This is a genomic window from Selenomonas sp. KH1T6, from assembly GCF_900108415.1.
GTDB lineage: Bacteria > Bacillota > Negativicutes > Selenomonadales > Selenomonadaceae > Selenomonas_B > Selenomonas_B ruminantium_A.
The window spans coordinates 1-230,686 of sequence record NZ_FNWN01000001.1 but is presented as its reverse complement, the minus strand read 5'-3'; the positions used below and the strand labels follow the sequence as shown (position 1 = coordinate 230,686).

Annotated in this window: 212 protein-coding genes, 1 tRNA gene, 1 pseudogene and 1 riboswitch (1 of these 215 cut by a window edge); of the genes and pseudogenes, 104 read left to right on the top strand and 110 right to left on the bottom strand. The window is 52.9% G+C overall.

Going from position 1 to position 230,686, the window contains the following annotated elements; all coding sequences use genetic code 11:
• The 43 genes from purF to BLW59_RS00840 form a co-directional block, all read left to right on the top strand.
• On the top strand, window positions 1–1,134 hold the 3' portion of the coding sequence (gene purF / locus BLW59_RS01050; RefSeq protein WP_029544160.1) for an amidophosphoribosyltransferase. Its footprint begins 306 nt before the window's first position; only the last 1,134 of its 1,440 coding nucleotides appear in the window; the start codon falls outside the window, past its left edge; it ends in the stop codon at window positions 1,132–1,134.
• A 59-nt stretch (window positions 1,135–1,193) separates the two neighbouring features.
• Window positions 1,194–2,246, top strand: a complete 1,053-nt coding sequence (gene purM, locus BLW59_RS01045; protein WP_074695413.1) for a phosphoribosylformylglycinamidine cyclo-ligase — start codon at window positions 1,194–1,196, stop codon at window positions 2,244–2,246.
• A complete protein-coding gene (gene purN, locus BLW59_RS01040; RefSeq protein ID WP_074695411.1) occupies window positions 2,239–2,865 on the top strand; it encodes a phosphoribosylglycinamide formyltransferase in 627 nt (208 codons plus the stop codon). The genes purM and purN overlap by 8 nt, the downstream gene beginning before the upstream one ends.
• Window positions 2,866–3,471, top strand: coding sequence for a hypothetical protein (locus tag BLW59_RS01035; RefSeq protein ID WP_029544155.1), 606 nt, complete (start codon window positions 2,866–2,868; stop codon window positions 3,469–3,471). It abuts the gene before it with no gap.
• Window positions 3,468–4,748 carry a phosphoribosylamine--glycine ligase gene (purD, locus tag BLW59_RS01030; protein WP_074695409.1) on the top strand — a complete coding sequence of 427 codons (1,281 nt, stop codon included), beginning with the start codon at window positions 3,468–3,470 and terminating at the stop codon, window positions 4,746–4,748. The genes BLW59_RS01035 and purD overlap by 4 nt, the downstream gene beginning before the upstream one ends.
• 113 nt (window positions 4,749–4,861) lie before the next feature.
• Window positions 4,862–6,229 carry an OFA family MFS transporter gene (locus BLW59_RS01025; RefSeq protein ID WP_318258195.1) on the top strand — a complete coding sequence of 456 codons (1,368 nt, stop codon included), beginning with the start codon at window positions 4,862–4,864 and terminating at the stop codon, window positions 6,227–6,229.
• A 119-nt stretch (window positions 6,230–6,348) separates the two neighbouring features.
• Window positions 6,349–6,729 (top strand): PH domain-containing protein, encoded by a 381-nt coding sequence (locus tag BLW59_RS01020; RefSeq protein WP_029544149.1) that lies wholly within the window; start codon window positions 6,349–6,351, stop codon window positions 6,727–6,729.
• 3 nt (window positions 6,730–6,732) lie between these two features.
• Complete coding sequence (gene larC, locus BLW59_RS01015; protein ID WP_074695405.1) at window positions 6,733–7,485, top strand: nickel pincer cofactor biosynthesis protein LarC; 753 nt, start codon at window positions 6,733–6,735, stop codon at window positions 7,483–7,485.
• A gap of 136 nt (window positions 7,486–7,621) precedes the next feature.
• Complete coding sequence (locus BLW59_RS01010) at window positions 7,622–7,873, top strand: IreB family regulatory phosphoprotein (RefSeq protein ID WP_029544145.1); 252 nt, start codon at window positions 7,622–7,624, stop codon at window positions 7,871–7,873.
• Complete coding sequence (gene ruvX, locus BLW59_RS01005; RefSeq protein ID WP_074695403.1) at window positions 7,870–8,295, top strand: Holliday junction resolvase RuvX; 426 nt, start codon at window positions 7,870–7,872, stop codon at window positions 8,293–8,295. Before BLW59_RS01010 ends, ruvX begins: the two co-directional genes overlap by 4 nt.
• A gap of 61 nt (window positions 8,296–8,356) precedes the next feature.
• The gene (locus BLW59_RS01000; protein ID WP_074695401.1) at window positions 8,357–8,680 is read left to right on the top strand and encodes a DUF1292 domain-containing protein; all 324 of its coding nucleotides are present in this window, start codon (window positions 8,357–8,359) and stop codon (window positions 8,678–8,680) included.
• A gap of 80 nt (window positions 8,681–8,760) precedes the next feature.
• The gene (mltG, locus tag BLW59_RS00995; protein ID WP_074695399.1) at window positions 8,761–9,879 is read left to right on the top strand and encodes an endolytic transglycosylase MltG; all 1,119 of its coding nucleotides are present in this window, start codon (window positions 8,761–8,763) and stop codon (window positions 9,877–9,879) included.
• An 18-nt stretch (window positions 9,880–9,897) separates the two neighbouring features.
• Window positions 9,898–10,512: an O-methyltransferase gene (locus tag BLW59_RS00990; RefSeq protein ID WP_074695397.1), complete on the top strand. Its 615-nt coding sequence runs from the start codon at window positions 9,898–9,900 to the stop codon at window positions 10,510–10,512.
• Entirely contained in the window at window positions 10,512–11,738 is a 1,227-nt protein-coding gene (locus BLW59_RS00985; RefSeq protein ID WP_175463329.1) for a peptidase U32 family protein, read from the top strand. Before BLW59_RS00990 ends, BLW59_RS00985 begins: the two co-directional genes overlap by 1 nt.
• 32 nt (window positions 11,739–11,770) lie before the next feature.
• Window positions 11,771–12,055: an acylphosphatase gene (locus BLW59_RS00980; protein ID WP_074695395.1), complete on the top strand. Its 285-nt coding sequence runs from the start codon at window positions 11,771–11,773 to the stop codon at window positions 12,053–12,055.
• 12 nt (window positions 12,056–12,067) lie between these two features.
• Window positions 12,068–12,505 (top strand): type II 3-dehydroquinate dehydratase, encoded by a 438-nt coding sequence (aroQ, locus tag BLW59_RS00975; RefSeq protein WP_074695393.1) that lies wholly within the window; start codon window positions 12,068–12,070, stop codon window positions 12,503–12,505.
• Window positions 12,506–12,964: 459 nt separating this feature from the next.
• A complete protein-coding gene (locus tag BLW59_RS17600; RefSeq protein ID WP_318258209.1) occupies window positions 12,965–13,387 on the top strand; it encodes a 4'-phosphopantetheinyl transferase superfamily protein in 423 nt (140 codons plus the stop codon).
• 91 nt (window positions 13,388–13,478) lie between these two features.
• Window positions 13,479–14,849, top strand: a complete 1,371-nt coding sequence (locus BLW59_RS00965; RefSeq protein WP_318258208.1) for an FAD-dependent oxidoreductase — start codon at window positions 13,479–13,481, stop codon at window positions 14,847–14,849.
• Between the two features lie 155 nt (window positions 14,850–15,004).
• Window positions 15,005–16,762 (top strand): MATE family efflux transporter, encoded by a 1,758-nt coding sequence (locus BLW59_RS00960; protein WP_074695389.1) that lies wholly within the window; start codon window positions 15,005–15,007, stop codon window positions 16,760–16,762.
• A gap of 9 nt (window positions 16,763–16,771) precedes the next feature.
• A complete protein-coding gene (locus BLW59_RS00955) occupies window positions 16,772–28,819 on the top strand; it encodes a non-ribosomal peptide synthetase (protein ID WP_074695387.1) in 12,048 nt (4,015 codons plus the stop codon).
• Window positions 28,820–28,879: 60 nt separating this feature from the next.
• A complete protein-coding gene (locus BLW59_RS00950; RefSeq protein WP_074695385.1) occupies window positions 28,880–30,142 on the top strand; it encodes a hypothetical protein in 1,263 nt (420 codons plus the stop codon).
• Between the two features lie 20 nt (window positions 30,143–30,162).
• On the top strand, window positions 30,163–31,767 hold the full coding sequence (locus tag BLW59_RS00945; RefSeq protein WP_074695383.1) for a C69 family dipeptidase: 1,605 nt from the start codon (window positions 30,163–30,165) through the stop codon (window positions 31,765–31,767).
• 169 nt (window positions 31,768–31,936) lie between these two features.
• Entirely contained in the window at window positions 31,937–33,016 is a 1,080-nt protein-coding gene (locus tag BLW59_RS00940; protein WP_074695381.1) for a M24 family metallopeptidase, read from the top strand.
• 69 nt (window positions 33,017–33,085) lie between these two features.
• On the top strand, window positions 33,086–33,643 hold the full coding sequence (gene efp, locus BLW59_RS00935; protein WP_029544121.1) for an elongation factor P: 558 nt from the start codon (window positions 33,086–33,088) through the stop codon (window positions 33,641–33,643).
• A gap of 193 nt (window positions 33,644–33,836) precedes the next feature.
• Window positions 33,837–34,238 carry an Asp23/Gls24 family envelope stress response protein gene (locus tag BLW59_RS00930; RefSeq protein ID WP_029544120.1) on the top strand — a complete coding sequence of 134 codons (402 nt, stop codon included), beginning with the start codon at window positions 33,837–33,839 and terminating at the stop codon, window positions 34,236–34,238.
• 39 nt (window positions 34,239–34,277) lie between these two features.
• Entirely contained in the window at window positions 34,278–34,847 is a 570-nt protein-coding gene (amaP, locus tag BLW59_RS00925) for an alkaline shock response membrane anchor protein AmaP (protein ID WP_074695379.1), read from the top strand.
• Between the two features lie 14 nt (window positions 34,848–34,861).
• Window positions 34,862–35,155 carry a DUF2273 domain-containing protein gene (locus BLW59_RS00920; RefSeq protein WP_074695377.1) on the top strand — a complete coding sequence of 98 codons (294 nt, stop codon included), beginning with the start codon at window positions 34,862–34,864 and terminating at the stop codon, window positions 35,153–35,155.
• Between the two features lie 11 nt (window positions 35,156–35,166).
• Complete coding sequence (gene nusB, locus BLW59_RS00915) at window positions 35,167–35,607, top strand: transcription antitermination factor NusB (RefSeq protein WP_029544115.1); 441 nt, start codon at window positions 35,167–35,169, stop codon at window positions 35,605–35,607.
• An 80-nt stretch (window positions 35,608–35,687) separates the two neighbouring features.
• Window positions 35,688–36,890: an exodeoxyribonuclease VII large subunit gene (gene xseA, locus BLW59_RS00910; RefSeq protein ID WP_074695375.1), complete on the top strand. Its 1,203-nt coding sequence runs from the start codon at window positions 35,688–35,690 to the stop codon at window positions 36,888–36,890.
• Between the two features lie 5 nt (window positions 36,891–36,895).
• The gene (gene xseB / locus BLW59_RS00905; protein ID WP_029544111.1) at window positions 36,896–37,135 is read left to right on the top strand and encodes an exodeoxyribonuclease VII small subunit; all 240 of its coding nucleotides are present in this window, start codon (window positions 36,896–36,898) and stop codon (window positions 37,133–37,135) included.
• A gap of 1 nt (window position 37,136) precedes the next feature.
• Entirely contained in the window at window positions 37,137–38,012 is an 876-nt protein-coding gene (locus tag BLW59_RS00900) for a polyprenyl synthetase family protein (protein ID WP_029544110.1), read from the top strand.
• Between the two features lie 14 nt (window positions 38,013–38,026).
• Window positions 38,027–39,910, top strand: coding sequence for a 1-deoxy-D-xylulose-5-phosphate synthase (gene dxs / locus BLW59_RS00895; protein WP_074695373.1), 1,884 nt, complete (start codon window positions 38,027–38,029; stop codon window positions 39,908–39,910).
• Between the two features lie 14 nt (window positions 39,911–39,924).
• Window positions 39,925–40,734 carry a TlyA family RNA methyltransferase gene (locus BLW59_RS00890; protein ID WP_074695546.1) on the top strand — a complete coding sequence of 270 codons (810 nt, stop codon included), beginning with the start codon at window positions 39,925–39,927 and terminating at the stop codon, window positions 40,732–40,734.
• Window positions 40,735–40,765: 31 nt separating this feature from the next.
• Window positions 40,766–41,617 carry an NAD(+)/NADH kinase gene (locus BLW59_RS00885; protein WP_029544105.1) on the top strand — a complete coding sequence of 284 codons (852 nt, stop codon included), beginning with the start codon at window positions 40,766–40,768 and terminating at the stop codon, window positions 41,615–41,617.
• 21 nt (window positions 41,618–41,638) lie between these two features.
• Window positions 41,639–42,088: an arginine repressor gene (gene argR, locus BLW59_RS00880; protein WP_029544104.1), complete on the top strand. Its 450-nt coding sequence runs from the start codon at window positions 41,639–41,641 to the stop codon at window positions 42,086–42,088.
• A 47-nt stretch (window positions 42,089–42,135) separates the two neighbouring features.
• On the top strand, window positions 42,136–43,848 hold the full coding sequence (gene recN / locus BLW59_RS00875) for a DNA repair protein RecN (RefSeq protein WP_074695544.1): 1,713 nt from the start codon (window positions 42,136–42,138) through the stop codon (window positions 43,846–43,848).
• A gap of 19 nt (window positions 43,849–43,867) precedes the next feature.
• Entirely contained in the window at window positions 43,868–44,410 is a 543-nt protein-coding gene (locus BLW59_RS00870; protein WP_029544100.1) for an NUDIX domain-containing protein, read from the top strand.
• A 16-nt stretch (window positions 44,411–44,426) separates the two neighbouring features.
• On the top strand, window positions 44,427–45,053 hold the full coding sequence (locus BLW59_RS00865) for a site-2 protease family protein (protein ID WP_074695371.1): 627 nt from the start codon (window positions 44,427–44,429) through the stop codon (window positions 45,051–45,053).
• 2 nt (window positions 45,054–45,055) lie between these two features.
• Complete coding sequence (locus BLW59_RS00860; protein ID WP_074695369.1) at window positions 45,056–45,799, top strand: segregation and condensation protein A; 744 nt, start codon at window positions 45,056–45,058, stop codon at window positions 45,797–45,799.
• The gene (gene scpB / locus BLW59_RS00855; protein WP_029544095.1) at window positions 45,792–46,427 is read left to right on the top strand and encodes an SMC-Scp complex subunit ScpB; all 636 of its coding nucleotides are present in this window, start codon (window positions 45,792–45,794) and stop codon (window positions 46,425–46,427) included. Before BLW59_RS00860 ends, scpB begins: the two co-directional genes overlap by 8 nt.
• Before the next feature lie 57 nt (window positions 46,428–46,484).
• On the top strand, window positions 46,485–47,726 hold the full coding sequence (locus BLW59_RS00850) for an adenosylhomocysteinase (protein ID WP_074695367.1): 1,242 nt from the start codon (window positions 46,485–46,487) through the stop codon (window positions 47,724–47,726).
• Between the two features lie 14 nt (window positions 47,727–47,740).
• Window positions 47,741–49,018: an amidohydrolase gene (locus BLW59_RS00845; protein WP_074695365.1), complete on the top strand. Its 1,278-nt coding sequence runs from the start codon at window positions 47,741–47,743 to the stop codon at window positions 49,016–49,018.
• Between the two features lie 98 nt (window positions 49,019–49,116).
• Window positions 49,117–51,621 (top strand): FtsK/SpoIIIE family DNA translocase, encoded by a 2,505-nt coding sequence (locus tag BLW59_RS00840; protein WP_074695363.1) that lies wholly within the window; start codon window positions 49,117–49,119, stop codon window positions 51,619–51,621.
• Between the two features lie 71 nt (window positions 51,622–51,692).
• Here BLW59_RS00840 and BLW59_RS00835 read toward each other — a convergent pair whose 3' ends face one another.
• From BLW59_RS00835 to mnmA, 3 genes are all read right to left on the bottom strand, one after another.
• Window positions 51,693–53,063 (bottom strand): acetyl-CoA carboxylase biotin carboxylase subunit, encoded by a 1,371-nt coding sequence (locus BLW59_RS00835; protein WP_029544088.1) that lies wholly within the window; start codon window positions 53,061–53,063, stop codon window positions 51,693–51,695.
• 268 nt (window positions 53,064–53,331) lie between these two features.
• Entirely contained in the window at window positions 53,332–53,886 is a 555-nt protein-coding gene (locus BLW59_RS00830) for a hypothetical protein (RefSeq protein ID WP_139283490.1), read from the bottom strand.
• Window positions 53,887–53,970: 84 nt separating this feature from the next.
• Window positions 53,971–55,071 (bottom strand): tRNA 2-thiouridine(34) synthase MnmA, encoded by a 1,101-nt coding sequence (mnmA, locus tag BLW59_RS00825; protein WP_074695359.1) that lies wholly within the window; start codon window positions 55,069–55,071, stop codon window positions 53,971–53,973.
• A gap of 210 nt (window positions 55,072–55,281) precedes the next feature.
• On the opposite strand from mnmA, the gene BLW59_RS00820 reads away from it, so the two are divergent.
• The 8 genes from BLW59_RS00820 to hisA all read left to right on the top strand — a co-directional run bounded on the left by BLW59_RS00820 (window position 55,282) and on the right by hisA (window position 61,451).
• Entirely contained in the window at window positions 55,282–55,581 is a 300-nt protein-coding gene (locus BLW59_RS00820) for a YerC/YecD family TrpR-related protein (protein WP_029544082.1), read from the top strand.
• A 149-nt stretch (window positions 55,582–55,730) separates the two neighbouring features.
• Window positions 55,731–56,909: an ATP phosphoribosyltransferase regulatory subunit gene (gene hisZ / locus BLW59_RS00815; RefSeq protein WP_074695358.1), complete on the top strand. Its 1,179-nt coding sequence runs from the start codon at window positions 55,731–55,733 to the stop codon at window positions 56,907–56,909.
• Between the two features lie 8 nt (window positions 56,910–56,917).
• Window positions 56,918–57,469: an HD domain-containing protein gene (locus BLW59_RS00810; RefSeq protein WP_318258189.1), complete on the top strand. Its 552-nt coding sequence runs from the start codon at window positions 56,918–56,920 to the stop codon at window positions 57,467–57,469.
• Between the two features lie 24 nt (window positions 57,470–57,493).
• On the top strand, window positions 57,494–58,162 hold the full coding sequence (gene hisG, locus BLW59_RS00805; RefSeq protein ID WP_029544077.1) for an ATP phosphoribosyltransferase: 669 nt from the start codon (window positions 57,494–57,496) through the stop codon (window positions 58,160–58,162).
• Entirely contained in the window at window positions 58,159–59,505 is a 1,347-nt protein-coding gene (gene hisD / locus BLW59_RS00800; protein ID WP_029544075.1) for a histidinol dehydrogenase, read from the top strand. The genes hisG and hisD overlap by 4 nt, the downstream gene beginning before the upstream one ends.
• 8 nt (window positions 59,506–59,513) lie before the next feature.
• The gene (gene hisB, locus BLW59_RS00795) at window positions 59,514–60,104 is read left to right on the top strand and encodes an imidazoleglycerol-phosphate dehydratase HisB (RefSeq protein WP_029544074.1); all 591 of its coding nucleotides are present in this window, start codon (window positions 59,514–59,516) and stop codon (window positions 60,102–60,104) included.
• Window positions 60,104–60,712 (top strand): imidazole glycerol phosphate synthase subunit HisH, encoded by a 609-nt coding sequence (gene hisH / locus BLW59_RS00790; protein WP_074695356.1) that lies wholly within the window; start codon window positions 60,104–60,106, stop codon window positions 60,710–60,712. Before hisB ends, hisH begins: the two co-directional genes overlap by 1 nt.
• A 13-nt stretch (window positions 60,713–60,725) precedes the next feature.
• A complete protein-coding gene (hisA, locus tag BLW59_RS00785; protein ID WP_074695354.1) occupies window positions 60,726–61,451 on the top strand; it encodes a 1-(5-phosphoribosyl)-5-[(5-phosphoribosylamino)methylideneamino]imidazole-4-carboxamide isomerase in 726 nt (241 codons plus the stop codon).
• Window positions 61,452–61,491: 40 nt separating this feature from the next.
• Here the strand turns inward: hisA and BLW59_RS00780 are convergent, their stop codons facing one another.
• Window positions 61,492–61,809, bottom strand: coding sequence for a helix-turn-helix domain-containing protein (locus tag BLW59_RS00780; protein ID WP_074695352.1), 318 nt, complete (start codon window positions 61,807–61,809; stop codon window positions 61,492–61,494).
• A 400-nt stretch (window positions 61,810–62,209) separates the two neighbouring features.
• Here BLW59_RS00780 and glpA point away from each other — a divergent pair, with 400 nt between their 5' ends.
• From glpA to BLW59_RS00750, 6 genes are all read left to right on the top strand, one after another.
• A complete protein-coding gene (gene glpA / locus BLW59_RS00775) occupies window positions 62,210–63,823 on the top strand; it encodes an anaerobic glycerol-3-phosphate dehydrogenase subunit GlpA (RefSeq protein WP_074695350.1) in 1,614 nt (537 codons plus the stop codon).
• Window positions 63,820–65,067, top strand: a complete 1,248-nt coding sequence (glpB, locus tag BLW59_RS00770) for an anaerobic glycerol-3-phosphate dehydrogenase subunit GlpB (protein ID WP_029544067.1) — start codon at window positions 63,820–63,822, stop codon at window positions 65,065–65,067. Before glpA ends, glpB begins: the two co-directional genes overlap by 4 nt.
• A gap of 21 nt (window positions 65,068–65,088) precedes the next feature.
• Complete coding sequence (locus tag BLW59_RS00765; RefSeq protein ID WP_029544066.1) at window positions 65,089–66,315, top strand: anaerobic glycerol-3-phosphate dehydrogenase subunit C; 1,227 nt, start codon at window positions 65,089–65,091, stop codon at window positions 66,313–66,315.
• A 66-nt stretch (window positions 66,316–66,381) separates the two neighbouring features.
• Window positions 66,382–66,690 carry a PTS lactose transporter subunit IIB gene (locus BLW59_RS00760; RefSeq protein WP_029544064.1) on the top strand — a complete coding sequence of 103 codons (309 nt, stop codon included), beginning with the start codon at window positions 66,382–66,384 and terminating at the stop codon, window positions 66,688–66,690.
• Between the two features lie 111 nt (window positions 66,691–66,801).
• A complete protein-coding gene (gene glpK / locus BLW59_RS00755; RefSeq protein WP_029544063.1) occupies window positions 66,802–68,304 on the top strand; it encodes a glycerol kinase GlpK in 1,503 nt (500 codons plus the stop codon).
• 112 nt (window positions 68,305–68,416) lie between these two features.
• Window positions 68,417–69,184, top strand: a complete 768-nt coding sequence (locus tag BLW59_RS00750; RefSeq protein WP_074695348.1) for an MIP/aquaporin family protein — start codon at window positions 68,417–68,419, stop codon at window positions 69,182–69,184.
• A gap of 153 nt (window positions 69,185–69,337) precedes the next feature.
• Here BLW59_RS00750 and BLW59_RS00745 read toward each other — a convergent pair whose 3' ends face one another.
• On the bottom strand, window positions 69,338–71,101 hold the full coding sequence (locus BLW59_RS00745) for a diguanylate cyclase (RefSeq protein WP_074695346.1): 1,764 nt from the start codon (window positions 71,099–71,101) through the stop codon (window positions 69,338–69,340).
• Between the two features lie 449 nt (window positions 71,102–71,550).
• Here BLW59_RS00745 and BLW59_RS00740 point away from each other — a divergent pair, with 449 nt between their 5' ends.
• The 13 genes from BLW59_RS00740 to BLW59_RS00685 all read left to right on the top strand — a co-directional run bounded on the left by BLW59_RS00740 (window position 71,551) and on the right by BLW59_RS00685 (window position 82,875).
• Window positions 71,551–71,769: a hypothetical protein gene (locus BLW59_RS00740; protein ID WP_029544058.1), complete on the top strand. Its 219-nt coding sequence runs from the start codon at window positions 71,551–71,553 to the stop codon at window positions 71,767–71,769.
• Window positions 71,770–72,017: 248 nt separating this feature from the next.
• A complete protein-coding gene (locus BLW59_RS17915; RefSeq protein WP_217634591.1) occupies window positions 72,018–72,170 on the top strand; it encodes a hypothetical protein in 153 nt (50 codons plus the stop codon).
• A gap of 284 nt (window positions 72,171–72,454) precedes the next feature.
• Window positions 72,455–73,210, top strand: coding sequence for a LamB/YcsF family protein (locus tag BLW59_RS00735; RefSeq protein WP_081348314.1), 756 nt, complete (start codon window positions 72,455–72,457; stop codon window positions 73,208–73,210).
• Window positions 73,211–73,234: 24 nt separating this feature from the next.
• Window positions 73,235–74,488, top strand: a complete 1,254-nt coding sequence (locus tag BLW59_RS00730; RefSeq protein WP_318258188.1) for an NRAMP family divalent metal transporter — start codon at window positions 73,235–73,237, stop codon at window positions 74,486–74,488.
• A gap of 61 nt (window positions 74,489–74,549) precedes the next feature.
• Window positions 74,550–75,269, top strand: a complete 720-nt coding sequence (gene pxpB / locus BLW59_RS00725) for a 5-oxoprolinase subunit PxpB (RefSeq protein ID WP_074695342.1) — start codon at window positions 74,550–74,552, stop codon at window positions 75,267–75,269.
• Window positions 75,266–76,264, top strand: coding sequence for a biotin-dependent carboxyltransferase family protein (locus tag BLW59_RS00720; RefSeq protein WP_074695340.1), 999 nt, complete (start codon window positions 75,266–75,268; stop codon window positions 76,262–76,264). The genes pxpB and BLW59_RS00720 overlap by 4 nt, the downstream gene beginning before the upstream one ends.
• An 11-nt stretch (window positions 76,265–76,275) precedes the next feature.
• Window positions 76,276–76,689, top strand: coding sequence for an acetyl-CoA carboxylase biotin carboxyl carrier protein (locus BLW59_RS00715; protein ID WP_074695338.1), 414 nt, complete (start codon window positions 76,276–76,278; stop codon window positions 76,687–76,689).
• Between the two features lie 6 nt (window positions 76,690–76,695).
• Window positions 76,696–78,051 carry an acetyl-CoA carboxylase biotin carboxylase subunit gene (gene accC / locus BLW59_RS00710; protein WP_074695336.1) on the top strand — a complete coding sequence of 452 codons (1,356 nt, stop codon included), beginning with the start codon at window positions 76,696–76,698 and terminating at the stop codon, window positions 78,049–78,051.
• Between the two features lie 47 nt (window positions 78,052–78,098).
• A complete protein-coding gene (locus BLW59_RS00705; RefSeq protein WP_074695334.1) occupies window positions 78,099–78,884 on the top strand; it encodes a putative hydro-lyase in 786 nt (261 codons plus the stop codon).
• A gap of 120 nt (window positions 78,885–79,004) precedes the next feature.
• Complete coding sequence (locus tag BLW59_RS00700) at window positions 79,005–80,405, top strand: sodium:solute symporter family protein (protein ID WP_074695333.1); 1,401 nt, start codon at window positions 79,005–79,007, stop codon at window positions 80,403–80,405.
• Window positions 80,406–80,620: 215 nt separating this feature from the next.
• The gene (locus BLW59_RS00695; RefSeq protein ID WP_074695331.1) at window positions 80,621–81,103 is read left to right on the top strand and encodes a hypothetical protein; all 483 of its coding nucleotides are present in this window, start codon (window positions 80,621–80,623) and stop codon (window positions 81,101–81,103) included.
• A gap of 61 nt (window positions 81,104–81,164) precedes the next feature.
• Entirely contained in the window at window positions 81,165–81,746 is a 582-nt protein-coding gene (locus tag BLW59_RS00690; protein ID WP_074695329.1) for a peptidoglycan recognition family protein, read from the top strand.
• Between the two features lie 145 nt (window positions 81,747–81,891).
• Window positions 81,892–82,875: a YeiH family protein gene (locus BLW59_RS00685; RefSeq protein ID WP_074695327.1), complete on the top strand. Its 984-nt coding sequence runs from the start codon at window positions 81,892–81,894 to the stop codon at window positions 82,873–82,875.
• A 54-nt stretch (window positions 82,876–82,929) separates the two neighbouring features.
• Here the strand turns inward: BLW59_RS00685 and BLW59_RS00680 are convergent, their stop codons facing one another.
• Entirely contained in the window at window positions 82,930–83,529 is a 600-nt protein-coding gene (locus tag BLW59_RS00680) for a class I SAM-dependent methyltransferase (RefSeq protein WP_074695325.1), read from the bottom strand.
• Window positions 83,530–83,751: 222 nt separating this feature from the next.
• On the opposite strand from BLW59_RS00680, the gene BLW59_RS00675 reads away from it, so the two are divergent.
• The 5 genes from BLW59_RS00675 to hisIE all read left to right on the top strand — a co-directional run bounded on the left by BLW59_RS00675 (window position 83,752) and on the right by hisIE (window position 88,476).
• The gene (locus tag BLW59_RS00675; RefSeq protein ID WP_029544038.1) at window positions 83,752–84,066 is read left to right on the top strand and encodes a hypothetical protein; all 315 of its coding nucleotides are present in this window, start codon (window positions 83,752–83,754) and stop codon (window positions 84,064–84,066) included.
• A 118-nt stretch (window positions 84,067–84,184) separates the two neighbouring features.
• Window positions 84,185–85,129, top strand: a complete 945-nt coding sequence (locus BLW59_RS00670; RefSeq protein WP_081348312.1) for an alpha/beta hydrolase — start codon at window positions 84,185–84,187, stop codon at window positions 85,127–85,129.
• Window positions 85,130–85,462: 333 nt separating this feature from the next.
• The gene (gene glpK, locus BLW59_RS00665; protein WP_074695323.1) at window positions 85,463–86,956 is read left to right on the top strand and encodes a glycerol kinase GlpK; all 1,494 of its coding nucleotides are present in this window, start codon (window positions 85,463–85,465) and stop codon (window positions 86,954–86,956) included.
• 36 nt (window positions 86,957–86,992) lie between these two features.
• On the top strand, window positions 86,993–87,763 hold the full coding sequence (gene hisF / locus BLW59_RS00660) for an imidazole glycerol phosphate synthase subunit HisF (protein ID WP_074695321.1): 771 nt from the start codon (window positions 86,993–86,995) through the stop codon (window positions 87,761–87,763).
• Entirely contained in the window at window positions 87,760–88,476 is a 717-nt protein-coding gene (hisIE, locus tag BLW59_RS00655) for a bifunctional phosphoribosyl-AMP cyclohydrolase/phosphoribosyl-ATP diphosphatase HisIE (protein WP_029544031.1), read from the top strand. The genes hisF and hisIE overlap by 4 nt, the downstream gene beginning before the upstream one ends.
• Window positions 88,477–88,560: 84 nt before the next feature.
• Here hisIE and BLW59_RS00650 read toward each other — a convergent pair whose 3' ends face one another.
• From BLW59_RS00650 to BLW59_RS00635, 4 genes are all read right to left on the bottom strand, one after another.
• On the bottom strand, window positions 88,561–89,613 hold the full coding sequence (locus BLW59_RS00650) for a tyrosine-type recombinase/integrase (protein ID WP_080705978.1): 1,053 nt from the start codon (window positions 89,611–89,613) through the stop codon (window positions 88,561–88,563).
• A 168-nt stretch (window positions 89,614–89,781) separates the two neighbouring features.
• The gene (locus tag BLW59_RS00645; protein ID WP_074695319.1) at window positions 89,782–91,026 is read right to left on the bottom strand and encodes an aminotransferase class I/II-fold pyridoxal phosphate-dependent enzyme; all 1,245 of its coding nucleotides are present in this window, start codon (window positions 91,024–91,026) and stop codon (window positions 89,782–89,784) included.
• 21 nt (window positions 91,027–91,047) lie between these two features.
• Window positions 91,048–92,049 (bottom strand): nucleoid-associated protein, encoded by a 1,002-nt coding sequence (locus BLW59_RS00640; RefSeq protein WP_074695317.1) that lies wholly within the window; start codon window positions 92,047–92,049, stop codon window positions 91,048–91,050.
• Between the two features lie 5 nt (window positions 92,050–92,054).
• Entirely contained in the window at window positions 92,055–92,756 is a 702-nt protein-coding gene (locus BLW59_RS00635; RefSeq protein WP_029544023.1) for a hypothetical protein, read from the bottom strand.
• 225 nt (window positions 92,757–92,981) lie between these two features.
• On the opposite strand from BLW59_RS00635, the gene BLW59_RS00630 reads away from it, so the two are divergent.
• Window positions 92,982–95,000, top strand: a complete 2,019-nt coding sequence (locus BLW59_RS00630; protein WP_029544021.1) for an alpha amylase C-terminal domain-containing protein — start codon at window positions 92,982–92,984, stop codon at window positions 94,998–95,000.
• An 81-nt stretch (window positions 95,001–95,081) separates the two neighbouring features.
• Here the strand turns inward: BLW59_RS00630 and recO are convergent, their stop codons facing one another.
• From recO to BLW59_RS00590, 8 genes are all read right to left on the bottom strand, one after another.
• The gene (gene recO, locus BLW59_RS00625; RefSeq protein ID WP_029544019.1) at window positions 95,082–95,810 is read right to left on the bottom strand and encodes a DNA repair protein RecO; all 729 of its coding nucleotides are present in this window, start codon (window positions 95,808–95,810) and stop codon (window positions 95,082–95,084) included.
• Window positions 95,791–96,411: a DUF502 domain-containing protein gene (locus tag BLW59_RS00620; protein WP_051650312.1), complete on the bottom strand. Its 621-nt coding sequence runs from the start codon at window positions 96,409–96,411 to the stop codon at window positions 95,791–95,793. The genes recO and BLW59_RS00620 overlap by 20 nt, the downstream gene beginning before the upstream one ends.
• Window positions 96,404–97,321 carry a GTPase Era gene (gene era / locus BLW59_RS00615; RefSeq protein WP_074695315.1) on the bottom strand — a complete coding sequence of 306 codons (918 nt, stop codon included), beginning with the start codon at window positions 97,319–97,321 and terminating at the stop codon, window positions 96,404–96,406. The genes BLW59_RS00620 and era overlap by 8 nt, the downstream gene beginning before the upstream one ends.
• A 35-nt stretch (window positions 97,322–97,356) precedes the next feature.
• Window positions 97,357–97,821 (bottom strand): rRNA maturation RNase YbeY, encoded by a 465-nt coding sequence (gene ybeY / locus BLW59_RS00610; protein WP_029544014.1) that lies wholly within the window; start codon window positions 97,819–97,821, stop codon window positions 97,357–97,359.
• Entirely contained in the window at window positions 97,822–98,823 is a 1,002-nt protein-coding gene (locus tag BLW59_RS00605; RefSeq protein ID WP_074695313.1) for a PhoH family protein, read from the bottom strand.
• A 161-nt stretch (window positions 98,824–98,984) separates the two neighbouring features.
• Window positions 98,985–99,602 (bottom strand): transcriptional repressor LexA, encoded by a 618-nt coding sequence (gene lexA / locus BLW59_RS00600; RefSeq protein WP_413778172.1) that lies wholly within the window; start codon window positions 99,600–99,602, stop codon window positions 98,985–98,987.
• Between the two features lie 227 nt (window positions 99,603–99,829).
• Window positions 99,830–101,902, bottom strand: coding sequence for an elongation factor G (gene fusA / locus BLW59_RS00595; RefSeq protein WP_074695309.1), 2,073 nt, complete (start codon window positions 101,900–101,902; stop codon window positions 99,830–99,832).
• Window positions 101,903–102,100: 198 nt separating this feature from the next.
• Window positions 102,101–103,045: a hypothetical protein gene (locus tag BLW59_RS00590; protein ID WP_074695307.1), complete on the bottom strand. Its 945-nt coding sequence runs from the start codon at window positions 103,043–103,045 to the stop codon at window positions 102,101–102,103.
• A 200-nt stretch (window positions 103,046–103,245) separates the two neighbouring features.
• Here BLW59_RS00590 and BLW59_RS00585 point away from each other — a divergent pair, with 200 nt between their 5' ends.
• The 7 genes from BLW59_RS00585 to BLW59_RS00555 all read left to right on the top strand — a co-directional run bounded on the left by BLW59_RS00585 (window position 103,246) and on the right by BLW59_RS00555 (window position 111,977).
• Window positions 103,246–104,766 carry a hypothetical protein gene (locus BLW59_RS00585; protein WP_074695305.1) on the top strand — a complete coding sequence of 507 codons (1,521 nt, stop codon included), beginning with the start codon at window positions 103,246–103,248 and terminating at the stop codon, window positions 104,764–104,766.
• Entirely contained in the window at window positions 104,763–106,940 is a 2,178-nt protein-coding gene (locus BLW59_RS00580) for an RNA degradosome polyphosphate kinase (protein ID WP_029544003.1), read from the top strand. Before BLW59_RS00585 ends, BLW59_RS00580 begins: the two co-directional genes overlap by 4 nt.
• Window positions 106,941–107,052: 112 nt before the next feature.
• Entirely contained in the window at window positions 107,053–107,994 is a 942-nt protein-coding gene (gene nikB / locus BLW59_RS00575) for a nickel ABC transporter permease (protein WP_074695303.1), read from the top strand.
• On the top strand, window positions 107,991–108,845 hold the full coding sequence (locus BLW59_RS00570; protein ID WP_074695301.1) for an ABC transporter permease: 855 nt from the start codon (window positions 107,991–107,993) through the stop codon (window positions 108,843–108,845). The genes nikB and BLW59_RS00570 overlap by 4 nt, the downstream gene beginning before the upstream one ends.
• Before the next feature lie 3 nt (window positions 108,846–108,848).
• Complete coding sequence (locus BLW59_RS00565; protein WP_175463318.1) at window positions 108,849–109,628, top strand: ABC transporter ATP-binding protein; 780 nt, start codon at window positions 108,849–108,851, stop codon at window positions 109,626–109,628.
• Window positions 109,629–109,632: 4 nt separating this feature from the next.
• Window positions 109,633–110,388, top strand: a complete 756-nt coding sequence (locus tag BLW59_RS00560) for an ABC transporter ATP-binding protein (protein ID WP_074695299.1) — start codon at window positions 109,633–109,635, stop codon at window positions 110,386–110,388.
• A gap of 32 nt (window positions 110,389–110,420) precedes the next feature.
• Window positions 110,421–111,977, top strand: coding sequence for an ABC transporter substrate-binding protein (locus BLW59_RS00555; protein ID WP_074695297.1), 1,557 nt, complete (start codon window positions 110,421–110,423; stop codon window positions 111,975–111,977).
• A gap of 160 nt (window positions 111,978–112,137) precedes the next feature.
• Here the strand turns inward: BLW59_RS00555 and BLW59_RS00550 are convergent, their stop codons facing one another.
• From BLW59_RS00550 to BLW59_RS00520, 7 genes are all read right to left on the bottom strand, one after another.
• Window positions 112,138–112,320, bottom strand: a complete 183-nt coding sequence (locus BLW59_RS00550; RefSeq protein WP_029543993.1) for a hypothetical protein — start codon at window positions 112,318–112,320, stop codon at window positions 112,138–112,140.
• A 159-nt stretch (window positions 112,321–112,479) separates the two neighbouring features.
• Entirely contained in the window at window positions 112,480–115,104 is a 2,625-nt protein-coding gene (locus BLW59_RS00545) for a 3'-5' exonuclease (protein ID WP_074695295.1), read from the bottom strand.
• A 24-nt stretch (window positions 115,105–115,128) separates the two neighbouring features.
• A complete protein-coding gene (gene nagB, locus BLW59_RS00540) occupies window positions 115,129–115,896 on the bottom strand; it encodes a glucosamine-6-phosphate deaminase (RefSeq protein WP_074695293.1) in 768 nt (255 codons plus the stop codon).
• A 69-nt stretch (window positions 115,897–115,965) separates the two neighbouring features.
• The gene (locus BLW59_RS00535) at window positions 115,966–116,787 is read right to left on the bottom strand and encodes a transporter substrate-binding domain-containing protein (RefSeq protein WP_051650311.1); all 822 of its coding nucleotides are present in this window, start codon (window positions 116,785–116,787) and stop codon (window positions 115,966–115,968) included.
• 524 nt (window positions 116,788–117,311) lie between these two features.
• On the bottom strand, window positions 117,312–118,754 hold the full coding sequence (locus tag BLW59_RS00530) for a hypothetical protein (RefSeq protein WP_074695291.1): 1,443 nt from the start codon (window positions 118,752–118,754) through the stop codon (window positions 117,312–117,314).
• A gap of 34 nt (window positions 118,755–118,788) precedes the next feature.
• A complete protein-coding gene (locus tag BLW59_RS00525) occupies window positions 118,789–119,949 on the bottom strand; it encodes a glycerate kinase (protein ID WP_074695289.1) in 1,161 nt (386 codons plus the stop codon).
• 33 nt (window positions 119,950–119,982) lie between these two features.
• Entirely contained in the window at window positions 119,983–120,726 is a 744-nt protein-coding gene (locus tag BLW59_RS00520; protein WP_051650310.1) for a class I SAM-dependent methyltransferase, read from the bottom strand.
• Between the two features lie 126 nt (window positions 120,727–120,852).
• Here BLW59_RS00520 and BLW59_RS00515 point away from each other — a divergent pair, with 126 nt between their 5' ends.
• Window positions 120,853–121,401: a hypothetical protein gene (locus tag BLW59_RS00515; RefSeq protein WP_074695287.1), complete on the top strand. Its 549-nt coding sequence runs from the start codon at window positions 120,853–120,855 to the stop codon at window positions 121,399–121,401.
• 220 nt (window positions 121,402–121,621) lie between these two features.
• On the opposite strand, the gene pyrE is transcribed toward BLW59_RS00515, so the two are convergent.
• The 22 genes from pyrE to BLW59_RS00405 form a co-directional block, all read right to left on the bottom strand.
• Window positions 121,622–122,197 (bottom strand): orotate phosphoribosyltransferase, encoded by a 576-nt coding sequence (gene pyrE, locus BLW59_RS00510; protein WP_074695285.1) that lies wholly within the window; start codon window positions 122,195–122,197, stop codon window positions 121,622–121,624.
• The gene (pyrF, locus tag BLW59_RS00505; RefSeq protein WP_074695283.1) at window positions 122,197–122,919 is read right to left on the bottom strand and encodes an orotidine-5'-phosphate decarboxylase; all 723 of its coding nucleotides are present in this window, start codon (window positions 122,917–122,919) and stop codon (window positions 122,197–122,199) included. The genes pyrE and pyrF overlap by 1 nt, the downstream gene beginning before the upstream one ends.
• A 19-nt stretch (window positions 122,920–122,938) precedes the next feature.
• Window positions 122,939–123,859: a dihydroorotate dehydrogenase gene (locus BLW59_RS00500; RefSeq protein WP_074695281.1), complete on the bottom strand. Its 921-nt coding sequence runs from the start codon at window positions 123,857–123,859 to the stop codon at window positions 122,939–122,941.
• Window positions 123,856–124,680, bottom strand: a complete 825-nt coding sequence (locus BLW59_RS00495) for a dihydroorotate dehydrogenase electron transfer subunit (RefSeq protein ID WP_318258182.1) — start codon at window positions 124,678–124,680, stop codon at window positions 123,856–123,858. Before BLW59_RS00495 ends, BLW59_RS00500 begins: the two co-directional genes overlap by 4 nt.
• Window positions 124,667–127,894, bottom strand: coding sequence for a carbamoyl-phosphate synthase large subunit (carB, locus tag BLW59_RS00490; protein ID WP_029543973.1), 3,228 nt, complete (start codon window positions 127,892–127,894; stop codon window positions 124,667–124,669). Before carB ends, BLW59_RS00495 begins: the two co-directional genes overlap by 14 nt.
• A 3-nt stretch (window positions 127,895–127,897) precedes the next feature.
• Window positions 127,898–128,974, bottom strand: a complete 1,077-nt coding sequence (gene carA, locus BLW59_RS00485; protein WP_074695279.1) for a glutamine-hydrolyzing carbamoyl-phosphate synthase small subunit — start codon at window positions 128,972–128,974, stop codon at window positions 127,898–127,900.
• A 14-nt stretch (window positions 128,975–128,988) separates the two neighbouring features.
• Window positions 128,989–130,278, bottom strand: a complete 1,290-nt coding sequence (locus BLW59_RS00480; protein WP_074695277.1) for a dihydroorotase — start codon at window positions 130,276–130,278, stop codon at window positions 128,989–128,991.
• The gene (locus BLW59_RS00475; RefSeq protein WP_029543969.1) at window positions 130,275–131,222 is read right to left on the bottom strand and encodes an aspartate carbamoyltransferase catalytic subunit; all 948 of its coding nucleotides are present in this window, start codon (window positions 131,220–131,222) and stop codon (window positions 130,275–130,277) included. Before BLW59_RS00475 ends, BLW59_RS00480 begins: the two co-directional genes overlap by 4 nt.
• A 369-nt stretch (window positions 131,223–131,591) precedes the next feature.
• Window positions 131,592–133,397 (bottom strand): aspartate--tRNA ligase, encoded by a 1,806-nt coding sequence (gene aspS, locus BLW59_RS00470; RefSeq protein ID WP_074695532.1) that lies wholly within the window; start codon window positions 133,395–133,397, stop codon window positions 131,592–131,594.
• Window positions 133,398–133,416: 19 nt separating this feature from the next.
• Window positions 133,417–134,676 carry a histidine--tRNA ligase gene (gene hisS, locus BLW59_RS00465; protein ID WP_074695275.1) on the bottom strand — a complete coding sequence of 420 codons (1,260 nt, stop codon included), beginning with the start codon at window positions 134,674–134,676 and terminating at the stop codon, window positions 133,417–133,419.
• 26 nt (window positions 134,677–134,702) lie between these two features.
• Window positions 134,703–136,220 (bottom strand): coproporphyrinogen dehydrogenase HemZ, encoded by a 1,518-nt coding sequence (gene hemZ / locus BLW59_RS00460; RefSeq protein ID WP_074695273.1) that lies wholly within the window; start codon window positions 136,218–136,220, stop codon window positions 134,703–134,705.
• Window positions 136,210–136,668, bottom strand: coding sequence for a Fur family transcriptional regulator (locus BLW59_RS00455; RefSeq protein ID WP_074695271.1), 459 nt, complete (start codon window positions 136,666–136,668; stop codon window positions 136,210–136,212). Before BLW59_RS00455 ends, hemZ begins: the two co-directional genes overlap by 11 nt.
• A gap of 122 nt (window positions 136,669–136,790) precedes the next feature.
• Complete coding sequence (rlmB, locus tag BLW59_RS00450) at window positions 136,791–137,558, bottom strand: 23S rRNA (guanosine(2251)-2'-O)-methyltransferase RlmB (RefSeq protein WP_074695530.1); 768 nt, start codon at window positions 137,556–137,558, stop codon at window positions 136,791–136,793.
• A 134-nt stretch (window positions 137,559–137,692) separates the two neighbouring features.
• Window positions 137,693–138,382: an FAD-dependent thymidylate synthase gene (thyX, locus tag BLW59_RS00445; protein WP_074695269.1), complete on the bottom strand. Its 690-nt coding sequence runs from the start codon at window positions 138,380–138,382 to the stop codon at window positions 137,693–137,695.
• 39 nt (window positions 138,383–138,421) lie between these two features.
• Window positions 138,422–138,922: a Mini-ribonuclease 3 gene (locus tag BLW59_RS00440; protein ID WP_074695267.1), complete on the bottom strand. Its 501-nt coding sequence runs from the start codon at window positions 138,920–138,922 to the stop codon at window positions 138,422–138,424.
• A complete protein-coding gene (cysS, locus tag BLW59_RS00435) occupies window positions 138,919–140,346 on the bottom strand; it encodes a cysteine--tRNA ligase (RefSeq protein WP_074695265.1) in 1,428 nt (475 codons plus the stop codon). Before cysS ends, BLW59_RS00440 begins: the two co-directional genes overlap by 4 nt.
• A gap of 234 nt (window positions 140,347–140,580) precedes the next feature.
• Complete coding sequence (locus tag BLW59_RS00430) at window positions 140,581–141,444, bottom strand: ROK family protein (protein ID WP_081348310.1); 864 nt, start codon at window positions 141,442–141,444, stop codon at window positions 140,581–140,583.
• Between the two features lie 244 nt (window positions 141,445–141,688).
• A complete protein-coding gene (locus BLW59_RS00425; RefSeq protein ID WP_029543950.1) occupies window positions 141,689–141,955 on the bottom strand; it encodes a cell division protein ZapA in 267 nt (88 codons plus the stop codon).
• Between the two features lie 14 nt (window positions 141,956–141,969).
• Window positions 141,970–144,408, bottom strand: a complete 2,439-nt coding sequence (gene pheT / locus BLW59_RS00420; RefSeq protein ID WP_074695263.1) for a phenylalanine--tRNA ligase subunit beta — start codon at window positions 144,406–144,408, stop codon at window positions 141,970–141,972.
• Window positions 144,409–144,425: 17 nt separating this feature from the next.
• Entirely contained in the window at window positions 144,426–145,466 is a 1,041-nt protein-coding gene (pheS, locus tag BLW59_RS00415) for a phenylalanine--tRNA ligase subunit alpha (RefSeq protein WP_029543948.1), read from the bottom strand.
• Between the two features lie 364 nt (window positions 145,467–145,830).
• The gene (locus BLW59_RS00410; protein ID WP_074695261.1) at window positions 145,831–146,691 is read right to left on the bottom strand and encodes a shikimate dehydrogenase; all 861 of its coding nucleotides are present in this window, start codon (window positions 146,689–146,691) and stop codon (window positions 145,831–145,833) included.
• Window positions 146,692–146,701: 10 nt separating this feature from the next.
• Window positions 146,702–148,162 (bottom strand): nicotinate phosphoribosyltransferase, encoded by a 1,461-nt coding sequence (locus tag BLW59_RS00405; protein WP_029543945.1) that lies wholly within the window; start codon window positions 148,160–148,162, stop codon window positions 146,702–146,704.
• Between the two features lie 191 nt (window positions 148,163–148,353).
• Between BLW59_RS00405 and hypF the strand changes: the two genes are divergently transcribed.
• A complete protein-coding gene (gene hypF / locus BLW59_RS00400) occupies window positions 148,354–150,699 on the top strand; it encodes a carbamoyltransferase HypF (protein ID WP_074695259.1) in 2,346 nt (781 codons plus the stop codon).
• 97 nt (window positions 150,700–150,796) lie between these two features.
• On the opposite strand, the gene ftsY is transcribed toward hypF, so the two are convergent.
• The 21 genes and pseudogenes from ftsY to dapF form a co-directional block, all read right to left on the bottom strand.
• Window positions 150,797–151,717: a signal recognition particle-docking protein FtsY gene (ftsY, locus tag BLW59_RS00395; RefSeq protein ID WP_029543941.1), complete on the bottom strand. Its 921-nt coding sequence runs from the start codon at window positions 151,715–151,717 to the stop codon at window positions 150,797–150,799.
• A 1-nt stretch (window position 151,718) separates the two neighbouring features.
• Window positions 151,719–154,730 carry an AAA family ATPase gene (locus tag BLW59_RS00390; protein WP_074695257.1) on the bottom strand — a complete coding sequence of 1,004 codons (3,012 nt, stop codon included), beginning with the start codon at window positions 154,728–154,730 and terminating at the stop codon, window positions 151,719–151,721.
• Complete coding sequence (locus tag BLW59_RS00385) at window positions 154,731–155,660, bottom strand: LysR family transcriptional regulator (RefSeq protein WP_029543937.1); 930 nt, start codon at window positions 155,658–155,660, stop codon at window positions 154,731–154,733.
• Between the two features lie 165 nt (window positions 155,661–155,825).
• Window positions 155,826–156,779, bottom strand: coding sequence for a magnesium transporter CorA family protein (locus BLW59_RS00380; RefSeq protein WP_029543935.1), 954 nt, complete (start codon window positions 156,777–156,779; stop codon window positions 155,826–155,828).
• Window positions 156,780–157,089: 310 nt separating this feature from the next.
• On the bottom strand, window positions 157,090–158,298 hold the full coding sequence (gene tyrS / locus BLW59_RS00375; protein WP_029543933.1) for a tyrosine--tRNA ligase: 1,209 nt from the start codon (window positions 158,296–158,298) through the stop codon (window positions 157,090–157,092).
• Between the two features lie 70 nt (window positions 158,299–158,368).
• Window positions 158,369–160,483, bottom strand: a complete 2,115-nt coding sequence (locus BLW59_RS00370) for a transglycosylase domain-containing protein (protein ID WP_074695254.1) — start codon at window positions 160,481–160,483, stop codon at window positions 158,369–158,371.
• Between the two features lie 66 nt (window positions 160,484–160,549).
• Window positions 160,550–162,931 carry an endonuclease MutS2 gene (locus tag BLW59_RS00365; protein ID WP_074695252.1) on the bottom strand — a complete coding sequence of 794 codons (2,382 nt, stop codon included), beginning with the start codon at window positions 162,929–162,931 and terminating at the stop codon, window positions 160,550–160,552.
• A 104-nt stretch (window positions 162,932–163,035) separates the two neighbouring features.
• On the bottom strand, window positions 163,036–163,902 hold the full coding sequence (locus BLW59_RS00360; protein ID WP_074695250.1) for a DUF7005 family protein: 867 nt from the start codon (window positions 163,900–163,902) through the stop codon (window positions 163,036–163,038).
• Window positions 163,903–164,404: 502 nt separating this feature from the next.
• Window positions 164,405–165,124, bottom strand: a pseudogene (locus tag BLW59_RS18065) (amino acid ABC transporter ATP-binding protein); the annotation flags it as partial.
• Window positions 165,125–165,130: 6 nt separating this feature from the next.
• A complete protein-coding gene (locus tag BLW59_RS00350; RefSeq protein WP_074695248.1) occupies window positions 165,131–165,796 on the bottom strand; it encodes an amino acid ABC transporter permease in 666 nt (221 codons plus the stop codon).
• A 116-nt stretch (window positions 165,797–165,912) separates the two neighbouring features.
• Window positions 165,913–166,788: a transporter substrate-binding domain-containing protein gene (locus tag BLW59_RS00345; protein ID WP_029543923.1), complete on the bottom strand. Its 876-nt coding sequence runs from the start codon at window positions 166,786–166,788 to the stop codon at window positions 165,913–165,915.
• A 142-nt stretch (window positions 166,789–166,930) separates the two neighbouring features.
• Window positions 166,931–169,423 (bottom strand): U32 family peptidase, encoded by a 2,493-nt coding sequence (locus tag BLW59_RS00340; RefSeq protein ID WP_029543922.1) that lies wholly within the window; start codon window positions 169,421–169,423, stop codon window positions 166,931–166,933.
• 168 nt (window positions 169,424–169,591) lie between these two features.
• The gene (locus BLW59_RS00335; RefSeq protein WP_029543920.1) at window positions 169,592–169,951 is read right to left on the bottom strand and encodes a VOC family protein; all 360 of its coding nucleotides are present in this window, start codon (window positions 169,949–169,951) and stop codon (window positions 169,592–169,594) included.
• A gap of 31 nt (window positions 169,952–169,982) precedes the next feature.
• Entirely contained in the window at window positions 169,983–171,068 is a 1,086-nt protein-coding gene (locus tag BLW59_RS00330) for an HlyD family secretion protein (protein WP_051650307.1), read from the bottom strand.
• Between the two features lie 39 nt (window positions 171,069–171,107).
• Window positions 171,108–173,732 carry an alanine--tRNA ligase gene (gene alaS / locus BLW59_RS00325; protein WP_175463327.1) on the bottom strand — a complete coding sequence of 875 codons (2,625 nt, stop codon included), beginning with the start codon at window positions 173,730–173,732 and terminating at the stop codon, window positions 171,108–171,110.
• 230 nt (window positions 173,733–173,962) lie between these two features.
• Complete coding sequence (gene metK, locus BLW59_RS00320) at window positions 173,963–175,153, bottom strand: methionine adenosyltransferase (protein WP_029543915.1); 1,191 nt, start codon at window positions 175,151–175,153, stop codon at window positions 173,963–173,965.
• A gap of 100 nt (window positions 175,154–175,253) precedes the next feature.
• A riboswitch (SAM riboswitch) is annotated at window positions 175,254–175,358 on the bottom strand.
• 74 nt (window positions 175,359–175,432) lie between these two features.
• Window positions 175,433–176,671, bottom strand: a complete 1,239-nt coding sequence (gene coaBC / locus BLW59_RS00315; RefSeq protein WP_074695524.1) for a bifunctional phosphopantothenoylcysteine decarboxylase/phosphopantothenate--cysteine ligase CoaBC — start codon at window positions 176,669–176,671, stop codon at window positions 175,433–175,435.
• Window positions 176,672–176,675: 4 nt separating this feature from the next.
• Window positions 176,676–176,912 carry a DNA-directed RNA polymerase subunit omega gene (rpoZ, locus tag BLW59_RS00310; RefSeq protein WP_029543912.1) on the bottom strand — a complete coding sequence of 79 codons (237 nt, stop codon included), beginning with the start codon at window positions 176,910–176,912 and terminating at the stop codon, window positions 176,676–176,678.
• 25 nt (window positions 176,913–176,937) lie between these two features.
• Window positions 176,938–177,531, bottom strand: coding sequence for a guanylate kinase (gene gmk / locus BLW59_RS00305; RefSeq protein WP_074695246.1), 594 nt, complete (start codon window positions 177,529–177,531; stop codon window positions 176,938–176,940).
• Between the two features lie 29 nt (window positions 177,532–177,560).
• A complete protein-coding gene (gene remA / locus BLW59_RS00300) occupies window positions 177,561–177,824 on the bottom strand; it encodes an extracellular matrix/biofilm regulator RemA (RefSeq protein WP_029543909.1) in 264 nt (87 codons plus the stop codon).
• Between the two features lie 28 nt (window positions 177,825–177,852).
• Complete coding sequence (gene dapF, locus BLW59_RS00295) at window positions 177,853–178,689, bottom strand: diaminopimelate epimerase (RefSeq protein ID WP_029543907.1); 837 nt, start codon at window positions 178,687–178,689, stop codon at window positions 177,853–177,855.
• 177 nt (window positions 178,690–178,866) lie between these two features.
• Here dapF and BLW59_RS00290 point away from each other — a divergent pair, with 177 nt between their 5' ends.
• Both BLW59_RS00290 and BLW59_RS00285 read left to right on the top strand, forming a co-directional pair.
• Complete coding sequence (locus tag BLW59_RS00290) at window positions 178,867–180,633, top strand: Rqc2 family fibronectin-binding protein (protein ID WP_029543906.1); 1,767 nt, start codon at window positions 178,867–178,869, stop codon at window positions 180,631–180,633.
• A gap of 27 nt (window positions 180,634–180,660) precedes the next feature.
• Entirely contained in the window at window positions 180,661–181,440 is a 780-nt protein-coding gene (locus tag BLW59_RS00285) for a tRNA 2-thiocytidine biosynthesis TtcA family protein (protein WP_074695244.1), read from the top strand.
• Window positions 181,441–181,583: 143 nt separating this feature from the next.
• On the opposite strand, the gene BLW59_RS00280 is transcribed toward BLW59_RS00285, so the two are convergent.
• The 5 genes from BLW59_RS00280 to BLW59_RS00260 form a co-directional block, all read right to left on the bottom strand.
• Window positions 181,584–182,381, bottom strand: a complete 798-nt coding sequence (locus BLW59_RS00280) for a DUF116 domain-containing protein (RefSeq protein WP_074695242.1) — start codon at window positions 182,379–182,381, stop codon at window positions 181,584–181,586.
• Between the two features lie 26 nt (window positions 182,382–182,407).
• Entirely contained in the window at window positions 182,408–183,358 is a 951-nt protein-coding gene (gene fmt / locus BLW59_RS00275; protein ID WP_074695240.1) for a methionyl-tRNA formyltransferase, read from the bottom strand.
• 2 nt (window positions 183,359–183,360) lie between these two features.
• Window positions 183,361–183,822 (bottom strand): peptide deformylase, encoded by a 462-nt coding sequence (gene def / locus BLW59_RS00270; RefSeq protein WP_029543896.1) that lies wholly within the window; start codon window positions 183,820–183,822, stop codon window positions 183,361–183,363.
• A 177-nt stretch (window positions 183,823–183,999) separates the two neighbouring features.
• Window positions 184,000–185,250 (bottom strand): peptidase T, encoded by a 1,251-nt coding sequence (gene pepT / locus BLW59_RS00265; RefSeq protein WP_074695238.1) that lies wholly within the window; start codon window positions 185,248–185,250, stop codon window positions 184,000–184,002.
• A gap of 135 nt (window positions 185,251–185,385) precedes the next feature.
• The gene (locus tag BLW59_RS00260) at window positions 185,386–186,333 is read right to left on the bottom strand and encodes a ribose-phosphate diphosphokinase (protein ID WP_029543894.1); all 948 of its coding nucleotides are present in this window, start codon (window positions 186,331–186,333) and stop codon (window positions 185,386–185,388) included.
• Between the two features lie 251 nt (window positions 186,334–186,584).
• Here BLW59_RS00260 and BLW59_RS00255 point away from each other — a divergent pair, with 251 nt between their 5' ends.
• Window positions 186,585–188,705 (top strand): Crp/Fnr family transcriptional regulator, encoded by a 2,121-nt coding sequence (locus BLW59_RS00255; RefSeq protein ID WP_074695236.1) that lies wholly within the window; start codon window positions 186,585–186,587, stop codon window positions 188,703–188,705.
• A gap of 64 nt (window positions 188,706–188,769) precedes the next feature.
• On the opposite strand, the gene ribF is transcribed toward BLW59_RS00255, so the two are convergent.
• From ribF to BLW59_RS00205, 10 genes are all read right to left on the bottom strand, one after another.
• Window positions 188,770–189,708 carry a riboflavin biosynthesis protein RibF gene (gene ribF / locus BLW59_RS00250; RefSeq protein ID WP_029543890.1) on the bottom strand — a complete coding sequence of 313 codons (939 nt, stop codon included), beginning with the start codon at window positions 189,706–189,708 and terminating at the stop codon, window positions 188,770–188,772.
• 21 nt (window positions 189,709–189,729) lie between these two features.
• Window positions 189,730–190,611 carry a tRNA pseudouridine(55) synthase TruB gene (gene truB / locus BLW59_RS00245; RefSeq protein ID WP_074695235.1) on the bottom strand — a complete coding sequence of 294 codons (882 nt, stop codon included), beginning with the start codon at window positions 190,609–190,611 and terminating at the stop codon, window positions 189,730–189,732.
• Window positions 190,611–191,600, bottom strand: coding sequence for a DHH family phosphoesterase (locus tag BLW59_RS00240; protein ID WP_074695233.1), 990 nt, complete (start codon window positions 191,598–191,600; stop codon window positions 190,611–190,613). The genes truB and BLW59_RS00240 overlap by 1 nt, the downstream gene beginning before the upstream one ends.
• Window positions 191,597–191,980: a 30S ribosome-binding factor RbfA gene (gene rbfA, locus BLW59_RS00235; protein ID WP_029543884.1), complete on the bottom strand. Its 384-nt coding sequence runs from the start codon at window positions 191,978–191,980 to the stop codon at window positions 191,597–191,599. The genes BLW59_RS00240 and rbfA overlap by 4 nt, the downstream gene beginning before the upstream one ends.
• Window positions 191,981–192,062: 82 nt before the next feature.
• On the bottom strand, window positions 192,063–194,570 hold the full coding sequence (gene infB / locus BLW59_RS00230) for a translation initiation factor IF-2 (RefSeq protein WP_074695231.1): 2,508 nt from the start codon (window positions 194,568–194,570) through the stop codon (window positions 192,063–192,065).
• A gap of 22 nt (window positions 194,571–194,592) precedes the next feature.
• Entirely contained in the window at window positions 194,593–194,910 is a 318-nt protein-coding gene (locus BLW59_RS00225) for a L7Ae/L30e/S12e/Gadd45 family ribosomal protein (RefSeq protein WP_029543880.1), read from the bottom strand.
• A gap of 1 nt (window position 194,911) precedes the next feature.
• Entirely contained in the window at window positions 194,912–195,205 is a 294-nt protein-coding gene (gene rnpM, locus BLW59_RS00220; protein ID WP_074695229.1) for an RNase P modulator RnpM, read from the bottom strand.
• A 3-nt stretch (window positions 195,206–195,208) separates the two neighbouring features.
• Window positions 195,209–196,351: a transcription termination factor NusA gene (nusA, locus tag BLW59_RS00215; protein ID WP_029543876.1), complete on the bottom strand. Its 1,143-nt coding sequence runs from the start codon at window positions 196,349–196,351 to the stop codon at window positions 195,209–195,211.
• A gap of 45 nt (window positions 196,352–196,396) precedes the next feature.
• A complete protein-coding gene (rimP, locus tag BLW59_RS00210; RefSeq protein WP_029543874.1) occupies window positions 196,397–196,858 on the bottom strand; it encodes a ribosome maturation factor RimP in 462 nt (153 codons plus the stop codon).
• Between the two features lie 221 nt (window positions 196,859–197,079).
• Entirely contained in the window at window positions 197,080–197,460 is a 381-nt protein-coding gene (locus tag BLW59_RS00205) for a universal stress protein (RefSeq protein ID WP_029543872.1), read from the bottom strand.
• Between the two features lie 137 nt (window positions 197,461–197,597).
• Here BLW59_RS00205 and BLW59_RS00200 point away from each other — a divergent pair.
• A tRNA-Pro gene (locus BLW59_RS00200) sits at window positions 197,598–197,674 on the top strand.
• 43 nt (window positions 197,675–197,717) lie between these two features.
• On the opposite strand, the gene cobS is transcribed toward BLW59_RS00200, so the two are convergent.
• The 16 genes from cobS to BLW59_RS00120 all read right to left on the bottom strand — a co-directional run bounded on the left by cobS (window position 197,718) and on the right by BLW59_RS00120 (window position 212,658).
• Window positions 197,718–198,461: an adenosylcobinamide-GDP ribazoletransferase gene (gene cobS, locus BLW59_RS00195; RefSeq protein WP_074695227.1), complete on the bottom strand. Its 744-nt coding sequence runs from the start codon at window positions 198,459–198,461 to the stop codon at window positions 197,718–197,720.
• A gap of 13 nt (window positions 198,462–198,474) precedes the next feature.
• Window positions 198,475–199,431 (bottom strand): adenosylcobinamide-phosphate synthase CbiB, encoded by a 957-nt coding sequence (cbiB, locus tag BLW59_RS00190; RefSeq protein WP_074695225.1) that lies wholly within the window; start codon window positions 199,429–199,431, stop codon window positions 198,475–198,477.
• Window positions 199,425–200,975: a cobyric acid synthase gene (locus BLW59_RS00185; protein ID WP_074695223.1), complete on the bottom strand. Its 1,551-nt coding sequence runs from the start codon at window positions 200,973–200,975 to the stop codon at window positions 199,425–199,427. The genes cbiB and BLW59_RS00185 overlap by 7 nt, the downstream gene beginning before the upstream one ends.
• 188 nt (window positions 200,976–201,163) lie before the next feature.
• Window positions 201,164–202,492 (bottom strand): DUF3298 and DUF4163 domain-containing protein, encoded by a 1,329-nt coding sequence (locus tag BLW59_RS00180; RefSeq protein ID WP_074695221.1) that lies wholly within the window; start codon window positions 202,490–202,492, stop codon window positions 201,164–201,166.
• A 58-nt stretch (window positions 202,493–202,550) separates the two neighbouring features.
• Window positions 202,551–203,198, bottom strand: coding sequence for a bifunctional adenosylcobinamide kinase/adenosylcobinamide-phosphate guanylyltransferase (gene cobU / locus BLW59_RS00175; RefSeq protein ID WP_051650305.1), 648 nt, complete (start codon window positions 203,196–203,198; stop codon window positions 202,551–202,553).
• On the bottom strand, window positions 203,180–204,571 hold the full coding sequence (locus BLW59_RS00170; RefSeq protein WP_074695219.1) for a cobyrinate a,c-diamide synthase: 1,392 nt from the start codon (window positions 204,569–204,571) through the stop codon (window positions 203,180–203,182). Before BLW59_RS00170 ends, cobU begins: the two co-directional genes overlap by 19 nt.
• 12 nt (window positions 204,572–204,583) lie before the next feature.
• Window positions 204,584–205,219: a precorrin-8X methylmutase gene (locus tag BLW59_RS00165; protein ID WP_029543861.1), complete on the bottom strand. Its 636-nt coding sequence runs from the start codon at window positions 205,217–205,219 to the stop codon at window positions 204,584–204,586.
• Window positions 205,220–205,222: 3 nt separating this feature from the next.
• Complete coding sequence (cobK, locus tag BLW59_RS00160; protein WP_074695217.1) at window positions 205,223–206,002, bottom strand: precorrin-6A reductase; 780 nt, start codon at window positions 206,000–206,002, stop codon at window positions 205,223–205,225.
• On the bottom strand, window positions 206,003–206,761 hold the full coding sequence (gene cobJ / locus BLW59_RS00155) for a precorrin-3B C(17)-methyltransferase (protein ID WP_074695215.1): 759 nt from the start codon (window positions 206,759–206,761) through the stop codon (window positions 206,003–206,005).
• Window positions 206,762–207,097: 336 nt separating this feature from the next.
• On the bottom strand, window positions 207,098–207,667 hold the full coding sequence (locus BLW59_RS00150) for a hypothetical protein (RefSeq protein ID WP_139283488.1): 570 nt from the start codon (window positions 207,665–207,667) through the stop codon (window positions 207,098–207,100).
• 11 nt (window positions 207,668–207,678) lie between these two features.
• The gene (gene nadE, locus BLW59_RS00145; RefSeq protein ID WP_074695211.1) at window positions 207,679–208,443 is read right to left on the bottom strand and encodes an NAD(+) synthase; all 765 of its coding nucleotides are present in this window, start codon (window positions 208,441–208,443) and stop codon (window positions 207,679–207,681) included.
• A gap of 18 nt (window positions 208,444–208,461) precedes the next feature.
• Window positions 208,462–209,679 carry a nicotinate phosphoribosyltransferase gene (gene pncB, locus BLW59_RS00140; protein WP_074695209.1) on the bottom strand — a complete coding sequence of 406 codons (1,218 nt, stop codon included), beginning with the start codon at window positions 209,677–209,679 and terminating at the stop codon, window positions 208,462–208,464.
• A 39-nt stretch (window positions 209,680–209,718) separates the two neighbouring features.
• Window positions 209,719–210,276, bottom strand: a complete 558-nt coding sequence (locus tag BLW59_RS00135; RefSeq protein ID WP_074695207.1) for a cysteine hydrolase family protein — start codon at window positions 210,274–210,276, stop codon at window positions 209,719–209,721.
• Window positions 210,266–211,066, bottom strand: coding sequence for an NUDIX domain-containing protein (locus BLW59_RS00130; protein WP_074695205.1), 801 nt, complete (start codon window positions 211,064–211,066; stop codon window positions 210,266–210,268). The genes BLW59_RS00135 and BLW59_RS00130 overlap by 11 nt, the downstream gene beginning before the upstream one ends.
• Window positions 211,067–211,431: 365 nt before the next feature.
• Entirely contained in the window at window positions 211,432–212,157 is a 726-nt protein-coding gene (locus tag BLW59_RS00125) for a SprT family zinc-dependent metalloprotease (protein WP_081348308.1), read from the bottom strand.
• A 12-nt stretch (window positions 212,158–212,169) separates the two neighbouring features.
• A complete protein-coding gene (locus BLW59_RS00120; protein ID WP_029543848.1) occupies window positions 212,170–212,658 on the bottom strand; it encodes a QueT transporter family protein in 489 nt (162 codons plus the stop codon).
• Between the two features lie 133 nt (window positions 212,659–212,791).
• On the opposite strand from BLW59_RS00120, the gene BLW59_RS00115 reads away from it, so the two are divergent.
• A complete protein-coding gene (locus tag BLW59_RS00115) occupies window positions 212,792–213,607 on the top strand; it encodes a YdcF family protein (RefSeq protein ID WP_074695203.1) in 816 nt (271 codons plus the stop codon).
• A gap of 56 nt (window positions 213,608–213,663) precedes the next feature.
• Here the strand turns inward: BLW59_RS00115 and BLW59_RS00110 are convergent, their stop codons facing one another.
• On the bottom strand, window positions 213,664–214,545 hold the full coding sequence (locus tag BLW59_RS00110) for a fructosamine kinase family protein (RefSeq protein WP_074695201.1): 882 nt from the start codon (window positions 214,543–214,545) through the stop codon (window positions 213,664–213,666).
• 45 nt (window positions 214,546–214,590) lie between these two features.
• Between BLW59_RS00110 and BLW59_RS17240 the strand changes: the two genes are divergently transcribed.
• Both BLW59_RS17240 and BLW59_RS18060 read left to right on the top strand, forming a co-directional pair.
• Complete coding sequence (locus tag BLW59_RS17240) at window positions 214,591–214,722, top strand: hypothetical protein (protein WP_318253564.1); 132 nt, start codon at window positions 214,591–214,593, stop codon at window positions 214,720–214,722.
• 52 nt (window positions 214,723–214,774) lie between these two features.
• Window positions 214,775–214,903, top strand: a complete 129-nt coding sequence (locus BLW59_RS18060; protein WP_318253563.1) for a hypothetical protein — start codon at window positions 214,775–214,777, stop codon at window positions 214,901–214,903.
• Between the two features lie 3 nt (window positions 214,904–214,906).
• Here BLW59_RS18060 and BLW59_RS00105 read toward each other — a convergent pair whose 3' ends face one another.
• Both BLW59_RS00105 and BLW59_RS00100 read right to left on the bottom strand, forming a co-directional pair.
• Entirely contained in the window at window positions 214,907–215,293 is a 387-nt protein-coding gene (locus tag BLW59_RS00105; RefSeq protein WP_074695200.1) for a VOC family protein, read from the bottom strand.
• 13 nt (window positions 215,294–215,306) lie between these two features.
• Window positions 215,307–215,414: a peptide deformylase gene (locus tag BLW59_RS00100; protein ID WP_318258205.1), complete on the bottom strand. Its 108-nt coding sequence runs from the start codon at window positions 215,412–215,414 to the stop codon at window positions 215,307–215,309.
• A gap of 78 nt (window positions 215,415–215,492) precedes the next feature.
• Here BLW59_RS00100 and BLW59_RS00095 point away from each other — a divergent pair, with 78 nt between their 5' ends.
• Window positions 215,493–215,915, top strand: a complete 423-nt coding sequence (locus BLW59_RS00095; RefSeq protein WP_074695197.1) for a hypothetical protein — start codon at window positions 215,493–215,495, stop codon at window positions 215,913–215,915.
• A 135-nt stretch (window positions 215,916–216,050) separates the two neighbouring features.
• Window positions 216,051–216,494 (top strand): Hsp20/alpha crystallin family protein, encoded by a 444-nt coding sequence (locus BLW59_RS00090; RefSeq protein WP_074695196.1) that lies wholly within the window; start codon window positions 216,051–216,053, stop codon window positions 216,492–216,494.
• 125 nt (window positions 216,495–216,619) lie between these two features.
• Here BLW59_RS00090 and BLW59_RS00085 read toward each other — a convergent pair whose 3' ends face one another.
• The 4 genes from BLW59_RS00085 to BLW59_RS17595 all read right to left on the bottom strand — a co-directional run bounded on the left by BLW59_RS00085 (window position 216,620) and on the right by BLW59_RS17595 (window position 221,371).
• Window positions 216,620–217,120: a hypothetical protein gene (locus BLW59_RS00085; protein ID WP_029543839.1), complete on the bottom strand. Its 501-nt coding sequence runs from the start codon at window positions 217,118–217,120 to the stop codon at window positions 216,620–216,622.
• A 153-nt stretch (window positions 217,121–217,273) separates the two neighbouring features.
• On the bottom strand, window positions 217,274–219,742 hold the full coding sequence (locus tag BLW59_RS00080; protein WP_074695195.1) for a hypothetical protein: 2,469 nt from the start codon (window positions 219,740–219,742) through the stop codon (window positions 217,274–217,276).
• Between the two features lie 155 nt (window positions 219,743–219,897).
• Window positions 219,898–221,232, bottom strand: coding sequence for a zincin-like metallopeptidase domain-containing protein (locus BLW59_RS00075; protein ID WP_074695194.1), 1,335 nt, complete (start codon window positions 221,230–221,232; stop codon window positions 219,898–219,900).
• On the bottom strand, window positions 221,216–221,371 hold the full coding sequence (locus BLW59_RS17595; RefSeq protein ID WP_175463317.1) for a hypothetical protein: 156 nt from the start codon (window positions 221,369–221,371) through the stop codon (window positions 221,216–221,218). The genes BLW59_RS00075 and BLW59_RS17595 overlap by 17 nt, the downstream gene beginning before the upstream one ends.
• A gap of 332 nt (window positions 221,372–221,703) precedes the next feature.
• Here BLW59_RS17595 and BLW59_RS00070 point away from each other — a divergent pair, with 332 nt between their 5' ends.
• From BLW59_RS00070 to BLW59_RS00045, 6 genes are all read left to right on the top strand, one after another.
• Window positions 221,704–221,976: a hypothetical protein gene (locus BLW59_RS00070; protein ID WP_175463316.1), complete on the top strand. Its 273-nt coding sequence runs from the start codon at window positions 221,704–221,706 to the stop codon at window positions 221,974–221,976.
• A 13-nt stretch (window positions 221,977–221,989) separates the two neighbouring features.
• Window positions 221,990–222,337 carry a single-stranded DNA-binding protein gene (locus BLW59_RS00065; protein ID WP_074695190.1) on the top strand — a complete coding sequence of 116 codons (348 nt, stop codon included), beginning with the start codon at window positions 221,990–221,992 and terminating at the stop codon, window positions 222,335–222,337.
• A 66-nt stretch (window positions 222,338–222,403) separates the two neighbouring features.
• On the top strand, window positions 222,404–222,634 hold the full coding sequence (locus BLW59_RS00060) for a hypothetical protein (protein ID WP_074695188.1): 231 nt from the start codon (window positions 222,404–222,406) through the stop codon (window positions 222,632–222,634).
• Window positions 222,612–223,082, top strand: a complete 471-nt coding sequence (locus BLW59_RS00055) for a hypothetical protein (RefSeq protein ID WP_074695186.1) — start codon at window positions 222,612–222,614, stop codon at window positions 223,080–223,082. The genes BLW59_RS00060 and BLW59_RS00055 overlap by 23 nt, the downstream gene beginning before the upstream one ends.
• 148 nt (window positions 223,083–223,230) lie before the next feature.
• Window positions 223,231–223,836 (top strand): sugar O-acetyltransferase, encoded by a 606-nt coding sequence (locus BLW59_RS00050; protein ID WP_074695184.1) that lies wholly within the window; start codon window positions 223,231–223,233, stop codon window positions 223,834–223,836.
• A gap of 116 nt (window positions 223,837–223,952) precedes the next feature.
• Window positions 223,953–224,336 carry a hypothetical protein gene (locus BLW59_RS00045; RefSeq protein WP_074695182.1) on the top strand — a complete coding sequence of 128 codons (384 nt, stop codon included), beginning with the start codon at window positions 223,953–223,955 and terminating at the stop codon, window positions 224,334–224,336.
• Between the two features lie 93 nt (window positions 224,337–224,429).
• On the opposite strand, the gene BLW59_RS00040 is transcribed toward BLW59_RS00045, so the two are convergent.
• On the bottom strand, window positions 224,430–224,897 hold the full coding sequence (locus BLW59_RS00040; protein WP_074695180.1) for a pyridoxamine 5'-phosphate oxidase family protein: 468 nt from the start codon (window positions 224,895–224,897) through the stop codon (window positions 224,430–224,432).
• A gap of 15 nt (window positions 224,898–224,912) precedes the next feature.
• Window positions 224,913–225,437: a GNAT family N-acetyltransferase gene (locus BLW59_RS00035; protein ID WP_074695178.1), complete on the bottom strand. Its 525-nt coding sequence runs from the start codon at window positions 225,435–225,437 to the stop codon at window positions 224,913–224,915.
• Between the two features lie 182 nt (window positions 225,438–225,619).
• On the opposite strand from BLW59_RS00035, the gene BLW59_RS00030 reads away from it, so the two are divergent.
• Complete coding sequence (locus tag BLW59_RS00030) at window positions 225,620–226,816, top strand: MFS transporter (protein ID WP_074695176.1); 1,197 nt, start codon at window positions 225,620–225,622, stop codon at window positions 226,814–226,816.
• 126 nt (window positions 226,817–226,942) lie between these two features.
• Here the strand turns inward: BLW59_RS00030 and BLW59_RS00025 are convergent, their stop codons facing one another.
• Window positions 226,943–228,154, bottom strand: a complete 1,212-nt coding sequence (locus tag BLW59_RS00025; protein ID WP_081348307.1) for an arylsulfotransferase family protein — start codon at window positions 228,152–228,154, stop codon at window positions 226,943–226,945.
• 95 nt (window positions 228,155–228,249) lie between these two features.
• Window positions 228,250–229,011, bottom strand: a complete 762-nt coding sequence (locus BLW59_RS00020) for an alpha/beta fold hydrolase (RefSeq protein ID WP_318258173.1) — start codon at window positions 229,009–229,011, stop codon at window positions 228,250–228,252.
• Window positions 229,012–229,438: 427 nt separating this feature from the next.
• Here BLW59_RS00020 and BLW59_RS00015 point away from each other — a divergent pair, with 427 nt between their 5' ends.
• The 3 genes from BLW59_RS00015 to BLW59_RS00005 all read left to right on the top strand — a co-directional run.
• Entirely contained in the window at window positions 229,439–229,831 is a 393-nt protein-coding gene (locus BLW59_RS00015; protein WP_074695170.1) for a hypothetical protein, read from the top strand.
• 2 nt (window positions 229,832–229,833) lie between these two features.
• Window positions 229,834–230,061 carry a helix-turn-helix transcriptional regulator gene (locus tag BLW59_RS00010; protein ID WP_074695168.1) on the top strand — a complete coding sequence of 76 codons (228 nt, stop codon included), beginning with the start codon at window positions 229,834–229,836 and terminating at the stop codon, window positions 230,059–230,061.
• A gap of 86 nt (window positions 230,062–230,147) precedes the next feature.
• Window positions 230,148–230,686 (top strand): transposase (locus BLW59_RS00005; protein WP_175463315.1); only part of this gene is annotated, 539 nt, incomplete at its 3' end.

The window sequence follows — 230,686 nt, the reverse complement described above, 5'->3', positions numbered from 1 at the left end:
TTGCTGGTGAATTACGCCAGAGGCAAGATTGCCCTGGCTCATAACGGCAACCTGACCAATGCTGCTGCTATCCGGGCTGATCTGGAGGAGCAGGGCACCATTTTTCAGACTTCCATTGATTCCGAGGTCTTTGTGAATCTCATTGCCCGCTCCCGTCAGGAGACCATTGAGGAAAAGATCATCGAGAGCCTCAAGCAGATCAAGGGGGCTTACTGCCTTACTATCATGACGGAATCTAAGCTCATCGGGGCTCGTGACCCTCAGGGTTTCCGTCCCCTTTGCCTGGGCAAGACCGAGGAAGGCAGTTATATCCTCTCTTCCGAGAGCTGCGGCCTGGACGTGGTGGGGGCGGAGTTTATCCGCGATATCCTGCCCGGAGAGATGGTGGTAATCGATGATGAAGGGGTGAAATCATTCCCCTTTGCCACCGAGGAAAAGAAAGCGTCCTGCGTTTTTGAATACATCTACTTTGCCCGTCCTGATTCTGTCATTGACGGCCAGAGCGTACACGAAGCCCGTTTCATGATGGGCAGGCAGCTGGCCAGGGAGTCCGGTTTCAAGGGAGATGTTGTCATCTCCGTGCCCGATTCCGGCACCACGGCTGCCACGGGCTTTGCCTACGAGTCAGGCATTCCCTTCATGGAAGGGCTCATCAAGAACCGCTATATCGGCCGTACCTTTATCCAGCCTACCCAGAAGAAGCGCGATACGGCAGTGAAGCTGAAGCTCAACGCCATCAGCGCTGCTGTGAAGGGCAAGTCCGTCATCATGGTGGACGACAGCATCGTGCGCGGCACCACCAGCGGCAAAATCGTGAAAATGCTGAAGGATGCGGGAGCAAAAGAAGTGCACATGTGCGTTTCCAGTCCTCCCATTGGTTATCCCTGCTACTATGGCATAGATACTTCCATTCGCAAGGAACTCATCGCTGCCACCAAGAGCGTGGAGGAGATCCGCCAGTTCATCGGCGCCGATTCCCTGCATTTCCTCTCCCTGGAGGGCTTGAAGAAGTGCATGATGGATGTGCATCCTGAGGATATGTGCTATGCCTGCTTCAACAAGGCTTATCCCATTGAAGATGGGGAAAAGCCCGCTGGCAACAGCAAATATGTCTTTGAGCACCCCAAGTGCTGAGGACGACGATTTTTCGTGGATAGCTGAAACTTGAGCATTAGAGGAGTTTTTGATTGCCAATGACTGAGAAACTTACATATAAAGATGCAGGCGTGGACATTGATGCTGGTAACCGCAGCGTACAGCTTATCAAAGACAGCGTGAAGGCCACCTATCGTCCTGAGGTGTTGGGAGATTTGGGCGGCTTTGGCGGGCTTTTTGCCCTGCAGGCGGCAAATTACAAGGAGCCTGTGCTGGTATCCGGCACGGACGGCGTAGGCACCAAGCTGCGCCTGGCTTTCATGCTGGACAAGCATGATACCATCGGCCAGGATGCTGTGGCCATGTGCGTGAACGATATCCTGGTGCAGGGGGCCGAGCCTCTCTTTTTCCTGGACTACCTGGCTGTGGGCAAGCTTGATCCCGATCAGGTGGCAGATGTGGTGAAGGGCGTGGCCAGCGCCTGCCGTGAGTCCGGTTGCGCCCTGATTGGCGGCGAGACGGCTGAAATGAACGGCTTCTACCCTGAAGGCGAGTATGACATTGCCGGCTTTGCCGTAGGTGTGGTGGAGAAATCCAAGCTGATTACTTCCGAGAAGGTCAAGGAAGGGGATATCCTGCTGGGACTGCCCAGCTCCGGCGTTCATTCCAACGGCTACTCCCTGGTGCGCAAGATTGTCTTTGAGCACAAGGGCTTCAAGGGCGATGAGTATATTGAGGAACTGGGCAAGACCATCGGTGAGGAGCTCCTGACTCCCACCCGCCTCTATCCCCAGTCCTGCCTGCCCCTGTTGAAGGAATTCGACCTGCATGGTTTGGTGCATATCACTGGCGGCGGTTTCTACGATAATATTCCCCGTGCTCTGCCGGAGGGACTGGCTGTGGAAGTCAATGCCGAAGCCTGGCAGGTGCCTCCCATTTTCAAGCTGCTGCAGCAGTGGGGCAATGTGGACTGGCCTGAGATGTACCGTACCTTCAACATGGGCATTGGCATGGTGCTCATTGCCAGCATAGATGAGGCTGAGAAGATTGAAGCTTTCCTGGCTGCCCGGGGCGAAACGGTTTATGAGATTGGCCGGGTAGTGAAGGGCAATCACGATGTGACCATCAAAGGCGGGGTGTTCCGTGGCTGAGAAGGAAAAACTGGGAGTCCTCTGCTCAGGCCGGGGCACGGACCTGCAGTCCATCATTGATGCCATCGGCCGCGGAGAGGTAGAGGCAGAGATTGCCGTTGTCCTTGCAGACAAGCCTGAGGCCTTTGCGCTGGAAAGGGCCAGGAAGGCCGGCATCAAGGCGGTATGTGTGAATCGCAAGCAGTATGAGGGGCGGGAGCCTTTTGAGGAAGCTCTCATCAAGGAGCTGGAGGAAGCCGGAGTCACCCTGGTGGTGCTGGCAGGCTTCATGCGCATCCTGACGCCGCTTTTTGTCAGGCATTTTGCAGGGCGCATCATGAACATACACCCTGCACTCCTGCCAAGTTTCCCGGGGGCCCATGCCCACAGGGATGTGCTGGCCTACGGCGTGAAGGTCAGCGGCTGCACGGTGCACTTTGTGGATGAGGGGACGGATTCCGGTCCCATCATCATGCAGGCCGCTGTGCCGGTGCTGCCGGGGGATACGGAAGAAACTCTGGGGGCACGGGTGCTGGAACAGGAACATATCATCTACCCCAAATGCGTACAGCTTTACTGCGAAGGCAGGCTCAAGGTTGAAGGTCGTCATGTGCATATCATAGAAGGAGAAAAGGCTTAAATGAAAATCAAGCGCGCGCTGATCAGCGTTTCCAATAAGAATGGTGTTGTGGAACTGGCCAAAAGGCTTCATGCTGCAGGGGTGGAAATCATCTCCACCGGCGGCACTATGAAGTCTATCAAGGAAGCGGGCATTCCCGTGACCTATGTGAGCGATGTGACGGGCTTCCCCGAGATCATGGATGGCAGGGTCAAGACCCTGAATCCCTTTATCCACGGCGGCATCCTTTCTGTCCGTGACAATCAGGAGCACCTCAATCAGATGCAGGAGCATGGCATCAAGGGCATCGACCTGGTGGTGGTGAACCTCTATCCCTTCAAGGAGACTATTGCCAAGCCCGGTGTGGAGCTGGCTGAAGCTATTGAAAACATCGATATCGGCGGTCCTGCCATGATCCGTGCAGCTGCCAAGAACTTCAAGTTCGTCACCATTGTCACCAACCCTGCCCGCTATGAGGAGGTGGCAGCTCAGGTGGAAGCCGACGGCGAAGTCAGCGACAGCCTGCGCATGGAACTGGCTCAGGAAGCTTTTGCCCATACTGCCGACTATGATACGGCTATCAAGGATTATCTGGCCAAGGTCATCAAACAGGGGGAGAAGGCATGAATATCCTGGTAATCGGCGGCGGCGGCCGTGAGCACACCCTGGCCTGGAAACTTGCCCAGAGCCCCAGGGTGGAGCAGATTTTCGCTATCCCCGGCAATCCTGGCATGGCGAAGGTAGCCCAGTGCGTAGAGGGCATTTCCCTGGACAACAACGAGATGATTGTGGCCTTTGCCCAGCAGGCAGCTATTGACATGGCAGTGGTAGGGCCGGAGGCGCCACTTACCCGTGGCCTGGTGGATGCTTTGGAGGAAGTTGGCATTCCCGCCTTTGGCCCCAGTCAGGCAGCGGCAGAGCTGGAGGGTTCCAAATCCTTTGCCAAGGCCATGATGGAAAAATACCACATTCCCACGGCCAGGTTCAAGGTCTTCACCAAGGCCGAGGAGGCCCGTGACTATGTGAAGGAGCAGGGGGCTCCCATTGTCATCAAGGCAGACGGTTTGGCAGCCGGCAAGGGGGTAGTGGTAGCCCAGACGGTGGAGGAAGCCATTTCCGCCGTCAACAATATCATGGAAGGAAATTCCTTCGGCAATGCAGGCAGCCGCGTGGTCATTGAGGAGTGCATGGTGGGAGAGGAAGCTTCCCTGCTGGCCTTCACAGACGGCGAGACCATCGTCCCCATGATCAGCTCCCAGGACCACAAGCGGGCCTATGACGGGGACAAGGGCCCCAACACAGGCGGCATGGGCACCTATGCTCCCGCACCGGTCATGACTCCTGACATGGTGGAGATTGCTGTTGAGAAGGTGCTGAAGCCCATCATCGCAGGCATGAAGGCCGAGGGTCGTCCCTACAAGGGCTGCCTCTATGCCGGCCTGATGATTACGGCAGAAGGTCCCAAGGTGGTGGAGTTCAATGCACGTTTTGGCGACCCGGAGACCCAGGTGGTGCTGCCGCTCTTGAAGAGCGATCTGGCGGAAATCATGCTGGCCTGCTGCGAGGGAAAACTGGACCAGCAGGAAATCCAGTGGTCCGACGGGGCGGCTGTCTGCGTAGTGCTGGCTTCTGGCGGCTATCCCGGCAGCTATATGAAGGGTGCGCCTATCCATGGCCTGGAGGAAGCTGAAGCGGCAGGCACCATGGTTTTCCATGCCGGTACGGCAGAAAAAGACGGCAAGATTGTCACCAGCGGCGGACGTGTGCTGGGCGTGGTGGCAGAGGCTGAGAATATCAAGGCAGCTGTGGATAAGGCTTATGCAGGAGTGGAGAAGATCCATTTTCAGGGTGTGCAGTACCGCAAGGATATTGCCCACAGGGCCCTGGAAAGAATGCAGGGGTGATTGTCCCTTCCAGGCAGCAAAATTTGATTGCTATTTTTTGCCTTTGATGATATACTGATAACGAAAACAGCATACAGGCTTTCCATGGCTGACGGTTCAGCAGAGTTCACTGCATGCCGTGGGAAGCTTTACAAGCCGACCGTCTGGGCGAGAAGTTCCTGCCCAGGCGGTCTTTTGCGTGTTGGCAGAAATCCCTTGAGTTTTTGGGGCAGAGCTTCTTGAGTTTCGTGAAAGGAAGGTTTCCTATGAGAAATCGCTGGCTCATTGCCCTGTCTGCCATCGGTCTTCACATCTCCATTGGCAGCGTCTATGCCTGGAGTGTGCTCACCAAGCCCATGATGATGGAAATGGGAGCAACCTTGAAGGAAGTCACCTGGGTGTTCTCTATTGCCATCCTCTTCCTTGGCCTTTCTGCAGGATTCCTGGGCAGTTTCGTGGAGAAAATTGGTCCCAGGAAAAGCGGTCTGCTTGCCACTTGCTTCTTTGGTGCTGGCATGCTGGGAACAGCCCTGGCTATTTATCTGCACAGCCTGCCCCTGCTGTATCTTTTTTATGGCTGCATCGGCGGTGTGGGGCTGGGAGTGGGCTATATCACGCCAGTGTCTACGCTGGTGAAGTATTTCCCCGGCCATAGGGGATTTGCCACGGGACTTGCCATCATGGGCTTCGGCTTTGCTGCCCTGTTGGCCGGGCCTTTGATGCAGCACCTTTCCACAGTTTATGGCCTGGTCAATAATTTCATCATCATGGGGCTTTCTTATATGGTCGTGATGGCGGCTTCCTCCCTTTATCTGAAGCCGCCTGTCCTGGAAGTTCCGAAGCATCAGATAAGCCAGAGACAGCATGGACTTACTGCTCCGGAAGCTGTGAAGACCTGGCAGTTTGGGGCACTTTGGTGGATCTTCTTCGTGAATATCACCTGCGGCATTGGTCTTTTGGCAGTGGCTTCACCTATGGCTCAGGAGGTAGTTGGCATGGAGGCTTCTGAGGCAGCTTCCATGGTAGGCATTATCGGCCTCCTCAATGGAGCAGGGCGTATTTTCTGGTCCAGCGTCTCAGATTTCCTGGGCCGCGCTGTTACCTATGCCCTGTTCTTTGCCATAGAGATCCTGGCTTTTGGTCTTTTGGCTCAGACAAATGAGGCACTGATGTTCCAGGCTTTGGTATTTTTGATCATCACTTGCTATGGGGGCGGTTTTTCCTGCATGCCGGCGTATCTTTCTGACCTCTTTGGTACCCGTCAGCTCAGCGCCATACACGGCCGCATCCTCACTGCCTGGGGGATGGCTGGCCTGGCAGGCCCCACGCTTATTGCTGTGTTCAGGGAAAGCACCAGCGGTTATGGTGCAACCTTGTATTTCTTTGCTGGCTGCTTTGTGCTGAACTTGCTCATAGCCCTGCTGCTGAAAGCAAGAGGGCAGTCCGGGGAGGATTTTGTCATTCTTCCTGCCCCGCCTCGTGTTGGCAAGAATAATTGCTGAGAAGGCGGTCCTATCCTGACAGAACCTGCTTCCTGCCGGAGTATTTCGCGGCAGGGAGCAGGTTTTTTGCCTTAGTGAAGCGAATTCATACCATATACACAGAAAGGGAGGCAGATAAGATGGGACTTTTCAGCGGGCTTATGGGCAACGCGGCTAAGACAAGTGTTGAAGAGGTAAAGGAAGACTACGGCAAACTGTTGGGGAAGAATGAGGAAGTCCTCCAGGCATACCAATGGGTCAGGGACCTGATGATCTTTACTGATTTCAGGCTGATTTTGGTAGATATACAGGGAGCCACCGGCAAGAAAGTGGAATACCATTCCATTCCCTATAAGAGCATCCGTCATTTTGCAGTAGAGTCAGCAGGCCACTTCGACCTGGAGGCGGAACTGAAGATCTGGGTAGCCAGCATGGGCACAGAGCCGCTGGTGTATACCTTCAGCAAAGATGCCGATGTTTACAGTGTGCAGGCACTTTTGGCTGAGTGCGTAGGCAGGTGAATCATGAAGGCGATATATTTGGACTGTTTTTCCGGCATCAGCGGCAATATGCTGCTGGGAGCGTTCCTGCAAAGCGGGGTCCCTTTTGAATATCTGAATGATGAGCTGCAGGAATTGGGGCTTCATGATGAATATGAACTAAAGGCGAATACGGTGAGCAAGAACGGCATTGCCGCCGTGTATGTGGAAGTGCTGACGAAAGAACAGCATGGGCGGGACGGATCCCATGAGGATGGGCATCATCACCATTCCTGGGGGGAAATCTGCAAATTGATAAGAGGGTCGGGCTTGACAGAGAAGGTCAGGGACCTCAGTTGCGGGATCTTTGGGACTCTGGCTGCGGCTGAAGGAAAGATCCATGGCATGAATGTCGATGATGTTGTTTTCCATGAAGTGGGGGCTTTGGATTCCATCGTGGATATTGTGGGCAGCGCTATCTGCCTGGAATATCTTGATATTGAAAAAGTCCTGGTATCACGCATCAATACCGGCAGCGGTTTTGTGCGTTGTGCTCACGGCCTGATACCTGTGCCTGCGCCTGCCACGGCAGAATTGCTATTAGGATTGCCAACTTATCACAAGGGGGCTGAGAGAGAACTGACAACTCCTACAGGAGCTGCGTTCCTGAAGAGCCTGGCCTCTTATGAGGAAAGCCTGCCGGTAAATTTCAAGACAGAAAGCATCGCCTATGGTGCCGGGACCTGGGATCTGGAAATCCCAAATGTGCTCAGGATGTATTTGGGAGAACTTCTGTGACAACGTGCTGATGATTTTTGTACCTGTCCTGGCAGGAATTTTCTTTTATAAGATTCTTCAGGCCGCTTTGTCATAAGCGGTCTGTTTGTGGTAAAATACCCATAAGAGTGTTTTTGACAGGAAGGCAGGTATGGATATGGTTAGTCAGGAAACAATGATGTTCAAGTTCGGCAATGATGAAAACAAGGCAGAGACGGTTATCCGCAATGCTTGTGCCGCCATGGAGGAAAAGGGGTACAATCCCATCAATCAGCTGGTAGGCTACCTTCTCTCCGGGGACCCCGCTTATGTTACCAGCCACAATGATGCCCGCAGCAAGATTCGCTCCCTGGAGAGAGATGAGCTGCTGGAAGAGTTGGTGCGCGCTTATCTGGAGAAGAAAGAATGAAGAGATATTTAGGACTTGATATCGGCGACCGTACCATAGGAATTGCAGCCAGTGATCTCTTAGGGCTTACGGCACAGGGCGTGGAGACCATCCGCCGTACGGATATGGAGTCGGATATCAGGCGCCTGGGAGAACTGATGGAGCAGTATGAGACGAAATCCTTGGTTTCAGGCTATCCCAAGAATATGAATGGCACCGAAGGAGAACGGTGTGAATTTGTGAAAGAATTCATGGCAGAGGTACAGAAGACTTACCCCGATACGGAAGTGTTTTTCTGGGATGAACGGCTTTCTACTGTGGCTGCCACCCGCTCCCTGCTGGAGGCAGACGTTTCCCGCAGGAAGAGGCGAAAAGTCATAGACAAGATGGCGGCAGTCTTCATTCTTCAGGGCTTCCTGGACAGCCCTCAGGCCAAGGGTTGACAAGCGGGTTTTCATTAAGGTAAAATTCAATTATTGAAAAATGATAGGAGAGGTGATTGTCATGTCCGATAAGGAAAAAGATATGCAGGATGAGGATGTCATGGTTGTCATGACTGATGAAGAAGGTAACGAGTATTACTACCAGGAAGAAATGATCATTCCCGTAGGCGATCAGCGCTACGCTTTGCTGGTGGGCATCCACGATGATGAGCATGAGCATGGCTGCGGTTGTGGCTGTGGCTGCGAGGATGATGAGGATGTGCTGATTGCCAAGATTGTCGTCAACGAAGAAGGCGAAGAAGAATACATCGAGCCTACTGACGAAGAGTTCGAGGCTGTGCAGAAGGCATATGATGCTTTGGTAGAAGAATCCGAAAAGGAATAAGACAGACCAGTACAGTGGGAGAGCTGCCATCCGTGAGGATGGCGGCTCTTTCATGTAAAGATGAGATGGGAGAGATGGGCATGGAACCTAAGCTGCCTAAGGATGGTATGGAAGGTATCTTTGGCAGGTTCATGGGGTATAAGGAAACATTCTGCAGCTGGCTGAAGGAAAGGCTGGAGGAACTGTCTGACCAGTTGACCTGGAAGCGCTGGGCGGCTCTGGCTGTGGCGCTGCTTGTCATAACCATGGGCACCATGTATCTTGCCTTTGGCACGGATGGCGGCAGGCAGGCGGCAGCTGGACCCCAGGGGGATGTCTATATCACTGTGAAGCCTGGCATGGATGCGGATGCCATAGCCGGACAGCTTTTGGAACATGGCATTATCGACAGCAAATTATCCTTCTGGTGGCAGGTGAAGACCGGCGGCCTGCAGGATAAGTTCAAGGCTGGCACGTATCTCATGCATCCCGGCATGCAGACAGAAGATGCTATTGCCAAGCTTATTTCCGGGGAAACCACCACTATCAAGTTCACCATTCCCGAGGGCTTCGGCATCAAGGAAATCGCCGAGAGGCTTTCCCATGAGGGACTGGCAGATGAGGAAAAATTCCTGAAGCTGGCTAAAGATTATGCTCCTTATGACTATGTAGAACGCAGGGAAAATGCCCGCTATGCGGCAGAGGGGTTCCTCTTTCCTGACACCTACGAAATCCATTCCGATGTGTCGGAAAAGGATATCATGGATATGATGGCCCAGGATTTTGACCAGCGGCTTACGAAAAAGCTGCGGGACAGGGCTGAGGAAATGCATCTTTCCATCTATGATTTGGTTACGTTGGCCTCACTGGTAGAAAAAGAAGCCAGATATGACGAAGACAGGCCAATCATTGCCCAAGTGTTTTTCAAGCGGCTGCGCATTGGCATGCCCCTGCAGTCGGATACTACCCTGCAGTATTTGCTTGATGCCCCCAAGGAAGATGTGAGCATTGCCGATACGAAGATAGATTCGCCGTACAACACATACCAGCATGACGGACTGCCCCCGGGGCCCATTGCCAGTCCCGGCATGGCGGCTATTGAAGCGGTGCTCTATCCTGCCGATACGGACTATCTCTATTTCGTGGCAGACCGCCAGGGACACAACCACTACTCTAATACTTATGCGGATCATCTGGCTATAGTGGATCAGGTGCGATAGGATAAAGGAAGAAAGAATTTGGACGAACTTTTGCGGGAAATGGAGGCCTATGCCCAGAGGGAGCAGGTGCCCATCATCAACGAGAAGGGCAGGGAAGCCTTTATCCGCCTGATTGAAGAAAATAAGCCCCACAGAGTGCTGGAAATAGGCACTGCCATCGGCTACTCGGCCCTGCTGCTGGCATGCCATGGGGCGGAGGATATCCGTATCACCACCCTGGAGCTTTCGGAGGAAAGGGCGGAGGCTGCCAAAAGCTATTGGGGGAAATCGCCCCATCGGGAGCGCATGAAACTGCATATTGGCGATGCGGGAGAAATTCTATCCCGTTTGGTGCCTCCTCCGAAAGGCTTTGATTTCGTCTTCATTGATGCTGCCAAGGGCCAGTATGTGGATTATTTCCGCAAGGTGCAGCCCCTGTTGGCTGAAAAGGCGGTAATCGTGGCAGATAATGTTCTTTTTCGCGGCTATGTGCTTGGAAAGGAAAAACCGCCCAGACGCTATAAGACCATTGTGAAAAGATTGCGGGAGTATCTTGACCTGGTACAGCATACCCCGGGCTTCAGAACGGAAATACTGGAAAACGGTGATGGTTTGGCCGTTACCTATATAGATACAACGGAGGAAAGAATTTGATTTTGAAGAAACCGGAGCTTTTGGCGCCTGCCGGCAATATGGAGAAGATGAAGATGGCCCTGCTCTACGGAGCAGACGCTGTGTATTTGGGGGGCAAGTCCTACGGACTCAGGGCCTTGGGGGGGAATTTCACCAGGGATGAGCTCAAGGAAGCTATGGAATTTGCCCACGGTCTGGGCAAAAAGGTCTACGTGACGGTGAATATCTTCCCTCATAATGCGGATTTAGAGGATTTGCCTGACTATCTGCGCTATCTGGCTGAAATAGGCACGGACGCCCTGCTGGTGGCTGATTTGGGACTTTTCCGCCTTTGCCAGCAGGTTATCCCGGAGATGGAACTTCATATCAGCACCCAAGCCAACAATACCAACTGGGCTACCGTCAACGCCTGGCATGAGCTGGGGGCGAAAAGGGTGGTGCTGGCCAGGGAGATGAGCCTTAAGGAAGTCGGCACCATCAGGGAGAAAACCAAGGCAGATCTGGAGATGTTCGTGCATGGTGCCATGTGCATTTCCTACTCAGGACGCTGCCTGCTCAGCAACTATTTCACGGGCAGGGATGCCAACCGGGGCGCCTGTGCCCAGTCCTGCCGCTGGAAGTATGCGCTGGTGGAGGAAACACGTCCCGGCAAGTACTTTCCCATTGAGGAAGACGACAGGGGCAGCTACATCATGAACTCCAAGGATATGTGCCTGCTGCCTCATTTGAAGGATGTCATTGAAAGCGGCGTGGACAGTCTGAAGATTGAGGGGCGCATGAAAAGCGTTCATTATGCTGCCAGTGTTACTAAGGCTTATCGCCTGGCTATTGACAGCTATTTTGAGGATCCGGAGCATTTTGAGATAAAGCAGGAATGGCTGGATGAACTGGAGAAAGTATCCCATAGGCCTTATACCACAGGCTTTTACTATCATCAGCCGGATGCTGATGACCAGATTTATGGCACTTCTTCCTATATCCAGACCTCTGACTTTGTGGGGCTGGTGCTCTCCTATGACGAAGCTACTGGCTACGCTACGGTGGAACAGCGCAACAACATGAAGCGGGGACAGGAACTGGAAATCTTCCAGCCCAAGGGAGAGGGCTTCCGTCAGGAACTTTCGGATATGCTGGATGAGGAGGGACAGCCCATAGAGGTGGCACCTCATCCCCAGCAAATTGTCAGGATTCGCATGGCAAGGCCTGTAGAGCCTTATACCATACTCAGAAGGGATGTGCAGGGATAATCCTGCAAAAAAAGAAAAGGGAGTGTTTGAAAATGGAAGAAACTGTACGCTATTTTGCCAAAGCTTCTGGCAGGGTCCAGGGGGTAGGTTTCCGCATGTATGTGCGGGAAAATGCCAGCAGGCTGGGAATCCGTGGCTGGGTCATGAACATGAGCGACGGCACAGTGGACATGGAGGTGCAGGGGCCTTCAGACAAAGTTGACAAGCTCTTTGAGATTATTCAGGCAGGGAACTATTTCATCAAGGTGACGGAATTCCACATAGAAAAGCAGAATCCCGTCCTGCCGCCGGAGAATGGTTTTTCGATAAGATACTGAGGAGGTGTGATGATGGCGAATGTCTTGGTGCTTCACGGACCTAATCTGAATCTTTTGGGAACCCGCGAGCCGGAAATCTATGGTTCCGATACACTGGAGGATATCAATGAACTCTTGAGAAAGCGGGCTGAAGAGGCCGGGCTGGGCATAGATTTCCTGCAGTCAAACCATGAGGGAGTATTGGTGGATGCAGTTCAGGGTGCACGTGGCAAGTATGACTATATCATCTTCAACGCCGCTGCCTTCACTCACTACAGCATTGCCCTGCGGGATGCCATCGCTGCCGTGGAAGTGCCGGTGATAGAGGTGCATATATCCAATATCCATAAGCGTGAAGAGTTTAGGCACGCTTCTGTATTGGCTCCAGTAGCCTTGGGACAGATTTGCGGCTTGGGCGTTGCCAGTTATCTGGCAGCTTTGGAGGCCATCATCTTCAGGCTCAAGGCATAACAAAAAACATAATGGCAAAGCAGGACATTTTTGGGAGACTTTCTCGAAAATGTCCTTTTTGCTTGATTTTCACTTTGTGGGCAGAAAAGCATAAGCAGCAGGTAAATTAGAATCTTTATAGAATAGACAGGCATGGTGATTGTGGCAATTTTAATGGGGTGAGGAAAAATAAAACCAAAAATACTTTCATCAGAGGAAATTGTGATGGTGACGCTCCTCCCTGTGGGGAAATTGCGGCCTTGGCTGCATCAGGCAAGGGAAATCATTTCCGCTGAAAGGCATCAAAAGATGTTGTCATACAGGCAGGAAGAAGACCGCTTGCGGAGCTTTGGCGCCGCCCTGCTGCTGAGACAAGTGTCTGAGGGGCGGCCGATATACTATACGGCAGCGGGAAAGCCCTATGCCCCTGGCTGCAGTTTCAGTTTGTCACATGGGGGTGATTATGCAGGTTTGGCCGAAGTGAAGCCTGATATATCAGTGGGGCTGGATATTGAGAAGATGATGGGACCAGTGGAAGAATGGGCCAGTGCGGCTCTGGCTGATGAGGAATATCAATATTTATCTTCTTGTGAAACAAATGCTGAAAAAACGAAAATGTTCTACAGGCTTTGGACCAGGAAAGAAAGCTTGCTGAAGTGCGAAGGCCGTGGTTTCATGGCTGAACCTGGACAGATCTGTACGCTGCCCCTGGATTGTGCAAATGGGATTTCTTACTGTGGGGATGTCTATGGTATCAGCAGCCTGGAGTGGCAGAGGCATATCTTGTCAGTAGCTTTGGCAGGGAAGATTCCACGCATATTGGTGCGGGAGATAACAAATATTGGGGGGTACTTACGTGAAAAACATGGAAATGTCTTTGGGAATTCCTGTTTTCATGCGTAATTTAATGAAAATGACTGAACTGGCAGCTGGGGCATTAGCCTGCGGTGCAACAGGTGCAGTCACAGGAAAGGAGGAGGCCGATTTGCTTGCAGTGTCAGGCAAAACTATCAAGTACGCTGGCAAAGACATTCCCTTGCTTTTTTCGGTGGATGTCTGCGTAGCAGGCGGTGGACCCTCTGGCACAGCGGCAGCCATCAGTGCCGGGAGAAACGGTGCAAGAACCGTATTGATAGAACGTGGCGTTGCCCTGGGTGGTCTGGCAGTGCTGGGGTGCGTATATCCCTTTATGGACACCCATGCAACAGACAGCGATACACCTTATGTGACAGAAGTGAAGGACAGGCTGCGCAGGCACGGCATTGAGCCATTTGATGGGGTGACCAGGCAGACCTGGCACAATCCTGAGACCCTCACCCTTATCTATGATGAAATGTGTGAAGAATCGGGGGTGGAAATTCTCTATCAGACGGTGTTGGTGGATACGATAAGATTCGACCATAGGATCACTGCAGCCGTTGTGCAGACCATCGCGGGTTTGGCTGCTATTCAGGCTAAGACATTCATTGATGCTACCGGAGATGCCTATCTTGCGCGCTCAGCAGGAGTTCCTCATGAGCGGGGATATGAAAAGACAGGCAACAACCAGCCGTTATCTTTCCGCTTTGAAATGGGTGGCATTGACGTGGAGCGGCTATACCGTCATGTGGCGGTGGAGCTTGACGAGGACTGGTGCAAGTCCAAGCCGCCTTACTTTGAGATTGCCGAAGCCATGCACAGGAAGCAGCGCTACAAGCTGGAAGCGCTGATGGCAAAAGGAGTTGAAACTGGGGAAATTACCCAGGAAGAAGCGGAATACATGCAGGCTTACACTATCATTGGCAAGAATGGGGTCATGAGCATGAACTGTCCTGAATTGCCTGTGCGCTTTTCCGCAACAGATCCCGTATCATACAGCAAGGCTGTCTCTTTTGGCCGCAAAATGATGCACCATATTGCCTCCTACCTTATCCGTCATCTGCCAGGCTTTGAACACGCCTTTATCAGCCGTGAGGCTGCCATGCTGGGCGCCAGGGAATCATGGCGTATACGCGGAAAGTATTACTTGGTGGAAGATGATTACCATAGCCAGAGCCGTTTCCATGATGCTGTCTGTCGCACAGCCTGGTTCATTGATGCCCACGGCGAGAAGGTCTCTGAGAAACTGCCCCAGGGGGGCTTCTATGAGATTCCTTACCGTTCTCTGGTGGCAGAGGAAGTGGAGAATCTCATCGTGGCAGGGCGCTGCATCAGCGCCAGCTTCATCTTGCAGGCCTCCATGCGCATCCAGCCCACCTGCATGAGCATCGGTGAAGCGGCAGGCATTGCGGCGGCCTGGGGGATAGCGCATGAACTTGAAGCAAATATGGTGCGTTGGGAAGAGTTGCCCGCGGAAGTTAGAAGTTATGTTAATAGAGAAGCCTGATTTCTGAAGTGGGATCAACACAAGGCCATTTCCTTCGATGTAAGGAAGTGGCCTGTTTTAATGCAAGTAATCATGCAGGAAAACAAGGCTGGGTCTAGAATTTTGAAAAGCAAACAGTTTATTTTGGTAATTTTCCAAAGAGGGGGATCTTGCGTATGAACCCTGTTTTATCTAAATCCAGCGCTCTGGTGACGCAAAAGTTTCGTGAGTTCTTTTGGCCCACAGTGCTGGCCACCATGGCCATGCAGATTGGCACCATCCTGGACAGCATAATTGTTGGAAATATGCTTGGCGCTGATGCCATGGCCGGGGTGGGCGTCTGCATGCCCCTCACTCAGATTTTGGGAGCATTTTCCTTTCTGCTTACCGTTGGTGCTGGCAGCATGATTGCCGTGGCGGCAGGGGCCAGGCAAAAGGAAGAGGCAAATAGGATCTTCAGCGCAGTATTGATCCTGAATGGCCTGGCTGCAGTAGTATTCCTGTTAATACTTGCTCCCTTGCTTCATGAAGTGGCGGCTTTCTTGGCAGGAGAAGAAAAAATAGCTGCCCTGGCCTATGAATATCTGGACGTCATGATTTGGTACATTCCCTTTGCCATGTTTGCCGCTTCTGGCAGCATCCTGGTACGGACTGATGGCATGGCTAAATTAGCCAGTCAGGGGGTATTGCTGTCACAGCTGGTGAATGTTGGACTGGATCTTTTGCTTATCGGTTCTGGGATGGGACTGACCGGGGCGGCTGTGGCTACTGTGGCAGGGACTGCATCAGGTATGGCCTGGATTGGCTGGCGCTATTTTAGGACAGAGACGCGGATGCTGTACTTTGTGGGTATGGCTGGCAGTGTAAGGCAATTTGCTGGACTGGCGCGCAGCCTGGTGCAGACAGGCTTTCCTGTGGCTTCAGGCATGGGGCTGATTTCCTTAAAAGTGTGGTGCATTTACCGCATTTTGGGCATGACCGGTGGTGCGGATGCCATGGCCATCTATACGGTCTGCATGTCCTGCCTGTCATTGCTGTCCCTGGTCATGGGTGGCTGCCAGGGAGCCATGGTGCCTGTCCTGGGCATGCTTTATGGCGAAAGAGATTATCTGGGCGTTCGCATGCTGGTGCGTTATGTCATGCGCTTTTCCATGAGACTGGCAGGGGGACTGGTAATAATCCTTGTACTGTTTCCTCAGGAAGTGCTGGCCTTGTTCAATATTTCTCCTTCCCTTTATGAGAGTGGCTCTGTGGCCATCCGCCTGTTTTCTGTCAGCCTGATAGGTGTGACCCTTACCTTCCTTCTGATGTATTACTATATGACAGTAGGGCAAAAGACGGCAGCAAATTTGCTTTCCTGGGTAGAGGGCATTCTGGTGGTGGTCCCTGCAGCCTGGCTGCTGGTGCAGTGGATGGGGCTGACAGGTGTATGGGCAGCCTTTGTCCTGGCAGAAGTAGCTGGCTTTGCAGTGCTTTTTGTCTACATCAAGCGACTGGAAGCCAGGGACAGCAGAGCTTTTCCTGATTTCTTCCTGATTCCGCAAAGCACAGGGTCGTTGCTCTATGATGTGTCGGTGCAGGCTGCCAAGGAGAATGCCGTAACTTTGTCCAAAAGTGCAGTAAAGGCTCTGCGGCAGAGCGGCATGGCGGAGGACATTGCCATCAAGGCGGGAGTCGCTTTGGAAGAAATGGCTGTAAATTTAGCCAGCCGCGATGCACAAAAGGAAAGCAGCCTTGATATAAGGATAAACAAAAATGAAACAGGCGTTGTGATTGCCCTCAGGGATAATGGAGCGCCATTTAATCCCATGGAATACACAGCCGGGGAAAAAAGCCAGTATTTGACTGACGGCATTATGCTTCTGAAGGCTTTGGCAAAAGACATCAAGTACAGCCGGGTGCTGTCTTTGAACCAGACACTTATTGAAATATAGGAGGATCGTATGGAAAATATCATCCTTTCATGGCGGAAGCAGGTGGAAAAGCAGGGGAGTATGGTGGCTCTGCATGACCCTAGGACAGGCATAGCTCTCACCTATGGTGAGCTTGATGAAAATGCCCGTCGTATCGCCGCCAGGCTGAAAAGTGACGGCGTGGAAAAAGGCGATACTGTGATAATCACTGCCTCCCGCAGCGCAGGGTATATCGAGGCTGTTTTTGGAGTGCTGATGGCAGGCGGCGCTTATGTGCCCTTGTCTGACCATTACCCTGAGTCCCGCGTAAAATATATTGCCGATGATTGCGGCGCAAAAGTTCGGCTTGATGACGAGTATATCCGCCTGGCGGCAGAAGTGGCTCCTTTGTCTGAAGCTGAAAATATCTTGCCAGAAGACAGGGCCTTGATAGCTTATACTTCTGGCTCCACGGGCAAGCCCAAGGGCATTGTCCACACCCACATAGGGATAGCCAGGGCTATTGAGCGGTGGAACAAGCTGGTGGCATATTCACCTGAGGATGTCTACGGCATTGACGGCTCTTTCAATTTTATCGTGCATGTTTATGATATTTTTGCCTGCTTGACCAGCGGGATACCGGCGGTGCTGGTACCCGAAGATCTGCGGGGAGACCCGGCGGAACTGGCGGACTTCATTGACAAGCACAAGATCAGTATAGTTGTCATTGCTCCCAAGGTCTTGAAATATTTCACCAGGCAGGGTGAAAGCCTGCGTCTGGTGATAACGGTGGGAGAACGCCTGACAGGTGTCTGTGGCGAAGGTTTCCAGATTCTTGAGATGTATGGCACCACTGAGACTCTGGGCCTGGCTACTTATTTTTGGGTGGACATGAAGTATGACAATACTCCCATTGGCCAGTCTGCTTCTGATGTGGCGGTTTACCTGTTGGATGAAAAGGGGCAGCTGGGAGATGAAGGGGAAATCTGTGTTGCCGGGGAAGTTGGGCATGGTTACCTGAATCTGGCAGAGCAGACTGCAAAGACATTTGTGCCCAATCCTTTCAAGGAGCAGGATGGTTTCGCTGTGCTGGTGCATACTGGCGACTTGGGACGTCGTCTGCCCGATGGCAAGATAGAATATGTCAACCGCAAGGACTGGATGGTGAAAATCAACGGCCAGCGGGTGGAACCGGGAGAGATTGAAGAGGAACTCCGTGGCATTGAGGGCATCACGGATGCCGCAGTCAGGGATTTCACGGACAGCACGGGGGAAGTCTTTCTGGCAGCCTATTACACCGCCGAAACATCAAAAGGTGAGGATGAGTTGCGCAAAACCCTGGCAAGGGTCCTGCCCTCTTATATGGTTCCGGCTTATTTCCTGCGCCTTGATAAAATGCCCCTGAATGCCAGTGGCAAGCTGGACAGGCAGGCGCTGGCAAAGCCTGAAGTCACCCATCCCGTCCGTCCCATTGACCCTCCGCAGAATGAGGAGCAGGCGAAGGTTCTGGCGGCAGTGGCGGAGATTGTGGAACATAAGAATTTTGGCATCAGTGATGATCTCTTTGCCATTGGCTTGTCTTCCATTGGTGTCATCCGTCTGACAGTGAATTTGGCTGAAATTTTTTCTGTGCCTGTGACCGTGGGAGAGATCAGGAAAAATCCCACCGTCAGCGAATTGGCGCAGCTGCTGGCTGCTAAGGAACCTCAGGCTGATTATGACATTTTGACAGATTATCCCCTGAGCCAGACCCAGAAGGGAATTTTGGTGGAAAGCCTGGCTCATCCGGACACTACCATTTATCATTTGCCCACGCTGTTCCGCCTGTCTCCCAAGGTGGATATCATGCGACTGAAGATGGCAGTGGAAGAAACTATTGGAGCCCACCCCTACCTGAAGGCCAGGCTTTTCGCCACGGAGGAAGGAAATTACCGCGTCCGCAGGGATGATGAAGCGCCTGTGACGGTGGAAATCATGCAGGTGGATGAACTGCCTGCGCAGCTGGCTGTGCCTTTTGATTTTGCCGGAGGTTTTCTTTTCCGTGCCGAAATCTACGTCACGGGTAAAGATAATTACCTTTTCCTGGACTTCCACCATATTATTTTTGACGGTACCAGCTGCAGGATCCTGCTGGATGATATCAACGCGGCCTATGCAGGTGAAAGCCTTGAGAAAGAAAGTTACACGGGCTATGAGTGGGCTCTGGATGAAGAGCAGCTTCGTGGCACCGGGGAATATGACGAGGCCAAGGACTATTGGGAAAAGCTTTTGGCTGATGCACAGCGTGGCATGCTGCCCGAGGGCATTGTCCATAAGGCAGGTGAAGGAAAACATCTGGATGTGATGGCTGACAGCCTTGATTTGGCTGCCATCAAGGAATTTTGCCGTGTGCATGAGCTTACGGAAAGCGCCTTTTTCAATGCTGCCTTTGCCTTTGTGCTTTCCAGATACGAATACAGCGATGAAGCCATCTATACTACCCTTTGGAACAGTCGGAAGGATTCCCGCCTGCAGCGGGCTGTGGTCATGCTGGTGAAGACCTTCCCCGCTCTGGCGAAGATTGACGGAGCAGCTAAGGTAAGCGATTTCATTAGGGGAATGGGCCGGCAGCTGGGGGAGAGCATGGCCCATGACCTCTATTCCTTCGCAGAAATCTGCACATCGCTCGGCATTCGGGCTGATATGTTCTTAACCTATCAGGGGGATTATCTGGATTTCCATACCGTCGGTGGCGAGGAGGCCGAGCTTTGCCCGGTGGCAGTTGACACCATCAAGGCTCCACTGGATGTGGAAGTTACTGTAAAAAAGGGCATGGTCAATATTTCCTGCGAATATGAGCAGCAGCGATACAGTGAGAATTTTGTGCGGGGCTTTATTTCCTGCCTGATTCAGGCAGCCCGTGAATTCCTGTCCAAAGAAAACGTGAAGGATATCAGTCTGCTGGATGAGGCAGCCAAAGCCAGGGTGGAGAGTTTCAATGCTACGGATTATCCTGTGGAACTGAAGCACGTCCATGGGCTCTTTGAGGAACAGGTACGCAGGCACCCAGACAAAGTGGCAGTCATCGCCGGGAACGATAGCCTCACTTATGCCCAGCTGAATGAACGGGCTAATATGATCGCCAATGCTCTGGTGAGCCGCGGCCTGGCCAAAGAAGAAATCGTAGGCATGATTATGCCCCGCACTGTGGATGCCATGGCTGTTGAGTATGGCATTTTGAAAGCAGGCGGCGCCTTTTTGCCCATGCTGCCGGACTATCCCGATGACCGCATCGACTACTGCCTGACTGATGCCAAATGCCGCTTTGTCATCACGCCGGAGTCCTTCATGGAAGAAAGGCAAATGCTCTTTGCGGAGCGTCCGTATCATGGCCTGACCATAGAATCCCTATATGGCGAAAATAACTGCCAGAATCCGAAGCTTGATATCAGTGCCGATTCTCTGGCCTATGCCATCTATACCTCAGGTTCCACAGGCAAGCCCAAGGGAGTAATGATCACCCACGGCAATCTCTGCAATTTCCTGCATGCCAATGAGAAAAATGAGGAATGCCGAAACTATGTTTCTTATGGTCGGGTGGGGCTGTCAGTGGCTTCGCTTTCCTTTGATTTTTCCATTATGGAGCTGCATTTGCCTCTGACCCACGGCCTGACCCTCTGCATAGCCAGCGAAGATGAGATCACCAATCCGCTGCTGTTGGCAGAAACCATTCGGAAGCATCAGGTGGATATCATCGCAGGCACGCCTTCTTTCCTGGGCAGCCTGCTGGCCATTCCCGAGGCGGCTGAAGCTTTGCGAAATGTAAAAATGTATGATACAGGCGCGGAGGCTTTCCCGCCGGCGCTTTATAAGAATCTGCGGGCGGCCAGCCCTGAAGCAGTCATTGTGAATGGCTATGGTCCTACAGAAGCCACCATCAGCTGTATTTCTAAGGTGGTTGAGTCCGGCGAGAATATCACTATCGGCCGCCCTGCTGCCAATGTCAAGGCGTGGATTATCGATCGTGCTGGTCATCTGTTGCCTCCTGGTGCCAGAGGGGAGCTCTGCATTGGCGGTCTGGGAGTAGGCCGTGGCTATATCGGCCTGCCAGAAAAAAATGCCGCCGCCTTCATTAGCCTTCAGGGGCAGAGGGCCTATCGGACAGGGGATCTGGCACGCTTGGCAGATAACGGCGAAATTGAATTCTTCGGCCGCCTGGACAATCAGGTGAAACTGCGGGGACTGCGCATCGAGCTGGACGAGATTGAAAACGTCATTGCTTCCTATCCCGGCATTGACCGCTGCATTGTGCTGGTTTGGGACAAGGAGGCAGGGGACCCCTTCCTCTGCGCCTGGTTCACGGCAAACAAGGAAATTGGCCTTGCAGAACTCAAAGCCTATGTGGCAAAGAGTCTGGCCAAGTACATGATTCCCTCTGTCTTTATGCAACTGGAGTTTGTTCCCATGACCTCCAACGGCAAGGTAGATAAAAAAGCTTTGCCTGCGCCTGTGCGCCAGCAGACAGAAGAAATCATTCCACCGCAAAACGAGCGCCAGCAAAGGATTTTTGACCTGGCCGTTGAGGTCTTGGGGCATAAGGAGTTCGGCATTGCTACGGACCTTTACGAGACAGGGCTGTCTTCTCTGGGAGCCATCCGCCTGAATGTGTTGCTGTCCAAGGCCTTTGAAGTGCCTGTAACTACTCGTGACCTGCGGGACAACTCCACGGTGGCAGCACTGGAGACCTTTCTGTCTGCCCGCGAGCCTCTGGAGAACTATGCTCTTTTACCTGATTACCCCCTCACTAAAAACCAGGAAGGTGTCCTGGTTGAATGTATGGAGAATCCCCATACCACGATGTACAACATTCCAATTCTCTTCAAGCTGTCACCCAGGGTGGAAATCCCACGGCTGAAAACTGCCTTGGAGACGGCTTTGGCTGCCCATCCCTGCCTTAACACCGTCTTTTTTGCTGATGACAGTGGCAATTTCCGTGCCAGAAGGAATGATGGCCTTGCGCCAGTAGTGGAAGTCATCAAAACTGACCATCTGCCTGACACGCTGGTCATGCCCTTTGAGGTGGCAGGGGACAGGCTTTATCGCGCCAAAATCTACGAAACCACAGCTGGAAACTATCTCTTCATGGACTGCCACCATCTGATTTTTGACGGCACTTCTACAGCTGTCCTGCTGGGAGACATGAACGCTGCTTATGCAGGCGCTGAGGTGGAGAAGGAAAGTTATACCGGCTTTGAACTGGCCCTGGACGAGGAAAAGCTTCGCAACAGCAAGGCCTATGAGGAGGCCAAAAACTACTATGACAACCTGCTGACAGAGGTGGACAGGGAGATGCTGCCGCCGGGGGATGTTGAAGGCCAGCAGGAAAGAGCGGCCAGCCTGACTTACGAGACACAGCTGAAGCTTCAGACCATCAGGGAGTTCTGCGCCAGGCAGAAGATTACGGAAAATGCCTTCTTCCACGGGGCCTTTGCCTATGTGCTGACCAAATTCACTGGCAGGGAGGAAGCTTTCTATGCCACCGTCTACAATGGCAGGAACGATTCGCGCCTGAGCAGGGCAGTGGCCATGCTGGTCAAGACCTTCCCCATTTGCCTGCCTGTGCAGGAGGAAAGGGGAATCCTGGATTTCTTGCGGGAAGCCGGAAAGCAGCTGCAGTCCGGCATGGACAATGATATTTTCTCCTTTGCGGATATTGCCCATGCTCATGAGATAAGGGCTGACCTGCTCTTTGTCTATCAAGGGGAAGGCTTTGTGCAGGAAAAAATCTGTGGAGAAGAAGCAGAATTCTGCCAGCTGGCCCTTGATGCGGCCAAGGCCCCTCTGGAGATCCATGTGCATGGCAGAGAGGGCCAGGTGGCCTTTACCTGCGAATATCGCAGCGACAGGTACAGTGAGGAATTTGTAAAGAGCATTCTGGACAGCCTTGCCGAAGCTGCCAGGGAATTCCTGAACAAGGAAACTCTGGGTGAAGTTTCGCTGCTGAGCCGTGAGGCTGAGGCGAAGCTGGACAACTTCAATAAGACGGAAGTTCCCTACGACAATAGTCAGACTGTCATTTCCCTGTTTAGCAAGGCCGCCCGGGAGCATGCAGGGCGCACGGCAATTATCTTCAATGATAAGAAGTATACCTACGCCGAAGTGGATGAGCTCTCGGAGAAGATAGCGGCTTATGTGGCTAATAAAGGCTTGGGGCGTGGCGATGTGGTGTCCATCATGATTCCCCGCTCGGAGTATATGTATATTGCGTCCCTGGGGGTGCTGAAGGCGGGCTGCGCCTATCAGCCGCTAGATATCACCTACCCGGCGGAGCGGTTGAAGTTCATGGTGCAGGATGCTTCTGCCAAGCTTCTGATTGCAACAGAAGAGCTGCGTCCGCTCCTGACTGATTATCAGGAAGAGGTGCTGTTCCTGCAGGATATTCCCGCCTTGCCTATGCCTGCTGCCCCCGTGGCAGCAGAAATCGTGCCGGAGGATATCTTCATCCTGCTCTACACTTCCGGGTCTACCGGTACGCCCAAGGGAGTGAAGCTGACCCATAAGAATCTTGTCTGCAATATCAACTGGTACAGGAAATATTATGGCATCACCCCGGAGGACTGCTGCGGTGAGTATGCCAGCTACGGCTTCGATATGCATATGTATGACACCTATGCCGCCTTTGCAAGTGGTGCAACGGTTGCCATTGTGCCAGAGGACATTCGCTTGGATCTGCAGGCAGTGAATGCCTATTTTGAAATTCATCATGTGACGCATGCTTTCATTACCACTCAGGTAGGTCGCCAGTTTGTGGAAAACATTGACAATCATGGCTTGAAGGATGTCACAGTGGCTGGCGAGAAACTCGTCACGGTAGAGCCGCCGAAGAATTTCAGGCTTGTCAACGGCTATGGTCCCACCGAAACCACTATGCTGCTGACGATTTTCCAGGTCGAAAAGGTCATGTCCAATATTCCCATTGGCAAGCCTTTAGACAATGTGAAGGTCTATGTGGTGGACAACAATAGGCGGCGTGTACCCGTCGGCGCTCTGGGTGAGCTTTGGGCTGCAGGCCCTCAGGTGGGGGCTGGTTATCTAAATCGCCCCGAAAAAACAGCTGAGGTTTTCGTGGCAAACCCTTGGGACAAGGGAGAATATGGCCGTGTTTATCGCACCGGGGATATTGTGCGGTATCTGCCCGATGGGAATATCGAGTTTATCGGCCGCCGGGACGGTCAGGTGAAGGTTCGCGGCTTCCGTATCGAGCTCACCGAGGTGGAGGCGGTTATCCGCGAATATCCAGGAGTGAAGGATGCTACGGTGGCGGCTTTTGACCATCCAGGGGGCGGCAAATTCGTGGCTGCTTATGTGGTGGGAGATGCGGAACTTGATTTTGCGGCTATAGCCGATTTTATTCGGGAGCGCAAGCCCCCCTATATGGTGCCGGAAACCTTCACCCAGCTGGATAAGATTCCCCTGAACCAGAACAGCAAGGTGAACCGTCGTGCCCTGCCGGTGCCGGAACTGTCTGTTGTTTCTGAAGTGGAAGAGGACGCTTCCCGTCCCGTCAATGCACTGGAGAAAGAGCTCCAGCAGCTGGTGGGAGAGATTACGGGACAGGACCATGTGCCTTTGAGCATTCCTTTGGACAGGGCCGGGGTGTCCAGCATTGGCCTCATTCGCCTGGCTGCCATGCTTTACAAGAGGTACGGCTTCAGTATGCCTGCCAAGAAGTTCAAGGGCATCAGCCTGCTGGGGCTGGAAAATGAGATGCTGGCGGCCTGGATGTCCGGCAGCGTAAGCGGTGCGACTTCAAAGGAACCTTTGGGAGAGCTGGAAGCAGGGGAGGAAGAATTTGTTCCCTATCCCTTGAGCGCGGCCCAGATGGGGCTTTACATGGAGTGCATGAAGAATCCCGAAAGCACAGCCTATAATATCCCCTCGGTGCTGGAATTTTCCCTTGACACTGATGAAGATGCTGTGGCTGCAGCTCTTGAGCGTGTGCTGGCAGCCCATCCGTCATTGAACGTTCATTTTGGCATGGTGGATCATAATGTCATGACAGTCAAAAATGAAGACAGGGAAATTGTTGTTCTGAAGCTTGAAAAGACGGAGGAAGAGTGTCAGGAATTCAGGAGCAAATTCCCCAGGCCCTTCCTTTTGAACAAATTGCCTTTGTGCATCTTCGTCTTTGTGAGGACTGAGAAATCCCTTTACCTTTTTGTGGATTTCCACCATTTGATATTTGATGGTTTTTCCTTGAATCTCTTTATGCAGGATTTTACTGCCGAGCTTGAGGGAAAGACTTGTTCCCGTGAGACTGCAAGCTATGCAGATTTCGTGAGGCAGCAGCAGGAACTTCTCGCAGGGGAAGGCGCCGGGGAATTTGATGTTTATTTTGGCAAGCTACTGGCCGATTACGATTCTCCCTCCAGAATCACGCCGGACCTGCCAAAGTCAGACGAGCCGGGCAAGGCCCAGCGGGTGCGTTTTGCAGTGTCGCAGGGATGCGTAGACCAAGTCTTGCAGCGCACGGAGGTTTCGGAAGCAGCCTTTTTCCTGGCGGTGCTCTACTATGTGACCGCCAGACTCACCAGTTCTGACCAGGTGTATATTTCCACGGTTTCCTCTGGGCGCAGCGATGCCAGATTTGCAGAGACCTACGGCATGTTTGTCAATACTTTGCCTCTGGCTTCCAGGCTGGGTGACGGGACTGTGGATGATTATATCCTAGAGACTGCCCGGGGACTTGAGGCGGCTGTGGCTCATGAGGACTATCCCTTTGCCTGGCTGGCGGACAAGTGGGACTATTCCGTAGAGGTGATGTATACCTATCAGCGCGGTGTTATCAGGCAGTTCGCCGGACAGGAGGGCGGCAGCAGGCTGCCAAAAATCCCGGGTCTGGTATTCGTCAGCGCGGGAAACCTCGATACTCCGAAATTCCCCTTGGATATACAGGTTATTGACGGTGAGGATTCGCCTGTTCTTGAGATTGTTTACAATGATGCTCTATATTCTGCTGAGTTGGCAGAGAATATAGGGCGTTACTGCTGCACTGTGCTGCAGCGATTCGCAGAAAACGGTGGGGCACGCCTGCGCAGCATTTCCCTGGTGGATGAACATGAAAGGCGTTTGCTGAGGGATTTCTGTACCGTTCCCGAAGCGAGGAAAGTTCCCAAGGATACGTTCTTCTTCTCCAATATGGAAGAGTTTGCACGGGAGTACCCAGAACGCACGGCTCTGATTGCCACGGATGGCACCTTTACTTACAGGGAATTTGACACCATCACCGACCGGGTGGCCAATGCCCTTATCAAGCGGGGTGCAAAAGTGGGGGGCAGGGTGCTTATCCTGCTGCCCCGCACCTCCAGAGCGCTTTTTGCCTTTTACGGAGCCAGCAAGGCGGGGTTGGGCTATATTCCCTTTGATCCAACTTATCCGGCCGAGCGGGTGAATATGGTCATCGAAGATTCTGATGCCCAGTTTGTCATCACTACTGCCGATATGCTGCCCAGATTCGCTGACAAATGCGCTATTGATGTGGAGGAACTGCTGCTGGAAACTGATGAGACCAAACCCCGTGTGCCTCTTACCCAGGAGCATATTTCCTATTTCATCTACACCTCAGGTTCCACAGGGCGGCCCAAGGGTGTCATGCTTACCCACGGGGGTATGGCCCATTATGTGGCCAATATGCCAAATAAGGAAATGGTGAATGCCCTGCGGGATTATTGCTCGGTCTATGCCTGCATCACCACCCTGTCCTTCGATATGTCTGTCATGGGTTATTCCCTGGCGCTGGCCAATGGGCTGACGGTTTATTTCGCCAATGAGGAAGAGTGCAACAATGCCGATCTCCTGGCGGCGCGGATGATGGAGACTCATGCTGATGTTATCAGTGATGTGCCCTCAAGAATCTATACCTTGATTGGCTCAGAGGCCTTCAAGAATGCACTCAGGACCTATGGCAAGCTGGTGATCTGTGGTGGCGAGAAGTATTCGGAAAAGCTGATGAACGCACTTAAAGAAGTGGTGCCACATCCCATGAATATCTATGGACCTTCGGAAATCACCATTTCCTGCAACGAGCATGATATGGCCAAGGAGGAGCTTATTACCGTGGGCAGGCCTACCCCTGGTGTGACCGAGTATGTAGTGGACACGGATGGCAATGAACTGCCCATTGGTGTAGTAGGTGAAATTTATATCGGTGGCTGGGGCGTGGGAGCAGGGTACAACAACCTGCCAGAACTGACGGCGGAGAAATTTATCAGTTACCGGGGCGAGCGGATCTATAAGTCCGGTGACTATGGCCGCTGGCGAAAAAATGGCTATCTGGAGATAATTGGCCGCAAGGACAACCAGATCAAGCTCAGAGGGCTGCGCATTGAACTTGATGAGGTGGAAACGGTGCTGGCCCAGCAGCCGGGCATGAGGCATACGGCCGTGAAGATTGAGAAGATCAACGGCATCGAGCACCTCTGCGCCTGGTTCACCAATGAGGACAAGGTAGATATCCCTCAGTTGAAGGCAGCGCTGGGCAAGACCCTGACTGCTTATATGGTGCCCACTGCTTACATGCAGATGGAGTCCATGCCCTTTACCCCCAACGGCAAGCTTGACCTTAAACATCTGCCGGTGCCGGAAGTCTTTCGGGCAGGAGGCGATGCGGCCCGGACTCAGACAGAAAGGGATTTCTGCGAGATTTTCTCAGAGCTTTTGAACGTGCCAGAGGTGCTTGCTACTGAGAGCTTCTTCGAGCTGGGAGGGACTTCCCTCCTGGTGACGAAGGTGGTCATCGAGGCCGGCAAACGGGGCTACAATATCGTCTTTGGCGATGTGTTTCAGAAGCCCACTCCCAGGGCGTTGGCAGCCATCTTTGAGGAAAATACGGAAGTGCCCCAGGAGGAGAGGGATAAAGAGGTTGAGGATTACGATTACACGGCAATCAATAATCTTCTGCAGCGGAACACGCTAGAAGCTTTCAAGGGTGGCAAGGCTCTTCCTTTGGGCAATGTGCTCCTGACGGGAGCCACCGGCTACCTGGGTATGCATATCCTGCATGAATTGTTGGAAAACACCGAAGCCAAGGTTTACTGCCTGCTGCGTGCCAAGGGGGGACGACGGGCTGAGAACCGCCTGCATGCGCTCTGCTTCTACTACTTCCAGAATGCCTATCGGGAGTTGGAAGGAAAACGTCTTTTCGTAATAGAGGGGGATGTCACTGATTCCGCTGCCTTTGAGGGGCTGGAGGACTGCCAGATTGACACTGTCATCAACTGCGCGGCCAGCGTCAAGCACTTTGCTCACGATAGCCGCATAGAGGACATCAATGTGGGCGGGGCCAGGAATGTGATTAAGTTTTGCCTTGAGAAGAAGGCAAGGATGATCCAAACCTCCACCATGAGCGTTTTGGAGACGGGGTACAAGGATAATCTGCCCAACCATGGCCAGCCTACGGAGCAGACCTTGTACTTCGGACAGGACCTGACCAACAAGTATGTTCATTCCAAATTTCTGGCAGAGCGGGCGGTGCTGGAAGCAGTGGTGCAGCAGGGGCTTTCTGCCAAAATCATGCGCTATGGCAACCTTGCTTCCAGAGCCAGCGACGGTGAGTTCCAGATCAACTTTGCTTCCAATGCTGCCATGGGCATGCTGAAGGGATATGCGGCTCTGGGCTGTGCAGCCTATGACCAGCTGGACAGGACTGTGGAGTTCTCGCCCATTGATGCCGTAGCCAGGGCAACCGTGGCTCTTTCGCAAACGCCGGATGAATGCCGTATCTTCCACGTCATCACTGACCAGTATATTCCTATGGTACATGTTTTCCGGGAGATGAGAGCCATGGGGCATCCGGTGGAATTTGTAGAGCCTGAAGTCTTTGCTGAAGTCTTTGCCAGGGCACAGAGCAATCCCAGGAAGGCTCCAAGGCTGACCAGCCTTATGGCTTATGCCCATGGCGCAGGTGACAGGGAGCGGGTGCGTCTCTCCATGAGCCGGGAGTACACCCTGCAGGTGCTCTATCGTCTGGGGCTGGCCTGGCCGGTTACTTCTTGGGATTACTTGCGGAAGTTCATGAATGTGCTGAATGGTCTGGGGTTCTTTGATGAAGCATGGGATTGAGGAATCTCTGGCGGGGGCTTTGGGTCCCCGTCGGGGAGCAATGAAAGGAGAGGATGAAGCTTGAAGATTTCGACAGGTGATGTGTTCCAGATCTATAGCAGCTACGGGCTGGGCTTCGACTATGCCAGCCGCCAGTCTGTGCGGATGAAGGACGAAGTGAACGGCGAGATGTTGGAAGCTGCCCTGCGGCAGACGGAGAAGCGCTATCCCTATATGTCTTTGCGCCTTCGCAAAAACGATAGTGAATATTTTTGGGAAGAAAACAAAGCGCCGGTGGCGCTTCTGAACACTGATGGACGTATTCATCTGAACCATAAAGAAACGAATTACCATGTCTGGGTGGTGTGCTATCAGGAGGACTGGATCTTCATTGATTTCTATCACGGTATTGCTGATGGCACGGGGAGGACTCGTGTCATTGCTACCCTGCTCTATTATTACTGCCATCTGCGCTATGGCGTGACAGAGCATCAGGGCATCCGCACGCTGGAGGACCCTATCCTGCCAGAGGAAACTGAAGAGCCTTTGGATGCACTGCCTGCCATAGATGTGACCAAGCTGACGCCGCCAAAGCCGGTAGAAGCTTTCTCACCTGTTCACGATGGGGGCTTGCAGCCGGGCCCGGCAGTGATTTACGATATCCTGCTGCCTGAGAAGTCTTTTGTGGAGTTCTCGTCTGCCCACGACGGCTCTCCTGGCATCATGCTGTCCCTTTTGCTGGACAGGGCCATTGATGCTGTGTTCCCGCGGCGTGACAAGCCTGTCATTACACCTTATGTCATCAACTGCAGGCCAATGTTGAAAGCGCCGGAATCTCATCACAACTGCATCAGCGCTGCTCCCCTCATCTACAGTGAGCGGCTAAAGAAAATGCCCTTGTCAAGCCAGGCTACAGTCTACCGAGGCAGGACTTTCATTGCTTGCGAAGAGGAGGTGGTCAGGCCACAGATGGCAGCCATGGCTTCTTATGCCAAGTATATCCTGGAAAACAATCCTGACATTGAGATGAAAAAGTCTGCTTTCGGTGATATCCTCAAGGGGTCCAGACGCAGCCAGACCTGCATGGTCAGCTACGTGGGGAAATGGAAGTTCCCGGCTTTAGGTGAGTGTATTGAGGAATTCTGGATTCATGCTCCTGAGGCACAAGACTTTTTTGCGGGGGTCACTGCCGTGAATGGCAAGATTGGCCTGTCTGTCCTGCAGAAATTTGCTGATGAGTCTATCATAAATTCTTTTTTTGCCCAGCTTGAGGAACATGATATTTCCTATGAGCTGAAGCGGAAGATGGCACTTGATACGGCATATTTCCCAGAGCCGGAATGAGTTTACGGGAGGTTGAGAAAATGAAATTGAAAAAGAAAGTTTTACTTTCCCTGTTGCTGGGCGCCTTCTGCCTGGCACCTGTGGGTGCTCAGGCTTGCACCACGACTATCGTGACTAAGGGGGCTTCTGCCGATGGGAGTGTCTTTGTCAGCCATTCCAATGATTCCTTTGACAGTGACCCCAATATAGTCTATGTGCCTGCCAAGGACCATGAAGCAGGGGAGATGCGCCCGGTTTATCCGGCTGCCATAGCCTTTGATGAGATGCCGGACTATGCCTGTTATGCCAATCCCCGCCTGGTAGCGCCGGAGAGGGCGGCTGGCTACGACTATCCTGGCAGGGAAAAGACGAAGCCGCTGGGGGAGATACCTGAGATTTCCCATACCTATGCGTATATCGATAGCGACTACGGGGTGATGAATGAGCACGGCCTGATGCTGGGAGAATGCACCAATAACTCTGCTCATCTGGAATATTTGGAGCCAGGAGAAGGCAGGGGAATATTTTATGCCTCAGAGCTGGGGCGGGTAGCTCTCGAGCGTTGCCGCACGGCACGGGAAGCCATCAACCTCATGGGAGAGATGATAGACGAACACGGCCTTTGGGGCACGGGAGAAACCTTGCTGGTGGCAGATAAAGACGAGGGATGGGTGCTGGAAATGCAGCCCACTCCTTCGGGCAAGGGAGGTTTCTGGATTGCCCAGAAGGTGCCCGATGGAGAGTTTTTCGTGGCAGCCAATCAGTTCCGTATCCGTGCTATCAGGCCGGGAGCAAGGGACCAGATTTTTAATCCTGGCTTGCCCGAGAAGCTGAAAGAAGCTGGCTGGGCTGCCTATGACAAAGACGGAAATATGGATTGGGTACTCTCCATGCAGGCCGTGGAGGATTTCCATCCCTATTTTGCCCTGCGGCGTGTCTGGCGGGCACTTTCGCTGGCAGCACCTTCGGCAAACCTTCCTGCCAGGGTGGAGAACTGGGATACGGAAAGCTACCCTTTCTCCATTCGCCCGGACCATCGCCTTACTGTGCAGGAGGTCATGAACCTTCATCGGGATGCCTATGAGGGTACGGAATTTGACCGCCGCAAGGGGGAAAGTGCAGGGCTCTTTGCTTCTCCTTATCGTCATGCCAGCAAGCCCAAGTGGGACCGTTCCATCACTGCCACCAATATCGCTTATGCCTGGATAACCCAGGCTCGTGCTGATTTGCCCTGTCCCCTTTTCTGGCTGGCCATGAATGCCCCGGCTGAAAGCGTGTACCTGCCCCTGGCGGTAGCTCCTCTGCCGGAAGCGTACAGCGGCAATGACCGCAAGAATTATGACCAGGATAAGGCCTGGTGGATTTCCGGGCAGGTGACCACTCTGACCCGTGGCTATTACAGTGCCCTTTCCCCACAAGTGCGGGAGGCAGCTTTTCAGGAAGAACAGCGGGGGATAAAGCTGGTAAATGAAGCTGCCGGCATGTCAGCTGAAGCTTTTGCCAGGACTTTGAATAAAAATGCTGTCCGTGCCTTGTCAGACTGGAAGGTGCTTTACGGAAAGCTCTTGAGCAACAGCGATTGCGGCCATTACCTCAAGTATGACGAGTCCTATCAGCCCAAAGATGATAATGTCACAGAGTACTGAGCGGCTTATGGTGGGCAAGCAGGAAAAAGATTGACAACAGGCGGAGGTGCCAAATGGCGCTTCCGCTTATGTATTGTGTGTCAAAGCCAGCGACAAGACTTGAAAGTCTGTGTTATAATATTTTGTATGTCAATATATTGGATGAACTACATGGAAAGAGGTAATTTTTATGATAAAGAGCCGTCTTGAAGCTGTGCGTGCCTTGCTGACCGAACAGGGAGTGGATGCCGTGGTGGTTACGAAGTACGTGAATCTCCATTACTTCAGCGGCTTTCGTGGCGATGATACTACGCTGGTGATTTCCCGTGACAAGGCGGCCCTTATCACGGATAACCGCTACACCGAGCAGGCCGGCTTGCAGGCACCGCTCTTTGAAATCGTAGAGCAGCAGGACGGCCTGCTGTCCAAGACGGCAGAAGTGGTGAAGTCCTTCGGCTGCAGGAAGGTTGCTTTCGAGGGCAATGCCCTTATTTACGATGATTTCCAGAAACTTACAGAATTGCTGGAAGGAGTAGAGTTCAGGACGGCTATGCATCTGGATAAACTGCGGGAGATCAAGGATGCGGAGGAGATTTCTTATATCCGCAAGGCCTGTGAGATTGCTGACAAGGCTTTTGCCGAGGTGCTTTCTTTTATCCGTCCCGGTGTCACGGAACTGGCTGTGGCGGCCCGGCTGGAGAATGCCATGCGGGAAAACGGCTCCGAGAAGCCTTCCTTCACTACCATTGTGGCCTCCGGCCTGCGGGGCAGCCTGCCCCATGGCACTGCCACGGACAAGGTGATAGAGGCAGGGGAACTTGTCACCATGGATTTCGGCGGCATGTACCAGGGCTACTGCTCTGATATTACCCGTACTATCTGCGTTGGTCCTGCCAGCGAAAAGCAGCGCTTTATCTACAGCAAGGTGCTGGAGGCGCAGAAGATGGCACTGACCCTTATCAAGCCTGGTGCTGCCGGCAAGGCGGTGGACCAGGCCGTACGTGAGGCTCTGGACAAAGACGACCTGGGAAAATACTTCGGCCATGGGCTGGGACACAGCCTGGGGCTGGAAATCCACGAGTCGCCACGCCTTTCCAAGAAGAGCACCTGCAATGACCTGCGCCCCGGCATGCTGGTTACCGATGAGCCAGGGGTATATATTCCGTGTTGGGGCGGCCTGCGCATTGAGGATACGGTGCTGGTGACTGAGACTGGCAGCGAGGCTTTGACCCGTGCCAATAAGGAATTTATAGAAATACCGTTGAATTAACGGGAAAAATATTTTATAATAGGTAACATCACTGTAGCATATCGCTAAAAATTTGGAGGGCGTAAGTTAATGATTAACAGTACTGATTTCCGCACGGGCCTGACCATCGAGATTGATGGCGGTGTCTGGCAGATTGTAGATTTCCAGCATGTGAAGCCGGGCAAGGGCGCAGCCTTCGTTCGCACCAAGATCAAGAACGTTGAGACTGGCGCTGTGGTTGAGCGCACTTTCAACCCCAACGAGAAGATGCCTGCTGCTCATCTGGAGAACCGCAACATGCAGTTCCTCTATGAGGCTGATGGAATGTATACTTTCATGGACATGGAGTCCTATGAGCAGTCCGAGCTCAACAAGGAGCAGCTGGGCGATGCACTGAACTACCTCATGGAGAACATGGAAGTTACCCTCCAGTCCTTCAAGGGCCGCATCATCGGCATCAGCCTGCCGAACTCTGTCAACCTGAAGGTTGTGGAGTGCGAGCCCAGCGTCAAGGGCAATACTGCCACCGGCGCTACCAAGATGGCCAAGGTTGAGACTGGCTACGAGGTTCGTGTGCCCCTGTTCGTCAACGAGGGCGACACCCTCCGCATTGATACCCGTACGGGCAACTACATCGAGCGCGCTTAAAGAAATCAGCTGCCGTATCATCAGGGCATGGTACGGCAGTTTTTATGTAACAACACGTTTTTTCTGGTGCTCCTGCAACTAGTTTCATGCCATAGAAGGAAATTTTATCAGCTGTATAGAATAGATAATGAAGTAAGTATTTTTATGCATTAAACATACGAAGCCACTCTAAAGGCTCAAGGAGGTTTTCAACATGGCAAACGAAAAGGAAATTGTGCGGAAAGATAATTCTCTGGGCTCCATTCGCATTGCTGATGAAGTAGTCAGCATCATTGCCGGCCTGGCTGCCACTGAGGTGGAGGGCATTGCCGGCATGAGCGGCGGCATCGCTGGCGGCATTGCCGAGATGCTGGGCCGCAGGAATTTTGCCAAGGGCGTGAAGGTTGAGGTGGGCGAGAAGGAAGCTGCCGTTGACCTCTACATTATCGTGAAATATGGTGTGCGTATCCCCGATGTAGCTCTGGCTGCCCAGGAGAATGTGAAACAGGCCATTGAGACCATGACGGGCCTTTCCGTGGTGGAAGTGAACATTCACGTCCAGGGAGTAGGTTTCCCGGAAGATGAGAACAAGCCTGAAGAAGTGCGGGTAAGATAACCGCTTAAGGCTTTGACAAACTGAAGAGAGGCCTGATAGATGGGGATAATCAATCGCTTTTTCTTATTTGTTTTCGCGCTTTTTCTGGTCATGCTCTCTTTGGCAGTGCTGGCAATGTGCCTGCAAATTGTGCCTGAACATTACTGGCTCAATGAGCTTCGCTTTGCCCTGGGGCGGACTGAAACCATCGCGGTTTCGGCAGCTGCCTTTTTCCTCAGCCTGCATTTGATGCTGCTTTCCTTCAGCCGCCAGGCTCCCAAGACGGTTTCCCACGGGGAACTGGTAATGGTGGAAAGCTCTATGGGGGAGGTAGGCGTAGCCCTGGATGCCGTGCGCGGTCTGGTGGACAAGCTGGTGCGTGATGTTCGGGGAGTTCGTGATGCCAAGGTGAAAGTCCGTTCTGCCCGGAAGGGGGAAGGAGAGCCTCTGTCTGTTTCCCTGGCTTTGATCATTGGTCAGGAAACCAATGTGGCAGAGGTGTCTGCTGCAGCTTCAGGTCTGGTCAGTGCTCAGCTGGAAAAGATCCTGGGTTACAGCCAGGTGCCAGTGGAAGTGCTGATCACGGACATCACCAATGCTGCTCCTGACAGGAAGCACCGTGTGGTTTAAGGCTGGTGAGGCGGATGAAAGCAAAGATACTTGAGGAGCTCCTGAGCCTGTGGGATAATCATCGTGGCGCCAGCCTGGGGCTTTTGGTGGGAGCAATGGTGGCCGTGGCCATGCTGATTTTTGGCTTTTGGCAGACATTGTTCGTGATTTTCATGGCACTGGCAGGTCTGTGGCTGGGCAATGAATACGACAGCAAGGCAGATGCCTGGCTGGACCTGAAGGAGACTCTGGCCCGCTTCCTGCCCGTGAGATACCAGCGCTTCAGGGGCAAAGATTATACGGATTACAGTTTTAGGAAAGAAAGGTAACGAAAGAAGATATGAGTCGTAGACAAGCAAGGGAAGTTGCTTTGCAAGCGCTTTTCCAGTTAGATTTCAATAGTCCTGATGTGGAAGAGCAGAAAGCAGCTTATGAAACCCTGGCCATTGATACAGCCTTGGGCGAGGCAGAGGGGGAGACCCTGACAAAGAAGGACCGCCAGTATATCGAGATGGTAGTGGCTGGTACCAGAAGCCAGCTGGGGGCCATTGATGAAATGCTCAGTGCCCATGCCAAAGGCTGGAAGCTGGGCCGCATGGCGGCAGTAGACCGCAATCTGGCGCGCCTGGCCGTATTCGAGATGTGCTTCGCAGAGGAAAAGCTGGCTCCCGGCATTGCTATCAATGAGGCAGTTGAGCTGGCCAAGAAGTTCGGCACAGATGAATCGGGACGCTACATCAATGGTATCCTGAATGCCCTGGTGAAAAAGCAGGCGGATTGAGTTTAGACTCCGGGAGGCCAGACCGCAGATTGCAGCCTGGCCTCTCTTTTGCGCTGCAAGTTCTTTTAGGGGGGATAGTGATGGCAGTACACAGCGTCAGTGAGATAAACAGGTATATCAAGAACCTTATCGCTGGGGAGCTGCCCCTGCAGCACATGCTGGTAAGGGGGGAGATTTCCAATTTCAAGCAATATCCTTCCGGTCATTGCTACTTCACCCTGAAGGACAAGCTGTCGGCTTTGAAATGCGTCATGTTCAGGAGCTATGCCCAACATCTGCGCTTCCTGCCTGTCAACGGCCTGCAGGTCATTGCAGGAGGAAGCATGGCCGTCTATGAGCGTGACGGGGTCTATCAGCTTTATGCTGAATCCCTTGTGCCTGAGGGGACTGGAGATCTGGCGCTGGCTTTTGAACAGCTCAAGGAGAAGCTCTCAGCTGAAGGGCTTTTTGCAGAGGCACATAAAAAGCCTCTGCCCAGATTCCCAAGGAAGATTGGTGTGGTGACCTCATTGGCAGGGGCTGTGCTCAGGGATATATACCATGTATCGTCCCGTCGCTGGCCCATGGTGCAGCTGGTGCTTTACCCTGTGCAGGTGCAGGGGGAGGGGGCAGCTGAGCAGATTGTCCGGGCTATAGAGTTCTTCAACCGCAGCTACCCTGTGGACACCCTGATTGTAGGACGTGGCGGCGGCTCCATGGAGGACTTGCAGGCTTTCAATGAGGAAATCGTAGTCAGGGCTGTCTTCGCCTCCCGGATTCCCGTGATTTCTGCGGTGGGCCATGAGACTGATTTCACCCTGATAGATTTTGTCAGCGACCAACGGGCCGCTACCCCCTCACAGGCGGCAGAACTGGCCGTGCCGGACAGGGAGGAATTGCAGAGATATCTGCTGATGCTTTCAGCCAGGCTCACTCGCGGGGCCGAAAGCGAGCTGGCAGACTGCAGGAAGCGGCTTCTGCATCTCATGCAGCGCCCTGCCCTGAGGGAACCGCAGAAACTATTGGCTTCCAGGCGCCAAAGACTGGACATGGCTGTATTGAAACTGCAGCAGGGAACCAGGACGGCTATGACGGAGAAGCAGCATGGCCTGGAAGTGGCTATGGAGAAGCTTGAAATGCTTAGTCCCGTGCAGGTGCTCAGGCGCGGCTACGGCATAGTGGAGCAGGAGGGCAAGGTCCTTTCAAGCGTCAGGGAAGCTGCTGCAGGCAGCCTGATCAAAGTTACTTTGAAGGATGGTTCACTCAGTGCCAGGATTGAATCCCTCACTGGGCAGGAAGGATGATAGTTATGCCGAGAAAAAAAGAATTGCCCTTTGAGGAATCCCTCTCCCGGTTGGAAGAGATTGTAGAGGCTATGGAAAAGGGCGATATGAGCCTCAAGGATCTGATGGCAGCCTATTCCGAAGGAGTTACCCTATCCCAGTCCTGCCTGAAAGCCCTGGATCGGGCCGAGAAGGCCATGGACCTTATGGTGCAGGAAAATCAGGGAGAAATAGCAGAAGAAGAACTGGTCATAGAGGAGAAATAAAATGCTGAAGGAAATCTGGCAGGAACGTCTGCAGTTAGTTGAAGCACAGCTGGAAAAGGAATTGAAGGCCAATCCTTCCCTGGATGCCAAATTAGGGGCTGCCATGGAGTACAGTCTCATGGCAGGCGGCAAGAGGATGCGCCCTATGCTGCTTATGGCAGCTGCTGATGCCGTAGGCGGCAAAGGCACGGATTATCTTACGGCAGGCTGTGCCATGGAAATGATACATACATATTCCCTGATTCACGATGATCTGCCTGCCATGGATAACGATGACTATCGCCGGGGCAAGCTGACCAATCACAAGGTTTATGGAGACGGCATGGCCATTCTGGCAGGGGATGCCCTGCTTACCCTGGCTTTTGAGGTTGTCCTGCGGCAGGAAGCTGAGCCTTCCGTCAAGCTGGCAGTGCTGAAGGAGTTTGCCCTGGCTGCCGGCCAGAGCGGCATGGTGGGAGGCCAGGCCATGGATCTGGAAGCTGAGGGCCAAAAGATAGATATGGACACCCTCAAACGCCTTCACATGGGCAAGACGGGAGCACTCTTCCACGCCGCTATCCGCAGCGGTGCCATGCTGGCTGGGGCCTCGGAGGAGGAGCTTGCCGCCCTCACCACTTATGCAGACAAGTTCGGCCTGGCTTTCCAGATCACGGATGATATACTGGATGTGACCGGGGATGAAGCAGTCATCGGCAAGCCCGTGGGCAGTGATGAGCGCAACGACAAATCAACTTATGTGACCCTGACCTCACTGGATGAGGCCAGAAAGCTGGCTCAAGAAACGGTGGAGGGTGCTGTGGCGGCCCTGGCACCCCTGGGTGAGAAGGCAGGTTTCCTGCGGGAACTTGTAGAATACCTGCTGAAAAGAAATAAATGACAGGAAGTGCTTTTATGTATCCACTGCTTGATAAGCTAGGTCAGCCGGAGGATTTAAAGAAATACTCTCTCTTTGAGCTGGAAAATCTGGCTCAGGAAATCCGCCAGCTCATTACGGAAACCGTAGCTAAAAATGGCGGGCACCTGGCCCCCAGCCTGGGAACGGTGGAACTGACCCTGGCTCTTTACAGCGTCTTCAAATTCCCTCAGGACAAGCTCATTTGGGATGTGGGACACCAGGCCTATACACATAAGATACTCACTGGCAGGAAGGACAGATTTTCCACCCTGCGGCAAAAGGGGGGCATTACAGGCTTTCCCAACAGGTTTGAATCTCCTTATGATGCCTTTGGCGTGGGTCACGCCAGCACTTCGATTTCCGCTGCCCTGGGCATGGCCATCTCACGTGATTTGAGCGGCCGCCGCAATAAGGTGATCGCGGTGATCGGGGATGGCGCCCTCACGGGGGGGGAGGCCTTCGAGGCCCTGAATCACGCAGGACAGTTGGGGCGGGACCTTATCGTCATCTTGAATGACAATGAAATGTCCATTGACAAGAACGTGGGGGCCATGAGCGAGTACCTTTCCCGCATACGTCTGGCCCCCCAGTACAAGCAGGCCAAGCACGATGTGGAGGAGCTTTTGTCAAGCATTCCCCGCATTGGCAGCAAAGTACTGAAAACTGCCAACCAGATCAAGGATGGCATACGCTCCGTGCTGGTGCCAGGAGCCCTCTTTGAGGAAATGGGCTTCAGTTATCTGGGGCCTCTGGATGGACATAACATCAGCCTGCTTCAGGATGTGTTCAACAAGGTGCGGGAGATGAATGGTCCCCTGCTGATTCATGTGCATACCATGAAGGGAAAGGGGTACGCTCCTGCTGAAGACAATCCCGGCAAGTTCCACGGGGTGGGAAAATTTGACCTGGCCACGGGAGAAACGGCGAAAAAATCCGGGGGAGCACCTTCTTATACATCGGTATTCAGCAAAGCTCTGCTGGAACTGGCAGAGAAAAGGCCGGAACTGGTAGCCATCACAGCAGCTATGCCTTCCGGCACAGGTCTCAGCGCCTTCAAGGATGAATATCCCCGCAGGTTCCTGGATGTGGGCATAGCCGAGGAACATGCTGTGACTCTGGCGGCAGGATTGGCCGCTGATGGCAAGCATCCAGTGGTGGCTCTCTATTCCACCTTTGCCCAGCGTGCCTATGACCAGCTGCTGCATGATGTGTGCCTGCAAAATCTGCCTGTGACCCTCTGCCTGGACAGGGCTGGGCTGGTAGGGGAGGATGGTCCTACTCATCACGGAGTCTTTGACCTTGCCTATCTGCGGCAGATGCCCAATATGACTGTCTTTGTTCCCAAGGATGAAAACGAGCTCAGGCAGATGCTGGGCAAGGCCGTTGCCATGGATACGCCCACGGCAGTACGTTACCCTCGCGGGGCAGGTCTGGGCGTGGAAATCCAGCAGGAATTTTCAGATGTGCCCCTGGGCAGGGCTGAGGTTATCTCTGAGGAGGGTGAGATTGCCTTCCTGGCGGTGGGAACCATGAACGAGGTGGCGGCTAAGGCTGCAGACCTGCTGTCAAAACAGGGGGTAAAGGCCGCACTGGTGAATATGCGGTTCGTCAAGCCTCTTGATGAGGAGCTCTTGTTGCAGCTGGGGCAAAGCAAGCAGCTGCTGGTAACCCTGGAAGAAAATGTGCTGGCCGGGGGCTTTGGCTCTGCTGTGGCCGAATTCCTGCTGGACAAGGATCTTGCCGCAGGTCTTATGCGTTTCGGCCTGCCTGACGCTTTTGTGGAGCAGGGCAGCCGCAAGGAACTCCTGGAGCTGGTGGGATTGACGCCAGAAGCTGTGGCTGAAAAGGTTCTGGCAAGAATACAGACTATTTCAAAGTGAGCAAGGAAAAGAAAATGCCAAAGGAAAGATTAGATATACTGCTGGTGGAAAAAGGCCTGGCGGGCAGCCGGGAACGAGCCAAGCGCATGATCATGGCGGGAGAAGTGCTGGTGGATGGCCAGAAGGTGGACAAAGCCGGTACTACCGTGAAGCGCGAAGCTGAAATAAGGCTTTTGGGAAATGACATTCCCTACGTAAGCCGCGGAGGACTCAAGCTGGCCAAGGCCATGGAGACTTTCGGCCTTTCCCTGACGGGGAAGGTGGCTGCTGATATCGGCGCATCCACTGGAGGCTTCACGGACTGCATGCTGCAGAACGGCGCTGTGAAGGTCTACGCCATTGACGTGGGCTACGGACAGCTGGCCTGGAAGCTCAGGACGGATGAGCGGGTGGTGAACATGGAGCGCACCAACATCCGCAATGTGACCCTGGAAATGCTGGAAGGTCCTCTGGACTTTGCCTCCATCGATGTGGCCTTCATCTCCCTGACCAAGGTGCTGCCCGTGGCTTATGAGCTGCTTAAAGACGGCGGGGAGATAGCCGCCCTTATCAAGCCGCAGTTTGAAGCTGGCAAGGATAAGGTGGGCAAGAAAGGCGTGGTACGCGACCCTGCCATACATCTTGAAGTCGTGGAAAGGATTGTGACCTTCAGCCGGGAACTGGGTTTTGCCGTCCGGGGGCTTACTTTCTCCCCCGTCAAGGGGCCCGAGGGAAATATCGAGTATCTGGTCTGGCTGTTCAAGGGAGCAACTGGGGGCCAGGAGATAGAAGAAAACCTGGCAGAGGAAGTCGTAAGGGAGGCTCACGCTGCCCTGGACAAGTAACAGGAACCCTGAAGGGGAGGGATTGGAGCCATTGATGAGAATAGCCGTCTTTCCAAATGTGGATAAGCCCGCTGCCGGTGAGGTACTGAAAAAAATCATTTCCTTTTACAGGGAAAGAGAGGCGGAGCTGATGCTCCCCTTGGACGAATCGAGGTTTTTTGGCCTGGAGGAGTACGGGGTAGCGGAGATAGAAAAGCAGAGGGCAGATATAGCTCTGAGCCTGGGGGGAGACGGCACCTTGCTGGGGGTATGCAGGCGCTATGGCAGCCACCAGGTGCCTGTCTGTGGCATCAATCTTGGCACCCTGGGATTTATGGCAGACATTGAGCTGGGAGAGCTGGAGGTCATGCTTCAGCGCATCCTGGAACGTGATTACCGCATTGAGCATAGACTCCTGCTGGCAGGTTATGTGGAGAGCGAGGGAGAAAGCCGCTTTTTGGGCCATGCCATCAATGACGTGGTGATAACCAAGGGGGGAGTAGCCCGCATGCTGCACCTGGGGCTGGCCATCAACAGGGTGCACCTGATAGACTACAAGGCCGACGGCATCATTGTTTCCTCGCCTACGGGCTCCACAGCTTACTCACTGTCAGCAGGAGGACCTATCATGAGTCCCAGCATACCAGCCCTGCTGCTGACGCCCATCTGTGCGCATACCTTCAATATGCGGCCTCTGGTCATAGGCGAGGATGATGTGGTGCATATCAAGATTGCGGCAGTGCATCAGGATATACTGGTGACCTTTGACGGGCAGGAAAGCTTCCGCCTGCTGCCCGGGGATGAGGTCATGGTACGCAAGTCAAAGGTTCAGGCCAGTATAGTGAAGTTCCAGGACAAGGATTATTACCAGATCCTCAGAACCAAGCTCTGGAAGGAAAGCTGAACCAGCAAGAGGTGATTCGATATGAAGAGCAAGCGTCACGCAATAATCAAAGACATTATCGAAGCGCAGGCAGTGGAAACCCAGGAGGAACTGGCCGAAGCCCTGCGCAACAGGAATATACAGGTTACTCAGGCCACGGTGTCCAGGGACATCAAGGAAATGATGCTCATCAAGGTGCCCACGGAAAGCGGCCGCTATCGCTATGCAGCTCCGCCCCAGGAAAATGTGGTCTTCACCAAGGACCGCATGGCCAGGCTTTTCAGGGATAATGTGACGGGGGTTGACTCCAGCGAAAACCTGATTGTGGTCAAGACCCTGCCCGGCAGTGCCAGCATTGTGGCGGCAGGACTTGACCAGTCCCAGTGGCCTGAGGTCATTGGCACCATTGCCGGTGATGACAACATTTTGGTGGTCATCAAGCCCAAGGATGCCGTGCCTCAGGTGGTGAAACGACTGAGCCAGTATTTCTAAGAGCTGCAGAAAAATAGGCAAGAGACGCAAAAGGAGATATGCAGGGCATGCTGAAGACTTTGACAGTTTGGAACTTCGCTTTGCTGGAACACGTGCAGGTGGAATTTGGCGGCGGCCTTAATATCCTCACCGGTGAGACAGGCGCAGGCAAGTCCATTCTCATAGATGCACTGGGAGGAATCCTGGGCCAGAGGCTTTCAGGGGATATGATACGCACAGGATGTGACTGGCTGCGGATTGAGGCGGTGTTTTCCTTTGAGGAAGTTCCCGCAGAACTGAAGGCCTTTTTGGATAGTCAGGCCATAGATGCCGGTGAGGGGCAGGTCATCGTCACACGCCAGCTGACCCGCGGAGGACGTGGCATGGTGCTGGTAAATGGCTGCCATGTGACCCTGACCGTGCTGAAGCAGCTGGGGACTCTCCTGGTGGATATACACGGACAGAACGAGAATCTGGCCCTCTTGAAGGAAGCCAGCCAGTTCAGCCTGGTGGACGCTTTCCTGCCGGAGGTGCAGGAGTCTCTCAGTGATTACCGCGGGATTTACGATGAATGGCACAGCTGCCAGCAGAAGTGCAGGGAAAAGGAACAGGCTGCACGGGAGAATGCCCAGCGTCTGGATATGCTGCGGTGGCAGGATAAGGAAATCAGCGAAGCCCAGCTGAAAGAGGGGGAGGACGAGGAGCTGGAAGCAGAGATCCGCAAGCTCTCCCATGCCGAGAAAATCGCCACCCATGCCGAGGAGGCTTATGACCTCTTTGAGGGAGGCGGCAAATCGGGACTGGGCATACTTACGGCTATTTCCATGGTGAAAAAGCATCTGGCCGACATCAGCCGCTATGATGACAGCCTGGCCAATGCGCAGGGCATTGTGGAGGAAGTGGAAATCTCCCTGCAGGAAGCCGCTTACGAGCTGAGGGATTACGGCGAGTCCCTGGACTACAGCCCTGCAAGGCTTGACAAGCTGCAGTCCCGCATGGACCATATAGACAAACTTTGCCGAAAGTACGGCGCTACCGTAGCTGAGGTGCTTTCCCACCAGCAAAAGGTTCAGCAGGAACTGGCCGAAATCGAAAACTACGATGACGATATGGCGGCCCTGAAAGAACAGCTGGCAAAACTCCATGAGGAAATGGAGCAGAAGGCGGCTGCACTTACCAAGTTGCGCCAGAAATCTGCCGACGAACTTTCCAGGGCCATAGGGGAGCAGCTGCTTTCCCTGGGCATGCCCAAAGCTATCTTCCGCATTGAGATAGGAGATGCTGGCAAATTCACCTCTTCCGGGGCGGATACAGTTTCTATGTTCTTTTCCGCCAATCCCGGGGAGACGGAAAAGCCCTTGCAGAAGGTGGCTTCCGGTGGCGAGCTGTCCCGCATCGCCCTGGCCATCAAGGCTGTGGCGGCGTCCCGTGACCAGGCTATTGGCAGCATGGTCTTCGATGAGATTGACACGGGCATCGGCGGGCGTACGGCCCAGATGGTGGCAGAGCGCATTGCTCTGGTGGCAAATTTCAAGCAGGTGCTCTGCATCACTCATCTGCCCCAGATTGCCTGCATGGCAGACCAGCACCTCTACATTGCCAAGAGTTCCGTGGGGCAGTCCACAGTTACTCAGGTGCGCCCCCTGTCGGAGCATGAGCGGGTCAGGGAAATTGCCCGCATGGCTTCCGGGGCAGACCTTACCACAGCTTCTCTGGACAATGCCAGGGAAATGGTGAACCACGCCCGGATGAAAAAGCAGCAGCTGGCTCATACAGCTTGAAACAGCAGGAGGAAGAAAAATGGACGAAGCATTGATTGAAACAGGCATATCATCAGAGAACATATTTGACGGTAATCTCCTGCATGTGCGCAGGGATACGGTGAAGCTGCCCAATGGCAAGACAGCTACCCGGGAGTGGATCAAGCACCCCGGTGCTTCCTCAGTGATTCCCATGCTGGAGGATGGCTCTGTTATCCTGGTGAAGCAGTACCGCTATCCCGTGGGCAAGATCACTTTAGAAGTGCCTGCAGGCAAGCTGGACGCTCCGGATGAAGATCCGCTGGTCTGCGCCGAGCGAGAGCTTTCCGAGGAGACGGGCTATACTGCCGATAAGATTGAGAAGCTCACCACCATTGCCACCACGGTGGGGTTCTCCAATGAGTACATCCACCTCTACATCGCCACCGGCCTTCATTCCGGCAAGCAGCACACAGATGATGATGAATTCATCAATGTGGTGAAGGTTCCTCTTCAGGAAGCAGTGGCAATGGTTAATGATGGCAGGATTATTGATGCCAAGTCTGTGGTTTCCATTCTGATGGCAGCTGCCAGACAGGCTTGAAGCTAGGAGGTTTTCTATGTTTGATTTTAGCTGGCAGTCTATTGTCGCTGGCTTGCCAGGACTGATTATCGCCCTGGTGATACATGAGTACGCCCATGCAAGGGTGGCGGTAGCCATGGGGGATTTCACTCCCAAGATGATGGGGCGCCTGACCCTGAACCCCAGGGCACATATCGACCCCATTGGTCTCCTGATGCTCTTCCTGGTGCGCTTTGGCTGGGCCAAGCCCGTCATGATCAATCCCAGGAATTTCAAGGACCCCAAAAAAGGGGATATCCTGGTTTCTCTGGCAGGCCCTGGTGCCAATCTGCTGACTGCCTTTGCGGCCCTGGTGGTGTGGCTTCTGCTCATCAAGCTTGGCTACGGCCAGTCTACAGGGGTGAGCATGGTTTTCCAGCTCATCGTCATCTATAATATCAATTTTGCCATCTTCAATATGATACCGCTGCCGCCTTTGGACGGTTCCCATATCCTTAAGTATCTGCTGCCCTCTGACCTGGCTTATAAGTTCGTCCAGCTGGAGCGATACAGCTTCCTGATTCTCATTGTCCTCATTTGGACCCCCATCCTGCACCTTATCTTTGTACCGGCGCAGCGCATTATCTGGGATATCTTCATAGCTGTGCTCAGCCCCTTCTTCTGAGCATGGAAGAGACAAAGCCCAAGGGCTATACTGTGCATCTGGAGGCCTTCGAGGGGCCCATGGACCTGCTGATGCACCTGATTGAGAAGGACAAGATAGATATCTACGATATCCCCATCGCCCAGCTGACTGAGCAGTATCTGGCCTATCTGCAGCAGATGAAGGAATTTGACATGGAGGTGGCCAGCTCTTTCCTGGTTATGGCGGCTACCTTGTTGCAGATCAAGTCCCGCATGATGCTGCCCAAGGCTCCTGCACCTCAGGATGAGGAAGAGGAGGATCCCAGGCTGGAACTGGTGCGGCGCATCCTGGAGTACAGGAAGTTCAAGCAGGTGAGCACTGTGCTGGGGGATATGGCGGGCACCTATGAAAAGTACGTGTCCCGTGAACCGCTGCCCTTGCCAGTCCACCATCTGCCCCCGGAAAACCTCAAGCTGTCGCAGCTATTGGAAGCTTTCCAGACGGTGCTGGATGTAAAAGAGGAACTGGCAATCCCCAAGGCCCTGGTAGAGCCGGAAAGCTACAACATCCAGGACAAGATGCAGGACCTGCTGGCCCTGCTTTCCCGCAGCGGAGGGCGGCTGCTCTTTGCGGAAGCTTTTCCCACGGGGAGCCGCAGCGAGCTTATCGTCACGTTTTTGGCCCTTTTGGAGCTGATCAAGCTCAAGGCGGTGGTGGTGAAGCAGCAGCGTCTCTTTGCCGATATCTACATTTGCGTGCTGGGAGAGGAGGAAGGAAATGAGTGAAGGAAAGCCCACTACTGCCACACTGGAGGCAGTGCTGTTTGCTGCCGGTGACCCCATGAGCATGGAAGACCTGGCAGGGGTGCTCCAGACAGACCTCCTGACCACCCAGAACCTTATGACCAGGCTTCAGCGTGAACTGGAAGAGGGGGAGAGGGGACTGACCATCAGGCGGGTGGCAGGCGGTCTTCAGCTGGCCACCCGCCCGGACCTTTACCCTGTGGTGGAGCGGCTTTCCCAGGTGGTGGACAGGAAGATTTCCGCCCCCACCATGGAAACCCTTTCCATCATCGCCTTCAAGCAGCCCATCACCAAGCAGGAAATAGAGCATATCCGCGGGGTGCGCATCGAGCGTGCTCTGGCCAAGCTCCTGGAACTGGAGCTGATTTCCGAAGTGGGCCGCAAGCAGGTGCTGGGGCGTCCTATCCTCTACGGCACCACTGATACCTTTCTCAGGACCTTCGGCCTCAATTCCCTGGAGGACCTGCCCAAGCTGCCCAGTGACAGGGAAGCGGCTGTGGGCATGGACGATGAGCAGCTGGAGCTGCTGGGAGAGCTTGAGGGTCTGATGGAAGATGAAGAAGCTGGTGAAACAGAAGAAACTGATGATAATGACAGCTCCCTGCCGTGACACGGCAGGGGCTTTTGTGTTAGAATAGAACATAGCTTTTAGAAGGAGGGCAATAGCATGGAATCAATGATAAGAGATATTAAGCTGGCTCCGTCGGGCCATGACAAAATTGAATGGGTCAAGAACTTCATGCCGGTGATGGCGGCAGTGGATGAGGAGTTCTCCAAGTCCAAGCCCTTTGCCGGCAAGAAGATGGTCATCACCCTGCACCTTGAGGCCAAGACTGCTTATATGGCTGAGATTTTCCATCATGCAGGCGCCGAGGTTGCCCTTACCGGCAGCAATCCCCTTTCTACCCAGGACGATGTGGCAGCAGCGCTGGTGGAGGATGGCGTCCATGTCTTTGCCTGGCATGGCTGCACCGATGAGGAATACAATACATTCATCGACAGGGCGCTGGACATCAAGCCGGATATCGTCATCGATGACGGCGGTGACCTGGTGCACATGCTCCACACCAAGCGCCGCGAGCTCTTGACGGGCATTATCGGCGGCTCCGAGGAAACCACCACAGGCGTGCATCGCCTGCGGGCGCTGGCTGACCAGGGCAAGCTGGAGTTCCCCATGATCGCCGCCAATGACGCCTACTGCAAGTATCTCTTTGATAACCGCTACGGCACGGGCCAGTCCACCTGGGACGGCATCATGCGCACCACCAACCTGGTGATTGCAGGCAAGACCGTAGTCATTGCCGGCTATGGCTGGTGCGGCAAGGGCGGGGCCATGCGCGCCCGGGGCCTGGGCGCCAATGTCATCATCACGGAAGTTGACCCCATCAAGGCCATCGAAGCTGTCTTTGACGGCTTCCGGGTCATGACCATGGATGAGGCCGCCAAGGAAGGTGATATCTTCCTGACCCTCACCGGTGACAAGGACGTGATTCGTGACCGTCACTTCAAGGTCATGAAGGATGGGGCCATGATGGCCAACTCCGGCCACTTTGACGTGGAAATCAACATTCCCGAGCTGGAAGCCATGTCAAAATCCCGCCGCAAGGTGAGGAACAACATCGAGGAGTTCCTGCAGGAAGACGGCAGGAAGCTCTACCTGCTGGCTGAGGGCCGCCTGGTGAACCTGGCTGCAGGTGACGGCCACCCGGCAGAGATTATGGACCTTTCCTTCGGCGTGCAGTTCTTCTCTGCCCTGCATCTTTTGGAGCATGGCAAGGAACTGGAGAAGGGCGTGCACCTCATGCCGGATTCCATCAACCAGCGCATTGCAGAAATCAAGCTGAAGTCCCTGGGAGTGAGCATTGACAAGCTGACCCCGGAGCAGCAGGCATATCTCAGCATGGCGTAAGGGGAGGATTTTCCTTGAAAACTTTGATCAAAAATGTAAATGCCCTTCTGCCTGACGGCACCACTCCTGTCACCAACATCATGATCGAGGGTGACCGCATTGAAGCCGTGGGCGAGGTGCCTGAGGGCTATCAGGCAGATAAAGTCATAGATGGCAAGGACCATCTGGCTGCTCCCGGCCTGGTGAATGCCCACACCCATGCTTCCATGACCCTGCTGCGCTGCTATGCAGATGACATGGTGCTCATGGACTGGCTGAATAATAAGATCTGGCCCACAGAAGCCAAGATGAATGATGATGATATCTACTGGGGAGCCATGCTGGCAGCGGCAGAGATGATCCGCACCGGTACCACTGCTTTTGCAGATATGTACGGTCCCTATATGGACAAGGTAGCCGAGGTCACCATCGACTCGGGCCTTCGCGGCGTGCTTTCACGCGGCCTGATTGGCGTGGCTCCCGACAGCGAGGAAAAGCTGGCAGAAAATATTGCTCTCTACAAGGATTTCCATGGTGCAGGGGACGGCAGGGTAACAGTGATGTTTGCCCCCCATGCCCTCTATACCTGTCCGCCGGATTACCTGAAGAAGGTCAGCAAGGCAGCAGGAGAGTACAAGGCTGAAATCCACATCCACATGTCTGAGACTCAGGGCGAGGTGGAAAATTGTTTGAAAGAATATGGCAAGCGTCCCTTTGCCCATGTGGAAGCCACTGGCATCTTTGAGCATGGCACCCTGGCGGCGCATTGCGTGCATCTGGACGATGAAGATATCGCCATCATCAAGAAGCATGGCATTCGTGTGGCTCACAATCCCGGCAGCAACATGAAGCTGGCCAGCGGCGTGGCACCTGTGCCCCGCCTGCTGAAGGAGGGGGTATGCGTGTCTCTGGGCACGGACGGCGCTTCCTCCAACAACAATCTGGATATGCTGGAGGAGGTGCAGCTCGCTGCCCTCCTGCACAAGGCAGATACCCTTGACCCCCTGGCCGTGACGGCTGCGGAGGCAGTTAAGATGGGCACGGAGTACGGCGCCCAGGCCGTAGGCCTCAAGGATGCAGGCAAACTGGCAGCAGGGGCCCAGGCAGATATTGTCCTCTATGACATGAAGAATACCATGTGGTGCCCGCGCCACAATCTGGTGTCCCTGCTGGCTTATTCTGCCCGTTCCTCTTCTGTGGATACGGTGCTGGTGGCAGGCAGGGTGCTCATGGAGAACCATGAGCTCAAGACCCTGGATGAAGAGCGCATCCTCTTCGAAACCCAGCGCTGCGCTGACAGGCTGACTAAGTGAATGACTGACGAGTGAACTACCTTTATCCGCCCTTGGCAGTTTTGAGGGCGGATTTCTTTTGAAATCATTCTTAAAGAATACAGAAATGAGGTGATGGATTGGCTAAGAAGACAACTGGTACCCGCAAGGGCCGCAAGAGCAATGCAAACGCAGAAAAGAGCGCTGTTGTCTCAGGCAATCCTGGCCGCCCTTATGAACTCTTGGGACTAGCCTGCGTAGCAGCCGGATTTATCTCTTTGGGAGGGCTTTTTGACCTGAATGTGGGTTTTGTGGGCCTGTACTTTGCCAAATTCCTGCATTATTTCTTTGGCGTGGGGGCAATTTTTGTCTGTGTGCTCATTCTCCTCATGGGATATCAGTACATTACCAAGCACTGCGGCCTGCGCTATTCCCTGCGCTTTTTCGGCCTGGGGCTGCTTTATGTTTCAGTCCTGGCTATCTGGCATCATTTCGTCATACCGCCGGGAGAGGAAATCCTTCCTGCCAGCCTGCCGGAGGGGGGCGGCCTCCTGGGAGGCGGGCTGCTGCTTGTCCTGCGGAATTTCTTCGGAGTGGATGGCGCCATTATCCTGCTGGCAGCATGCCTCATAGGTTCTGTGCTTCTATCCACCACCTGGTCACTGGCCACTGGTGTCAACAAGACCAAAGAAAAAGCCGTGAAGGGGGCCAGTGCCGCAGGCACTGCCCTTGCCGCTACCTCCAGCAAGGTGGCGGAAGTAGGCGGCCGGGTAGAAGAGCGGGTGGTAGAAGCTGTGAAAACCACCGTGAAGAATTCTTTCTACAATCAGGAAAGAGATGACCGTTTCTCCGAGGCTTTGGAAACGGATAGCGAACATGTGCCGTCAGGTGAGCCTGAAGAGACTGCGTCTGCAGCAGAAGAATATGTTTACACTCAGGAACCAGAGGCACCAGTGCAGGAACCTGCTCCCGCCTTTACCATCGACTATGGGGGGCGTGGGGGAGAAGAAAATGCCGGCGAACCCTGGGGATTGCCTCAGGAGCCTGTAACAGAGCGTGAAGCAGAAGCAGCTGCTTTGGGAGCTATGACTGCCAGGAGCGCTGTGGCGGAGGCAGAGGCTGCTTCTGCAGAAGCTATCACAGCTATGGCCAGGGCGGAAGCTGGCAGCGAGGCCAAGCCTGACGAAAAGCCCAGGAAGCCCTATGAGATTCCCCAGGTGTCCCAGATACTTTCCAAGCATGTGAAGCAGAAGAACGCGGCCCTGGAGATGGAAATTGCGGAAAATGCCCGCACCCTGCAGCAGACTTTGGAAAACTTCCATGTGAAGGCAAAGATCCTCAATGCCTGCCATGGTCCTGCCGTCACCCGCTATGAGCTGGAGCCTGCCCCGGGGGTGAAGGTCAGCAAGATTACCAATCTGGCTGATGACATTGCCCTGAGCCTGGCGGCTTTCTCCGTGCGCATCGAGCCCATCCCCGGCAAGGCGGCCATCGGCATCGAGGTGCCCAATAAGGAACTGGAAGGCGTGCAGCTCAGGGAAGTGCTGGAGAGCGAGAAGTTCAGCAGCGCCAAGTCACGGCTTACCGTGGGCCTGGGCATGGACATCGGGGGGCAGGCCATCTTTGCTGATTTGGGCAAGATGCCCCATCTGCTGGTGGCAGGTGCCACCGGCTCAGGCAAGTCCGTCTGCATAAATACCCTGATTACCAGCATTCTCTTCAAGGCCAAGCCTGATGAGGTGAAGTTCATACTGATTGACCCCAAGATGGTAGAGCTTTCCGGCTACAACGGCATTCCCCATCTTATGGTGCCGGTTGTCATTGATGCCAAAAAGGCAGCTTCGGTATTGAATTGGGCCGTGCAGGAAATGGAGAAGCGCTACTCCAGCTTTGCTGACCATGGGGTCCGCAATATGGCCGGCTTCAACGAGCATTTCCCGGAGCAGAAGATGCCGGCTATCGTCATCATCATCGATGAGCTGGCAGACCTGATGATGGTAGCCCCACATGATGTGGAGGACGCCATCTGCCGTCTGGCACAGAAGGCCCGCGCCGCCGGCATCCACATGGTGCTGGCCACCCAGCGTCCTTCTGTGGATGTCATCACCGGCATCATCAAGGCCAACATTCCCTCCCGCATTTCCTTTGCAGTTTCCTCCCAGATTGATTCCCGCACCATCCTGGACAGAAGCGGGGCGGAAAAGCTCCTGGGCAAGGGGGACATGCTCTTCTATCCAGTTGGTTCCTCCAAGCCCCGCCGCGTGCAGGGGGCCTTTATCAGCGATGAGGAAGTTGAGCATCTGCTGGACTTCATCCGCAGCCAGGGACAGGAAGCTGAAACCAATGAGGAACTGGTGAACTTCACGGAACGTGCTGCTGAGGCAGAGGAAGCGGAAAACGGCAAGAAAAGCAAGGAGCCTCAACAAGATGAGCTGCTGGAGGAAGCTGTGAACCTGGTGCTCAGCACCGGCCAGGCTTCCACCAGTTCTGTGCAGCGCCGCTTCCGGGTGGGCTATACCCGGGCTGCCCGACTGATAGATGCCATGGAAGAACTGGGCATCGTAGGGCCAAATGTGGGCAGCAAGCCAAGGGAAATCCTCATGAACAGTGAGGAGGCTTTGGCGGCAGTCCAAGGCGCCCAGTAAGAGATAACACAGTAAAAAAGCTGCGAAGCAACGGCGTATAGCCATTGTTTCGCAGCTTTTTGTTTATGATTTCAAGCGAAATACTTGGTTTGATCCTGGTTTTTATTGGCGTTCTCATAAGCTGGCAGACGTTTTTTGATAAACTGGGTGTCTATATTGCCAGTGCGGAAGCAGATGTCTTTCATGATGTGCTTGTGCAGATCCACCGTGGTCTTGACGCCTTCAATGCGGAATTCATTGAGGGCGCGCTGCATGATCTTGATAGCATCGCCACGGGTCCTGCCATGCACCACCAGCTTGGCAATCATGGAATCGTAATAGGGCTCTATGGCCAGGCCTGCCGTTACGCCGCTGTCAAAACGCACCCGTGGGCCGCTGGGCTCATGCAGGAAAGTGATCTGTCCCGGAGAGGGCATGAAGTTGTTGTCCGGGTCCTCAGCATTGATGCGGCATTCGATGGCATGACCAGCAAAAGTGATATCCTCCTGGGTGAATTCCAGCGGCTCGCCTGCAGCAATGCGAATCTGGGTACGCACCAGGTCAATGCCAGTTACAGCTTCAGTGACGCCGTGTTCCACCTGGATGCGGGGATTGATTTCCATGAAGTAGAATTCATTATTGGAAAGATCCAGCAGGAACTCTACCGTGCCAATATTGGAATAATGCACGCTTTTGGCAGCCTTTACCGCCAAAGCGCCTACCCGGTCACGCATATCCTGTGTGAGGGCGATAGAAGGAGATTCTTCCAACAGTTTCTGGTTGCGGCGCTGCAGGGAGCACTCACGCTCGCCAAGATGCAGGACTTCGCCGTAGTTATCAGCCACAATCTGCACTTCGATGTGGCGGGAACGGCCAATATAGTGCTCAAAGTAGTATTTTGTCTGGGTAATATCAACCAGTTCCAGGATGTTCTTCAGGTCTTCCTCAGACTGGGCTACGCACATACCCTTGCCGCCGCCGCCGGAGACTGGCTTCAGAATGACTGGGTAGCCTACTTCACGGGCAGCAGCGAGGGCTTCCTCATTGTCCTCGAGAGGGTCGCTGCCTTTGGCCATGGGAATCCCGGAAGGAGCAATGGAAGCCCTGGCCACATCTTTGTCACCAACCAGGCGGATGGTTTCCGGCATAGGACCGATCCAGGTAATGCCCGCTTCCGTGACCTGCTCGGCAAAATCCGCGTCTTCGGAGAGGAAGCCATAGCCAGGATGGATGGCATCAGCTTGGGTTTCCCGGGCTGCCCGCAGGATGGCGGCTTTATTGAGATAGCTTTCCACAGCATCAGCAGGGCCAACATTGTAGGCCAGATCAGCCAGCTGCACGTGCAGGGCGTTGGCATCAGCTTCAGAGTAAATAGCTACAGTTTCAATATCAAGCTCTTGACAAGCTCGTATAATGCGTACGGCAATCTCGCCACGGTTGGCAATAAGGACACGTTTGAACATAAGGATTGCCTCCTTGTTTACAATTTTTGTTAACGTAAGATGGTAATAGGTGATAATTGTACGTCAGCAGATTATATAACCTGCTACTAAATGCATCACGGGATTGATTCTAGCACACCTGTCAGGCAAATGCAATGATATTGTTTGGTTATGGACACGATTCTTTAAAAGAATACATGTATACACATTTCGATAAAGCTGCTTATGTAAAAAAAATCCCATAAGCCAGATGCTGATCTGACTTATGGGGATAATATATTCAGGATATTTATTTAGCACTATTATTTTTTTCAGCAGAAACTTCTTTCAGCCCGTAAATGGCTCCGGCGAAGGCAGAGGCCATGATGCGGGTCTCAATGTCCGGCTGCTTTCTGATTTCGGCTATATGGGCATGGAAGGTATCTTCCATTTCCATGACGTTCAGATAGATGGAAAGCCCAAGTTTATCACGCAAGTCACTTGATTTCAGGAAATTTGCCACCAGCTGCCCCCGGCGTTTTGGAGTATCAGCAGCGATCAGGGCATCTGCCAGGGATTTGATGATGGGGTCTTTGAACTTGTCAGCGGTCTTCCAGGCGGCCATGCAGGCCTTCTTCATGGGGAGGTTGTCCCGCACCAGGAAGAGGATGATAAGGGAGGCCATGGCCAGGACGCTCTTGTCGGCGGTCACACGCTCCACACATATCTTGTAGATTTCTTCCGGGTCTTCCTCTGTGCGGAGACCTAGTTCAATAGCTTGAGAAATATCTTCTGCTCCGGGTTGGAAAAACATTCCGGCTGCTGTCATGCACCCACGGGCGCGTTCTACTGCATCTCTTTCCACGGTCATCACCTCGAGAGGAGATTTCGCCAAGGGAAGGGGATTTTCCTGCCAGATAGCGCTCCCTAAAAGAGGATTTATGATATTTTAATTGAGGGCTTTTTCGATGGTGCCTCCGCCTACCACATAGCCTTCTCCGTCAGCCGTATAGAGGACGGCGGCCTGTCCCGGTGTGATAGCCCGCTGGGGGTCGCGGAAGGCAAGGCGGATCTTGCCATTTGCTTCGGGATAGACGGTGGCAGGCTGTTCCTTCTGGTTGTAGCGGGTTTTGGCCAGCACTTCCAGCGGCTCCTTCAGCTCAGGAAGGTAGATCCAGTTCATATCTCCTGCGATGAGTTCCCGGTGGAAAAGGGCGGCTTCAGGTCCTACGGTGACGGTGTTCTTTGCCATATCCTTGGCGCAGACGTAGACAGGCTCACCTAAGGCCAGTCCCAGGCCCTTGCGCTGGCCCAGAGTGTAGTGGACGGCCCCACGGTGCTGTCCGATGGTTTGGCCATGCAAATCAAGGAAAGCACCGGGCTGGTACTTCTTGCCCTGATACTTTTCCATGAAGCCCACATAGTCACCGTCAGGCACGAAGCAGATGTCCTGGCTCTCCCGCTTGTGTGCATTTATCAGCCCCAGCTTTTCGGCCAGTTGCCGGGTTTCCTCCTTGCTTTCCATTTCTCCCAGGGGGAATTTCACATGTGAAAGTTCCTCCTGGGTCAGCGTATAGAGCACATAGGTCTGGTCCTTGCTGAGGTCTTTGGCTTTTCGCAGCAGGAAACGGCCGTCTTTTTCCTCCACCCTGGCATAGTGGCCTGTGGCCACATACTCCATGCCTTTTTCTTTGGCAAAGTCCATGAGGCGGCGGAATTTCAAGCAGCGGTTGCAGTCGATGCAGGGGTTGGGAGTGCCGCCTTCCTCGTAGGTGCGGATGAATTTGTCGATGACTTCCCGCTTGAAGTCTGAGGTGAAGTCTTTCACCTCAAAGGGCATGCCCAGCCTCTGGGCTACGCTGGCAGCATCGTCTATATCCGACTGGGTGCAGCAGGTCTTGAAGATGGAAAGCCCGATATCCTCATTGTGGTAAAGCCTCATATTGGCTCCCATGCAGTCAAAGCCGGCCTCTTTCATCAGGTAGGCAGTGACCGAACTGTCCACCCCACCGCTCATGGCAATCAGGGCGGTTTTATTTTTATTTTCCATAAATATGTCCTCGCTTTCTTATGAGAAAAGTATAGCATATTGATGGGTGAGTGGAAAGAAAACATCAAGCTGGTTTACAAAACTTTACAAGATAACATATTTATGGGGTGAAATTTTTACATAAGGCTTTTATTCTGCATACAGCTGTGCTATAATAGAGAAAATTTCACATACTAAAGGAATAAAGACGGAAAGAAAAGGTGAATTTCTATGATCAACAGCAAGCTGAAGGATGACCTGACTGACCAGCTTTGCGATGCTGTGCTGGCTTTGCATAGCCAGGAGGAATGCTACCAGTTCTTTGAGGATATCTGCACCATCAGCGAGCTGAAGGCCATGTCCCAGAGGCTGGAGGTGGCCCGCATGCTCCGGGAAGGGCACACTTATGAAGATATCGTGGAGCGCACGGGGGCCAGTACGGCTACCATCAGCCGAGTGAAGCGCTGCCTGAACTACGGGGCTGACGGCTACAATATCGTGCTGGAGAGACTGAAGCCCCGGCAGGATTGATCATACTGGAGACCGTTAATATTTGACAAGCGAAGCGCAGACAAATATTTACGGATCCGTATATACAGCGTCCGCAAACTAACCCGTTTTGGTAAAATTCACCGAACGCGAGTATAGAAAATTAATGTCATGGGACAGGGGGATTTGATTTGGAGAAGAAGATACTTGAGATACCTTATGGCACCCGGGATTTCTTGCCCACGGAAGCCACGGAGAAGCGGATCATTGAGACGAAGCTGGCCAGGCTCTTCGGCAGCTGGGGTTATGATGAGGTGGTGACCCCCACCATAGAGTATTTGGAGACTCTGACAAAGGGCAGCAGCCGCACTTTGGAGCCGCACCTTTACAAGCTCTTCAGCAAGGACAACCGCATCATGGCTCTGCGTCATGAAATGACTACGCCCATCGCCCGTCTGATGGGCAGCCGCCTGCAGGGGCGGGAGCTGCCTCTGCGGTGCTCTTATATCAGCAGCGTCTTCCGCTATGAGCAGTCCCAGACGGGCAGGCAGTGCGAATTCTATCAGGCTGGCGTGGAGCTCATGGGCAGCGGCAGTGCGGCGGCAGATGCTGAGGTCATTGCCCTGGCGGTGCGCAGCGTGCTCTCGGCAGGGATTACGGATTTCAAGGTCTGCCTGGGGCAGGTGGAATTCGTCAGCGGGGTCATGGAGCAGTACCAGCTGGCAGAAAAAGACTGCGAGGCCTTGAAGGAGGCCATGGAGAAGCATGACCTGGTGCTGCTGGAGACTTTGGTGGATGACCTGCAGCTAAGCGACAGCGCCAAAAAGGCTTTGAAATCCCTGCCCCTGCTGAACGGCGGGCCGGAAATGCTGGAACAGGCCCGGGAAATGGCCCTGAACGCCAGAAGCCGCCGGGCTTTGGATAACCTGACAGAGATTTATCACCTGCTGGAGGCTTATCAGGTGGCTGACTATGTGCAGTTTGACCTGGGGATTATCCGTGACTTCAGCTATTACACGGGCATGGTCTTTGAGGCCTATACCCCGGAGCTGGGCTTCCCCCTCTGCGGTGGCGGCCGCTATGACAATCTGCTGGCAGATTTCGGCAATCCCTGTCCTGCTACGGGCTTTGCCTTAGGTATAGAGCGTGTGCTTTTGGCTCTGGAACGCCGGGGGGACGGCCTGCCGGAAACTCCCAAGGATGTGTATGTGGGGTATGCTCCCGGCAAGCTGGAGCAGGCCGTGAAGAAGGCTTTGGAACTGCGCCAGCAGGGCAAGGTGGCAGAGCTGGCTGCTTCTCCAGGTACGGAGCAGGAGGCAGAGGCCATGCAGCAGGGCCGTGGTTATAAGGAATTGCTGTTTATTTCCTAAGAGATGGCATGATGAAGATGGGGGAGAAGAAAAACCTGGGCCGGGTGGGGCAGTTCCTGCGGGCCATCAGCGCAAAGGTGACGGCAGAGGATATAGCCTTTATGGAAGCCCATCTGCCAGAGAAGGCACGGCCCTTGTTCCTGGCCATGCACCCGGCTGACCAGTGTCATGTGCTGAATGTGGCGCATACGGCGCTGGTAATGGCAGAGAAAGAGCCTAATATTGACAGGGAGTTTCTACTGCGGTGCTGCCTGCTGCATGATGTGGGCAGGGTGAAAGGCACGATGGATATCTGGGGCAAGGTCTTGGGGGTGCTGGCAGAGAAGCTCCTGCCGTCTGCTTTGAGGCGGCAGCTGGAATGCCGTCAGGCAGAGCATTTCTGGCAGAGGCCGGGACTGGCCCTTTATGTCTACCGCTGCCATGCAGAAATTGGGGCAGAGAAGCTGAAAGCATTGGGCTTTCAGAGGGAGGCAGAGCTTGTAAGACTCCATCATGCCCCTGAGGCTCAGGAAGACCCTGAGGAATTGAAGATACTGAGACGGGCAGATGCCCTGAATTGATAATTGATATATGGGAGGAATTTGATGCTGGCAAAGAGCAAGGATTATTTGACCATTGCCCTGCCCAAGGGAAAACTCTTTTCCCTGTCGGCAGAGCTGCTGGAGAAGATTGGCTACACGGCGGAAGGCCTTTCAGATAAATCCAGGAAGCTGGTCATCACAAATGAGGAAAAAAAGATTCGCTTCATCATCACCAAGACGGCTGATGTGCCCACTTATGTGGAATACGGGGCAGCGGATTTGGGGGTCATTGGCAAGGATGTGCTGGTGGAGTCCGGCAAGGATGTCTATGAGCTCCTTGACCTGGGCTTTGGCAAATGCCATGTGATGATGGCGGTGCCCCGCAAGGAAAAGCGGGAGCGGCTGACGGATTACGCCCAGACCCGCGTGGCTACCAAGTTCCCCCATATTGCCGAGATGTTCTTCACCCGCCACGGCATGCAGATGGAGTATATCAAGCTCAACGGCTCCATCGAGCTGGGGCCCATAGTGGGGCTTTCCGAGAGCATCGTGGATATCGTGGAGACGGGGACCACCCTGAAGGAAAATGATTTGGAGGAAATCGCCTATATCATGGACGCTACAGCCCGCCTAATTGCCAACAGGGTGAGCTTCAAGCTGAAATTCCAGCGCATCCACACCTTGGTGGAGGAACTGAAGAAAGTCATGGCAGCAGGGGAGGCAGGCAAATGAAGATAGTCAGGGCAAAAGAACTGGGAGCGGCCGCCATCGAGGCCATGCTGAAGAAGAAGGCCTTCGATGAGGTGGAGCTGAGCCCCAAGATCCGGGAGGGCAATAAGCAGCTCTTTGGAGAGGACCTTTCCGCTGCCGAGCTGGTGCGCCGCATTGTTGGCGATGTGCGCCGCGAGGGGGATGAGGCGGTTATCCGCTATACCAAGCTTATCGACAGGGTGGAACTTACGCCGGAAGATTTCCTGGTGACGGAGGCAGAGTTTGCAGCAGCAGAAAAGGCTGCAGACCCTCAGGTGGTAGAATCCCTGAAGAAGGCTGCTGCCAATGTGCGCCGCTATCATGAGGAGCAGAAGCCGAATTCCTGGATGACTTACAGGGAGCAGGGCTCTATCCTGGGCCAGTCCCTGATTCCCTTGGACAGGGTAGGCATCTACGTGCCGGGGGGCACGGCAGCTTATCCTTCCTCTGTGCTTATGAACGCAGTTCCCGCCTCCGTAGCAGGGGTGGGGGAAATAATCATGATGGTGCCGCCCAAGAACGGGGAAATCAATCCCTATGTGCTGGTGGCTGCCAGGCTGGCAGGAGTCAGCAAGATTTACAAGATTGGCGGCGCCCAGGCCATTGCGGCCATGGCCTTTGGTACAAATACCATTCCCCGTGTGGATAAAATCACGGGCCCTGGCAATATCTTCGTTACCCTGGCCAAGAAGGAAGTCTACGGCCATGTGGATATTGATATGCTGGCAGGTCCCAGCGAAATCCTCATTGTGGCAGACAAGAGCGCCGACCCGCGCTATACGGCGGCAGATATGCTGAGCCAGGCGGAGCATGACCCCCTGGCCTCCAGCATTGTCATCACTGATGATGAATCACTGGCTGAGAAGGTGGCGGCAGAGGCGGAGAAACAGCTGCAGCAGCTGCCCAGGCAGGAGATTGCCCGGGCTTCCCTTGAACGCAACGGCCTCATTGTCATTGCTGAAGATATGCTTCAGGCTGTCAGCTTTGCCAATGTCTCTGCGCCTGAGCACATGGAGCTCCTGACGGAGCAGCCCTTCCAGTTGCTGCCTTATGTGCGCCATGCAGGGGCGGTGTTCCTGGGAGCTTATTCTCCGGAGCCGCTGGGTGACTACTTTGCGGGACCGAACCATGTGCTGCCTACGGGAGGCACGGCCCGTTATTACTCCGTGCTGAATGTGGAAACCTTCATGAAGCGCATGAGCCTTATTTCCTACACCCAGCCCGCCCTGCAGGCAGTCAGCGAAGACATCATACGACTTGCAGAGACGGAAGGGCTTGATGCCCATGCCAATGCCATCAGGCTGCGCCGGGAGGAGAAGCAATGAGCGAATCGATGAATAAGCGTCAGGCAGAAGTGGCCCGCGATACGGCGGAGACTTCCGTCAAGGTGTCATTGAATCTGGACGGCAAGGGCGAGGGCTGCATAGATACGGGTATTGGCTTCTTTGACCACATGCTGAACCTCTTCCAGGCTCACGGCCTCTTTGATTTGGAGGTGCGCTGTGATGGGGACCTGGAGGTTGATGGTCACCACAGCATAGAGGATATTGGCATTACCCTGGGGCAGGCACTGAAAAAAGCTTTGGGCGACAAGCGCGGCATCAGGCGTTACGGCACCTTCTACCTGCCCATGGACGAGGCGCTGGCCTTTGTGTCCCTTGATATCAGCGGCAGGCCGTTCCTGGTTTACGATGGTGGCGAAATGGCCCCCATGATCGGCGGCTATGATACGGAACTGACAGAGGAATTCCTGCGGGCTTTGGCGGTGAATGCAGGGCTGACCCTGCATGTGAAGGTGCTCTATGGCACCAATTCCCACCACAAGGTGGAAGCCATCTTCAAGGCTCTGGGCCATGCCCTCCGAGAGGCCGTGTCCATAGACCCCCGGGTGCAGGGTGTGCCTTCGACGAAAGGGAGCTTATAATGATAGCAATAGTTGACTACGGTGTGGGTAACCTCTTCAGCGTCCACAAGGCACTGCTGGCTGCAGGGGCAGAAGCGGAAATCACCAGCGACGAGGCGGTGATCCGCCAGGCGGAGAAAATAGTGCTGCCGGGAGTAGGCGCCTTCGGGGATTGCATGAAGGAATTGAACCGTTCCGGCCTCATTCCAATTATTAAGGAAAGGATCAGTGTGGGTGTTCCTTTGCTGGGCATCTGCGTAGGGCTGCAGATCCTCTTCGAGGACAGCGAGGAAAGCCCCGGGGTGCCGGGGCTGGGGATTATCAAAGGCCATGTGAAGAAGATCGAGGCTCCGGGACTGAAGGTGCCTCACATGGGCTGGAATGCACTGGCTGAGGAAAAGAACACGGATTTGTATGATGAATTGCCTGCCAACAGCTATGTTTACTTCGTCCACAGTTACCATGCTGTGCCGGAAGATGCTGAGGTGGTGACAGCAATCACCAACTATGGCAGCGAGCTTACAGCTTCTGTGAAGCAGGGCAAGGTGGAGGCTACCCAGTTCCACCCGGAGAAGTCTGGCAGGACTGGCCTGCAGATATTGCGCAATTTCGTGAAGCGCAAGGCGTGAAAGGGGACATGGCATGAAACTTTTTCCGGCGATAGATATTCGGGGCGGCAAATGTGTGCGGCTCCTGAAGGGAGACTTTGACCAGGAGACGGTGTTCTCTGACAGTCCTGCCGAGATGGCAGCCCAGTGGGAGAGCCAGGGGGCGGAATTCCTGCATCTGGTGGACCTGGACGGCGCCAGGGCGGGCAAGCCCCAAAACCTGGCAACGGTGAAGGCAATTCTTGAGAAGGTGAAGATTCCCGTAGAGCTGGGGGGCGGCATCCGCACCCTGGAGCATATTGAGAAAGTCCTGGACCTGGGAGTCAGGCGGGTTATCCTGGGCTCCGTGGCAGTCCACGATCCGGCCTTGGTCAAGGCTGCCTGTGAGAAGTACGGCGACAGGGTGGTAGTGGGCATTGATGCCAAGGACGGCATGGTGGCAGTGGAGGGCTGGGCTGAGACCAGCAATCTGGAAGCACCCGTGCTGGGCAAGATGATGGCGGATGCCGGCGTGAAGACCATCATCTACACGGATATCAGCCGCGATGGAACTCTCTCCGGGGTGAATGTAGAAGCCACCGTGGAAATGGCCAGGAGGAGCGGACTGGAGGTAGTGGCCTCCGGCGGCGTCAAGAGCATTGAGGATATACGCGCTCTGAAGGCATACGAAAAAGAGGGGATTGCTGGAGCTATCCTGGGCAAGTCCCTCTATATGCATACGCTGGATTTGAAAGAAGCTCTGGCTGTGGCCGGAGCCTGACAGGAAAAAACGATAAATCATAAAAATACTGCTGACCGCCTCAATGGCTGGTCAGCAGTATTTTTAATGCGCGTTTCTTGTCTTCGGGAAGATTGTGGATAAGCTTCAACAAATCCTCGTCATCGTCTGCCTGTGTGTTTCCCTTTTCCCTGGGGGGATTGGAGATATCGTTCAGCTCCTCGATGGTGAAGTCCAGGGCCTGGCTGATGCGCAGCACATTGTCCATGGCGGCGCCGCCGATGGAGCCGTTCAGGATGGACAGGAGGGTGGTGTAGGGCATATTTATTTCTTGGGCAAAGGCTTTGAAGGTGTAGCCCCGCGCCTTGATGAGGGACTTTACATAATCTTCTCTTGTCACGGGGATACCTCCTTGTCTTGTTAATTATCGTCCTGCATCTCATTATAGACGTAGATTTGGCAAAAATAAAGGGCAAACTTGACAAAATTAAAAAAAGCTGGACTGAGAGGAATTTTTATGAGTGTTTTATGATAAACACTATCAAGCACGAAAAAACATAATAAAATATGCGTTTTCGTATTGACGGATGAAAGTTGATGTTGTATAGTAATAACTGTAAACGAAATATCGTTGTTGGATGCGTTAAGAAATGTCATAACGTGCCCAATATGATAAATTAAGAGCGAAAGCTAAACTCTTTGTATTGAAGCGTAAATTGCGTGTAAATTTTGAAGGGTGCAATGATTGCTCGGTTTATGGCCGCGGCAGTCAGAATGAGCTTAAAAAGGAGAGTTTCACGATGGAGAAAGCAACAGTCGTTGTTATCGGCGGCGGCGCTACCGGCGTAGGCATCCTGAGGGATTTGGCGATGCGTGGCGTGGATGTCATGCTCGTTGAGAAGCAGGACCTGGTGAACGGTGCCAGCTCCCGCTATCATGGGCTCCTGCACAGCGGTGGACGCTATGCAGTGAAGGATCAGGAAGCTGCCAGGGAGTGTATTGAGGAAAATATGATCCTGCGCAAGATTGGCAGATCCTGTGTGGAGGCTTCCGGCGGCATGTTCGTCCGCCTGGACAGCGATGATCCTGACTATGAGCAGCAGTGGGTGCAGGGCTGCAAGGACAGCGGCATTGAGGCTACCCCCATTACGCTGGCCAAGGCGTTTGAACTGGAGCCTCTCCTGTCCAAGCATGTGGTTTCCGCTTACCTGGTACCGGATGCAGCCATTGACGGCTTCCGCATGTCCTGGCAGAATGTGGATTCTGCCAAGCGCTACGGCGGCAGGGTGAAGACCTACACGGAAGTTGTGGGCGTCATCAAGGAAAACAACGAGGTTCACGGCATCAAGGTCCGTGATTACTTCACCGGGGAAGAGTACGAAATCGGCTGCGATATCCTGGTGAATGCTGCTGGCGGCTGGGCTGGCAAGGTGGCAGAGCTGGCAGAGCTGGAAGTGGGCGTGCAGCCTGACAAGGGCACCCTGATTGCTTTCAACCAGCGCATCACCAATCATGTGGTGAACCGCCTGCACAAGTCTTCCGATGGTGATATCTTCGTGCCTCATGGTTCCATCACCATCCTGGGCACCACTTCCATGAGCGTGCCCAGCGCTGAGGACACCAGCACTTCCCGTGAGGAAGTGGAGCACCTGCTCTCCATTGGTGAGATGACCTTCGAGAATCTGCGCAACTATCGCATGCTGCGTGCCTTTGCCGGTTCCCGTCCTCTTTACATGCCTCCCGGAGGTGCTTCCGGTCGTGGCGCATCACGCGGCTTCGCCATCGTGGATCACGAGAAGCAGGACGGCCTGAAGGGCATGTTCACCATCGTAGGCGGCAAGTTCACCACCTACCGTCTCATGGCAGAGCGCATGGCAGACCAGGTCTGCGCCAAGCTGGGCAACAAGGAAAAATGCCGTACTGCCGAAGAGCCGCTGGTACCTGAGGTCTCTGAGGAGGCCAAGAAAGCAGCCCGGAAGTATTTCCCGGCTTACGGCACGGATTTGGCCGCTACCCGTCTGGGCCCCGAGCGCTTTGCCAGGGTCACCGAGACTTTGGCCAGGGATCCCGAGAAGCGTGAACTCCTCTGCGAGTGCGAGAACGTCACCCGTGGCGAGGTGGAGGAGATGGCCAAGGAGCTCAGCAGCTTCCGCATCAACGATATCCGCCGCCGTACCCGTTTGGGCATGGGCACCTGCCAGGCTAATTTCTGCGCTCTCAGAAGTGCCAGCGTCTTTGCCAAGGTGGGCAGGGATGAGGCTGCCCGGGATTCCCTGGGGCAGATGAAGGAGTTCCTCCAGGGGCGCTGGAAGGGCATCCGTCCTGTGCTGCTGGGCCGTACCATCCGTGAGATGGAAATGACCAGGGCACTCTACGAATTATCATTTAACGTGAATGGGGGAGAAAAGGAATGAAGCATTCAGATGTCATAGTCATAGGCAGCGGGGTGGCCGGCATGACGGCTGCTCTCGCCAGCGCACAGCAGGGCAAGTCTGTGACGCTTTTGACCTATGGCGCCAGCTCCCTTTCATTGAATAGCGGGCTTATCGATATTTTAGCCTTTGATGATGAGCACAAGGCTGTGAAATCACCCCTTGAGGGAATCAAGAGTCTGCCTGCTGACCATCCGTACAGCAAGATTGGGGCGGATTATGTGGAGAAGGCTGTGGAGTTCTTCTGTGCCTTTGCCAAGAAATATCACCTGCCCTATCACGGCTCACTGAACAGCCAGATGATGGTTCCCACGGCTGTGGGCACCCTGAAGCCCACCTGCCTGGCACCCCATTCCCTGTCCGGCAGCGAGTCCTTTGTGGGCAAGAAGAAGGTCGTGGTTGTTGGCGTGAAAGGCCTCAAGGACTTTTACGCAGATATCATGATCCAGAACCTCAAGAAGGCCATGGGGGAGGAGCTCTCCTATGAATCCGTGGAAATTGATACGGGCATTGAGGGCGGCCGTGACCTGACTATTTTGGACGTAGCCCGCTGGCTGGATACTCCCAAGGGAGTGGATTCCTTTACGGAGCAGCTCAAGAGCTACAAGGGCCAGACTGAGACGGTGCTGATCGTGCCCCAGATTCTGGGCACCAGCGGCCATGCCTGCTACCTCACTGTAGCCAGCCGCATGGAGACCGATGTGGTGGAGACCACGGGCTTGCCGCCTTCCACCAATGGCTTGCGCCTGCAGGCTATCTTCCGTCAGGCACTCAAGGACAATGGTGTGGAATTCGTTGAGAACACCAAGGTCATCGGTGCCAGGGAAGAGGGCGGACGCTGCACAGGTGTCATTGCCCAGGCAGGTATCCGCCAGAAGGTCTACACTGCTGACAAGTACATCCTGGCTACTGGCGGCTTCTACAGCGGCGGCATCACCATGCGTGATTTCGAGCAGCCCAGGGAAGAGGTCTTCGGTCTGCCGGTGTTCTTCGTCAAGGGCGAGGAAAACTGGAGCAATGCAGAGCTTTTCTCCAACAAGCCCCAGGGATATGCCAAGACTGGCGTGCTTACGGACGAAAATCTTCGTCCTGTAGATGAAAATGGCAAGCTTGTGCTTGAAAATGTGTATGTTGTCGGACGTGACCTGGGTGGCTACGATCTTTGCTTCGAGCATTCCGGCAATGGCGTGGCTCTGGCTTCCGGCTATAAAGCCGCACAGATGTAAGGGAAGGGAGAGTCCGGAAGAATGAGCGAAGAAAAGATTTTTGAAGAAGAAAAAGCAGTTTATACAGCCGACCACTGCCTGTCCTGCACCTCCTGCATGTCAAGCTGCCCGGTGATGGAAGCTTCCAAGGAGTACCGCGGTCCGAAACTGGTGGGCCCTGCCCATGGCCGCATGCACTTCTCCCAGGATGACTACGAGGACAGCCTTGATTTCTGCTCCAACTGCAAATCCTGTGACCGTGCCTGCCCCTCCGGGGTAGCGGTGTCCACTCTCAATATGCTTCAGCGGGCAGAATATTACAGGCACAATCCCCATTCACAGAGGGATGAGATGCTGGCTCATGGCGAGCGCATGGCCAAGCTTGTGCGCATGATGCCCTTTGGTGCCACTTTTGCCAACCTGGGCATGAAGATCGGCAAGGCCTTGGGCATGTTCGGCATGATGGGCATTGCCGGTGAGCGCAATATGCCAGCCTATGCTGACAAGACTTTCTACCAGCTGTTCAAGGGCATGAGCCAGAAGCCTTCCGACAAGAAGGTGGTCTTCTACCCTGGCTGCTATATCAATGATAACGAGCCCCAGGTGGGGGTGGCTTTCGTGAAAGTCATGCAGGCCAACGGCATCGAAGTGCTCATTGACGAGCAGTTCAACTGCTGCGGTTCTCCCATGGTGGTCACGGGCTACCTTGATGAGGCCCATGAGCATGCCCATAATAATGTAAGCCGCATCCTGGAGTGGAAGAAGAAGGGCATTCCTGTGGTGGCCTGCTGCACCAGCTGCTCACTCATGCTGAAGCAGGAGTATGCAGAGCTCTTCGATGAAGAGGAAATGCACGAGGCAGCCCAGAATGTGTACGATGCCTTTGAGTATCTGGAAATTCTTGAACAGAAGGGCGAGCTCAACACCAGCTTCACGGCTGTGAATGAGGAATTGCTCTATCATGTGCCCTGCCACTTGAAGTCCCAGGGCTTCGGCACTCCTGCCTATGACATCCTTGGCCAGGTGCCTGGGGTGAAGGTGGAGAAGGCCGATGCAGGTTGCTGCGGCATCTCCGGCAACTACGGCTTCAAGAAAGATAAATATGATATTTCCATGAAGATTGGCGAGAAACTCTTTGAACGCATCAAGCTCAGCGGGGCCAATGAGGTCATCTGTGACTGTGGTACCTGCCGTATGCAGATCAATCACGGGACGCAGGCTAAAACCTGCCACCCGATTGAAATATTAGCAAGGGCTTACCAGAAGTAATGCTGGCAGGTCCTGGAAACTTTCCGAAAGGAAGTTTCTAAAGCCACAAGTGAAAGGAGTTTTAAAATGGTTCGTAGAATTGTTTTGCTCTGCTCCGCTGGCGTATCCACCAATATGCTGGTACGCCGTATGGAGAGTGAAGCAGCCCGTCTCGGTTATCCCTGTTCGGTCAGCTTCTATCCGGTGAATGAGGTGAAGCAGGCTGCAGAATTTGCAGACGTGCTCCTCCTGGCTCCTCAGTCTTCCTTTGAGCTTCCTGAGATTCAGGTGAAGTATCCCAATGTGAAGTCTGCGGTGATTCCTAAGGATCTCTATGCCAACATCGATGCAGACAAGATTCTTGACCTCGCTCAGAAAATCGTGGGCGACTATTAAGACTGCTTATCAGGTCCGGGCGTGATTCACGCCCAGGGCTTGGCACCCCGGGGAACACCCCAGGTGTACCCGGAATTTTCTTAAAATAATCAATAGAAAGAGGTTTTCAACATGGCAAAACAGTATGTAATGGCTCTGGATGCAGGTACTACTTCCAACCGCGCAATCATCTTTGACCGCAACTCGAAAGTGGTCGGCGTTTCCCAGAAGGAATTCACCCAGTACTTCCCGGAGCCGGGCTGGGTTGAGCATGATGCAGAGGAAATCTGGAGCACCATGGTCACCGTCATGAAAGAAGCTCTTGAGCAGTCCGGCCTGGTGGCCAGCGACATCGCTGCCATCGGTATCACCAACCAGCGCGAGACTACAGTGGTTTGGGATAAGAAGACCAGCCGCCCCATTTATAACGCCATCGTATGGCAGTCCCGTCAGACCGCTCCCATTGCTGAGGAGATGAAGGCAAAGGGCCTCGTGGATGAGGTTAAGGATAAGACGGGTCTCACGATTGATGCTTACTTCTCCGGCACCAAGATTCGCTGGATCCTGGATCATGTAGAGGGCGCACAGAAGAGAGCCGAGAACGGCGAGTTGGCTTTCGGTACTATTGATACCTGGCTTATCTGGAAGCTCACCGGCGGCAAGGCTCATGTCACCGACTACTCCAACGCTTCCCGTACCATGATCTACAACATCAACACCCTTGAGTGGGACAAGCAGCTCATGGAATATCTCAATGTGCCTGCTGCTATGCTGCCTGAGGTTAAGCCCTCCAGCTGCATCTATGGTGAGACTGTTCCCTCTGTCCTCGGCGCTGCTATCCCCGTGGCAGGCGCCGCCGGCGACCAGCAGGCTGCTCTCTTCGGCCAGAACTGCTTCGAGCCGGGCATGGCTAAGAACACCTATGGCACTGGCTGCTTCATGCTCATGAATACTGGTACAGATATAAAGAAATCCAAGAACGGCCTGGTCACCACCATTGCCTGGGGCTTGGATGGCAAAGTTGAGTATGCTCTTGAAGGTTCCATCTTCGTGGCTGGCTCCGCAATCCAGTGGCTCCGCGACGGCATCCGCTTGGTTGACTCCGCTCCGGATTCCGAATGGGTGGCCAAGAAGGTCAAGGACACCGCTGGTGTGTATGTAGTTCCTGCTTTCGTGGGCTTGGGCGCTCCGTACTGGGATCAGAATGCCCGCGGCACCATCATCGGTATCACCCGCGGCACCACCAAGGCTCATATCGTCCGCGCAACTCTCGACTCCCTGGCTTATCAGACCCGCGATGTGCTGGATGCCATGGAAGCAGATTCCGGCGAGAAGCTGCAGGCTCTGAAGGTTGACGGCGGCGCTTGCGCCAACAACCTCATGATGCAGTTCCAGGCAGACCTGCTGGGCGTTCCTGTTGACCGTCCGCAGATCATCGAAACCACCGCTCTCGGTGCTTGCTATCTGGCAGGCCTGGCTGTGGGTGTCTGGAGCAGCAAGGAAGAAGTCAAGGATGCCTGGAAGCTGGATACCCGCTTCGAGCCCTCCATGGACAAAGAAGAGTCCGACCGCCTCTACAAGGGCTGGCGCAAGGCAGTCAAGCATTCCATGCATTGGCTGGATGACGAGGAGTAAGAAAAAACTCCCCGCTTGAGAAGGGATATTTCTCAGAGGGGGAGGGGACTCCTCTCCCTCTGGGATAATATATCAAGTAATCATACTATTATCTAAAGAAAGAGGGATTCACATGGTAACAGGTTCTGAAAACCTTTTAGGCGAGTTCTTGGGGACTATGGTCCTCCTGGTACTGGGCTGCGGCGTTTGCGCCAACCTTACGCTCAACAAGTCCAAAGGTGTAGGCGGCGGGTGGATCTGCATAGCCTTCGGATGGGGCTTCGGCGTTACTTTCGGTGTCTTCACCGCTACTACCTTCGGCGCTCCTCAGGCTGACCTGAACCCGGCAGTTACTCTTGCCAAGACCTTTGCAGGTGTTTACACCTTCGGCCAGTTCATCACTACTTCTCTGGTGCAGATCTTGGGCGGCATCGTGGGTGCTACCATTGTATGGCTCACTTACCTTGCTCATTGGGAAGAGACTTCTGATCCTGCCGCTAAGCTCGGTATCTTCAGCACGGCTCCTGCTATCCGCAAGATGGGCCCGGCTCTCCTCACCGAGATCAGCGCTACTTTCTTCCTGATGTTCCTCATCTGGATGACTTTCTCTTCCTGCTTCGGCTACAGCGCAGAGACTGCTGCCAATACCTTCCTGGGCAACGGCTATGGCCCCTACATCGTAGGCATGCTCATCGTGGCTCTTGGCCTCTCTCTCGGCGGCCCCACCGGTTATGCTATGAACCCTGCTCGTGACCTCGGTCCCCGCATCGCTCATGCTATCCTGCCCATCCCGGGCAAGGGCGGCTCTGACTGGGAGTATGCCTGGGTTCCTGTGGTAGGCCCCCTGCTTGGCGCAACCCTTTCCTATGTGGTTTGCAGCGCTCTGGGCTACTTCCACTAAGCCAAACTTAGTTCCAACCAAAACATCATTGCTCTTTAAGAAAAGCCTGCTCAACGCGAGCAGGCTTTTTGAAATGGTCCACGACAGTTATTTTACTCTCATCTACGGTGTTTTTGATAGTCTCTTTTTGCCCGTCTGTCTCAGCGTACATCACTAAATTCCTATAACCTGGTTTCTGCCGCCTTCTTTAGCCATATATAGCGCTTGGTCAGCCCTTTTGACTAAGGAATCCATATCATCATCTTTGGCAACGCTGGTGACACCGAAACTCATGGTCACGTGTTTTACCACCCTGTAGCAGTTTTTTTCAACCTGCATTCTGAGGTTTTCAGCAAAGGATTTGGCTTCTTCAAGGCTGGTGTCCGGCAGGGCATAGAGGAATTCCTCACCGCCCCAACGTCCAAAGACATGCTGTGGCTGCAGATTATCCCTGATGAGATCAACCGTTTCCCGCAAAACCATGTCCCCAACATCATGGCCGTAGGTGTCATTGACCAGTTTGAAGTGATCGATATCCATAAAAATCAGGGAAACAGGAGCCAAATCATCTTCATGAAGCTTCAGTATGTCCGTGATCTTGTTTTCAAGTTCCCAGCGATTATAAATGCGGGTCAGACGATCAGTGTAGGCAATCCTGCCCAGTTCTCTGTTGCGCTGGTCGAGTTCGATGGAGGTGGTTTCAAGGAAATGGAGAATCCTATCCACAAAGGGGATGTACTCCCGCTCTTCCTCCTCTGGAGGACTGTCTTTCCCAACGAAGTCTATGCAGATGTGGAACTCATCTTTTGTGGAGGGATTTTCAGCAAGCCCTACTGCTACCAGCGCACTGGTCAGAGATCCTCCTCCCCCGTCCGGGGAATAGAAGAGTTCTGCATAGCCAATGGCAACGGATAGCTCTGGAGAATTTTCTCTGAAGCTGTCGGTTTCACGGCTGGCCTGATCCTTGAGGAATCTTATCCTGTTCCCGCATTCGAACAAAAATACGGCCTCGGGATGAAATCTTTTGAGGCCGTTGACCGACTGGTCAATGATCTGCATAAGATTGTTAGGGTTTCCGTAAGAAAGCCTGAAGGTTTCGCCTTTCACTACATCGGCAGTGAAGTAAATGGAACCATCTTCTCCGAAATTAGAAGGCACTCTGGCCAGGGAACAGTTTTTTCTGTGGAAGATCAGAGGAAACTCACAAACATTGTGGACGAAATAACTGTTAGGGGTTACGTTCAGATATTTGGAATAAACTTCAGTGGCTGGTTTGTGGTCTATTTCTGAAATGATGTGGTCGCCTTCTGTCTTTGTTACCAGCATTTGCAAGCCGATTTCCTTGAAGCCGAGGCAGTTGTCCATGTACAGGCGCAAATCATCGCCTGCAAAGATAACAGCAACTATGCCATTGGCACGTGCTTTCCTGCCATATACCAGAGCAGTATTGAGAGCCCTGATGCTGCGGCCAGCTTTTGCTCCAAAAATGGGAAGGTCATGGTGGCTGATTTCATTGATGAAAGCTGTTATAGCTGTGCAGCCGCAGGAATAGCAGATCAGGATGCACCTGGCATCAGGGATGCCCTGAAGTTGATGGTGTGCCAAACGCCCGGCATCAAAACCTGTTTCGGTGTCCATGTCAAAATCAAGTGCCAAGAGCCTGGTAGTCCTGAAGAAGGTAGCATTAAGTTCTACAGGTCTATCCTTGATATCAAATCTTTCATCTGCTATATTGGCGCAGGTAATTCCTACCAGGCAGGCTTTGCTGCATTTTGAACTGATACGCTCGACAATCTGCGTGTCATTAATGTTTATCTTAGGATTATAAAGCTGCAAAAGGACTCCCGAGGCCTTTGTATAGTATTCACTGGCGGTTATCGCAGATATGATTTTTTCCATTTCGTCAAATGAGTGGAAAGTATATTTTCTCTGGATCATAGATTTTGCACCTCTTCAGCAGGTCTGAACTGAGGTAAAATGTAGGCTGTTTGTCCTGTAGTAGTCGTAGAATTTGACCATGGTGCTGCCTCCTTATATACTTGTAGGTAGATAGCCTGCCCTGCAGGGCAGAGGTTTGATTTTAAGGTAACAGTGTTTTTCTCCTACTATAGATTTCGACTTGAAGCAGGAATATCCTTCATGTGGGGGAGATTTGACATAGAACTGAATGCTGAACGTCCGTGCATAGATCTGTGTGCGACAGCGATCTTTGAAAAGAATAACTTGTAAATATGACGTTCACCATCATAAAATATTATTTTAATTGCTGAATAGTCTTGATTTTTCCTGATTATATGTGTAAAATTAAAAATGAAAATCATGATTTAAAAATATCTGTGTTTTGCAAGGTATACCCAAAATCATTTATTATTAGGGAGGAATTTTTAATGGCACGTCAGGTTAATTACGATCAGAAAATCGAGGCAATCAAGGCAAAAATCGAGACTAAGACTGCACAGCTCAAGGCTTTGAAGGACGAATTAGCTAAAGTTGAGAAGGCTGCTGCTGCCAGCAAGAATGAGGAAGTAGCAAACTTCATTGTTGGCAAGGGCTTGAATCCGGCAGAGGTTTTGGCAGTTCTTCAGGAGAGATTCGGCCAGAACTAAGTCTTGGACTACATACGTATAGAAAAGCCGCCTGTTGATGGAAGTCAAAAGGCGGCTTTTTGTGGTATCAGGAAAAGAAAATAAGTCCGCATTTCTTACACAGCCATAGTCCCAAAGGTGATTTTCTTGCCTGATATGCTGATGATGGTTCTGATGATTATCTCAGTGGTCTGTAATGAAATCCCTCCAGAGTCGTATATTATAGTAACTGATGAAAAAATATACGAAACTCAGAAGGAGCGATTGTCATGAAAAATGCAAAGAAAATAGGATTTGACAAGGCAATGAATAAGACTGCTGGCCAAGGACAGGTATTTCCTGTGCTGGTTATGACCCGGCCAAGCTTTCCCTGCATGAAGCCGATTGCTCCATTCAAATGCATCGTAAGATGCTCAATATAAAACAAACAGTGATTACGTACATCTGTGTATACAGTATAAGTGTCGGTATCAGCTTGACAACAGTAAGGATGAAGGATAAAATTAGCCACATAATATTTCAACAAGCAAAGGTGCTTGATGACAGAAGTATCATATTTCTGTTGTCAGGCACTTTTTGTTTGCATAGCCCAGTACAGGTACTGGCAATGAATCTTCAATAGCTGCAAATTATGGCAATGGGGCCGACAGGAGCAGGAATCTATTCTGCACAACCTGTCGGCTTTTTTTGAAAGGAGGGGATTTTATTGGTCATAGATTTGAATAGCGATCTGGGGGAAAGCTTTGGAGCGTATACACTGGGGCACGATGAGGAAATACTTCAAGTGGTGAGTTCAGCTAATATTGCCTGCGGCTTTCATGCAGGTGATCCGCTGGTTATGCAGAGGACAGTGGCACTGGCCAGGCAACATGGGGTGGCGGTGGGGGCTCATCCGGGACTTCAGGATTTAGTCGGCTTTGGCAGACGAAAAATGGCGGTTTCACCTGAGGAGGCATACAGTATAGTGCTTTATCAGGTGGGGGCATTGGGGGCTTTTGTCTCAGCTCAGGGGCTCAAGCTGCATCACGTCAAGCCGCATGGTGCTTTATACAATATGGCTGCCAAGGACAGGGAGCTGTCAGATGCTATAGCGGCTGCGGTTTATGACGCTGACAAGAATCTTATACTATATGGCCTGGCTGGAAGCGAGCTTATCAAGGCTGGAAAGGCCAAGGGACTAAAAACTGCCAGTGAGGTGTTTGCAGACAGAAGCTATCAGGAAGATGGAAGCCTGACTCCCAGAAGTCAGCCAGGTGCTTTGCTGGAGGATGAGGAAGAGGCCGTCGCACAGGCACTGGCTATGGCTGGGGAAGGGCAGGCAAGAACTGCCAGTGGCAAGCTTATCCCTGTCAAGGCCGATACTATCTGTGTTCATGGTGATGGTGCAAAAGCCCTGGCCTTTGCCAAAAGAATACGGGCAGCTTTGGAAACAGCGGGTATCAAGGTGGGAAGTTGTCCTTAAGGGAATTGATGGAGGTGCATGAAAATGAAAAACACGATGACTGTACCAGAAGAAGTCCTGGCTGCGGAGAAAGGAACTGGCGAGGAAAAGAAAGTCAAATTCAACTGGTCATTATTGATGGGTGCAGCTTTCCTGATGGCAACTTCTTCCATTGGCCCCGGCTTTTTGACCCAGACTACGGTTTTTACCCAGCAGCTGATGGCAAGCTTTGGCTTTGTTATTCTGCTATCCATCATTCTTGATGTGGGAGCTCAGTTAAACGTTTGGCGCGTGATTGGTATTTCCGGGAAACGTGGCCAGGATGTGGCCAATATGGTGTTTCCGGGACTGGGATATGTTGTTTCATTGTTGATTGTCATGGGTGGCTTGGCTTTCAATATAGGCAATGTGGCTGGAGCAGGCCTGGGATTCAATGTCATGTTTGATATTGATCCCATACTTGGGGCTGCCGTTAGTGCAGGTATTGCTATTTCCATCTTCCTCATCAAGGAAGCAGGACGGATTATGGACAAGTTTACGTTGGCAGCCGGATTTATTATGATTGTACTTACTGTCTATGTGGCCATCAGCTCGGCTCCGCCTATTGGGGAGGCAGCCATTAAATCTGTTTTCCCTGATACTATTGATACGATGGCTATTGTGACTTTGGTTGGTGGCACCGTGGGAGGCTATATAACCTTTTCCGGTGGACACAGGCTGGTAGATGCCGGAGTGACAGGCAAGGAGGCTTTGCCACAGATTACCCGCAGTGCGGTTACAGGTGTATGTGTTACCGGTGTTATGCGCGTGGTGCTTTTCCTGGCAACTTTTGGTGTGCTGGCTGCGGGGATGCAGCTTGACCCAGCCAATCCTCCTGCTTCGGTCTTCAGGCTGGCAGTAGGCGAAGCCGGCTACAGGATTTTCGGCATTGTCATGTGGGCTGCTGCAATTTCCTCTGTTATTGGTGCAGCATATACGTCTGTATCATTCCTGCGTTCCTTCTCTTCGTACATAGACAGCAATTACCGCTATGTGGTCATTGCCTTCATCTTGTTCTCCACACTGGTATTCTCCTTTATCGGCAGACCGGTGAATGTCTTGATACTGGTAGGCACACTGAACGGCTTGATTTTGCCCATAGCTTTGGGTGTCATGTTGTTTGCTGCCTACAACAAGAAAATTGTTGGGGATTACAAGCACCCTGTTTGGATGACGGTATTTGGCGCAGTGGTAGTTCTTATGACAGCCTATATGGGAATCATGGCTGTGACTACCCAGCTGCCTAAGCTGTTTGCCTGAATCATGATTTTAGGGGGTTACCTGCATAGGGAATCTCCTGTTTTAGCTAAGGGAGACTGACATGGAAAACAGTTATCAGATTTTGCCGGTCAGCGAAGGCTGCCTATATGTGAAGTTTGGAGAAAACATAAGCCCTGAAATAAACAGGCAAGCCAGGAAACTATCCAACTATGTGGAGAAACACCCATTTGCTGGTTTTATCGAAACAGTGGTGTCCTATACAGGGCTGGCCGTATTATATGCCCCTGGGGTGGTAAGAAAAGCAGGAAAAAACAAGCTGAATGCTTTTCAGATTGTAGGGGAGTTGATGGAGGAGTACCTGACACAGATGGGCAGTTTGCCTGACGAGCCAAGCCGTGTGGTTGAGATTCCTGTCTGCTACGGTGAAGAATATGGACCGGATCTTGAGTATGTGGCAAGTTACCATGGTCTTAGCCAGGATGAAGTGGTTGATATACACATCGGTGGTGAGTATCTGTGCTATATGATTGGTTTCTGTCCAGGTTTTCCCTATCTTGGGGGCATGAATGAACGCATAGCTACGCCGCGCCGGGAAACACCGAGACTGGCTATACCTGCACGCAGCATTGGCATTGCGGGCAGTCAGACAGGAGGCTATCCGATAAGTACCCCGGGAGGCTGGCAGATTATAGGGAGAAGTGCCGTGGATATGTATGATCCTGCAGCAGAGCACCCGTCCTTATTGCAGGCAGGAGACCTGGTAAGATTCAGGAGCATAAGTGTTGAGGAATACAGGGAAATCAGGGGGGAGGCGCTATGAGTTTCAAAGTACTCAGCCCCGGACTGATGAGCACTCTGCAGGATTTTGGCAGACAGGGCTATCAGAAAGAGGGGGTAAACAATTCTGGTGCCATGGATATCATTTCCCTGCGGCTTGCTAATATGCTTGTGGGCAATGATGAGCATGAGGCAGCACTGGAGATAACCCTGGCAGGTCCTACCCTGGAATTTACCGCTGATACACTTATTGCTATTACTGGAGCTGACCTTTCGCCCATGATTGACGGTATAAGCGTGAAAATGAACAGGCCGGTGGCGGTGGTTGCCGGTTCAGTGTTGAAGTTTGGCGGCTGTCTCAAGGGATGCCGCGCATATCTTTCCATGGCAGGAGGCTATGATGTACCAATGGTCATGGGCAGCAAGAGTACCTATGTCCGGGGCAGCGTGGGAGGATATCAGGGCAGGGCGCTTGCCAAGGGAGATGTTCTTGGCAGTGGTCAGGCAGGCAGCTATGCCAGACATCTATTGAAATACTTGCTGTGCAAGGGTGCCAGATCTTTTCGGGCTGCTTCCTGGTATGTGAGCTTGCCCCATCTAAGCGGGAAAGAAATGAGGCGTCCTATAGGTATACTGCAGGGGTTGCAGATGGGGGCATTCAGTGATGAATCATTGCATGATTTATTGACGAAGCAATTCACGATAACCAATGCCTCAGATAGGATGGGCTATCGCCTGGAAGGTCCCAGGCTGCTATTGAAGGAGCAGCTGGAGATGATCAGCGAGATTGCTGTTTTCGGTACCGTGCAGGTGCCTGCCGATGGAAATCCTATAATTCTGATGGCTGATCATCAAAGCATAGCCGGCTATCCCAAGATTGCCCAGGTCATAGGGGCAGATTTGCCCAGACTGGCGCAGATGCGGCCAGGTACGAAGATTTCCTTCAGGGAAGTGCCTTTGAAGGAAGCGGAAGAGCAATTGCTGGAGATGGAACGCTATCTGAGCAGTCTGAAAATCGCATTGAAACATAAAGCGTAGGGGGAATGGCAATGATCAGCATTGAGGAAATAAAAGATTTGATGAAGACTCTGGATGCTTCCAGCTTGCAAAGATTGGAAATCAAAAATGGCGATTGCAGTCTGACCATCGAAAAAGGGAATAGCGGCAAGGCAATGGTGGCTGCGCCGTCTGCTCAGAGAGGGAAGCAGGAATTTCGCAGCGGGGCCATGGTAGAAATAAAAGCGCCCATGGTGGGAACTTTCTATGCAGCTGCAGACCCGGAAGCTGAGCCCTTTGTGGAAGTTGGCAGTGCAGTAAATCCCGACACGGTGGTTTGCGTTCTTGAAGCTATGAAACTCTTTACGGAGGTTACGGCAGATTGTGGCGGGGAAATTGCAGAGATATTGGTCAAAAATGGAGATTTTGTGGAGTATGGACAGCCACTTTTCAGGGTTAAGGTGTGAGGCATAATGATTAAAAAGCTGTTGATAGCGAATCGGGGAGAGATTGCCTGCCGAGCAATCAGGGCTTGCCGTGAGCTGGGTATAATTTCCGCTGTAGTTTGCTCTGATATCGATTTGGATGGGTTGGCCGCGCAGCTGGCTGATGAACGCTATTGCATAGGCAGTGCACAAGCTAAGAAATCTTATTTGGATATTGCCAGCATTATAGCGACAGCAAAGGCTGCAGAAGCTGATGCAATCTACCCAGGCTATGGCTTTTTGGCTGAAAATGCGGAATTTGCCGAGGCCTGTCTGAATGAGGGACTGATTTTTGTAGGACCAAGCCCTGAGGCCATCAGGGATATGGGGGACAAGGCCGTGGCCAGGCAGACTATGAAAAAGGCTGGAGTGCCCATCATACCGGGGACGGAAGACGTAATTGAAGATATCGGGCAGGCGTCAGAAGCGGCGCAGGCAATCGGTTATCCTGTGCTGATCAAGGCCTCGGCAGGAGGTGGCGGCAAGGGCATGCGGGTGGTTGACAGACCTGAGGATTTGGAACGTGAAATCCGTCAGGCTATGCAGGAAGCAGAGCGTTCCTTTGGCAATTCAGGCGTTTATCTGGAAAAATATCTGACAAGCGCCCGGCATGTTGAAATACAGATTATGGCTGACCAATATGGCGAGGTGGTACATTTAGGAGAAAGAGATTGCAGCACCCAAAGGCGGCACCAGAAATTGTTGGAGGAGTCACCTTCTCCTGTGGTGGATGAGAATTTGCGGCAACAGATGGGAAAAGCGGCAGCACTGGCAGCCAAAGCCGTAAACTATGCTGGGGCAGGTACAGTGGAATTCATAGTTGATTGGGAAAAGAATTTCTATTTTATGGAGATGAATACCCGTATACAGGTGGAGCATCCTGTTACTGAGGCGGTTACGGATACAGACCTGGTCAAAGCACAACTGCTGGTGGCAGGAGGGAGCCATCTGCCTTGGAGGCAGCAGGATATAAGGGTTAAGGGATGGGCTATAGAATGCAGGATCAACGCAGAGGACTATCGCCATGGCTTCATTCCCTGTCCAGGACAAATCAATATATATAGGCCACCCAAGCTGGAAAATGTGCGTATTGACAGCGCTGTATTTGAAAACTGCAACATTACGCCTTTTTATGATTCCATGATTGCCAAGGTTATTGCTTGGGGGGCCAGCAGAGAAGAAGCTATAAAGAGAATGCTTATGGCATTGGAAGATTTTAAGATTGAGGGGGTGCAGACCACGATAGGACTGCATGAAAAGGTACTATCTACTGAGGCTTTCAGGCAGGGGAAAATAGATACCAGCTACCTGGAAAACCATCTGGAGGAAATTCTCAAAGCATGATGGAAACATGAGGCGCTTCTTGAAGCGATAACGAAGGGATGATAAATATGGATATGATGAATGCAAAACCATCAGAAGTCAGGCATCAGATAAGGGCGGGCAGGATTACTGGCCAGACCTCCGGCATGTGCAAGGGATATGCACAGGCGAATCTGGTGACTCTGCCCAAGGATATTGCCTATGATTTCCTGCTTTTTGCTCAAAGAAACCCCAGGCCTTGCCCCTTGCTGGAAGTCAGCGATACGGGGGAAAGGCTCCTCAAGTATATAGCCAGGGAGGCGGACATAGCTACAGATATTCCCAAGTACAGAATTTACGAGCAGGGTGAATTGAAGGGGGAGTACGAAAATGTAGTTGAGTTTTGGCGGGATGATTTAGTCAGCTTCCTTATAGGCTGCAGTTTCTCCTTTGAAGGTGACCTGTTGGAAGCTGGGGTGCCCGTACGGCAGATAGAAGAGGGGAAAAACGTACCCATGTACAATACAAATATACCTTGCCATCCTGCAGGCATCTTCCACGGCAATATGGTGGTATCTATGCGCCCCATTCCCTATGAACTGGTCCCTAAGGCTGTGCTCATTACCGGACAGATGCCAAAAGTCCATGGCGCCCCCATACATATAGGTAACCCGGAAGCTATTGGCATAGAGGATTTGTCCAAGCCGGATTATGGAGAGATGGTAACTATAAAAGATGGGGAAGTACCTGTGTTTTGGCCATGCGGCGTGACACCTCAGAATATCATCATGAATTCCCGGCCTGATTTCGTGATTACCCATGCACCAGGTCATATGCTGATTACAGACACGAAAAATATAAATTTGAAATTTTAAGGTGAAATAGTTAGAATGAGCACTAGATTATGCCATGCAATAGCGTCAGCTGATAGCGATTGCTGGGCAGCTCTTCAATGATATTGGTAGTTTGCTTTTGGGGGAAGGAAGCGCATAGTATTGGAATTTTCGATTGGTCACCTGGCTATAATGGCTATGACCATTTGTCTGGTTCTTGGTGGCGGTTTGTATGCAGCCAGGTCGGTGCATTCATCTGAAGGCTTCAGCCTGGGAGGCCGCTCGGCAGGTGTTCCCATGATAGCTGGGAGCATTGCTGGTACCTGTGTGGGAGGCGGTGCCACTATCGGCACGGCGCAGCTGGCCGGTTCTGTAGGTCTGTCGGCTGTATGGTTTACTATAGGTGTGGGCTTGTCCTTGCTGTTTATGGGACTCATCTATGCCCGTCCTCTGCGCTATACGGGGTTGGAGACAATATCCCAGTATATTGTTGGCAATTATGGGAAAGGGGCAGGCAGGATTACCAGTTGCGCCACTTCCTTTGGCATACTGTTCAGCGCAGTATCCAGCATCCTCCCTGGGATTGGCTTGCTGGCTGCCTTGACGGGACTTTCACCCGTGATATCGGCGGGGTTGCTATTGCTGTTGGTAATCCTGTACGCTTTTTTCGGTGGAATGAAGACGGCCTCTATAGGTGGGATCCTGAAGATGCTGGTACTCTTTGTGACACTTTTTGCGCTGGGATTTGCGGCCTGGCAGGGGCTGGCGGCCTCACCAGAACTGCTGGGAGAGAAACCTGAAGGCTTTCTCAGCATTTGGGGCACCAGCACAAGCGCTATTCTGACCAATGTGGCTTCAGTATTGGTGGGCATGATCTGCACCCAGACATATATTCAGGCAATTTTCTCAGCGGCCACACCCAGAACTGCAGCTGTAGGGCTTATTTTGGCAGCAATGGTTGCCATACCCATAGGGCTGCCCTGTGCCATGATGGGCATATATATGCAGTCTGCACATCCTGAACTTCCAGCCATGCTGGCACTGCCAGCATATCTGCTGCAATATGCCTCGCCATTGATGGGCGGAATGGCCTTGGGAGGCATTGTTCTGGGGGTTATAGGGTCCATTGCGGGTCTTAGCCTGGGTGTGGGCACTATGGTGGCCAGAGATATGCTGGAACCTATGTTGAAGGTGCGGACGGAAGCTGGAAAACTCATGCTTATGAGGCTGTCTGTGGTGGGAGCCATTGCTATAGCTATGGCTATTGCGCTGTCAAATCAGGGGTCGCAGATTTTGTTTTGGAATTACCTGTCCATGTCCTTTAGAGGATGCGGCGTATTTATTCCTCTGACACTGGCTATATTCAGGCCCAAGGCTTTGGATTCCAAGTGGGCAATGGCTTCCATGATACTGTCCATATGCTCCGCTGCAGCAGCTGGTCTGATTCACACGGCCGTGTCTCCCGTATTTGTCGGCTTGGGGGTAAGTCTGGCAGTGGTTCTGCTGGGAATAGTGTGGAAGCGGGTGATGAGACGATGCATTGCGTCACAAGTTCACGCGTGAATTCGCTGGTGATAGTTCTACTGGCAAAAATCATACACATTCAAAAAGGGCTGCCCGCAGCCCTTTTTGAATGTACAAAGAACGGTTCACATTATGTTCAGACACCAGTGGAAATTAAGGTAATTCTAGACTAGAGTGTTTTTGGGGTAACACATTGGAATGTGGTATACTTTATGGTATACAGACAAATAGAAAAACTAGAATGGGTAGGAAACATGGACATAATTGATTTTGCTAAGGCTCGGGAGGCACGTCTGGCCAAGGCGGCCAAGGAAAATGCTGGACCATACGCACGGTATAAAGCTATGGTGGAGGCGCTGGACAGAGAAGATCTGACGGCGATGGAGTACATCGCTCAGAACCATGCCTTGCAAATGGCATATAAGATTGTGGAGCACAGCCCTTACTGGGGTGATAAGCCAGGAGATTCTTCCTTGCAGGTCTGGTCAGCACTGGAAGCTGTGGTGCCTGTGATTGGAGATTTGATTATCGCCAACAGCTATGTGGATGGGGCTGTGCGTCTGGCAGGGCATAAATTTATGGCCAATGAGGTGGGGCTGTGGGCAGCCCGGCGGATGATATTGGACTATCTGCTGATCCTGATTGATGACAACAGCCGTCCTGATGACTGGCTGGATATCCGTGATAAGCAGCCGCTGCAAAACGTCTTTGCGCATTTGGGGTACAAACTGGAATAAAGGAGTGTGGAAGGTATTTTAAATCAGAATGGATTTTCGGTTTAAGCAGGAGGCTGGGGACATGGACAGGCGAGAGTTTCTAAGGCAGAGTGCTGTCTGCCTTCTGGGGTTGATGATGGGTGAGTGGAAGCTGTCGGAAGTTGAGGCGGCCTATACGGAGCCTATGATATACAAGAGGTTCTTTGATTTTACGGAGTATAAAGACCGCAAGGCCACGGAGTTCATAGTGATACATCACACGGGCTTTCCGGGAGTGGATAAGGACTCTACTGCTGCAGCTATACACAAGTACCATCAGGAGCACAACGGCTGGGCTGGGATAGGGTATCACTACCTGATCCGCAAAGACGGCATGATTGAGCAGGGCAGACAGCCCGGGAAGGTTGGTGCTCATGCCCAGGACAACAATGAGACCTCTATCGGCGTATGCCTGGCAGGGAATTTCGAGATTGGCAAGCCTACTGAGCAACAGATGGCAGCGGTAAAGGAATTGTGCTATTGGTTGTGCCGGAAGTATGGGCTGGATTCCAGGAAGAAGGGAGTCATCGTGGGGCATCGGGATCTCAACGACACCGCGTGTCCTGGCAAGAATCTCTATAAGAGGCTGGGAGAGATAAGGCGGTTTGCTTACGACAGAGCGTGAAATGGAGGTCAGTCATGTTAGACAAGCGTATATATGATATATATGCAAATACCTATGATAACAATCTGATAATAGTATTTTACATATTACAATCTAAATGCTAAGATAACCCTTGTCAATGAAGATATTGCAAGGAGGATCCTTTATGAAGAAAGAACATCTCCAGGGCATTTTCTTTGCCCTGGTCTTTGCGGTGCCGGCCTGGCTGTTGGGGCAGGAGTTTCCCATTGTAGGCGGGCCGGTATTTGGCATTTTGCTGGGCATGATTTTTGCGGGGCTGCGCCGTCCTCAGGCGGTGGAAGCGGGCATTGCCTTTACGGGGAAGAAAATCCTTCAGTACGCTATTATCCTGCTGGGCTTTGAAATGAATCTGTTCCATGTGCTGGAGGTGGGCTCCCAGTCCCTGTCTGTGATGATTTTCACCCTGCTCACCGCCTTTGCCGTGGCCCTCTCCGTGGGAAAGCTGCTGAAGCTGGAGCGAAGCACTACCACCCTCATCGGCGCAGGTACAGCTATCTGCGGCGGCTCGGCCATTGCGGCAGTGGCGCCGGTTATCGGGGCCAAGGACAAGGACATTGCCTTTTCCATTTCCACCATCTTCCTGTTCAATGTGCTGGCAGTATTCATCTTCCCCTTTTTGGGGCATCTGATGAATATGTCGGACTTCGGCTTCGGCATGTGGGCCGGTACGGCGGTGAATGATACTTCTTCTGTTGTAGCGGCAGGCTATTCCTACAGCGATGAGGCAGGCGGCTTTGCCACCATCGTTAAGCTGACCCGCGCCCTGATGATTGTGCCCGTATGCCTTATCTTTGCCTTGCTCATGGCCAGGGAAAAGGCAGGCCAGGGACAGGGGTTCAAGTTGGGGAAGATTTTCCCCTGGTTCATTCTCTGGTTCGTGGCAGCTTCCATCGTGAATACCACAGGGGTACTGCCCGCAGAGCTTGCCCATGTCTTGGGCAGCCTGGGCAAGTTTGCCATCGTGCTGGCCATGTGCGCCATCGGCCTCAATACCCGGCTGATGGAACTCGTGCGCCACGGTCTGGCCCCTATCGCCCTGGGCTTCTGCTGCTGGGTGGCAGTGGCCTGCATGTCGTTGTTGGTACAGTATGTGACGGGGATATTGTAAACTGCATAAAGATGTCAAGGTCCGGGGCGCTGCTCCGGGCTTCCTTTTTTCGTGTCAGTATCCTGTTGTTTGGTAGATCAGAAGTTTCTCCCTGGGGTCAGCTTCGCTGCCGAAGCGGCAGTCAATGGTGTCCACCAAGGTTATACGGGGAAGTGCGGCAAGGTACTCCAGGTAGAACTCTGATGGATAATAGAAAAAGAGCAGGATTTCTCTGGGGTGATCTGAGCAGGAAATAAGCAGGTTAGCCATTACCCTGCGCAGAATATCTACTGAGAAAGGGTTGAAGAAGAAAGCACGGTCTGCCCTTGGCGGTACGGTGAAATCTGCGGCATCTGCCTGGACGAAGGTCACAAGATGCCCCCGGGGAGCATTTTCCTGATTAAGTTTGGCCCTCTCAAGCAGCCGGGGGTTGTACTCTATGCCAATGGAATGGCATTTGGTCTGGCTGGAGAGGAAGAAACTTACCCGGCCTTTGCCACAGCCGTAGTCCAGAAGAGTATTTTTCTTGCCTATCAGGCCAGTGCTGGCAACCTGCTCCAGGACACGGTAGTCAGTGGGTTCATAGGGGAAGCGGGTCAAGTCGGATATGCTGTCATCACGGCCTGTGGTCTTGATGCCCAGCAGGTTGTCCCACTCCTGCTCATAGTCGGTCATAGATGGTGCTCCTTTTTCTTGTCTTGAAAACATTATACATCAGGAGGGTGGTTGCGGTGAAGATGGTACTCCCTCAATATTCTTTTGAAGGGCAGGAGAATCAGAGCTTTACACGAATCCTTGCAAAAGGATAGCTAGAACACCTATTTGCTGTTGCTTAAGAAGACTTGAGAGAAAGGAGATGCAACATGGGGGATATGCAAAAACAGGAGAACGCCGACCATGAGTCATAAATTTCACTATCTCCTGGCTCTGCTCTTAGGGCTTGCTACCCCTGGCTTTATGGGGGCGGGGACTACGGCATTTCTTGAAGAGGTGTATAGCAAGGAACATATGGGGCACGGCACTCCTGTGGAGTTTATCATAGTATTCCTGTTTATTGGGATTTTGTGCTTGGGGTTGTTCCTGATTCTTGACCTTGTCAGCGCAATCATAATTCTGCCAAAGGATGGCAGGCGGAAGCGTCATTTCCTGCTGGCTATGCTGCTATATGTTTCCGTTGTACTTATGGGTTGGATAGTAATTTGCGTTTTGTAAGACAGTGTAAAAAAGGTATATGGTAGATACTGCGTACTAAGATGTTTAGGAATTTGACTGAATAACTCATAAAGGTGACCATCTGTTATCAATATATGTTGTTGAGGAAGTGAAGCAGTTGAAGAAGAAAAACATAGCTGCCTGCGCTTTACTGGGGAGCATTGTGGTGTGTCTGACAATTGCCTACTGGATCGGCGCATATTTCGTGGATTATGCCTTGAAGCGTGGCAATGACAATGACCCTATGGCGTTGCCCGCCGCCTGTGAGCGCATTCAGGATAAGGGGCGAACTATTCCGGCACAGCCCGCTATGCCAAGCGAAGACTGGGAAATTGTAGCTAATGATGGCAGGCATTTAGCAGGAACGCATTTCCTGCCAGAAAGATCAGGACACCACTGGGCCATACTGGTGCATGGCTACGGACGTGACCAGCGTTATGCCGGGGACTATGCGACGGAGTATCTGGCTCGAGGATTCCACGTGCTGACTCCTGATTTATGTGCCTCAGGCAAGAGTGAGGGACAGTTCATTACTATGGGAGTCAAGGAGAGTGAAGAAATTGTCCTCTGGACGCAGAAAGTCAGAAACTATGACCCGGATGCCAGGATTGTGCTGCATGGGGTCTCCATGGGAGCTGCTACGGTTTTGATGTCTGCAGCCAGGGAAGATATAATCGATGTTGTGGCAGTCATAGAGGATTGTGGTTATACCAGTGCCTATGAGATGTTTTCTGATCAGCTTGGCGTGATATTTGGTCTGCCGCCGTTTCCTATCATGAGTTTTGTGGATGTGGTGAGTGGTATCAAAACGGGGGCCAGGCTGTCTGAGGCTGCTCCCATAACATCAATGAGCAGGATGAAGGTTCCAGTCCTTTTCATACACGGTGAGGAAGACCGGCTTGTTCCTCCCCGTATGATGGATGAGCTGTACGCTGTCTGCCCAACCATGAAGGAGAAATTGCTGATAGGTGGTGCAGGGCATGGCTATGCCATGCAACAGGATAAGGAAAAGTATTGGGACACTATCTTTGGATTTCTGGATGGAGTGGTGGGAGAAAAGTGAAGAAAATGCTGGCAGTTCATTTCTTCATCATTTGCCAAGGTAAGGCAAAGCCTGGCAGTTTCGATTTTTTCCATCATCGTGTCTCCCCTCATAAAAATAAGACGGGGCAGTCTGCTCCGTCTTATCCTTGGTAGTTGCTGTTTGACCCTTGTCATCGGCAGAATTATAGCACTATTTCTTTGCTTTTGTCAACTGAGTGGTATCTGGAGTATGTGCAAGCAGAAGAAGATTTCTTACCCTTATGTAGCGAAATAAATCAATTTGCGTTATAATATGATGAGTTGTATGTATTCGTCAATCTGTAAACAACCGCCAGCTGAGAGGAAGAATCTGATGCAGAAAAACTACATTTTAGCACTTGATTCAGGCACGGTGAAGAACAGGGCAACCATCTTCGACCAGCAGGGAGAGATGGTGTCCTATGCAGAAAAAAAGATCAGTGTAACTGCCCCTTGTGCTGATTGGGTTGAACAGGATGCTGATGAAATATGGAGTACCCAGCTTTGGACGGCACGTGAAGCTATCCGTCTGGCCAATATCAGTCATCAGGAGATTGCTGCGGTAGCCATCACCAACCAGCGGGAAACTACAGTAGTCTGGAACCGCTATACCGGGCGTCCCGTTTATTCTGCCATCAGCTGGCAGTCCTGCCAGACGGCGCAGATCTGCGAACAGCTGCGGCAGGAGGGATTGCAGGAGGAGATACGTCAGAAGACCTCACTGATCATCAATCCATATTTTTCCGGCACAAAAATACGCTGGATATTGGACAATGTTGCGGGTGCCAGGGATTTGGCGGAAAAGGGTGATCTGGTCTTTGGCACCATCGATACTTGGCTGATGTGGAAACTGAGTGGCGGTGCCATTTTTGCCACCGACTATTCCAACGCCTCCCGCAGCATGCTGTTCCATCTGAAACATTTGCAGTGGGATGAAGAGCTTTTGGAGCATTTCCACATACCCAAATGCATGATGCCGGAGGTACACCCTTCCAGCTATGTTTACGGCATGACAGATCCTGCCTGCCTGGGGTCTGCCATTCCCATTGCTGCCTGCATCGGCAACCAGCAGGCAGACCTTTTCGGCCAGGCCTGCTTTGACAAAGGCCAGGCCAAGAATTCCTACGGCGAGGGATCTTTCTTCCTGATGAATGCCGGCCATAAGTTCAATCACTCCCAGAATGGATTGATTACCACCATTGCCTGGGGCATTGGCGATGAAGTGACCTATGCGTTGGAAGGCAGCATCTTTGTTTCGGGGGCCACTTTGGAATGGCTCCACAGGGGCCTTGGCATACTTTCTTCCATGTCAGACTCCGAGTGGATTGCCAAGCAGGTGCCGGACACGGACAATGTTTACTTCGTACCTGCCTTCAGGGGGCTCTCAGCTCCCTATTGGGATATGCGTACCACAGGCATGATCATCGGCCTCAAGGAGCGCACTGAAAAGGCCCATATCATCAGGGCCGCGCTTTGTGCTTTGGCCTATCAGGTCAGGGATGTGTACGAGGCTGTCTGTTCAGACATAGATGTGGAAATCCAGGACTTGCGGGTGGACGGCGGAGCCAGCCAGAACAATTTCCTATTGCAGTTCCAGGCGGATATGCTAGGCATACCCATCATCAGGCCCTATATCACGGAAACTACTTCCCTTGGGGCGGCTTATCTGGCAGGCCTTGCCACCAAAGTCTGGAAAGATGTAGACGCCCTGCGCGACCTGTGGCATGAGGGAGTTCGCTTTACCCCTCAGATGGATGAAGAACACCGCCGCGCCCTGTATGATGGCTGGCAAAACGCCGTGGACAAGGTGCTGGGCTGGCCGGATTGAGTCACCAACGATGTTGAAGAAGGAGTGGCAGCATAGATGCAGAAATCTACTTACACCAAACGCATTATCCCCTGTCTGGATGTGAAGGACGGCAGGGTAGTGAAAGGTACTAACTTCGTGGGTTTGCGGGATGCAGGCGACCCTGTGGAACTGGCAGCCAAATACGATGAAGAAGGCGCCGATGAGCTGGTTTTTTTGGATATTACTGCTTCCAGTGACAAGCGCAATACCATGGTGCAGGTGGCCAGCGACTGTGCCTCCCAGGTGTTCATTCCCTTTACCGTAGGGGGGGGCATACGTACTACAGAGGATATGCGGGCTTTGCTGAAAGCCGGAGCGGATAAGATTTCCCTGAACACCGCCGCCATCAAGAGACCAGAGCTTATCAGCGAAGGGGCGGAGCGATTCGGACGGCAGTGCATTGTCCTGGCGGTTGATGCCCGCAGGAATGGCGAAAACAGCTGGGAGGTATATATCAACGGCGGCAGGACGCCTACAGGTCTTGACTGCCTGGAATGGGTCAGGAAAGCCGTGGACCTGGGGGCGGGAGAAATCCTCCTCACCAGCATGGATGCAGACGGCACCAAGGCTGGCTACGATATTCCCCTGACGCGGGCTGTCTCCGAAGCTGTGCAGGTGCCGGTAATCGCTTCCGGCGGAGCAGGGGAATTGTCCCATTTCTACGATGTGTTGACAGAAGGCAAGGCTGATGCGGTGCTGGCTGCTTCTGTGTTCCATTATGGCCAGTTCAGCATCAGGCAGGTCAAAGAATATCTGAGGTCCAGAGGAGTGGAGGTAAGATTATGATAGATGCAGCAAATGTTGATGTTTCCATGGTTAAATTTGACGAGAAAGGCCTGGTGCCTGCAGTAGTGCAGGAAGAAAACGGTCAGGTGCTGATGCTTGCCTACATGAATGAAGAGTCATTGAAGAAAACTCTTGAGACAGGCTATGCCCACTACTTCAGCCGCAGCCGCCAGTCCCTGTGGAAAAAAGGAGAAACTTCCGGCAACGTGCAGAAAGTAAAGGAAATTTCCTACGACTGTGACGGCGATACACTGCTCCTGCGCGTGCACCAGACTGGTGTTGCCTGCCATACGGGTACTTATTCCTGCTTCAGCGGCAGGAAACTGATGGGAACTGAGGAAAAGGGCATTGCTGTAGTTCCGCAAGAACCCCAAGTTGCCCTGGCCAAGGTACTGAATGACCTTTATGATGTTATCCAGGATCGCCGTTTGAATCCTGTGGAGGGTTCCTACACTAACTACCTGTTTGAAAAAGGGCAGGACAAGATTCTCAAGAAGGTAGGCGAAGAAGCAGTTGAAACTGTCATCGCCTCCAAGAACCAGGCCAAAGATGAAATCGTCTACGAAATGGGAGACCTTTGGTACCACTGCCTGGTGCTGCTGGCCTATCACAACATCACCCCGGAGGAGCTTTTCAACGAACTCATGAAGCGCCGCAAGGGTGGCAGCTATCATAAATTTACTGGCAAGACTGGTATCCGTCCTGATATGTAATTATAGTAAAACCCGTGGGCATTTCTCCAGGAAATTACTCACGGGTTTTTTGACTGCCAGGGAAATATATGGATTCGGAAGATTTTATTGCTCGTTGTCTCCACGCAAGGCCAGTCCTGAGGTTACTCTGTTATTCAGCTGCTGATTCACATGAGCATAACGGGCGGTGATTTTGGGGTCTCTATGGCGCAAAGTATCCTGGACTACGCGGAGGTCTTTTGTTTGCTGGTAGAGATTGGTGCCACAGCTGTGACGGAAGATATGGCAGGTCTGGCCGGGCTGCTTGAGGCCGGTTATCTTCAGGGCTTTGTTCATGATATAGCGCAGGCCATTGCGGGAAATGCGACCCAAATCGTTGTTATTGGAGTCTGATAAAATAAGGGGGGTGAGAGAGCCCTCCTTTTTGATTGGCTTATCCGAAGGAATGGCATCTATGTAGGCTTTGAGTATATCGAAAGTCTCAGAGCAGGGATAAATGGGGTCCAGACGCCCGGCAGCCCCCTTGCCCCGAATCATGATGATCTTGATGTCCCAGCGGATATCCTCGCGGCATAGCCTGTGTACCTCGATATTGCGCAGACCTTCAACGCCCATCAGATAAAGTATCAGGATATTGCGGTTGCGGATGAAAGGGTCGGGTTCCTGGTCGAAAAACTCGCAGATTTCCCGCATCTGATCCTGACTGTAGAAATTCAGCAGATTGTGGGAAGTAGTGCTGGCTACGCTGACATCCTGGCAGGGATTATTATTGATGAGGCCAAGTTGCTGGGCGGCAGAGAAAAAAGCCCGGATTGACATGAAAACTGTGTGATTGGTGCCAGGCTGGTAATTTTCGGCAATGAGGTATTCCCGGAAAAGGCGCATCTGGTAGTCCGTGACGGATACAGGATGCAGGCCATTATCCAGGCACCAGCCGATGAAATGGTCAATCCAGGAACAATAAGTTTTCAGTGTGTTGCTGCTGGGATTGCCATTGGCTATGTAGCGTGGCAGGAATTCATGGTAATGAGCGGCAAAATAATCCGGGGTAATGGTTTGGCTGATGGAAATCTGCGCCAGGGGGTTGTCGTTGACAAAGGAAACTGCGGAAAAATCATCTTCAGAAATGTGGTTGACATTGTCATACACTTTTTTCATATAAAAAATCCTCGCTGGAAAATATGCCAAATGTTCTGTTCTGACGTTCAACTGTGTTGTACGGGAATACAACACAGTTGAATTTTGAGGAAAAAACAGGCCAAATTTGGCCTGTCCTATCTGCTGTATTTATTTTAGTATTTTTAGCAAGCCTTGGCAAGACCTTTCTCAGCTCTGCAGATCCTCGATAGCCTGCGCTGCCCCCATGATGCCTATGACTGCATGTTCAAAGGTCAAGCCACCCTGCAGGTAAACATTGTACGGTGCCCTGAGGGGCCCATCAGCACTGAACTCAATGGAAGCACCCTGCACGAAGGTTCCTGCAGCCATGATTACCTGATCAGCATAACCCGGCATGTCCCAGGGCTCCGGTTTGGCAAAGGAATCCACCGGCGAATACTTCTGGATGCCCCCGCAGAAAGCAATCAGCTTCTCTGCTGAACCCAGCTCAATGGCCTGGATGATATCCCCGCGCACCTCATTGCCCAAGGGCAGCGTTTTGTAGCCCAGCTTCTCAAACATGCCCGCAGCAAAGATTGCCCCTTTGATGGCCTGGGAAACCACATGAGGCGCCAGAAACAGCCCCTGGAACAGCAGTCTGTTATTAGCCAGGCTGGCTCCCAGCTCATCACCCATGCCAGGCGCAGTCAGGCGGTAAGAGGCCAGCTCCACCAGTTTGTCCCTGCCTGCGATATAACCACCAGTTGGCGCAATGCCGCCACCGGGATTCTTGATCAGGGAGCCTGCCATGATATCGGCCCCCACCTGTGTCGGCTCAAGGACATCTACGAATTCCCCATAACAATTATCCACAAAGCAGATGCAATCCGGATTGATGCGATGAACCTCTGCAGTGATTTTCCTGATATCCTCAATGGACAGAGGATTTCTCATGCTGTAGCCACGGGAACGCTGAATCAGGGCTAATTTTGTATCCCGGCTGACAATGTGGTTGATTTTATCAACCACAACTTTTCCCTCTTCCATGGGCAGTTCCTTGTACTGGATGCCAAATTCCTTCAAAGAACCTGGCGACGGATTATCGTAACCAATGACCGTCTGCATGGTATCGTAAGGTTTTCCGGTCAATGATACCAGTTCATCGCCAGGCCGCAGGATGCCAAAGAGCACCGTGGCCAAAGCGTGGGTGCCAGACACGAACTGGGTACGCACCAGAGCTCGTTCTGCTCCAAAAATCTTAGCATAAAGTTCCTCAAGCTTGCCTCTGCCAATATCGTCATAGGCGTAGCCTGAAGTGGTATTGAAATGACTATCCGATACCTTGCACTCACGCATAGCGTCAAGCACCTTCAAAGTATTGGTTTCGGCTATCTCCTCAACTTTCTTGAACAGCGGCGCAGATTCCTGCAGAACTTCTTTTTTCAACGACAACAGCTTATCTGAAAATGCCAAAAGAACTACTTCCTTTCATTTTTAATTACGGCTTACAATATTAGAAATATGTTTCAAGGTTATTGACAAAGTACCGTCTTCATTATTATTGAATTCCACATACTCAATATTGTCCATATAGTCTGTGGGAATGGTTAATTCTATGCCTGTGTCAGTCTTTAATTTATGCTTGCACATCTTTTTCAAAGTGCTTTCCTGATCCATTTTTACCGGTTTTTCAAAACCTTGTTCCTGAATTGCTGCCTCAAAATCAGCCTGCATAGATGGATTATCTTTGAATACTTCCTTGCCCACAGCCTGCAGATCTAATTCATCTGCACTTTGCATAGTTTCGGCTACACAATTCTTGACGGCAGCAGACAAAGAAGCTTCATTCTGCCCGTATGCTTCTGCAACTTTTTTTACTGTTTTATTGAGACTTTTGATTGCCTCCTTAGGCGAAGGGTCCAATGAACATTCCAGCATGATTTCCGGGAAAACAAAAATGCGATTGCCATCAATTGTATAACGTTTTGAGCTGACTGAAACTGTCATATTTTCTGCATCAATAAAGGCAAATTCATCCATTTTCTGGGTTAGATTTGGCATGATGGCATAATGATTGATAATCTCATTCTTGATGCCATTTTCCGTCTGATTCACTTGATGGATATAGCCAATATGACTGTCGCATTTGAAGATGACGATTTGGCGGCGGTCATCTATGCGTACATCTGCCATAATGAGATCAGCTGAAGTCATCTCTTCAGCATGGCAGAAAGCTTCTTCAAAGGTACGGCCTACATCCTTGCTGAAGGAAATGAAATCTGTCTCTCCCATCATATATGAGTTCAATTTATCTTTGAAGGAGCTGTCCTCATAAAATTCGCCAGGCTTAGCCTCCTGACTATTCCAGGATTTTTCGATATGTTTTAAAAGAAATGTTTCGATACTGTCTTTTATGGAAAGTTCTTCATCTGAATAAACCGTCATGCCAGAATTCAAATCCATGATATGCAGCACAGCTTTATCTATGATAATCATGCCTCTTACCTTCCTTTTGATGCAGCTTCTTTCAAAGCTCTCTGTCTTATTTCCTGCAAGCGCGGCACCATGTAAATACGCAATTTCTCCGCTAGTTCTTCAAGAGAGGACGAATCAAAATCATAATTCACATCTGGTATATCCCAAATGCGGGCTTCGCCAAAAAATTCGTTGCGGTAGATATTGTAGTAGATGGTAAAATCGCTTTCGATAGTAAAATCTACATAATTTATCAGTACATAAGAACCGTTGTTTATTTTCTCTGGTATCTGTGGACGAATGAAAAGATTGAAACCTTCACAGCTTTCCGGCAGAGAACAAGTATCTCCCCATTCTCTTATGCCCATTTTCATTACTATGCTGCTGAGGCTGTCAGGATTGTAAGTCTCCATATCCTTCAGAAGGTCATCGAATTGCATACGCAAAAGTCTTTCAAAATCTTTCAGTTTGGCTGTGATGAATTCTATGCGACAGAACTCAATCAATCCTATATATACGCGTACCTTATATTCATGAGTCTCTTCATGATAGTAGATGACGGCTTTTTTGTGCAGCTGAGGATGAACATAGCTGTAGAGGTCATACATGCTCTCAACGATGCGTTGTTCCCGGCATAGCTGGAACCCGTGGATTATCTCAGGCAGTTCCTTGAGATATTCCCAATCCTTTATTTCAGCTTCTATCTTGGCTTTTGTTTCCTCCTGCATACCATCTTCACCTCAACACCTGATACAGCCTCTGGAAATAATACGGTACCTGCCATTATAACGCCATTGTTTGCCATTTGTCTACAGGACATGGTCTACAAATTTAAAACAAGCATTTCCGAAGAATTTATGCTATAATAAGATTGTAAAAATTTTGCAAGGGATATATTTTCATTGAGATGGGAGGATTGAGTCGTTGCAGGTTGGACTGTGGCGGCGAATTTTATGGCAAGAAACAAAGACTTGGGTATTATCGTGCATGATGAGTGGCTGCGGCCTTATGAGCATGCTATCCGTGGACGTCATGATCATGCCCTCTGGAAAATCAGTCAGCTGACTCAGAATGGCAAGCGTTCCCTGTCGGATTTTGCTACGGGCCATCTGTACTATGGCCTGCATAAGCAGGGTCGTGGCTGGGTATTCCGTGAGTGGGCTCCAAACGCTCTTTCCATTTACTTGGTGGGTGACTTCAACAACTGGCAGGAAAATGAGGATTACAAGCTCAAGCATATTCCCGGTACAGGGGATTGGGAACTGGTCATTCCCGCCGGGAAGCTAAAACACGGTGATCTTTACAAGATGAAGGTTCACTGGCGTGGTGGCGAAGGCGAGCGCATTCCTGCCTGGGCACAGCGCGTGGTGCAGGATGAGGAGACGAAGATTTTCTCTGCTCAGGTTTGGAATCCTCGCAAAAAGTTCACCTGGCACGATGAGAAGTTCAAGGCGGATACGGCTCCCCTTCTCATCTATGAATGCCATGTTGGCATGGGACAGGATGCAGAAAAGGTTGGCTCTTACAAGGAATTCAAGGATAATGTCCTGCCCCGCGTAAAGAAGGACGGCTACAACTGCGTGCAGATTATGGCTATCCAGGAGCACCCCTACTACGGCAGCTTCGGCTATCATGTCAGCTCCTTCTTTGCCCCCAGCAGCCGTTTCGGCACGCCTGAGGAGCTGAAGGACCTGATTGACACTGCTCACAGCATGGGTCTGGCAGTTATTATGGATATCGTCCACAGCCATGCCGTGAAAAACGAGGTGGAGGGCTTGGGCAACCTTTGTGGCGACCCCAACCAGTTCTTCTATCCCGGTGACCGTCACGAGCATCCTGCCTGGGACAGCCTTTGCTTCGACTACGGCAAGGACGATGTGCTTCATTTCCTCCTTTCCAACTGCAAGTATTGGTTGGAAGAATTCCATTTCGATGGCTTCCGCTTTGACGGCATAACCTCTATGCTCTACTACAGCCACGGTCTGGGTGAAGCCTTCATGAGCTATGGAGATTATTTCAACGGTCATCAGGATGATAATGCCATCTGCTACCTGACTTTGGCAAACAAGCTCATCCATGAAGTGAAGCCCGGTGCCATCACCATAGCTGAAGACGTCAGCGGCATGCCCGGCCTGGCTGCCAAGTTTGAAGATGGCGGCTATGGCTTCGATTACCGTTTGGCTATGAATGTGCCTGATTACTGGATCAAGACCATCAAGGAACAGAAAGATGAGGACTGGAAGCCTTCCAGCATTTTCTGGGAAGTGACCAACCGCCGTCAGGATGAAAAGACTGTTTCTTATGCAGAAAGCCATGACCAGGCACTGGTGGGAGACAAGACCATCATTTTCCGGCTCATCGATGCTGATATGTACTGGCACTTCAGCAAGCAGGACCGCAACGGTGTAGTAGATCGCGGCATTGCTCTTCACAAGATGATCCGTTTGGTTACTGCTTCCACCATCAATGGCGGCTATCTGAACTTCATGGGCAACGAGTTTGGCCATCCCGAGTGGATTGACTTCCCCCGTGAAGGCAATGGCTGGAGCTACAAGTATGCCCGCCGTCAGTGGCATCTGGTAGACGATAAAGCTCTCTGCTACCATTATTTGGGAGATTTCGACCAGGCTATGCTCTCCTGCATCAAGACCGTAAAGAACTTCCAAAAGCAGCCTGTCATTGAAATCTGGCACAATGACGGCGACCAGGTACTGGCCTATATGCGTGGCGATCTGATTTTCGTCTTTAATTTCTCCCCCACCCGTTCCTTCCCGGATTACGGCTTCCTGGTGCCCAAAGGGAAGTACAAGGTCATGCTGAATACCGATGCAGTGGAATTCGGCGGCAACGGACTGGCTGACGACAGCGTAATCCACGCCACCAACTTTGACCCCCTGTATGAAAAAGACGGCAAGGAATGGCTGAAGATCTATATTCCTGCCCGTAGCGCCGTGGTACTGCGCAAGAAGTGAAATTAATATTGATTCAATAGAATGACTGCCCCCGGGCGGATTGCAACAGCATCCAGCCCGGGGGCAGTCATTTTGTCGATATCAAAGCTGATTGATGAAATCCATGGCTTTCAGGCTATGTCCCAAAAGATTCTGCAGATGACTCAAAGTAATTTGCTCCGCCTGCATGATAAGGCTTCCCTGCAGCTTAAGCGAGCCGTTATCCTGCCAGTTCAAGTCACGCAAGGCGATAATTGTTTTGCGCAGCTTCTCAGGAAAGGGCATCAGTCCGTCAACTTTGCATTCATCGCATAGAATTCCGCCTTCTATGATACTAAAGGCGCCATCACCTTCCACATTTTTGCCGCAATGAAGACAGTGCTCATAGTGAAGCTGCAGCCCCGTAAATTCCATGATCTGCAGGATCGCAGCCAGAGCTGTAACCCTGGGATTGCGCTGCTCAAAGGCTTCCAATACTTCCAGCAGTGTAGCAAAAAGCTTCGGTTCAGGCACGCCTGCAGGCATGAATTCACGCATTACTTCCGCCACCAATGCCCCATAGGCCATGACGGACAAATCCTCGCTGAGCTTCTTGTAATGCCGCTTTAGCTGAATCTGCTTCACGGTATCAAGGCGCCGTCCCTCTGCCAGCTGCAGTTCCAAATAAGAAAACAGCTGCATGCCTGCTGCCAGCGGGCTCCTTGGACGACGACAGCCAAAGGCCGCCGCCTCTACCAGACCACGCTCCCTGGTAAAGAGGGTGACCATCTTGTCTGCCTCCCCCCAGTTCTTGGCGCCTACTACCACTGCCTCAGTCTGGTAAAGAGCCATCATGCACCTTCTTGGGCATAACTGCCCCTGCCGTCAGCATGTACTGCAAGGCTGACTCGCTGCTGATATCCAGATAGATGACATCCTTCTTGGGCACGAAGAGGTTGGTGCCGGAGGTCATATTAAGGCTCCAGGGCACAAACACGCAGACGTAATCCTCTCCCAGTTCCGCCTTCAAGGTCTGGGGCACATCAGCCATGATGAAGCCTAAGGCCTTGGACTGGTGAAAAGGCACCAGCACCACATGTTCGAACATGCTGTTGGACTCAAAGACCGCTGTGGAAAGATGCTTAACTGAGTTGTAAATGAACTTCACCACAGGAATCTTGCCCAACACCCACTCTCCATAGCCGATGAAGCGCTTGGTAAGCCAGTAAGAGGAAAGCCAGCCTGTCAAATAGACAAAGAGCACCAAGGTTATGATGCCCATGCCCGGAAAATAAAAGGGAAGATGCTTGCCCAACACACCCTCTGTGAAGTTCAAGGTTTCCAACACCACGAAGATGGTGATTGCCAAGGGCACCAGCAGTATCAGGCCATTTATGAAGCGGCGTGACACCAGCTTGGAAAGAGGTGTATGGCGCTCGTCATTTTCAGGCATTGTCCTTGCCTCCAAAACCGAAGTTATGGAGGACTCCCGTGCGGTTGCGCCAGTCCTTCTTGACCTTTACCCACAGGTCAAGGAAAACTCTGGAACCCAGCAGGGTTTCAATATCCGTGCGGGCAAGACCGCCAATCTCCTTGAGCATGGCACCCTTGGCACCGATGATAATCCCCTTCTGTGAGTCGCGCTCAACAAAGATAGTGGCGCGAATATAGACATCATCATTGGGGCGGGTAGTCATTTCATCAGTTTCTACCGCAATGGCATGAGGCACTTCGTCACGGGTGAGGTGCAGCACCTTCTCGCGGATAAGCTCAGCCACAATCAACCGCTCCGGCTGGTCCGTCACCATATCATCAGGATAGTACTGAGGTCCCTCAGGCAGATATTTCTTGGCTTCAGCCAGCAGGCCGTCCAGATTGGTTTCCTCTTTGGCGGAAATGGGAACCACACCTGCGAACTGGTATTTCTCCGTGTAGTGGGAAATAATAGGCAGCGCCTGCTCCTTTTCAATGAGGTCAAGCTTGTTCACCACCAGGATGACAGGCCTGTGAGTAGCCTGAAGCCTCTCCAGGATATAATACTCGCCAGGTCCCATTTTCTCAGTGGCATCCACCACAAAGAAGATAGCATCTACTTCTTTCAGCGTGCCTTCGGCAGACTTCACCATATACTCGCCCAGCTTATGCTTAGGCTTGTGAATGCCCGGCGTGTCCAAAAAGACAATCTGGGCATCCGGTTCCGTCAGGATGCAAAGAATGCGGTTGCGGGTAGTCTGGGGCTTATCGCTCATAATGGCTATTTTCTGGCCGATAAGGGTGTTTATCAGAGTGGACTTGCCCACATTGGGCCGTCCGATTACGGCAATAAAGCCGGATTTGTGCTGCTTGTTGGAAAGGTTATCCATTTTTCCTCCTCCATCTATTTGGTAAACGTTCTTGCTCATTCGCGGGGAATGCCCAGCTTCTCCATCACAAAGCGCTGTTCTGCCTCCATCTCTTCCCGTTCTTCATCTTCCATGTGGTCATAGCCCAAAAGATGAAGCATGCCATGCACTGTGAGGAAAGCCACTTCCCGCCGCAGGCTGTGCCCGTAATCCGCAGCCTGTTCCTCTGCCCTCTCTACGGAAATGATCAAATCTCCCAGCATATTGACCTCCGGGCCGTCCACCATCTCCGGCTCCTCACTCTCATTGAGGGCAAAAGAAAGCACATCTGTAGGCCGGTCAATGCCCCGGTACTCTTTGTTAAGGGTGTGGATATACGCATTATTGGTAAGAGTCACGCTGACTTCGCCATTCTCCACCCCATAAAGCTGGCCCACCATTTCTGCCGCCGCTCTGACATTGGCCTCTATTTCCTCTGGAAAGGTCAATTCTTCCGGGTAGTTGCTGATTATTACGTCCATTTATTTTTCCTGCTTTTCTAAAACTTTTTCACTGCTCTTTTTGCCTGCTTCGTAATTGCCGTAAGCCTCTACAATGCGGGCTACCACATCATGGCGTATCACATCCACCGGAGCCATGCGCACAATGCCAATGCCTTTCACTCCTGCCAGCACCTTGCTGGCTTCTCTGAGTCCGGAGCTTACGCCTCGTGGCAAATCCACCTGGCTCAGATCCCCTGTCACTACCATGCGGGAACCAAAACCAAGGCGGGTAAGGAACATCTTCATCTGACTGGTGGTGGTGTTCTGAGCCTCATCCAAGATAACAAAGGCATCGGAAAGGGTGCGGCCACGCATATAAGCAAGCGGTGCTATTTCAATCGTCCCCCGCGCCATCAGCTTCTGATAGGCGTCCATGCCCAGTATGTCCTGGAGAGCATCGTAAAGGGGGCGAAGATAGGGATCCACCTTGTCCTGCAAGTCGCCTGGCAGGAACCCCAGCCTCTCCCCTGCTTCCACAGCCGGGCGGGTGAGGATAATGCGCTTGACTTCCTTATTGCGCAGGGCTGCCACTGCCATTACCACAGCCAGATATGTCTTGCCAGTTCCCGCAGGGCCAATTCCCAGCGTTACGGAGTTTTTCCTGATGGTCTCAAGGTACAGCCGCTGGCCTAAAGTCTTGGGTCTCACCTGTTTCCCGCGGGCTGTCACCAGAATGGTCTCTCCGAACATGGCATGCAGCTTTTCTGCTTCCCCACGACGCACCATCATGATACTGTAACTCACTTCATGGCTGGTGATAGCTGTGCCCTGACGATAAAGGTACTGAAGCTCCTCCATGACATGAGCAGCTCCCTGCACTTCCACAGCCTCTCCCAGGATTTCCAGCCGGTCTCCCCGGCTGACCATCTGGCAGTCAAACTCCTCAGTCAGCATTTGCAAGAACTCATCCTGAGCCCCTAAGAGCGCATAAGCCTCTGACCTGTCCTGGAAGTATACTATTTTTTCTAAAGCCTGCTGCAAAAGAAATCCTCACCCGCTTTTCTATACAATTCTACAATATATAAGTAACATTTTACCGCAATGGAAGCATTTGTCAATCAAGCTGAACCTAACCATAGCCAAAAATACTGCGGCATACCAAACCAAAACAGGTTCAGCATGCCGCAGTAGAAAAAGCTGTCTCACATTTGCCGGTAAACACCAATGACCTTGCCCAAAATACGCACATCACGCTCATAAAAAGGTTCCATATCATCATTTTCCGGCTGAAGCTTTATGCAGTCAGACTCCAGAAAATACCTTTTGACAGTGGCACTTTCTCCATTTACCAGAGCCACTACAATATCGCCATTGCAGGCGTCAGCCTGCTGACGGACAATGACAAAGTCATCCTCATAAATGCCAATGTTGATCATGCTGTCGCCATGCACCCTCAGCATGAAAACATCATCAGAATTGCGCACCATGCTTTTGGGAAGCTCAAAAACATCTTCCACATTCTGCTCGGCCAGGATAGGGACTCCGGCAGCTACGGTCCCTACCAGCGGCACGCGTACAAAATCGTGCCGGGGCTTTTCTCCCACAATATCCAATGCGCGCCGCTTATCCGGCTGACGCTCTATAAGGCCGCGCTCCTCCAGGCAGCGCAGGTATCCATGTACAGTAGAGGCAGACTTCAGCCCCACTGCTGCACCTATCTCCCGCACAGAAGGGGGATAACCATGCTCACGCTGGAATTTTTTCAGGTATTCATATATTTGTTCCTGCCTCTCAGCAGATGTTTTGTTCTTCTTTTGCACTTCAAACATCCTTTCGAGATCTTGCGCACATATGTTCTCTTAGTATTTTATCACCTTTATTGACTTTTGTCCATCAGATTACGAGAAATACTTCCATCAACTGTCTTGTCAATGATGTCACGATGCAACTGAAAGATTAAAAGGAATTTTTTCTGCCAAGCAAAAAATCGCAGGCCGCTAAATGACCTGCGATTCTGTTTGCTTATTCCAGTTTATACGTTTTTCTTTTATTCCTTTGCCGTCGACTCAGCAATGACTTTCTCAGCTGCTTTTTCCGGCATAGGTTCGTAGTGGGAGAATTCCAGGCTGTAAGAGCCGCGGCCCTGGGTCAGGGAACGGAGATCCGTAGCGAACTTGAAAAGCTCTGCCACGGGAATCCTGGCCTGGATCTCGCTCATGTCCTTGCCCTTGCTGTCTACACCCATGATCTGGGCCCGCTTGGAATTCAGTTTGCCCATGACATCGCCCATGTAATATTCGGGGGCAGTCACGGTAATCTTGTCAATAGGCTCCAGCAGGATAGGACTTGCCTCCATAATGCCCTTCTTGATGGCCAGGGCTGCCGCAGTCTTGAATGCCGCCTCGGAGGAATCCACGGCATGATAGGAGCCGTCATAGAGATTGACCTTCACATCCACCACGGGATAGCCTGCCAGTACGCCTCCTGCCAAAGTCTCCTCTGTACCCTTTTCCACCGCTGGGATATACTGGCGGGGCACACTGCCACCGAAAATGGTTTCCGTGAAGGCATTTCCCTCGCCGGCAGCCTGGGGGCTGATTTCCAGCCACACATCGCCATACTGGCCGTGGCCGCCGCTCTGTTTCTTGTGCTTGCCCTGTACCTTCACACTCTTGCGGATGGTCTCGCGGTAAGCTACCCTGGGCTGGGTGAGCTTCAGCTGCACGCCGAACTTGCGCTCCAACTTCTCCGCCAGGATTTCCAGATGTACCTCGCCAATGCCACGGAGCAGTGTCTCCCTGGTTTCCTTATTCTTGCAGACAATAAGGGTAGCATCTTCCTCCTGCTGCTTGGCCAAGGCGGAGAAGACCTTGTCCTCTTCACCCTTCTTGCCAGCAGATGCCGCCATTTCCAGCATGGCCTCAGGATAGGAGATAGCCTCATACTGGATGGGATCAGACTTGTCACAAAGAGTATCGCCAGTCTTTACTTCCTGAAGCTTGGAAGTAACTACAATATCACCTGCTGCAGCCTGAGCCAGATTGAACTGCTGCTTGCCCTGCATGGTGAACAGGGTGCCGATGCGCTCAGACTCATCTTTATTCACATGATAGTAAGCAGCATCGCCCTTCATATCCCCGGACAGGATGCGGATAAAGCTCTGCCTGCCCACAAAGGGATCCACGATGGTCTTGAAGACCTGGGCAGAGAAGGGATCTTCTGTCTTGCGCTCCTTGATTTCCCCGTCTGCAGGGCTGGTGCCGATGGAAACCTTGAAATACGGCGTAGGCATATACTCCACAATGCCGTTCATGAGGTTCTTGACACCCACATTCTGCTTGGCAGAGCCACAGAACACAGGGAAGATTTTCCCGGCCTGGATGCCTTCGATAAGGGCGGCAGCCACCTCTACTTCGGTGATTTCCGTGCCCTCTATGTATTTCTCCATGAGCTCATTGTTGAACTCAGCCACAGCCTCAATCAGCTGCTGGCGGGCTTCCTCGACCTCGCCCTTGATGTATTCCGGCAATTCTGCCACTATGTATTCATGGTCATTCCTGTTGGGCACGATCTTCATGTGCAGGGTCAAAAGGTCTGCCACGCCCTGGAAGGCCGCTTCCTTGCCGATGGGCACCTGCACAGGCACTACCCCGCTGCCAAAGCGCACCCGCAGTTCCTCCACCACGCTTGTGAAGTCGGCATGTTCCCTGTCCATCTTGTTCACGAAGAAGGCTCTGGGCAATTCGGCTTCCTCGGCATACTGCCAAAGTTTCTCCGTCTCCACCTCAATGCCGGAGGTGGCGGAAATAAGGATCAGGGCGCTGTCGGCTGCTGCCAGGGCCCCCTTCACATCGCCCACAAAATCCGGGTAACCCGGAGTCTCCAGGAAGTTCAGCTTGAACTCTCCCCATTCGCAGGCCACCAGCTTGGTGCTGATAGTCATGCCCCGCTTGCTTTCTTCAGGTTCATAGTCCAATGAGCTGGTGCCCTCCTCGACACTGCCCAGCCTCTTCACTGCCCCGGTATCAAAGAGACAGGCATCCAGCAAGCTGGTCTTGCCTGTCTTACCGTGGCCTACCACTGCAACATTCCTTATGTTCGTGCTCTTGTACATTTTCATCGAATCTTCCTCCTTCTAAAGCTCGATGTCCAGGTGTGATTCTCTGATATGTTTCATATTTTCCTTATTCTCTGAAAAATCCTGGATTCCTTCTGCTTCAAAAAGATTCGTAAAAAATTATGAAATAATAAGGCCCCTGCATGCCATAACCTGCAAACAGGGACCCTATCTAGAAATAAGTATGCGGTGAACTTATGCTTACTCAGTTTTTTGAGCAGCTGCTCCTTCCTTTATTTCTTTCAGCAAATCCAATTCTGCAGCCGTTTTTTTCACCTTGGCGGGTATTTCTACCTTTGCCTTATCCGTGGGATAGGTGGTATAGGAGTGAAGCTCTGCGTAATACCCCAAGGTTTCCCAAAACTCCCGTTCTCCGTCTGAAAGCACAGTTTTGCCATCTGCCGCCTCCTGCAGCACGACCTTGGCATAGGCTCGCATCAATCCCGTAAGGTTTACGCCAGCGGTTATAGTTTGCCAATTTTTCTTGTCAACTACCCAGGTAACTTCCTGATCTACAGACTCAAAAGCCCTGGTGAGACGCTCTACCTGCAGCTGCTGAGTAGCTTTTTCCTCAGGAGTCAGGTTCTTCGAGGTTTCCTGACAGTGCTTTGCTACCAGTGCGGCCAGCTTCCTGCCATCCAGAGTCAGCTTCATGCTGCGCTGAGACACAGTATCCTTCACTAACTCCACAGATTTGACCAGCGCCATGTTCTCGGCTATTTCTGTTGGCGTGGTTTCCAGGGCATCTGATATTTCATCAGTGCCAGGCAGGGAAAGTTTGTTCCACTCCTCCCCCCACTGGATGTAGAAAGTTGATGCTTTAGAGTTGTGATCAAAGTAGAAAGGAATCTCAAAATTATTTATCTTGCCAGAATCCTGATCTGTAAACATCAATTTCAGATTGCCAGAAAGAAGCAGGGAGCCATTCTTTGCCAGTTGTCCCCGGCTGTCCAGATCCACATGGAACGCTGGCCCGAAGAGGGTCAGATCCTCATCAAAGACCCGGTAATCATCTGATACAGCCTGATATGCTTCTCTAAAGGCCGCCATACCATTCTGGGCTGGTTCTGCTGCCTGGACAGGACTTCCCGCCAGCAGCGTACCTCCCACAACAAAAGCTGCCAAGGCATTCTTCCACTTCTTCATGCTTGCGCCTCCTCGTATACCGCCCCCATGGGCTGAAGTCAGTATGTTCTCAACTCAAGGAGTAAACTTCTCCACTTTATTTAAAAACTCCTTCTACACATGATTGTAATTTCAGACAGATTTTCCTGCAGAAAAATTTCCACAATGGCGTTATAATATATTCAGGGTATCATATTAGATAATGGAAAGGTCGGAGGCCCATGGCAGGCAAGAAATTATTCGGTATCATTTACATGAGCACCACCAGGCTGGAACTCATGATTGTAAACCTCAAGACCCATGAGCTCATCGAGCGGGTAACCTCGGCCAATTTTGTGCAGACGGCGGACAAGTCGGAAATATACCAGAATGAGATAACCAAGATAGTCTTTTCCCTCACAGGCTTCCTGCAGCTTATGGCAGACTACGGGGTCAAGTCTTACAAGTTCTGGGCCAGCCAGCAGCTCATAGACGATGTGAGCGCCAGGTATCTCTCCGAGCAAATTCTCCTGCGTTCCGGTGTCAAAGTCAATTGGCTTAATACCAGTCAGATAAACTACTTTCGGGCCCTGTCTCTCATGGGGCATACCAAGGCCTTCCACAGTTTTGCCGGACGCACGGTGTATCTCCTGTACATGGGGTCTGCGGCAGTGACCCTTTTCAAGTTCAGCCAGGAGGAATTCGTGCAGGCCTGGAATATCGGCCTGGGGTATCTGGAGCTGGACCAGCTTTCCCAGGCTCTGCGCAACTCTGCCAACGACCCCAATGAGGTGCTTGACGATTACATCTCCAGCAAGCTGGATTATCTGAAATCAGAACTGGCAGGAGGCGAACCTGACACCTGTCTGATCCTGCAGGATTTTGCCGCCCTCAACAATATCTACCTGCCTCTTAACAAACGACTGACAGAGTTGCCCTATGCGGCCTTCAGCCAGGAGCTCAAACAGGCAGGAGAGGCTTCCAGCCAGTATATCTGCGACCACTTCCATGTAGAAGATAGTCTTTCTGGACGCATCCTGCCCGGCTTTCTCATTGCCAGAAGGCTTCTCAGTTACACCCAGGCGCAGCAGCTTTACCTCACCCGCCTGAACATCATGGATGGACTGGCCATCCAGACAGGAGCAGATTTTGGCTTCACCCATAAAGACTACGGCATTATCACCCAGACCTCGGCAGAAAACATAGCCCAGCTCTATATCAAAGAAGAGGCTCATCGCAGCCTGGTGCGGAAACTGGCCCTGCATATCTTCGACCAGCTGAAAAAACTCCATCGATTGGGCAGCCGGGAAAGACTGCTCCTGAGCATAGCCGCCACCATTTCCGATATCGGCAATGCCATCAGCCAGCACAACCACTATCATCATAGCGCTTACATTATGGAAGCCAATCCCCTGATTGGGCTGTCAGATCAGGAAAACACCATTGTGTCAGAAATTGCCCGCTATCACAGCACGGAGTCTCCGGGAGCTGACCAGCTGCATTTCCACAGCCTGCCCCCGGAGCTGCAAATGACCATTGCCAAGCTGGTGGCCATCCTTCGCCTGGCAGACGCCCTGGACGATTCCCATCAGCAAAAGATCAGCAAGCTCACAGTATCCCTAAAGAATGAACAGCTGATTCTCACAGCCTTTTCACCCCAGGACCTTTCCCTGGAAAAATGGGCCTTCAATCGAAAAGCCCAGCTGTTCAACGAACTCTACGGCATCAAGCCCAGCCTGAAACAGAGGAGGACCGACGCATGACAAAAATCAAGGACAAGATAGATTTCAAGAATACAGCCTACTACACCAATCGGGAGCTCAGCTGGCTGGACTTTAACGACAGGGTGCTGGAAGAAGCCCGCGACCCGGAAAATCCACTGCTGGAACGGCTTAACTTTTTGGGCATCTCCCAAAGCAATGTGGACGAGTTCTTCATGGTGCGGGTTGCCTCCCTCATCAAGCTGGACGCAGTGAACATCGACTCCCTGGATTTGGCTGGTCTCACCCCTATTGACCAAATCCGGGAAATAAACCTCAGAGAGCACCAGGCTGTAGAAAAGCGCTACTCTACCTACAACCGCTCTCTGGTGCCCCAGCTGGCCAAAGAGAATATTCACCTGCTCAAGATGGGTGACTTGTCAGAACATCAGTATGAATTTTTGCGCCGCTACTACAATGACGAACTCTACCCCGTGCTCACCCCCATGGCAGATGACTCCTCACGGCCCTTCCCCTTCCTGCAGAACAATTCCTTGAATATAGCCCTGCATCTGACGGACGAGGAAAGCAATGCTTCGGCCTTTGCCACACTAAGGGTGCCTGACCTCTTTCCACGCTTTATGCGCCTGCCGGATGCCCCCAATGATTTCGTGCTGTTGGAGGATATTATCCGGGAGTTCTTCACCAGTCTTTTCCATGGCTATCAGGTGGACAATGCCAGCACCTACCGGGTTATCCGTGATATGGATCTGGACGTGGCAGAACAGGATACCTCCGACCTCCTGAGGGCGGTGCAGACCCAGCTACGGGAACGTGAGCATGGCTCTGTCATGCGGCTTGAAGTGGAAAGCACCATGGACGAGGAACTGGCTGACCATCTCATCAAGACCTTGCAGGTGCCTGATTCCATGGTCTACCGCATCAATGGCCCCATTGACCTGACTTTTTTGAAGAAGCTGCCCGGAGCCATCGAAGGTCATGAGGAGCTGAGGTACAAACCATTTTCCAGTTTCCACCGCCTGCAGCTGCAGATGCCCAAGGCCAGGGAAAGCGCCGAACTTTCCGTTCATGGCAATATGTTTGACGCCATCCGCCAGCAGGATTTCCTGCTGCATCACCCCTATGACTCCTTTTCATCTGTCATCAACTTCATCCACCAGGCCGCCAACGACGAAAAAGTGCTGGCCATCAAGATGACCCTTTACCGCGTCTCCGCCAGTTCCCCCATTATCCAATACCTGGGCAAGGCAGCCCAGCACGGCAAGCAGGTGACGGTATTGGTGGAAGTCAAGGCCCGCTTTGATGAGCAGAACAACGTGCGCTGGGCCAAGCAGCTGGAGAAAACCGGCTGCCATGTTATCTACGGTCTGGTTGGCCTGAAAACCCATTCCAAGATTGCCCTGGTGATACGCAGGGACGATGATGGCATACGTCGCTACCTGCACCTTGGCACCGGCAATTACAATGATGTCACGGCCCATTTTTACACGGATATAGGCTTGCTGACCTGCGACAGGGCCATGGGGGTGGACGCCACCAATATCTTCAACATGCTCTCCGGCTACTCTCGCCCCCCTTATTTCCATAAGCTTCATATCTCCCCCGGAGGCATACGCACCTTTATCTATAAGAAAATAGAAAGGGAGATGGAAGCCGCCAGGAACGGCCGTCCGGCCATAATACGCATGAAAATGAATTCCCTGTCAGATCCGGACGTCATTGCCAGGCTCTACGAGGCTTCGGCAGCAGGCGTGACCATACAGCTCATCGTGCGGGGAATATGTTGCCTGCGCACGGATATCCCGGGAGTCAGCGACCACATTGAGGTGCATTCCATTGTAGGCAGATTCCTGGAACACAGCCGCATCTACTATTTCTACAACGAGGGGCTGGAGGATATTTACCTCTCCTCCGCTGACATGATGACCCGCAATCTGAATCGCCGGGTGGAGCTCTTGTTCCCCGTGCAGCAGGATGATTTGCGTGAGCGGCTCTACAAGATCTTTGACGATATGTGGGCTGACAATATCAAGGGCAGGGTGCTCCGGGATGATACCTTCGTCCGCCAGGACCGCCGTGGCCAGCAGCCCTTCAACTCCCAAGCCCAGTTCATCGACCAGGCAGAACGCCACAGCGCCCGCCTGCGGAAACTTGAAGAAGAAGCCCGGCAGCAGCCGGAAGTGTTCCAGCCGTTGATAGGACACCATGAGGAATAATCACAAGCCTCCCATTGGGTTTCTAACCCCCTGGGGGGCTTAAATTCTGCCCTGTTATTTTGTATGCTATTGTTATCATTCTTGACTTTTAGAAAAGGAGGCCTTGCCAGCCTTGAATTATGCACTGAAGCGTTTCCTGCAGCTCATCCCCATCCTCTTTGGCATCACCTTCCTGTCCTTCCTGCTCATGTACCTGGCGGGCAGCGATGCGGTGACGGAGATGTATACCAACAGAGGCGTGGAAGTAGCCCAGGAAATCATCGATGAAAAGAAAGCGGAACTAGGGCTGAACCTGCCCTTCCTCCAACAGTATATCAACTGGCTCTGGGCCACGTTCCACGGGGATATGGGCACAAGCTATGTGACAGGAGAAAATGTGCTGGCGGCTTTCCTCAGAAAACTTCCTGCCACCCTCCTGCTCACAGCCCTTTCCATCGGGCTGACGGTTGTTATTTCCCTGCCCTTGGGCATCTTAGCGGCTGTGAAACATGACCGCATACCTGACCTTTGCCTGCGCTTTGGCTCTTTCCTGGGCAATGCCATGCCCAATTTCTTCGTAGCCATGCTGCTGATGGAATTCCTTGGCATCCAGCTGGGGCTGCTGCCGGTGATTTCCAGCGGCATGGATGTGAAAAGCGCCATCATGCCCACCCTGACTCTCTCCATTGCCATGTCTGCCAAGTACATGCGGCAGGTGCGCTCCGCCGTGCTGGAGGAACTGAACAAGGACTATGTGCTGGGAGCCAGAGCCCGGGGAGTAAGCGACAGGATTATCCTCTGGAAGAACGTCATGAAAGCGGCCATGCTCACCATCCTGACTCTGCTGGCCCTGTCCATCGGCAGCCTCCTGGGAGGCACCGCCATTATTGAAAGCATCTTCATGTGGGACGGTGTGGGGAAATTGGCGGTAGATGCCATCAATATGCGTGACTACCCCATCATTCAGGCCTATGTCATGTGGATGGCCATTATCTATGTCTTTGTCAATCTGGTGGCAGATCTCCTTTACCACCACCTTGACCCGCGCATAAGGCTGGGGGTGAACAGCAAATGAACAAGGCAGCCCCCACCATACGCGTACAGAAAGTACGGCAGAACAAGTTGCAAAAGAAGCTCTGCTTTTTCTCTGCCCTGGCCCTGCTGCTGATCATCGCCTCTTTTTTCAGCGAATATCTCTGCCCCTACGATCCTTATCTGCAGGATCTCTCCCTGGCCAAGGCACCTCCCTCCTCTGAGCATCTGCTGGGAGCTGACCGCTATGGACGTGATATGCTATCCAGGGTCATCGCAGGCAGCAAGACAAGTATCTTATCCACCCTGCTGCTGGTTGGTTTCATCACCGTCTTCGGCAGCCTCATTGGCATTACCTGCGCCTGGGCAGGAAAAAAAGTTGACACCATTCTCATGCGTCTGTCAGATATGTTCCTGGCTTTCCCGGGGCTGGTATTCGCCCTGGCTGTGGCAGCGGTACTGGGTGGCGGCGTACACAATGCCATCTTTGCCCTGGCGGCCATCAGCTGGCCCAAATACGCGCGCCTTTCACGCAGCCAGACCCTTGCCCAGCAGTCAGCCGCCTATATGCAGGCAGCCAGAATGGCTGGCAGCAGCACCTTGAAGCTTATCTGCAAGCACGTTCTGCCCAATATCTCCGGCCCCATCCTGGTTACTGCCATGCTGGATATCGGCACCATGATGATGGAACTGGCGGGACTCTCCTTCCTGGGACTTGGAGCCAAGCCTCCTATCCCTGAATGGGGCAGCATGATGAGCGATACCCGCAATCTCTTGCCTACCCAGCCATGGGTGACTTTGGCACCTGGCTTTGCCATCTTCATTTCCGTGATGATCTTCAACCTGCTTGGTGATACCCTGCGGGATTATCTTGATCCGAAAAACAGGAGGTAAGCCGTGGCAGAGATTATTAGCTATGAACACGTGGACGTCAGCTACAACGGCCAGCTCATGGTACAGGACATCAGCTTCTCTCTTGGACAGGGAGAGATTCTGGGCATCGTGGGCGAAAGCGGCAGTGGCAAATCCACCCTGCTGAAAGCCGCCCTGGGCATGCTGGGCAAGGACGGTCTGGTAACCAGGGGTGATATCTATTACGAAGGTCGGGATTTGCCCGACCTCCCGCCTGAGGAACTGCGGGCCATCTCCGGCAGCGGCATCGGCATGATCTTCCAAAATGCCGGAGCCAGCTTCTGCCCCATCCGCACCGTGGGTGTGCAGCTGCAGGAAATGATGGAGGCCAAAGGGCATAAGGATAAGGGACAGATTGAAAAAGCTGCTATGGAACTTTTGGAGAAGTTCGGCTTTGCGGAACCAAAGCGCATCCTGCAAAGCTATCCCTTTGAGCTCTCCGGAGGCATGCAGCAACGGGTGGGAGTGGCAGCTGCCATGCTTCTGAAGCCCAAGCTGCTCTTGGCCGACGAACCAACCTCCGCCCTGGACGTGACTGTGCAGAAACAGGTCATCGAAGAAATGCTGTTGGCCCGCCAGCTCTTCGGCACCGCCATTATTTTAGTGACTCACAATATGGGCGTGGTGCGGGCCATGGCAGACAAGATGCTGGTGATGCAGGGAGGCAGGGCCATGGAATACGGTAAAACCGTCGAGGTCATGGCAAATCCTTCTTCCCCCTATACCAGGAAACTTCTGGACGCCATGCCCAGGCTGAGGAGGTGAGGATTTGGCAGAGATACTGAAAGCAGAGCACCTGCGCAAGGTCTTTTTCTCCCAAGAGAGGGAAGTCCTGGCAGTGGACGATGTGAGTTTTTCACTGAAGCAGGGTGAAAAGCTGGCCATCATCGGGGAAAGCGGCAGCGGCAAGACCACCGTGGCCAGACTTGTCACCCGGTTGATAGATGCCAGCAGCGGGAAGATTTTCCTGGAGGGCGATGATATCACCCATGCCAGGGGAAAGCAGCTCAAAGAAGCCTACAAGAAAATGCAGATGGTCTTCCAAAGCCCCATTGAAAGCTTTGACCCCCGGCTGACCCTGGGGGATGGCATCATGGAAAGCCTGCTCAACCACGGCCTGAAGAAAGCAGCTGCCCTTGAGGAATGCCTGAAACTGCTCTCCCTCTGTGGCCTGCCCAAAGAATTTGCCCCCCGTTATCCCCATGAGGTCAGCGGTGGGCAATGCCAAAGAGCAGCCATTGCCAGAGCTTTAGCCATCGAGCCTAAGCTGCTGATACTTGACGAGGCCACCTCAGCCCTGGATGTGACTGTGCAGGCAGAGATATTGAAACTGTTGCAGCAGCTGCAGAAAGAGCGCACGATGGCCTATCTGTTTATCTGCCATGATATTGCCCTGGTACAGGACTTCTGCGACAGGGTGATAGTCATGCATGAAGGCAGTATTGTGGAAGAAGGAACGCCTGACGACGTTATAAAGCACCCTCAGAAGGCTTATACAAAGAAGCTGATTGAGAGTGTTCTATGATATACCTTATTCTCTGAAAGGAAGGGATCATTTTGCAAAACTGGAAGAAACTCACAGCCCTGGCTTTGGGCGTCTGCCTGAGTCTGGGGGTTATGGCTGGCTGCGGCAGCGACAAGGCTGCCACTACTGGCGGACAGAAGGCGCTCACCATCGGTGACACTACCTTCAACAGCTCCAACGAGGAGCCGGATGTGAACCCTCACAACACCTACGCTGGCTGGGCCTGCATCCGCTACGGCATTGGCGAAACGCTCATCAAGTACTCCGACAACATGGAAATCCAGCCCTGGCTGGCCACCAAGTGGGAGAACACAGACGAGCTCACCTGGAAGTTCACCCTGCGGGATGACGTTACCTTCTCCTCCGGCCGCAAGCTGGATGCCGCTGCCGTCAAGGAATGCCTGGATCACCTGATTGAAAACAACAAACGGGCAGCCCAGGATCTCAAAATCGCTTCCATCGAAGCCAACGGCCAGGAGCTGACCATCAGGACCACAGAGCCGAAGCCCGCTCTCCTCAACTACCTGGGTGACCCCTACGGCTGCATCATCGATGTGCAGGCAGGCTTTGAAAATGGCATCGTAGCTGGCACCGGCCCGTACATTGTCGAGGACATGAAAACCGATGACCACCTGACCCTGAAGAAGAACGAGAAGTATTGGGGCGGCACGCCGAAGCTGGACAAGCTCACTATCCGTACCATCACCGATGGCAACACCCTCTCCAATGCCCTCCAGTCCGGCGAGGTGCAGGCGGCCTACGGCATGGCTTATGAAAGCTATCCCCTGTTCCGCAATGACAAATACACCATCTCCCAGATTTCCACCTCCCGCTGCTTCTTCGGCAAGATGAACTTCGACCCGGATTCCGTCTGCGCCGACCCGGCTGTGCGCCAGGCCATCTCCATGGGCATCGACAAGGAAAACTTCGTGGCCAAGCTCCTGGATGGCAACGGCTTCCCGGCTAATGGCGTCTTCCCCGCAGGCCCTGCCTTCGGCGGCGACAAGGTGAAGGCCGAGAAATTCGACCCGGAGGGAGCCAAGAAAGTGCTGGAAGCTGCCGGCTGGGTTGATACCGACGGTGACGGCATCCGCGAGAAGAACGGCAAAAAACTGGTAGTGAAATGGCTCACCTACCCCAGCCGCCAGGAGTTGCCCCTGCTGGCAGAGTCCGTCCAGGCTACCCTCAAGGACATCGGCATGGAAATAGATGTCAACAACACTGCTGACCACAATCAGATAGTGAAAGATCCCAAAGCCTGGGATGTATATGCCATGGCCAATGTCCAGGCACCCACAGGAGACCCGGAATACTGGTTCACTGTCTTTGCCACCTCAAATGCCACCAAGAATCAGGGCAAGTACAAAAACGAGAAGCTGGATGCCCTGGAAGCACAGCTTAGCCGCGAATTCGATCCGGCCAAGCGCGCCCAGCTGGCCCTTGAGATGCAGCAAGTCATCCTGGATGACCACGCCTTTGTCTTCTGCTCCTTCCTGAAGATGAGCATGATTTCCAAGGCCAATGTGAAGAACTACACCTCCCATGCCTGCGATTACTATCAGGTGACTGCTGACCTGGACGTAGAATGAATAAGTTTTGACAATGCAACCTAAAAAACTGCACGGCAAAGATTCTTTGACCGTGCAGTTTTTTATCGTTTTATCTATGCTTGCTCATTTCTCTTTATTCCAAAAGCACCCGCCCACAATCATGGACGGGTGCTTTTCTTAAAAACTTCAGATATTTTCTTTACTGGACTTCCCAGACTTCTCCATCCTCGTCCACGAGAATGTCACCGGACTCTACCGGCTCGTCCACTTCCAGGATAACTTCTTCGTCCAGCATGACCATCTGCGGCGTGCTGGCCAAAGCCATGCCCTGTACCCCTGCGACAAATGCGGCTGCCAAAGCCAGACTCATAACCTTTTTCATGAAAATACCCCTTTCAAATCCTTTGTCCCTTACTCCCTCTCTTATAAATGGCTAATCGGTGTATCAGCCTTGAGAAAGCCACTCTCCGATTCAACCAATTCTATTTTAACATCTCATTTATTATTTTCAATAGATTTATTGAAAATTCTTTATTAATTCTTACACATTCTTCAGGTATTTTCTGGGTATGGCATGGATAAAAGGACTTATATGGCGGTTGTGACCATACTGCCGCTGAGTCCAGGAGAGAAAAAGCTGCTTTTTGGCCCTGGTTATGCCTACGTAGAAAAGCCTCTGTTCCTCTGGCAGCTTTCCTTTCTCCTGAGCGTGGAATCCCGGGAAGGTGCCTTCCTGCAGACCTGCCAGAAACACGTAATCAAACTCGCTACCCTTGGCCTGATGCACCGTGATGATGGGAATCTGAGACCGCTGATTCAGCGCCTCCAGCTCCGTATTGGAAAGGGTTGTATACTGCAGGAACCTTGCCAGAGCATCCAGTGGACAGAGGGAAACATCGTCAAGGTCCCTCGCCTGCAAATAAAGCTCCCGCAGATTCTGGATGCGCTGTTCCTCCTTGTGGCGCTGGTAATATTCTTTTACGCCGCCGCGCAGGACCACCTCCGTGATCAGCTTCCAGGGACGCAGGAGCGGTGCCTGCTGACGGAAACTCGCCATGAGCTCTGCCATTTCTTCGAAGATGCCCTGCCATTGCGCGAAATAAGCCTGCCTATCCTCAGTGCGTGGCACTACATCATGAGCCAGGGCATAATTCAGTATATCTGCCGTAGCCCGTATGTCGTCCATAGCATCATGGGAGGAAGCATGTTCTGTCTGGAAATGTTCAGACAAGAACTCAAGCTTGTGGTTTGGCAGGTTCGGATAAAACCGCCTGAAAATCTCCAACGTATCATAATAACAGGGATAGTCAAGCTGTGGCATTCCCAGCCTTGCCAGCTCGCTGCCTAAAATTCCCAGGTCATAGGTGACATTGTGCCCCACCAGCACGCATCCTCTGGCAAAATGACAGAACTCTTCCAGCACCTGCTGCGGACTTTCTCCATGTTTCTGCAAATAAGCATCTGTAAGGCCATGCACTCTTACAGACTGGCCCACTCCCTTATCAGGCCGTAAATTCCGATAGAATTCCTCAGCCACAGTGCCGTCCGGAGCAAGGCGGATGCCTGCAATCTGAATGATTTCGTCACGGGTGATGTCCACCCCGGTGGACTCCACATCAAAGACCACCACCTGTCCCTGGGACATGGCTTCTATCAAGTCGCTGAAGGGATCTCCCGTGCGCCTTGCCCCCAGTTCCAAAAAGTCCGTAAGCTTCAGCCCTGTCCTTCGCACCTCCTCAGCCCCAATGGCCTTGATGGTGGCGGGACCTATGCCCCTGCCGAAGCGGGAAAGCAGCCTGATGAGGCTGGCTGCATCATGCCTGTTCATCGCCAGATGCAGGAAGGCCAGCACATCTTTGATCTCCTGACGGCGGAAAAAGCGCATTTCATCAATGAGCATAAAGGGCAGGCGCTCGTTTTCCGGCAGATTGCGTCCCAGAGAGCGGAACTGGGAAGACAAATCTTTGTTATAACGGTTGCTGCGGGTAAGAATACATACCCTGGAATAATTCTTTACAGGTAAATGCTGAATGCGGTAGTAAATCCATTGCGCTTCCTCGGCAAACTCCATGGCTCCTTTGAGTTCGATGAATTCCCCCTCCTCCGGGCTTTCCGCCGTCAGACCTTCGGGATAGAGGGCGGAAACCCGCTCCGGGAAGAAGGACTGGAGACAGGCAAAGGAAGCATTCAAAAGCTTCTGGGTGGCTCGATAGTTCTCATGGAGTACAATGCGCCGGGGGTGATAATCCCGCTGATAGCTTCTGAGCACCTTCTCGGGCCTGGAACCACGCCATTCGTAAATGGTCTGAAAATAATCCCCGCACAGGAGCAGCCGGCTCATGCCAAAGATGCGTGATATGACAGCATACTCCAGCTCACTTGTGTCCTGCACCTCGTCAATGCTGATATAGGCAAAGCGCCTGGCCCACCTGCCTGCAATCTCAGGATCCATCAAAAGACGCTGGGCGTTGACGATAAGGTCAGTAAAGTCCAGCCCATGCATATCAAGCAGCCGCTCGTCATAGGCGGCTGTTAGTCCGGGGCCCCATTTCTGCCAGCCTGCGTAAAGCTGGGGATAAAATTCATAGCGATCGTCTATGGCCAGCGCTTTTACCTTCTCAGGTGTTTCCTTCAGCAATCTTTGCAAGACCTGTTCATATTCCTGCCGCCGCCCTGCTGTGCTTTCCTCTCCCCGGGCGGGCATGACTGCACCTTCCGCCAGTCCAAAGACAGCCCGGCTTTCTTTCAGCTGTCCCACCAGGCTTTGCAAAGCACGCAAAGGCCAGCGTCCTTCACTGACCTCCCGCAGAATGCTCTGGCAGTCCACCTCATCCACAATGGCAAAATCTGCAAAGAAATCAGCATGCCGCTTGGCCTCAGTCTTGACGAGATCAAAGCAGAAACCATGGAACGTACGCACTATTACCCGGTTCCCTGCTTCCCCGACCTTTTCCTCAATGCGTTCCCGCATTTCCCTGCAAGCCTTGTTGGTAAAGGTAAGACATAGGATTTCCTCAGGCAAAGCCCTGCTCTGCTCTATGATATTGGCCACCCGGCAGGACAAAGTATCCGTCTTGCCAGTGCCCGCCGGGGCCAGCAGCAGCACGTGCTGTTCCAGCTCCTCTGCCACTTCTCTCTGTTCCTTGTTTAGTTTTGATAAATCCATGCCTTCAGCCAGCTCCCTCTATCCTCATCGACACAAATTCTTTATCTGGATATCGTGAATGTCAGCCGGCAGCAGGGAGGCTGCTTCCTTATCCACGATTACAGTCACATCCCTGTGCAGCTGCAGGATTGAGGCCGGCGCCTCAGGCGTGACATCTCCGCAAAGAGCCTTATACACAGCCCTGGCCTTGTTCTTGCCGTTTGCAAGCATGATGACATGTTCAGCCATCATGATGGTCTTTATACCCATGCTTATGGCATAGCGGGGCACTTCGCTGGCATCATTGAAGAAGCGGGAATTGGCCTGTATGGTTTCCTCATCCAGTTCTACCTTGTGGGTAGTGGCTGCAAACTTCACATCAGGCTCGTTGAAGCCTATGTGCGCGTTCTGGCCAATGCCCAGCACCTGCAAGTCTATGCCGCCCTTGGCCGCTATAAGCTGCTCGTAGCGATGCCCCTCTGCAACGGTATCTTCTGCCATGCCATCAGGAATATAGACATTTTCCTGCCTGATATTGATATGCCTGAAGAAATTTTCCTGCATGAAATAGTGATAGCTCTGAGAATTGTCTGGGCGCATGCCGATATACTCGTCCAAATTGAATGTGGTCACTTCAGAAAAATCCAGTCCCACGGTTCTATGCACCAATACAAGACGCTCATACATAGAAACGGGCGTACTGCCGGTGGCCAGCCCCAGTACGCTATTTGGCTTCAAGTAAATTTGTCCTGCTACAATGTTGGCTGCCTCCAGCCCCATCTGCTCGTAGGAATCTGTAATGACGAGTCGCATTTTCCTCACGCCTCCTCCAGCAACCTGCCTATGATTACAGGCTTATTTTTGCCCACCTCAAATGACATCTCATTTTTCCGCTTGCTGCTTAGATGGTTTGACACGCAAATATTCAGCTTCCAGCCTGGGCAGCGTTCCATCCATGCGCAGCTCCGCCAAAACAAAATTGATGTAATTCAAAAACTCCTGATCTCCCTTGGCCATAAGTATGCCGCAGGAATGTTTTGTAAATGGCTTGCTGATCAGGGGAGCCGCCAGCCTGGCATCCATTTCCACATAGCGGGCCGCTTCCACAGGCTCCGTTATCATGATATCGGCATTCCCCTCAGCAATCTGCCTGGGAATATCGGCATTTTCCTTATGTACGATAAGCTGTGCCTTCTTTAAGTTGGCATTGGCAAATTTCTCATTGGTTCCCCCAGGGTTGATCATGACCCTTACGTCAGCTTTGTCGATGTCAGCGAGGCTGCGGAACTTCCTGGCATCAGCCTTGCGACAGAGTATGGTTTTGCCAAAAGCACCTTCGCCATAGGCATCAGACATGGCCATAGTCCTGGCTCTGGCATAGTTTCTGGAAATACCGCAAATGGCTATATCAAACTTGCCTGCCAAGGTATCTTCTGCCAAAGATGGCCAGGTAGTTGGCACATACTCCAGCTTCACCCCCAGCGAATCTGCAATAATACGTGACAGTTCTGCATCTATTCCCTCATATTCTCCAGTCTGAGGATTCAAATAGGACATAGGAATGTAATCCCCCGTGGTACCTACGCGTATAGTCCCCCTTGCCGAAATATCTTCAAGATGCCCTGCTTCTGCAAGGTTCAGCTGGGTAAGCAGCATAGCAGCAACAATGCTTAACACCATCAGACTCCCAAGTTTCTTCATCATGGCAATTCCTCCCTGCTACTCAAAAGTTTTCCTAAAAAACATTTAAGTTTTCTGTATTTTATCCGATATATAGTTCGTAGTGCCGTTATTCCTGTCCTGGCATAAGCCAAACCTGTGCTTTTTGTTCTCCCACATACAAAACCAAGATATAATATGCAAATGAAAAAAACATTTAAGTTTTCCTAAATATCTACGATATATATTGCAGAATTTAAAAGTTCAAATGCAACAAGATTTATGAAAGAGAGGACTCAATATGAACTACTACGAAAACTCAGAAAAAGTTCCATCTGAATCTGATATTTTTGCTTATCTTGTATATTCAGTTTCACGTGAATGCATAAAAATAAACGTGTTTCTTATCGCCATTTTGTGTATTTCCACATTCGTAATTTAATCATTAAATTAAGGGGCATTATCCATGAATCATTCTCATGGATAATGCCTTTTTTTGTGTTAACGATAACTTGATTTTTCACTTCTTGGAGAATCATAATCGCCCTCTGTTATCATAGTATAAGTGCTTAATAAAGGCTGTCCTCATCCGTGAACCGTGCAAACGTAATTTTACCAGCTGCGTCTAACTGATATATCAGGTAACTCCCAGTTTCCTTGATTGGCAGCCCCAGACTTTCATCGTTGACCTTATCCCCAAGATCCTGGGGCGCAGCCGCATCCAACACCTGCTTCATGGTTTTGAATACACCAATCCTGTGTTCATTATTAGTCATGGCCAGCTGACGAAGAATGACTTCATCCAGTTCAAAGACCTTTCCGCTGTAATCTTGCTCGCCCCATTCCTCCATGCCCCGAATGATGTTTTCGATGCGCCTGCGACGTTCTTCATCCCTGGCTGCCTGGGCAAATGCATACACCTCCTCAGCTTCATGGAAAATTTTCGTCATGCTTGCACTTTCTGCCTCAGTCTGCTCTATCAGCTGGCGAATCTCCATTTCCCTTTGGGGAGCATTCTCCAGCGTTGCCAGATTAGTTTCCCGCTCTGCATGGAGGTTAGTAAGCTTTTTCCTTTGCTGTATTATCGCCCGCTTAAGCTTGTTGATAGTGCGGGCTGATTTCCTGGCTTCACTGGCAGCCGACACAAGCTGCCCCTCCAACACCCCAAGCTCAATCTCCTGGCTCAACCTAATATTGTCGTAGTTAGCAAGCCATACCCGAATGTCTTCAATATACCTTGCATGGGTCTCCAATTCAGCCTTGGCAGCCTCCTCGCTTCTTTGGGCTTCCAGGAGCTTCCTCTCTGCCACTTCGCGGGCAGTCTGCGCCTCTTTCAGTTCAACTTCCCTTGCCTGATAAGACACATCCGATTCCTCTATCTCCCGCCTGGTGTCAGCCGTCCTGCCTATAATCCAGTCAGGCATGTCATCATCCTCGGGCGCAAAATTCCTGCCGTAAACAGACCTGGCCATGGAAATCAGTTGGCAGTACACCTCCCCGTCCACTTTGGAGGTACCCGTCATCTGCTGCCACATCCCCAGCATAGCCAGGGCTGGCCATCCCGTTTTCTTTTCCTGCTGTTTCTTGTACTGTTGCAGCACGGCATCAGTCATCTCTGCCGGAGCCAGCACCTCATCAAGCTCCATATACTCAGCCGCATGGTTTACAAGCTCCTTGGCAATTCTCTCGTCCGAAGCTTCATCCTCCAGATCAAGTCTCTCTGCCAAGAGTTTCCGAAGCTCTGCATCCAGCATCCCCCGGCTGTCATTGGCGCACTCCTCAATCTTGTCCTCGATCTGCTCTTCAATGCTGCGGGGTCTCATATCCTTCACAAGACGATTCTTTGCCCCCAAGAGCCGCCCCACAGAGTTCACCATCCCGGCAGCCTTTTCAGCTACCTTTACCCCTTCTGTTCCCATTATGTTCTTGACAGTGACAACTTCAAATATGGCAACCTGATTTCGTATATCATCATCCATGGCCTTTTCCAAAACGCTCAATACATTTGCCAATAGTTATCCCTCCTATTACGCAAATCTTATCTGATTATGTATCAGCAGTGCATGATGGAACTTTGATTCTGATAGCCCGCATCACCTGCACCACTGTATCAATCATATTTTGACGAGCCATTTCCCTGTCCATTGCCTCTGCCAGCGTTGCAGGCTGCCTTAGAATGGGGAAATAGGCGTCTATGCCATGCTCATTGCATGCCATGGCTTCCGGGGTTGCACTGCCGCAGAAGGCTATGACGGGCTTTCCATATTTTTTTGCCAGCCTTGCCACTCCGATAGGTGCCTTACCCATTATGGTTTGTCCATCCAGCCTCCCCTCCCCCGTGATGACGAGATCAGCCCTGGCTATATATTTCTCCAGCTTCGTCTCAGCCAATACAATGCCAATTCCGGATTCCAGCCTTGCACCCATGTAGGTCATAAACGCAAAGCCCATTCCCCCGGCTGCCCCGGCACCCGGATATTCAGGATCAGCATGAGGATATTTCAGGCAGGAAATTTCCGCATAATGCTTCATCCATTCGTCCATATCCCTGATCTCTGACAGGCCAGCCCCCTTCTGCGGGGAAAACACTGCACTGCAGCCTTCTCTGCCACACAGTGGGTTGGCAACATCGCAGGCAACGCGGAAGGTACACTCCCTCAGCTCTGGCAATACATTCTTATCCTCAATGATGGCCAGCTTTTTTAGTCCAACAGCTCCCAGAGTTACCTGCTTTCCCTGCCCGTCCTGCATATCAAAGCCAAGTGCCTGAAGCATGCCCACTCCGCCATCGTTGGTGGCACTTCCACCAATGCCCACAATAAAATGACGACATCCCTTGCGTATAGCATCCACCAGTATTTCGCCCACGCCATAAGTAGTCGCATGAAGAGGATTCCTTTCCTCCTGGGGCACCAAAGTTATTCCTGCCGCTGATGACATTTCTACAATAGCTGTTTTTCCATCCGGCAAAATGCCATACTGAGCTTTGACCTTCTTCTTCATAGGCCCGGTAACTTCAAGGTTGTTAAGCGCTCCTCCCATTCCCAGCGTAAGAGCCTCCACCGTCCCTTCCCCGCCATCTGCCAGGGGCATGACTTTAACATCAGCCCCAGGGAATACAGCTGAAACGCCTGCACCAGCAGCCTTTCCTGCTTCAAGTGAAGTCAGGCATCCCTTGAAGGAATCTATTGCCACAACAATATTCATATTATCCTCCAAATCACAAACCATTGCAACCTTCTAAAACTTGGTGGCAAACACTCCGAACAGAGGTGTCTCTCCATACAGAAGCTTTTCTTTGTCATCCCAAAGCCTGTCCGTCAAATCAAAATCACTGTGTACCTCACCGAAGCCCAGGCTGCGCAGCAGTTCCACATCCCAGTAGGGACGTTTGGTACCGCTAAGGGGCAGCGTCATCGGATCAAAGGGTTCCGTGATTTCATCCGAACATTCCAAGGCATCACCGTAACGCTTCAGACATTCCAGCCTGCGTTTCTCAGCCCTGTCTGCCATCTTCTCATCATAGAGAGGCATATGCCAGTTGGCATCAAAAAACAGCAGCCTGCCACCGTTTCTAAGCAGCCTAAGACATTCGCCATATACCCGCCACGGGTCAGACAGCGTCCAGGTTACATTCCGGCTGACAATGGCGTCAAAGGAACCATCAGCAAAATCCATATTGTTTATGTCCATCTGGAGCAAAGTTACCTTTGCTCCAGACTTTTCTATCATTGACCCGGCCTGCTCAAGCATTCCTTCAGAGCAGTCCACAGCAGTCACTTCATACCCAAGACTGGACAAGATGATGGAAAAGAATCCCGGACCACAGCCTAAATCCAGCACCTGTTTTGCTCCCTCTGGAATTTTTTCTTTCAATAATCTCTGCCATGCACCTACCCGGAAACTTGACAGTTCCCTTTCTATGATGTTTCCATAGTTCTCCGCATCCTGTGACCAGTAGCGGGCCATGCTCTCAATATCCACTGAAAAACCTCCCCCTGCATCATCCTCTAAGATAATCCTAATCATACTTTGCTATCATAGTATACGATATCACATTATTTAGGAGATAAACCAGATATGAATAAATTTTGCAGGAGATACTTTATAATGCCAAACACTTCAGTGATTATGGCAAAGATAAAAATCTTATCCAGAATAATAGCCAGGCTTATCTACAACATTTTCCGCCTAATGATATGTCTGCAAATAGCACTCGTATTATTTTTATTGTTAGTCGGAACTTATAAGCTGATTATTTCATGGACAATGATGGACTTATCCCAGGAGTATACAAGCATCGACAATTATGAAGGAATCATCCTCAAGGATTATGATACTAATACAGCCTACAAGCGCTCATTCTGGGGATTGACAAAAACAGATGAACCAGTCGATTTCTCCTATCATGGCGAAAACTTAAACAGCAATGCACGCAAGACATTGGAACGCCTTGCCCCCGGCAATGCCGGGCATATTGGGCAATGTACGATATCCCCAGACGGCCGGAAAATCCTGTACATGAAAGCCAATCCCTCTGATGAGGCTGACCCCACTGATATTGTGGACTGCAGCTATAACGTGCTGAATCTTGATGATGGCACGGTCACAGAGTTTTTCCGAAATCCAAGAGCAGGACTGGGCGTAGAATGGCACTAGCGCCCCTCACTGCATTTTTATTTTCATTCCACTTTCTCTCCCCCTATTCCTGCCATCTCAATCATAAAATATTTTTCCTTCTTTGTGGTATTTTGAAAAACTTCCCCTTCATACATAATTCATGTAAAACTCTGGACCCTCACCATCTCCATTGAAATAGGCAACGCCCACAAAGGTCAGGCGTTGCCCATAAGGATTTAAATATTATACTCTATACCTGTCACTTTCCAGTGCTGCCTCTCTTGGTCATGGGTACACCCTGCTGGCAGAGAGGGCATTCCTCAGGCTGATATGTTTCCACATCCATGTGCAGCAGTGCCGTGCAGGGCACGTCGCCGAAGTCTGCCTTGCCGCCGCTGCGGTCTACCAGCATGCTCACGGCTACGGGAACGCCGCCGTGTGCCTTCACCACCTCGATGACTTCCTTGATGGAACCGCCGGTGGTGACGATATCCTCTACAATCAGCACACGCTCCCCTTCATGGAGGGAGAAACCTCTGCGGAAGGTCATCTTGCCGTCCACGCGTTCCGTGAAGATGGCGCGGGTGCCCAGGGCCTTGCCTGTCTCATGGGCCAGCAGGATGCCGCCGGTCATGGGACCCACCACCGTCTCGATGTTGGCATCCTTGAATTTCTCGGCCATGGCCTCGCAGAGCTGCTGGGTGTACTGGGGCTGCTGCAGCACATTGAACTTCTCCACATAGTGTGGGCTGTGCAGACCAGAGGTCAGGAGGAAATGACCGTCCATGATGGCACCGGTCTTGATCAAGATTTCCTTTACTTCTGCTTCAGTCATTATCTTACCTGCTCCATTTCTTTGATAATATTCTTGGCCGCCTGTACAGGATCTTCTGCTGACCTGACAGGACGCCCTACCACCAGATGGGTGGCACCATTTTTCAGGGCAGCTGCCGGTGTGGCTATGCGGCTCTGATCATCAACGCTGCTGCCTGCAGGCCGCACCCCGGGAGTCACTATCAGGAAATCCTTTCCGCAGGCTTCGCGAATCAGAGCTGCTTCATGGGGAGAAGCTACTACTCCGTCAAGACCTGCCTTTTTGGCCAGTTTAGCCAGCCGTACGGCAATGCTCTTGATTTTCACATCCTGGGCGAAGCCCAGATCTGCCCATTCTTCTTCACTGATGCTGGTGAGCACCGTCACTGCAATGAGCTTGGGACAGGGCACATTTGCTTCCTCAGCTGCCTTGTGCAGCCTTTCTGCTGCCGTCTTCATCATAGTGTAGCCGCCCTCGGCATGGACGTTCAGCATATCCGCTCCCAAGTCCATCAAAGAGCAGAGACCGCTGGCTACGGTATTGGGAATATCATGCAGCTTCAAATCCAGGAAAACTTTCTTGCCCTCGTCCTTGAGCCATATAACCGCTTCCCTGCCCACGCTGTAGTAAAGTTCCATGCCTACCTTGTAGGCGCTGACGCTGTCTCCGAGTTTGTTTACAAGTTCCCTGACTTCCTCCATGTGGTGGAAATCTAGGGCTACTATCAAGCGGTCATCTGCCATCTTCAAAGCCCCTTTGCATTTATTCAAGCCAGTCCACCAGTTCCGTTATATTCTTCAGGCCGTGGCTTTCCAAGTATTTTTCCAGTCCTTCGCAGATTTCCATGGTCACGGCAGGATTGGCAAAATTAGCTGTCCCCACTGCGATGGCATCAGCCCCGGCCAGGAAGAACTGCACCGCATCCTGCCAGCAGGAAATGCCCCCCATGCCGATGATGGGGACCTTTACAGCCCGTGAGACCTGATAGACCATGCGCAGGGCCACCGGCTTCACGCATGGTCCTGAAAGACCTCCGGTGACATTGCCCAGCACAGGCTGGCGGCGTTCAATGTCGATTTCCATGCCCATCAGGGTATTGATAAGGGAAATGGCATCTGCGCCTGCTGCTTCCACCGCTTTGGCCATCTGCACGATATCAGTGACATTGGGAGAAAGCTTGATGATGACAGGCTTCCTGGTATGGGCCTTGGCTTCCCTGACTACGGCTGAGGCAGCCTCAGGATCAGTGCCAAAGACGATGCCCCCTTCCCTGACGTTGGGACAGGACACATTGAGCTCTATGGCTGCCACTCCCGGCACATCCAGCATTTGAGCCAGTACGCCGTATTCTTCCACGGTGCTGCCGGAAATATTCACAATGACATTCATGCCATACTGGCTGATGCGGGGCAGAGTTTCCTGCAGGAAAAGTTCTACCCCGGGATTTTCCAGGCCGATGCAGTTCAGCATGCCTGCCCCGCCGGCAGTTTCCGTGATGCGCACTCCTTCGTTGCCCCGGCGGGGCTTCAGGGTAGTGCCTTTCACCACAACGCCCCCCAGCAGGGACAAATCCACGAAATCTGCAAACTCCTCCCCGAAACCGAAGGTACCGGAAGCAGTGAGCACAGGAGTCTTCATCTCTATGCCCAGTAGATTGGTGTGAAGGCGTTCAAATTGCTTCAAAAAAACACCTCCTCAGCAGGGAAAACCGGGCCGTCCTTGCAGACCTTGCGCCTGCCAGAGACAGTATCGATTGAGCAGGACAGGCAGGCGCCCAGGCCGCAGCCCATGCGGCGCTCCAGGGAAACCTCGCAGGGAACGTCATGCTCCTTGCACACCTTGGCCACATTCTTCATCATGATTTCCGGGCCGCAGGCTATGACCAGGTCATAGCCATTTTCCTTCAGCAACTCAGGCAGAATGGTAGTGACAAAGCCCTTGGTGCCCAGACTGCCATCATCTGTGGTAAGATGGATATTCTTGGCACATTCCTTGAAAAGCTGCTGCCAGAAAAGTTCCTTTTCCGTGCGGCCGCCCATCAGCACATCTGTTTCGGTCTTATGCCCTAAAAGATATCCTGCTGCATAGAGCAGCGGCGAAAGTCCCATGCCGCCCCCTACCAGAAGGGGCTTTTTTGCCTTGGTGCTGAAACCGTGGCCCAAAGGACCCAGAAGCTTGATTTCATCGCCAGGCTTCAGCTGTGACAGGGCAAGAGTTCCCTTCCCTGCCACCCGGTAGATAAGGCTCACATGACCTGTGGCAGGATCAGCTTCGGCAATGCCCAGGGGGCGGCGCAGGAGTGTGCCTCCCCTGTTTACTCCCACCTGCACAAACTGGCCGGGCATGGCCCGCAAGGCAATGCTGGGTGCAACTGCCGTCAGCTTGAAAACACCTTCTGTCAGTGCCTCCTGGCTGACCAGGGGAGCCTTGACGTCAACCTTGGCTGGCAGGCTGCCCATGGCGGCAACTTTTTCTGCCGGAGTTGCATGTTCATGCAAGGTCATCGCCACCTCCCACATAGTCCTGCACAGCCAGAGAGTAAACCAGGCGGCGCTCACGCATGAAGGAGAGCACCCGGAGCACTTCCCAGGCTGTATCCAGAGAGGTCAGGCAGGCAATGCCGTGCTCCACCGTGGCCCTGCGGATGCGGAAGCCGTCCTTGGCGGAATGCTTGCCTTGGGTCAGGGTATTGATGACCATGTTGATCTGGCCCTGCTTGATCATCTGAATGATGTCCGTGCTGCGCTCGTGTACCTTGCCCACTACGTCCACATCAATGCCCATGCTCTTGATGGCCTTGGCGGTACCTTCAGTGGCCACCAGGCGGAAATCAAGGTCTGCAAAGGCCTTGGCCAGCTGCTTCATCTCATTCTTGTCCTTGTCGGCTACGGTAAAGAGCACGCATCCCTTGACGGGGACATTGAGGCCGGAGCCCACCATGGCCTTGTAGAGGGCGCGGGCATAGTGATAGTCAATGCCCATGACCTCGCCAGTGGACTTCATCTCAGGTCCCAGGGAAATATCCACATCCGTCATCTTGGCGAAGGAGAAGACAGGGGCTTTCACTGCCACATAGGGCTTGGGCGGCACCAGGCCGGACTTGTAGCCCATGTCCTTGAGAGTCTCGCCCATGGCAATGCGGGTAGCCAGGTTCACCATCTTGATATCCGTGACTTTGGAAAGGAACGGCACAGTTCTTGAGGAGCGGGGATTAACCTCGATGATGTAGACCTCACCCTCCACCACTACGAACTGGATATTCAGCAGGCCTTTGACGTGCAGGGCCGTGCCCAAGCGCTTAGTGTAATCGATGATGGTATAGATGACCTTGGAGGACAGGGTACGGGGCGGATAGACGGCGATGCTGTCGCCGGAGTGAACGCCTGCGCGTTCCACATGCTCCATGATGCCGGGAATCATCACATCTACGCCATCGGAAATGCCGTCCACTTCCACCTCGGTGCCCTGCATGTAACGGTCCACCAATACCGGGTGGTCAGGAGTCACCTTCACAGCGCGGCTCATGTAGTCACGCAGCTCTGCCTCGTTGTAGACAATCTCCATGGCCCGACCGCCCAGCACGTAGGAGGGACGCACCATGACAGGGTAGCCGATACTAGCTGCACCGCTTACCGCATCTTCTAAATTGGTGACGCTGATGCCCTGGGGGCGGGGAATGCCCACCTGGGTAAGGACTTCATCAAAGCGCTCTCTGTCCTCTGCCCTGTCGATGTCATCCACTGCCGTGCCGAAGACCTTCACGCCGGCCTTCTGCAGGGAAGCTGCCAGGTTGATGGCGGTCTGTCCGCCGAACTGGACGATGACGCCCTCCGGCTGCTCTTTGTCAATGATATTCAGCACATCTTCCGTGGTGAGAGGCTCGAAATACAGGCGGTCGGAAATATCGAAGTCCGTGCTCACTGTCTCGGGATTGTTGTTGATGATGATGGCCTCGATGCCCATTTCCCTGAGGGCCCAGACAGAATGTACTGAGCAGTAGTCGAACTCCACGCCCTGCCCGATGCGGATGGGACCGGAGCCCAGCACGATGACCTTGCGGGCATGGCTCACCTGCACCTCATCCTGTTCCGCATTGAAGGTGGAGTAGTAGTACGGCGTAGCTGCTTCGAACTCGGCAGCGCAGGTATCAACCATCTTGTAGCAGGGCAGGAGTCCCTGGGTCTTGCGCAGTGTGCGGATTTCGTCCGTGGACTTGCCGGAAATCTCGGCAATGGAGCGGTCAGCCAGCCCCACCTTCTTGGCTGCAGACAAGAGGCTGGGGGTCAAAGGCTCGCTGGCCAGTTGCACTTCGATATCCGTGATGTTTTTGATCTTGGACAGGAACCAGCGGTCTACCTTGGTAACAGCATGGATTTCCTCCATGGTGGCGATGCCACGGCGCAGAGCCTCGGCAATTACGAAGATGCGCTCGTCATTGACCCGGGCCAGGTTCTTCTTCACCCGTGCATCATCCCAGGCAGCAATCTTTTCCATGTGCAGGCGGTGCACGCCGATTTCCAAAGAGCGCACTGCCTTCAGGAGAGCCCCCTCGAAGCTGCGGTCAATGCTCATGACCTCGCCGGTGGCCTTCATCTGAGTGCCCAGAGTCTTGTCAGCGTAAACGAACTTGTCAAAGGGCCAGCGGGGGAACTTCACCACGCAGTAGTCCAGGGCAGGCTCGAAGCAGGCCTTGGTCTTCTGGGTTACGGCATTGGTGATTTCGTCCAAAGTGTAACCAATGGCAATCTTGGCAGAAACCTTGGCAATGGGATAGCCTGTGGCCTTGGACGCCAGGGCAGAGGAACGGCTGACACGGGGATTTACCTCAATGACGTAGTAGCGGTTGCTGTTGGGGTCCAGGGCATACTGGGCATTGCAGCCGCCTTCGATGCCCAGCTCGCGGATAATGCGCAGGCTGGCAGAGCGCAGCATCTGGTACTCATGGTCAGACAGGGTCTGGGAAGGTGCCACTACGATGCTGTCGCCGGTATGGACACCTACCGGGTCGAAGTTTTCCATATTGCAGACGGTGATGCAGTTGTCATTGCCGTCACGCATGACCTCGTACTCGATTTCCTTCCAGCCGGCCACGCTGCGCTCGATGAGCACCTGGCCTATCATGGAGTAGTTGAGGCCCTTGATGACAATCTCAATGAGTTCTTCCTCATTCTCTGCAATGCCGCCGCCGGTACCGCCCATGGTGTAGGCAGGACGCACGATTACCGGGTAGCCAATCCCATTGGCAAAGGCCACGGCAGAGGGGACATCCTCCACAATGGTGCTTTCCGGGATAGGCTCCCCCAGCTTCTGCATAGTCTCTTTGAAAAGCTCGCGGTCCTCGGCCTGCTCAATGGCCTTGAGGGGCGTACCCAAAAGCTCCACATTGTATTTCTCCAGCACGCCCTTTTCAGCCAGCTGCACAGCCAGGTTCAGGCCTGCCTGTCCCCCCAGGGTAGCCAGCAAGCCATCCGGTTTCTCCTTGGAGATGATTTCCTCCAGGAAGTCCACCGTCAACGGCTCAATATAGACCCTGTCAGCAATATGGGCATCAGTCATGATGGTAGCCGGGTTGGAGTTTACCAGCACCACTTCCAGCCCTTCTTCCTTCAGGGCGCGGCAGGCCTGAGAGCCTGCATAGTCAAACTCTGCTGCCTGGCCGATGATGATGGGGCCTGAGCCAATGACCATGACTTTTTTGAGATTTTCCTTCTTTGGCAAAGCTTATTCCCCTCTCATCAATTCCAAGAATTCGTCAAACAGGTACATATTGTCATCGGGGCCCGGTGAGGCCTCGGGGTGGTACTGCACGGAGAAGATGGGCAGTTCCGTGTGGCGCATGCCTTCCACTGTGCCATCGTTCACGTTGATATGAGTCACTTCCAGGGGCAGATCCTTCAGGGAATCTTCCCGCACAGCATAGCCGTGGTTCTGGGAGGAGATGGTGACCCTGCCCGTGCGCAGGTCCTTCACCGGCTGGTTGGAGCCACGGTGGCCGAACTTCAGCTTGTAGGTCTCGGCTCCCAGAGCACGGGCCAGCAGCTGATGCCCCAGGCAGATGCCGAAGATGGGCTTCTTGCCCAGGAGTTTTTTCACCTCAGATACGATATCGTCAACATCGGCAGGGTCGCCGGGACCATTGGAAAGGAAGATGCCATCCGGGTTCAGGGCCAGCACTTCCTCTGCCTTGGTATCTGCGGGCATGACCGTCAGGCGGCAGCCTTTGGCAGTCATGGATTTCAGGATATTCTGCTTCACGCCGAAATCCAGGGCTACCACATGAGGGGGATTCTCCCCTTCTGCCGCTATCTCGTATGTTTCCCTGGTGGTAACCTCACGCACCACCTGAGTTTCGATGGGCACAGCCATCAATTCGTCCATTTCCTCCTTGGAAGCGTCCTCTGGCACGATGATGCCCTTCATGGTGCCGGCAGCGCGGATATGGCGGGTGACAGCCCTGGTATCCACTCCGTAGAGGCAGGGAATCTCCTGTTCCTGCAGGAATTCTGCCAGGGAGTGCTCATAGTGCCAGTTGCTGCCCTCGCTGCAGAGCTCGCCGATGATGAAACCGCCCACGAAAGCCTTGCGGGACTGCATGAAAAGCTCTGCTGTGCCGTAGTTGCCCACCAGGGGATAGGTCAGGGTCAGAAGCTGGCGGCAGTAGGAAGGATCCGTCAGGCTTTCCTGATAGCCTGTCATGCTGGTGTTGAACACCACCTCCCCTGTGGCCCTAGCTTTTCCCAACAGTTTGCCGGAAAATACCGTACCATCCTCCAAGATAAGTTTGCCTTTTTGCTCCAAAGAAGTCACCTCATTTATTCTGTAACCTTGCCATCACGCATGACGACGCGGCCATCCACTATAGTCAACACAGCCTTGCCTTTCAGTTTGCGTCCTGCAAAGGGGCTGTGGCTTCCTTTTGTATAGAACTTTTCTGCTTCCACCGTCCACTCCAGCTCAGGGTCAATGACCGTCACATCTGCAGCCTTGCCCACTGTCAGGGTACCTGCCTCCAGTCCGAAGACTTTGGCTGGCTCATAGCTCATCTTGGAAATCACCAGGGGCAGGTCCAGCTTGCCCTCGTGGTAAAGATCCGTCAGCATGATGCCTACAGAAGTCTCCAGTCCCGGGAAGCCGCTGGGAGCATTGGCGTACTCCTTGTCCTTTTCCTCCTGGGCATGAGGAGAATGATCAGTGACGATGGCATCAATGGTGCCATCCTTAAGTCCCTCCAGCAAGGCCTCGCAGTCTTCCCTGGCCCGCAGGGGCGGGTTGATTTTCGTGGAGCTGTCGAAAAGCTGCACGCATTCATCCGTCATGGTCAGGTGCTGGGGCGTAACCTCAGCAGTGACCTTCACGCCCCGCTTCTTGGCCCCGCGCACCAGTTCCACAGAACGGGCTGAGCTGATATGGGCCACATGGAGCCGTGCGTCGGCGTACTCGGCCAGCAGGATATCACGGGCCACCGCAATATCCTCAGCCACCGTGGGGCGTCCCTTCATGCCCAGCATAGCACTGCGATGTCCCTCGTTCATGACACCCTCGGCACAGAGGGTAGTTTCTTCCTCATGGTTGATGATGATTTTGTCAAAGCCGTGGAGGTAGTCAAAGGCGTTCAGCATGACCTTGGCAGATGAATCGAAATGCCCGTCATCAGAGAAGGCCACCGCCCCCGCCTGGAGCATATCACCCATCTCTGCCAGTTCCTCACCCTTCTGGCCCTTGGTGACAGCGCCAATCAGCTCTATATGTATGAGCCCTGCCTCTCTGGCACGCTCTTTCAGGCTGCGGATCAGAGCTGCCGTATCCACTACCGGTCTGGTATTGGGCATGGTGGCAACCCGGGTAAAGCCGCCTGCCGCTGCTGCCTTGGAGCCGGAGATAAAATCCTCCTTGGCCTCCTGGCCAGGCTCACGGAAATGCACATGCATGTCAATGAGGCCCGGAGCCACCACTTTGCCGGACGCATCGTAAACCTCTGCTCCCTCGGCCTTGAGGCCCTTGCCGATAGCTGCAATCCTGCCGTCCTCAATCAGCACATCTGCTATCTGGTCGAATTTATTTTCCGGATTGATGACCCGGCCGCCCTGCAATAAGATTTTCATGCCTGCTTACCTCCCGTGAGTACCAAAGTGAACAGCGCCATACGCACTGCCACGCCGTTCTGAACCTCTTCCTGAATGGCTGAATTATCGCCGTAGGCCACGAAGGGAGAGATTTCCCAGCCCTTGTTCATGGGCCCCGGATGCAGGATCAGCACATCATCCTTGGCCAGCTTCAGCCTGTCGTTGTTGAGGCCGAAGATGCGGGCATACTCGCGGGTGGTGGGGAAAAGACCGCCCTGCATGCGCTCCAGCTGGATGCGCAGGACTTCGATGACATCAGCTGCCTCGATGGCTTCTTCCACGCGCTCATGCACCACTACACCGGGTTCCTCATAAAGGAAGCGGGGCAGCAGGGTTTTGGGGCCTGCAATATGGATTTCCATGCCCATCTTGCGCATGCCCTGGATATCAGAGCGGGCCACACGGCTGTGGAGCACATCCCCCAGGATGGCCACCTTCAGGCCCTCCAGCCTGCCCTTGTGCTGCTGGATGGTAAAGAGGTTCAGCAGAGCCTGGGAAGGATGGGCGTGGGCGCCGTCACCTGCGTTGAGGATAACAGGAGTGGCAATCTTTGAGGCGTACTCAGCTGCGCCCTCTGCCTTATGACGCATGACAATGGCATCTACCCCCATGGCCTCAATGGTGTAGAGAGTATCGCGCAGGCTCTCGCCTTTCACGATGCTGCTGGTGCCTGCAGTGATGTTCACCACATCGGCTCCCAGGTACTTGCCAGCCAGCTCAAAGGAAGTGCGTGTACGGGTGCTTGGCTCATAGAACAGGGTGACAATGGATTTTCCCCTCAGGGCAGGTACTTTCTTGATATCGCGATGGATGATGTTCTTCATTTCCTTCGCCGTGTCCAGCACCAGCCTTATTTCCTCCGTTGAAAAATCCTCCAGCCCCAGGATATTGCGTCCCCGCAGGGAGACAGTGTTCTTATCCAAGCCGCTCACTCCTTCTTTGATATGTAATAATTATACACATAAAATGCATAAACTTACAAGAAAAATATTCCCCGGTGTACCACTTGCCAAAGAAGCTGCAAAAAAGGAGCTCCCTCATGCGTGTATGCATAAGAAAGCTCCTGGCCTTGTATGATCCATAGCGTCAAACTTCCTCTTTCGCGCATCACAGTACGCATTTAAAGGGCGATATTCTCTTGCTGCAGGTCCCGCCTGCTTTTGTGCTATTGTATAACATCTCGTGGACAAATGCAAGGGAAAAGTGGTCAAATGTCCATTTTAATAAATTTTATGGCATCGAAAAGAGCAAGGCACAAATTCATGCCTTGCTCTGATAAAAGGGAGTTACCCTCAGTTATTCTCTTTTTCCTTCTTCTTGGGCACAGCCGTGCGGATGTAGAGCTCGCGAAGCTGCTTCTCATCAACCATGCTGGGAGCCTGGCTCATAACATCTGCAGCGCTCTGGTTCTTCGGGAAAGCGATGACGTCACGTATAGATTTCCTCTTGGCCATAAGCATCACCAGACGGTCCAGGCCGAAGGCCAGACCGCCATGGGGAGGCGTGCCGTACTGGAAGGCATCCATCATGAAGCCAAACTTATTGTGAGCCTCTTCCTTGGACAGGCCCAGAGCCTCGAAGACCTTCTCCTGCAGGTCGGCGTTGTAGATACGGAGGCTGCCGCCGCCGATTTCCACGCCGTTGAGCACCATGTCGTAGGCATCTGCCTTGACGCGGCCCGGGTCGCTGAGGAGATACTGGATATCCTCGTGACGGGGAGCGGTGAAGGGATGGTGCATGGCCTTCCAGCGCTTCTCTTCCTCGCTGTACTCGAACATTGGGAAGTCAACTACCCACAGGAAACTGAGCTTGTTGTCATCGATGAGGCCGCGGCGGCGTCCCATCTCCAGACGGAGCTGGCCCAGGGCCTGTGCTACCACCAGCGGCTTGTCAGCAATGACCAGCAGCAGGTCGCCGGTCTTGGCGCCGGTTGCTTTCTTGATTTCCTCGAAGGTCTCATCGCTGTAGAACTTCTTGAAGGGAGACTTGACGCCCTCTTCAGCATACTGGATCCAGGCCAGGCCCTTGGCGCCGTAACCCTGGACGTACTGCACGAGGCCGTCCAGCTCGCGGCGTGGAATGTCAGCGTAACCTTCCACGTTGATGACCTTCACCTGTCCGCCTGCTTCCAGCACGGAGTTGAAGACCTTGAACTCAGAACCCTTCACATACTCGGAGATGTCCATAAGTTCCATGCCGAAGCGGAGGTCCGGCTTGTCGGAACCAAAGCGGCGCATAGCCTCGTCCCAGGTCATGCGCAGGAAGGGCTTCTCAATCTTGGCGCCAATGGCGCGGTCGAAGAGCTCCACTACCATGTTCTCCATGAGCTGGAGAATGTCTTCCTGATTCAGGAAGGAGGTCTCAATATCCAGCTGGGTGAACTCCGGCTGACGGTCAGCGCGAAGGTCTTCGTCACGGAAGCAGCGGACAATCTGGAAGTATTTCTCAAAGCCAGACACCATGAGGAGCTGCTTGAAAATCTGGGGAGACTGGGGCAGAGCGTAGAACTCGCCGGCATTCAGGCGGCTGGGTACCAGGAAGTCACGGGCGCCCTCAGGGGTGCTCTTGCAGAGCATGGGGGTCTCAATCTCCAGGAAGCCCTCACGGTCAAAGAAGTCGCGCATGATCTTGGTGACCCGGTGGCGCAGGATGATGTTCTGCTGCATCTCCGGACGGCGAAGGTCAAGATAGCGGTACTTCAGGCGCACCATCTCATCGGTGGTGATGCCATCCTGAATCTCGATGGGAGGAGTCTTGGACTTGTTGAGGATGCGCAGCTCCTCGCAGACCACCTCAATCTCACCGGTATCCATGTTGGGGTTCACAGTCTCGCTGCTGCGGGCGCGGACCTTGCCGCGGACAGCCACGACGAACTCGGAACGCAGGGACTCAGCCTTGTGGAAGGTACCCTCCCCCATGGCTGCCTCGTCAAAGACAACCTGCACCAGACCGCTGCGGTCGCGCATATCCACGAAGATAAGACCGCCATGGTCGCGGCGGCGGGAGACCCAGCCGCAGATAACGATTTCCTGATCTACCTCAGACTTGCGGAGCTGGCCGCAGTGATGGGTGCGCTCCATGCCTTTCAGTGTTTCCATTTCCATTTAAACTTTCACCTCAGATTGAATTTTGGATCTGATCTATGACTTCATCAAGGGATACCTTCTGCTGCTCGCTCTTTTCCATATCCTTGAGCATCACAGCATTTTCCTTGATTTCATCCTCACCTAATATCAGGGCAAAACGTGCCCCGGCCTTGCCGGCCTGCTTCATCTGCGCCTTCATGCTGCGGCCCGCGTAGTCCATGAGAGCCTTGAGGCCCGCACCACGAAGCTGCTGCAGGAGTTTGAAGGCAGGCTTCTGGGCTGCTTCTCCCAGAGCCACTACGAAGGCATCAGCCTGCTTTTTCGTCTCCGGCAGCAGGCCCTGCTTCTCCAGCGCCAGCAGCACGCGCTCCAGGCCCGTGGCGAAGCCGACGGCAGGAGTGGGATTGCCCCCCATCTCCTCAATGAGGCCATCGTAACGGCCGCCGCCTGCCACGGCGCTCTGTGCCCCCAGAGGAGCGTACTTGATTTCAAAGGCGGTCTTGGTGTAGTAGTCAAGGCCGCGCACCAGGCGCGGATCAAGCTCGAACTCCACGCCGGCTTCCGTCAACAGGGACTGAACCTGCTCAAAATGATCACAGCACTCGCCACAGAGGCAGTCCGTGATTTTCGGCGCCCCTGCCATGAATTCCTTGTCCGCATCAACCTTGCAGTCCAGGATGCGCAGAGGGCTGCGCTCGAAACGGTCCTTGCAGTCCCCGCAAAGCTCCTCCAGATGGGGCTGGAAGTAATCCTGCAACGCCTTGCGGTAAGCGGGGCGGCAGGAAGGGCAGCCCACGGAGTTCAGGCTGAGCTTCAAATCCTTCAGCCCCAGGGACTTCAGGAATTCCATGGCCAGCAGGATAATTTCTGCATCCACGGCCGGATTGGCCTCTCCCAGAGCCTCCACGCCAAACTGGTGGAATTCCCGCATGCGGCCTGCCTGGGGACGGTCATAGCGGAACATGGAGCCGATGTAGAAGAGCTTCGTCAGGGCACTGTCCCCGTAAAGCTTGTTCTGCAGGTAGGCCCTGACAGCAGAAGCCGTGTTCTCGGGACGCAGGGTGATGCTGCGGCCACCCCTGTCCTCAAAGGTGTACATCTCCTTGTCCACCACGTCCGTGCCCTCGCCGATGCCACGGTGGAAAAGCTCCGTATGCTCGAACATAGGGGTGCGTATCTCCTCATAGCCGAAGCGGGCGCAGATGTCGCGAATCTTCTGCTCCACATAATTCCAGCCGGCTACATTCTCCGGCAGTATATCCTTGGTGCCTCTGGGCGCATTAGTAAGCAATGCTCATCTTCCCCTTACCTAAATATTTACCTAGCATTACCGTATATTTCTTCCAGTAATTGCTTTCTCTTCTCTATATACACATCAATATCCCGCAGGTAGGTGGCCAGATCCTTGGCATTGAAAACTGACCTGAGCCTGCTGGTAACAGGATCCACCACCTTGGTGGTAGCCGAACCGCCAATGCCGATGATGGTCTGGTGTTCCTCCATGATCTGGATATTGTACATGCCTTCGGCTCCCGGACGGGCGCAGCCGATGTTCTCCAAATCCCCGGACATATAGCCCTGACGGTAGAGATAATAGGGCTGATAGCCCCCACGCTCCATAAAGCTCAAAGCAACTTCAGACATCTTGCGGGTTTCCGCGTCCGAAGGCAGTTCCACATGACGCTCTTCCATCAGGAGCTTCAGCCGGGAACCTCGCTTGATGGCCAGGGCATGGAGGGTGATGTCATCAGGCTCCAGAGCCGTGACCTTCTCCAGTGTATCACGCACATCCTCCGCCGTCTCCCCGGGCAGACCCAGGATGAGATCCATATTGATGTGAGGAACAGCCCCCCGCAGGGCGTGGAACATCTCCTCCACCGCCTCCGGGGTATGCTGGCGCCCTATAAGCTTCAGCGTGCGCTGCTGCATGGTCTGAGGGTTCACGCTGACCCTGCTGACCCTGAAGCGCTGCATGGCTTCAATCTTGCCAGGGGTTATGCTGTCCGGCCTTCCTGCCTCCACGGTGAATTCTGCCAGTCCCGGCCCATAAAAGGCATTATATACCATTTCCAGCATTTCCGCAAAAAACTCATCTGGCAGGCTGGTAGGGGTGCCCCCTCCCACATAGATGTTCTGCACCTTGAAACCGTATTGCTCCACAGCCTTCTTCCCTGCCTCCAGGTCCCTGCGGAAGACTTCCATGAACTGCCTGAGCTGCTTCTCCCCCGGCAGGATATTGGCGGGGAAAGAACAGTAAAGGCAACGGGTCAGGCAGAAGGGAATGCCCACATAGATGCTGACTGTCTTGTCATCGGAGGTCTGCAGGAAGGGCAGTTGGCGGAAAGCCATGGGCACGATGATTTCTGCCTTTTTCAGGCTGCAGGCGTAATCCTTTTGAATGCGCTCGATTATTTCCTGCTGCCCTGCCCCGCCCCTGATCCAGCGATGGACAATCTTGGTGGGACGCACCCCGTGGAGGATGCCCCAGGGAGCAGCCTCTGCTCCCAGATATTCCCTGAAGATATGATATAGGTTCAGCTTGATGAGGCGGTGGCGGGCGGCTGCTTCCCGCTCGTCACCCTTGCCCTCATCACGGCGGCAGAATTCCTGCTGATTGCCCTCCTTGTCAAAGAGCAGCAGACGGCTTTCCACCGTCACCCCCCTGCCTGTGCCATCCTCCGAAGGAGTCAGCTGGCGGTTCACCACGGAAAGCTGCAGGAAATCTGCTTCACCTTTGGAACCTGTGATTTCCACCTTGAAGAGGTTCAGGATTTCCCTGACAATCTTGGAAATCACTTTCTGCCGGCTGTTCAGGGTAAAGGTCTTAATCTTCACTGTCTGCCTGACACTCCTTGCAGATACCGAAGAACTTCACCTGATGGTCCTGGATCTTGAAGCCGGACTTGCTGCAAATATCCCGCTCCAAATCATCCAGCAGGTCATCCTCGAACTCAATGACCTTGTTGCACTTGGTGCAGATCAGATGATGATGGTGATGGGCCTTGGGATCGGTGGTATTCACCTCATAGCGGCTGCAGCCGTCACCGAACTCCATTTTTTGGAGGATGCTCAGGCTGGAAAGCAATTCCAGGCTCCTATAAACAGTAGCAAGACCAATTTCAGCCCTTTTATCACGCAGCATCCCATGGACATCCTCGGCGCTAAGATGCTCTCCGGGATGGTCCAGGAAAATCTGCAGTACAATCTGCCGCTGCGGGGTCATCTTATGCTGACGCTCCTGCAGTTTCTTCTTCAAATAATCCATGTCAATATTTTTTGGCATGATCAAAACCTCTTTTCCCGTTGTATTAATCCCTGGAGCTCTCCGCAACAGTACAATCAAATAAAAACATTATACATAAAATGCAACAAAAAATCCAGCATAGATGCTGGATTTTCATCATTTTAAAGTCCTGACTTCCTGGCCAGTCTCTGCCGCATGGACTCATACATGAGAATGGAACCTGCCACAGAGGCATTGAGGGAGTTGATGCGGCCCACCATGGGCATGCTTACAATGAAGTCGCAGGCTTCCTTGGTAAGTCGGCTCATGCCACGGCCTTCGCTGCCCACCACCAGCACCAGTGCGCCGGTGAGGTCAGCTTCGTTGTAAGCCTGGGCACCGTCCATATCCGCCCCTGCCACCCAGAAGCCCTTTTCCTTCAGGGCTTTCAGGGTCTGGGAGATATTGCCTATGCGGGCCACAGGCACGTACTCGATGGCCCCTGCCGAAGTCTTGGCCACGGTGGCATTCAGGGGCACGCTGCGATGCTTGGGTATCAGCACCCCATGGACACCGGTGGCATCTGCCGTGCGCAGCAGCGCGCCCAGATTGTGGGGGTCCTCCAGTTCGTCCAAAAGCAGCAGGAAGGGAGCCTCCCCTTTTTCCTCTGCCGCCTTTAAAATATCCTCCAGCTCAGCATATTCCACAGGAGCCACATAGGCCAGCACCCCCTGATGGCGATGGCCTGCCGCTATGGCTTCTATCTTGCTGCGTTCCACGAACTGGCAGATGATCTTCCGCTCCTTGGCCAGGTTCATGATTTCTGAAGCAAAGGCTTCCTTATCCCCCTCAGCCAGCAGGATCTTGTTGATGCCGCGTCCTGCTTTAAGGGCTTCCGTCACGGCATTGCGGCCCACCAATACGTCATCGGGAAGTTCCTGCGGCTCCATCCGGGACCTCACTTGCTTCTGCACCGGACGCTCCCTGCGTGCCTTTTCCTTCTGGCCGGAGAAGGATTTTTTCTCCTCACCACGGACGGCCTTGCGGCTGCCGCCTCTCTTTTTTTCCTGCTCTTTCATCTGCCTCAGTCCTCACGCAGTTTCATCATCTCGGCAAATTTGCCGCAGGCCAGTTCCCCCTCAGGGCAGCGGCCTGTATTCACGCAGGAAGCACCTGCATTGTGGAAGAGGGTGGGCGCCACCTTCTTCACCTCAGCCAGCATCTTGTAGGCCATGTCACGAATTTCCCACTGGGCCCGGTTGCAACAGCGCAGGTTGAAGAAATGCAGCAGAGTACGGGCGTTCATGGTCACCAGGATCTTGGTCTCGGCGGCATTGGCCAGCACATAGCGGGCATCTTCCTTGGGAATGCCCATTTCCACCAGATCATCATATGCGCTGCGAATCTCGGAAAGAAGCTTGTCAAAGCGCTCCTTGGCAGCAGGGTTCGCCTCAATGGTAGGCGGGGTAATGTACTGGAAACCGTGGGCAGCCACATAGCGCTGGGACTGCTGGTCATAGGAAGCAATGCGGTGGCGTACCAGCTGATGGGTCAGCACCCGGCTGACGCCCTCGATGCCAAAGGTGAAGGATACATGCTCGATGGTGGAGGCATGGCCCAGAGCCACCATCTTCTTAACCATCTTCTGCACCTGCTCCTCAGAGAGCCTCTCGCTGAGTTCCTCAGCCCCGGCGGCAGAGTAGCAAAGGCGGGCGGCCATAGCCACCACCCGCTCCGGCTCCGGGGTATACTCCAGTAATTTTACTTTAATCATCTATCAAAAAATCTCCTGTCAATCTGTCGGAAGCACTTATTAATCAGCGTTTCCTTTCTTTTCCTGTATCTCCTTCATCATGGCCTGGGAGATAATCTTGAAGGCTGCCTCAGCTATCTCATGAAGCCTTTCGTGCTGCTCCGTGAGATAAAGGCTGCCCAGAAGGGCCTCAAAGCCCGTGCTGGCGTGATACTCTGCCACGCTGGCACTGCGGGGAGCATGGCTCTTGGCATTGCGTCCCCGGCGATAGATGCCCTTTTCTTCCTCCGTCAGCATTTCCTCAAGGCCCTGATAGGCCCTGCACTGCCAGACAGCTGAGACTATCTGGGCGCTGAAGGAGTGGAGCGCCTGCACCTTGCCCTGCTCATAGGACAGCAGGCGGGTGCGGACGAACAGGTGGAAATAAGCATCCCCCACATAAGCCAGCACCAGGGGACTGAGCTGCTTCACGTCCACAGAATCATATTTCTGGCTGACGCCCCCTGCCCCATCTGGCTGGAACATCATATCCACCAGCAGCTTGAAATGATCGAACTTCATGCTTTCTTCCACCGCACCCCGTTCTTGGTATCTTCCAGGACCACGCCAGCCTCTTTCAGCTCGTCACGGATCCTGTCTGCCATGGCCCAGTTCTTTTCCTTACGGGCATCCTGGCGCAGGCCGATTATGATATCCATGAGCTTGTCAGTCAGGCCGTCATCTGCTGCAGCTTCCTGCTGCTCGAAAATGCCGATGACAGAGGCCATATCCTCATAAAATCTGACAGCCTTGCCAAAATTCTCCGCGTCAAATTCGGTTCCTGCATTCACTGCCTGGTAGTAGATGTTGATCTCCTTGGACAGGGCAAACATCTGGCTGATGGCCAGGGCCGTGTTGAAATCGTCCTCCATGGCCTCGTCAAAGACCTGCCAGAGGGACTGTGCCTTCTCAGCAAGTTCTGCGGCGCTTCCGCCCTTGCCTTCCCTGCCCCGCAGCTCCTCCATATACTCACGGGTGTTCTGGAGCCTGCCCAGGCTGGTCTGGGCCTCCTGCAGCCTTTCCTCGCTGAAGTCCAGCGGGCTTCTGTAATGAGTCTGGAGAATGAAGAAACGCACTACCTCACCGGGATACTTCTTCAGGATATCCTTCACCGTGAAGAAGTTGCCCTTGGACTTGGACATCTTCTCATCGTGAATGGTGATGAAGCCATTGTGGAGCCAATACTGGGCAAAGCTGTGCTCATCATTCAGGCAGGCCTGGGACTGAGCAATCTCGTTCTCGTGGTGGGGGAAAATCAGGTCGCTGCCGCCGCCGTGGAAGTCGAATTTCTCCCCCAGATACTTCAGGGACATGGTGGAGCACTCAATGTGCCAGCCAGGACGTCCCTTGCCCCAGGGGCTGTCCCAGGCAGGCTCGCCGGGCTTGGCAGCCTTCCAGAGGGCAAAGTCCATGGGGTGATGCTTGCGGGTGTCCACCTCAATGCGGGCACCTGCCTGCATATCCTCCAGCTTCCTGCCGCTGAGCTTGCCATAACCGGCGAACTTCTCCACACTGTAGAACACATCACCATTGTCCAGGGCATAGGCATAGCCCGTGTCCACCAGCTTCTGCACCATGGCCACGATGTCTGCCATGGTTTCGCTGACCCGGGGATAGACATCAGCATGGCGCACATTCAAGGCATCCATGGACTCAAAGTAGGACTTGATATATCTGTCAGAAATATCCTTCCAGGTCACACCTTCCTTGTTGGCAGTGTTGATAATCTTGTCATCCACATCAGTGAAGTTCTGGATATAGTTGACCTTCATGCCATGCAGGGCAAAGTAACGCCTTATCACATCCCAGGTCACGAAGGGGCGGGCGTTGCCTATATGCGGGTCATTATACGGGGTAACACCGCAGCAATAAATGCTGACCTCCCCTTCCTTCAAGGGCTTGAATTCTTCTTTCTGTCTTGTAAGTGTATTATAGACTTTAAGCATAGGGTCCTCCAAATAGTCATATAAACTTGATACCGTGCTAAATCATATAACAATCATTCTACCATAAAATAAGAAAATAAACCAAAAAAATTGGCACGGGGCCTTATTTCCGTGCCAACCTGCCTGCTATGCTCAAGCCTGCCGGTTCAGTCATGAGATCCTTAAACCTTAAACCTTGATTTCATATTTTCAGGGGCAGACGAAATAAGACCGCGCCTCTATAAAAAGATATGCTTACTTGTGCTTTTGCAGGAAGTGCCTCAAAGCGCCGGTAAAGCCTGCCGCCGTACCCAACTGGGCAAAGGCAATACGTGTATTGGTGAGCAAAGCTGGTGGGAGCATTTCGCGCAAATACTTATCAAGGCGCGGCTCAAAAAACTCTTGCTGGGACATCACTGCTCCCCCCATTATCAATACTTCCGGATTCACAATGCAGCAAATCCCTGCCAGGCCGCAAGCAATCTTCCGGGCCATGTCTTCCAAGGCAGCCAGCGCTTTTTCATCACCATTTCTTGCTTGTTTGAAAACTTCCTCCCCTGTAGCTGCTCCTGTCTTTTTAAGCAAAGCCGTCACACTGGCCATTTCTTCCAGGGAACCTGCAGCCAGAGGCAGAAATCCGATTTCACCTGCCGCAGCCGAAGCACCATGAACCAGCTTGCCATCCAGCACCAGCGCACCGCCTATGCCTGTACCAACAAAGACACAAAATGCACTTCTTGCCCCTTTGCCTGCTCCCAGCCAGCTTTCCCCCAAGCCTGCCGCATTCACATCATTTTCCACTGTGCAGGGCAAATTGGTCAAAGCCACGATTTCTTCCCGCAGTTTCATGCCGCTGTAACCAGGAAAGTTGGCGCCTGCGAATATGACCTCTCCCCGCTCTGCATCAATCAGACCAGGCGAACATACGGCTACCCCCTCTGCTTTGCCACATTCATCTTGCAGGTCGCACACAATAGCCGCTATTTTCCTCGGAATATCGCCGCTGCCATCCTTTTCTACATTTGTTGGAATCTGGTCCTGCATCAATATTTGGCCATGTTCTGTCAACATTGCATACTTGATTGATGTTCCGCCAATATCTATGCATGCGTATTTCACCGTCAACCCTCATTTCATCTTCAATTCAGCTAATCTCAATCCTTTGCATCACTATTTCGGCTCTTATTTTACCATGAATAAAAATGCTATGCCACTTCAAAGCAAATCCCGGTTGAAAATTTAAACAACGATGTTATGACTAACCATGGACTCTTGTTATACAAAAAGACTGGCAGACGAATCTGCCAGCCAAAAATATTTTTGTTCTCCAGTTGACGGGGAGTGTTTTGATTTCAGGACTTCATTATTTTTCGTTAATCAGCTCTACCAGCTCGTCATAATCCTTCTTGAGCTGGCAGTAGTCATCTGCCAGCTGCAAAGCTGTCAGGATGGCAATCTTGGTGCTGTCGAAACTGTGCACCTGATGAGCCACCTTCTTCATCTGCTGGTCTACCAATTTCCCCAAGGTCTCCATATGTTCCGGATCATCGGTCTTCAGGGCAAAACTGTCGCCGAAGATTTCCAGCACCACACGCTGGGGACCTTTTTTCATATCTTTCTCATTTGCCATAGCAGTCACCTCACTCAGGCGCGAAGCTCAGCCTGGAACTCGCGTTCCACAGCCTGCAGGATATTCTTGAAGGCGCTGTCTGCCTCTTCATCCGTCAGAGTCTTGTCCTTGGACTGGAACATGAGATTAAAGGCCATGCTCTTCTTGCCCTCTGCCACCTGCTTGCCAGTGTAGACATCAAAGAGGGTCACGCCCTGGAAGAACTTGCCGCCATTCTTGGAGATAACCTTCTCGATATCAGCAGCCTGCACATCTGCATCCACCAGCATGGCAAGATCACGGCTGATGGCAGGATACTTGGGCAGGGACTCATACTTGAAGGACTTGGCCGTGTACTTCATGAGAGTCTCCACGTCCATCTCGAAGAGGTAGACGGGCTGCTTCACGCCATAGTTCTCAGCCGCCTGGGGATGGAGCTCGCCCACGGTGGCAATGACTTCGCGGCCCTTCTTGAAGACTGCTGTCTTGCCCGGGTGCATGGTGTAGTGCTCTCCGGCTTCCACCGTGTACTTGCTGATGGAAAGAGCAGCAAGCAGCTGTTCCACAATGCCCTTCATATCATAGAAGTCCACCATATCATTAGGCTGGTTCCAGAGAGCCTCGTAGCGGCGGCCGGAAATCAGGCCCACCAGCTTCACTACCTCGTTGGGCAGCTCCGTCACAGGCAGGGCCTTGGGGGCAAACACAGGCGCTACATCAAAGAGGCGCAGGTCCAGATTCTTGCGGGAGAAGTTGCGCACGGCATTCTCCATGATGCTGGTGAGCAGCGTGGTGCGCACCAGCGGATATTCATCCGTCAAAGGATTCATGATAGGCACAGCATTACGAAGCTCGCTGTCCTCCGGCACGCAAAGCTTGTCCAGAGCCTCAGGGCTGGTGAAGCTGAAGGACAGCTCCTCCGTCATGCCCAGGGAAACCAGCACGCGCTTGATGCTGTCGATGAAGGTCTGACGTGCGCTCTGGGTGCCCTGCATCATATCACCACGGGGGGCAGTGCTCTCAATGCTGTCAAAGCCCACAATGCGGGCCACTTCCTCGGAAAGGTCTTCCATCAGGCTCACGTCATTGCGCCAGGTAGGCACCAGTGCCTCGAAGCCCTCCCCCTTGGCCCTGACCTCAAAGCCCAGGCTCTCAAGGATTTCCGTCATCTTCTCAGCGGGCAGGTCGGTGCCCAGGCGCTTGTTGATGGCATCGCAAGTGTACTCAACAGTCACCTGTTCCTTGGGCTCGGGATAGACATCCACAATGCCCTTGGTGACAGTGCAGGCCCCCATCTCCTGCAGCAGCTGGCAAGCGCGGTCCAGGGCACGGCAGGTCTTGGTCACATCCACACCGCGCTCGAAGCGGCCGGAAGCCTCGGAGTGCAGTCCGCAGGCACGGGAGGTGCGGCGGATGCTGGGGCCGTTGAAAGAAGCTGCCTCGAAAATGACCGTGGTGGTCTTCTCCGTGACCTCGCTCTCCAGGCCGCCCATGATGCCAGCCAGTCCTGCGGGATGCTCTGCATCGGCAATGACCAGTTCCTCACCTTTGGCGGTGCGCTCGGAATCGTCCAGGGTGTGGAGGTTCTCCCCGGCCACGGCACGGCGGGCAGTGAGGCTGTGGCCCTTCACCTCATCGTAGTCATAGGCGTGCATGGGCTGGCCCAGCTCCACCATGACGAAGTTGGTGACATCCACCACGTTGTTGATGGCGCGGATGCCTGCTCCTTCCAGACGAGCCTGCATCCAGGCCGGAGACGGCCCAATCTTCACGTTCTTCACCACTCGGGCGGAGAAACGGTCGCAAAGGTCATGGGCCTCGATGCCGATTTTCACCATCTCGGCAGCGCTGGCCTCGTCATCTTCGTTGACCTTGATTTCAGGATACTTGGCCGGGAGCCCCGTCAGCACGGAGGCCTCACGCACCAGGCCCCAGACGCTGAAGCAGTCGCCGCGGTTGGCGGTGAGCTCGAACTCCAGCACCACATCATCCATGCCCAATACATCTGCCACAGGAACCCCTACAGGAGTATCAGCAGGCAGGATGTAGATGCCGTTCAGCTGCTCCTCGGGCAGGCCCTCAATGTCCAGCTTCAGCTCCCCGGCAGAGCACATCATGCCGTTGGAGGGCACGCCGCGCAGCTTGCCCTTGGAAATCTTCTGGCCGGTGGGCAGCAGCGCTCCCACCATAGCAGCAGGCACAATATGCCCTTCCTTCACATTCTGGGCGCCGGTGACAATCTGCACCCTTTCCTCCTTGCCCACATCCAGGGTGCATACCCAGAGGTGGTCGGAGTCCGGATGGGGCACGATTTTCTCCACCCGGGCCGTCACCACTTTCTCCAGGCCCTCGTCGGCCCGGATGACATTCTCCACGGGCACGCCGGCCATGGTGTATTTATCCGCCAGTTCCTCGGCGGTGACTTTATCTTTCAGGTCAATATAGTCCTGAAGCCATTTCATGGATACCTGCATTTATCTAAACCTCCCAATCAGAACTGGCGCAGGAAGCGCATATCGTTGTCGTAGAACAGGCGCAAATCATCCACGCCATAAGAGAGCATGGCAATGCGCTCCACGCCCATGCCAAAGGCAAAGCCGCTGACCTTCTTGGGGTCATAGCCGCTCATGGCCAGCACATTGGGATGCACCATGCCTGCCCCCAGGATTTCCAGCCAGCCCGTGCCCTTGCACACCCGGCAGCCCTTGCCGTGGCACATGACGCAGGAAATATCCACCTCAGCAGAAGGCTCCGTGAAAGGGAAGAAACTGGGACGGAAGCGCACACCCACCTTCTCGCCGAAAATCTGGCGCAGGAAGGTCTCCAGGGTGCCCTTCAGGTCTGCCAGGCTGATGCCCTCATCAATGACCAGGCCCTCTACCTGAGTGAACATGGGAGAATGGGTGGCATCGTACTCATCACGGCGATATACCCGGCCGGGAGCAATCATGCGGATAGGCTTGTTGGCCTCACCAGCCTGACTGTAGCGCTGCATGGTGCGGGCCTGCACCGGAGAAGTTTGGGAGCGCATGAGGATTTCTTCAGTGATATAGAAGGAATCCTGCATATCCCGGGCAGGGTGATCCTTGGGCAGGTTCAGGGCCTCGAAGTTGAAGTAGTCCCGCTCAATCTCCGGTCCCTCTTCCACGGAAAAGCCCATGTGGACGAAGATGTCCTTGATACGCTCAAGGGTCAGGGTCAGGGGATGCAGATGTCCCAAAGGCTGGGTACGGCCCGGCAGGGTCACATCAATCTTCTCGCTGGCGAGACGGTTCTCCATGGCACGGGCCTTGAGCTCCTCATTCTTCTCAGCGATGAGCTTCTCCAGCTCGCTCCTGGCCTCGTTCACAATCTTGCCCAGGCGGGGGCGCTCTTCCTTGGCCACGGCGCCCATGCCCCGCAGAATACTGGTGAGCTCACCTTTCTTGCCCAGGAACTGCACACGGATATCGTCCAGTTCCTCCAGGCTGCCTGCAGCCTTCTTGATGGCCTCCGAGGCCTGAGCCCTGAGTGCCTTGATTCTTTCTTCCATCATCTAACCTCCTACAGATACGGCTTAGGAACTGTTCATTTATTGCCAGTTCCTTAGGGACAACTTTTCAAGCAATAGAAAAAGCTCCGCCCCTCAAAGCAAACGCAAAACGAGGGGCGAAGCTGCAAACTTCGCGGTACCACCCTGATTTATCACTCGATGCCTTTAACGCAGGCCTACGTCCGGCTCTCACCGAAGGGCTCCGGAGCGAACTTTCAGCCAGCCGCACCATCCCGCTCCCAGTCTAGGCAGGACTCCCTGAAGATGCCAATCCGACTTACTCTTCTCCATCATCGTCACGATGGTATCAAGTTTAGCATATTCAGGCGCTTTTTGCAATGGCAGATGCACTTGCTGCCACTGTTTATCTCTTGGAAAGTTCCGCTCTCAGTGCATGGCACATGCAGGCTGCATCCGGCTCAATGTCCGTCCAAAGGGCCAGGGCTGCCGCCCCCTGCCCTGCCAGCATGGCTTCGCCGTTCTGAATGGCACAGCCATGCTCCCTGGCCTCCCGCAGGAAACGAGTCTCGGCGGGAGTATAGATTATATCGTAGACAAAGGCAGAAGCCTTTACTGAATCCCAGTCCACAGGAGGAGCTTCTTCGACTTTTGGTGTCATGCCCAAAGGGGTTGTGTTCACCAGGATATCCGCTTCAGCTTCAGCCTTGCGGAAGTCTTCACTGCCAAAGGCACAGACAGAAATATCTGCCTCAGTGCGGCTCCTGAATTCCTCTGCCAGAGACTCCCCCTTCTCCGGTGTGCGCACAGCCAAAGTCACAGCAGCCACACCGCTTCTCAGGAGGCCCCAAAGCACTGCCCTGGCAGCGCCCCCCGCCCCCAGGATAAGTGCCCTGGCGCCTGCCAGCTTCACGCCCTTTTCCTGCAAGGGACTCAGGAAACCCAGCATATCAGTGTTATAGCCTTTGAGCTGGCCTTCCCTGTTCACCACGGTATTCACTGCCCCAATGATGACAGCATCCTCATCTATCTCATCCAGCAAAGGCATGATGGCCCGCTTGTGGGGAATGGTCACGTTCCAGCCGGAAAAGTTCAGGGCTTTCAGCCCCTCCACTGCCTGAGGCAGTTTCTCAGGCTCCACGGGCAGGGCCACATAGCTGTAGTCGATGCCAGCCTGCTCAATGGCCGCCTGCTGCATGGCAGGGGAAAGGGAGTGGGCGATGGGCCACCCCATGACCCCAAGATTCTTTGTCTTGCCTGTGTTCATTGCCCTCACCTCAGCCGTGCTGCTTCCTGGTTTCGGACAGCAGTTCCATCTTCATCTCGTAGTAGTCCGGCGTCATATCCAAATAGTGGCGGTGGGGATTCTCAAAGCGCTGCTCTTCCTCCCAGATTTCTTCTTTCAGCTGGGACTTCACATAGTCGCGAATCTCTCCTAAAGTGGGCAGTTCCTGGGTGCGCTTGCCATCCTGCACGTACAGGCGGCGCAGGTTCTTCACAGTGCAGCCCTCGAAATTGCGGTTTTTCCAAGGCTTCTGGGGATCCACATAGCGGAAGGGCTGCTCCATGTCAACCTTCTCCCCGCAGACTGCCAGCATATCCGCCACCGCATGACCGTCCTTGTCGTAAACGCGGTAGAGGTCCTTGAGGCCGGGGTTGGTGATTTTCTCCACATTCTCAGACACCTTGATGCGGGGGGAGAAATTGCCGTTCTCGCCCACAGCAGCCAGCTTGTAGACCGCACCAAAGACCGGCTCGGACTTGGCGGTGATCAGGCGCTCACCCACGCCGAAGCTGTCAATGCAGGCCCCCTGGGACAGCAAGGAAGCGATGGTGAACTCGTCCAGGCTGTTGGACACCACAATCATGCAGTCCTCAAGGCCTGCCTCATCCAGCATCTTGCGCACCCGCTTGGAAAGGTAAGCCAGGTCGCCGGAATCTATGCGGATGCCCTTGAGGCGCTTGCCCATAGGCTCCAAAACTTCCCTGGCCACGCGAATGGCATTGGGAATGCCGGAGTGGATGACATCATAGGTATCCACCAACAGCACCGTGGCATCGGGATAATTCTCGGCATAGTGCCGGAAGGCCTCGTACTCATCACCGTAGAACATGACCCAGCTGTGAGCCATGGTGCCGCTGACGGGAATGTCAAACATCTGGCCAGCAGACACAGTGGCAGTGCCCACCACACCGCCGATGTAGGCAGCCCTGGCCCCGTAGGTGGCTGCATCCATATTGTGGGCGCGGCGGGCGCCGAAATCGGACACAGCCCGCCCCTCACCTGCAGCCTTTACGATGCGGCGGGCCTTGGTGGCAATCAGTGACTGGTGGTTGATCTGGGCGAGGATGGCCGTCTCCACCAGCTGGGCATCAATCAGGGAACCCACCACCGTCAGGATTGGCTCATTGGGGTACATCACCGTACCCTCGGGCATGGCATAGATATCCCCATGGAAACGGAAATCCCTCAAAAAGGCCAGGAATTCCTCAGAGAACATATTCTGCTGGCGGAAATACTCAATGTCATCCTCCGAAAAACGCATATTCTCCACATACTCAATGACCTGCTCCAGTCCGGCAAAAATGGCAAAACCGCCCCCATCGGGGTTCTGACGGTAGAACACATCAAAAACCACCTTGGTATCCGTGTCGTGGTCATTGAAATAGCCATAGGACATGGTCATCTCGTAGAAATCCATCATCATGGAAATATTGCGTTTATCAAACTGGGTCATGACAGGCTCCTTTGCTTAGTGCTGATAAAGGAGCCACCATGATGCCTGTGCTCCCTTTATGCATACTCAAACTAAAATTTACATAAAAACCGATACCCTGCTATTATACAACTTATCCGCGCCTTTTGGTAGCCGTTGACTGCAAAACCTAGTATAATCAAGGGAAAGGCAGAATTTAGGAGTGAATGATCATGGCACTTTTTCATAGCAAAATCTACGGCATTGTCCAGGGAGTGGGCTTCCGCCCCTTTGTCAGCCGTCTGGCCGATGAATTCCATATTTGCGGCAACGTATGCAACAAGGGTCCCTATGTGGAAATCTATGCCCAAGGCACAAGGGAAAACCTGGCTGATTTCTTCAGAACCCTGGAAGAACGCCCCCCGGAACGCTCCGCCATCCTGAAGGTCGAAACAGAAGAATGCGCCGGGAAAGAATTCCATGACTTTGAAATCATCGAAAGCGCCAAAGAAGCCGGGGAAATCTTTGTCTCCCCGGATATCGCCACCTGCGACAAGTGCCGGGCTGAGCTCTTTGATCCTGGAGACCGCCGCTACCTGCACCCCTTCATCAATTGCACCGCCTGCGGCCCCCGGCTCACTATCCTTGACTCCATGCCCTATGACAGGGAACGCACCAGCATGGGAGAATTCCCCATGTGCGCCAAATGCGCAGAGGAATACCATAGCCCTGCCACCCGCCGCTACGATGCCCAGCCTGTGTGCTGCAATGACTGCGGTCCGGAACTTTACCTCATAAGCGAGCCACAGGTGCGGGGAACCGAAGCTCTGCAAAGAGCCAGGCAGTGCCTGCGGCAGGGCGGCATTGTGGCCATCAAGGGCATTGGTGGCTTCCACCTCTCCTGCGATGCCAAAAACAGGGAAACCGTGGCCAGGCTCAGGAAGCTCAAGCACCGTCCTGTGAAGCCCTTTGCCCTGATGATGAAGGATATAGCCGCCATAGAAAAGGATTGTGTCATAGAGCCGGGGCAGGAGGAAGTCCTCACAGGACACCAGAAGCCCATCCTGCTCCTGAAGCGCAGGGTTGACAGCCAGCTGGCCCAGGAAGTCGCCCCGGGCAATCCCAAGGTAGGAATTATGCTGCCCTACACCCCCCTGCACATGCTGCTCTTTGACTATCCTGACGGAGAGGAATTCCCCGACAGCCTGGTGATGACCAGCGGCAACCCTTCCGGCGCTCCCATCTGCCGCACAGACGAGGACGCTGCAAAAGCCCTTTCCCCAATCTGCGACCTGATGCTTTCCCACAACCGCAAGATAAGATTGCGGGCAGACGATTCAGTAATGGACTGGCTGGAAGGGCAGCCCTACATGATACGCCGCAGCCGCGGCTATGCTCCCCTGCCCTTTATGATTAGCGGAGACTTTTCCCCTGAAGGCGCGGTGCTGGGCATTGGCGGCGAACTGAAGAACACCTTCTGCCTGGGCAAGGGCAGCCTGCTTTATCCCTCCCCCTATATCGGCGATATGGGCGACCTGCGCACAGTGGCAGCTCTGCGGGAGTCAGTCAGGCGCATGGGCGAGCTATTGGAAACCGAGCCCAAAATCGTTGCCTGCGATCTCCATCCCCGCTACAACACCACTGCCGTGGCCAGGGAACTTGGCCTGCCCCTGCTGCCTGTCCAGCACCACTATGCCCATATCCTCTCCTGCATGGCAGAAAATGACTGGCAGGAGCCGGTGCTTGGCGTCTCCTTTGACGGCACGGGCTACGGCACGGACGGCACTGTCTGGGGCGGCGAGATACTGAAAGCAGATTACCATGGCTTTGAACGGCTGGGCCATATCCGCCCCTTCCTGCAGACGGGAGGCGACAAGGCCTCCCGGGAAGGCTGGCGCATAGCCATTGCCATGCTTTACGGCCTCACCAAAGAACAGGACAAAGTGCGGCAGCTCAATGAAAAACTGCAGCTCTGCCCCGCAAAGGAACTTGCCTCCCAGTTCCTCATGGCAGACAAGAAACTCAATGCCATCAAGTCCACCAGCGCCGGCAGGCTTTTCGATGGCGTCAGCTCCCTGCTGGGCATCCGCAGCAGTTCTACCTTTGAAGGAGAGGCTTCCATGTACCTGGAATTTGCGGCCGAAGCCTATGAGAACCGCTTCTGTGCAGGCCTGCGCTCAGACATTGCCCTGCTGGAAATGGATAAAGCCGCACTTGCGCCCGAGACCTTCGCTGATGCCCCCTTTGAACTGCCCACAGAAAAGCTCTTTGCGCTTATGCTGGACGAGCGCTTGCAGGAAGAAGCAGATATAGAGCAGCTGGCCTTCAAATTCCACGCAGGCCTGGCCGCCCAGATCACGGAAGCCTGCAAACTGGCCCGGGAGAAAACAGGCCTCACCACCGTTGCCCTTTCTGGCGGTGTCTTCCAAAACCACCTGCTGATGCGCCTCGTGCTGCAAGCCCTCAGAAAAGAGGAGTTCCAAGTGCTGAAGCACAGCCTGGTGCCCCCCAACGACGGCGGACTGGCCCTGGGGCAGGCAGCAGCCGCCCTTTACCGGCTGAAAGAGATGAACGGATAGAATATGCCAATAACATATTTCTTTGAAAAACAATAGCAGATAAAACAAAAGGACGTTCCCTGCGAATCGAAACAAGGAACGTCCTTTTTGCATCTATTTAACTTTCAAACAAAGCCTTGGCAAAATCCTCGGCCACGAAGGGGCGCAAGTCTTCGACCCCCTCGCCCACGCCAATCCATTTCACAGGCATGGAAAGCTCGGACTTGATGCCGATGACCACGCCGCCCTTGGCCGTGCCGTCCAGCTTGGTGAGCACTACGCCGGAAATCGGCGCAGCCTTGGTGAAAAGCTGTGCCTGGCTGATGGCGTTCTGGCCCGTGGTGGCATCCAGCACCAGCAAAGTCTCGTGGGGAGCGCCGGGAATCTCACGGCCTATGACGCGATTGATCTTCTCCAGCTCCTGCATAAGATTGGACTTGGTCTGCAGGCGTCCGGCGGTATCGATGATCAGCACATCAATGCCACGGGCCTTGGCTGCCTGCACAGCATCGTAGGCCACAGCAGCGGGGTCGGAACCCTCCTCATGTTTGATGACCCGTGCGCCGGTACGCTCCCCCCATACCTCCAGCTGGTCGATGGCAGCCGCACGGAAGGTATCTGCCGCTGCCAGCATGACGCTCTTGCCCTGACCCTTGTAATAGGCACTGAGCTTGCCGATGGTGGTGGTCTTGCCTGCGCCGTTGACGCCGATGGTCAGCAGCACCGTGGGGCCCTCCTTGGCCGTGCGGGTGGTATCATTCTCCTCCCCAGCAGTGAGGATAGCGGCAATTTCCTTCTGCAGGAAGGGCTTCAGATCCTCAGGGCCGTTGATTTCCTTCTTCTTGATGCCCTTGCGCACGGCAGTCATGAGCTTGTCAGTGGTCTTCACCCCCACATCAGCCATGATGAGGGTTTCCTCCAGTTCGTCCAGCAGGTCATCATCGATGTCGGCGTAGCCCAGCACCAGTTTCTCTATCTTGTTGGTCAGATTCTCACGGGTCTTGTTCAGTCCCTTTTTCAGCTTGTCAAAAAATCCCATCTTATGCTCCTTTATCTGCTAGATCATCCAATTTCACCGACAGGATACGGGAAACGCCCGCATCCTCTATGGTCACCCCGTACATGGTATCCACCGCCTCCATGGTGCCTTTGCGGTGAGTCACCACGATGAACTGGGTTTCCTCTGCAAACTCCCGCAGGAAGGCGCCAAAGCGTATGACATTGGCCTCATCCAGGGGCGCGTCTATCTCATCCAGCACCGAGAAGGGAGAAGGCTTGTATCTGAGGAAGGAGAACAGCAGGGCGATGACTGTCAGGGCCCTCTCCCCACCTGACAGGGCAGACATGTTCTGCCGCTTCTTCTGGGGCAGGGTCACCAGTATCTCCACACCTGAATTCAATACATCCTCTGTGTCCGTAAGACGCAGCTCCGCTTCGCCGCCCCCGAAGAGACGCACGAAAATCTCGCTGAAGTAAAGCTGTATCTGGGCAAAGGCTTCCTTGAACTGCTTGGACATGGCCTCATCCATCTCAGCCAGTATCTTCTCCAGATTTTCCTTGGCCTCCACCAGGTCCTTGGCCTGCTTTTCCATGAAGCCATGACGCTTGGATAGCTCCTCATGCTCCTGCAGGGCATTGGGGTTTACGGGTCCTAAAGCCTTGATTTTCTCCCCCAATTCATGGAGCCGCGCCTTGAGGAGAGCAGGCTCCATGTCCAATGCTTCTTCAGCCGCCCTGTCAGGGGTAAGGCCATATTCACTGAAGAGATTTTCTTTCCACTCCTCCAGAGCCATTTCCAGCTTGGTGCTGACAATCTCCAGCTTGTGGACTTCTTCCTGTAGCTGCTGCCTGACCCGGCCCGCCTTGCGGGCGGCCTGCTCCAGTTCCTGGCTTTCTGTGAGTGCATCCATGCGCTGCTTGTAAAGTCCCGCATGGCGCTCCTGGCTCTCATCGTAGGAATCCTGCCATTCACGCTGCTGAGCTTCTATTTCCTTCAGGCGCTGCAGGCTGGCAGCGGCTCCTTCGGCCAGTTCCTTTTCCTCCTGCTCATTGTCCTTGAGGGCCTTCTCTCCCCGGGCCTTTTCCTGACGGGAGTTCTCCAGCCTTTCCCCGGCTCGCAGGGCTTCCTGCTTCAGCACCGCCTGCTTGATTTCCCTCTCATGGATAAGGCTGGCCAGCTCCTCGGCGTCCTGCCTGGCTTCCTCCAAAAGTTTCTGGGCTGAAGCAAGCTTTGCCTCAGCCTCCTCAGCCCGGGCTTTGCCCTGGCTGATTTTTCCCTGCAGCGTCTCAATCTCGGCACTGCGGTTGAGGAAGCCTGCCTCCTGATGGCCTTTGCCGCCACCAGAGAGAGAACCGCCAGGATTTATGAGCTCGCCGGTGAGGGTCACCAGCCGCAGCTTCTGATTATGCTTCCTGGCCAGAGCCAGCGCATGGTCGAGATCATCCACCACCAGGGTCCTGGCCAGCAGGAAATCTGCCACCTTGCTGTATTCAGCAGGCACCTTCACCAGGCGGCTGGCCCAATCCAGCACCCCCGGCTCCCCTGCCACCTGCAAGTCAGGCACCGTGCGCTGGACAATGGTGTAAAGGGGCAGGAAGGTAGCCCGGCCCAGATGCTGCTGTTTCAAGAAAGCAATAGCCGCCTTGGCGGTATCCGTGTCCCTGGTGACCAGATTCTGCTGGGCAGAACCCAAAGCAACCTCGATGGCAGTGACATATTCAGCAGGCACCTCCATCAGCTCGGCCACGGCGCCTGCCACGCCCTTGCGCCAGGGCTCACGTGCTTTCAGTATCGCCTTGGGCGCCTTGCCAAAGCCCTCATAGGCTTGCTGCATGCGTTCCAGCATGGCGCATTCCTGCTGGACAGAAGTGAGCTTTCTCTGGGCTGTGAGCACTGCCTCTCGGGCAGCGTTTACTTCCTGCTGACGAGAAGCAATGGTGCCCTTGTAGGCCGCAGCCCGCTCCCGTTCCTTTTGCAGCAGTTCACCTGCCAGCTGCCAGTCTGCCTGTTTCTGCTTTTCCTCTGCAGCCAGCCCTGCCAGTTCTGCCACCTTACTAGCCAGCAGGCTATTGAGCTCCTGACGGCGGGCCAGGATTCTCTCCTTGACAGCCTTGCTCTGTTCCTGCCGTTCCTCCAGGGCCGCCACCTCACGACTGGCAGCTTCGATGTTCTGGCGAAGCCTTTCGCTCTTGCCAGCCTGTTCCTGCATGGTCTTTTCCAAGTCGATGAGCTTTTGGCCCAGTTTCTGGCGGCGGGCCTCTGCCTTGTTGACCTCAGCCTCGGCAATGAGTGCTTCCTCACGTTTTTTCTGGAGGTTCTGCTCATTTTCACTATGGCGCCGGCTTTCCCGCTGGTAATCAACAGCCAGCTGGGTGAGTCGGCATTTCTTCTGCTCCTCTGAGAGGCCGTTGTAGATGCGGGTGCGCTCTGCCTGCTGGGCCAGAGGTTCCAGCTGGTTCTCTATCTCCCGGATGATGTCCTGGACACGCACCAGATTCCCTTCCGTATCCGTCAGGCGGCGCAGGGTTTCCCGCTTGCGGGAACGATACTTGGTGATACCTGCCGTTTCCTCGAAGAACAGGCGTCGCTCCTCGGGCTTGCTATTCAGGATATCATCGATGCGGTTCTGGCCGATGATGCTCATGCCGTCATGGCCGATGCCCGTGTCCGCGAAGAGGTTGTAGATATCCTTCAGGCGGCAGCGGGAACGGTTGATGTAGAACTCGCTTTCCCCGCTGCGGTAAAGCCTGCGGGTCACCACCACTTCCCGGAAATCCACAGGCAGGGTGCCGTCATTGGCAAAGAACAGGGACACCTCTGCCAGCCCCAGGGGCTTCCTGGCGGCAGAGCCCGTGAAGATGATATCCTCAGCCCTGGCCCCGCGCAGATTGCGGACATTCTGTTCACCCAGCACCCAGCGGATAGCATCGGTGATATTGCTCTTGCCGCTGCCGTTAGGCCCTACGATGGCGGTGATGCCCGAGTCAAAATCTATGGTTATCTTATCGGCAAAGGACTTGAAGCCGTATGCCTCCAATCTTTTAAGCTGCAACTATGCCTTGCTCCCTTCAGGCTTGTGGGTTCCCAAAAACCTTTGCTTGAATTCATCTGTAGCAGCGTACTCCCGCATGAAATCAGTGAGACGGTTGTCCACCTTTGACAGGGAACGCTGCTGTCCCCAATACAGGTATACCATGACCTCCAGTTCCGGAGAAAGAGGACGCCTGACAAAGATGCTCTCCATGCTGGTGACGAAATCCGGCAGGATGGAAATCCCCTCCTGATTAGCCACCAGCTGCTTGATGGTCTTGAGCTGGGAAGTGCAGAGCAGCACATCCGGCACGAACCCCGCCTCATTGCAGCGGGCACACACTTCACGGTACTGGTAAGTGCGGGGCTGCTGCATGATGAACTTTTCTCCTGCCAGATCCTCAAAGGTGATTATCCTTTTGCCTGCCAGCGGGTGCTCCGGGTGCAGGCAGACGCTCATGGCATCCTCCATGATGGGCAGCGCATGGTCATTGTCCTCTGTGCCTCCCAGCACGATGCCGAAGTCCAGTTCCTCCAGATCTGCCCTGTTCTTCACCTCATCAGAATCGGCAAACTCCTGCACATCAAGAGTCACATCGGGAAAGGCCCGCCGGAACTTGGTGAAGAAATCCGGGAAGAGATAGGCCTCCACCATAGGTGGAATGCCAAAGCGCAGAGTCTCATGCTTATCCCGCCGGAACCTCTGCATATCCCGCCTGGCACTCTCCGCATCCTGCATGATGCGCTGAGCATGGAGCAGGAACACTTTCCCCTCCTCCGTAAGAGTGGCCCGCTTCTGGCTGCGATCAATGAGCGTCACCCCCAGTTCCGCCTCCAAAGCCTTGATGGCCTTGGTGACAGAGGGCTGGGAAACATGCAGCACCTCAGCCGTGCGCGTGAAATTTTCCAGCTCACTGATGGTGCAAAAATACTCCAGTTGCCGAAACTCCATAGAGAAATCCCCCATACATCTCATGTCTATCATCTATATAAGTGTTGTTCATTCAGTCCGTTCCATTTTATCATAGCTTCAGGTTATTGTCACCCAAAGACGAAGAAAAGCCTTTATACCCAAAAGAAAAATCCCCGCCCAATGCGAGGATTTTCATATTCGGAATCAAAACATATTCCGCCTCCAAAGTATGACGGCAGAGGATATGGATATGCCAAAGGCAATCACCATGACATACATGAACCCCTTGCCATCTTCCGCAAAGGGCACCGGCACATTCATGCCGAAGAAGCTGGACACCACCGTCGGGATAGCCAGTATGATGGTCATGGCAGCCAGGAATTTCATCACCCGGTTCTGGTTGTTGGAGATAATGGAAGTGAAGGTATCTGCCAGCCGGGCCAAGATCTTGCTGTACATCTCCACCATTTCCCGGGCCTGCTTGTTCTCGATGATGACATCCTCCAGCAGGTCCTCATCTTCTTCATACATCTTCAGAATGGGCTTCATGGCGGGATTGGAGCGCAGGCGCAGGAGCTTGTCCATGACAGCGCCATTGGAACGCAGGGCCGCATTGAAGTAAGTCAGGCCCTTCTGGAGCTCAAGGAGCCGCAGGATTTCCCTGTTGCTCATGTTGTGGCGCAGCTGCACCTCTATATCATCGGAAAGCTTGCTTATCTGCCGCAGATAGCGCAGGTAAAGGGTGGCTGACTTATAAAGTATCTGAAAAAGGAATCTTGTCTTCTTATAGGTGCGGAAGAGCTTGGCGGTACGCTCGTTGAACTCCGCCATCACGGGCGTCTCTTCCAGGCATACGGTAATGATATACTCCGTGGTGACAATGATGGCCAAAGGCAGGGCATCATAGCTTTCCTCGCCACGGCATACAGGCACGTTGGTCAGGACCATGATGGAATTGTCCTCCACGTCCGTATGGGAGCGCTCCTCATCATCCAGTGCGGAACGCAGGAAGTCCGGCTCAACCTCCGTCAGGTTGCTGACCACCTTCAGCTCATAGGGAGTAGGGTCAATGATATTGATCCAGGCTCCCTTCTCCAGAGTCTTCAGGCTCAGTTCCTGCAAGGGGCCGCTTTCAGCGGACTTGTAGATTTGCAGCATGGGCTGTCTCCTTTCTCATAGGAAAGAACCCGCCCCAAACTGCACCAGCGCAAAGCTAAAAGACCACGGCCAGTGTAGGAAGGGCAGACCTCCCCTTATTCGTATGTATGTTCCATCGCTTCGGGTCTGCCGAACTAGGGTGATCATCCATGCTCCTCACCAGCCTTTCAGTGCGTCCTTAAAATTTCCGAATTATATTATACAACCTTAATTTATTTTTTTCCAGAAAAAAAGCTGAGACACTTTCCTCCCACAAACAAAGGGTGCTGCACGTTTCGTTGCGCACAGCACCCTTCACCATAAAAAGCCGTCATTTAGTCAGCTTGTAATACTTCTTCTTGCCCTTCTTTACAATAGCAGCACCATCATTGAAGTCCCCAGCCTGCAGCACGTAGTCAATATCCGTAACCTTGCTGTCGTTGAGGCTCAAGCCATTCTGCTGTATCAAGCGCTTGCCTTCCCCTTTGGAAGCGAAGACTCCACCTGCCACCAGGGCATCAAGCAGCTTGTCTCCTGCTTCGGCTGCCACAGTAGGCATATCGGCCACATTTCCTGCACCACCGAAAAGGGCTTCGGCAGACTGCTTGGCTTTCCTGGCCTCTTCTTCGCCATGAACAATCTTTGTGACTTCATAGGCCAATACAGCCTTGGCTTCATTAGCCTGCTGATCCTTCATGGCACCTAAGCGGCGCACCTCATCCATAGGCAGGAAGGTGAGCAGAGACAGGCATTTCTCCACATCTGCATCATCCACGTTGCGCCAGTACTGATAGAATTCATAGGGAGAAGTCTTCTCCGCATCAAGCCAGAGAGCCCCGCCGGCAGTCTTGCCCATCTTCTTGCCATCACTCTTGGTCAGCAGCTTGTTGGTGAGACCATAAACAGGGGTACTGAGCTTGCGACGGCAGAGCTCAACACCAGCGATGATGTTGGACCACTGGTCATCGCCACCCATTTCCAGCTTGCAGCCATAGCGGCGGTTCAGTTCCAGGAAGTCATAGGCCTGCATGATCATGTAGTTGAATTCCAGGAAGGTCAGGCCTTTCTCCCAGCGCTGCTTATAGCACTCGGCAGACAGCATGCGGTTTACAGTGAAGTCTGCGCCAACTTCGCGCAGGAGCTCGATATAATTGAGCTTCCTGAGCCAGTCGCCGTTGTTCACCATCAGAGCCTTGCCATCAGAGAAATCGATGAAGCGGGCAATCTGCTTTTTGAAGCATTCACAGTTGTGCTCAATGATTTCATCCGTCAACATCTGGCGCATATCCGTACGGCCGGAAGGATCACCCACGGTGCCGGTGCCACCGCCCACCAGGCAGATGGGACGATGACCTGCCCGCTGCATGTGAGCCATGGCCATGAGCGCTATGAAATGACCCGCATGCAGGCTGTCAGCAGTGGGATCAAAACCTATATAAAAGGAAACCTGCTCCTCATCAAACAGTTTCCTCAGTTCCTCCTCATTGGTGCACTGGGCTACAAAGCCGCGTTCTTTCAAAATGTCAAATACGTTAGACAACCAACTCGCTCCTTTATCTTATGATTAACTCCAGCAGTAATTCATTATTCCTGCAAGGGAAACAAAAATTTTAACGGCCTTTGCCTACTCCACCGCCACGCTCAGGGGCGTCTGAAACGGGTTCAGTTTTTTGGGGCTGAGGCTTCGGTTCCTGCTTATCCTGAGCGGGAACATTCTGACCGCCCTTCACTGGAGCTTCTTCAACTTTTTCTTTAGGATTATTATCCTTCTTTAATTCTGACGGCTTCTGCTTGACGGTTATCTTTTCGTCATCTTCAAGCTCTCCCACAGAATCATCTTTCCCAGCGGCGCTGCCATCAAAGTTTTTTGCTGGCGTAGTGGCAAGGGCTTTGGACATAAAAGCCTTCCAGATTTCTGCAGGTGTCTGTCCGCCAGTCATGTTGTGGAGGGAAGTGTTATTATCATTTCCCACCCAGACGCCAGCTACCAAATCAGGAGTATAACCTACAAACCAAGCATCATGATAGTCATTGGTTGTGCCTGTCTTTCCTGCAGCAGGACGGCCAATATTGGCATGGGTGCCTGTGCCTTTCTGAATGACCGTCTGGAGCATGCTGGTAAGTTCTGCCGCGCTGTTTTCACTGATGACACTGCGCTGCCGTTCCTCAGCCTGTTCGATGACTTTGCCATTCCTGTCAAGCACTTTGACAATAACCACCGGCTCTACATGAATGCCCTTGTTGGCAAAAGTTCCATAAGCACTGGTGAGTTCCAAAGGCGTGACACCTTTGGTAAGCCCCCCCAATGCCGTAGCCAGATTGCGGTCATTTTGTGCACCTTCAAGCACAAAAGTGGTAATGCCCATTTCCTGTGCATAATAGATAGGTTTGTCAATCCCCAGCTTCTGGGCAATCTTTACCGTGGGCACATTAAGTGAATTGCGGGCTACTTCCCGCAGGGAAACCTTGCCATTGAAAGTGCGGTCATAGTTCTGCGGTTCCCAATCCCCCACTTTTACAGGACTGTCGTTAATGACCGTATTGGGCGTGAAGTTATTTTCCAAGGCCGCTGCAAAGACAAAAGGCTTGAAAGCAGAACCGGGCTGCCTTTCTGCCATAGTAGCGCGATTGAACTGATCCGTACCGCGGCCCCCAACCATAGCCTTCACATGGCCATTGTGGGGATCTATAGCCACCAGAGCCCCCTGAGGCTGCTCTATGCCATTTCCATCCTTGTTATAAAGGGGCAGATTTTTCATGGCTTCTTCCGCCGCCCTCTGCATGTCCATGTCAATGGTAGTATAAATCTTCAAACCATCTTTATAGACTGCATCTGCACCATACTTGTCAATGAGTTTCTGAGTGACATAGTCAATGAAATACGATGCTTCATTGGTGTCGGTATTCTTCGTCGCCTTCACCAGTTTCATTTCCTCTTTTTTGGTTTTTGAAGCCTGGGATGCGTTGATGTAGCCATACTTTTCCATCTGATCCAGCACCACGGATTTACGCTCTTCAGCGGCCTGGAGATTGCTGGTAGGAGAATAGTAATTGGGGCTTTTGGGAATGCCTGCCAGCATGGCACATTCGTTCAGATCCAAATCCTCAACATTCTTGCCAAAATAGGTCTTGGCAGCGGCCTGAACACCATAGGCACCCTGGCCAAAATAAATCTGATTCAGATAAAGCTCCAGAATCTCCTGCTTGGTGTACTGACGCTCAAGCTGCAAAGCCAGGAAAACTTCCTGAACCTTGCGTTTCAGCGTACGGTCCTGGGTAAGATAAGCATTTTTAGCCAACTGCTGGGTAATGGTGGAGCCGCCCTCTGAAATGCTCTGTCCCCGCAAGTTAGACCAGAGTGCCCGCATGATGCCGCGGGGATCCACGCCCATGTGTTCGTAAAAACGGTTATCCTCCACTGCTACAAAGGCATTCTGCAGATCCTTGGGCACCTGGGAAATCTTTACAGGCATGCGGTTTTCCGTAGCATGTACATTGGCAATCTCGTTGCCATTGATGTCGTAAATCTGGGATGACGCCGGCGGCTGGATATCACTGGCCAAATCCGGCTTGGTATTCATGCTGGCGGTAAGGAAACCACAGCCTATTCCGGTTACCATAACCAAGACCACGACTATGAAGCCCAGGAAGATACGCCCGGCAGAGCTGCCTTTTTTCTTGGCAGGCCTGCGCTTCTGCTGTTTTGTATTTGAACTTTTGTCCATAAGCAGCCTCCTTAAACAATATGCCTTTTATTATACACCACTGCATAAGAGAAAAGCTACCTTTATTCATTTCAAATTGACAACTGTTGCCCCTGTACCGCCCTCAGTGATATCCGCAAAGGCATAGGAGAGCACGTTTCTGTGGCCCTTGAGATAAGCCTGGACCCCTTTGCGCAAGGCACCAGTGCCTTTGCCATGTATGATCAGCACCTGGCTCAGGCCAGCCATGACAGCATCATCAAGGAATTTGCCTATGATAAGTTCCGCCTCGTCAACCATCATGCCACGGATATCTATCTCCCTGCCGATATTGGCAGTCTTCTGGAGAAAGCCGGCACTCTGGCGATTCTTGTTCCTGACAATCGGAGCAGATGCCTTTTCCTCCTGGCTGCCATGAGCCACAAAGGTACACTTTGAAGCCTTGACTTTGGTACGCAGACTGCCCAGCTGCACCTCAAGCTCGCTGCCGCTGACTTCCAGCACAGTCCCCTTCTGGTCCAGACTCTTTACATAGACGGTGTCTCCTGTCCGGATCGTCTTGATGTCTACAGGCTTTCCCACGCCCTTTTGGGCCATGATGCCAGGGTTTGCCTTGGCCGATGCTTCCGTAAGTCTGGCACGAGCCTCCTGGATAGCCTGCTGTCGTTTCTTGATGCCCATATCCTGGAACTGTTCCTTCAGTTCCTTGATGATTTCCTCGGATTCCCGGCGTGTACGGCGTATCATGGCCGCGCTCTGCTCACGTGCCTTGCGTATGATCTCGCCCTTCTGCCTGGAGATTTCCTCCTTGGTGCGTTCCACCTTCAGCTGCAGGGCAGTAACCCGCTGCTGCCTTTCCATGATGTCGGCATTGCGCTGCTCATACATCATCTTTTCCTGTTCCAGCTCATTGACGACTTTCTCGAACTGGGCATGGTCAGCCTCCACCAGCTGCTTGGCCCTGAGAATCAAGGCTTCGGAAAGCCCCAGGCGACGACTGATAGCAAAGGCGTTGCTAGCACCGGGAGTGCCCAGAAGCAGCCTGTATGTCGGCCGCAGGGTCTTCACGTCAAACTCCACACAGGCATTCTCAATGCCAGTACGGCTATAGGCAAAGGTCTTTAGCTCTGAATAATGCGTAGTAGCCACGGTGGTGGTGCCGATTTCCAGCAGCCGCTCCAGAATGGACATGGCCAGGGCAGCCCCCTCCTCCGGGTCCGTACCCGCCCCCAGCTCATCCAGCAGCAACAGATCCTCTTTCTCCACCTGCCCCAAGATCTTCACAATATGGGTCATATGGGCGGAGAAGGTAGACAGGCTCTGCTCTATGCTCTGCTCGTCACCGATATCAGCATAGACATTCTGATATATGGCCAGCTCGGAGTCAGGGGCCGTGGGAAGATACAGGCCTGACTGGGCCATCAGCACCAAAAGCCCCAATGTCTTCATGCTGACGGTCTTGCCGCCGGTATTTGGTCCCGTGACCAGCAGCATGCTATAGTCCGTCCCCAGCACAATATCTATGGGCACCACTTTTTCCCTGTCAATCAGCGGATGACGGGCCTGCTTCAGGACAGTGCGCCCCTCATCATTGAGCTTGGGGCGGCTTGCTTCCATCTCCCTGGCCAGCTTGGCCTTGGCAAAGGTAAAATCAATTTCCGCCAAAATCTCGCAGTTGTTCTCCAAATCCTCATGATGACGCAGGATTTCCTGAGAAAGCTGCTTCATCAGGCGGTTCATTTCCTGCTGCCTGGCCAGAGTCAACTGCTTCACATCATTATTCATCTCCACCACAGCCATAGGCTCGATGAAGAGAGTAGCGCCACTGGCAGACTGATCATGGACGATACCTGGGAAGTGGGAACGATATTCCTGCTTCACAGGAATAACATAGCGCTCATCACGGACAGTGACGATGGCATCCTGGAAATACTTCTGATACTCTGCAGAATGCAGGATACCTGACATCCTGTCCTTTATGTGAGCCTGAGTAGCCCTCAGTTCCCTGTTGATGCGCCTGAGTTCCACGCTGGCATCCTCGCGGATATTGCCGTGCTCATCAATGGTATTTTCCAGATGGCGTTCCAGTTCCCCCAGGATTTCCATGCCCCGGGCCAGTTCCTTCAGGACAGGCACTTCAAGAGAAAGATCCCGGAAGAAATATTTCACATTGCGCATGGCATACATGGTGCTGCGCACCTCTACCAGTTCGCCCAGGTCTAAAGTAGCGCCCAGCTCCACCTTGCGGAGACTGGAAGTAATATCCCTGATGCCCCCCAGGGGCGGGGCCGTAGTCTCAAATATCTCCACAGCTTCATCGGTCTCTGCCAGCCAGCCGGATACTTCATCAAAGTCCGAACTTGGCAGCAGGCTCTTCGCCAGCTTCTTGCCCAGATTAGAACTGGCGCAACCGATAAGCATGGCCTTTATCTTGTCATATGCTAATGTTTTGAAGGCTTCTTGTTCCATTTTCCTCTTTACCCCAATAATTTATCAAGATGGTCGATTTGCATAGGCTTCATTGTACCATAAAACATAAAAATAGGCACGGTACTTTAATCCGTGCCTATAAATCATTTTCCTGGGAATCCTTGCGCCAGCCTGTCTGCTATGCTTCTGCCTGCCAGTTCTGCCAGGATTTCCACCTTTTTCGCTTTTCTTAAGAGTAGCGCTTTTATTTCAGCTTCCATCATATCCAATACCTTGTCCACCGCTGCGTATACCTTGTCCCTTTCCTCCATGGCAACCTTCTGGGTATAGAAAGAGAGCCTGCCTGTGCAGCTGGTCTCTCCTCTGGTCAGGCCGAAGAAAAGCCGCTGCCTGTCAGCACTGAAATCACCAAAGGCGGCCAGCTGGCCAAAGGAATCGGCCAATATCTCATCCAAAGCATGATTCTTCATGCCACCCAAAAGGCGCAAAGTCTCATAATGGGCACATTCGTGCGCCCGTCGCAAGCGATAGGAGCGCTCCAGCCAGTCCCCCGCCCCCAGCCCCAGCCTGGTAGCGGGAATATTGCTGTAGGGAGCGCGGTTCAGCAACAAGAGACGGTGATGGAAGATATTCTCTGCCTTAGCCTCTATTGTGAAGGCGTTCACCGTCAGAGGCAGTTCCCGTTTTTCCTCCCGTCCGCTCATGAGGGCGTCCATAGCGCGGAAGTCCTCATGACTGCTGGTGGAGATGACAGGCAGCCGCCCTCCCAGAGTCTGGGCAAAGGAAATACCCAGCCCTTCTTCATCCTCCCAGCTGAAATCTAAGGCGGGAAGACTTAGTCCGTCTATCAAGAAATCCAGCACGGTCCGACCCGCTGCCTCCTGCCACTTAGAAACGAAAGCTTCATCAGGCATGGGCAAGAAGGGAACCTCCTCCGGGATTTCATAAGCGTGCTGCAGGTATTCTTCTGCGGTCTGCCTTTGAGCCAAGCAAAGCGTGTCAATTTTCATTTGCCATCTCTTCCCTTATCTGTTGTACCGTACGACTAATAATCACTTGTTCACACTGCCTACAGCACTTTACAACTTTTAGACAAACAAAGATCGCTTACCTATTTTCTATGAATTCCACCCGTACCCGATTTTTTCCTTCTTCATAGGCATAGGAAAAACCGGCTGCTCTCTTTTTCAGCAGGGTAATCCCCATGTGCTCCATTTCCTCCGAATCATCTTCGCTCTCCGCTATGAAGGGATCGTAGGCTGCGCCACCGCTGACGACCTCCACCACGATGCGGTCCATGGCTTGGGCATAGGTAATGTCCAACCTGAGTTCCACCACTTCCCCGTCATTGAAGCTCCCTCGCCAAAACTCATATATAAGTTCCTCACCAGAAAGTTGCAACTGATAGGCCATAGACGCGCCTATGCCATATTTCTCTGCGAAATTCCAGATACCGCCCTGCAGCTGCATCAAGTCGAACTCTGACCGCCTGGTAATCTCATAGCTGAAGAACGTATGCTTGCGGATAAAGGCAATCGTCTTATCTCTCCTGGGTTGCTCAAAAATTTCCTTTGGTGTCCCCTGTTCATAGATGCCCCGGTCCGCAAAGAACAGGATGCGGTCTGACACTTCCTGGGCAAACTTCATCTCATGGGTGACGATGAGCATAGTCAGCCCCTGCTTGGCCAGCATGCGGATAACCGCCAGCACCTCGGCCACCATCGTAGGGTCCAAAGCGCTGGTCGGCTCATCCAGCAGCAGAACTTTGGGATCCATCATGAGGGAACGGCATATGGCGATACGCTGCTGCTGCCCGCCGGAAAGGACCCCCGGTAAGACCCTGGCCTTAGCGGCAAGGCCCACCTGATTGAGCAGCCCCATGGCCTTCTCCTCCGCCTCCTTGCGCTCCATGCCCAAAAGCATGGTGGGAGCCAGGCAGAGATTGTCCAGCACATTGTAATGGGAAAACAGGTGGAATTTCTGGAAAACCATGCCCATCTGACGACGGATGGTGTCCACATCCGCCCCTGGGGCTGTGATTTCCTGCCCGTCAATAGTGATGCTGCCTGCATCAGGCACCTCCAGCAGATTCAGGCAACGCAGGAAGACACTCTTGCCACAGCCAGAGCCACCGATAATGGCGATGCGCTCACCTTCCCTGACACTTAAATCCACCTTGCTCAGCACCTGCAAATCCCCAAAGGCTTTGGAAAGCCCCTGTACTTCAAGTATCCCCATTTATTCCTCCACCGCTCTTCTCTCACGCCATTCCAGCCAGGCAAATACCCCATATACGCAATAAGACATGACGATATAGATGGCCATGCCGCCCAGCATGGTAATCATGGGCTGCATGGTGCGGGAGGCCGTATTGTATATGACACGGGTAAGATCTGTGATAGTCACATAGCCTACTACGCTGGTCCACTGAATCAGGTTCACAATGGTAGACTGGTAGACAGGCCGGGCAATCTGCACCATCTGCGGCAGTGTCACCAGGCGAAAGGCCTGCACTCTGGAAAACCCCAGCGTGCGCGCTGCCTCTACCTGCCCGTGATCTGTAGCCTGGATGGCGGAGCGCAAAAGCTCTGCCACATGAGCCGCTGTATGAAAAGAAAAAGCCAGGATAGCCACCACCACGGGAGACAAGCCACTCTGAGCCAAGACTCCATAAAAGAGCAACATCAAAAGCATCAGTACCGGACATCCCCGCACCAAAGCAATGTAGCCCATGGCCAATAGACGCAGGAGGCGTTTTTTCCCCATGCGGAAAAAGCAGATCAGTGCTCCCAAGAGCGTTCCTGCCAGCAGGGATACCAGAGAAATCTCCACCGTCACCCCAATGCCCTTGCCAATAGTTATCCAGGCATCATTGGCAATAAAAATCTGATAAAGCTTCTCCATCTTCCATCCTCCCAAGCATAGACGGTTTGCCTACATATGATTGCTGCAACAAACAAAACACCGAACATTCTCGATATAAATCCTCAAAAATGTTCGGTGCTTTTGATAACAACTTCTTACTTCTTCACTGCCAGGTGGACAATCTCATCCTTATAGTAAGGCACAGTGGTTGCTGCCCCTTTGGGAAGATCAAAATCCTTAGGACGAACATTGAACTTATCCTCAGGAATCACAGCCCAAAAGATTACATCCACAGTCTTGCCAGAAAGAGCAGCTGCCCTTGCGCCGCTGTCCACCTGTACGATTTCTATATTTCTCTGCAACCGCTTGCTCACCTCTGAGAGCACTGCCGTATTAAAGCCTGCAGGCTTGCCATCTGCCAATACCAGGTCAATGGGAGGAAGGTCGCCAGTGACTGCTACCTTGAGAATGCGGCGTCCCTCTGCCTTTTCCAGTTCCACAGCGTGTGGTTCCTCGCCTGCCTTCACATCCTTGATATATTCCTGGACCAGCTTGTCCAATGTGCCGTCATCCTTCATGGTGCTGATAGCCTTGTTCATTTCCTCCAGCAGTTCTTTATCCTCTTCCCTCACTGCACAGCAGAAGCCATCTTCCAGTTTCACCTTCTTGAAATCAGTCTGGGCAAACTTGTCATTCCTGGCCAGGAGATAGTCCGACACACACTGATAGGTGCTCATCTCATCAATGCTCCTGGATTCTAGCCCCATCTGCATGGAGTTAAGATTGTCATAGTAAGTTATGTCATACACCATATTATCAGGGAAACCACCTCTTTGCCCTACTTCCTTCATCAGCTCCGCCTGCTGCTGCTCACTGATGTTCATGTTCGTCAGCATGCCCAGCTTTAAAGGCTTGCCTCCGGAGCTCTTATGGGGATCATCAGTAGGACCGCACCCTGCCAGCATGGTTCCAGCCAAGGCACATCCCAAAAGCAGGGAAACAACCTTTTTCATGTTCAGCTTCACATTCATGGTTTTTACATCCTTTCCTGAAAAAGCCAGACCAATCCCTGTATAGTATATTTCTTTGTCTTGGTTTATTTCTCCATGTTTATGGATTTTCCTGCAATGCACAAAAAAGCTCCCGTCAAAGACGAGAGCTCATCATTAGATATTACAGGACACCACGGAAATAATGTCCTCTGGTTATATCCTTTCCCTCCTGCTGCTCAATATAAGCCTGCTGTGCTTCATCCAGGTCTTCGGGCATGCCCATGACCTTCTTGTAAGCCCGGGTGATATTCTTCAGCTCCTGCGGCGCCAGGTACTTGCCCTCAATGCGCAGGGTGACAAGGCCTGCAGGCAGGAATTTCATGGCATGGGGCAGCATGGACAAAGTCTTGCTGTTCAGTACATGCATGTGGCAGTACTGATCCATCACCAGCGGGAACAGGGCTTCCTTGCGGTCCTTCAGGAAGTACCTTCCCTTGGTGCAAGGCTGGCTGCAAGGCTTTTTGCCTGCACCGCCCAGGAAGCTGCCTGTCACGCAGTACTCGGAAACCATCAGTTCCAGCCTGCCATGCACAATAGCAGCCAGCGGTATGGCGCTTTCTTTGGCCAGCTTCTTCATCTGCCCCTCATTAAGCTCCGGTGACAGGGTAGCTTCCACCACGCCCAGCCCCTGCAAGGCGGAAAGGGCTATCTTGTTATAGGAAATAAGAGAGTAATCAGCATGGATGGGGAAATCTGTCATCTTCCTCACCAAGGACAGGGTACCTATATTATGCACATGGACAGCATCAGGGGGGAATTCCTTGCAGCTGTTGAGGAGGTTTTCCACAGATTTTTGGGCATTCATCTTGAGTATCCTGGGAGTGTTGATGTCAAAGCGAACCCCCGCTTTTCTTGCCAAATCCCAGGCTTTTCTGTAGACCTCATCACTCAGATGGCTGTGGTGGTAGCTTTCTCCACCAAAAAGGATGCCATCCGCCCCCCCTTCAATAGCCGCTTCCATCTGTGCCAAAGAATCCACGCTGACCATCAGACGGGACTGGCGAAGATTGCCACGTTGTTCACAGGCAGGCCAGCTTTCCTTGCCGTCCAGGGGCGGGTAATTGTAAGGAGGCAGCTCTGCCAGGCGCTGCTGCTCCAGCGCCTCTGCAGCTTTGCGGCGGGCTTCGTTGATCTCGCTCATGGGCACCATGACAGCGCCCTCTATGTGGCATACAAGTTCCTGCAAGGCAAAGACAGAAGTTCCCAGGCGGTCAACCTGCTTGCGGATAATTTCTTCGGTCAAAGGCCGCTTCAAGGCAGGCTCTGCCAGGAACTCTGTGACGGCAGAAGCCGTATGGCCCTCTCCATCCGTAAAGACAATGGAAAGCGGCTTGCCCTCAGCGGCAAAGACTTCTGCCTTGATGCCTATGCGGCGTATGGGGGCGCCGCTTTTATAGCTTTCCTTGGCCTTCTCCATGAGGGCGGCATCATATACCTTGAAGAGACGGTCATGAGCGTGCACTGCTTTTGACAGGGCAAATCTCACCACATCCCCGGCTTCACCCCTGGCAATAACCTGGCCACTATCTGACCAAAGTTCCTTGATGTCGGCTGTGACCCTGCCTCCCACCTTCACCCAGAAATCCACCTGGTCACCGACGGCCAAAGGCCCGGCAAGCTTGACTGTCACCTGGCCGGACTGGCGGTCATAGCTTTCCACACGCCCCACCATGAGCCCACGATTATTGGGACGGCGGTCGCTCATCATATCCTTGCCGGGACGGTCCAGCAGATAAGCGGTAGTGAAATCACGGTTGAAAATCTGCGCCAGGTTATCCCTTTCCTGCTGGGTCACCAGATAGCCTTCACCTGCATAGTGACGGTCAATGGCTTCACGATAGGTGCTGACCACCGTGGCCACATACTCGGGACGCTTCATGCGGCCTTCTATCTTCAAGGAAGCCACTCCGGCCTCAATCAGTTCCGGGAGAACTTCAATGGTATTCATGTCCCTGGGAGACAGCAGATACTTGCCTGCCTTGTCGCCCAAAACATCATTGCCGTTCTCATCAACCAGATCATAAGGCAGGCGGCAGGGCTGGGCACAGCGGCCACGATTGCCGCTGCGCCCGCCAATCATGCTGCTCATGAGGCACTGGCCGGAATAGCACACGCAGAGAGCCCCGTGCATGAATACTTCTATTTCCACCTGTGAGTGACTGCATATATAGCGGATTTCCTTCAAGGAAAGCTCCCTGGACAACACAACCCGGGTAAACCCCAGCTCCTGCAAGGCCAATACACCTTCCAGGCTGTGCACTGTCATCTGGGTGCTGGCATGCAGGGGCAGTTCAGGCACCGTCTCCCGTGCGATTTTTGCCACGCCCAAATCCTGCACCAGCACCGCGTCTGCTCCTGCCTCATACAGGAATCTCAGATAATCCCGCAGAGCAGGCAATTCCTCGTCCCCTACAATGGTATTGACGGTCACATTGATGAGCACTCCACGCAGATGAGCAAAACGGACAGCATCTTTCAGCCCCTCTTCATCAAAATTACTGGCATAAGCCCTGGCTCCAAACATATTGCCTGCCAGATAGACGGCATTGGCACCGCTTTCCACGGCTGCCACCAGTGCTTCACGGCTGCCTGCCGGCGCTAATAATTCAACCACTTGCTTTCCTCTACTTTCATAAATGGCTATGTCAAAAGCTGCGCTTTCTTGACCAAGGGCAGCTTCCCTGAATCTATACATATAAGTGATATTCTAGCACAAAACTCCCCATAATTACAAAGGGCAGGTACATTTTTCGTACCTGCCCCATATTATTCCCACCTGAAATTATTCCGGCAAAACTTCCAGCCAATACCCATCAGGATCTGAAATGAAGTAAATCCCCATGGCCTCATTTTCATAGCAAATGCAGCCCATTTCCTTGTGCCTGGCATGAGCAGCTTCATAATCATCCGTCGTGAAGGCCAGATGGAACTCATTTTCACCCAGATTGTAAGGCTCAGTACGGTCTTTCAGCCAGGTAAGCTCCAGCAGGTGGTGGCTCTTGTGCTCGTCTCCCAGATAAACCAGGATAAAGCCATCTCCTTCCAGACGACGGACTTCCTTCAGCCCAAGGGCTTCCTCATAGAACTTCATGCTGCGCTCCAAATCCAGCACGTTAAGGTTATTGTGTGCAAATCTGAACATCTTCGCCAGCCTCCTGTTTTACACCTACAATTTATGAATCCAAAGCAAACTTCACAGCAGCCTTGGTGCCCGGCCTGAGGTTGAAGGACAGGTCTGAGGGTATGGAAATTTTCACTACCCGTCTGTCATCTTCGCTGCCATCAGCCTCTTTGGGTTCCGTATTCTGGGCAGCCTCCTCTTTTTCCTCCCCAGTCTCCTGTATTTCCTGCACAGTGCCGGAAAGTTCGTGGCCTTCTACCTCATAACTGGCAAACTGGCCCAGGCGGACCCTTTCCAATTGCTCCGGAGTAAGCCTGGCCTCCAGCCAGATACTGCCAGCATCACCAATTCGGACAATAGTCTGGCCTGCTTTTACCTCGCTGTCTTCTTTGATATCCGTGTAGTAAAGTGTCCCTGCCACCGGCGCCACAATCTCCGTGGCCTGTGAATCCTGCTTTGCATTATTGAGAGCCGCCTGAGCCTGCTTGAGCTGCAGTTCTGCCTGCTCAATGATCTTAGGGTCCGTAGGCTGGGTCATAGTGCGATAGCTGGGAGTCGGTGCTGCGCTCTGTGAGGCTGCTGCCTGAGCCGCAGCGTATTCAGCTGCCGCCTCATCGCGCTTCATAGCACTGATAGCTCCCATCTCAAAGAGCTCGTTCATACGCTGCATGCGGGCAGCGGCGCTGGCCAGGTTCTGCTGGGCAGCGGGATTGTAGCCGCCGCCGCTGTCATAGGTGGGTACAGTAACGGTCTGCCCCTGCTTCAGCTGCTCCAGGTTTTTCTCTGACAGCTCTACTGTCTGCTCCAGCTGCCTGATATCTTCCTCAGTGACGTTCACCGCCACTCTGGCAATGACCTGTCCGGCTTCCACATGGGCTCCATCTTCCACCAGTATTTCCGTCACCTTGCCCGCCGCCTTAGACTTTACCCCCACCAGCTGGCTTTCAACCTTGGCATCATAGACAGTCATGGCAGACCTGCCACTGTGCAGATAGTACATGACTCCGGCACATAGCAACGCCACCAGGATAAGTCCCAGAACGCCGTATTTCAACAGGTATTGAACTTTTTCTGTAATGTCTTCTTCTGATGAGTTTTTTTCAATCAATTTTTCTTCTGCCACTGATGCTTCCCCCATGGGCAAAAAGCCCTCCCCGAGGGGAGGACTTGCCTGATGTTATTCGTTGACACCCAACTGAGCTCTTACTATTTCAGCTGCTTTCACAAAGGCCTTGGGCAGGGATTCCGGATCCTTGCCGCCAGCCTGGGCCATGTCGGGACGGCCGCCGCCGCCGCCGCCGATGACCTTGGCAGCTTCCTTGATGATCTTGCCGGCATGGACGCCCTGCGCCACAGCTTCCTTGGAAGCCTTGACCACCAGGTTGACCTTGTCATCATTCACGCAGGCCAGCACCACCACGGCACGCTCCACCTTGGTGCAGGCAAGGTCAGCCACATTGCGCAGCTCGTCCATATTGGCAGCTTTGGCCACACCGGACATGAAGTTGACCTGGCCGATCTCCCTGAGGCCGGCAAAGAGCTTCTGGGCTGCAGCCTTCTCGCGCATCTCAGCCACCTTGTCAAGCTCTGCCTGCATCTGCTTCTGCTCAGCAAGCAGCTTGTCCACCTGAGCAGAAAGCTCGGTCTCGCTGGTCTTCAGCTTGGCAGCTACCTCGGTGAGGGTTGCCATCTTGCCGTTGGCATAGTCAAGGGCAGCCTTGCCGGTGATGGCCTCGATACGGCGCACGCCGGAAGCCACACCCGTCTCGCTGATGATCTTGAACATGCCGATCTGGCCCACATTCTTCACATGGGAACCGCCGCAGAGTTCCATGGAGAACTCAGGCACCTTCACCACGCGCACCACATCGCCGTACTTCTCGCCAAAGAGGGCCATGGCGCCGGCTTCCTTGGCCTCGTCAAGGCTCATGTGGGAAATCTCCACATCCTGGCCCTTGAGGATCTCGCTATTCACCAGTTCCTCCACATCGGAGAGCTGCTGGGCACTGACAGGCTCGAAGTTGGTGAAGTCGAAGCGCAGGCGGTCAGGAGTTACGGAAGAACCTGCCTGATTGACCTGGTCGCCCACTACCTTCTTCAAAGCTGCCTGCAGCAGATGGGTAGCAGTATGGTTGCGGGCAGAGGAAAGCTTCTTGGCCTGATCCACCTGGATCTTCACCGTCTCGCCCACCTTCAGCTGGCCTTCCTCTACATAGGCCTCATGGTAGACAGTGCCGTCTGGCAGCTTCTTGGCATTCTCAGCCCGGACACGGCCAAACTCGGAAATCAGCAGGCCTTCGTCGCCCACCTGTCCGCCGCCTTCAGCGTAGAAGGGAGTCTTGTCCAGGATGATGCCTGCCTCTTCGCCGTCCTGGAGCTCGTCCACCAGCACGCCGTCCTTCCAGATGGCCACCACCTTGCCTTCAGTGGCAGTTTCATCCACCAAGAGCTTGCTTGTATCCAGCTTGGAAAGGTCGGGCACAGCCACACGCTGGTTCTCGGCCCGGGCATTGCGGGCACGGGTGCGCTGCTCCTCCATGGCCTTGTCAAAGCCATCCTTATCCAGCTTCAAGCCCTGCTCATGGAGAATCTCCTCCGTAAGCTCCCAGGGGAAGCCGTAGGTATCATAAAGACGGAAACCGACCTCGCCGGCCAGCTCCTCCTTCTTATCAGCCTTGACCTTCTCGATCTCCTCAGTGAGAAGCGCCATGCCCTGCGCCAGAGTGGCTGCAAAGCGGTCCTCCTCCAGGCTGATGACCTTCTTGATGTAGTCCTGCTTGGCCACCAGTTCGCCAAAGTCGCTGGCCACACCGTAAATGTCCACCACGGCCTGCACAGCACCTTCCAGGAACTTGTCCTTGATACCCAGCATGCGGCCATGACGGATGGCGCGGCGCAGGATGCGGCGCAGCACATAGCCACGACCTTCATTGGAAGGCAGGATGCCATCCATGATCATGATAGCCATGGAGCGGGCATGGTCGGCAATGACTTTCAGGGAAACGTCCTTGGCCTCATCTTCGCCGTACTTCACGCCGGAAACCTTGGAGGCGTACTCAATGATGGGGAACAACAGGTCAGTCTCGAAGTTGGTCTTCTTGTTCTGCACCACGGAAGCCAGACGCTCCAGACCGCAGCCCGTATCGATGTTCTTATGGGCCAGGGGCTTGTACTCCCCGTCCTCGGTGCGGTCGTACTGGGTGAACACCAGGTTCCAGATTTCAAGGTAACGGTCGCAGTCGCAGCCTACAGCACAGGTAGGCTCGCCGCAGCCGCGCTCCTCGCCCAGGTCGATGTAGATCTCGGAGTCCGGGCCGCAGGGACCGGGGCCGATTTCCCAGAAGTTGTCCTCCATCTTCACGATGTGATCCTGGGGGAAGCCCGGCTGGGACTTCCAGATTTCGATGGCCTCATCGTCATCGGGGTAGACAGTCACCCAGAGCTTCTCCTTGGGCAGTTCCACCACTTCCGTCAGGAACTCCCAGGCCCAGGGAATAGCCTCACCCTTGAAGTAATCACCAAAGGAGAAGTTGCCCAGCATCTCAAAATAAGTCTGATGACGCGCCGTGCGGCCCACGTTCTCGATATCGCCGGTACGCACGCAGCGCTGGCAGGTGGTCACCCGGGTGCGGGGTGGCTTCATCTTGCCCGTGAAGAAGGGCTTCAGAGGCGCCATACCGGCACCAATCAGGAGCAGGGTGGGATCATCCTGCGGAATCAGGGAAAAACTGGGCAGGCGCAGATGGCCTTTTTTCTCAGAAAAGAACTGCAGATAAGCCTCACGCAGTTCATTGCCACTCATGTACTTCAAACAAATCTACCCCCATATAAGGATTTATGTGCTATGCAGAGCATTTAAGCCTGTTAATCGCTAGTTAATTAGTATACCATCTATCCTTAAATCTGTCCAATTCATACAAAAAAATGATGGCAAACAAAAACAGGCTATAAAAGAATCTGTACCATCCTTTACAGCCTGTCCATAGCTTCATCTTTTGCTTGTGGCCTGCCCTGAACTACGGGCAGCCATCATCAAAGTCCTGCTTCTTTTTTCAGGAGTTCTGCCTTATCAGTCTGCTCCCAAGGAAGTTCCACATCGGTGCGCCCAAAGTGGCCATACGCAGCAGTCTGACGATAGATGGGACGGCGAAGGTCCAGCATCTTGATGATGCCTGCAGGACGCAGGTCGAAGTGCTTCCCTACCAGTTCCTCAATCTTCTCCTCTGCCACCTTGTTGGTGCCGAAGGTGTCCACCATGACGGACACGGGACGAGCCACGCCGATGGCGTAAGCCAGCTGGATCTCGCACTTGTCAGCCAGCCCAGCAGCCACGATGTTCTTGGCCACATAGCGGGCAGCGTAGGCAGCACTGCGGTCCACCTTCGTGGGATCCTTGCCGGAGAAAGCTCCGCCGCCATGGCGTGCCCAGCCGCCGTAGGTGTCCACGATAATCTTGCGGCCTGTGAGGCCGGAGTCTCCCTGAGGGCCGCCGATGACGAATTTGCCAGTGGGATTCACGAAGATACGGGTATCATCCTTCAGGAGTTCTGCAGGCACCACAGGCTTGATAACCTGCTCGATAAGGTCCTTCCTGATCTGTTCCAGCGTAACCTCTTCATCGTGCTGAGTGGAAATGACAATGGTCTCCACGGCTACTGGCTTGCCATCTTCGTAGGCCACCGTCACCTGGGTCTTACCGTCCGGACGGAGGTACGGCAGAGTGCCGTTCTTGCGTACCTCGGTGAGGCGACGGGCCAGACGGTGAGCCAGTGCGATAGGCAGAGGCATGAACTCAGGGGTCTCGTTGGTGGCATAACCAAACATCATGCCCTGGTCACCGGCACCGGTTGCCTCCTCCACGGACATCTCACCCTCGCGGGCCTCCAAGGCCGTGTTCACACCCTGAGCGATATCAGGGGACTGCTCATCCAGAGAAACCAGGATGCCGCAGGTTGCATAATCAAAACCGTACTTGGCACGGGTGTAGCCGATATCCTGCACGGTATTGCGGATAATCTTGGGAATATCCACATAACAGCTGGTGGAAATCTCGCCCACCACGTGCACCTGACCCGTGGTCACCAGTGTCTCACAGGCTACGCGGCCCTGAGGGTCCTGAGCAATGATGGCATCAAGGATGGCATCGGAAATCTGGTCAGCCATTTTGTCGGGATGTCCTTCGGTAACTGACTCGGAAGTGAACAGCATGCGTTTCTTGCTCATAATTTTGCCTCCTTTGCAAATGAGCACTGAATAAATCCCCGACTTTTACGAAAGGGCAATAAGAAAAGGGCTCCCTTACATGAGAGCCCTTTTATGCGTACTCTCATCTTCTAGGTCATGCCTAAAGGAATTGGCACCGTTTTGGAAAACTCCAATGGTTGCCGCGACTTCATCGGGCCTTTCCCTCCGTCGCTCTTGATGAGGAAATATTCAGTTCAATAACTTATGGATAAAATCATAAACTATTTTCAGACAGTTGTCAAGCAGGAAAGGAAACTATCATTTCGGGAATAATTCTATCCCCTCAGACATTTCGTCCCAATATCCCCTCAACCTGTCAAGAATCAGTCCCGCCAGTTTCGCTTTGGACATCAAAGGCTGGCTTTCTTCCCTGCCGTCACGGTAGAAAATCTGCACCCTGTTGGTGTCCGTGCCAAAACCTGCATCTTTGGCAGAAACATCATTGGCCACGATGAAGTCAAGATTCTTCTTCTCAAGCTTCTTCCTGGCATAAGTCTCCAAATCGTTGGTCTCAGCAGCAAACCCCACCAAGACCTGATTTTTCTTGCGCTGTCCCAGCTCATAGAGGATATCAGGATTACGCACCAAAGTGAGGGTTAGCTCCCCATCGCTCTTCTTAATTTTCTGGGAAGAAATTTCCTTGGGACGATAGTCCGCCACAGCTGCAGATTTGATCACGGCATCAACACTGTCGTACTCTGACAGCACAGCCTGCTCCATTTCCCTGGCAGAACGCACCTTGATGGCGCGTACACCGGCAGGTACAGGAATGCTTGTTGGGCCGGATACCAATACCACCTCTGCCCCTCGTCTGACGGCTGCCTCTGCTATGGCATAGCCCATGCGCCCCGTGGAACGATTGCCCAGGAAGCGCACAGGATCCAGAGCCTCTTCCGTGCCCCCGGCAGTGACGAGAATTTTCTTTCCCTGCAAGGATTGGGTCTCAGAGAAATAGTCCAGCACCTCCTGCACGATTTCTGCAGGCTCGGGCAGACGACCCTTGCCCTCCACACCGCAGGCCAGATAGCCGGAAGCAGGCTCAATGATATGTATTCCCCTGTCCTTCAGCACAGAAATATTAGCCTTAGTGGCAGGATTCTCATACATGCCCGTATTCATGGCAGGTGCAAAAAACAAAGGGGCTTTGGTTGCCAGAATAGTTGAGGTAAGCAGGTCATCGGCAATGCCAGTCGCTGTCTTGGCCAATACATTGGCAGTGGCAGGAACAATGAGCATCAAATCCGCCAGGGTGGCCAGCGCAATGTGCTCCACCTTGTACTCCTGCACTTTTGCCCACATATCCTGAGCCACGGGATGACCGCTGATTTCCCGGAAGGTGAGTTCGGTAACAAACTCCGTGGCCTCACGGGTCATCATCACATGAACCTCAGCCCCGGCCTTTCTCAGACGGCTTACCACTTCCACTGCTTTGTAGGCAGCGATGCCTCCGGTGACTCCCACCACGATTTTCTTGCCCTGCAAAAGCTTTGTATCCATGATCTTAGAGCACTGTCTTGTCAATGCTATAGCCGATCTTGCCCTCTACGATTTCCTCCAGAGCATTAGTCACGTTCTTGGTGGAACGGGCCTGGGTGGCCTTGAGTTCCTCACCGTCAAGCAGCTGGCGGGCGCGCTTGGCTCCGAGCACCACCAGGCCATAGCGGCTCTTGACCCGCTTCATCAGAGCGTCCGTAGACGGATTGACCATGCTCATTACCACTTCTTTGTTTGCTTTCATAAAACTTGCACCTCGTATCAAAAAATCAAATCTCAAACAGGTCTTCATTGCGCTCTGCCTTGCTGTGCTCTGCATCAATGATGGCCTGTATGCGCTTCACCGCTGTTTTAACTGTGGTATTTACCACCACATAAGTATACTGCTTGCCCACGGAAATTTCCTCCCGGGCTGCTCCCAGGCGGCGTTCCAGTGATTCCGGCGTCTCAGAACCGCGTCCCTTGATTCTCCGCTCCAGCTCTGCCATGGACGGAGGAAGCAGGAAGATGAAAATACCCTCAGGACACCTCTTCATGACATTCAAAGCTCCCTGAGTGTCTATTTCCAGCAGGATATCCTGTCCCGCCTGAAGCCTTTCCTCCAGCTTTTTCAGGGGCGTACCGTAGTAGTTACCGTAAACATCAGCGTACTCAAGGAAGCCTCCTGCCGCAATCTCTGACTCAAACTGCTCCCTGGTGAGGAAGTAGTAGTTCTGCCCGTCTACCTCCCCCTCCCGGGGCTGTCTGGTGGTGGCGGAAATGGAATAGGCCAGCTGGGGAGTCTCAGCCAGGAGCTTCCCGCAGACCGTGCCCTTCCCCGTGCCGGAGGGGCCTGATACCACAATCAATAATCCCTGTTTCATAATATTCTTCTACCTCTGCTTAGATAATTTCACTCTTGCCCCTCATCGCTGGCATCGCCTGCCATGCGGTGGGCAATAGTTTCCGGCTGCACAGCTGACAGCACCACATGGTCGCTGTCCATGATAACCACCGAGCGTGTCCTTCTGCCATAGCTGGCATCAATCAGTCTTTCGCTGTCCCGGGCTTCCTGTATGATGCGCTTGATGGGAGCCGAATCAGGGCTGACCACAGCTATGATGCGGCCCGCTGCCACAATGTTGCCGAAGCCTATATTGATCAGTTTTATGTCCATACCCTGACCTCCTTCAACCGACGGCGCTTCATGCCTCCAGACTGCCTGCAAAGACCAGCTCTGCCGGCCCCGTCATGAATACGTGATTGTTATCTGCCCATTCCACCATCAGGCAGCCACCGTCAAGCTCTATTTCCGCGGCCCGTTCAGTGCGTCCTGTCAGCACGCCTGCCACCAGAGTTGCACAGGACCCCGTACCGCAGGCCAGAGTCACCGATGCACCACGTTCCCATACTCTCATGCGCAGATGGCTCCTGTCCCGGACAGTGACAAACTCCGTATTGGTCTTGCGGGGGAAAGCCTCATGGTGTTCAAAAAGGGAGCCCAGCTCCTCAATGGGAAAGTTCTCCGCATCCTCCACGAAAATCACGCAGTGGGGATTGCCCATGGAGACACAGGTCATCTTGTAATCCTGCCCCTGTACGGTCAGTTTTTCGTTTACGACCTTGTCCCTGCCAAAGCCCTTGACGGGAATATCATCACCTGCAAGGACTGGCTCACCCATATCAACCCTTACCCCGGTGACTTTGCCGTTCTCAAGGCGCAGGCTGGGTACCAGCACACCCGCTCCAGTCTCCACCGTGAACTCCGTCTTTTCTGTCCGGCCAAAATCGTAGAGATAACGGGCAAAGCATCTGATGCCATTGCCACACATCTCTGCCTCGCTGCCGTCCGCATTGATGATGCGCATACGGAAATCAGCTGTCTCAGAAGGCTCCACCACCAAAATGCCGTCTGCGCCGATACCGTAATGGCGGTCACAGAGCTCTTTTCCCAGGGAAGCATAGTCACGCTCCAAAGGGCTTTCCAGGCAGTCTATCAACACAAAGTCATTGCCACAGCCCTGCCATTTGGTGAAATTCAACTTCATAGGGAGATTTCCTCCTTTTCGCAAGATGTTTATTTAATTTATTGTACTTGTTTTAGCTTCTATCCGCAACCCTGCCCGGGATAAAATTGACCGTTTTGACCGTAAAATGTTATAATTGACGTTACATTAAAGATATTTTTGCCGACATACATAGAAAGAACGAGGAAGAACATGAGTCTTGACGGCTTTTCCATGCGCCCCCTGGCCAGCGAGCTTGATACCATGCTGGCAGGCGGGCGGATTGATAAAATCACCCAGCCCAACAAACAATCCATCACCCTTTCCATTCGTCAGCCGGGACAAAACCACCTGCTGCATATTTCCATCGCACCCCAGAATCCCTCGGCCCATATTCTGGAAAAACCTTTGGAGAATCCACCTGAGCCGCCGGTGTTCTGCATGCTGCTCAGGAAGCACCTGGAAACAGGCCGCATTGTTTCCATCAGGCAGCACGGCCTCGACCGCCTGTTCCTGATAGACATCGACTTTTTGGCAGGGGGCGGCAGGATTGTCACCAAAACGCTGGTTTTGGAGCTGATGGGCAAATACAGCAACATCATTCTCATACAGGACGGCATCATCATAGATGCCCTGCGAAAAATAGGCAACAACAGCAGCCGGGTGCGCACTGTACTCCCCGGTGATGCTTATGAACTGCCCCCGGGACAGGACAAGCTTGACCCCTTTGCCCTCCCCCTTGAGGAAATCATGGCCGCTGTGAAATCCCAGCCTGCAGACAGCCGCCTGGATAAGGCCCTGCTGGCTGTCTGCATGGGCTTTGGTCCCGTGTCTGCCAAGGAGGTCTGCTTCTCGGCAGGTCTTGCCCCCAGCATCCGGCTCTCAGCACTTGAAGAAGTGGACTATCAGGCTGTGGGGCAGGGCATAGCTGAACTGCTGGAGCTTGCCAGGGCAGAAAAGCACCATGCCGCCATCCTCATGGACGAGAACAAGAAAATCCTGGCCATGGCCGCTTTCCCCCTGCACTATTTGCCGGAAGCAAAGGCCGTGAGCTTTGACACCCTCAGCGAATTATTGGAAAAAGCCGACCTGCTTTATGGCAGTTATGTGCTGCCGGATAAGGACAGATTCCAGAAGCTGGTGAAAAACGAGCTCCACAAGGCGGAGAACAAGCTGGTGAAGCTGGATGCAGAAATCGAGGAAGCTGAGAATGCCGAACTCTACAGAAGGCGCGGCGACAATCTGCAGACCTACCAGTACCAGTTCCAGGACAGGGTAGATGCAGAGATCACGGTCAATGACATCTACAGCGAAACAGGCGAAACTATCACCATTCCCTTGGACCAGCGTTTTACCTTGGTGGAAAATATGCAGGCCTGCTACAAGAAATACGACAAACTGAAGCGCGGCAAGGAAATGCTTCTGGGACAGCGGCAGGACTGTGAGATGAATATCGAATATCTTGAAAGCATCGAAGCCTCCCTGCTGGCCTCCTCCAGTCTCGCTGAAATCAGCGAGATTCACAACGAGCTGGTGTCTGGCGGCTATCTTCGTGAAAAGCTGAAGAAGAAAAACAACGACAAGCCCGCCCAGCCCTTCCGCTTCACGGCGCCCGACGGCACCATCATCCTGGTGGGCAAGAACAACTACCAGAATGACAAGCTGACCTTCAAGACAGCCAACCACAATGACCTTTGGCTCCATACCAAAGATATCCCCGGTTCCCATGTCATACTGCGCTGCGGCGGCGAGGAGCCCTCGGAGGAAAACCTGCTCCTGGCCGCAGGCCTGGCGGTGCATTTCAGCAAGGCCAGAGGCTCCTCCACCGTGCCTGTGGACTACGTGGAAGTGCGACGGGTGAAGAAGCCTTCCGGCGCCAAGCCCGGCTTTGTCATCTTCACGGAGCAAAGCACGCTCTACATCACTCCCGATGAAGAGAAGCTGGCCCCCATTCTGGCCCAGGACCCGGCAGCCCTCTAATTAAAAGTGTAGAAAGGTACAGCCAAAATGAAAATTAACCTGCCCCAATTGTATTTCAGCAAGCTTATGCGGGCCATTGTAGAATTTGACATGATCCAGGAAGGCGACAAAATCCTCATAGGAGTTTCCGGCGGCAAGGACAGCATCTTTCTGGTCTATGCCCTGGCTATCATGCGACAGAGATTGAAAAAGAATTTCAGCCTCTCAGCCCTGACCATCAACCCTATGTTCACCTCGGACTTTGATACGGAACGCATCAGGGCTTATTGCGAAAGCCTGGAGATTCCTTACGATACAGTAGACGTGGATATTGCAGGAGCCATCAAGGCCCAGGCCGACAAGCAGCCCTGCTTCACCTGCGCCTTCTTCCGCCGTGGGGCCATGAACCGCTATGCCGTGGAACACGGGCTGAACAAGATCGCCTACGCCCATCACCATGATGACGCGGTGGAAACCTTCCTCATGAGCCTGCTCTACTCAGGCCAGCTCCACACCTTCACCCCCTGCACATACCTGGACCGCACAGAGCTCACCGTCATACGTCCACTGGTGTACTTCAGGGAAGAAGAAATAAAGGAAGCCATACAGTATCATGGCTTCACCCCCGTCCCCTCCCCCTGCCCCCACGATGGCCACACCATCCGGCAGGAGGTAAAGGAGCTCATACAGCGATTGGAGCCGGATATCCCCGATCTCTACGACCATCTTGCCTCCGGCATGCGCAAGGGAGCTTTGGGCGAGCTTTGGCCCGCCAGCAAGACCAGAGATGAGATGCGGGACATTTACTTCAGCTACATGGGCAAATGACAAGCAAAAATAATCGGACAGGAAGCTCGCTCCTGTCCGATTATTTTACTATGAACTTAGATTTCGTGTAAGGGCGTAGCGACACGAAGTTAGTCCCTTTAGGGATGCGAAACACCGTTTCGCACGAAGTTTTATGCCTGTATTTATTTTTCTATCAGCTTCTCCAGTTCCCGCCGCACTTCTTCAATATCCACATGGGTATTATAGCAGGGCCCGTTGGGACGGATATTAAGCACCCCTACTGCCGGCAGGGGATAGACATCCTGTATGCCGCTCATGAGGTCGCGCTCGCAGGCAATGGCCAGCACCGCCTTGGGACGTTTTTCCTTCACCACCTGACGGGCCAGGGTCCCCCCCGTAGCCACAAAGAAATGGAACCCCATTTCCTCGGAAAGAGTCACCAGAGAGCCAATATCGCAGCCGCCGCAGCGTTTGCAATTATGGGGGTCGCGGGTTATCTTGTGAGGGCAGGTAGCAAGCTGCAGGCAATGCGGGGTTATCACCAGCAAACGCTCTGCAGGGACCTTGATATTCATGCGGTCAAACATGAGGTTGCTGACAGTGATGAAGGACCCCTCCAGCTGCCTCTTGCTGATGCCGAACAAGCTGCCAATCCGTACAGCCAGGGGAAAGAGCAGGTTGATCAGGCTGTAAGTCTGCCTCTTGAAAAGAGGCAGATAAGGAAGCCCCAGCACCGCAAAGACAATGGTAGCTACTCCCCAGAGTCCCAGCAGCATGACCAGGGCAAAAAGACCTCCCACCAAAGCAGGCAAAGGTTCCCAAATCTGGGACAGCCCCGGCGAGGCTATGTACCAGCAAATAGCCAACAAACCTGTACAAAATAGTATGGCCAACAGCAGAAAGCCTACAAAAAGGCGTTTCTTGGCCCTGGTCTGCAGGAAAGGAGCTGTTTTGTTTTCTTCAAGGATCTGATTTGCCATAATTCCTCCGAAGAATCTTCCAAGCCTCAGGCGAAGCAGCTTCCTGCTGCCAGGCTGTTGCCGCGCAGGTAATCCTGCGCCTGCATTATCTTCTTGCCAGGAGCCTGCAGCTCAGTGATGGCCAGCACCTGCCCGTCACCTGCTGCAACCTTCAGTCCCTGGCTACTGTCTGCTGCGAGAATTGCGCCTGCAGCTGTGCCAGCGGGAGCAGCCTCCCCTGTCAGTACAGTGCGCCAGATCTTGAACTTCTGCCCCTCATGGCCGGTATAGGCCCCGGGCCAGGAGTTCAGTCCCCGCACCAGATTGTGGATTGACTGGGCGCTTTTCTGCCAGTCGATATGCCCCGTTTCCTTGGTCAGCATGGGAGCATAATTGGACTCACCCTCCTGGGGCACCCGCTTCAGCGTGCCGGCACGCAGTTCCCCGATGGTCTTCATGAGGACCTGTGCCCCCATCTCCATCAGACTGTCATGAACTTCTTCCAACGTCATGTCCGGACCGATGGGAAGCTCCTCCTTCAGCAGCATGTCCCCGGTATCAAGACCGGCATCCATCATCATGGTGGTGATGCCAGTCTTCTTCTCGCCGTTGATGACACACCACTGCATGGGAGCGGCGCCACGATAGCGGGGCAGCAGGGAGCCGTGGACATTGATGCAGCCATGCGGGGGAATATCCAGTATTTCCTGGGAAAGGATCTGGCCAAAGGCCACCACCACCACCAGGTCGGGGCTCAAGCCTTTAAGCTCTGCGGTCGCTTCTGCTGTCTTGATCTTGACAGGCTGATAGACAGGCAGGCCATGTTCCTCTGCCCAGGCCTTGACTGGTGAAGGCAGGAGCTTCTGCCCCCTGCCTCTGGGCTTGTCCGGCTGAGTGTAAACACCGATTACCTCGCAGTGCTCGTCTGCCTGGAGAGCTGCAAGGCAGGGCACGGCAAATTCCGGCGTGCCCATAAAAACTACCCGGAGTTTCTCCATTGTCATTCCCCTTTGCGAATACTGGTGGCAATATCGATAAAGAGCTGTCCTTCCAGATGGTCCAGCTCATGCTGGATGCAGCGCGCCAAAAGTCCCGTAGCAGTGATATGCTGCTTCTTGCCCCGGCGGTTCAAAAACTCCACCTTCACCTTGGCATAGCGCTCCACTTCGCCGTAGATGCCAGGCACGGAAAGGCAGCCCTCCGAACCGGTCATGGAGCCTTCCTGGTAGGTGATGACAGGATTGATCAGCTCAATGAGGCCGTGGTCATCCTGGCAGTCAATGACTACCATTCTGAGAGGCAGCCCTATCTGAGGCGCTGCCAGCCCCACCCCGTCATTCTGGTACATGGCATCTGCCATGGCATCAAGGATCTGCTTCAGATTCTTGTCAATCTTCTCCACGGGTTCGCAGTGCTGCTTCAGTACCGGATCTCCAGCTTTTCTTATTTCCAATGTTGCCATACATTACTCCTTGTCAATCTTTCTTTAGGGAAACACTGATTAAATGAAGTCGTTCAGATTGGCGTAGATTGTTTGTTCTTCCCAAGGCGACAAACCGGAGGCATAGCGGTGCTATGTCGAGGATTTGTCAACGCAGGGACGACAAACAAGATGCGTCAAGATGGGCGGCTGAATTAATCAGTGTTTCCTTAGCTTGCCAGCCTCCGTCATGATGGCCAGCACAGTTTCTGCTGCCTTCTGCAGGGACAGCAGGGGCAGGTATTCAAACCTGCCGTGGAAGTTGGTGCCGCCAGTGAAGAGGTTCGGGCAGGGCAGGCCCATAAAGGAAAGCCTTGCGCCATCCGTGCCGCCGCGTATGGGCTTCACCACCGGCTTCACCCCCGCACTCTCCATAGCTTTTTCCGCCAATTCCACCACATACATGGCTTCTTCCATCTTCTCACGCATGTTGAGGTACATATCCTTGCAGTCCACCGTCACCGTGCCCTCGCCATATTTCTTGTTCAGCAGGGCGGCTAATTCCTCAAGATATAACTTGCGTCGGGCAAACTTCGCCTTGTCATGGTCGCGGATCAGCATCATCATGGTGACCTTCTCCACATCGCCACTGACCTTGTGGACATGATAGAATCCCTCATAGCCCTCGGTATATTCGGGACGTTCTCCGGCAGGCAGCATCTGCTGCCATTCGCAGGCCACGGTATTGGCATTGATCATCTTGCCCTTGGCATCTCCCGTGTGGACGCTGCGACCCTTGAAGGTAATAGCAGCGTTGGCGGCATTGAAATTCTCATACTCCAGGCTGCCCAGCTCATCACCATCAACAGTGTAAGCAAAGTCTGCCCCAAAGGCCTTGACGTCAAAACGGTCAGCACTGCGGCCCGTCTCCTCATCGGGGGTAAAGCACAGGCGGATCTTGCCGTGCTTGATTTCCGGGTGCTGCAACAGATATTCAACGGCACTGACAATAGCCGTCACTCCCGCCTTGTCATCAGCCCCCAACAGGGTGGTGCCATCAGTAGTCATGATGGGCTGTCCCTTGTATTTCAGCAGGCTGGGGAAATCCTTGGGTGAAAGCCTGATATCCTGTTCTTTATTGAGGACAATATCTCCCCCATCGTAATTTTCCACCACCTGGGGCTTGATATCTGCCCCGGAGGCATCAGGGCTGGTATCCATATGAGCGATAAAACCCACCACGGGAGCGCCCTCACAGCCACTGGCCGGCAGAGTAGCCATGATATAGCCATGGTTGTCAAGGGTGACCTCCTCAAGGCCAAGAGCCTTGAGCTCCTCAGCCAGATGCTTGGCCAGCACCATCTGTCCCGGCGTGCTGGGGCAGACCTGGTCATTTTCCTCGCTTGACTGGCTGTCGAAGCTAACATAATCCTTGAACCGTTTGACTAATACATCCATACTAATTTCCATGGTGAACACCTCAATATTTTTATCAAATGACAATATATTATTGTAACACTATCGACGTACTTTTGCTAGGGGCAGAAAACAGCCGGACACAAAAAACCCCGGCCCTGAGGCCGAGGTTGAAAAAACATTGTTTTCTCAGCGGAACAGCTGGCTCACGCTGCGGTGGCTCTGGATGCGCATGATGACATCACCGATGGAAGCAGCCATGGAGAGGGTGACAATCTTGTCAGACTGCTTCTCCGGCGGCAGAGGAATGGTATCCGTGATAACCAGCTTCTCAATGGGAGACTCGTTGATGCGCTGCACAGCAGGGTCGCTGAGGATAGCGTGGGAGCAGGAAGCAAAGATGCGCTTGGCACCGCGCTTCTCAAGGGCCTTGGCACCCTCGCAGAGGGAACCTGCAGTATCCACGATGTCGTCAATGATAACTGCAGTCTTGCCAGCCACATCGCCGATGAGGTTCATGACCTCAGCGCAACCCGGCTTCGGACGGCGCTTCTCGATGATGGCGATGGGAGCCTGAAGATGGTCGGCCAGGATGCGGGCACGGGTTACACCACCCAGATCAGGGGAAACCACCACTACATCGTCCAGCTTCTGGGAACGGAAATAGTTGGCGATGACGGGAGCCGCAGCCAGATGATCCACGGGGATATCAAAGAAGCCCTGAATCTGACCTGCATGGAGATCAACGGTCACGACACGGGTCACGCCGGCAGTGGTCATGAGGTTGGCCACCAGCTTGGCAGAGATGGGCTCACGGCCACGGGTCTTGCGGTCCTGACGAGCGTAAGCGTAGTAAGGCACCACAGCCGTCACGCTATGAGCAGAGGCGCGCTTGCAGGCATCTGCCATGATGAGAAGCTCCATGAGGTTGTCATTGACGGGATAGGACGTAGGCTGGATGATGAAGATATCCTTGCCACGGATGCTCTCGCTGATCATTACCTGGGTCTCACCATTGTTGAAATGACCGACATATGCATCGCAAAGATTCACGCCAATATGGTCAGCAATCTTCTTGGCCAGGTCCGGGTTTGCGTTGCCGGTCAGGATGCATAAGTTTCCAGTGTCTAAAGCCATTTTTTAAAAATCCTCCAAATCATCATATAAAGTTATCTGCCTCGGTCTCAGCGACCATTTATTCTAGTATATGACTATTTGCGTGGCCTGTAAAGGAAAAATCACAATATATATCCCCCTTGTCTTTTTTCCAAAATGAAGGAATTTTTGCCTTGATGCAGAAGTTATAGAATATATATTTTATTCAGACTCATAATAAAACATATACAGCAAAACAGCATGCAGTCAAACAAAAGGAGGGCCTATGCATTATGGGCAAGAGAGATATTTCCAAGGGGCAGATACTGCATCACAAGGGTGACACTGTTGAAAGCGTGGCCATCATACTCAGGGGCAGCTTTACCATCCGCCATAGCGATGAACTTGCCCTTACTGTGGGCAACGGCACCATTTTGGGCGCTTTCCATGAAAGCGGCAGTGTCTATGATTATGATTATGTGGCAGCAGAGGACAGCACCCTCTTTGAGTATGAATACAATGGAGAGGAAGATTTGGCCGCCGCCATCAAAGCCACCCCCACTATCGCTCCCGTCATGGTTTCAGCCAGCATCAAAAAGCTGAACAAGCTGCTGGATACCCTGGAAACCCTCTATGAAAAAGGCCGGAACCTGTGTCTCGACATGAAGGCCAACTACACAGACTACCGGGATGTTTGCTCCAAGCTCATGCTGATGCCCAACCAATATGAGGCTGTCACCTCCCTGGAACCTCCCGAAAGACCGGAAATCCTCACAAGCTGGCAGGCTTCCCTTTGCCGTACCTGCCTGGAAAAAGACGAGCTTTTGCGCAAGGAATGTTACTCCGCTGACATAAATTTCTGCATCGGCACTATCATGCTGGCCTCAAGCCTTGCCCAGGCCATACAACCTCAGATAGACCAGATGGACGATTTCATTCACCAGGCCACAGAAGCTACCCATGATTTTCTCACGGAATATCACAGCCAGAAAGCCAAAGTGGACGAAGCCAAGCGGCGGGAAGCTATGGAAGCAGGCAGCGGCAACCTGCCCCAGATAAAGAATGCCCTGAATACTATTTTGGCTTATGCCGGCATCGACAGGGAAACCGGCGACGCCTTCACCAGGGACATCAAGAAATTCATGAAATGTCCGGACAAGACGGAGAAGTCAGACGAGATGCGGCGCCTGAGAATTGGCATCACCCAGGCCTTCTACAAGATTTACGAAGCCGCCTTTTTCAAGAGCCTGGAAACCAGCGACCTGCCTGCCGAAGTGAAGATGTTCTTCCTCTTTGGCTTTGTGGACGAAGAACTGGCCGGGGCAGACAACACCGCCCTGCTGTATAAATATTCCCTGCTTTGGGAAGATGACCCCAACGGCCGCGTGCTGCCTGCCTATGACTGGCTCAAAAAGATTTACTGTGGCGAGGTTCCTCCCTCCAAGGACGAGTTCGAAAATGACTGGCCCGACCATCTGAAGGAAGAAGTTCGCCAGTGTACCATGAAGCAGGCACAGGCAGATGAACTGCTGAACGACCGCAAGGCTATGGCCAGCTTCGAACTGAACAACATGATGACCAGTGCCAACAAAATGGCCTACGGCAGCATTTTCTCCTTTATCCCTGCCTTCTATGCCGAAGCCGTAACCCGTCCACTGGAAAACTGCCTGGCCTCCACTGAAAGAGTCACCAAGGCCCTTGACCGGGTGCGCTCCATTGACTACAGCTGCTTCTACCGCCCCACCTTCGCTACCTACCCGGAACTGAAAATCAACCGCTTCGAATACGACTTGGAAGTCCTGCCTTACATTGTCCTCATGCCCAACTTCGGCAGCAGGGGCGTCATGTGGCAGGAAATAGAGGGCAGAAAGAGAACTACCCCTTCCCATATGGTTGTTTCCATCCTTCATTCTGAAGATTTGGATGACACCATGGTGAAGATGTGCGCCCAGTTCCGTTGGGAAATGTGCAAGCGCATCCAAGGTGTCCACTACAGCGACATCTCCGAACCATCCCTGACAGCAGAGTACTGCAACTATCTGCAGTTCTACAAAAAGAACTCCAGCCTTTCTGCTGACATGAAGGAAAAAGTAAAAGCCGCCCTCAAACGCAACGGCAACAACTATCGCAATGTCTTCTCCGCCGAGTACGAACTCTATATCAAAAACGAATCCGAAGGCCTGCCCAGGCTCAACAAGGTAGCCAGAGAAATCCTCTTCAAGTACTGCACGCTCTCCAAACAGTACAGGGACAACCTGAACATCAATCCCCAGTACAAGCCCCTTATTGAGCGTTGGACTGTCCTGCACGGCGAGAGGAAACGCACCCTGGATCTCTTCACCAGAAAGATACTCACTATGACTGACAAGCTGCCAGAGGAAGTGTGTATGCAAACCGAGTTCCTGAAACTTTGATGTCTCTGACTTCCCGCACACAAATAAGGCACCTTTGCTGAGGTGCCTTATTTGTATGCTCTCTTCAATTGCTCTTATGCTTCAGCCAGACACTCTTTGCCGCTTCCCGGTCTCTGTGCATCTGCTTTATCAGCTGCTCCACAGAGGAGAATTTCTTCTCGGGCCGCAGAAGCTGCAGGAATTGCACCGTTAGCATCTGATCGTAGATATTCCTGTTGAAATCCTGAAGATTGACCTCTATGCGCACAGCCCTCTCCCCTTCAAAGGTGGGATTGTTGCCTATATTGGCCAGCGCTGCATAGGACTTGCCCTCATACATGGCCAGAGCCGCATAGACACCCTTGGGCAAGACAGCGCGATTTGCTCCTATGGCCAGATTGGCTGTGGGAAAGCCCAGCAAACGGCCGCGCTTGTCACCATGCTGCACCCGCTCAATCATGGTCAAGGGATAGCCCAGGAAGGTATTGGCCGAAGCCAGGTCTCCTGACTGGATAAACTCCCGGATGCGGGTGCTGCTGACAGGTTTGCCATCCTGCAGCACTGTGGGGCAGATTTCTGCCTCAAAGCCATAGTCCTTTCCTGCCCGCAAGAGCAGCCTTTGGGTTCCCCTGCCCCGCTCGCCAAAGGTATAGTTGGCTCCCGTCACCACATAGCGGGGGGCAAAGTGGGCCTGCAGAAGCAGCAGGAAATCCTCGGGGCTCACCTGGGAGAAAGCCCTGGTAAAGGGAATATTCATCAGCACATCCACCCCCAGGGCCTCCAGCCTGGCCTGCCGCAGGAAATTATTGCCAATCTGGGGAGGCATCCTGTCTGGCGCCAGCACCGACAGCGGGTGATTGCTGAAGGTAAAGACCAGGGACTTGCCCCCTATTTTCTGTGCCAGTTCCACAGCCCGCTGGATAATGCTCTGATGACCGGTGTGCACCCCGTCGAACATGCCCAGGGCCACCACCAGTTTGGGATATTTGCTTTTCAAGTCTGCCAGTTTATTGTAGATTTCCATGGGATTGTTCCCTCTCCCTGCTTAATTTCTCGCCGTATGCACGACCTTATGGGGCCTGATGCTCTGGTCTTTTCCATTGTATCCCCCAATGCCCAGGAAAATGTCCCCGGCGTAGACCCGCAGGGGACCTGCCTCCCCCTGATAGAACCTGTCTGTGGTGGAAAGACCGTTCAGGAAAGCTTTCATCCTGTCCTGTCGCAGGTCATAGCGGGGCAAATGATGGAGGAAAGGCTCAGGGTCAAGTACTGCCTCTTCGCCTTTGGCTTCCAGCTCTTCCAAAGTCAGGGCCTCTTCTAGCTGAAAGCTCCCCACCCGCTGGCGCACCAGGAAGGACATCAGGGCGGGAATCCCCAAGGCGCTGCCAATATCCATGCACAGGCTGCGGATATAGGTGCCCTTGGAGCACTCCACATCAATGCGGAAGCCGCCTTTCCAGAGAGACAGCAGCTCCAGCCTGTGGATAACTATGTCCCGGGCTGGAATATCCACCTCTTTCCCCTGCCGGATAAGGTCGCAGGCTTTTTGGCCATCAATCTTGATGGCAGAATGGGCGGGAGGGACCTGCTTGATGGGGCCGCGGAATTTCGCCAGAGCTGCTTCTATGGCAGCAGCTTCTGGCATAACAAAATCCTGCTCTTCCAGCACTTCCCCCGTATCGTCACCGCTGTCCGTGGAGATGCCCAGGCGGATTTCTGCCCGATAGGCCTTGTCCGTGATTTCCAGATACTCGATGAGCCGGGCTGCCTGCCCAACGGCTATGGGCAGTACCCCTGCTGCCGCAGGGTCCAGGGTTCCTGCATGTCCCACCCGCTTCTCTTTCAAGACCTTTCGCACAAATCCCACCACATCGTGGGAACTCATGCCGGGAGGCTTGAGCAGATTGATAAAACCCGAAACTGCCATCACTTTTCCTCCCCGGTTGCTTCAGCTTCACTGGGTGTCGGGTCTGTAGACGCTAAAGCAGCATCAATGGCTTCCTGCAGCATGGCTTTGGCCTCATCAAAGGGCTTCTCTATGCCACAGCCTGCCGCCTTGACATGGCCGCCGCCACCGAACTGCAGGGCCACGGCACTGACATCTACCCCCTTGGAGCGCATGCTTACCCGGGCCTTGCTCTCTTCCTTGTACTTCATGACCACGGCTATTTCCACGCCCTCAATCACGCGAAGCATCTCAATCAGACCGTCCGTGGCTTCGATGCCCTCCATGGTCTCATAGCTCAAAAAAGCCCCGGCAGCCCTGCCACCATGCCAGACTTCGATGTGCTGCAGGGCATCTGCCAGTCCTTTAACATGGGAGTAAGGGCGCTGCTCCAGCGACTCGGAAATCACATGGGGCTCCGCCCCTGCTTCCAGCATGCGGGCTGCCGCCCTCATGGTGAGGGGATTGGTATTGGAGAACCGGAAAAAACCTGTGTCTGTAGCCAGGCCGGTGTAAAGAGCCATGGCTATGTCCTTGTCAAATTCTCCCCCTGCCAGCTCCAACAGCTGGTATATGATTTCTGCTGTAGCGGCCCTTTCCCCGTCAAGGTAAAGCCTTTCTGCCTTGCCATCATTGGTAGGGTGATGGTCGATGTTGACAACGGGGGCGGAAACAGCCTCCCCCACCTTGCCAATGCGGTCAAGGGAAGCATCAAGCACTACCAGAAGGTCTGCCTGATAGCGTTCATCTTCCCCGGGAGCAGCGATTTTTTCTGCTCCCGGCAGCACCAGGAAGCCCTTGGGCACTTCATCGTCAATGAGAACGGAAACGTCTTTCCCCCGGTCTTTCAGATAATGGGCCAGGGCCAGACAGGAACCCAATGCATCACCATCGGGATTCACATGGGAAGTGATGATTACCTTCCCGCTTTCCTGCAGGATGGCCAACGTTTCTTCCAGAGTCAGCCTCATGCTTCCTCACCCTTTGCTTCCTCGTCTTTGGGCCCTTCCTCTGCCTGGATCTTCAGCAGCAGTTCCTGGATATGGGCACTGTAGTCCAGGGACTTGTCCACCACAAAGCTGATTTCCGGGGTGAAGCGCAATCGTATGCGCTTGCCGATTTCCCGGCGGATGAAGCCCAGGGAAGACTGGAGGCCCTGCCAGCAGTCCTTGACCTGCTGCTCGCTGCCCATGAGGCTCACGTAGACCTTTGCCTCCCTCAAATCTCCCGTGCACTCCACGGAAGTCACCGTCACAAAGCCAATGCGGGGGTCTTTGAGCTCCCGCAGGATAATGGAGCTAATCTCCTGTTTCATCAGTTCCTGTACTTTTTCCACTCGCAGCTGGCTCATGGAAACACCTCCTCATAAAGAAACAGGAAACGACAGGGCCTGGCTATACGCCAGCCTGCGTTTCCTGTCAAATATTTACAGCTTATTTATTTTCGTTTTCTGCCTTGGCAGCTTCAGCGGCTTTCGCCTGCTCCTCACGGCGCTTGGCAGCGGCCTTGTTGGCCTCGGTAATGGAAGTAGCAATCTCCTCCATGGTGTAGGCTTCGATGATGTCGCCTTCCTGGAAGTCGCGGAAGTCCACGATGGAGATACCGCACTCGTAGCCTGCGGCCACTTCCTTCACCTCGTCCTTGAAGCGGCGCAGGGAATCAATCTCGCCGTCAAAGATCTCGATGTTGTCGCGGATGATGCGGATCTTGGAGTTGTTGAAGATCTTGCCGTCCAGCACGTAGGAACCTGCCACCAGTGCCTTGGAGAACTTCATGACCTTGCGGATTTCCACGCGGCCCTGGATGACCTCCTTATACTTGGGCTTCAGCATGCCGCTCATGGCGTCCTTCACATCGTTCAGGGCGTCGTAAATGACGCGGTAAGTGCGGATATCGATGTTCTCATTGTCCGCCATCTTGCGGGCATTGGCATCGGGACGCACGTTGAAGGCGATGATGAGTGCGTTGGAAGCAGATGCCAGCATGACATCGCTTTCGTTGACGGCGCCAACGCCGGAATGGACGATAGCCACGCGCACTTCGTCGTTCTTGTTGAGGGACAGCAGAGAGCTGTTGAGAGCCTCCACGGAGCCCTGCACATCAGCCTTGACCACGATGTTCAGATCCTTGATCTCGCCTTCCTGGATCTGCTGGAAGAGGTCGTCAAGGGAGACCTTCTTGGCCTTGATAAGCTTGGTGCGCTGGCGCTCCACACGTGCCTCAGCAATGGAACGTGCCTGCTTCTCCTCCAGCACGGCGAGGATATCACCAGCAGAGGGAACATCGTTGAGGCCCAGGATCTCCACCGGCACAGAGGGGCCGGCCTTCTTCACGTTGTCGCCACGGTCGTTGACCATGGCGCGGACCTTACCGTAGGTGGTGCCGCAAACGATGGAATCACCGATGCGCAGGGTACCGTTCTGCACCAGCACGGTAGCCACAGGACCGCGGCCCTTGTCCAGCTTGGCCTCGACAATGACACCGCGGGCATCGCGGTTCGGGTTGGCCTTGAGCTCCTTGACCTCAGCCACCAGCAGGACCATTTCCAGCAGGTTGTCAAGACCCATGCGCTTCTTGGCAGAAACAGGCACCATGATGGTGTCTCCGCCATATTCCTCAGGCACCAGGCCGTGCTCCATGAGCTCCTGCTTCACGCGGTCCGGGTTGGCACCGGGCTTGTCGATCTTGTTGATGGCCACAATGACGGGCACATCAGCAGACTTGGCATGGTTGATAGCCTCTACAGTCTGGGGCATGACGCCGTCGTCTGCCGCCACCACCAGGATAGCGATATCCGTGATCTGGGCACCACGGGCACGCATAGCCGTGAAGGCCTCATGACCCGGGGTATCCAGGAAGACAATCTTCTTGCCCTGGCACATGACCTGATAAGCACCGATGTGCTGGGTGATGCCGCCAGCCTCATGGGTGGACACAGAAGTATTGCGGATGGCATCCAGCAGGGAGGTCTTGCCGTGGTCAACATGGCCCATGACCGTCACCACAGGAGGACGGAGCTTCAGAGACTTGGGATCGTCCTCAATCTCGGGAATGAGGGTCGGATCTACCTCAGGAGGCAGCTCTTCGCAGGCCACGCCGAACTCGGCTGCCACCAAAGCTGCCGTATCGTAGTCGATTTCCTGGTTGATGGTAGCCATGACGCCCATCATGAAGAGCTTCTTGATGACCTCGGCTGCCGTGTAGCTCATCTTGGAAGCCAGATCCTTGACAGCAATGCTCTCCCCTACCTTGATATGGGTAGGACGGGCAATCTGTGCCTTCGGTGCAGGCTGGGGAGCTCCGCCGCGCTTGTTGCCCTTGTTCTTGCGACCACCCCGGCGGTCATTGTTGTTGAAACCGTTATTGCCATTGCGGTCATTCTTGTCGCCCTTGCGGCCGCCGCGCTCGTTCTTCTCGCTGCGCCCGCTGCCTTTGCGCCCATCACGGCCATTGCTGTTGCCGCCCTTGCCATCATTCTTGTGGTCACGGCCACCGCCCTGACGGTCTCCACTGCGCTCGCTTCTCTCATTGCGGTCATTGCGGTCGTTATGGTCACGGTGCTCAGAGTGGTTTTCCTTCTTCGGCTCTTCTTTTTTGCGTTCACTATGAACGGGCTGCTGCTCTCGATGCATCTGGCGCTCTTCCTTTTCCTGTGCAGGCTTCTGGGCCTTCTCTGCTGCGGCTTTCTCCTTGGGCTGGTCATGCTTTTCCGTCTTCACACGCCCATCCTGGCTGCTATAGTCCTTTTCAGGCTTCTTCGGTGCCTGAGCTGCGGCTTTGCCGGACTTCTGCAGTTCCTGCTTCACCACCTCGTACTCGGCCTCGCCTACGCCGCTGAAGTTGTTGTTGACTTTATAGTTATGGCGCTTGAGGATATCAAGCACGACCTTGCTATCTGTATTGAATTCCTTGGCCAATTCAAAAACTCTGCGTTTTGACATTGATCCACCCCCGTTTATTTTCTCATGGTTCCTCCATCAGCTTTTTGAGCTGCGCCGCGAAACCGGCGTCTGTCAAGGCCGCCATGGCGCGATACTCCTTGCCCAGGCATGAGCCCAGCATATCGCGGTCCAGGACCTCAATATAGGGAACCTTGTATTTATCGGCTAACTCTAAAAACTTTTTCCTGGATTCTTCTGCCGTATCCTCCGCCAGAATCAGGAGGACTGCCTTGTGAGCCTTCAGGGACTGTTCCACGGCAAAGGCGCCGGAAACAATCCTGCGGGCCCGCTGGGCCATGCTAAGAAGATTCACGATTCTCTGTTCTCTGGTAGCTGCCATATCAGGACTGTGCCTCCGCAGCATCAGCCTCAAGAGAGGCAACCTGCTCTGCCAGTTTTTCGTATACCTCCTGGGGCACCTTGCCCTTGAAGGAACGCTCCAGCCCCCGGGACTTCTGGGCCTTGGCCAGGCAGTCAGCCTTGGGGCAGATATAAGCCCCGCGCCCAGGCATCTTGCCGGTGACATCCACGGCGAATTCGCCCTCAGGGCTTCTGACGATGCGCACCAGGGCCTTCTTGGGCAGGCTCTGCTGGCAGCCCAAACAGAATCTTTCAGGAAGTTTCTTGGTCTTCATGGCTTATTCAACCTCTGCGGTAAAGGACTCCTCGCCTTCCACCTGGACCTCGCTCATATTCTCGTCCAGTACTTCACCCACGGCCTGGCTCTCGCTCTTGATGTCGATTTTCCAGCCGGTGAGCTTGGCAGCCAGGCGGGCATTCTGCCCTTCCTTGCCAATGGCGAGAGAAAGCTGATAATCGGGCACGATCACCCGGGAAACCTTCTCCTCTTCGTTCACTGCCACGGAAACCACCTTGGCAGGGCTCAGAGCGTTGGCAATGAGCTTGGCGGGATCTTCGTTCCATTTCACGATGTCGATTTTCTCATCACCCAGCTCGTCCACCACAGCCTGTACGCGCATGCCGCGATAGCCTACGCAGGAACCTACGGGATCCACTGCCTCATCGCTGGAGTACACAGCAATCTTAGAGCGATGGCCAGGCTCCCGGGCCACGGACTTGATTTCCACGATGCCATCCTGAATCTCGGGAACCTCCAGTTCAAAGAGGCGCTTCAAAAGGCCGGGATGAGTGCGGGAAACCACGATCTGGGGCCCCTTGTTGGTCTTCTTGACTTCCACCACGAAAGCCTTGATGCGGTCACCATGCTCGTAGCTCTCGCCGGGAATCTGCTCGGCAGGAGTGAGCACAGCCTCAGTCTTGCCCAGGTCAATGAACACATTGCCATTCTCCACACGCTGCACCAGGCCGCTCATGATGTCGCTCTCACGGCTCTGGAACTCGTCGTAAATGATGCCGCGCTCAGCCTCGCGGATGCGCTGCACCACCACCTGCTTGGCAGTCTGGGCAGCAATGCGGCCGAAGTTGGCAGGGGTGACCTCGATTTCGATAACGTCACCCACCTCGTACTCGGGGCGGATGGTGCGGGCCTGAGCCAGGGAAATCTCCGTGATTTCGTCCTCAGTCTCGTCCACTACAGTCTTGATGGCGTACACATGGTAGTGGCCCGTCTCACGGGAGAGGGTCACGCGCACGTTCTGGGCAGAGGCGAAATTCCGCTTGTAAGCAGAAATCAGGGCTGCCTCAATAGCCTCAAAAAGCACATTCTCATCAATGCCGCGCTCTGCGCCCAACTCACGAAGGGTAGTGAGAAATTCCTGCCCGCTGTCCTTCGCCTTAGCTTTAGTAGCTCTTCTTGCCAAAATAACTTTCCTCCTAAATCAAAGGGCTATGCCCTATATTACCTGTCAAAAATCTATATGCAGACGAATCTGGGCTGTCTTTTCCAAAGGCAGCTTCAGTTCCTCGTCCAGAGTGATGCTCTCTTCATCAAAGCCGGTGAGCACTCCTGTGAGATCCTTCTCCTTGGAGCCCTCCAGGGGAGCATAAAGGGTTACGTCCACCTTCTTGCCCTGCTCACGCTGGAAATCACGCTGCTTCCTGAGTACCCGGTCAATGCCCGGGGAGCTCACTTCCAATATGTAGCTGTCTGTGATGAAGTCTTCTGCATCCAGCCGCTCTTCCAGCTTCTCGCTGAGGGCCTGGCAGTCATCTATCTCGATGCCGCCTTCCTTGTCGATGAAGACGCGCAGGTACCAGTCACGTTCCTTCACGTACTCCACGTCCACCATCTCGATTTCGCTCTGTCCCTCCAGCAGTTCCAGGACGATTTCTTCCACCTGCTGTTCGATATTTTCTTTGCGGGCCATCTTTCCACCTCCATCTGTGAGCTGCCTGAAGAAAGTTCTTTACATAAACATGAAAGAGTGAGCCTAAGCCCACTCTTTCCAAAACGCTTAAATTCAAATGACGTCAAACCTGTCAGTCAAAGCACTCACGATTAAAAATACACTCAAGTACATAATCAACTTCTTAAGTATATCATGTGCCAAAGAGCTTGTAAACCTACAAATTCACAAAATTTATAGGTTTACTTGATGACCATTACAGGTATAGTGGACTCTTCCACTACCTTCTGGCTGACGCTGCCAATGAGGGCCCCTTTGAAAAGCCCCAAACCGCGGCTGCCCATGATGATCATGTCACTCTTCTCCTGTTCTGCCACTCTCAAGATAGCCTTGTGGATGCTGCCGGTTTCCACATGCTTGGCCGCACGCAGGTCAGCAGGAATCTTCTCCCAAATGCGGTCAAAGACGATATGGCTGGGAATATCCTTGTTGATATTGCTGGCCACATATACGAAATCAAGATCCGCCTTGCATTTTTCCGCAAAGAAGATGGCCTCATCAACCGCCTTGCAGCCGTTTACGGAACCGTCCACCGGCACTAATATCTTATTTATCTTGCCCATGATAAAACCTCCTCACGCTTGCATTTGTATTATGATGTGTATTTCGTTAAGAGGCACGAAAATTCCTTTTTCCCGCTAATATTTTCTTGCACTTTGCAAAATCTCTTTGCTTGTGATATAATACTTACACTAGCTAACGGGATGTAGCGCAGTTTGGTAGCGCACTTCGTTCGGGACGAAGGGGCCGCAGGTTCAAATCCTGTCATCCCGACCATAAGAAATTCAACCCGGCTTCTTTTAGGAAGCCGGGTCTTTTACTATGCAAATTTGCCAATTGCCAAAATACTGGCCAGCACTGTCGCTTCCGTCAGCAATTCTGCCGCACCATAGACGTCTCCTGTTACCCCTCCCAGCTTGGAGCTTGCATAGTGGCCGAAGAGATAAGCTGCCGCCAGGCCTGCTGCCAGAGCTGCCATTGCCGCCTGGCCCAAAGGAATGAGGGCTGCCAGGGTGGTGACACCTGCTACCAGCAAGGTACCCATGTCCGCTATATCGGCAAATGCCTTGCCCAGCCCCTGGGGACGGGCATAAGGGAAGGCGGCGATTACCAGCACCATGCCCATGCGGCCTATCAGGGGCATGGTATAGACAGCCAGAAAGATAAGAGATTCGTCTATCTCCCTCAGCAGGGACCACTGCAGCAGGATGAGGCAGATAGCTGCCAGAGCGCCGTAGGAGCCCACCCGGCTGTCCTTCATTATTTCCAGCATGCGCTCCCGGCTGCGGGCGGAAAGCAGGCCGTCCATGGTATCCATGAAGCCATCATAGTGAAGCCCCCCGGTGATGATGATGGTCAGAATGAGCATCAGGGAAGCAAAGACAGCAGACTGTCCCAAAACAGGCAGCAGCAGCCAGGCAAAGAGCAGGTAGATGACGCCCTGCACCAGCCCCACCAAAGGGAAAAATCTGGTGGAATGACCAAAATCCTCCGCCGTCCAGCTGTCTTGTTTCACAATATGGATTCTGGTGAGAAATTGCAAGGCAACAAAAAATAAGCGCAATTAGTTCCCTCCCTCAATACAGGCTGTGACCCAAACACTGGAATACGATATAGAAACCGATGAGGTAAAGCACCGTAGCTGTATACATCATGCGAATGCATTCCATGATGTGCTTTGGCCCCGTCACCTGGATGGGATCCCCCATATAGGCGCGGAAACTCTCCCTGCCAAAGTAGGAATTGACTCCTCCCAGCCGGATATGCAGAGCTCCTGCCACCGTAGCTTCCGCATAGCCGCCGTTGGGGCTGGGGTGCTTGTCCGCATCCCGCTTCATAATGTTCAGGGCATGGCGGGCATCAAAGCCCAAGAGCCAGGCACTTACGATAAAGAGCAGGCCTGTCAGACGGGCAGGAATCAGATTCAGGGCATCATCCAGCCTGGCAGCCGCCCGGCCAAAGTAAAGGTACTTCTCATTCTTGTACCCAATCATGGAATCCATGGTATTGGCAGCCCGGTAGAGCACCGCCAAGGGCACGCCGCCAATTGCGAAGAAAAACAGGGGAGCAATGATTCCGTCCACGGTGTTTTCCGCAATAGTCTCCACCGTAGCCCTGGCAATCTCGGCTTCACTTAATTTATCCGTATCCCGGCCCACTATCCAGCCCACCTTCTGGCGGGCTTCCTCAAGATTGCCCAACAAAAGCAGGGCGCAAATGCCTTTGCCGGCTTTGGCCAGACTCTTGGGGGAAATCATGAAGGATAGAATCAGGGCCCCCACCATGGCACTGCCCCAGCCGGGCAGATAGTAGGAAAAATGCATCAGGGCAGCTGCTGCATCATAAGAAATCAGCAGCACTATGATCACCAGCATGGCCCCCATGGCAAATTTCTTGCCGTCGCTGTCCTCAGGGCGGTAAAAGGCCCTTTCCAAAAAGGATATCAGCTTGCCCATCAGGACTACTGGATGCCATTTGCTGTTGGGATCCCCGATAATGGCATCTATGAGGAAGGCGGAGATAGCCGTCAGCATGAGCTGTCCTCACCTCCTGCCATGATTTCTGCCAGTTTTTCCATATCCAGGCTCTGAGCTACAACATCTGCCAGCCTGTCATAAGCAGCTTCCTTGTCCCGGTGCTGGTTGCGCTGCTCTGGCAAAGCCTCCCAGCCCTTCTGCTGGCGCAGCACGTTCAGGAGCTGGCGCCGGAAGCCGTCATGGTCAAAGATGCCGTGGATATACGTGCCCAGTACCTTGCCATCAGTGCTCAAGGCCCCATCGCTTCCTGCAGTGTCCTGTCCATTGGAACAATTGATGACAAAGGGGTGCTTCACCTGGGAGGTGAATTCGGTCTGCCCCATGTGTATCTCATAGCCGGGCATATTGTCAGCTGTCATGGCTTCCCGGACATCAGCAAAGCGCAAATCCTTGCAGGAAGCCTTCACCTGGGTCAGCAGCTTCTCTGCGGTGAAAGTGGTCACCATGGGCAGCAGGCCCATCCCCTCCACTTCGTCATGGTCAGATTCCATATGCCTTGGGTCTCGTATCTTCTCCCCCAGCATCTGATAGCCGCCGCAGATGCCCCAGAGGGGTGTGCCCTGCTGCACCTTCTCCTTGACAGCCCGCTCCAGGCCGCTCTCCCGCAGGTATAGCAAGTCCTCTGTGGTGTTCTTGGAACCAGGCAGGAGAATCAGATCTGGCTCGCCCAGACCGGAGGCTTCCTGCACATAGTAAAGCTCTACATCTGGTTCTGCCGCCAGGCTGGAAAAATCCGTGAAGTTGGAAATCTTCGGCGTCTGTATCACTGCCAGCCGCAACTTGTCCTTATCCTTGGCGGGGGCGGACTGCTTTTCTTCCAAAGAGACTGAGTCCTCATCGTCGATGCCCATTTCGTCAATATGGGGCACCACTCCCAGCACAGGCTTGCCAGTCTTTTCCTCCAGAAAATCAATAGCTGGCTGCAGAAGGGTTATATCTCCCCTGAACTTATTGATGATAAGCCCCTTGACCAGAGCTCTTTCGTCCTCCTCCAGAAGTTCCAGAGTGCCTACCAGGGAAGCCAGGGCGCCGCCACGGTCAATGTCTGCAATCAGCAGCACCGGGGCATTCAGATGCTTTGCCACCCGCATATTCACTATATCATTGGCCTTGAGGTTCACCTCAGCAGGACTGCCCGCCCCCTCGATGACCAGCACCTCATAATTCTCCTGCAGACGCAAAAGCGCCTCCTTGACGGCAGAAAAAGCCTTCAGAGAATAGCCTGTATGATATTCACGGGCGCTCATATTGCCCACAGGCTTGCCGTTGATGATGACCTGGGAGCAGGAATGTCCTGTAGGCTTCAAAAGCACGGGATTCATGTCCACCATAGGCTCCAGCCCGGCCGCCTCTGCCTGGGCCACCTGAGCCCGGCCCATCTCCAGCCCTTCACGGGTCACATAGGAATTCAGAGCCATATTCTGCGCCTTGAAGGGCACCACCTTTCTGCCCTGGCGGCGAAAGATACGGCAAAGAGCCGTAGTGATGATGCTCTTGCCCACGTGAGAACTGGTTCCCATCAGCATGATGCTCTTAGACATGGAAAAGACCTCCAATAGTAGTGCGGATTTGCTGAAATCAAATACTCATACTTTCTAAGGGAGCAACTTCCCGCTCCCCATGCTCTCGCATAAACTATGATGATTGTACCATAAAACAAGGAAATTGGCACGGGGTCTTCCCCGTGCCAATACTTGCTGATTCGTAACTGTATAGAAGGGTTTATGCCTCATGGCTGCGTTTCCACTATTACTTCCGGAGCACCACTCTTTCCTACACGGCATTCGCGCAGGAGGCCGCCGCCTCCTGCCGACAGGTCGCTCATCTGGAAATGCATGGGATCAGCCATGATATAGAAAACCTTGTCCGGGTCACTATCCTTTGTAAGGGAGGCATAGTTTTCCGGAATGTCTGCCCTGCGTGTCATGTGCCGGGCTTGGGGGACAAGGACGGGAACTTTGCCGGATATATCGTATACGCTTGTGGTCTCCCATATATCGCCTGCCTCCAGGGCATCCACATAAAGATACCTGCGCCCGTCAGCAAGGCTCACCACCACAGGACGCAAGCCGCTTGCTTCACCGTAATCATTGAGCTCCTTGTCATCCAGCTTAATGAGAATGCCGCTGTCTGACTGGCTCACGCAGATAGTGCCAGTCCTGCCTTTGGCAAAAGCCGTGCGCATCTTTTGATATGGCAAAATTTCCATACAGTAGGAGGCAGGTGCATGGCGGTACTTGTCCTTGAAAAGCTCAGGCTGCTCATCAAAGAGAATAGTGGCTGCAAAAATACCTTCCATGTAGCTGCCAATGAGATAAGGGTTGAAATAAAAGGTCACCCCGCAAGGGTCAAGGGTCCAAGAGATGGTGCCATCTCCCACCATCTTTTCTGTCATTTCCCTCACGAGCTCGGTGCCGCCGCTTTCCATGAAAGAAGCCTTGGGGTAATCCTGCTGCAAGCGATTTTCTATAGCAGCCATCAGCTTTTTCTTGTCCACAAACACATCCCCAAGGGTGAGTTCTTTGCCCGTTTGGGTGTCAAAGCTGCGTCCCCATACACCATAGGAGCCGTGGGCACCGCCTTCATAGCTTTCTCCATATTCCAGCAGGCTCACTGCCAGGGTATCGGCGCGGCGCACAAAAACATCTGAGAGTGCCTCGTGTGGCACAAATGAGTATGAACCGTACGCCTTTCTTTCGGCCCGGTCAGCGGCTGCTGTGACCAGCATCCCTTCGCGCAGATGCTGACGTCTTTCCACTGCCTCTTTGCTATACTGCCAAAGTGCCTGTTGCAAGGCCTCTGTGCTCTGGCCGCTGCCAACCAGATTCACAGTGGTGCGTGAGCTGCGCAAAAGGTCTCCTTCAGCATCACTGTCTACCGTAAGGTGGGAATTCACTGCCAGTTGAACAGGCCGAAGAGAGGCATCCACATGACTGGCAGCCTCGCAAGTCATGCAAAAACCTGCATATTCTGATAACATGCCCGGGAAGATGGCCGGAGAAATTGCCAAGGCCGCTCCCAGCGAAAGAGTTGCAATTTTTTTCTTTACGTTCTCCAAGTTATTTCTCCTTCCACTTGTGCAATAGCCCCACTTATCTTATCATTTTCCCAGCTGCTCACAAATAGCCAGGGAGTCCCAAATCCTGTTCTGCGGCTTTCTCTGCTGTGCAGTTCAGCTTCTTGAGATTGACGGCCTGGCCGCAGACTGTCAGATATACGGCTTCTGCCTTTGATGCCAGCTGCTGATTCAGGAGGCCTGACAGGTCACGATATAGCCGGGCCAGATGATTTTCCGGCACAATACCCGCCCCCACCTCATTGGTAACCATGACAACAGCCCTGGCATGCTTCATCTGAGAGACAGTTTCCCAAAGCCTTGCTCCCATTTCCTCTGCCTGCTTGTAGAGCCTGTCTTCCTCATGCAGCTCGCTCTCTGTGCAGCTGCATAGAAAATTGCTGAGGTAGAGAGTCAGGCAGTCAAAGAGAATTACCTCGCAACTGTCACCTGCTTCTTTAAGAGCAGAAAGCACCTCCTGTTCCGTGGGGGCTTCAAAGGTCTGCCAGTTTGCAGGACGCCTTGCTCTGTGCCTTTTGACCCGGAATTTCATTTCCTCGTCCCATATCTGCGCAGTGGCGATATAGGCTACCTTGCCCTCGGGGGCAGCTGCCTGGGCATATTCTTCCGCAAAAGCAGACTTGCCGGAGCGGGCACCGCCGGTCACCAGTATCAGCTTGGTCTTTGCTTTCAGTGTCTCTCTTTCCATGCCGCACATGCCTCCACAAATGCTCTTGCCTGCTCCGGGCAGCCTGCGAAATGCAGGTGCAGATAGCTGCCCAGGGTGTTATTGCGCAGCCGTCCTGCCCCATAGCGCTGGCCGTTCCGCAGGCGGGTGAACTCAAAGGGCCGCTCTGCTGCTTCTCCCTTATCCTCTTCCACTGAGAAGTGAAACTCGTGTCCGTGGATAAGGCTTCCCTTCCTGCCCAGCACCGTATCACTTGCCAGGCGGGCCTCGATATAGCCCACAGTCTGCAATTTGCGGGTCATCACCGCCCTGCCAGGAAAGATGCCTGCCATATCATATACCTGTCCCTCAAAATCCTGCAGGCTTTCCATCAGGTACATATATCCTCCGCACTCAGCGTAGATGGGCAGGCCTGACAAGGCCTTTTCCCTTATTTCCCGGCGCAGGGAATAATTATTCTCCAGTTGCCTGGCAAACATCTCAGGGAAGCCGCCGCCTATGAGCAGACCGTCAACCTGAGGCAGGGACTTATCTGCCAGGGGACTGAAGGTCACCAGTTCTGCGCCCAGATCCTTCAACACCTGCAAGCTGGCGGGATAATAGAAGGAGAAGGCCTCGTCCCTGGCCACGCCTATGCGGCAGACAGGTCTGGCGCTGTTCCCCTTCCCTTCTGCAGTTTCAGCTTGCAAAGGCTCTGCCATCTCAGCCAGTTTCAGTAGAGCGTCCACATCTACCTGTTTTCCCACAGCCCTGCCCATGGCCTCCACGGCTTTCCTGGCAGGTTCATCTGCACCGCTCCGCTCTTCCACCGGCACCAGGCCCAGGTGTCTTTCTGGCATGCCCAGTCCCTCCTGACGCCGCAGCACGCCGAAAACGGACATGCCAATGCCGGCCATGGCTTCACGCAGCATGGCCTCATGGGTATCGGAGCCAACCCGGTTGAGAATCACTCCGGCAATTTTCACTTCTCTGTCATAATCCCGAAATCCCAGGGCAATGGCTGCGGCAGAGGCCCCCATGGACTTGGCATCGATTACCAGAACCACGGGCGCTTGCAAGATTTTCGCAATCTCTGCCGTGGAACTGATGCCCTGCCGTCCTCCGTCATAGAGGCCCATAACCCCCTCGATAAGGGCGATTTCCGCCCCTTCCATTTCCCTTGCCAGGGAAGCAGCGAGTTTTTCCTTCGGAGTCAGCCAGGTATCCAGATTCATGCCGGGACGTCCGGAAGCCAGTTGATGATAACCGGGGTCAATATAATCCGGCCCTACCTTGAAGGACTGGACAGCCACGCCCCTTTCCCGCAGGGCCGCCAGCAGTCCCGTGACAATGGTGGTCTTGCCCGCCCCGGATTGGGTGGCGGCGATGACCAGACGGGGAATATGCCTTTCCATGGGCAGCCTCCTTCAGGGACGGGTATCATCGATCAGGTACATCATGGCATTGATGGCAGCTGCCGCAATGGGGCTGCCGCCTTTGGTGCCCTCTACAGTGATATAAGGCACCATCTCCTGCTGGCGCAGAGCCTCCTTGGAGTCAGCCGCCCCCACGAAGCCCACGGGAATGCCCACAATGCAGGCAGGGCGCACTCCCTCTTCCTCCATCAGGCGCAGAACTTCAAAGAGTGCCGTAGGGGCATTGCCAATGGCTACAATGTTCTTGTCCAGTGCCTTGCCAAAATGGCGCATGGCAGCCATGGAGCGGGTAATGCCCTCTTTTTTTGCCAGTTCTGCGATGTCCTCATCGGCAATCAGGCAATGGACCCTGCCCCCGAAAGCTGCCAGCTTGCGCTTGTTGATGCCCGTGCGCACCATTTCCACATCTGTGTAGATGTCGCAGCCTGCCTGCAAGGCTTCCTGCGCCTTACTGATGGCTTCAGGGTGAATATGTATCAGGGGAGCATAGTCCACATCTCCTGCTGCATGGATCAGCCGGGAGTAGACTTTGGTTTCTGCTTCGCTGAGGTTCAACCCCGCCAGATGAGGAGCAATGATCTCCATGCTGCGATGTTCGATTTCCATAGGCTTGGTGATGAAATTCATATCTTAGGCATCCTCCTTCAGCAGGTCATGCAAGTTATCTTTTAATTCGTCAAAAGTACTGCACAGGCAGTCATAAGCCATAGGAGGCCTGTCAATGACAATGAGGGGCAGGCCCAGTTCCGCTGCTGCCTGTACCTTGGTATCCGTGCCACCCAATGTGCCGCTGTTCTTGGTGATGATAACCTCCGCCTCATATCTCAGAAACAGCTCCCTGTTCAGGGCGGCAGAAAAAGGCCCCTGCAGGGCCACAATCTGGTCAGGCGCCAGCCCCAAATCCTCACAAAGGCCAATTACCTCTGCTGTAGGCAGCACCCTGGCTATCAAGCGGCAATCCCGTAGACACTCTGCTGAGGTGAACTTGCTGAGATTACGGCTGCCGGTGGTGAGGAAAATCACCTTGCCCAGCTTAGCCGCTTCTGCCGCCGCTTCCTCATAGCTATGCACTATCACAGTCTTTTCGTAATCCAGCCGGGTAAGATTGCGTTCATAGCGCAGATAAGGGATTTTCACACCGTGACAGGCTGCCATGGCATTTTGGGAGGCATTGACGGCGTAAGGGTGGCTGGCATCTACACAGGCTTCTATGTGATGTGCCAAGAAATATTTCTCCAGTGCCTCACCGTCCATGGGTTCGTCATTTACCACCAGACTGTGACCTTTGTTTTCTTCCAGCAGCTGTTTGCCGTAAGAACTCACCACCGAAGCCGTCACCTGATAGCCGGCTGCCAGCAGCATTTTCACCAGTTCTCTGCCGTCCTGGGTTCCTGCCATGACGAAAATCATTTAGAGCGTCTCCTTTTTCTCATAGCCACGGGGTGTCACCATCCAGCCCTCCTGCACGTAAGTCTGGGAATTGCCGATTATGACCAGGGAGAACATGTTGATTTCTTCCTTGGTAAAGTCCTGCAAAGTAGAGATGACCTTGGACTGCTTCTCCCGGCTGGCTGCGGTGACAATGCCCACGGGGGTGTCGGGGTTGCGGTGCTTCAGCATGATTTCCCGCACTTCCTCGATATTCTGCACCCGCTTCTTACTCTTGGGGTTATAGAGCGCAGTGACGAAATCACCCTCCGCCGCCATCTCGATGCGCTTCCTGATAGTCTCCCAGGGCGTCAGGAGATTGGAAAGGCTGATGACCGCAAAATCGTGCATCAGCGGTGCCCCCAGGATGGAAGCAGCTGCGTTAACAGCCGACACACCTGCCACCACGCCGCCCCACTCAGGACGCTTTTCCTCCGGCAGCTTCAGAATCAGTTCCAGCACCAGGCCGGCCATGCCGTAAACCCCGGCATCACCGCTGGAGACAACCACAGTTTCCTTGCCGGAAGCAGCTATTTCCACCGCCATGCGGCAACGGTCAATCTCCTGCATCATGCCAGTGCCAATGACCTCTTTGGAGCCGTCTTCCAAAAGTTCTTCAATGAGCTTGATATAAGTATTATATCCCGCCACCACTTCTGCCTGCTCGATTGCCTGCAAGGCCCGGGGCGTCATGTCCAAAAGACTGCCAGGGCCAAGGCCCACTACCGTTATCTTTGCCATTTTTATCACCTTTTTTTGCTCGTATGTGACTTTCAGTCTGTATAAATTAAGATAATTATACCATATTTTACAGGTTAACGCAGTTTCTTCCACACTCTTTCACAAATCCAGATAAATCAAAACGTATGATGCCGGTGGCAACTGGAGGAATCCTGCCTTAAGGTATGGTGCAGAAAGTAACAAAAATGTATTCGATACTGGAAAAGTTAATCTTCAATACCATGTGCAGTCTAGAGCAATGAGGCCAGATAAAAGGTATAAAAAAGCTAGCCATAAATCAGAGTTATTTCTGATTTATGGCTGGACTTTATGCATATACCATATGTATAAAATATTTCAATGCGCCATCAGCTTGCCACCGCCGGGAAGCTTGATGGTCTTGCCCCCGAGGCTGCTTTCTGACTTGTCGTAGTAGATGTTGTGACCGTGGGATTCAATGTTGCTGAAGTTTATGTCTTCATCTGTGAGGGAAGTGACATACGCATCCCCCGTAAGTTCCCACTTTGCTCCTTGGGCAAGGTTCACGGTCATCTTTTCTGCCTGGTTGTCTGGGTTCACGGCTCCTTTCAGCACAGCTCCCTCTCCAAGGTTCAGTGTCACCTGGCTGATCCTGTTTGCCAGCACATCCCCTTCCAGAAGCTGATCTTCTGCGTCCAAAGTGAAGTCGCCGCCGTTCTTGTCCGTGGTGCCCCAGCGGTCACTGGTGACCTGCACCAGTGTTTTGGAGCCGCCTGCCTGCACCAGTTGGGTGTTTTTCAGGCTGGCTGTGGCGGTGGTATTAGTGATGTAAAACATGGGGCCAGCGGACATATTGGTGAGCTTTGAATCCACAGCGGTGAACTTTGCCACGCCTACACCGGCATCCCCAGAGAAGGACTGATAGAGCATCACGCCGTGCCGAAGCATCTATGGCAAAATCACCGCTCCACCATGGGCATAAGGCTGACCTTGTGGAGATTCAGCTTGTGGCGGCGCTCAATGTTTGCCCGCACCGCTTCATCTTCGCACACGCCTGTCTTGATGTACTTGTCCAGAACGGCGTAGGTGAAGCCCAGGTTGTCCTCGTCCGTCTTGCCGCAGAGGCCGTCGGAGGGTGCCTTGTGCACCAGCTCCTGGGGCAGGCCCATGACTTCACCGATGGCAATGACCTCGTCTACTGTATAGGCGGCCAGCGGGGCCACGTCACCGGCGCTGTCGCCGTATTTGGTGCTGTAGCCCACATAGTCCTCGGAGCGGTTGCAGGTGTTGATGACACGGCCTCCTTCCGGCAGGCCCTGGGCTACGGCGTAAAGGGTAGCCATGCGCAGGCGGGGCGCAAGGTTCTGGCGCAGGGGGGCCGTGATGGTGAAGTCTGCACTATCCTCAGCCTGCAAGGCTTCCAGCATGGCCTGGAAGGGCCGGCCGATATTCACCACCCGGTACTTGATGCCAAGGTGGGCAGCGGCGGCTTTGGCATCGTCTATGTCCGGCTGCACCTCATTGGGCATCAGCACACCCACCACCCTGTCACGGCCCAGCGCCTTGACGCAAAGGGCAGCGGCCACCGTGGAATCCTTGCCTCCGGAGAGGCCCACTACGGCCTTGGCAGTGGGTCCGTTCTGGTCAAACCAGCTCTTGATAAAGTCTGCAATTTTCTGCGCATCTATTTTTGCTTCAAAAGAAGGATAATTTATTTTGTTCATAAGAAACACTCCTTTTCTTCAATCATCATTGGCCAGCCTGTAATCAATGGCCCGCTGCAAGTAGTCCACATACTCCTGACTCTTGCACATGCCCTTGCCGGGGGTGTCGGAAATCTTGGCCACGTGCTGGCCGTTGCACCTGGTCACTTTCATGACGATGTTCAGCGGCTCCACATAGGTGTCGTTGGAGATATAGGTGCCGATGCCGAAGGCCACCCTGGCCTTACCTTCAAAGTAGTGGGCAATCTTATCGGCCTTCTCGAAATTCAGGGAGTCGGAAAACAGCAGGGTCTTGGTTCTCTGGTCAATGCCCAGGCGGGTGTAATGGTCAATCATCTTGTCCCCCCAGACAAAGGGGTCGCCGGAGTCATGCCGCACGCCGCTGAACAGGGTGGCCAGGGTCTTGTCAAAGTCCCGCAGGAAGCAGTCGGTGGTGATGGTGTCGGTGAGGGCAATGCCGTTGTCCACGCCGTATTCCTTCACCCAGGCTTCCAACGCAACCTTGTTGGAGTAGGCGGGATTGTAAAGGTGGTTGCCCTGCCCCATGCACATGATCCACTCGTGGGCCATGGTGCCCACGGGCTTCACGCCGTATTTTTTGGCCAGGTACACATTGGAAGTGCCCACAAAGGTGGAGCGCAAGACATCGAAATTGTCCAGGCTGGAAAACCGCTTGATGGCGTACTCCTGCACCTCTGCGCAAAGGCGCCTGCGCAGGCCGAACTCGGAGAACACAGGCAGCCAGTACTGGCCCATTTGTAGCATTTCTGCCTTGGCTTCGGTGCGGCGCTTGGCATCTGCCACCAGTTTGTCGTAGTCCTCCCGGAAGCGGTAGTAAACCTCATTCACGATGGCCAAAGTGGGAATCTCGTACATGGAGGTGTCAAGGAGAGTGCCCTCCGCCTCAATCATCAGCCCCTTCTCCCCGCCGGCCTCAATCCTGAAGTCGGCAAAATTGGGCCGCCAAAGGCGCAGATGGTTGATATATGACTTTTTCAGCCACTTGATGCCGGAGAGATAGGATAGCTCCTCCTCCGTGAAGCGCAGGGTGCAGAAGGCCTTGACCTGCTCCCTGATTTCCTCCACCATTTCCGGGGTGAAGCGGACATTCTCATTCCTGCACTTGAAAGTCCAGGTGGTTTCATACTCGCTGGCCTGATGGAAGATGGCCTGGCCCATGCTGAATTTGTAAAGGTCTGTTTCCAAAAGTGAATTGATGATCTGCTTGAACTTCATTGCCTGCCCCTCCTTGCTTCCTGTCTGAGTTTTTCTTGCTTACAGCTTGCGCCAGGGCTCGCTGCCCTGATTCACTACTTCCACCTGAATAGCCTTCATGGCGGAAAGAGCCGTGTCATGGGACTCCGGTGTCACGCCCGCGCAGCAGGCGGCATCCACTTTGATGTGAGCATTGGGCAAAGCCGCCTTGGCTATCACCGCATTGGACAGCACGCAGATATCCGTGCAAAGCCCCACCAATTCCACATTTTCGGGAGGGAAGGCCAGTTCCTTGAGGAAGGTGCCCATTTCCAGAGAGCCAAAGGTGAACTTGTCAAAGCTGCGGGATTTCTGGGGGTAGGGAATCTTTTCGCTGACCTGCCAGCCCTCAGTGCGCTCTATGCAGTGAGGCACGGGCAGGTTCTTCCCTTCCTCCGTGGTCATGTAATCCTCGCCATGAGTGTCGCGGGTGAAGAGCACCAGCGTGCCCTCCTCCTCGGCGGCCTTCACCTTCTCCGCCACCTTGTCCACGATGGTCACGGCCTCTTGGGAGCCTAAGGCCCCGTCAATAAAGTCATTCTGCATGTCCACCACAATGAGTACTTTCTTAGCCTTCATCGTAATCCTTCCTTTCCAGATAGCAATACAAAGCGGTCTTGGGCTTGCCGGAGGCATCGTACTTGCCTATCTCCTTCACCCGATGCCTGTCCACCAGGCTGCGCAGGAACATCTTGCGGAAGTTGGAGCGGTCCAGCTTCTGAAAGAGAATGGCTTCGTGAATCTTCATCAGTTCGTAGATTTCAAACCTTGACTTATCCTGAAGCAGGGCAAAGGCATCGTCTGTATAGCTGAGCCTGCCCTGCAGCCGCTTGATGGCGGTGCTGATGAGGAAAGCATGGTCAAAGGCCAGATGCTTCATGGTGATGGAACAGTCGCTGGTAACAAAGTAGGTGGAAAGCTCCCCATGCTCGTCATAGCCCCGGCGTACCTTGAACAGCCGGGCCTCCTTGGCATCGTCTCCGGCAGCGATATCCTTCAGCAATCCTCTGGGCACCAAAGCTGTATAAACCACGCTCACCACATGGGTGCGGGGGTCCCTGTCCGGCGCCCCCACGGTGATGAGCTGCCGCAGTTCAATGCCATCGCTCACCTTCACTCCCGTTTCCTCAAAAAGCTCCCGGGCCGCCGCTTCATCCACGGACTCCTTGCCCGCCTCCAGGAAGCCCCCGGGGATGGCCCAGTAATCCTTGTAGGGATGTCCTCCCCGCTTGATAAGCAGGACGTTGAGCTCATTGTCCTCGTCCATGGTGAAAATCACCACATCTGCCGTCACTGACGGCCTTTCGTATTTGGAAGGGTCATAGTTCTTCAGGAACTCTTGCTCCTCCTGACTTCTTTCCTCTGGCATAACTATCCATCCCCCATCCTGGTCTTTAACTCTTATGTAGTATTTAGTACCACTTATACTGTAGTATATAATACCACTTATGTCAAGCAAAATCTTGCTCCTTTGCATACATATATCCCTCGTCCAGGCAGATGCCGCAGATTTCATCGTACAACCAAAGTCACACCGCGCTTTTCACTATGGTCAACCGGACACGAATGCAAGGAAGGCCTTATCCTCTTTTCCTGGCACCACAAAAGAGCCGCCTCTTGACTCACATCAACAGGCGGCTCCCTTCTATATATACGTATAAGGTGCTCTTTACCGCGGCAATCTTAAATCGTCATACGGTTAACAAATAAAACTCTCAAGGGTAAAAATCCTAATCACTCGAAATCAGCTGCAATATTCATCTGCTTCCTGACTACTCGCCACCCAGGATAGTACCTGTCCATCCTCGCCTTGAACTCCGGGCCGTGATTGGCCTCCCAGAGATGAGTAAGCTCATGTATGGCTACATATCTGAAAACCTCCGGGGACTGCTTGGCCAGGTGTATGGACAGCCAAATGCGGCGGGCACGCACATTGCAAGTGCCCCAGCGGGTATGCATATCCCGGAAGCGCCACTCCGCTGCTGTCTTCCCCACTAAGGATTCCAACCGGCTTTTCTCTGATGCCACCACTCTTTCAAGCTGGCGGCGGTACCAGTCATTGAGGACCTGCCTCCTTTGATCCCTGGTGGCATATCCCGGCACCAGGAGCAACACCTTGCCATCCTTGCAGGTGACCCTGGCTCTGTTACCTGCCACTTCTCTCACCACCAGTTCATAAGGCTTTCCCCAGACAGGTATCTTTTCCCCTGTCACATACTGGCGCTTGACTGATGCCCTGGCATTTTCCCTGATGAGCTGCTGCCTGGATAGCAGCCATTCCCTGCGGCTATCCAGTACTTCCTCTATTTCCTTCCTGCTATACCCCTTCGGCACCGACAGGAGTATGCGCCCTTCAGGCGGCAGCACTTTCAAGTAAACATTCTTGATGGCCTTTTTCTGCACCGTCACTACCTGCCCGCCCCAAGGCATTATGTTTTCCTCTATCATGTATTTTCCCATCTTCCACACTCTTCACGCCTTAAACACACTGCTTCTATGGGGCTGTAGAGCCCTGTGCAGCAAAAGCCCCAGCATACCGCAGGATATTGCTTCCCCTATGCCTACCGTTGCCATCATCAGTGGTATAGGCAAAGGTACTTCATAGGCATAACGCAGTACGAACGGGATTATCACCATATTGGCTGCAATCGGTGGAATTATAGCTATCACAGGCCTCCTGCTGCGCAGCAGCCTGGTCCCCACTGCTCCAATCAGCGTAGCTGCCGTGCCGAATACCACATCAGGCATTGGTGCCCCGCCTATGATGTTGCCCAGGAGACATCCGATAACCAGTCCCGGCACCGCTGCTACCGTATATACCGGCAGTATGGTCAGCGCCTCAGCTATCCTGACCTGTATCTCGCTGAATGAGATGGGTGCAAACACAATGATCAGTACAACATAGGTGGCTGCAATAATGGCAGCCTGTGCCATAAATCTTGTGGATATCTTTTGCGTCATTGATTTCACTACTTCCTTATCTTACCAACAGTTTGATTGCGCTCATCTTCCAATCTTTACTAACTCCTTGTATCCGTCCATAAAATCAGCTATGCTTTGTACATAAACTTCTTGACAGAGAGGACGCGGTCCAATGCAGATTCAACCTAAAAACAATCACCTGCAGCAGCTTGCCAATGCTGCCAACACACTTACCCGGTTTCTCGGCACCCGTGACCTGCCTAAACTTACTCACAATACTTTGCAAAGCAAATATGGCTTTGACCATGTAGATGTACTGATTCTCTTCGGCGGCACCATCCCCTTCGGCTGTGACGTGGCTGCCGCCACATGGAAGCGTGGTCTGGCCCGCCATCTGATGATAGTTGGCGGCATTGGCCATACTACCCAATCACTCCGGGACAAATTCAAGGCCAGATTCCCTGATATGGACACTGAGGACAAGCCGGAAGCAGAAATGATAGCCGACTACCTGGCCCAGGAGCATGGCATCCACGATATCCTTCTGGAAACAAAGTCTACCAACTGCGGCAACAATGTCACTTATGCCCTGGCCAGGCTCAGAGAAGCAGCCATACCAGCAAAATCCCTCCTCATCATGCAAGATCCCTCCATGCAGCGCCGCATGGCTGCAGTTTTTGCCAAGGAACTGCAGGGACAGGATACCCTCATCATAAACTATGCTCCCTATCGTCCCTACCTTACAGCAAAAAACGGCACGCTCCGTTTCATCCGCCCATATTGGGGCCTCTGGGATATAAGACATTATGTGACCCTGCTTCTTGGAGATATATCCAGGCTCAGGGATGATGAGAACGGCTACGGCCCCAAGGGCAAAGGCTTCATCACTCATGTAGATATTCCACCAGAAGTCGAAACAGCCTTCTGCCTTCTAAACTCCAGTCAGCTTGGCACCGTCCGCACTGCCAATCCGGCTTTCAGCAGCTAAAGCATTGCCCTAAATAATTCTACATATATTCTTCACCATCACCAATGAAAAATTCCTTAAGAATACCGTTTTAAAATACGTCTTACCGAAACTATATACGACCTGCCAAATAAATTCAAATGATTCAGCAGGTGGTACAAATTGTATATCTCCCGCCTGTCCGCATAACCTGGTTCTCTGGGGACCACTTCATGGTAAGCTTCATAAAAGGCCGAAGCAAAGCCGCCAAAGAGTTGCGTCATGGCTAAATCTGCTTCATGATGCCCAACATAAACTGCCGGGTCTATAAGCATTGGCTCCCCTTGGCTGTCCACCATCACATTGCCGCTCCAAAGATCACCATGCAGCAAAGAGGGAAACTCAGGCTCTATCAGGAAATCTTCAAGATGGTCAAGTATTCTCCGGCAACGCCGCTTATCCTCCTTATCAAAATAATGGTCTGCCATTTTCATCTGTGTGGCCAGCCTGTTTCCCCGGAAAAATTCTATCCAGCCAGCCTTGGGCTTATTGATTTGCCTGGTGGCACCTATGTAGTTGTCCTTGTTCAATCCATACCCATTACCGCCAGTAAACTTACTGGTATCTGCCCTATGCATGCTGCCCAACATATGACCCAGGCTGACCCAATAATCTGACTTGCGGGATGCACTTCTCACATAGGATAGCAAAAGATAGCCCGTACCATCAGTGAGCTTCCCAACTGCCAGCACTTCAGGTACGTTGGCACCACTTTCCTTCATACACTTCAGCCCATATGCTTCCGCCGGAAAGAAATTCTCCTCTGCTCTGGCATTCAGCTTCAGGAACACCTCTTCTCCACCAGTCAGCAAAAGATGATAAGCTTCATTGATATCACCGCCGGAAACCGGCTCTGACCACTCCACACTCGCATCCTGGCCAAAAGATTCCTGCACGGCCTCATTCAAGCTGCTATGCATTTTCCAATCTCCCTCATTTCCGTATCATTGCTAGGAGGAACTATCATGCTCCACATCGGCTGTCATCTTTCTTCTGCCAAAGGTTATCTTGCCATGGGCAAAGATGCCGTTAACATCAAGGCCGACACATTTGCTTTTTTCACCCGCAAACCACCACAGTCTTTTGAAAGACCGTAAGAAATTTGTTCCGCACGTTAATCTGGTACGTAAAGGAGAACCCACGGACACCATGGAGAAAATGCAAATGAACCTGCCTGTCTCCAACATGGAAGTATCCGAAATATCACTAATGCGTTCTGACCGAGGAAAGAACGGCATGATCTACACCCCAATAGGCATCATCGAAGCAGATAAATAGCACCTACTCGTGAAGTTCCAAAGGCAGTCCATCCGGGTCATGGAAGAATGTCATTTTCTCCCCAGTAAAGGTATCTTGCCGAATGGGTTCTGTCTCAATGCCTAAAGCATTAAGTTCCCTTACCGTATCCTCTACAGAATCCACCCGAAAGGCCAGATGCCTTAGTCCATATGCTTCCTTCCCTGGCCAGCCTGGACGCTGGGGGCAGTCTGCCTTGATAAATAGCTCAAGCTCTACGTCCTGAAGCCGCAGGTCAATTTTCCAATCCTGCTGTGCTTCACGGTGATTCTCGCGGATTACCTCAAAACCAAGTACATCTACATAGAAGTGCTTGCTGCGCTCATAGTCGCTGCCGATGATTGCTACATGATGAATATGACTCAAATCCATAACTGTTACCACCTCAAATCAGGATACCGACACAGTGTCCAGTCTCATGCTGGATTATCTGGGCTGTAAAGCCGGAAAACTTCTGCCACTGCTTTCTGAACTCCAAATTCCAGTACTTAATTTTAACAGAACATATATTCTGTAATTGCCAAAATTATGCTATACTTTATCCAAGCAGAAGAAAGGAGAGCAACCAAAAATGCCCTATGCAGATATTATACACCACCCCCGGCCAATTTCCACCAGACACTTCCCTATGTCCATGGAAAAACGCGCAGCCCAGTTCAATCCCTTTGCAGCCCTGTCAGGCTACGAGGCACTGGCTACCGAAACCGCTCGTCTCACCACTGCTAAGACCCACCTCGGCGAAGATGAAAAAGAGCACCTGAACACCATCATGCAGCAGCTTCTGCGCTTATCTCCTCACCCCCATGTGTCCGTGGAATACTTTGTGCAGGACTCCCACAAGGAAGGCGGAACCTATCATATACTAAGCGGCACCATCAAAAAGGTAGATACGACTTTCAAAAAACTTATCTTCAGCGACAAGACAGAACTGGACCTGGACAGCATACGCAGTATCAGCAGCCCCTTGCTTCCCAAAGATATACTCTACGAATAATTTTTTCTTTTTGACCTATTGACTTTTTGACCTTTAGGAGTATAATAATAATTGCCAGAGGGAAAGGACCTCAGGATAAAGGGTTCAGCCCCCTGAAGACAAAGTTTTTATTCCATGAAAGGAGATTGAGCAACCATGTTTGGTCTGGTTCCATTTGCAACAGGTAATGAGCTTATGAAGGAAGAAGGACGTTTGTTCAATCGCCTGCTGGATGCCTTTGATACCCCCTTCACCAGTGCAATGAGCACATCTGGCTTCAAAGTCGATGTCAAGGACAACGGCACGGCCTATGAACTTACCGCCGACCTTCCCGGCTTCAAAAAGGAGGATATTTCTCTCGGCTACGAGAACAACTATCTTACCCTCTCTGCAAAGAGGGAGGAAAACAATGATGAGCAGGATAGCGAAGGCAACTACATCCGCCGTGAGCGCAACTACGGCCAGATGTCCCGTTCCTTCTACATCAGCGGCATTGACAAAACCAAGACCACTGCTGATTTCAAGGATGGTGTGCTGAAAGTCCAGCTCCCCAAACTCCAGGAACAGGTTCCTACCTCCCATCAGATTCCCATCAGTTGATAATCACGCTTTCCCTTTTTTCCAAATATAAATCCCTAACACCATTAACGGCAAAAGCCGCCAGCCTTGATTGGACTGGCGGTTTTTGCCGTTAGTATACTAAATCGAATTAAATAGCAACATTATCACCGTTCCATAGACCCGGCCTTGATGTATGCTACCTTACCGTCCTTGGCGGCAAAGGTCAGGTAAATCATATGGTCAGAAGCAGGGAAATACGTGTAATAGTCAAAGCCCGGCATATGATGAGATTTATGTTTCACTGGATTTACAGAGCCATCACCGTAAATCTTAGTCACCTCGTCAATGCTCATGCCCACTGTAATGCCAGCAGGAGTAGCCCAACCATTATTTCCTTCTACCAGAATGGATTTAACGGCATTTCCATCTGCGGTGGGAATGATCTTGACCGTGTCTCCATACCCCAGGGCATTCTTATCATAATGAGTAGTGGTTCCCTTCAAGGGGCCGTAAATATTCCTGACCTCATCCATGGACATCCCAGGCTGTACATAGCCTACGCTCACATCACTTGCAGTCATCCATGCCGTTTCTCCTGCTGAAACGACATTCCCTCCAGCAAACATCATGGCTCCTGCCAATACACCAGCAAGCATTTTTTTCATAAAGCTATTCCTCCCCTAACAACTCAAGGAAACCGAATCCCTAACTTGCCCCGTGAAGTACCATTGTCCGTTATTCTCCATTCAATGCACGATTTCCTTTTGAAGCTCTATGAAAAAGGCTGACCTCAAACAGCCAGCCTTCCAAAATAATATTTACTTCCCCATCTCCATCTTCCTCTCCTGCCCCTTTCCTCCTTCAATTCCCTGCAGCAAGCTTTCCTTCGGCGAGAGCTTTTTCTTTTGGGCTTCTTTAGCCGCAGCCTTGATGAGATCCTTCTGCTCCTTCTTTGTTGCCTCCCTGGCCGCCCGGTTTGCCTGCTCCTCCATGGTCAGATTCTGACCAGCATGCTTCCCAGCGTCCCTGGCTGTACTGGCAGACTTCTCGCCGCCAGCACTCTTCGACTTGCTCGCACCGTACACTTTCACCGGCAGCAAATCATTTTTGAATCCCGGATTCGTCCTAGCTATATTGGCTATCTTTACGGGCCTTAGTCCGTCCTTCTCCATGATTTTCACCATGCCAGCCATCACGGCTTCCTTGGTTTCAGCACCTAAATCCTGCAAGGCTGCTTTTTCATAGTACCTGTACCAATCCCTGTTCAAAGCATGGCTATTGGGCTTTTCTGCCAGTACCCTGTCCCTTCGCTCCTCATACCCTGGGATATCTACTTTTTCATCGTTCATCAGGGCCCTTATCTCCGGTGACTCTGCCCCTCCCTTCAGTTTAATGGCACAGGAAAGTACTGCATATATTTCCATATCCTCTCTGGCTGCCTTATGCAGCCCCAGGGCATCGCCCGTAAGTCTGCCACATCCCTCCTCAAAGGCAATTTCCGCCAACATTTTATCTCCATAGGATAGCTTCAGGTGCTGTTGCTCCACTACCTTCCTATCAATAAATCCCCAGTCCTTCACCAATCTGGCAGCTTCCAGATCTTGCTGCTTAAGCTTTGCCAGCTCATCAATGGCCGAGATGCCCCAGTACTTCATTTTCGTTGGAGCATGCCCTTCCATAATTGGCCCGGTATTCGTCACCTCCAGCTTGAGCTTCCCCAGCATGTTTATGAAAGCTACTTGGTCATCCACATCCAAGGCCATATGCACAGGCAGTTTTTTATCTGCCATGGACTGCAGTGGCCTGGCAGATTCAAAGGCTACCTCATCATTTTTTATCCCCGTCCCTTCCCTGAACAAATGGTAGTCCCCTGCCTTTTCAGCTACCTGCAAATCCTCCATCCCTTCCCTTTCCTTGGAGGAAAGGATATAGACTGATGGCATGCGCCTGAAATCTTCCTTCTTGGCCACATACAGATATGTATTAGCCTTTTGGGCATTAAGCGCCTGAACCTCCGGGTGCATTTCAAGATACAGATTTTCTTCTGCCCGCATCTTCTGCATTTCACGGCTGCAAAACTCATTGGCTTCCTGGCAATTCTCCACTATGTGTTCGTCCGTAAGCCCCTGGTTCTTTCTAAGTAGATTCTGCCTGAGTTCCGGTATTTCTATAAGAGCCGTCCTGTACGTGTTGAAGTGCCGCTCAAGGCCACGCGCCAGACTTGTATCGTTGCAGAAATTCAGTTTTCCCAGAGTCCTGACCTTGTACTCAGTCTCGTGATACTTGCCATAGGAAATGGCCATCTTCACTTTATTGTAGCCCATAAAGCCCCGCAACTTATCGTTAAACACCTTTTTGTCCAGGGCATTGAAAGCAGCCAGAAATTTATAAGCTTCTTCCCCATTCAGGTGGATGCCGTCCTTGTAGACCTCGTCCTTTTCATTGCGTATAGGTGTCTCGCTCCAGGCAAAATCCACGTATAGATCCTGAAACAGGCCCTCCTTTGCTGCTTCCTGGGGCCTGGGCTCAAACTCCTTGCCTCGTACGGCTTCTGTCACCGCTTGTTCCTGCCTTTGTATCTTTTCCTGGATGCTTTCCATCTTGTCGTAGAGGTTTTGAGCCCTTTTGACGGCAGCGAAAATGATTTTTGTGTTGTACTCCAGTTTCTTCAGCTGGGCCTCCGTATACAGAGGGTGCTTCTCATAATCGTAGCTTAGGTAGTTTGTCTTGAGGAAAAGATGTGCCGTCATAGGAGCAGAAAACTCATCTTCCCCTCGTTCTTTGGCATATTGCTTCACAGCAGCAAATATTTGCTCACTGCCAGCTTTCCAGGAAATATCTATGCCATTATCCTTCAGGATACCTATGGCCTGACGAAAGTCCTCCGGCCTGTCTCCCTTGATTTGCAATGGCTCATATGGGTAATTTTTAAAATCCTGCACATTGTAAAATTTCCACAGCTCCGGCACAGCTTTGCCATCTTCTCCCCTGCGGTAGACCTCCAGCATAGCTGCCCTGGCTGCAGGCTTAAGCGTCCAACCATTCTTTCTGGCTGTCTCCTGCCACACCCACCTGGGATCACTATACCTGTGCTCATCATCCTGCATGGTAACCAGCCGCAGGTAATTGGCTCTGGACAGTGGATATTCCTGTCCATGCTTGGCCCCACCATTGTATGGGCGACCATAAATACCCGGTGGCTCCAGATTGCCATACTTCCTGAGCCGTTCCACGATCTTGGGATTCAGCCTGTCCCGTGTGTCAAAGATATCACGGTAGGTTGCCATTTTCTGCCACCTCTCCAGACTTTGCTTCTGTCACTGATTTCTCTATCCTGTCAGCCTCTCCCAGCAGACGCTCGTTTTCCTCATAGTCGAAGCCCATTTCCTCGGCTGCTTACTTCATGAGATAAGCCTCGTCCAAATACTTTTTCTGCTTCATATCATGCTCCTTTGGCCAACCCCTTGAAGGGAGATTTCTCCAATTCTTTCAGAAGCTTCTCCTTGGGGGCAATGGACGTGTTCCTGCCTCCTGCAAGCTCCGCGTTGCACATCGTCTTGTCGCGCTCCCAGGCAGGTATCAACTCATAGTCAGCCACCTGTTTGTCTGTAAGCTTGCCCCTGTAGTAGATAGCCCCGTACCTGCCTCCAAAATCATCTTCATCGAAGCGGATGAACCCCTTGGGTACCGCCCCGGGACTTACAGGCCTCATGTCCATGTAATACTTGTATTCCTCAGTTTCTTCGGCTACAGCCTGAACTTGAGCCTTGCTCTCTTTGTAATCCAGAGCCTTTCCCTTCTCCAGCATGTGCTCCTTGATATATGTCACAGCTTTTTCAGCCTGCTCCGCAGCTTTATATAACTCATCCGGGTTATCTTTCAACACAGACACCCAGTTCTGGAGATAGGCAGCATGGTTCTCATAGTGTGACTCATCAAATTTGATGTCGTAATCCTGAGCCAGAAACATGGATGTCATTTCTGCCACCAGTTCCTCTTTAGCATAAGAGACGCTGCCAAAACCTTCGCCCTTTGTCAGACATTCCCGGTTGAGCCTTGACTCCGCCCCGGTGCTATGGGCGATCTCATGGGGCACTGTGGCATAGTACCCAGACATTGTTTTGAAATCTTCACCTCTCATGACATGTATTTCATCTCTTACAGGGTTGTAGTAGTTACTGTCCACCTGGTCATTATAGATAACTGCCTCACTGCCAGAGATTATCGCCTCCATTTTGACCTGGCGGTCAGATTCGCTTATAGTTGCTCGATGCTCCGGTTCCAAGCCATCGGCCTGTTCAGCATTGAACACAGGGTACCCTTTCACTATGGGTGTGTCCAGATGCTTCATCTTGGGCATCTTCCTGCCATTCTTATCCAAAAGGAAATTTCCCCTGTCATCCTTCTGATATACGGTTTCCCATTTCCCGGTCTTGGGGTTCTTATGTTTTACAGGCTTATCCCAAACCCAGACTTCTACCATGGTTGCCTTCTCACCCTTACGAACCTGACCACCTGCAGCCGCTATGGCATTATACGTACCCCAGCGGCTATCTTTATAGCCCTTGACGATTGAAACAAATGACAAGATGAATTTATTCTTTCCATGATAGAGTTTGGTTTCTCTGCCATTCACCCTCTGAGAATCAATGTTTCTGGGAGAGTGCCCGAGGTGCTCCGAATCCCAGAAAAACACCTTTCCCTCCTCCATGTCCTTGATAACCCTATCCACCAGTTCCTTATGGGCTTCTTTCAGCTTGTCACTCTGCCAGGTCATATGCCGTCATCTCCTTCTCCATATCCCCATCCAGCAAGCTATCCAGTTCGTCTTTTGTGAGCCAGTCAAGTTCCGGGCAATAGTGCCCATACAAATCCTCATCCAGCCCCTCCGGCAATGCCAAATGTCCGTGCCTCATAAGATATCTCCCCCTTCGCCTCTAATGCAGCTAAATTATTCCTGATTCTTATCTAATTTCAGTTTACTTTCTCCAGCCCCGATAAAATAACACAGAATTGCAAGAGCATTGCTCCCAGACCCATTACAGAGAGATTACAAAGACCACCAGAGCCTGTGATTACAGGTTCTTTTTTTGCCTTGCCATGATACCACCTCGCTCATTCCGGGCAAGGAAAGCTACGCCACCCTGCGGGCGTCCTTGCCCTTCATTCTCTACGGTGGTATTTCATGTCCGTCAAAAAAAGAAAATTGGCAGGGGGGCTGGCAAGGGCCTCCAGAAAGGAGCACATCATGGACATTGACACTGGCTATGAGTTTTACCATTGCAATCTGATGAAAAGTACTAATTCCATACTGGGAAGCTACAGTGAGGAGGTATACTCAGATACCCAGGCGGGACGGGAAGCCCTGCTGGGACACATCATGGAAGAGTATCGACTTGGTGGCGTAGAAATCGAGCCTGACGACCTTGGCAAAGTAAGAGACCGCATACTCTTTGAAGACCCAATATCTGCCAACAATCTGATGGAATACGGTATCATTCTTGAACGCGCCATCTACTGAGGAGGAAAACACCATGAACAAAGTCACCCTGATTGGCAATCTGGCCCGTGATATCTCCTTCAATATCTATGAAAAGGACGGTGGCAAGAAATCCATTGTTATAGCCTCCTCCGTCCTGGCTGTTGACAAGCCACGCTCAAAGAAGAGGCCTGGCCAGAAGCCCACTGCCAACTTCATCCCTATCGCTGGCTTCAGTCAGCTGGCTATCACCATGGCAGACCATCTCGCCAAAGGTTCGCGCATTGGCATCACCGGCAAACTTAAACCCAAACGCTGGACTGACAAGAATGGCCACCGCCGTTTCGATATGGAGGTCATTGTGGACAGGATGGATTTTCTCACACCCAAGAAAAAGGATTGAAACACATAGGAATGCGAGATAACCGCATAATTCTCGCTACCCAAGAAGCCAGAGGAGGTTAATTTCATGACGGTTACGGAGTTGACCCACGAACAAATGCTTGAACTGAAACAGAACTACCTCACTGAGCATATGGCTGAGATCGAGGACAGAACCCCTTCATATGAGGAATTGGCCAGGGCAGATGATATTGTTCCCAATTGGCTTATCTTTGATATTTATGAGAGCACCGAATTCAGTTCTGATGATTTTTTCTGCACAGGAGGAGACAACAATGAAGAAGAGCACTATTTTTAACAGCTGGGACTACCTTGAAAATCCTGAGGAAGGCATGGAAATCTGGGAGTGCGAGAGAAATCTGCTCACAGACTTCTTCAAAAACAACGCCGTTGACGGGCAGGTTATCATGCAGGGAACCATAGGACGCTGGGACGGCAAGTACCCTGCTGGCAAGACCGGCATCTTCAATCTCCTGCTCTCCCAGCTCATTCAGTACGCCGATGACGTTGAAATCTACGATGAAGGAGGCCACCTTTTCATCCGTACCACTGACCATGACGGCTCCAGCCTCTTTGAAGTGAAGATACTGACGGAAAAAACCCTAGACTCCCTGGAGAACTACAGGTATGACGAGGGACGCTGGAGGAACCTCAGCGAACGGGAGGTTCACGATAAGCTGATGCAGGATAGCCACTACGCAAGGCTCCCACACTATGCCAAATGGCTAGAGACGAAAGCTGCATAACGCCTGAATTGACAAGCGGCGGAGGGAAAATTCCCTCCGCCTAAAACTGCGCCACGATATTACAAATCATTACATAAGCATTGCTATTATTTTCAGCTGACTTTATAATAGTATTTAGGAAAACGTGTTCTAATAGGAGGTATCCACCATGAGGGACAAGCTGCACACAGAAGAACTCTACCTGCCTACTGACCCGGATATCATGCGGGAGCAGGAACGCTGCCTGGAATTACAATACGATTACAACAACACCCGCCCCTCAGAAGGCACGAAACGTGCAGAGCTTCTGAGCAAGATGTTTGCAGAAATCGGCGATGGCTGTTATATAGAGCCTCCCCTCCACGCCAACTGGGGCGGCCACCATGTGCATTTTGGCAAGAATGTCTACGCCAACTTCAATCTGACTATGGTAGATGACACCCACATCTACGTGGGTGACAATACTCTGTTCGGTCCAAACGTGGTACTGGCAACGGGGGGACATCCATTGCTGCCGGAGCTGAGGGCTAAGGGGTATCAGTTCAACGCCCCCATACGCATTGGCAAAAATTGCTGGCTGGGTGCCGGAGTCATGGTCATGCCCGGCATAACCATTGGCAATAATACTGTTGTTGGTGCAGGGAGCGTCGTGACCAAGGATCTGCCCTCCGGCGTTCTGGCCGTGGGCAACCCCTGCCGGGTACTGCGCACGATTGGCGAACATGAGCGTCAGTATTATTTCAGGGACAAGAAAATCCCCACGGAACTTCTGTAAATTTTGTCTGGTGTAAATCTTTTGTCTGGTCTCTTGCCACTCCCCCCAACTTCCGATACAATTAACCCAACGGATTTTAGGATATTACCTTCGCTATCACAGAAAGGACGCTTTACATGACCATAAGCATCAGCACTGCCAGACAGTATTGGCAGGCACAGCCTGTCCCTCCTCACAATGATTTGAAACAGAAGCTGATTCTGGAAAAGAGCCATTATGAGCAGGACATTGCCAGCCTCACCTCTTCAGATGACCCAGCCGACCTTGGAAAACTCTATCAGGATTACCAGAAGCTTTCCCAGGCAGAAGTAAAGCTGGCCCAGATAAACTCTCAGCCTGATAGGCCTCAGACCTATCAGAAGCCACAGACACCGCCTCCCACAGATGAGGAAATGAACCTTCGCTTTGGCAGTGCTTATAATGTGGACATTTCAAGCCTGCAAACAAGCAAGACCATGACCTCCGCTACCCCGGAACTGGAAGCTCCTTCCCACCTCTAAGAGCACATAAACAAAGAGACTTTGAAGTCCAACGCCTATCGCACAAGCATTGGCACACTCCAAAGTCTCTTTTCTTTTGCCCGCATTAACAATCTATGCCAAATTTCTCTTTCCTGTAATTTCCTGAAGTGCAATCCTGCCAATCCTCAAGTGAACAAGGCCCCGGCATCTATCCAACGGATAGTCATTGTAGCCATAATGGTCATTGATAAGCCGCAGACACCGCTTAATCTCATCCAGCTCCGTCAGGAACTCACATCGACCTTGACCAACTATGCTCTCGTAACGGGTAGTTATCCCCTGTTCCGTCTGCTCCACCTTATAGAAGATATCTCCCTCCACGCATACCTCCGGGTGTTTTTCCAGCAGATCAATCTTCAGGCCCTGCTTTGCGCAGTGGAAATAGACCACGGGCACCTCATCCATAACTTCCACCCCGAATGAAACCGGGACAACATAGGGATGGATTTCTCCCTGTATGCCAATGCGTATGGTATCGCATCGGGTGAGAATATCCACAATATCCTTCAGATTGGTAACTTCACGCTCTTTACGCCGCATCTAAACCATCCCCCATTACTTAATCCTCTTCTCAAAGCGGAACATCCCCTCCGGGAACTGGTCACTGATAGCATCATCCTCATCATGGGGATCTGGGTGATGGCTATTATAAAATTCCACAATATGAAAACCACAACGGTTCACATAGAAGTGGATATTCCGCTTTTCAAAGTATGGCGTAACCGTCTGCCAGACCTTGACCTGAGGAAACTTTTTCTCTACCTCGCACCAGGCAGCATAGCCTAATCCCTTGCTATGCACAGATGGGGATACGAACAGCAGCTCAAGCTCTCCCTGCTCTCCTTCCACTGACACTACCAGCCCACCTACTGGCTGCCCATCCAGCATGATACGAAAGGCCAATCCTCCATCTATGGATTTTTCTATGGTCTCACGGGAAATAATCTCCCCATCCTCTTCAAAGTGATTGTCGCGTAAACCGAACTCCTCCATAGCCCCATACCTAAAAGCTTCCTGATTGTCCCGTATGAATTGCTCCCTGTCGCTCTCCTGCAGGGGGATCAATCTTACATCGCCCATTGCTTCCTCTCCCCTATTTTCTGCTGTACCCATTTGCTCTTTGTTCGATTATACTCCCGTCAGACAAGTTAACACAACAAATCCATCTCCTAAGTGCCACCAACAAGTCCTCTTTCTTTTGAGCAGCATCCGCGTTATAATTAGGCAATGACCATCATTCCATCAAAAGTGAGGCTTTTCTTATGTCATCTACACTCCCTGTCTGGAGGAAGAACCTTTATATCTGCTGTGCTGCCACTTTCATCGTGTCCATCGGTATGAGCCAGATGGCCCCTATTTTGCCACTATACATCGCTGAACTTGGTATCGAGGCTCCGGCTGACATTGCTCGCTGGGCTGGCATCATCTTTGGCTGCAATTTCATCAGCCTTGCCATCTTTTCCCCCATCTGGGGAAGACTATCTGACAGGGTAGGTCGCAAGCCCATGATCCTGCGAGCCTCTGGCTGGCTCGGACTCATCATGATTGGCATGGGCTTCGCACAAAGCGTATGGCATCTGGTTATTCTGCGTCTACTACAAGGATGTCTCAGTGGTTTTCAGGCAGCCGTCATCCCCCTGCTGGCCCAGGAAACTCCAAAAGAACACTCCGGCTGGGCCATGGGGATGTTTTTCACTTCCCAAGTGTCTGGCGGTCTCATGGGGCCAATATTCGGAGGCTGGCTCAGTGAGATAATAGGATTTCGCAATTCCTTCCTACTCATAGGCTGCTGCTGTCTGCTCGGCTTCATAGCTCTAACCCAGGTACGGGAAACCAAGCATCCGGCTCCATCTAAGACAGCTACAGAACCACAACCTTCTTTCTGGCAGCTTGATCAGCATAATGCCATCATTGGTGTCTTTGTTACCACTATCCTGCTGCATTTCTCTCTCTCATGCGTATCCCCGATTCTCACCGTTTATGTTCAGGAGATTGCTGGCAATATCGACCATATCGCACTAATATCAGGAGCCGTATTCTCTGCTTCCGGCTTTGCCAGCATGCTTTTCGCCTCTAGGCTTGGCAATCTAGCTGACCACATCGGCTCAGAGCGCATCTTATTTGCCTGCCTTCTGCTATCCGGCCTTGCTTACATCCCCCAAGGATTCGTAACAGCCCCATGGCAACTTGGCCTTCTGCGCTTTTTCAATGGCATAGCCATTGCCGGACTTATGCCCTCTACCAACAATCTTATACGCCAGCTTTCACCGGCCCCACTCATGGGGCGCATCTTCGGAATTAACCAATCTGCCCAGTTCATCGGCATGTTCACCGGTGCTTTCTTCGGTGGCCAGCTTGTGGCCCTTTTAGGCATACGCAACCTTTTCCTGATAGTTGCCTCCCTCCTTATCCTTAACGCCTGTTGGTGTCGCCTGAGAATCTTCAGAACTACCCCATGATATATCGTAAAACCTTTCCCCTGTAAGAAAATAGCAGGACTGTCAATGTGCAGCCCTGCTATTTTTATGGACAGATATTATCATTTTGGGTGGTGATTGCAACTTCGCCTTGGGTAAAGAATGCGCTTAATCAAAATACACACACCGATACGTGATATTCTTGGGATTGACCAGCGAAACACTCATGAGTTTCTTTCCTTGTTTCATGTCGTAAACCGACATGCATTCGTTGCCTTTTGTCTGCCAGCCCCAGCCTATAACAAATAAGTCATTCGGCAAATGCCTAACAGAGCCGCAGGCATAGGAAAATTTATCCGGGAAAGAATAGCTGCGGACTGCCTGAAGTTTACGCTGGGGAACGTCCAGGCTATAGGACTGGACGCGGGTCAGCTTGCCACGGTTATTATTGTCGAAAGCCGTCAGATAGTTTCCATCTACTGCTACATAATGCTGACAGGAAGTTTTCTGTTCTTCGGCTAACCCAAATTCATCCCCACGTCCGGACAGCTTCCAGAGAATCTGGTTTTCACGCTTGTGTCTGTCCAGACAAATTATGCTGCTCAAATGCCGAAATGAACAAATAAGGTTTCCATCTTTATCGAGCTGCATCGCATTGAAATGGACATAGTCCGGCACATTGGTCTTTTCATTCCCAAAATCTGCTGCCGTTTCATTTGCATCCGTTACGGTAAGACCATAGATCTCCGGATAATCGATGCTCTTCCAGTCCCAGACCACTTTCCCATGATCCACCTCCTGCAAATAAGAATATACCACCTGACTTCCCTCCGGATATCCAGGTACGTTGTAAACCTTATCGTGTATATACCCCGAAAGGATATAATGATCCGGGGTAATCATCAGGAAATCATGACCATCCAGCGGAGCTCCCTTTTGGGTTACCGCCGATTCTTCAAAGCGAATTCTCTTGAGCTCCTTGAACTTGTCATCCAGGATAACCCGCTCACCTGGGGCATAGCCCTGCATCCCATAGTTATTATCTTTTCCTGTCTCATCGTGATAGCTATAATAAGTTTTCCCATTGACCTTGTGTTTTTTGAAATCCCACCAGCCAGTATTCCGCCCCTCCTGGGGCTGCTCTTCATGCTTAGACCAGACTACCTTCCCTTTCCCATCCAGCAGGACAAGGTTCCGGCTGTAAACGAAGGAGAGGTAAAAATTGCCAGGCAGATTTGTCTCCCCCTGAACCGTAACCGGCAAGTGGTTTGCTTCCGCCTGATTGTCATTAGCTGGCGTTACACAGGAGCCAACACCACCTTGAACCGTCAGTGTCAAGGCTATTGTGCCAGCTATCAGTGCTTTTCTTAACCAATTCATGAAAACCACTCCTTTTGCGAAAAGAGACTTGTTATTTCACAGCCTCTTCACTTATTCAAATAGCCACACCATCTATATGCGCACTTCTTATTCCATCACTTCAACTGCCCACAGAAGAAATCTGCCACAGACTTAGCTGCTCCCTTGGTATCCTTGGAGAACCCGTGATCTTCTCCCTCCACCAGCTTCACCTTCCCGTTGAAGTATATCCTCTGATACCTCAAGCTGTAAGTGTAGGGAACCACAATATCCCCGGTACCGTGAATCATAAAAGCTGGCCCCTGATACTGCGATGCTGTCTCGTATATGGGCAGATTCCTGGCTGTCCGTACATAATCAGCTCCGAGTTTCAGGCCCTTGAAAATATCAATGGTAGCAGGTGGATTCAGCGAATCATAGTGCTTATCAAAGATTTGGCCACGGATAGCATCCTCCCTCAGCACTGCTGCCGGTGCCATGAGAGCTATACTCTTCACCTTGGCCGTCCCCAGTATACCGGCAGTCATGCTGGTAACTACGCCTCCCTGGGAATGACCAGCCATAGATACAGAAGTCACACCGGGCAGTTTGCTGGCATACTCGTATACATGCTTAGCATCCTCAATCTCATTAGGTACCGTCATGTCCTGAAAACGCCCTTCACTCCTGCCATGACCGTTGAAATCAAAGCGAAGAGAGGCAATTCCATTTTTCTCCAGGTCATCAGCCAGAGTAGTCAATAAAGCCTCATCTTTGTTGCCAGTGAAGCCATGCATTATAATAACCAGAGGATACTCATTCTTCCCCTCTGGCGTCTGGAGTGTAGCAGAGAGCTTGCCATGGTCACCATCTATGATTATATCCTTACTCTGAGCCATTCCCGTACTTCCTGCACAACCCATAATCCCCATTGCTACCAGCCCGGTCAAAAGTATTCTCTGAAGCATGAATTTTTTCATACTGCGTTTCCTCATGTCATAAGTATATCTGCTATTTTCTATGATATACCCTGGTTCTTTTTTATTTCAACCATCCGACCTACCCCTGCTTACTTTACAATAGATCCTCGGAAACCAATATTATTTTTGATTGTAGGACTCTACTATGTGGAAGCCGCAATGGTTCACATAGAAATGGATATTTATCCCTCCCCTCACCCTTTGTTCTACTGTTTATTCAACCAAGATCCTATATTCCCCTGCAAATATCCATTGACAGATTCCAAGATAATATGATATATTTTTAACAAATGTTATATATATATAACATTTGTTAAAAATAACGCACATAGAGGAGGTAATAACCATGAGAAGACCTGCCATTAACATCGACCAACATAATCTCCTTGTTTACATCGGCGTAGGCGCAGGATGGTTTCTGGCCGGACTTCTGGAGCTAATAGACGGTGGCATAGCCCTGAAAGCTTTTCAAATAATCCTTTTCCTAGCTATAGTCATCATCCTGCTTTATACCGCCATTGGAAAAAACGAAGAACATGATGAAATGACTTTCGCCTATTACAAGGAAGCCCTTGCCGCAGGATTCCATTCCATTACCATAACTTGCTTACTGTTTACAATAGTAGACGCCTTGTTAGACTATACCATACCTTTTCATTTTGCCGGATACATTATGCTAGGCATAGGCTACTTCTCCGCTGGCTGGAAATTCCGCCAGCTCGAAAGAGACGGTGAGTAAGCATGGCCGAGCTTATTACCAGAATCCATGAGCTTCGCCGTGAACAAAAAATGTCCCAAAGCGAATTGGCCGAGGCAGTTGGCATCCGCCGTGAGACATTAAGCCACCTGGAGAACGGCAAGTATAACCCTTCCCTCAAGCTTGCCATGGACATAGCCAAAGTCTTTGGCAAGCGCGTTGAGGATGTATTTGAATTTATTGAAGATGAGGACGACGACGATGATGAATGATACTTCTAACGCTCTGAGTCTATCCCAGATTTTGTGTAAACCTCCCAAGTGATGTAAAATGAGAACATCACTTGGGAGGTATTCTTATGAGCAGAAAATCACGCACCCCAGAAGAGCAGGCTCGCCGGGAGAAGATTCGGGCACTGTTGCAAGAAAGCAACGTCACCAGCATGGAGGACATCCAGAACTTGTTCAAGGAAACCATAGCTGAGTTCATGGAGAATGGCCTTGAGGCAGAGCTGGATGGCTCCCTGGGCTACGGTAAATATGACTACAAGAACAAGGAGACGGACAACAGCCGTAACGGTCACAGCCACAAGAATCTCCGCACCAGCTTTGGCGATGTTGAGATTTCAGTCCCCCGTGATCGTAAAGGCGAATTTGAGCCGCAGCTCGTCAAGAAGAACCAGACCAGCATCAGCCAGGACATTGAGGATAAGATAGTTTCCATGTATGCCAAGGGCATGTCTACCAACGATATAGAAAGCCACATTCAGGATATCTATGGCCTTTCTGTTTCAGATACGACCATCAGCCGCATAACGGACAAGGTGCTTCCTCTCGCCAGGGAATGGCAGCAGCGGCCTCTGGAAAGCCTGTATGCCGTGGTATTTATGGATGCTAT

Bases quoted from the DNA above. Each gene is read 5' to 3' on its own strand.
- BLW59_RS00705 (WP_074695334.1), top strand. From the start codon at position 78,099: ATGGATATGATGAATGCAAAACCATCAGAAGTCAGGCATCAGATAAGG.
- BLW59_RS00650 (WP_080705978.1), bottom strand. From the start codon at position 89,613: ATGAAAAAAGTGTATGACAATGTCAACCACATTTCTGAAGATGATTTT.
- accC (WP_074695336.1), top strand. From the start codon at position 76,696: ATGATTAAAAAGCTGTTGATAGCGAATCGGGGAGAGATTGCCTGCCGA.
- fusA (WP_074695309.1), bottom strand. From the start codon at position 101,902: ATGAAAATGTACAAGAGCACGAACATAAGGAATGTTGCAGTGGTAGGC.
- BLW59_RS00680 (WP_074695325.1), bottom strand. From the start codon at position 83,529: ATGACCGACTATGAGCAGGAGTGGGACAACCTGCTGGGCATCAAGACC.
- fmt (WP_074695240.1), bottom strand. From the start codon at position 183,358: ATGGAGAAACTCCGGGTAGTTTTTATGGGCACGCCGGAATTTGCCGTG.
- metK (WP_029543915.1), bottom strand. From the start codon at position 175,153: ATGAGCAAGAAACGCATGCTGTTCACTTCCGAGTCAGTTACCGAAGGA.
- BLW59_RS00045 (WP_074695182.1), top strand. From the start codon at position 223,953: ATGACCATAAGCATCAGCACTGCCAGACAGTATTGGCAGGCACAGCCT.
- rbfA (WP_029543884.1), bottom strand. From the start codon at position 191,980: ATGAGCCAGCTGCGAGTGGAAAAAGTACAGGAACTGATGAAACAGGAG.
- BLW59_RS00405 (WP_029543945.1), bottom strand. From the start codon at position 148,162: ATGACCCAGTTTGATAAACGCAATATTTCCATGATGATGGATTTCTAC.
- ribF (WP_029543890.1), bottom strand. From the start codon at position 189,708: ATGGAAATCTACAATAAACTGGCAGACTTGAAAAGCAAATATCCCAAA.
- BLW59_RS00750 (WP_074695348.1), top strand. From the start codon at position 68,417: ATGGTAACAGGTTCTGAAAACCTTTTAGGCGAGTTCTTGGGGACTATG.
- BLW59_RS00820 (WP_029544082.1), top strand. From the start codon at position 55,282: ATGATCAACAGCAAGCTGAAGGATGACCTGACTGACCAGCTTTGCGAT.
- BLW59_RS00130 (WP_074695205.1), bottom strand. From the start codon at position 211,066: ATGCCAGAGGAAAGAAGTCAGGAGGAGCAAGAGTTCCTGAAGAACTAT.
- amaP (WP_074695379.1), top strand. From the start codon at position 34,278: ATGGGGATAATCAATCGCTTTTTCTTATTTGTTTTCGCGCTTTTTCTG.
- BLW59_RS00330 (WP_051650307.1), bottom strand. From the start codon at position 171,068: ATGGGGGAAGCATCAGTGGCAGAAGAAAAATTGATTGAAAAAAACTCA.
- BLW59_RS01000 (WP_074695401.1), top strand. From the start codon at position 8,357: ATGTCCGATAAGGAAAAAGATATGCAGGATGAGGATGTCATGGTTGTC.
- BLW59_RS00185 (WP_074695223.1), bottom strand. From the start codon at position 200,975: ATGTCTAAGAGCATCATGCTGATGGGAACCAGTTCTCACGTGGGCAAG.
- BLW59_RS00085 (WP_029543839.1), bottom strand. From the start codon at position 217,120: ATGAAAAAAATGCTTGCTGGTGTATTGGCAGGAGCCATGATGTTTGCT.
- BLW59_RS00385 (WP_029543937.1), bottom strand. From the start codon at position 155,660: ATGGAGTTTCGGCAACTGGAGTATTTTTGCACCATCAGTGAGCTGGAA.
- BLW59_RS00960 (WP_074695389.1), top strand. From the start codon at position 15,005: ATGAACCCTGTTTTATCTAAATCCAGCGCTCTGGTGACGCAAAAGTTT.
- glpA (WP_074695350.1), top strand. From the start codon at position 62,210: ATGGAGAAAGCAACAGTCGTTGTTATCGGCGGCGGCGCTACCGGCGTA.
- BLW59_RS00410 (WP_074695261.1), bottom strand. From the start codon at position 146,691: ATGAACACAGGCAAGACAAAGAATCTTGGGGTCATGGGGTGGCCCATC.
- efp (WP_029544121.1), top strand. From the start codon at position 33,086: ATGATTAACAGTACTGATTTCCGCACGGGCCTGACCATCGAGATTGAT.
- BLW59_RS17915 (WP_217634591.1), top strand. From the start codon at position 72,018: ATGAAAAATGCAAAGAAAATAGGATTTGACAAGGCAATGAATAAGACT.
- pyrF (WP_074695283.1), bottom strand. From the start codon at position 122,919: ATGGCAGATGACCGCTTGATAGTAGCCCTAGATTTCCACCACATGGAG.
- BLW59_RS00760 (WP_029544064.1), top strand. From the start codon at position 66,382: ATGGTTCGTAGAATTGTTTTGCTCTGCTCCGCTGGCGTATCCACCAAT.
- infB (WP_074695231.1), bottom strand. From the start codon at position 194,570: ATGTCAAAACGCAGAGTTTTTGAATTGGCCAAGGAATTCAATACAGAT.
- BLW59_RS00380 (WP_029543935.1), bottom strand. From the start codon at position 156,779: ATGCTGCAAATCTACAAGTCCGCTGAAAGCGGCCCCTTGCAGGAACTG.
- rimP (WP_029543874.1), bottom strand. From the start codon at position 196,858: ATGGCCCGCAAAGAAAATATCGAACAGCAGGTGGAAGAAATCGTCCTG.
- BLW59_RS00535 (WP_051650311.1), bottom strand. From the start codon at position 116,787: ATGATGAAGAAACTTGGGAGTCTGATGGTGTTAAGCATTGTTGCTGCT.
- hisG (WP_029544077.1), top strand. From the start codon at position 57,494: ATGCTGGCAAAGAGCAAGGATTATTTGACCATTGCCCTGCCCAAGGGA.
- BLW59_RS00620 (WP_051650312.1), bottom strand. From the start codon at position 96,411: ATGCCTGAAAATGACGAGCGCCATACACCTCTTTCCAAGCTGGTGTCA.
- BLW59_RS00110 (WP_074695201.1), bottom strand. From the start codon at position 214,545: ATGCATAGCAGCTTGAATGAGGCCGTGCAGGAATCTTTTGGCCAGGAT.
- truB (WP_074695235.1), bottom strand. From the start codon at position 190,611: ATGGCAGTTTCGGGTTTTATCAATCTGCTCAAGCCTCCCGGCATGAGT.
- BLW59_RS00440 (WP_074695267.1), bottom strand. From the start codon at position 138,922: ATGAAGTTCGATCATTTCAAGCTGCTGGTGGATATGATGTTCCAGCCA.
- pheS (WP_029543948.1), bottom strand. From the start codon at position 145,466: ATGGAAGAAAGAATCAAGGCACTCAGGGCTCAGGCCTCGGAGGCCATC.
- BLW59_RS00025 (WP_081348307.1), bottom strand. From the start codon at position 228,154: ATGAATTGGTTAAGAAAAGCACTGATAGCTGGCACAATAGCCTTGACA.
- BLW59_RS01035 (WP_029544155.1), top strand. From the start codon at position 2,866: ATGAAAATCAAGCGCGCGCTGATCAGCGTTTCCAATAAGAATGGTGTT.
- BLW59_RS00695 (WP_074695331.1), top strand. From the start codon at position 80,621: ATGGACATAATTGATTTTGCTAAGGCTCGGGAGGCACGTCTGGCCAAG.
- BLW59_RS00930 (WP_029544120.1), top strand. From the start codon at position 33,837: ATGGCAAACGAAAAGGAAATTGTGCGGAAAGATAATTCTCTGGGCTCC.
- larC (WP_074695405.1), top strand. From the start codon at position 6,733: ATGAAGGCGATATATTTGGACTGTTTTTCCGGCATCAGCGGCAATATG.
- BLW59_RS00810 (WP_318258189.1), top strand. From the start codon at position 56,918: ATGATGAAGATGGGGGAGAAGAAAAACCTGGGCCGGGTGGGGCAGTTC.
- remA (WP_029543909.1), bottom strand. From the start codon at position 177,824: ATGGACATAAAACTGATCAATATAGGCTTCGGCAACATTGTGGCAGCG.
- BLW59_RS00150 (WP_139283488.1), bottom strand. From the start codon at position 207,667: ATGCTTCGGCACGGCGTGATGCTCTATCAGTCCTTCTCTGGGGATGCC.
- ybeY (WP_029544014.1), bottom strand. From the start codon at position 97,821: ATGGACGTAATAATCAGCAACTACCCGGAAGAATTGACCTTTCCAGAG.
- thyX (WP_074695269.1), bottom strand. From the start codon at position 138,382: ATGATTAAAGTAAAATTACTGGAGTATACCCCGGAGCCGGAGCGGGTG.
- BLW59_RS00075 (WP_074695194.1), bottom strand. From the start codon at position 221,232: ATGACCTGGCAGAGTGACAAGCTGAAAGAAGCCCATAAGGAACTGGTG.
- BLW59_RS01020 (WP_029544149.1), top strand. From the start codon at position 6,349: ATGGGACTTTTCAGCGGGCTTATGGGCAACGCGGCTAAGACAAGTGTT.
- BLW59_RS00955 (WP_074695387.1), top strand. From the start codon at position 16,772: ATGGAAAATATCATCCTTTCATGGCGGAAGCAGGTGGAAAAGCAGGGG.
- ruvX (WP_074695403.1), top strand. From the start codon at position 7,870: ATGAAGAGATATTTAGGACTTGATATCGGCGACCGTACCATAGGAATT.
- BLW59_RS17595 (WP_175463317.1), bottom strand. From the start codon at position 221,371: ATGAGGCACGGACATTTGGCATTGCCGGAGGGGCTGGATGAGGATTTG.
- BLW59_RS00920 (WP_074695377.1), top strand. From the start codon at position 34,862: ATGAAAGCAAAGATACTTGAGGAGCTCCTGAGCCTGTGGGATAATCAT.
- rlmB (WP_074695530.1), bottom strand. From the start codon at position 137,558: ATGGAGCCGCAGGAACTTCCCGATGACGTATTGGTGGGCCGCAATGCC.
- BLW59_RS00065 (WP_074695190.1), top strand. From the start codon at position 221,990: ATGAACAAAGTCACCCTGATTGGCAATCTGGCCCGTGATATCTCCTTC.
- BLW59_RS00525 (WP_074695289.1), bottom strand. From the start codon at position 119,949: ATGAATATTGTTGTGGCAATAGATTCCTTCAAGGGATGCCTGACTTCA.
- BLW59_RS00240 (WP_074695233.1), bottom strand. From the start codon at position 191,600: ATGAGGCTGACTCTGGAAGAAACGTTGGCCATCCTGCAGGAAAGCGGG.
- nusB (WP_029544115.1), top strand. From the start codon at position 35,167: ATGAGTCGTAGACAAGCAAGGGAAGTTGCTTTGCAAGCGCTTTTCCAG.
- BLW59_RS00090 (WP_074695196.1), top strand. From the start codon at position 216,051: ATGTTTGGTCTGGTTCCATTTGCAACAGGTAATGAGCTTATGAAGGAA.
- BLW59_RS00740 (WP_029544058.1), top strand. From the start codon at position 71,551: ATGGCACGTCAGGTTAATTACGATCAGAAAATCGAGGCAATCAAGGCA.
- BLW59_RS00345 (WP_029543923.1), bottom strand. From the start codon at position 166,788: ATGAATGTGAAGCTGAACATGAAAAAGGTTGTTTCCCTGCTTTTGGGA.
- BLW59_RS00030 (WP_074695176.1), top strand. From the start codon at position 225,620: ATGTCATCTACACTCCCTGTCTGGAGGAAGAACCTTTATATCTGCTGT.
- glpK (WP_029544063.1), top strand. From the start codon at position 66,802: ATGGCAAAACAGTATGTAATGGCTCTGGATGCAGGTACTACTTCCAAC.
- argR (WP_029544104.1), top strand. From the start codon at position 41,639: ATGAAGAGCAAGCGTCACGCAATAATCAAAGACATTATCGAAGCGCAG.
- BLW59_RS00570 (WP_074695301.1), top strand. From the start codon at position 107,991: ATGAACAAGGCAGCCCCCACCATACGCGTACAGAAAGTACGGCAGAAC.
- BLW59_RS00480 (WP_074695277.1), bottom strand. From the start codon at position 130,278: ATGAAAATCTTATTGCAGGGCGGCCGGGTCATCAATCCGGAAAATAAA.
- BLW59_RS00585 (WP_074695305.1), top strand. From the start codon at position 103,246: ATGGCAGGCAAGAAATTATTCGGTATCATTTACATGAGCACCACCAGG.
- BLW59_RS00285 (WP_074695244.1), top strand. From the start codon at position 180,661: ATGAAAATTAACCTGCCCCAATTGTATTTCAGCAAGCTTATGCGGGCC.
- era (WP_074695315.1), bottom strand. From the start codon at position 97,321: ATGGATAACCTTTCCAACAAGCAGCACAAATCCGGCTTTATTGCCGTA.
- aroQ (WP_074695393.1), top strand. From the start codon at position 12,068: ATGGCGAATGTCTTGGTGCTTCACGGACCTAATCTGAATCTTTTGGGA.
- BLW59_RS00550 (WP_029543993.1), bottom strand. From the start codon at position 112,320: ATGAAAAAGGTTATGAGTCTGGCTTTGGCAGCCGCATTTGTCGCAGGG.
- hisH (WP_074695356.1), top strand. From the start codon at position 60,104: ATGATAGCAATAGTTGACTACGGTGTGGGTAACCTCTTCAGCGTCCAC.
- BLW59_RS00940 (WP_074695381.1), top strand. From the start codon at position 31,937: ATGATAAAGAGCCGTCTTGAAGCTGTGCGTGCCTTGCTGACCGAACAG.
- BLW59_RS00335 (WP_029543920.1), bottom strand. From the start codon at position 169,951: ATGTTCAGATTTGCACACAATAACCTTAACGTGCTGGATTTGGAGCGC.
- hisA (WP_074695354.1), top strand. From the start codon at position 60,726: ATGAAACTTTTTCCGGCGATAGATATTCGGGGCGGCAAATGTGTGCGG.
- BLW59_RS00225 (WP_029543880.1), bottom strand. From the start codon at position 194,910: ATGGCAGCTACCAGAGAACAGAGAATCGTGAATCTTCTTAGCATGGCC.
- BLW59_RS00870 (WP_029544100.1), top strand. From the start codon at position 43,868: ATGGACGAAGCATTGATTGAAACAGGCATATCATCAGAGAACATATTT.
- BLW59_RS00080 (WP_074695195.1), bottom strand. From the start codon at position 219,742: ATGGCAACCTACCGTGATATCTTTGACACACGGGACAGGCTGAATCCC.
- BLW59_RS00010 (WP_074695168.1), top strand. From the start codon at position 229,834: ATGGCCGAGCTTATTACCAGAATCCATGAGCTTCGCCGTGAACAAAAA.
- coaBC (WP_074695524.1), bottom strand. From the start codon at position 176,671: ATGGATACAAAGCTTTTGCAGGGCAAGAAAATCGTGGTGGGAGTCACC.
- BLW59_RS00515 (WP_074695287.1), top strand. From the start codon at position 120,853: ATGCCAAACACTTCAGTGATTATGGCAAAGATAAAAATCTTATCCAGA.
- pheT (WP_074695263.1), bottom strand. From the start codon at position 144,408: ATGCAGGTATCCATGAAATGGCTTCAGGACTATATTGACCTGAAAGAT.
- purD (WP_074695409.1), top strand. From the start codon at position 3,468: ATGAATATCCTGGTAATCGGCGGCGGCGGCCGTGAGCACACCCTGGCC.
- BLW59_RS00980 (WP_074695395.1), top strand. From the start codon at position 11,771: ATGGAAGAAACTGTACGCTATTTTGCCAAAGCTTCTGGCAGGGTCCAG.
- purM (WP_074695413.1), top strand. From the start codon at position 1,194: ATGACTGAGAAACTTACATATAAAGATGCAGGCGTGGACATTGATGCT.
- cobU (WP_051650305.1), bottom strand. From the start codon at position 203,198: ATGGAAAGAGAGACACTGAAAGCAAAGACCAAGCTGATACTGGTGACC.
- hisF (WP_074695321.1), top strand. From the start codon at position 86,993: ATGCAGAAATCTACTTACACCAAACGCATTATCCCCTGTCTGGATGTG.
- hisD (WP_029544075.1), top strand. From the start codon at position 58,159: ATGAAGATAGTCAGGGCAAAAGAACTGGGAGCGGCCGCCATCGAGGCC.
- cobK (WP_074695217.1), bottom strand. From the start codon at position 206,002: ATGATTTTCGTCATGGCAGGAACCCAGGACGGCAGAGAACTGGTGAAA.
- BLW59_RS01010 (WP_029544145.1), top strand. From the start codon at position 7,622: ATGGTTAGTCAGGAAACAATGATGTTCAAGTTCGGCAATGATGAAAAC.
- hisIE (WP_029544031.1), top strand. From the start codon at position 87,760: ATGATAGATGCAGCAAATGTTGATGTTTCCATGGTTAAATTTGACGAG.
- BLW59_RS00035 (WP_074695178.1), bottom strand. From the start codon at position 225,437: ATGGGCGATGTAAGATTGATCCCCCTGCAGGAGAGCGACAGGGAGCAA.
- BLW59_RS00015 (WP_074695170.1), top strand. From the start codon at position 229,439: ATGAGAAGACCTGCCATTAACATCGACCAACATAATCTCCTTGTTTAC.
- BLW59_RS00205 (WP_029543872.1), bottom strand. From the start codon at position 197,460: ATGGGCAAGATAAATAAGATATTAGTGCCGGTGGACGGTTCCGTAAAC.
- cobJ (WP_074695215.1), bottom strand. From the start codon at position 206,761: ATGGCAAAGATAACGGTAGTGGGCCTTGGCCCTGGCAGTCTTTTGGAC.
- BLW59_RS01025 (WP_318258195.1), top strand. From the start codon at position 4,862: ATGCCGTGGGAAGCTTTACAAGCCGACCGTCTGGGCGAGAAGTTCCTG.
- ftsY (WP_029543941.1), bottom strand. From the start codon at position 151,717: ATGGGATTTTTTGACAAGCTGAAAAAGGGACTGAACAAGACCCGTGAG.
- BLW59_RS00425 (WP_029543950.1), bottom strand. From the start codon at position 141,955: ATGGCAAATGAGAAAGATATGAAAAAAGGTCCCCAGCGTGTGGTGCTG.
- BLW59_RS00095 (WP_074695197.1), top strand. From the start codon at position 215,493: ATGCCCTATGCAGATATTATACACCACCCCCGGCCAATTTCCACCAGA.
- BLW59_RS00040 (WP_074695180.1), bottom strand. From the start codon at position 224,897: ATGCGGCGTAAAGAGCGTGAAGTTACCAATCTGAAGGATATTGTGGAT.
- BLW59_RS00070 (WP_175463316.1), top strand. From the start codon at position 221,704: ATGGACATTGACACTGGCTATGAGTTTTACCATTGCAATCTGATGAAA.
- pxpB (WP_074695342.1), top strand. From the start codon at position 74,550: ATGGAAAACAGTTATCAGATTTTGCCGGTCAGCGAAGGCTGCCTATAT.
- BLW59_RS00120 (WP_029543848.1), bottom strand. From the start codon at position 212,658: ATGACGCAAAAGATATCCACAAGATTTATGGCACAGGCTGCCATTATT.
- scpB (WP_029544095.1), top strand. From the start codon at position 45,792: ATGAGTGAAGGAAAGCCCACTACTGCCACACTGGAGGCAGTGCTGTTT.
- BLW59_RS00050 (WP_074695184.1), top strand. From the start codon at position 223,231: ATGAGGGACAAGCTGCACACAGAAGAACTCTACCTGCCTACTGACCCG.
- BLW59_RS00165 (WP_029543861.1), bottom strand. From the start codon at position 205,219: ATGAATTTCATCACCAAGCCTATGGAAATCGAACATCGCAGCATGGAG.
- BLW59_RS00640 (WP_074695317.1), bottom strand. From the start codon at position 92,049: ATGATTATCATAGATAAAGCTGTGCTGCATATCATGGATTTGAATTCT.
- BLW59_RS00590 (WP_074695307.1), bottom strand. From the start codon at position 103,045: ATGAAGAAGTGGAAGAATGCCTTGGCAGCTTTTGTTGTGGGAGGTACG.
- BLW59_RS00730 (WP_318258188.1), top strand. From the start codon at position 73,235: ATGAAAAACACGATGACTGTACCAGAAGAAGTCCTGGCTGCGGAGAAA.
- BLW59_RS00125 (WP_081348308.1), bottom strand. From the start codon at position 212,157: ATGGGAAAATACATGATAGAGGAAAACATAATGCCTTGGGGCGGGCAG.
- BLW59_RS00020 (WP_318258173.1), bottom strand. From the start codon at position 229,011: ATGGCTCAGAGTAAGGATATAATCATAGATGGTGACCATGGCAAGCTC.
- BLW59_RS17240 (WP_318253564.1), top strand. From the start codon at position 214,591: ATGCTCCACATCGGCTGTCATCTTTCTTCTGCCAAAGGTTATCTTGCC.
- BLW59_RS00370 (WP_074695254.1), bottom strand. From the start codon at position 160,483: ATGGACAAAAGTTCAAATACAAAACAGCAGAAGCGCAGGCCTGCCAAG.
- BLW59_RS00115 (WP_074695203.1), top strand. From the start codon at position 212,792: ATGCAGATTCAACCTAAAAACAATCACCTGCAGCAGCTTGCCAATGCT.
- BLW59_RS00745 (WP_074695346.1), bottom strand. From the start codon at position 71,101: ATGATCCAGAGAAAATATACTTTCCACTCATTTGACGAAATGGAAAAA.
- rnpM (WP_074695229.1), bottom strand. From the start codon at position 195,205: ATGAAGACCAAGAAACTTCCTGAAAGATTCTGTTTGGGCTGCCAGCAG.
- BLW59_RS00890 (WP_074695546.1), top strand. From the start codon at position 39,925: ATGCCAAAGGAAAGATTAGATATACTGCTGGTGGAAAAAGGCCTGGCG.
- xseA (WP_074695375.1), top strand. From the start codon at position 35,688: ATGGCAGTACACAGCGTCAGTGAGATAAACAGGTATATCAAGAACCTT.
- BLW59_RS00715 (WP_074695338.1), top strand. From the start codon at position 76,276: ATGATCAGCATTGAGGAAATAAAAGATTTGATGAAGACTCTGGATGCT.
- BLW59_RS00105 (WP_074695200.1), bottom strand. From the start codon at position 215,293: ATGGATTTGAGTCATATTCATCATGTAGCAATCATCGGCAGCGACTAT.
- cysS (WP_074695265.1), bottom strand. From the start codon at position 140,346: ATGCTTAAAGTCTATAATACACTTACAAGACAGAAAGAAGAATTCAAG.
- mnmA (WP_074695359.1), bottom strand. From the start codon at position 55,071: ATGGAAAATAAAAATAAAACCGCCCTGATTGCCATGAGCGGTGGGGTG.
- recN (WP_074695544.1), top strand. From the start codon at position 42,136: ATGCTGAAGACTTTGACAGTTTGGAACTTCGCTTTGCTGGAACACGTG.
- rpoZ (WP_029543912.1), bottom strand. From the start codon at position 176,912: ATGAAAGCAAACAAAGAAGTGGTAATGAGCATGGTCAATCCGTCTACG.
- hypF (WP_074695259.1), top strand. From the start codon at position 148,354: ATGGCACTTTTTCATAGCAAAATCTACGGCATTGTCCAGGGAGTGGGC.
- BLW59_RS00690 (WP_074695329.1), top strand. From the start codon at position 81,165: ATGGACAGGCGAGAGTTTCTAAGGCAGAGTGCTGTCTGCCTTCTGGGG.
- BLW59_RS00060 (WP_074695188.1), top strand. From the start codon at position 222,404: ATGACGGTTACGGAGTTGACCCACGAACAAATGCTTGAACTGAAACAG.
- BLW59_RS00455 (WP_074695271.1), bottom strand. From the start codon at position 136,668: ATGCCAAAAAATATTGACATGGATTATTTGAAGAAGAAACTGCAGGAG.
- BLW59_RS00545 (WP_074695295.1), bottom strand. From the start codon at position 115,104: ATGGATTTATCAAAACTAAACAAGGAACAGAGAGAAGTGGCAGAGGAG.
- BLW59_RS00765 (WP_029544066.1), top strand. From the start codon at position 65,089: ATGAGCGAAGAAAAGATTTTTGAAGAAGAAAAAGCAGTTTATACAGCC.
- pncB (WP_074695209.1), bottom strand. From the start codon at position 209,679: ATGAAGTTCAAGCAGATCATCAATTCACTTTTGGAAACAGACCTTTAC.
- dxs (WP_074695373.1), top strand. From the start codon at position 38,027: ATGTATCCACTGCTTGATAAGCTAGGTCAGCCGGAGGATTTAAAGAAA.
- BLW59_RS00945 (WP_074695383.1), top strand. From the start codon at position 30,163: ATGAAATTGAAAAAGAAAGTTTTACTTTCCCTGTTGCTGGGCGCCTTC.
- alaS (WP_175463327.1), bottom strand. From the start codon at position 173,732: ATGAGTGGCAATGAACTGCGTGAGGCTTATCTGCAGTTCTTTTCTGAG.
- aspS (WP_074695532.1), bottom strand. From the start codon at position 133,397: ATGGAAACACTGAAAGGCATGGAGCGCACCCATCACTGCGGCCAGCTC.
- BLW59_RS00835 (WP_029544088.1), bottom strand. From the start codon at position 53,063: ATGTTCAAACGTGTCCTTATTGCCAACCGTGGCGAGATTGCCGTACGC.
- BLW59_RS00255 (WP_074695236.1), top strand. From the start codon at position 186,585: ATGGGCAAGAGAGATATTTCCAAGGGGCAGATACTGCATCACAAGGGT.
- BLW59_RS00350 (WP_074695248.1), bottom strand. From the start codon at position 165,796: ATGGAGAAGCTTTATCAGATTTTTATTGCCAATGATGCCTGGATAACT.
- pyrE (WP_074695285.1), bottom strand. From the start codon at position 122,197: ATGACTGAAGCAGAAGTAAAGGAAATCTTGATCAAGACCGGTGCCATC.
- BLW59_RS00290 (WP_029543906.1), top strand. From the start codon at position 178,867: ATGAGTCTTGACGGCTTTTCCATGCGCCCCCTGGCCAGCGAGCTTGAT.
- BLW59_RS00365 (WP_074695252.1), bottom strand. From the start codon at position 162,931: ATGGAACAAGAAGCCTTCAAAACATTAGCATATGACAAGATAAAGGCC.
- BLW59_RS00850 (WP_074695367.1), top strand. From the start codon at position 46,485: ATGGAATCAATGATAAGAGATATTAAGCTGGCTCCGTCGGGCCATGAC.
- xseB (WP_029544111.1), top strand. From the start codon at position 36,896: ATGCCGAGAAAAAAAGAATTGCCCTTTGAGGAATCCCTCTCCCGGTTG.
- BLW59_RS00630 (WP_029544021.1), top strand. From the start codon at position 92,982: ATGGCAAGAAACAAAGACTTGGGTATTATCGTGCATGATGAGTGGCTG.
- BLW59_RS00675 (WP_029544038.1), top strand. From the start codon at position 83,752: ATGAGTCATAAATTTCACTATCTCCTGGCTCTGCTCTTAGGGCTTGCT.
- BLW59_RS00860 (WP_074695369.1), top strand. From the start codon at position 45,056: ATGGAAGAGACAAAGCCCAAGGGCTATACTGTGCATCTGGAGGCCTTC.
- BLW59_RS00280 (WP_074695242.1), bottom strand. From the start codon at position 182,381: ATGGCAAATCAGATCCTTGAAGAAAACAAAACAGCTCCTTTCCTGCAG.
- gmk (WP_074695246.1), bottom strand. From the start codon at position 177,531: ATGAAACAGGGATTATTGATTGTGGTATCAGGCCCCTCCGGCACGGGG.
- nadE (WP_074695211.1), bottom strand. From the start codon at position 208,443: ATGAACAAAATAAATTATCCTTCTTTTGAAGCAAAAATAGATGCGCAG.
- BLW59_RS00360 (WP_074695250.1), bottom strand. From the start codon at position 163,902: ATGAAAATTGACACGCTTTGCTTGGCTCAAAGGCAGACCGCAGAAGAA.
- BLW59_RS00865 (WP_074695371.1), top strand. From the start codon at position 44,427: ATGTTTGATTTTAGCTGGCAGTCTATTGTCGCTGGCTTGCCAGGACTG.
- nagB (WP_074695293.1), bottom strand. From the start codon at position 115,896: ATGCGACTCGTCATTACAGATTCCTACGAGCAGATGGGGCTGGAGGCA.
- BLW59_RS00055 (WP_074695186.1), top strand. From the start codon at position 222,612: ATGAAGAAGAGCACTATTTTTAACAGCTGGGACTACCTTGAAAATCCT.
- cbiB (WP_074695225.1), bottom strand. From the start codon at position 199,431: ATGCTGACGGCTATCTCCGCCTTCCTCATAGATGCCATTATCGGGGAT.
- BLW59_RS00580 (WP_029544003.1), top strand. From the start codon at position 104,763: ATGACAAAAATCAAGGACAAGATAGATTTCAAGAATACAGCCTACTAC.
- BLW59_RS00170 (WP_074695219.1), bottom strand. From the start codon at position 204,571: ATGGAAAGGCATATTCCCCGTCTGGTCATCGCCGCCACCCAATCCGGG.
- BLW59_RS00685 (WP_074695327.1), top strand. From the start codon at position 81,892: ATGAAGAAAGAACATCTCCAGGGCATTTTCTTTGCCCTGGTCTTTGCG.
- def (WP_029543896.1), bottom strand. From the start codon at position 183,822: ATGGCAACATTGGAAATAAGAAAAGCTGGAGATCCGGTACTGAAGCAG.
- BLW59_RS00900 (WP_029544110.1), top strand. From the start codon at position 37,137: ATGCTGAAGGAAATCTGGCAGGAACGTCTGCAGTTAGTTGAAGCACAG.
- BLW59_RS00135 (WP_074695207.1), bottom strand. From the start codon at position 210,276: ATGAAGGCTAAGAAAGTACTCATTGTGGTGGACATGCAGAATGACTTT.
- BLW59_RS00635 (WP_029544023.1), bottom strand. From the start codon at position 92,756: ATGCAGGAGGAAACAAAAGCCAAGATAGAAGCTGAAATAAAGGATTGG.
- BLW59_RS18060 (WP_318253563.1), top strand. From the start codon at position 214,775: ATGGAGAAAATGCAAATGAACCTGCCTGTCTCCAACATGGAAGTATCC.
- mltG (WP_074695399.1), top strand. From the start codon at position 8,761: ATGGAACCTAAGCTGCCTAAGGATGGTATGGAAGGTATCTTTGGCAGG.
- recO (WP_029544019.1), bottom strand. From the start codon at position 95,810: ATGGCTCTTTACCAGACTGAGGCAGTGGTAGTAGGCGCCAAGAACTGG.
- hisB (WP_029544074.1), top strand. From the start codon at position 59,514: ATGAATAAGCGTCAGGCAGAAGTGGCCCGCGATACGGCGGAGACTTCC.
- glpK (WP_074695323.1), top strand. From the start codon at position 85,463: ATGCAGAAAAACTACATTTTAGCACTTGATTCAGGCACGGTGAAGAAC.
- pepT (WP_074695238.1), bottom strand. From the start codon at position 185,250: ATGGAAATTAGTATGGATGTATTAGTCAAACGGTTCAAGGATTATGTT.
- BLW59_RS00720 (WP_074695340.1), top strand. From the start codon at position 75,266: ATGAGTTTCAAAGTACTCAGCCCCGGACTGATGAGCACTCTGCAGGAT.
- BLW59_RS00495 (WP_318258182.1), bottom strand. From the start codon at position 124,680: ATGACCTTGCATGAACATGCAACTCCGGCAGAAAAAGTTGCCGCCATG.
- glpB (WP_029544067.1), top strand. From the start codon at position 63,820: ATGAAGCATTCAGATGTCATAGTCATAGGCAGCGGGGTGGCCGGCATG.
- BLW59_RS00260 (WP_029543894.1), bottom strand. From the start codon at position 186,333: ATGGCTTTAGACACTGGAAACTTATGCATCCTGACCGGCAACGCAAAC.